Below are 194,164 nucleotides of genomic sequence, written 5' to 3'. Positions count from 1 at the left end.
ACGCTGCGCTAACACCAGTCGCCTACGGCGGGAAACCCGCCTACAGCGCTGGATTCACCGCAACGCACTGGCTCCCCAATGCCCAATACCTAATACCCAATGCCTAATACCCAATACCCAATACCCAATACCCAAAAGTTGCAAGATTTAATGCAACAGGTGGGTATTTCTAGTTTTAAAGCGCTGAGTCGGGCTGCTGGTGTCTCAGAGCGTCAACTTTTGCGGTTACGCCAAGGAAAGCTAGAGCAGATGCGGGTAGAAGTGCTGCTCAAGCTGTCGCCAGTGCTACAGATGCCATTGAGTGAATTAGTCACAACTTTTTCAACTGTAGAGTTATTACAAGAGAAAACAGCGCCTACTCAGGAATTGTTACAACAGATTGCAGATTTAAGAACAGAGTACGATCGCTCACAGCAACAAATAGAACAACAGCAAGAGATATTACTACAAGAACTCCAGCAGTCGAGTTTGCAACTGCTGGAGTCTTTATTATTGCAATGGCCAACGGCAGCACAGAAAGCGCAAGAAAATCCCCAGCTAGCAGCAGTCAAAATAGTACCGTTGGTGCAGAAACCCCTGGAAAGGCTTTTACAGGCATGGGGAGTGGAAGCGATCGCACCCGTGGGAGCAGAATTACCTTATGACCCCCAACTGCACCAATTGATGGAGGGCATTGCACAACCTGGTGAAAAAGTCAAGGTGCGCTACACTGGCTACCTTCAAGGTGAAAAGCTACTTTACAGAGCTAAAGTCAGTGCTGTTTGAGGGAGTTAGGAATTAGTCAGTAAGGGGTTAAAAATTCATAACTCTTTACTTTTTGTGTTATCTGTTGATAAATAAGAGATATTGGGAATACTAAAATAGCCGAGGCGATGACCTCTGAGAACTTCTGTTAGAGCGTTGGTGTGCGTTTGAGCTTGCTTGGCGCTGTTGAAAGCGAAATTTTTGGCTCTAGAGCGGTAGTCCAGAGGTAAATTATTTCAATTATGTAAGTAATTGGACATAAATAAATGTAGATCCTGGTTACTATCATAAATACTCAGTAGTCAAGAAATGGTTATATGTACTAATGATTCTGATGTGAAACCCCGATAGTTGAGTAATTTTCATAGTATTTTTGCTTATAGTGCTAAATTAGGGGCTAGAGACTGGGAAAATTTGGTGGGTGATGCAGATCCGCCGTCAAATTGGAGAATAATCTATACCTACCACCCAGTATCCAGGCAGAGGAATGCCGCTGCTAGACTCGGTTTAGCTGCACTATCACTGCAACCCCTTGAATCTTGAATTGTTTAATTACGGCTATCATCATGAGGTTTATTCGAGAATCTCAGTTTTACAAAAATATTTGGTAAATAATCTGAAAAGCAGTAACTTCAGGTTGTAGATCAGTACATACATACATTAATCAGATGCAAGCAAGTTGGCGTTAAAAATCAACATCTGTGACAAAACATCTAAAGCAAAAAGCTTATAAATCGGTCATTCCAACATTTTTACAAAACTAAACATATATAATTTTCATCGTGCCGACTCACTTACCTGCTTTATTTCTAATTGGTCTGTTACTAGTAGGAAAGCTATACTTATTTAATAATATGTTTTTTGGAATTCCAAAAAACATATTATTAAAATATTTATAATTAATCTTTATCTATGATGATTAATTATTAATGATTACTCAAGATGTAATCTTAGCTTTTATTTTACAAGCATTTTCAAATGTTATATAATGGCGAAATAAGAGCATCATTTACACAAATCAGCGTGACATAATTATGAGAGAAGAAGTAAAAGTTATTAAGCTCACTGGTAATTTAAACGCCACAACTTCACAAGACTTTCGACAAAATATCAATAATATTCTAGAAACTGGTGCGAAAATTGTGTTAGTTGATTTTAAAGATGTAACATTTATGGATAGTTCAGGTTTGGGAGCTTTAGTCTTAGCTTTCAAAACCCTGCGAGCAGCAGATACTAAGCTTGCTCTTTGCTCAATTAATGAGCAAGTCAGGATATTATTTGAACTGACTAATATGGATAAAGTATTTGAAATATTCCCCAGTCAAGACGCATTTAATCAGGTTTTAGTCTCCAATACGTAATTAATCAAACTTCATTTGCAAAATAGATAAATCATCATCAAAAGCATCTTTGGAGTTCAGAGCAATTAAATAACTCAGTATGCGCTCGAGTTGGCAGTCAACAGGATCTTGCAGACTAACCAGTAGTTGAATAAAAGCATCCAAACTCCAAAGTATGCCATCTGATTTATTTATTTCATAAGCGCCATCACTAAAAATATAAAGGATACTGAATTTTTCAATATTGCAAAACGCATCAACATATTTTGCCTCTGGAAACATGCCAACTGGCATACCAGGGGTTTTCAAAAGTTTAACTTCAGACTTTCTGGGAGATGTGCCGGTTACTAAAACTGCTGGTGGATGACCTGCACTAGCATAAATTAACTGGCGGTTGATTCGGTTGTAAACTCCATACCAAATCGTAAAGTATTTGTCATTTTGATAATTCATCTGAAAAGTATCATTCAAAGCCTTTAATACATCACTAGGTTGATGGTAATTCAGACTTTTGAGCGCACGGGAGCGCAGCAGATTTAGGACTGAAACAGAGGGAAGAGTAGCTTTGAGTCCATGTCCGGCAGTATCGAGTAAGTAAATTGCCAAATAATCAGCATCGAGCCAATAGTAATCGAAGCAGTCACCGCCGAGTTGCCGCGAGGGAATGAATCGGAAATTTATATTGAAGGGTTCGGTCATGGAAAGAGGCAGTAGCGATCGCACATATTCTGCGGCTTCTGACATTTCTGATTCTAAAAGTAACTTTTGAGCCTGCAAATCTCTACTCAACTGATGTAGGCGTAATCCCGCTCTTACCCGTGCTTGTAATTCATTGTGCTCAATAGGTTTGGAGATAAAATCATCAGCACCAGCATCTAGACCTTTGACGCAATCGGCAACGGAATCTAAGGATGTTAATAAAATAAAGAATGTCGTATAAAATTTCGGGTCTGCCTTAATGCGCTGGCAAACTTCGAGTCCAGTCAACCCTGGCATGATCCAATCACAAATAATTAGTGCTGGACGGTAAGACAGTGCCTTTTCTATTCCTTCTTCACCGCTACTGGCAGTAACTACTTCATAACCCTGTTTTTGCAACATCCTTTTCAGGAGTATTTTTATTGAATAGTCGTCATCAATTATTAGTATTTGAAACATAGAAAGTTGTAGGAAACACTTATTAAAAACTTGCTGTTCAAATAGGAAATAAAAATACGGTATCGGCTAATAAGCTAGTAGTATCTATATAAAGATACTACTAACTCATTTATATTTTTCCATCGAATTTATGACTTTTTAACGTCATAAAACATTATGGGGGGGCAAGAGGATTCACCCACAATAGGATGGTACTTTTTAGCTGGTTTAAATCGCGGTATGCTTCTTGCTTGAACCATTGCCCTAAGGCATCAAAGGGGGTGAAAGATGTTCCAGTTTGCCATTTAATGTCTTGACCTAGAGGTGTTGTATGATTTCCTGGTAAGGTTTGTGCTGTCACCATCTCATCAAAACGTTCTTGTAGGATTTTGGTTAAAGCTGCTGATTGATCAATGGTGTCATTGCTAAATTTTATTAGTAAATTGCGCCGGATATTGTAACGCTCTTGGACAAGCTTATTGGTTTCCAACGGTGAGGGGGTAAACTCGATCGCGAAAGTAGAATTGAATTGTTCTACTAAGGGAATAGCTTCTTTAGCAGCGTAGTTATTGAAGGATATTAAAATATTGCCTGCACGTTCTACTTGAAAGAGGCTACCAATCAGTAAGTGAAGTTTGCAGCCCATACTGTGTCCAACGCCGTAAATGGGGAAGTAAAGCTTGCGTAATGCCCCAGAATCATGTAAGCGTTCGAGGGTGCGGTCAAAGTTTAACAGCACGGATTTTGCGATCGCAGTATGATCCAATGTGTTGACAAAAGGCGTAGCAATTACAACATAACCTTTACTTGCAAGTTGTTCGAGTAACCAGCGATAAGTGATGTGCGGTGCAGTGGCGACAAATGCACCTCCTAAAAAATGGATGATCCCTATGGGATTTCGGGGAATGATTACCCAGTTACCTCTGACTTCTTTCCAGTCCATGCCAATGAGCGATCGCTTGCTTGATATTCTTTATGTTAGACCGGGGATCGCAACCGTGGGAAGGATTATCTAAAAAGCCATTGAGGATATCTGGCAAATAGATTGGAAACCAACCCACCCAGCAGCATCTACGCGCTCTCAAACTCACTTCTGTTACGCAGGTTCGCCCTGAGTATTGGTTTTAACGCTGAGTTTGTAATCTTTTCATTTCGTGTTGCACATCTAATGCAATCTGTAATGCTTCATTGAGTAACCTTCCATGCTCAGTAGCCTGTTCATTTACTTGCATGGCTGTTAAAGTTGCTAAATTGTTCACGAATAGCTCTGTATTACTAAGGATAAAGCTCTTATTTTCTCTCAAAATCCTTTCTGTTTTCAAAGCGCGAACTAAATCGGCTTTGGTGAGCTTAAGCGCTGCCAGAACATTCTCTCTTTCTTTTATAAGTACTTCTGGATTACCAGCTTCTTCTATTTGGTCATTGATATCTATTGCTTTAATAACAGTATTATATCTTTGAACATCATTTAACAGGATTTGCAGAGAATTTGTCATGTTAAGTTTGACAACTTTGCTTTTTCTTCTCCATATTAAATATAAGATACTTTGTGTAAGACCGCCAACCCAAAGACCTAAGATAGTTAATACTATCCAGGATGGAATTGTTATCCATGATAAGAAAATTTTGATAATTATATCAAATAAAAGATAGCCAAACACAAATGTAGCAAACCCAATAAAAATTACAGTTGCTCCTTCCGAACTTTTAATTTTTTGAATGTATATTTTTGCTAATTTTTGGAGAGAATTTGTAATGATTAAAAGGTGAGCATTGACAGGTAAATTAGTCAGCTTTTGCAGTTCATCCTGACTAATTTCCAAGCCCTGTAAATCATCCCGCACAGCTTTTTAATCCTTGCCAGAATAGTTATTTGATCTAATATAGCAATCAAATTTCTGGAATGCTGGCATTTTGTCTAAACTTTTTTAAGCAAGTTAATATTTCTAGGCAATGTCAAAATTTTTTGTACAATATGATACTCTTTTGCTAAGACAACTATTTGTACTACAGCAATCCTATTTGAGTTGTGAAAACTATTGTAGACACGCAGCGTCTCCAAGAGTTGCCGCTAACTCTTGGAGAGACTACGTGAACGCGTTATGTTCAAATAAATTCATAGATACCTAAAAAGAGACGCGGGGAGCAGTTTTCATTTCAGGAATGGCTTCTAGCAGTAATTCGGCAGCAGTAAAGTTAAAAGTATTGGTTACCAAATTGGTAGGGAAAGATTCACTCTTGGTGTTGTAAAGTGTCACCGCATCATTAAAAGCCTGACGTGCAAAAGCAATCCGGTTTTCGATGGAAGATAATTCCTCCATTACTTGGCTCATGGCGCGATCGGCTTTGAATTCTGGATAAGATTCCAAAAGTACCATCAAGCGATTTAACACACCCGTCAGCGCCCCTTCAGCATTACCCAACTGCTGCATCGCTCGGGGATCACCGGGATTTTGCATGGCACGACTGCTAGCATTAATTGCAGAATTCCGGGCGGTAATAACTGTTTCTAAGGTTTCTTGCTCATGTTTCATGTACTCTTTGGCAGTTTCCACTAAGTTGGGAATTAAGTCATAGCGGCGCTGTAATTGAATATCGATTTGAGAGTAAGCATTTTTGTAACGGTTGCGATAGTTGACTAAATCGTTGTAGCCATCAATGATAATTACAGCAATCATGGTAACTAAAACAACAGACAATATTAAAAGCCCCATATTTTTAGATTATTCGCATCAGGTACTTACTTTTTTGCAGATTTACCAATCACAGTAATTTTTATATCCAGCAAAATTTATGTGGATATAAAGATGAGTCTACTTTTAGTAAGTTACCTTCGTCGTCTGTAAAATTAGTTACGCAAATTTACTGAGACTGCACGAGATACCCGACAACTTTTACAAAGTTGGGGATCTAAACCTTGCGATTTTCACGGCTCAGATAAAATTGCTATATATTATTAGATAAGTTACCTATAAATCTGGGTGAATAGGGAATAACCGCTGACAGCAAAAATGAAAAGGATGGCAGCCGGAAAAATTACTACATCCCTGACAATAAATAAAATCCAATCTTTTCTTAGTTCTTGTTTAAATTTTAATTCTCGCAGTCTTCGCTCCGGTTCTGAGTCTTCTTGTGACTGCAAGTTTACAGTTGAGATAATTAGTGGGTTGTCGCCTTTGTTGGCAATTATTTTTGATAAATCTATTATATCTATCATGTTATTTAGATACCAATAATTTCAGTTTCAATATTTTGGTTATCATCTACAATCCAAATATGCTTGCCTTTTTGCTTGGCTTCAACGGCTATTTCTAGGAGAGCGATCGCTTTTAGCAGCACCTCAGCATTATCTCCATTAATCTGTTGTGCCAGATTGTTTAGTGTCTCATAAACTTCTGGCGATAAATCTAAATTTATTTTAATTCGTTGATTTTTTCCTTGTGCAATCATTTCTATTTTATTTAATATTTTTAAGGTAAAATCCAGTTTTCCAACTGTAAATTAGAAATGCGGCTGTAGTGACGAGTATTGTTTGTGACTAAAGTGTAATTTTCTGCAACTGCAACACTAGCAATTAGTAAATCAAATTCAGCAATTGTTTGTCCTATTCTACGGAGTTCTGCCTTTAATTCACCAAACGTTCTGAGAGCAGGATCAGTTAAAGGTACAACGGGTAAGTTTTGAATAAATCTTTCTGCATTAGCTAAGTTTTCTGAAACTCGATTAGAATTGTATGCACCATAATACAATTCAGCAGCAGTGATAACGCAAATGCATACTTCATCCCATCCGACTGCTAAGAGTTTTTCTCTGACTGGCTGGCGACCGTTAAGCCAATAAATACACGTATCAGTGTCGAGTAAATAGTTCACAAGCTATAATTGCGTAGACGCAAAGCGGCTTGTCGTTAGACATCGCTTACAGTCCGACTTGAATATATATCATCAATAATCTCTTCTGTGGTGCGTGTATCTTCCCAGGTTCCAAATGTTTCTAAAAAAGCCTGTGGTGAATGCGGTTTTGGCTGCTCCTCAGATGAGAAAATGATTTCATTCACTATCAATTGATTTGCTTCTGGAACTCCTAATTTTTTGGTTTCTTCTTTAGCTATAACCATGATTTGCATCAAGGTTATAGCCTGACGCAGAACATCACTTTTACTTGTGCCTATTTTCTCTGCTAGTTCGTCTAGTATCTGATTTAATTCAGGTGACAAATCTAAATTTAAGCGAACCATCTTTTGAGTGTTAGTCATGGTTCCATCCTTGTGTAAAATCTTAAGTACATTATAGTTGACTGAGGCTGTGAGATTGACAGCTTTCTTATCGAAGATATTTGATAAACATCCCATTTATAGTACAACTTTCCCGATAAACTTTGCGGTTATTTAGGAATATAAGGTTTGCCATGTTTAGCTTGAACGTGAAGATATCCCGTAATTGCATCTTTAATATTTTTAACTGCCTCATCTAATGTTTTGCCTTGACTCACACAGCCGAGAAGTTCAGGAACCTCAGCAACGTAGCCTTTATATTCTGAATCAAAGGTAAAAATTACTTGAAACTTCATAATAAATTAATCTTGTATAGTTGAGGTATAGAATAAATATAACGCTCAAATCCTAAGTTTATTACTTCATATCATTGATAGAAGAGAAATTGCGCGATCGCGGCTGATGAATTTATAATTTATCAAGGCATATAACAAAATAATATTTTAAATTTTAAAATATATTACTTAATACCAGAGGCTAGAGAAAATGAGTATTGAGCAAATTATTCTATACAAGGTAAAAAAATTCCCTCTTGATAAGTAAAAAGAGGCATTATATTTTGTAGAATTTTTACTTGCGAAAAGGCAAAAGCAAGAGTTATCTGCTCAACAAATAAAGTTACGGGTTTCAGCTTTGATTGCTCAAGAATACATATTATAATTACTTCAAAATAGGAGATTTTCAAAAGGATAACTTTGCTTCCAACGATAGGTATTAAAGTCACGCTGATCTACTGAAAAAATGCGTCCATGCCCTAAATATTCTGCTAAAATTACTAGGGAGGCATCAGCCAAATCCATTGGAAGATTAGCATATTTTTTTATTAATTCAATAATTCGAGGAGTATGGTGAGGTTCTAAATTGAAAATCGTAAATAATTCTTGTTGCAGACTATTTAGAAAAATAATTTCAGCGTCAACTCCCTTGCGAGTTAGCAAAAGATAGCAAGTTTCTGTGACAACACACCATGTTGTAATTAAAGGTTCATTATATTGTTTTAAAGTTTGTTTTGCTCTTTCGTGGTGAGTGTCTTTTTTATCAATAAGAGCTAACCAAAATCCTGTATCAACGATGATCATATTTTTTATCTAATGTATTAGATAAAACTTCTTTATATCTGGTTGATAAATTTTCGTCAACAGAACAACAACCAATTAATCCAATTTCATCAAACTTTTCATAAAGATTTTTTTCCTGACTATGATTTTCTGATTCTAATTGTGGATAACGCTTTTTGAGTAACTGAATAAAATCAAGTAGTAAAATTTGAGCTTCTTCTGGTAAAGTATCAATATCTCTATATATTTCTTCAAATTTTATAAGCATAATTAACTTCTAAATTGAGGAAAATTTTCGGTATGGCCCTATTATAGACTAATTTTAAACCTGAATGAGGTAACGTGATCGCGCGTGATAAATTAATCTGAACAGTGCGATGTCACAACGGGCTATTCGGCGTCGCACTTGCTAAATTTATCCTTTTGAATACCAAACAATTGAAGTCGCGGCTATAGGAAGAAAACTTACGAAGGCAGGTTTAAAACTAGAAAATTATTGATTACTATTGTAATCTACTTACCTTTGATATATCCCGCCAAAAATCTAAGGCTGTTTGGGTTCTATCATCTACATGCCTACGCAATGCTCCTGCTATTGCTGTACTATACGGCGAAGAAAGACTCTCTGCTATTTGGCGGGGCTTTCCATCCAAGATTTCTTTACGAGTAAATTGTGGAATTTGCCCAAGAAGTAAACTTAATAGTAATAACCCTGTGTGGTATATATCTATCTGTTTTCCAATTAGTCCATATTTTGCTGGAGCCAGATATTCTGGCGGTAACATCCATTGTGCAAGTATTGTATTAAATACGTCAATATCTTTCTCTAATCTAGTTATTCCTAAATCACCAATTTTGAACATACAAATTGGATTGTTACTTGGATTCATCTTATCCTGTAACAATGACAAAAAAACATTTCCATGATGGATATCTTTGTGAACATAGCCTGCTTTATGTATAAAGTCAATTCCTTGTAATACTTCTCGTGCAACATGTGGTAGCCAAAGTTCTCTTTGTGAAATTGGTAACTTAAGCAAGTCATTGAGTGTAAAATGACAGCGTTCTATAATAAGATAAAAAGTATTACGATGTTCAAAAGCAGCATATACAAAGGTAATCTTTTGATGGCGAAGTAACAAGAGGTTTTTTAGTTCTTTTAGCCACTGTTCTCGAACTTCTTCGTATGTTTGATTTCGAGGGACAAGCACTTTAGCTACAAGTTCATTGCCCCACTCATCTTCACATTTATATACTTTTCCATAGTATCCTTGACCAATAACTTCACCAATCAAGTATCGCATTCCATTATCATAAATAGAATGACCTTCTTCTGGTGGCTGAAAATTTGGTGGATTAATCACTTGTGTATTTAGCCTAATTATCAAAACTCCATAATAGCAAACCCCCATCCAGGAAAACACTGAGGTGGGGGTATGACATTACATTATATTTATCTAGCTTAATACACTAACCCGATCGCAACTTTCGTCAAGCCTCCACAGTCAATCCATTAAACGCCATGTTTTCCATAAAGGTATCGCGCTTTGCCCTGGCTTGTAAATCAACTTTTGAACTCGTAAACTAGCTTTTGTGACTTGAAAAGCAGCTTTTGTAACTTGAAAAGTAGCTTTTGTAATTTGAAAAGCAGCTTTTGTGACTTGAAAAGCAGCTTTTGTGACTTGAAAAGTAGCTTTTGCGACTTGAAAAGTAGCTTTTGCGACTTGAAAACCTGTTAATGTTAAGGAATTTCAGCAAATGTAACCACATTTATTTTATAAACTAATCTCAATGCCTTAGAAGTTCTCATAAAAAAACGCAAATATACGCATTAAACGCAATTTTTCAGCATTCCCATACGTATATTTGCGAGAAAATAAAAGAAAATCGCAGTTTTAATGCACTAATGCGATCGCACGCTTGGTTAACGCCTCAGCAGTCAATCCATTAAACGCCATCAACTCTCCAGCACTGGCTGTAGTTTCCCCACGCTTCCAAGCGAAAGTGTCGCGCTTCACCGTACTCCGTAACAAAATTGGTTCTAGCATCGCCGCAGCGCCACCAGTGATAGCAATTAGCGCATCACCATCAAATAATTCGGCAAATTTGGCATCATCTAAGAAACCGCCTTCAGGTTCAGAACATGTTTCCCAAGCGGTATCATGGCTACGGTACAATTGCCGAGGATTGATGATAGAAACTATCTTTGCACCAATACCTTCAGTTTCCAAGAAAGCAGCAGCTTCAAACACTGGCATTAATGTCATATCGCCAATCACAGCAAATACAACTTGCTTATCACCAGCGACTTCATGTAACAGCACCGCACCATCGCGCAACCCTTGACGAGTTTGTTCAAAAGTGGTGCGAATTTGCAACGGCGATTTACTTGCAGTAATTACAATTCCCTTATTTTTACTTTTCAATGCCCAGTCATAACAGACTTGAATACTATTAGCATCGGGGGGAAATAATGGGAAAACATTGCCATTTCGCATCAGCGAAGCAAAGTAAGCTTCAATTTCTGGACGTTGGTGAGTCCAACCGTTACGCCCTTGCTCTAATGCGCCTGCTGTGAATAAAGTAATAGTCGAGGGAGTTTGACGGCGCAATTCTGCCATTGATTGGGTTACAGTTTGCCAAATTGGTACTCCGTTGATGGCAAAAGATTCGTAAGAACACCACAAAGTTCTCGCACCCATTAACGCCAAACCCGCAGCTAAACCGGCACAAGCATCTTCACTCAATGGTTCATAAACTTGTCCATTTGGTGCTTGGTAATATAAATCGTCGGTTGTGGGGTGGATAATCTTTAATGCTTGGTTGATGTTGGCAATTCCAGATGCTTCGTTACCGTCGGCGTTGGTGACGAGGAAATTCTGATCTTTATTTCCAACTATTCCTACCAATCGTCCCATCGCTGTTGTGGAAACTTTGGGTTCAGCACCAACTGCATATTCTTCTAAAGGTAATTCGCCTAATTCTGGTAATGGAAATTCAAATTCTGTCACCACAGTTTTCGCTGCTGGGCCACCGCCTGCGCGTTCTGCATTTGTCCGCACTAATTGCCAAGCTTCCGCAGACAAAGCACGGGTTTGCAATGCATTGATAATATGGGGAGCATTTAGCGTATCTTTGGGATAGAGGTTGTGAGATTTTGCCCCCCGCGCGTGGACTCCTGCACCTTTGAGTTGTTTAATAATGAAGACGGTAAGTTTACCACCCAATGCCGATCGCGCTGCTTTATCCACACCCGAAAGTACTGCTTGAGTGAATTCTAGGCGCTTTTCAAAGGAAAAAGCAGTACTATCAACGTAATCCCCTGGTTGGTTTTGATCGTCAAAGTCTTTGGCATTAACTAATATGACTTCATCAAAACCGTTACCTTGCCAGTATGCCTGCATCTGTTCATTGGTTTTGAGGGAAACCATACTGTGATGTTCTTGGCTGTAACCGTTCCACACCAACACCGGTAAGAAGTTGGTAACAGCAGGATAAGCAGTATGGAAGTGGGCGATCGCACTTACAATATAAGGTTCACCCAATCCACCATCACCAACTGTGAAGGGGAATAACTTATCTTTGTGCAACAGTGCAGCCGCCATTGCAAAGTGTTGTCCTTGCCCCAAAGGCCCCGCAGGTGCAAGAATACCGGGAATGAAACCAGAAAGGTGTCCTAAGAGTCCGTGCTTTTCTCGGAAGCGATCGCGCAATTGTTGGACTGTAAAAATTCCCATGTCTTCTAGGGAACGATCCAAGAACATGGCACAATAAAATCCAGGCGCGTGGTGTCCGACTTCAGTAAGAATGTTCTTGTATCCCAGCATGACAAGAGATGCGTAAGCTTCTGCTTGGCTGGCGAATCCGCCGGGATGTCCAGAGGCTTTACTAGCGGTAACTTGTAAAGTCAGGTAGCGGAGGGCATCGGCAGCCAGTAAAGTTTGATATACAGCTGCTTTGTCTGTGGGATCTGCGATCGCTACTTTGCCCGACTCTATAGCAGGTGTTGCACCATGAGTTTCAAAATCTGGTAACGCTTCACCAAAATATTGAATACCTTCAAAAAAATCGGGAAGCGCTGAAGATGCCTTTGGGGTGATTGCGGTCATGCTGAGTACCTTATGACGAGGAAATGAAACTGTAGATGCTCGTTGAATTTAACAAAAATTTTACATCTTTGAGGTTGTAACAGTTTATTGGTTTTTTGCAACGTTAGAATAAGTAATTTAAATGGTCACGCAACCAAAATTTCAGTTAGTTTAAGTAGCAGAAAAATATTAAGTAGCAAAAATTATGAAATTACCAAATGGGCCGCAAATCCCACCCGTTGTACAGATGGTGCGCTGGATTAGGAATCCGATGTCATTTATGAACGCTTGTGCCAAAAATTATGGCGATATTTTTACTATCAGGTTAAGGAAAAATTTTCCTCCTATGGTGATGGTCAGCAGCCCCCAAGCGTTACAGCAAATTTTGACAAATGATACCAAGGCATTGGAAGCGCCTGGTGATCTGAATGATCTGTTTGAATCTTTGGTGGGGAAGCATTCTGTAATTACTCTCAGCGGCGCAGAACACCAGCGCCAACGCCAGTTGTTAATGCCTCCCTTTCACGGCGAAAGAATGCGAAACTATAGCCAGGTAATTACCGATGTCACGCAGAAAGTTATCAGCCAATACCAGATAGGCAAACCCTTCAATATTCGGTCTGCTACTCAAGCCATTACCCTGCGGGTGATTATGCAAGCTGTATTTGGTCTACATGAAGGGCCTCGCCTTGAAAAACTACAGAATTTTTTGGGTGATATTTTAGAAAAGGGCAGTTCTCGGTTAAATGTGGCTTTGCTTTATTTTCCAGCTTTGCAAAGAGATTTTGGCCCAATTAACTTCTGGGGAAAACAGATGCGCCGTCAGCAGGAAGCTGACCAACTCATCTACGAGGAAATTCGGGAACGTCGAGAACAACCAGATTCATCACGCACAGATATTCTCAGCTTACTCATGGCTGCTAGGGATGAAGCAGGTCAACCCATGACTGATCAAGAGTTGCGCGATGAATTGATGACTCTGTTATTCGCTGGTCACGAAACCACAGCGACAGCCTTAGCATGGGCATTGTACTGGATTTACAAACTACCATCAGTGCGCCAAAAGTTACTGCAAGAATTAGATAGCTTGGGCGATGACTCAGACCCCAGCATCATTTTCAAGTTCCCCTATCTCAACGCTGTTTGCTCCGAGACATTACGCATTTACCCAGTAGGTATGCTAACCTTTCCTAGAGTAGTAAGAACACCCTTATCGTTGAGTGGTTACGAACTAGAACCGGGTACAGTCCTACTTGGTTCCATTTATTTGACCCACCAGAGGGAAGATATTTACCCAGAACCTAAGCAGTTTAAGCCAGAACGCTTTTTAGAACGGCAATTTTCTGCCTATGAGTATTTGCCCTTTGGCGGTGGTGCAAGACGTTGTATTGGTCTAGCATTTGCCCAGTTGGAAATGAAGTTAGCACTTGCCAAAATCCTTTCCAGCCTTGAATTAGAATTAGTTGACAATGGGGAAGTGCGACCTAAGCGCCGTGGTTTGGTGACAGGGCCAGATCGTCCTATCCAGATGGTTGTCACTGGTCAACGTCAGGTGAAGTTTCCTATCCTACAGACAACCACTGTTTAATACTCCGGCGGTTGATGGTTGCATTCAGCAAATTTTAAACTCCCATCTATATATTTAGATAGATTTTCAATACTTCTATATAATCCCCCATAGTCCTTTTTTAAGGAGGTCTATGGGGGTATTTTAATTTAATATATTGCAACGTTTGTAAGAAAATAAATTATAAAACTGGGATTGTACACCAAAAGGCGTAATTAAGTGGGTATATACCCAAAATATTTTTAGTAAGTTTTTCCATAAATGCTTCTAAAGATTCAGAAAAAATATTATTATTATCCTTGTAAAAATTAATGGTAATGATTTGCCAATAGGGTTTACTTAGTGGTAGTTGACTGCGGAACATCCCCCCAAACTCTTAAAAAGACTTGCTAGAATTCCCTGCTTTTTAAGGTTAGAGAGGATGAAGTCTTAACCCAAGCCCATTGAATTATTTGCAGCTTCCTAAATCCTAAAAGGATCGAATAAACAATGAAAGTACTTGAGAATATACACACACCAGCTTTGCTACAAACTTTGCAATTAATTGCTCAACCTACAAAAAGTTTAGAAAATTATGCTACTAAGTATGGTGATATTTTCACTGTGCGAGTAATGGGTTTAAAGTCACCACCAATAGTCTTTTTTAGCCATCCCCAAGCAATTAGTGATTGTTTTGCCATACCTGCACACAAGTTAGATTTTAAGAAAGCAACCCATGTATTTAAACCCTTGTTTGGAGAGAATTCTCTGGTATTTCAAGAAGGGCGATCGCATCAACAACAACGGCAGTTATTACTACCAGCATTTCATGGCGATAATTTAAAGTCTTATGGACAAGCAATTTGTCAAATAACTGAAGAAGTTACACAAAATTGGACAACAGGTAAAAATATTTATATACACAACTTAATGTCAGATATCACTTTAGAAATTATCTTACAGGTGGTATTTGGTATTAGTCATGGTGCGCGTTACCAACAATTAAAAGAAAAATTGAGTTCTTTGTTAGAAGACGTGACTAAACCTTGGTATTCCAGCTTATTCTTCTTTCCTTTGCTGCAACAAGATTTAGGTGCGTGGAGTCCTTGGAGAATTTTCCTAAAAAGACGAGAGGAAATTGACAAACTCATTTATGCAGAAATTTCTGAAAGACGTTTGCAAAATGATGCTGCGCGTACAGATATTCTCAACCTGCTGATGTCAGCGCGTGACGTAAATGGAGAACAGATGACAGATGAGGAATTACGCGATCAACTAGTTTCATTATTGCTGTTGGGTTACGAAACTACATCTGGCGTATTAGCCTGGGTATTTCATTTAATTCACTCTCACCCAAAGGTTGAACATCAGTTGATGCAAGAACTCAACACTTTGGATGATCTCACAAATCCGGAAGCAATTACACAATTACCTTATCTCACCGCAGTCTGTCAAGAAACACTGCGAATTCATCCAATTGCTTTAATTTGCACACCGCGAATGGTAAAAGATAGAGTGGAAATTATGGGGCATAATTTTACATCAGAAACAGTTTTAGTTCCTTGTATTTATTTAGCCCATCGCCGAACCGAGACTTACCCAGAACCAGAACAGTTTCAACCAGAAAGATTTCTCAACCAAAAATTTTCACCATACGAATATTTACCCTTCGGTGGTGGTTATCGCGGTTGCATTGGTGGCGCATTTTCCATGTATGAATTAAAATTAGTAACGGCGATAATATTATCGAATTTTGAACTAACCCTTACTGATAAACGTCCAGTGCATCCAGTCCGTCGTGGCATTACCATTGTCCCTAGCGGCGGTGTAAAAATGGTTGTTACCAAAAAGGCAAAACTTAAAAAACAAACAAGACTTTTTACTTGATTACTCAATCCTCCGACTTAGATATACCGCAATGTAGATTCGCTCTTTAGTATCTAGCCTTTACAGTAAATAGTAGGAAAATCTTTAGGAGATACTAACTCATGCAAGACGAACATAACTTGGAAGAAAAAGTTCTATCCCAGGGCGCTGAAATGATGGTATCCCAAGGGTTAGATGAAGTAGAAAAAATAGACATAAATGTACAAACTGATTTATTTAAAATACTTCAGGGACAAGCGGATGGAGTTTCGTTTGCAGGTGAAGGATTGGTTATACAAGAAGACATCCGCGTGCAGGAAATCAAACTACAAACAGATAGCATTGACATCAATCCCTTCAGCGCTCTTTTTGGTAAAATAGAATTCAATGAGGCTGTAAATGCCACTGCTCGGATTGTACTCACAGAAGTGGATATGAACCGCACTTTGGCATCAGACTTTGTTAGCAGCAAGATGCAAAACTTTGATTTTGATGTAGATGGCGAGATTGTGAGTTTTAAGCCACAAAAAATTCAAGTATTTTTACCTGGTGAAGGCAAAATTGAATGTAGAGGAAGATTGCTGTTAAAGGAAAAGGGAAATACTCGTCCTTTAGCTTACACTGCGGTGCTTCGCCCACGGACTAATTCACAACCTGCAATGCTGGAGAGTTTTAACTGCACTGAGGGAGAGGGTGTTTCAATAGAATTAGTTACAGCATTAATGCAGAAAGCCAAAGAACTGATGAATCTACCATTTTTGAAATGGGAAGATATGGCGTTCAAGATTAAAGATATGAAAGTAGAAAAGGGTAGTTTGACACTTCTGGTAGAAACTCAAATGAAGCAAATACCCTCATCAATAACTGAACTATCTCTTTAGTAGTATTGACACTAGTTAAGGATAATTTTTGTAACTAGGGAATGATGTAAATTTTTGAAAATTTTTGTAAGCTTTTAAAAGCTATTTAATTTAAAAGTGACAACTATGCAAGAGTATGATGTTGTGCTGATCGGTGCTGGGCACAATGGGCTAGTTTGTGCAGCTTATTTGCTGAAAGCTGGCTATAGCGTTCTGTTACTAGAAAAGCGTTCTGTTATTGGTGGTGCAGCAACAACTGAAGAATGTTTACCCCAAGAAGCTCCAGGATTTAAATTTAACTTATGTGCTATTGACCATGAATTTATTCACTTGGGGCCAGTTGTTGAAGAATTAGAACTAGAAAAATACGGCTTGCATTATTTGGATTGCGATCCGGTTGTTTTCTGTCCTCATCCTGATGGCAAGTATTTCTTAGCACATAAGTCACTAGAAAAAACTTGTGCAGAAATTGCTCGTTACAGTGAACGTGATGCCAAAAAATACGCAGAATTTGTAGATTTTTGGCAGCGAGCGTTAGGTGCAATGATTCCCATGTTTAATGCACCGCCAAAGTCAGTTATAGATATCCTTGGTAACTACGACATCACCAAACTGAAAGATTTATTTTCTGTCATTGGTTCCCCTAACAAAACGCTGGACTTTATTCGCACAATGTTGACCAGCGCTGAAGATTTACTTAACGAGTGGTTTGATGAGGAATTTCTGAAAGCGCCACTAGCCAGACTAGCAGCAGAACTTGGTGCGCCACCATCGCAAAAAACCCTTGCCATTGGTGCAATTATGATGGCAATGCGTCACAATCCCGGAATGGCCAGACCTCGCGGCGGAACTGGCGCACTTGTGCAAGCTTTGGTGAATTTAGTCACAAGTAAAGGTGGGGTTATTCTCGCAGATCAGCAGGTTGAAAAAGTTTTAATTGATGATGGAAAAGCTGTGGGTGTGCGGGTTGCTGGTGGTAAAGAATATCGCGCTAAACACGGGGTTATTTCTAATATTGATGCCAAGCGGTTATTTTTGCAAATGACTGATAAAAGCGAAGTTGATGGAGCCGACCCAAATTTATGGGAAAGATTAGAACGCCGCATCGTTAACAATAACGAAACCATCCTCAAGATAGATTTGGCTTTAGACGAACCACTGCGCTTTCCATATCACGCCCACAAAGACGAATATCTTGTTGGTTCCATCTTGATTGCAGATTCTGTGACTCATGTAGAACAGGCTCATAGCAAATGTACCTTGGGAGAGATTCCTGATGCTGACCCATCAATGTATTTGGTGATGCCTAGCTATTTAGACCCCACATTAGCACCACCAGGTAAGCACACCGCATGGATTGAGTTTTTTGCCCCTTATCAAATTGCGGGTGCAGAAGGCACTGGTTTGAAAGGTACTGGTTGGACAGATGAATTGAAAAACAAAGTTGCAGATAGGGTGATTGATAAATTGGCAGACTATGCACCGAATGTCAAGGATGCAACTATTGCCCGTCGTGTAGAAAGTCCAGCAGAACTAGGAGAAAGATTAGGTGCGTACAAAGGGAATTATTACCATGTTGACATGACTTTAGATCAGATGATATTTTTCCGTCCCTTGCCAGAAATAGCGAACTACAAAACGCCAATTGATAATCTATTTTTGACTGGTGCAGGAACTCATCCAGGCGGTTCGATTTCCGGAATGCCAGGACGCAATTGTGCCCGCGCATTTTTGCAGGCAAAACATCCTATTAGCCAAACTTTGAAGGATGCAAGAGATTCGATTAAGTCAACTGTTGAGTCAGTGTTTGGGATTAGTTAGGCATTGCAAAGTTAAAGCCTATTATATGTTTTGTGCTTTTGTATCTTTGTGCTGAAAATATGATTTTTGGATCACAAAGATCCGAAAGTATTATATCAAGTTCGGTTGAACACTTATCATTAGGGCTGACACGGGGACACGGAGAGTTTTTTGATAAGTAATTAGACGGGCATGATATTAGGGTATAACGCCCAATACTTTTCAAATAAGATCCCTCCATTTACCCCCCTTTTTAGGCGGCAAACTAGCACTACTTTTTAAGGGGGGTAAGGGGATCTTTAACCTTTAATTATACTGAATTGATTTGATCAGTTTTAATAAAATAATACAGCTACAAAAGCTCTCTCATAACATTCAACATTCATTCTTCTGTAATTTGCATTCCAAAATGTAAATCGACCAAGAGCGATAATGCCTAATGGTACGACAACAGAAGCATGAAAGCGTGAATACAAAACTCCTCATTTCTCCTCAATCACTCACGTCTCTGTTAGCAGAAAAGTCATCACAGGCTATCATTATCGATACGCGAATTCCAGAAGATTATGTTATTTCTCATATTCCTCAATCCATAAATATTAGAGATTTTTTCACCTATCTTTTAGAGAATTCTTACCCAGCAGGATTAGAGAAATTACAAGAGTATTTTGCAGAAATTATGAGCAGGGTAGGAATATCTGGTGCAGAACGGTTAATTGTTTATGAAGATACTTTAAATAAAGGTTATGGTCAATCTTGTCGAGCAGCTTTCTTACTGAAGTATTTGGGTTGCGCTCAGGTATCTATCTTACACGGAGGATATAGAGCATGGCTCAGGGCGGGATTACCTACTACCGATGAAGTACCATTACCTGAAAGCAGCATATTTAGATTGCATCCCAACGCTGATATGATGGTGACTACCGCCGAGATGTTGCAAGCAATTGATAATCCAGCAATTATTAAATTAGATGTGCGCGATCGCAACGAATGGCTTGGGCTGAGTTCTTCTCCCTACACTGTTGATTTTTGTCCTCGCAAAGGTAGAATCCCTAATGCTGTATGGATAGAATGGCATCGGATGATGACATCTGAATCGGAATCCATGTTCCGCTCAAAAACGGAAATCTTAGAAATTTGTCAATCTGTAGGTATTACTGAAGACTCTATTGTGTACGTTTACTGTTTTAAAGGTTCTAGGGCGGCGAATACTCTGATTGCTCTGCAAGTAGCAGGAATTTCCGCTAGAAATTATTTTGGATCTTGGAATGAATGGTCTCGCGACTTTTCATTACCCGTTGATAGCAGAGTAATGTGAAGAAGGCAGTTCTTGCTGGAGGTTGCAACGAGCGTGTAAGCTTCAGATAGTTAGCGATCGCAGCCTCGTTAATTGAAAAGGAAATTAGCAAACGTGTGCGATGTCTATGACAGGCACGCCTACGATACCTATGTTGCAACACAAATAATCATTTTTTGAGTGAGATAAGCTCTAAGCAATTGCTTTATGTGTATTTAATATGATAATGTAACATACAGTTTATTTTTAGAAGCTTTTATACACTGCCAAAAAAGTTATTTCTCAAAAAATATATATAAGTAAATTAATGGGTAAAAACTAGTGTATTTTAATAATACTCAAAAAAAACAACTTTTAAGATCATATTTATCAGTTTTGTAGGTACAGCATGGTTTTTCGGCGCTGCTTCGTTGCATCTGGCTTAATAGTTTTCTTTGCATTTGGCTGTAGTGGTGGGGCAAACTCATCAACAGAAAATACTACACAAGTTGTGCAAGAAAGTAATGTAACCCAACTTTTGATAGAAGCGAAGGCTACGCAAAAAGCAGAAGATTTCTTTCATCAAGGCAATCATTTATTAGATGGACAACGTTACGAAGATGCAATAAAAGCATACGATGAAGCGATCGCCATCAAAGTTGACAGTTCAGAAGCTTGGATTAACCGTGGCATAGCTTTAACATCGTTGCAACGCTACAAAGATGCTCTTGCATCTTACGATAGAGCGATCGCCATCAAACCCGACAAATATGAAGCTTGGTATAATCGTGGCATAGCCTTAACATCGTTGCAACGCTACAAAGATGCTCTTGCATCTTACGACAAAGCGATCGCTATCAAACCCGACAAATATGAAGCCTTAATTAACCGCGGCATTGCTCTGACAAAGTTGCACCGCTACCAAGATGCTATTGTATCTTATGATAAAGCGATCGCTATCAAGCCAGATTTGCACCAAGTATATTACAACAAAGCTTGCTCTTATGCTTTACAAAGTAATTTAGAATTAGCAATTGAGAATTTAGATAAAGCAATCGAGCTTGTTCCTGATAAATACAAGAAGTTAGCAAAAACTGACCCAGACTTTAGCAAAGTGCGTGGTCAAAAGCAGTTTCAGGAATTACTTCAATAGTTTGTTGTAATCGTTTTGTAAAGTACAATCAAAGCGGTCTTTTGAACCGAGTTAATTTTTTAAATGAAATATGAATAAATTGCTAATCACCGGAGCTAGTGGCTTTTTGGGATGGCATCTTTGCCAGCTTGCAAAACAAGAATGGGAAGTTTATGGTACTTATTTTTCCCATTATCTAGATATTCCTGATATCAAAATGTTGAAAGTGAACTTAACAGATTTTCAGGAATTGCAGCGCATATTTAGTGATATTAAACCAACAGCAGTTATTCATACTGCTGCACATTCGCAACCAAATTTTTGTCAAACCCATCCCGAAGAATCGCACGCAATTAACGTCATAGCATCCGGCAATATTGCCGGACTTTGTGCGGATAATTCTATACCTTGTGCTTTTACCTCAAGTGACTTAGTTTTTGATGGCTTAAATGCTCCCTATCGAGAAACAGACTCCGTATGTCCTGTTAATCTTTATGGTGAGCAAAAAGCCATAGCTGAAGTAAGTATGCTAGAGCGATATCCCATGACCGCAGTGTGTAGAATGCCGTTGATGTTTGGCACAGCAACACCCACAGCTAAAAGCTTTATTCAGCCATTTATTCAAACTTTACAAGCCGAAGAAGAACTAAGTTTATTTATTGATGAATTTCGCACACCAGTAAGTGGAAAAACTGCCACAAAAGGACTTTTATTAGCATTGGAAAAAGTTAACGGCATCATTCACTTAGGTGGAAAAGAACGAATTTCTCGCTATGATTTTGGGCGGTTATTAGTTGAAGTATTTCAACTTCCTACTACCAAGCTCAAATCCTGCCGACAACAAGATGTGAAAATGGCAGCACCTAGAGCAGCAGATGTTTCTTTGGATAGTTATAAAGCTTTTGCATTGGGGTATCAGCCTTTATCTTTACGAAAAGAATTGGAGGAGTTAATCAATAGTCAATAAGATAGTAATCCTAAATCATTTATAAAAATTACATATCTCTTTCTTCTCTTTGCGTCCTTGGCGTTCTTGGCGGTTCGTTTTCTTATACATATTTTTCACGACTCATTTAGGACTGCTATACAATACGCTTGCGGTTAAACCTTAACTCTTTATCAAAATCAATTTTTTTAACGAACCGCCAAGGACGCAAAGAACGCAAAGGAAGAGAAGGTAGAAATGCTTAACTGAACTGTATTGGTCAATAATAAGCCTGAAAAGATAAGAAGGAAGGAACTATAAAAGAATCCCCCCAACTTTCTAAAAACGAGAGTTGGGGGGAGCAAGTTTTAACTAAACTGTATGGCTTTATGAGGAATAAGCATCCATTGGCAGACAAGAACAAACAAAATTCCTATCGCCAAAGGCTGAATCAATGCGACCGACAGCCGGCCAAAACTTATGTTCACGAGTCCAAGGCGCAGGATAGGCAGCTTGTTCACGAGAATAAGAATGATGCCATTCTCCGGTGATCAGGCTTTCGGCAGTGTGGGGTGCATTCTTCAAAACATTATCTTGGATATCCACCCTACCTAATTCAATCTCAGCGATTTCTTGGCGAATAGAAATCAACGCATCACAGAAACGATCCAACTCTTGTTTAGATTCACTTTCTGTAGGTTCCACCATGATTGTACCCCCTACAGGCCAGGAGACAGTCGGCGCATGGAAACCATAATCCATCAGACGCTTGGCAACATCATCGATTTCGATCGCAGCTGATTTTTTGAGCGATCGCAAATCTAAAATACATTCATGGGCAACTAGACCATTTTTGCCCTGATACAAAACTGGATAGTACGATTCCAGTCTCTTGGCGATGTAGTTAGCGCTGAGAATCGCCACCTTAGTTGCTTCGGTTAAACCAGCTGCACCCATCATGGCGATGTACATCCAAGAAATCACCAAGATACTAGCACTACCCCAAGGCGCAGCAGCAACAGCACCAATATGCTGGGAATTAGGAATTTCTTCTTTCCTAGTCCCCAGTCCCCATTTCCCCTTATCCCCAGTCCCTATTACAGGATGTCCGGGGAGAAAAGGCACGAGATGAGAGGCTACCCCAATTGGCCCCATACCAGGCCCACCGCCACCATGAGGAATACAGAAGGTTTTGTGCAAGTTTAAATGGCAGACATCCGCACCAATATCTCCAGGACGACAAATTCCCACTTGGGCGTTCATATTTGCCCCATCCATGTAAACTTGTCCACCGTGGGTATGGACAATAGCGCAGATTTCCTGAATTGGTTCCTCAAAAACACCATGAGTTGAGGGATATGTCACCATTAAGGCGGCTAATTCATTGCTGTATTTTTCTGCCTTAGCCTTCAGGTCATCAACGTTAATATTACCTTGTAAGTCACAGGCAACTGCCACCACTTTCATCCCGCACATTACTGCACTCGCTGGATTTGTCCCGTGTGCCGAAGTCGGAATCAAACAGACGTTGCGGTGTCCTTCTCCACGGCTTTGGTGATATTGGCGAATCACTAAAAGTCCGGCGTATTCGCCCTGAGAACCAGCATTGGGTTGCAGAGAAATTCCGGCAAAACCAGTAATTTCAGCTAACCATGCCTCAAGTTGCTTAAACAAAATTTGATAACCCTGAGTTTGCGACGCCGGGGCAAACGGATGAATCTTACCAAATTCCTCCCAACTTACCGGAATCATCTCAGCTGTCGCATTCAACTTCATTGTGCAAGAACCCAAAGGAATCATCGATGTTGTTAGCGACAAGTCCTTGCTTTCTAGCTTGTGCAGATAGCGCAATAACTCAGTTTCTGAGTGATAGCGGTTAAAAACTGGGTGGGTGAGATATGTACTTGTACGGGAGAGAAAGAGATGGGGAAGAGAGGGAGAAGTTAATTCTTCTAAGGTAAAAGGTAAATCATCTGTACCAGCGAAAATCTGCCAGAGGTCGATTAAGTCTTCTGGTGTAGTTGTTTCATCTAGCGAGATCCCAACAGCAGTTGCATCAAAAATCCGCAGGTTAATTTGAAGTTGTTCGCTATTTGCCAGAATATCTTTTAAATTGTGTGTTCCCAGTTCTACTCGCAGCGTATCAAAGAAAGATTCTGAAACGACGTTGTAACCCAAACGCTTCAGTCCTTGTGCCAGTAACACTGTCAAGGAGTGGATATTTTCAGCAATTTGCTTCAGTCCAGCAGGCCCATGATAGACCGCGTACATACTCGCCATTACCGCCAGCAGCACCTGTGCTGTACAGATATTACTAGTAGCTTTTTCGCGGCGGATATGCTGTTCGCGGGTTTGCAAGGCCAGACGTAATGCAGGCTTCCCTTGGGCATCTTTTGATACTCCCACAATTCGCCCTGGAACCAGTCGCTTATACTCTTCCTTTGTAGCAAAGTATGCCGCATGAGGCCCCCCAAACCCCAACGGAATACCGAAGCGCTGGGTACTACCGACCGCAATATCAGCGCCAAATTCCCCTGGAGGGGTCAGCAAAGTTAAACTTAAAGGATCTGCTGCTACCGTCACCAATGCACCCTTAGCATGGGCTTTTTCTATAAAAGCGCGGTAGTCATAAATAGTGCCATCAGTTGCAGGATATTGCAAAACAGCCCCAAAAATTGGTTGATCAAAATCAAAGGTTTGATGATCCCCGACAATGATCTTAATCCCTAATGGTTGAGCGCGTGTTTGCAACACATCGATAGTTTGGAGATGGCACTCACTAGAGACAAAGTAGGCATCTGCGTGATTTTTGGAGACACCATAGCTTAGGTTCATCGCTTCAGCTGCTGCTGTAGCTTCATCAAGTAACGAAGCATTGGCAATTTCTAAACCTGTGAGGTCGATAATCAGGGTTTGGAAATTTAGCAGCGCTTCTAATCGCCCTTGGGCAATTTCTGGCTGATAAGGAGTGTAGGCAGTATACCAACCGGGGTTTTCTAAGATATTGCGCCCAATCACAGGTGGGGTAATACTGTCGTAATATCCCATACCGATGTATGAGCGGAAAACCTGATTTTTGGCAGCAACTTTTTTTAACGATGCCAGCGCTGCATACTCACTTTCTGGTTCTGGTAACTTTAGCGATCGCTTCAGCCTGATTCCCTGTGGAACTGTTTGGTTGATTAGCGCATCCAGGCTAGAAAACCCCAAAACCTTGAGCATTTGCTGGATATCATCAGAGTTAGGGCCAATGTGTCTTGGCACAAAACTACTTAACTTTTGACTTTTTTCGTCCAGCACTTGCTGCTGATTAGACTTGAGAATAGGGGCGTTTAATACCACAAATTACTCTCCAGATAGTACTATTTCATATTTTGCAATAAATACTCATAAGAAGTAAGTATAACTTTTCAGTTTATCTAAATTTCATGACTTATCTTCGAGCAGAGTGGGAGATGGGGGAGAGATAGGAGATGGGGGAGAAAACTTTATCTTGTCCCCCTCATCCCCCTCATCCCCCACTCCCTACTCCCTACTCCCTACTCCCCTTCCACCAGAGCGCGATACTCATCTGCTGTCAAGGCATCCTCAATATCACCAGGGTCATTGACGCGCACTTTCAAAAACCACCCTTCCCCGTAGGGGTCTTCTGACACTTCTTCGGGAGAATTAATTAAGGCTTCATTGCGTTCTATAACTGTGCCTGTGACAGGTGAATTTAGTTCTTCAACGGCTTTCACAGATTCAATTGTGCCAAAGTTTTCTCCTCTGGTAAGAGCGTCGCCAATTTCTGGCAGTTCCAAAAAGACGATATCACCCAATTCATGTACGGCAAACTCAGTAATGCCAACGGTGGCAATTTCGCCATCTAGTCGCACGTATTCATGAGAATCCAGGTATCTGAAATCTTGAGGATATTCAAAAGACATATCACTTCCTCTCCCTTATCAAATAAATTATTGCCCCAAGAGTCATCCAAGCCATATCTGGTAATCAACCTGACTGTAAATTGAGTAACTCACAACACATTATTCCTCAAAAACCTCGGCACTTATCAGTTGGTAAGACGATTTTTTGACCGATAAAAGGGACGTTTAACTACAACTGCTGGATAAGCTTTGCCGCGAATTTCGACTTCTAGCTGCTGACTGACAGTTGCTAACTGGGTGGGAACGTAGGCTAATGCAACAGGATAACCAAGTGTAAGTGACAGAGTGCCACTGGTAACTTCTCCGACAACTTTGCCTGCGGATAACACTTGGTAACCGTGACGGGCAATGTTACGTCCTTGGGTTTGCAAACCTACCAATCGGCGATGCACTCCAGTAGCTTTTTGCTGTTCCAAAACTTCCCGACCAATAAATTCGCCTTTGGTATCTAAGTGAACTAGCCACCCCAAACCTGCTTCTAAGGGTGTGGTGGTTTCATCAATATCTTGTCCGTAAAGTGCCATCGCCGCTTCTACCCGCAGGGTGTCTCTCGCACCAAGTCCACAGGGGATAACACCAGCATTATGGAGATTTCGCCACAATTCTACCCCCACATCTGGGTCTACCATCACCTCAAAGCCATCTTCTCCGGTGTAACCTGTGCGGGCTAAGAAGGCAGGTTTCCCTAGTAGGGTTGCTTCTAAATGTCCGAAGGCTTTGACTGGTTGTAAGTCTTCTTGCACTAAGGGTTGAAGATATTTAATCGCTTTTGGCCCTTGCACAGCGATTAAGGCTTTTTCTGGTGAAAGGTCTTGGAACTGTACTTTATCCAAGTCAAGGTGTTGCAATAGCCATGCTTTATCTTTACTGGATGTTGCCGCATTGACGATGATCAATGCCTTCTGTATGCCACTGATGTCTTCACCTTGGTAATAAACAATGATATCGTCAATAATTCCCGCTTGGAGATTTAACAATACGGTGTATTGAGCTTGACCAGCTTGTAAACGACTCAAGTCTGAAGGCACTAGAGGCTGGAGTTGAGAAATCAGGTTTTTACCTTGGAGGGTAAATTTGCCCATGTGGGAAATATCGAACATTCCGGCTGTATTTCTTACAGCATCGTGTTCGCGGCTAATGCCACTAAATTGCACAGGCATTTCCCAGCCACCAAAGCTGGTAAGACGTGCTTTGAGTTCTACACCCAGTTGATATAAAGGGGTTCGCGCCAGAGATTGGGCATTTTCTTCTTGATTAGCCACAGGTAATTATTATGCGATCGCACCTCAACATCTATCATCCTAAGAGATGCTTTCTAGGTTTTACAGTATTGTCTATTGAACTGGAGCATTAGACATGGTTATTTTCCTTATCCCCCTTGTCCCCTTCTGTAAGGTTTAATAGTTAATGGTGAAAGTGTTGAGATTTATTAAGAAGACATTATGAAATATTGGCAACTGTTAGCTAGCTTTGTCTTAGCTATGGTTCTTTTTTTGTTTCCCCTATCGGCGCAAGCTGCAAGTTCTTCCAGTATTACCCGTTCTGTGGCTAATGACGTTAAAGCCAAGGATTACTCTGGTCAAAGTTTAATTGGCACTGAGTTTACTAATCTCAAATTAGAGAATGCTAATTTTAGCAATGCTGACTTACGTGGTGGCGTGTTTAACGGTACCCTATTGGAAGGAGTAAATCTGCGTGGTGCAAATTTTAGTGAAGGCATAGCCTATCTAACAAGGTTTAAGGACGCTGATTTAAGTGATGCTGTGTTGACCGATGCAATGATGCTGCGTTCTACTTTTGATAGCGTGGATATCACAGGTGCTGATTTTACGAATGCGATTTTAGATGGAACGCAAGTGAAAAAGCTTTGTGTTAAGGCAAGTGGTGTTAATTCTAAAACTGGTGTAAATACTCGCAAGTCTTTAGGATGTAAGTAAACTTTCACCGAATTTATGATGTTTAAATTTTGGATAATGGAATTGTTGGCAAAGCCTCTCGTAGAGAATATTCTTGCATTCCATTATTTAATGCATGTAGGACTTACGCAAAAACCTCTCAAACTCTCATTCCTCCGTGTCGCGCCAGTTGCTACAAGTCGGGGAACCGCAAGGGCGCACTGGCTTCTCTGTGTCTCTGTGGTTCGTTCTTCCATGACCCGTGCGTAAGTCCCGGCATGTTTGATTGCGAATTTAAGCGCGAGAATAATTCTATTTTTCCATTATCCAAACATTTTATGCCTTGCAAGTGACTTTCGGGATGAGTCAATCTCAATACGCTTAGGTTAAGCCTTAACCTAAGCGTATTAGCTTTTGAAGGTAGACGTTGAGCTTCTGAACCTCAAGTTTCAAGTTTGAAATTCAAAACGGTTATCCGCTCGCCTCCTTTCGCTACGCGATCGCTAGTGATATGCTTCTTTTAAAAAGCTTGCATAATTTGCCCGAATCGTCATAGTAGTAGAATGACTTACACCTAAAGTTTGTTCACAAATTTTCAAAGCTTGCTCAAATAAGGGTTGGGCTTTCTTGTAGCGTCTTGTATGACGGTAGAGTGCTGCTAGATTGTTCAGGCTAATGGCAACATCGGGATGGTTATCTCCTAGCAGGCGTTTACTCAGTTCTAAAGCTTGCTGATACAAAGGTTCGGCTTTGCTGTAGCGTTCTGTAGATTCGTAAAGTTGCGCTAAATTATTCAGGCTAGTGGTGACATCAAGATGGTTGTCTCCCAGCAGGCGTTTTCTCATTTCTAAAGCTTTCTTGAGCAAGGGTTCAGCTTTACTGTAGCGTCCTGTATAACAGTACAAAGCTGCTAAATTATTCAGGGTAGTGGCGACATGGGGATGTTCTTCTCCAACTAGGTGTTTCCACAGTTTCAAAGCTTGCTGATACAAAGGTTCAGCTTCGCTATAGCGTCCTGTAGATTCGTAAAGTAATGCTAAATAGCTAACGGTAGTGGCGACATGGGGATGTTCTTCTCCCAGCAGGCGTTTCTGGAGTTCTAAAGCTTGTTTATACAGTGGTTCGGCTTCCCTGTAACGTCCTGTAGTATCATAAAGTTGTGCTAAATTATTTAGGCTTTGGGCGACATGGGGATGTTCTTCTCCCAGCAGGCGTTTCTGGAGTTCTAAAGCTTGTTTATACAGAGGTTCGGCTTCCCTGTAACGTCCTGTAGATTCGTAGAGTCCTGCGAGATTGTTTAGGTTAGTCGCGACATCAGTATGTTCTAAACCAAGACGATTTCGAGTCAGGTCTACACACTGCTGTAACCAAAGTTCTGCTTGCTGATAAAGTCCTTGACCTTGATAAAACCAGGCTAATTTGGTAAACAGAGTGATTAGATTTTCATCACTAAGATACTGTGATAGGTGGATTGCAACTTCTATAATGTGCGGTATATGTGGAGTGAAGTTAAGAATATCTTCAGAATTAGGCTGTTGCGGAATTAGCTTTGCTACCTCTAGCATCATCACTGCAAATTTAGTTTTTGCTTCATCCGCCTCACCTGACTTATCCAACTTCATTTGAAAAAGTTGCCGAATCAGTAAATTTGAACGATAAATTCCTTTACTTTCCTGTTCTAGCAAATGCAATTCTAGTAAATCGGCTATGGCTTTTTCATTGAGTCGTTGTTTTTTGTCATCTCCTATCGTCTCAACAGATAAGGGAATATCAGCTAAGGCACACAAACTTAGCAAACAGCCAAAGCTTTGTGCATTCTCATCCAATTGTTCCCAACTTAATTCAAAAACTTCAGCTACACCGTATTCATAATGCATCAATGAGTTAGCATTGACCACTGATTCATGTTCCACTCGTTTCTTCTCTAACCGCTTCAGCACTGTTTCCAGAGACAAATCTAGCATTTTATTCAGATATCGCCCGACTAACTCTAACGCTAAGGGCAAATATCTCAAAAATTTACAAATTCTTCTCGCAATCCAAGCTTCTTGTTGCAGTCGTTCCCTACCAATTAGCGATTTTAATAATTTCATTGCCGCCAATGGTTTAAGGACATCCAATTGGCTATTATATTTTGCTCTCAGGTAAGCTTGTAACTTCTCTAGTTTGTCCTGACTGTTGAAAGTCGCTAACTCAGGATGATTCTGGGCAAACTTGTCATATACCTCACCCATCCACATTCTGAAAGCAGCAATATCAATGTTTAATTCGCTGGCAAGTATAGCTTCACTTTTTCTTAAGTTTTCTATCTTAAAATCTTTTGCAAAAGCTGCCGTTTGTTCTAGAGATAAACCATTAACAGCAGCTTCTTTAGCTAGAAAATTAGCCCATTGCATAAATAGTTTGTTAAATATATTTTTGATTCTACTTTGTCTCCATTTGGAAATGTCCTCTCTTGGGAGTAAAAATCCGATTTGCATGGGAACATTTAAAAGCAGTGGCTTGCAGTTAGGCATCGCCAGTTGAGCCTTTAGGGTTGAGGATTAAGCCTTTGAGGTTGAGGATTAAGCCTTTAGGGCTGAGGATTAAGCCTTTAGGGTTGAGGATTAAGCCTTTGAGGTTGAGGATTAAGCCTTTAAGGTTGAGGATTAAGCCTTTAGGGCTGAGGATTAAGCCTTTAGGGCTGAGGATTAAGCCTTTAGGGCTGAGGATTAAGCCTTTGAACCTCAAATTTCGAGTTTTGTACTCAAAATGGCTAGGCAATGTCTACGACAGGCTACGCTTACGCAGTATTATTGACTTTTACTATTAGCTATGTAGAGGATGATGCCTAACGGCAAGCCACTGCGCGTCTACGCTGCTAAAATTTAAACTAAACCGCGTCCACCTTGAAAACTGTAGTTCTTTCCGGATGAACAGAAAAAACCTTCATCCCCCAGCCCCTTTTCCCAATATTGGGAGAAGGGAAGCCAAAAATAAGTCCCTCTCCCTACTTGGGAGAGGGATTTAGGGTGAGGGCAAAAACTACAGTTCTCAACATACATGAGGTTTACAACTGTTGTGTCGCATTAATTATTGCTTGCAGTTCGGCAAAGATTTCCACAAGTGAAGGGTTATGATATAATTTGGCTAGAAAGGTGCGACGCTAAATAGCCCGTCCTAGACATTGCGTAGGGAAGGGAGGCAATTGTTAGCGATACGTTTCTCTTAAAATGATTGCATAATTTCCCCTAATCGTCATTGTATTGGGATGACTTACACCTAAAGTATGTTCAGAAATTGTCAAAGCTTCTTCAAACAAAGGTTTGGCTTCTCTGTAGCGTCCTGTAAATTTGTAGAGTAATGCGAGATTGTTCAAGCTATTGGCGACATGGTGATGATTGTTTCCCAGTAAGCGTTTTCTCAATTCTAAAGCTTGCTGATATAGGGGTTCGGCTTCACTGTAACGTTCTGTAGAACCGTAGAGTAATGCGAGATTGTTCAGGCTAGTAGCGACATCGGGATGTGCTTCTCCCAGTAAACGTTTTCTCAATTCTAAAGCTTGCTGATATAAGGGTTCGGCTTCGCTGTAGCGTTCTGTAAAACGGTAGAGTTCTGCAAGATTGTTCAGGCTAGCCGCGACATCGGGATGTGCTTCTCCCAGTAAGCGTTTTCTCAATTCTAAAGCTTGCTGATATAAGGGTTCGGCTTCGCTGTAATGTTCTGTAAAACGGTAGAGTTCGGCGAGATTGTTCAGGCTAGCCGCGACATCAGGATGTGCTTCTCCCAGTAAGCGTCTTCTCAGTAACAAAGCTTGCTGATATAGGGGTTCGGCTTTGCTGTACTGTCCTGTAGATTCGTAGAGGATTCCGAGATTGTTCAGGCTAGCCGCGACATCGGGATGGTTGTCTCCCAATAAGCGTTTCTGGAGTGACAAAGCTTGCTGATACAGGGGTTCGGCTTCGCTGTAGCGTCCTATGGAATGATACACTGCTGCGAGATTGTTCAGGCTAGTGACGACATTGGGATGGTTGTCTCCCAGTAAGCGTTTGCTCAGTGCCAAAGCTTCCTCAAACAAAGGTTTGGCTTCACTGTAGCGTCTTGTAGATTTGTAAAGTCCTGCGAGATTGTTCAGGCTAGTGACGACATCGGGATGGTTGTCTCCCAACAAGCGTTTCTGGAGTGACAAAGCTTGCTGATACAGAGGTTCGGCTTCGCTATACCATCCTGTAAAACCGTAGAGTTCTGCGAGATTGTTCAGGCTAGTGGCGACATCAGGATGTTCTAAACCAAGATGATTTTCAGCTACCTGAATACATAGTTTGTACCAAAGTTCTGCTTGCTGATAAAGTCCTTGAGCTTGATAAAACCAACCTAAACTTGTGAAAGGCCGAATTAAATCCTCGTTACTGAGATACTGGGATAGATGGGTTGCAATTTCTGCAATGTGGGGGATAGCAGAAGTGAGGTTGAGAATCTCTTCACGCTTAGGCTGTTGAGGAATTTGCTTTGCTACCTCTACCATCAGCGCCACAAAAGCAGTTTTCACCTCATCTGCTTCACTTGACTCATCCAACTTCATTTGGAAAAATTGCCGAATCAGTGGATGTAGACGATAAATTCCTTTAGCCTGGCATTGGATTAAATGCAGTTTCCGCAACTGGGCTATAGCTTTCTCCCAGAATTCTTGTTCTTCGTCATCTTCTATCGTCTCAACAGATAAGGGAATGTCAGCCAAAGCATACAAACTCAGCCAACAGCCTAAGCTTTGTGCATTCTTATCCAATTGTTTCCAACTCAATGCAAAAGCTTCAGCCATGCCGTATTCATAACGCATCAATGGGTTAGCCTTGGCTACTGCTTCGTGTTCCAGTCGGTTTTTTTCTAGCCGCTTGTGCAGTGTTTCCAGAGACAAATCTGGCATTGTATCCAGATATCGCCCCACTAACCCTAACGTCAAAGGCAAATATCCCAAGAATTTACAAATTCTTCTTGCAACCCAAGGCTCACTTTTAAGTCGTTCTTTGCTAATTAGCGACTTTAATAATTTCATCGCCGCCAATGGTTTGAGGACATTCAGACGTAATTGCAGTAAAGTTCTGTCAAACCCCAGGCGCATTGTCAGCAATACTTTAAACCGAGGTGATTCCAGGGGTAGATAACGCTGAACTTGTTTTTTGTAGTCGGTGACATCATCAAATATCAGCAGCACTTCACCTTGTTGCCAATTCTCCCAGCAGTATTTCAGCCTATCTGCTAATTCCCAGTTGTCCGGTGCAATGAGGTTAAATTTTAATTGGGCAAATCTGAGAATCTGAATTCCGACATCAATTCCCTGTGCTGATAACCAGCAAACCCCACCTTGATAATTCTGTAAATGTTGTTTGGCGTATTGGGTAGCCAGTTCAGTTTTCCCCACACCACTCATACTTATCCCAGCTACAATTGCAACTTGCCCAGATGTTTGTAATGAGGAGTGCAAGTTTTGTAGTTCCACCTCACGTCCCACAAATTTTTCAAATGGGACAGCAGGAGGAATATTTTGATGAATTTCCTTAATTGTCGTGTGGGCAGCGTTCGACTGACTTGTACTGAGCATCTCGACTTCGGCTCCACCGAGCGAAGCCGAGGTGCTCGATGGAGCCGTTGCTGTTGGCGCAGCCTCTTTAAGAGTTGTAGCGCTCACACCGAAGTCTTGCCCGCCATTATATTTTGCTCTCAAGCAAGCGCGTAACTTTTCTAGTTTGCCTCGACTCTTAGAAGTCGCTAACTCAGGACAACTCTGGGCAAACTTGTCATACACCTTAGTCATCAGCTTTTTGAAAACACCAACACCGATATTCAATTCGGTGGCTAGTTTCACCTGACTCTTACCTAAGTTTTCATTCTTCAAACGCTCTACAAAAGCTGCCGTTTGCTCTAGGGATAAGTTATGAGTAGCAGCTTCATTGGCTAGAAAATCAACCCATTGCATAGACAGCTTCTGAGATTTCTTCTCGATTCTACTTAATTTCTACCTATTTCGAGGGAATCTCCTCTTCTAGCAGAAATACCATTTCCATAGAAAGAATTTAGAAGAGGTTCGAGCCGATGGGATTCGCGGCTACACAAACTCTCGTCCGCCTGCACGGACTAACTAAAAATTTAAGGTTTCAAACCTGCCTCCGTGGGTTTTACCTGTACAAATGCGGTTTATAACCGCCTATTAAACTCATGATATCAGAGAACAAGAATACTGCGACGCCGATAGCGTTGGCGCAGCGTCTCGTAAGAGAGCGTCATAGCTCGTCTAGACATCGCCAGTTGAGCCTGTGAACCTCAAATTTCGAGTTTTATACTCAAAATGGCTATGCGATCGCTCTATTCAATGTATTTTGGATATGAGGGGTTAATTGCAGTTGTCAATTAGCATGAGAATCGAACCGCAAAGGACGCAAAGAGCGCAAAGAAAGAGAGAAGAGGGAGCGATCGCTGTTTGAAGTTACAATTTGTAGGCGATCGCTGCTAAAATTTTAACTGCATTAGATTATTTCAGGCTCTAGCCAGAAAAGAGCCGATTTGTAAGTTGTTCTAACACCTTTAATGATTTTAATGAACCTCGAATTAGTCGAGTAGCTGCAAGGGGTTGTCGAAGCATTCCCATCGCTAAAGGAAAAGGGTTTAGGGAACCATCAGAGTTAATTGCTGATGTCAAATCGGGGATATCGTGCTGACAATTGTCGCTGACTACTCGCAGCATTGCCACGTCCACCCCAGCTGCATTGAAAAACTCTAAGGCGGTAAATCCTTCCATATCAACAACATCAGCCGCCAAAGTCTCACCCAAATGGCGTTTTTCGGACGCAGAGCAAATTACGCGATCACTTGTCAGTGACTTGACTAATGATACTTTTTCTGATAGGTAAGAATGCAATTGTGCTGTGAAAGTGCGATCGCATTCTTGCCGCTTCCCAGAGTAAACACAATCTTGATAGAGGACAATATCACCAACTGTGTAGCGATCGCTCAAGCTGCCACATATACCCATAATTACAACTCTGGATGGAGCCAGAAATTCTCCATTTCCTTGGGATTGTTGCAGATATTTGAGTAAAGGCTTCATCCCAAGAGGTATGGCTATTACAGTTGGGAGCGAGCCAGTAACGCCGCTTAATCCGCGACACACAGCTTTATATTCTGCTCCCTGAACCACCAAAATTGTGTCGATAGCCAAAAAATTAGGCACTAGCCCTCTGAATATTTTGAAGTTTGCGTCTGCACATTAACTCAAGGATGTAAAGAGCAACCCTGCCAAGTCTGGGCAGCAGCCCTAGCTGACTTGAAAAATCTTTGCTTTCTTCTCTGCGTCCTCTGCGCCTCTGTGGTTTAAAAATAATTTATTTTACTATAAACACACAGAGTACACAGAGATAAGAGATTTTTTGAGCAAAATTTTTACCCACCTCATGCTCAATAGAACCAAGTTTCATTCTGGATTAAAAATTTTGCCATATCTTGAGTGACAATAAGTAATATTGCCGTTTCCTGGAGATCAAAACTCGCAAACCGAAGGTGATTACTGTAGCATGACTAAATAATTGTGTCACCCACACGATAATTTTCCAAGATGGTAAAGCTTGATCGCTCAAAATCCGCACGAGAACTCTTCAATATTTCCAAATTAGCGATTCAGTTTTCGTGGCTGACGGTGAGTTTTTGGATTGCCGTAACGGTAGCTGGTATTCTGGCTTTCAGTTCTCTCAAGTATGCTTTGTTTCCAGATATTACCTTTCCAGTGGTGGTTGTGAATGCTACAGTTCCCCTGACAACTGCGGTGGATACAGAGGCGAAGCTCACCCAACCCCTAGAAGAACGTCTGCGCTCCCTAAAAGGACTGGAGAATATCCGCTCATCCACTTATCCTAGTCAAACTGCTGTTAGCCTTTCTTTTGCCGTTGGTACGAATTTAGAAACATCGACCAAAAAGGTTGAAACTGCCCTCAAACAGTTGACTTTGCCTCAAGGAGCAACTGCCAAAATTATTCCCTTGAATCTAAATGAGTCAGCCGCGATTAGCTATGCCATTGAGAGTCCCTCAAGGAATCTTACAGATTTGACAAAGTTGGCGAAAGACGAGATTGTAAGTGCGATTGCTAAACTACCAGGAGTCCTGAAAGTCTCACTACTGGGCGCTGCTACTGCAACTCCCCTAGCTCCAGCGAATGCAAGTGCTGCGGCTCCCCCCCAAGCAGGGGCGACATTAGTCAGGTTTAACGGGCAAGATGCACTGGCATTTCAGGTGATTAAACGTGGCAGTGCTAACACCTTGGAAGTAGTGAGTCAGGTTGAGAAAGAAGTCCAAAGGCTGCGATCTAGCCTCGATGATGTCAAACTCACTTTAGCTGCTACCCAAGCAGAATATATCCGCCAAGCCACCCAGTCAACAATCGATGCTTTGCTGGAAGCAGTCTTGTTGTCCATCGTGGTAATTTTTCCTTTTTTGTGGAATTGGCGAGCCACCCTGATTTCTGCCTTGGCAATTCCTACGTCTATTTTGGCGACGTTTATTGTCATGGCAATTTTTGGTTTCAACTTGGAAACGATTACGCTGTTAGCTTTAGCTTTGGTGATCGGTAGTATTGTTGATGATGCGATCGTGGATGTGGAAAACATCATGCGACACGTTGAAGATGGGGAAACTCCTCGCCAAGCAGCACTTTTAGCTACAAATGAGATTGGATTAACAGTCACCGCCGCCACCTTGACAGCAGTAGCGGTTTTTTTACCTATAGGTTTGATGGGTGGTGTAATCGGTCAATTCTTCAAGCCTTTCGGCATCACTGTTTCAGCCGCGATGCTTGCTTCTATGCTAGTTGCTCGGACTTTATCTCCAGTTCTGGCTATCTACTGGCTAAAACCTAAATCCTCGCTTTCCCCGCGTCGGGAAGCAAAAATTTGGGTGGCATTTACTCAATCTTACAGAAACTTGCTGAGTTGGTCTTTGAATCACCGGAAGATAGTTACCGGATTAGCTGTCCTCAGCTTCATTGCAGGTATAGTGCTGATTCCACTAATTCCCAAAGGTTTTATTCCCAAACTCGATCGCGGCGAATTCAATATTGCTTATACGGCTCCTTTGCCGAGTATCCCCGGAGGGGCAGGGGAACAGGGGGAGCAGGGGAGAAATCCCAGTCCGCAGTTCCCAATTCCTAACCCTTTGAACGATTCTCTTGAGGTTGCTAAAAAACTAGAAGATGTAGTCAGAAAATCACCGGCAGTTGAAACGGTATTTACTACTGTTGGTTCTCGTGAAGGTGAGCCGAATAAAGGCATACTATATGTAAAGTTAAAGGACAATCGCACAATCACAACTGCTGAACTACAAGACCAATTCCGCTCCTCCTTACCTGTCCTTTCTGGGGTAACTACCAGTGTTGAAGATATTCAATTTGTCGATTCTGGCGGTCAAAAACCTCTGCAAATAGCATTACGAGGTGATAATCTCCAAGCTCTGAGCAAAGCAGTCAAGGCAATTAAAGAGAGAATTCAGAGAATGCCGGGATTTGCCGATGTCACAGTTACAGGTGAAACGAATCCACAGGGCACGGTTTTTCAGATCGAGCGTCTGAATAATCAGCGTGTGGCATATGTCAGTGCTAATCTTGGCAAGAATCTATCCTTGGGTGATGCTACTGACAAAATGGTAGCTGAAGCTAAGGCGGTGTTACCGTATAATGTTTCCTTGAATTTAGGAGGAGATTCTGCTAGTCAAGGTGAGGTTTTTAGCAGTTTCGGCAGTACTTTAGCTCTATCTGCCCTGTGTATTGTTGTAGTACTAATTTTGCTATTCAAAAGCTGGATAGACCCTCTGGTAATTGGTGTCTCTTTGCCCTTGGCACTGGTGGGGGCGATGTTGGCACTACTGATCACCAAGAGCGACTTTGGGATGATCTCACTAATCGGTTTCGTCTTTTTACTGGGGCTGGCAAATAAAAATGCTATCTTGCTTGTGGATTACATCAACCAGTTACGCAGTGCTGGCTTAGACCGCACCGAGGCGATCCTCAACACGGGGCTAGTGCGCCTCAGACCAATTATGATGACCACTGCCTCCACTATTTTAGGGATGCTACCGATCGCCTTAGGTTTTGGTGCGGGTTCCGAATTGCGATCGCCTATGGCTGTAGCGATCGCAGGTGGACTTGTAACTTCAACTATCCTCAGTTTGATTGTTGTGCCAGTAGTCTACACTATTTTGGATGATTGGTTTCCCCGCAAGAAATTTTAGATTTTAGATTTTAGATTTTTGAACAGGTATGAATGGTCTGATTGAGAGATTTACATTACTAAGTTCCACTTAATTATTACAAAATATGTGTATCCAAAATTACAAAATAGGAAAATTCTAAGTTGATAAATCCAAAATCCAAAAGGGTTTTTGTGACTGGGGGTACGGGCTTTATTGGTGCCCACTTGGTACGGTTGTTGTTACAACAAGGATATGCCGTCAAAGCACTGGTTCGCTCAAGCAGCAATTTGGAGAATCTCCGTGGTTTGGAGGTGGAAATTGTCAAAGGCGATTTGAATGAACCAAATCTCTGGGAACAGATGGGAGGTTGTCAATACCTATTTCATGTGGCAGCCCATTATTCCCTATGGCAATCAGACCGAGAGTTACTCCATCGTCACAATGTCCTGGGTACGCGCAATGTGTTGGCAGCAGCTCGCAAAGCTAACATTGAGCGCACCGTTTACACGAGTTCAGTGGCAGCAATTGGGGTAGGATCATCTAGTCAAGTTGTCGATGAAACACATCAGAGTCCCTTAGATAAGTTGGTGGGTGACTACAAAAAGTCTAAGTTTTTGGCTGAACAAGAAGCTATGCAAGCTGTTGCTACAGGTCAAGAGGTAGTTATTGTCAATCCCAGCAGCCCGATTGGCTCGTTGGATATCAAACCTACCCCGACGGGTGATATAATTTTACGGTTTTTACGACGGCAAATGCCCTTTTACTTGGATACTGGTTTGAATTTTATCGATGTGCGGGATGTGGCATGGGGGCATTTACTGGCTTTGGAGCGAGGCAAATCAGGCGATCGCTATATCTTAGGTCACCAAAACCTCAGCTTAAAGCAACTGCTAGAACAACTCGCCGATATCACAGGTTTAAGCGCACCTCAACAAACAGTACCCGCTTGGTTACCCCTTAGTGTTGCCTGGGTTGATGAAAAGATTCTCGCACCTCTGGGGAAATTGCCTTCAGTGCCATTGGATGGCGTTCGGATGGCGAAACAACCTATGTATTATGATGCCGCAAAGGCTGTACGAGAGTTGGGTCTACCCCAATCTTCGCTGAATGCGGCCCTCAAGGATGCTGTAGATTGGTTTGTTGCTCAGGGATATGTCAACCCCTTTGGGGAATTCAAAATTCAAAATTCAAAATTCAAAATTAAAGACCCCCACAGATAAATCTTGGGGCTGAAAACGTGGTGTTTTGATCAACAGAGGAGTCATAAAATGGCAGTTAATCTACAACAAGCTATAGACATCGGGAAGTATCTGGTTACTCAACGTTTGAAAGGACGTAAACGCTTCCCTTTAGTATTGATGTTGGAACCTCTTTTTCGGTGTAATCTAGCCTGTACTGGTTGTGGTAAAATCCAACATCCAAAGGAAATTTTAAAGCAAAATCTCACCCCAGAACAGTGCTTTACCGCAGTGGAAGAGTGCGGCGCACCGGTTGTTTCAATTCCTGGAGGAGAACCTTTGCTGCATCCCCAGATTGATCAGATTGTCCAAGGATTAATTGAGCGCAAGAAATATATTTACTTGTGTACCAATGGTTTGTTGTTAGAAAAGAGCCTGGATAAGTTTCAACCTTCTCCTTACCTGACTTTTAGTGTGCATTTAGATGGGATGCGGGAGTTGCACGATGAATGCGTCGATCGCAAAGGTGTTTTTGATATTGCTGTCAAAGCTATTCGCGCCGCTAAAGCTAAAGGCTTTCGTGTCACTACCAACACAACTATCTTTGAGGGAACTGAACCTAAAGATATGCAAGAGTTCTTCGACTTTCTGAAAACACTAAATACTGACGGGATGATGATTTCTCCCGGCTACAGTTACGAGTGGGCACCAGATCAAGATCATTTTCTCCACCGTGAACAAACCCGCGCCCTCTTCCGGGAAATTCTAGCTCCATACAAAGCTGGTGAAAAAAACTGGAATTTCAATCACAATCCGCTGTTCTTAGATTTTCTGACTGGTGAGAAGGACTACGAATGTACGCCTTGGGGTAGCCCTAGTTATAGTGTTCTCGGTTGGCAAAAACCTTGCTATCTGCTGAACGAAGGTTATTACTCTACCTTCAACGAATTACTGGCAAAAACTGACTGGAGTCAATACGGCCAGAAGAGTGGTAATCCCAAGTGTGCGGATTGTATGGTTCACTGCGGCTACGAACCCACTGCTGCAATGGATGCAATGCAACCGCAAAATATGGCACGTGCCCTTGGTAGTGTGTTTGGCAGGAACTAGTAAGTAGTAAATGCTACATGTTTATAGGGGGCGATCGCTGCTTGGAAGTATTATGAGGTAGTTCGTAGCGATCAATGAATTGGTGTTAGCAAAGCGGGGCGTCAGCACTTGCTAAAATTACTTTTTAAGCTCCGCGTCCCCCCTCTTTGCCTCCCCGTTTATTCTTAATTAAATGTCTGGAAAGTTTTGAACCTTTTGCTGCCCTCTTCAAACTACTTTTGGCTAATTGATTCTGGAGTAATTGCAGCATATTGTTCAGGTGTCAACACAGCTTACTGAATATTGATTTTTTTAGGAATCACACCATATTTATAGAAGTAATCTGCAACTCGTTGTTGTTTTTTGTAAAGAAAGTTTTAGAGGCATTATTTACCTGGCTTTACTTGGAACACCAGTAAACTCAAACAACTGTTGCTCTTTGGGTGCAGCCAAACTTTCACCAAGGTAACGATGAATACCTACTCCCATATCTCCTGTTGCAGTGAGTTTGAAGTTCACTTCTTCAAATCCATATTCACGGAAAAATTTACGGACAGTCTCAGAGTGGGAAATACCGTTAGAGTGTCCACGAGTCCAAATCACAAAAGCACCTTGTTTGCTGAGAAAACTCAGGTTTGCCAGCAAGCGATTGAGTTCAGATTCATCAGCGAGATTGCCGAATACACCACATACAATCACAATATCTGCTGGTACTGCTCCTACATAGTTAGAGGAGATAGTTGCATCACCATTGATAAACTCAATTTGTTTTGTCAAACCCAACGATTCTATTCTTTCTTGTCCACGTTCAACTAGTTGTGGATTTAGCTCTACTAGTTGGGCATAAACATCTTTTGTCCGTGGGTGATTTGATAACGTTCCTAACAAATCTCGTCCATCACCCGCGCAAACACTAACTATACGGATTAACCCTGGTTGGGACAAATTCAAGCTATGGGAAATGTATTCCTGCACAATTTGCAGGCGTTGTTGCAATTTTGGTTCGTTCTTGTAGAGGTCGTGCCATTCAAACCAGTCTTTTACCATAAGAGGTGATTTCCGTTTCCATTAACTATGAGAAAAGCAAAGTGACAAACAAACTGGGCAAATTTAAACTACGATAAGTTTATCGACAAAACGTATTTTATGATTGAACGCAGATTATCATGGAAATTCATTCAAGATCAAGTCTTTTTTCTTTGTTTGTGAATCCGGCAATTTAACAGTTGAAAGCTTGCGAAACAGCTTTGTATTCCAATCGAGGAAAGCTCACAGAAATACTGGGCTGGAGTCGGTGCGACGAAAATAACACAGATGCACTACATATTTCAGTCCGATTCGGGCAAAGTTCAATTTTGTATTACTCAAAACTTAATTGCTCTGTATTTCTCCAGTCGGATAAAATATACTGCGGCAACTCGATACTTACTTAATAGTATTTGTGTTGTCTAGAACACCAATCCAGTAATCCTGAAGAATTTTTCCCCCTACCTTTCTCTTATGAGAAGAGGGGAGCAACGCAAAAAAGTGAGATCCTCATGAAATGAGCTTTCTTGCGTAAGTCCTGTAAATGTGGGTAAGTTTACCCTAAAGCTATTCTTTGTAACCCGCTAAAGCAGGCTTTATTTATATTGGATTGCAAATCTAGAGCTTCGGCTGCGCTAGTAATAATCCTAAGTCTGCCGATTTCATGGTTCACAGCGGCTATGAACTCATCCCTGCAATGGATGCAATGTAATCGTAAAATATGGCACGTGTCCTTTGCAATGTGTTTGGCAAGAGCTACGAAGTAGCCAATACTACACTAATTAAGTGTGCGATGCCTGCGGCGGGCTACGCCTACGCAATTATCCCATCTTTATGGGGTAGAGGAAAAAGTGTTAAGTTATGTAACTAAAATTCACAAACATAACAATAATTTGTAATAAATAATGATACAGCAGCATTGTATAAAGAGAACTTGAGAGTAAAAAACAACATCTTAATCAGGTTTTCCAGTCGTTCACAGAAGTTTTAAGTTTTTTAACAAAAGTTTTAATCTGAAAGCCTGGAGATCGTAAACTTATTTCTGGGATGTCTGTTTTAAACCTTTCGGAACTCGTCAGGCAGTGCGGGCATCAAAAAAAACTGAACCATTCAGTTTTGAGTCCAACTATTCTTAACGAAGCAAATTAGGAGATTTAAGGCAATGGTTTTAGATGCATTTGCAAAAGTAGTTACCCAAGCTGATACACGTGGGGAATACCTCTCCGATGCACAATTGGATGCATTGAGTGAACTAGTCAAAGATGGTAACAAGCGTACAGATGCCGTTAACCGGATTACCAGCAATGCGTCTGCTCTTGTTGCTGCTGCGGTTCGTGATTTGTGGGCAGAACAACCCCAATTGATCGCTCCCGGTGGTAATGCTTACACCAGCCGTCGCGCAGCTGCTTGCATCAGAGACTTGGACATCATTCTTCGCTATATCACCTATGCAATCTTTGCTGGCGATTCAAGCGTACTAGATGACCGTGCCCTCAATGGATTGCGGGAAACCTACTTGGCATTGGGAACTCCAGGAGCGTCAGTTGCTGTTGGTATTCAGAAGCTGAAACAAGCTTCCCTGGCCATTGTCAACGATACAAATAACATCACCAGAGGAGATTGCAGTGCTCTGTCATCTGAAATAGCTAGCTATTTTGATCGTGCTGCTGCTGCTGTGGCTTAAGCCAAGCATTGCTGATGTTGACTAAATAATTGTCCATAGGACAAAACAAAATTTCAACCATAAAGTTTTGAAAGGGAGATACCAAAATGTCAAAAACACCTCTAACTGAAGCAATTTCATCGGCTGACTCTCAAGGTCGCTATCTCAGCAGCACCGAGATTCAAGTTGCTTTTGGTCGCTTCCGCCAAGCGCCAGCTAGCTTACAAGCAGCAAAAGCATTGAGCGGTAATGCTCAACGCTTGACCGAAGGTGCTGCTCAAGCGGTGTATAACAAGTACCCTTACACCACTCAACAACAAGGTCCCAACTTCGCAGCTGATGCACGCGGTAAAGGCAAGTGTGTACGTGATATCGGCTATTACTTGCGGATTATCACATACGCTTTAGTTGTTGGTGGCACAGGTCCCTTGGATGATTTCTTGATTTCTGGCTTGGCTGAAATCAACCGGACTTTTGATCTATCTCCTAGCTGGTACATTGAAGCCCTCAAGTACATCAAAGCTAACCACGGTCTAAGCGGTGATCCAGGTGTTGAAGCCAATTCCTACATCGACTATGTAATCAATACTCTAAGCTAGAGTATTTCTTTAGCCCGGAGAGGAAATCAGCTCTTATGACAAGGAAGTTCTATGAGTTGTTTACCTCTCCGGGCAGTTTTATTTTCAAAAGACTGTTAAAAGACTAGAAAAAAATTTTCTAAAAAGTTTTCAGTTTTGCAGTTAAAACTGAGGAGGTTTTAAAGATGGCAGCTTTGGGACAAGCAGCAAGATTAGGAATTGGAGCATTTGAAAACTCACCACTGGTAGAACTACGTCCTGATCGAACAGAAGAGGATGTGGCAGTGGTTATCCGGGCGGCTTACCGTCAGGTTTTGGGTAATGCATATATACTGGAAGGAGACCGTCTAGAGAGTGCAGAATCGCTGTTGCAGCAAGGTACAATCTCCGTGCGGGGATTTGTGCTAGCCATTGCTCAATCAGAACTCTATCGGGATAAGTTTTTCCACTCCAACTCACAAACTCGGTTTATCGAGTTGAATTATAAGCATTTATTGGGGCGTGCCCCGGAAGATGAGTCAGAGATTTCTTTCCATGTTGAGCTTTACAACTCAGAAGGTTACGAAGCTGAAATTAACTCTTACATTGACTCATTAGAATATCAAGAGAATTTTGGCGAAAATATTGTGCCCTACTATCGAGGCTTTAAAAGTCAAGTAGGACAGAAAAATGTTGGCTATAGCCGACTGTTCCAACTGTATCGGGGTTATGCCAATAGCGATCGCGCCCAAGGACAAAAACAAGGACGGCTAACCTGGGAAGTAGCTAAGAATTTGGCTTCACCCATTTACCCAGTCTCCGCCGGAGCCTTAACAGGCCTCTCTACAGGTGGTCGCGGCGAAACATACCGGATTAGAGTGCTACAAGCAGCTTCCCCGAACTCAGCTGTAGTGCGGCGAGGGACTGCGGAATTGATCGTTCCCTACGAGCAACTTTCTAGTAAATTGCAGCAGTTGAATCGCAAGGGCAGTAAAGTGATTAGCATTACTGCCGTATAAATAGAGAATCGAAGGGGAGTAGAGAGTGGGGAGGAGCTACTGCGGTCTTGGAGTTTACCCAAGTGGAGCAAGTAGCATTAGGGAGTAGGAATCACTACTCCCCATTCTCCACTCACTACTCCCCTTAGCAATTACTAATTACAAAAGGAGAATTACCAATGGCTATTACAACAGCAGCGTCTCGTCTGGGGACAGAGCCTTTTACTGATCAGTCTCCTGTAGAATTGCGTCCAAATGCAACCAAAGAAGACATAGAGAGAGTAATTGCTGCTGTCTATCGTCAGGTGTTGGGCAACAACTATATATTGGCAGCTGACCGCCTCACAAGTGCTGAATCTATCCTGCGTGATGGAAAAAGTACAGTGCAAGAGTTTGTGCGTCAAGTAGCTAAATCAGAACTGTACAAATCCAAGTTTTTCTACGACAATTTCCAAACTCGCGTCATCGAACTGAACTATAAACATTTGTTGGGTCGTGCCCCCTATGATGAGTCTGATGTGGTTTATCACTTAGACTTGTATCAAACCAAGGGATATGAAGCCGACATTGATTCTTACATTGATTCGCCAGAGTATCAATCTAACTTTGGTGAAAATATTGCGCCTTACTATCGCGGGTTTGAAACCCAAACAGGACAAAAAACTGTCGGATTTACCCGGATATTCCAACTTTATCGCGGCTATGCCAGTAGCGATACCTCCCAACTCAAAGGCAAAGACACCCGCCTAGCCAGCGAACTAGGTCGCAATAGTGCATCCGTCGTTGTTCCTCCCTCCGGTGGTCCCTCAGGCTTTTCATACGTTGCTTCCGAAAAAGGTGTTACCCCCAACAGTACTTTCGGTGGCGCGGGAACTTTTGGTAAAGAAGGCAGACTTTACCGCATTGAAGTGGCAGGCGTTTTTGGTTCTGGGTATCCGAGCACACGCCGTGTCAATCAAGCGGTGGTTATACCATATGAAGAACTATCAAGTTACTTCCAGAGAGTGGTAAAACAAGGTGGTAAAATAGCGAGTGTGAAACCCCTTTAGTGTCAATAGTCATTAGTCATTAGTCATTATTAAAGACAAAAGACTAATGACAATTTAAAATTTGGAATTAATTTTATGCTTGGACAAATTAGTAGTAGAACTAGTAGTCGCTACTTTCGGTATGAAGTAGTCGGTCTGCGCCAAAGCGAAGAAAGCGAAAAAGTAAACTATCCGATTCGTTCTAGTGCCAGTGTGTTTTTCACAGTGCCTGAGAATCGGATGAATCAAGAAATGCAGCGGATTACTCGCTTGGGTGGCAAAATAGTCAGCATTCAGCCATTGAACGCTGAAGCTAAAACAGATAGCGGACAGAGCAATCCTCCTTCTTCTAATGAATCCCAGTCCGCATAAATTTGAAGATTTATCACCGACAGGTGACTTTACCAACGATGAATCTTTAACAGTAGAGCAAGCGATCGCTAATCTTGAAAGTGCAGATTTAGGCTTGCGGTTTTATGCTGCCTGGTGGTTGGGTAGGTTTCGGATAGGTGAAGCAGCTGCGATTACAGGACTGATCAAAGCTTTAGAGGATGAAGCCGACAGGACACCAGAAGGCGGATATCCTCTGCGACGGAACGCAGCTAGAGCCTTAGGAAAACTAGGCGATCGCCAGGCAGTATTACCTTTAATTAGGTGTTTAGACTGCTCAGATTTTTATGTCCGGGAAGCAGCGGCACAATCCTTAGAAATGCTAGGCGATCCGGTTTGTATTCCCGCCCTAATCAAGCTATTACAAGTAGGTTTGCAGGATGGGCAACTCATATTAAAGCAGCCTGATTTATCTCAACCCTACGACGCAATTTTAGAAGCCTTGGGAACTTTGAGGGCAACTGAGTTCATCCCTTTGGTAAAAGCATTTTTAGAGCATTCAATCGAATTAGTGCAATATGCTGCCGCACGAGCCATGTATCAATTGACCCAAGAACCAGTTTATGGAGAACGGTTGGTACAAGCTCTGGCGGGAGAGAAATTGCAATTGCGTCGGGCAGTGTTAGCAGATTTGGGAGCGATTGGATATCTACCCGCAGCAGATGCGATCGCCCAGACTCTTGCTGAAAATAGCCTAAAGCTAATTTCTCTTAAAGGATTATTAGAACATCAAGTTAACCACATAACACCAGGCACTTTCTCAGAAGGTGCGATTAAAGTCATCAATTTGATGGATTCGCTGTTGTAGTGATAAATTCTAGATAATCAGTTGTCATTAATCCGTTTAAACTAATTAAATATTTACCACACATAAACCCCCAACCCAACTGCAAAATCAGGGCTAGGGGTTTATGTATGATATAAACTACGGATAGCTTAAGCTACAATTGGCTGACAACTAATTACCCATGAAAAATTATTATGAATAATAGTGATCTTGCTGAAATATTGATCCGGGCTGTGGAAGAAGCAGATTCCTCGGATCGCTTATTAGATGCAGTTCAAGAGTTAGCAGCAGCTGGTATAGAGGAAGCTGTTCCCACACTAATTGCGGCTTTGGGCTACAACAATCCAGGGGCGGCGGTGGCGGCGGTAGATGGATTAATTGCGATCGGGGAAGTTGCAGTACCGCCACTATTGGAACTAATTGATGACTACAACTACGGCGCTAGAGCCTGGGCAATTCGTGCCTTAGCGGGAATTGGCGATGTCCGGGCGCTGGATACTTTGTTAGAGGCAGCAAAAAACGATTTTTCCTTAAGTGTACGGCGGGCAGCTGCCAGGGGATTAGGCACTTTGCGCTGGCATCAAGTACCGCCTGAGAAACTGGAATCTGTTCAGACTCAGGTATTAGAGGCGCTATTAGTAATTTCTCAAGATCCAGAGTGGGTAGTGCGCTATGCGGCAGTGACGAGTTTAGAAACATTAGCCATTGCAGTGGCAGTCACTTCACCTGATCAAGCGTCGCGGATTACAAATCAACTCCAGCAAATGCTCGATACAGATGCCGATCTCGGAGTTCGCACCCGTGTAAAGTTTGCACAGGAAAAAATTCAGCAGCAACAACATCAACAACAACATCAAGAAGTGTTTGCACCTAAAAGAAAGTTAGAAGAGACTGAAGTCAATGAAGTGCCTTATCGTGGCGCTGGAAGACGTTAAGCAATTCGTTTATTGCCGATTCCAATTGCATAGAATACAGCCTGTCGTGAATGTTTACTGAAAGTTTCACTTTTCCAACTTGAAGTTTCATGTTCCAAGCTTGGGCTTTCTGGCGCTATCGTATTCAGGGCAAAAATGACCTATGGGTTTGATGTGGAGGTAAGCCGCCGCGTCAAATCAAAAGTTTTATCTAGGCTATTGAGAAACTGTGTTACTTCAAGGAGTGAAAGTCACAAAAACTGATCCTTATCAGGGGTGGGAATGCTTTCACTCTTACAGCTTTTTGGCATAGATGATTTAGAACCTGCGAGCGCTTCACGCAAACAGACTCAAAAGCAGTATGAAAGAGAGTTTAGAACTGATTCGTAAAGAAAATCTTAAGGATACCCAATTCATTTTTGTCAAAAACGGGGGTGAAAAACACAATTTTGATGTCATTGCGATCGCACTTACAAGATGACGAACAATTTGCCAGCTGATTATCCAGTCTTTATCAAAAACCACATCCTGAAGCCAAAGACTGGATTTCTCCCTGGATATTGCCACGGGCAGATGGTTCGGCGAACTCTAACATTAAAGGCGTAAAGTAGATAGGCGATCGCTGTAAAAATCGTTCTAAAACCTGCCCACGACCTGTGATATAATCTGCCTCTGCCACCCAGCTATATTCCTGGCGAATCGCATGGGCGTATTCCAGATATTGGACTGGGTTAGTAGCCAAAATCGCTAAATCTGCATCAAGCAGGACTTGGCTATCATAGTCATCCACCGCAGCTTGGTGGACTTTAGTGTTCAGAATCAGACGCGTGACAATAGTTATCGTACTTTCTGGAATACCCAAATTACTCAGCAATTCAAAAGCATAGTCTGCGCTTCGTTGTTCATTATCTTGAGCTTCAGTGTCATACACTACATCGTGAAACCAGGCAGCTAGTTGAACAGCAGCTAAGTTGTTCGTGTAGCCTTGCAAAATCTGAATTATGCTCAGGATGTGATCAATGTGTTTGAGTGTGTGGTAGTAGCGACCAGGGGTAGAGTAAGCTGCAACCAAGCGATTAAAGGCTTTCTCAGCCGCTACCTGGTCAACGCCAAAGGGTTTGAGTGTGTGTTGCCAGTTAGAAAATAAAATATCCATGAAGTTTTCTGTAGGCATAGAGTGAGTATACCCATTCTTAGTATTGGAAAAATAAGTACATGCTATTAAAACAGCAGTAGAAGACTTCAAGTAGAACCTCACCTTCTAACTCCGTTAACAGAAAGAGGGGACATTTCCTCCCTTTACTTGCAGCTACGGTGTACACACTATGACCAGCATAAGTTTCAATTCTAGTAGTTTCGTAGGGTGCGTTATGGACACGCCGAAATAACAAATGAGTTCGCCGAAATAACAAATGAGTTCACCGAAGCAACAAATGCGTTCGCCGAAGCAACAAATGCGTTCGCCGAAGCAACAAATGCGTTCGCCGAAGTAACAAATGCGTTCGCCGAAGTAACAAATGCGTTCGCCGAAGTAACAAATGCGTTCGCCGAAGTAACAAATGCGTTCGCCGAAATAACAAATGAGTTCGCCGAAATAACAAATGAGTTCGCCGAAGTAACAAATGCGTTCGCCGAAGTAACAAATGCGTTCGTATGGCTAATGACAGATTATTGAGAATCAATTGCGCGTTACTCTTTACTCAATCGAGCCTAACGCAGTACTCGGTATCTCGGCAGACACCTTAGTACCTAACCGACCATGATGTGACCTCTATTATATCCCTTCCCCCAATTCCTCTAACAGTACACCAGCCTCTTCATAGGCAACCTTGTAGGTGTAATTAGGGGGGCCATCGCAGGTTGCTAACTGTCGTGCTTGCGTTGCATGAAATAACGCCTTTTCTCTGTCGCCATTTGCTAGTGCTAGCTGTGCCAGAAACAGATGTACATCTGCCCCTTGCAACACATAACCACAGCGTTCTGTTATTGTCAGCGCTTCCTCAGTCAGCCTTTGCGCTTCATCTCGCTTTCCTGTTGCTAACCGCAGTCGGGCTAGTTCCAGCAGAATATTTGCCTCCAATTGTACTAAATTAATCGCACGACAACGGGTTATTGCCTCAGTTAAATGGCGATCGCTCTCCTCTATATTGCCGTTAACTCGGTGGGCTGCACCTAGTAGCCAATATGCCTGCACATAGTCCTCTACATCAGGATATTTTCTGCGTGCGTACTCATTTGCTAATTCTAGTGATCGCTGGGCTGCGACTAGGGCAGTGGCAACGGGATTAGTATCTTGTTCTGTGATTTGGGACTCGCGGTTTAATAATGTACCAATAAAGTTTTGGATTCTTCTTGATATAGATTGTCTAGCTGGTATTCTATTTTTACGCAAGTCCCTTTGCTCTACTAGATGGAGTAAGGTAGTAGCCCGTATTAAAAGCAGTGCTTTTAATGCTCGATATGCCCATATAAGTACTTGCTGTCCTATTTCTCCATTCTCCTCAACTATTGCCAAGGCTGTTGACAATTCTGCTTCTGCCTCAGCCCATATCCCCCGGTAGGCTAAGTGTTTTCCTAATTCCCGATACCCCCACGCCTCGATTGAATTACTTTTAATCTGTTGAGAAAGTACAATATAGCGGCGCAACTTGGTATCGGCTGCTTGCAGGTTGCCCAAATCTAATTGAACTACGGTTAAGTTTCTCAAGCAAATGTCAGAGTTTGTTTTGTCGTTTTGTTCCTCACTTATTTTAATAGCTAGCCCATAGGCAGATATTGCTTTATGGGGCTGACCACTGTTAATGTAGTTATTTCCAAGTAATATCAGTGTCCAAACATGATTGTACTTACTCGTCAGTAGCGGCAGTTGCTCTTCAGGATTAGGGAAGAGGGCTTTGAGGAGTTCAATATTCAACAGGTATGCACCAAATTGTATTCTAGCGGTTTCTCCGATACGATCATAGAATAACTCAAAAGCCTCATCATACTGCCCAGCCTTTACCATATGATGATATAGCTCAATCACAGGATTCAAATCATCCAAACTCTGCACTCGCTCTGGTGGCGGTACTGCGGCAAAGTAGTCTCGCAGTTGACTATGTACGAAACTGCGCTCGTTACTGCCGAGGCGGTCATAAGCGTAGCGGCGAACAATGGGGTGCAGGTCATAGCGGTGATTTGGCTGGTCATGCTGGAGTAAGCCTCGACTCACCAAGTCTTGCAAATCAGCATCAAGACTATTATTCTCCTGTTCGACGGCTATTTCCCTTAAATTCTCGTAAGCCACCGAACCCCGGAAACAGGCAATTTGACTCAATAACTTTTGGCGTTTTGGCGTTAAGCTGTCGTAGGTTTGCTGCAAAACATGGTGCTGGCGTTGCACTAACTGACCAGTGACATCTAAACGTGCTGCTGCTGCAATATCACCAGGTTGTTGAGCATCCTGAACAATTAAGCCAGCTAATAGGCGCAGGCTCAGAGGGTGAAAGCCATAATATTCTCCAGCTTGCTTAATTTCTATATGATTACCCCGCACTCCTTGGGTAAGGAAGAACTGCACTACATCGTCCGGCTGCATCTGCTTTAGTTCCTCTGAGTTGCAGCCTGGTAGCAATTCATCCTCACTCACTTCCACAACACGAGGACGCAGGCGAGTGGTCATCAACACTTTACCTGGAATCCCGGTTAATTTAGCTAGAGAACCCAAGAAATATTCAGCCGTGGGGTTAACGCAGTCTCGTGCATTGTCCCCGTTGTCAACATGTGCATCTTCATCACCCTGATAGGCGGCTGACATATTGCCATAAACCCGCAGCAACCGCTCAAAACCATCCAAAATCAACAGAACTCGTGACTGGCGCAGCCAATTTAGCAGTGTATCCACTTGCTCACGCGCTGGGATAGAACCTTTATCTGAAGTTTCACCGCTCAAATAGTCCAGTGTCTTTTGTAAAAAGCTGTCAAACCCAGCATCAGTTTCATAGAAACTCCACCAGACAACTCGCTGCCAATGTTCTCGCTTGACATCACGCAGCAGCCAATACCAACTTAAAGCGCTCTTGCCAAAGCCACCCAAAGCCTGCAATATAAATAATGAGTGAACCCGATCATGCTCCAACCACTGACTCAGCATTTGCCGCTCAACTTCTCTCCCTGTAAAGTTCGGTGGCATCGGGTAGGGATGAGGGATGAACCATTGTTTTGGTGGTGATTCAATTTCTTGAGATGCGGAAGTAGTTGATTTACCCAAGGCTGCAAGTAATTGCTTCCAGGCAACATCTAAATTATTAGGTTCGGCAAAATCTATATAATTGAGGTAGCTTAAAGGCGGTGGAAATGCAAATTTATCTTTACGTAAAACAATTAAACGACTCGCCCAATTAGATATTTCTAGCTTGTATAGCACAGATTGCTCGAACTGAGTCCAGACATCGTTTAAGTAATCTGGTGAAAGAATCAGCAGTATTTTGCGACTAGTTTGCACTGCTTGTTCTATTTCAGCAGCTAAAAAATCACCTAACTCAATATTGCGAAAATCAACCCAAATTCGTAAGCCTTGTTTCTCTAAATCTGGTGATAGTTCGTTTTGTACCCATTCTCGGTCTTTAGGACTGTAATAAATAAAAACATCATGAGCAAAAAAGCGCTCTAAAGGTTCGACAAAAGGCAGCTTTTCCACTTCTTGCTGCATCTGCAAAATATTATTATAAAACTGCCAATCTTTTCTATCTGTAGCAATTGCCAATAATTTATCTCGCCACTGAATTGCTGCCGCTAAATTTCCAGCAACGGCATGACAAAAAAATGCTTCTGCGGCAACTGTTAAATTGTTATTATGAGATTCATAGACTGATGCCGCTCTTTTTGCCCCATCCTTGAGTAAGTCTGGTTGTCTAACAATGTAACGTTCTAATAATCCTTCACGGGTCAAATCGTGATAAGTCAATCCATAGGTGACAGAGGCAATAAAAGGAAGCGATTTTAACTGTTGATAAACTTCTCTTGCCTGATTTGAATTAGTTTCTGGCAAAAGTGCTTCAACAATTTGTTGGTTAAACCAATGCAAAATGACACAACGCCGTGCGACTAAAGCTGTTGCTGTTGGCAAGCTGTTAAAAACTGACTCAGCCACAATTGCAGCTTTTTCTGCTGAATTCTTTGCTGCTAGTAACTCTTGTAACACTGAATCATCCATTTAATACTCCCTGTGGTACAAATTTCCGGGCGTACCCAGCAAACATTCCAGGATTGTAATCAAAGGCCGAAGCAAAATCTTTAATAGACTGTTCTACCAAATCAGCATTAATTTGTTGGCAATACTTAACATATTCCTGCACGTCTTGCACTGCTTTTAACTCATAGCTATAACAATTGACAGCATAACTACCATATGCTTCTGGAAACGAACGTCCCGCTACAATTACCCTTACATGCTTCAAGGGAGCAAGCTTATTTAAGAGATTATCCATTAACCAAGTTTGCGTGTTGGAGTCAGCATCATTGACTGAATCAAACAAAAATAAACATTTTCTTGAAGCTATCTGATACAAATCAGTCACAAATTCATTAGTCAGGAGTTGAACCATATGCCAATTATCCTGAGCAGGAGCAGCCTTAGCATCAATTTTGATCTCAGAAAAAAATGCCTTAACCCCTTCAACTTTGACTATTGGTTTGTAAATCAACTCTTTGTAGGCGGTAGAGTAGTTAGGAAAATCAACCCCATAAGCTGTAGTTAACCTAGACCGAGCAAGATCAAGAAAGTCCATGATTGTCTGGTTCTTGTTTCGGAGGTCAATCACAGCACAACAAGCTTGGTGGTGTTGACAAAGTTCTGGAAAAACTTTAGTCAATAGGTGACTTTTGCCCATATTCGCATCACCTATGAGGCGTAACACCCGATACTTGCTATCTGGCTTCATGAATTCGTGAAACTGCTTAATAATGCTATGAGCATTGATTGTTGTGTGTGTCATGAAAAATAGTCAGTCGCGTGTATCAATATCAATCTTGGAACCAAGTGTGAAAATGTCGCTGAGACTAACACCACTTCCTTTTGACCTGATTACGGAAGCTATTGCCCTCAGACGAGTCGTAGTTACTTTATCAGGATTGACTGGGGTTGTCTGCTGAGTTCCCGGATTTCCGGTAGTTGGCTGTGGTGGTATGGCTGTTGGCGCTGGCACTTGTATTTTTTCACCCAACCACCAGCCAACTAGTGCGCCTACTAATAAACACCCGACTAACCACCAGGTTGATTGTCTGCTGAACTTATCCGAAAAAACTTGCTGTTGAATCGCCGCCGAGAGCAAGTTGCCGACGAGATTAACGACTAAGCCAACAACAACTCCAGCGATCGCATACACAGATTTGGACACAGTAGTTTTTCTCTTACTAGATGGTAGAGTTTACAGTAGTTTTTATGTATTTAATCTACATCTGTGGTAGGGGTCTTGCGCCCCTACGATAGAATATTTTTTTAATTGCAAGTCCCTAGAACAGCACGGCGTAAGTAAATTGTTTCTCACCTTTGGCGAATATTCCGAATTACGAATTCACCGTGATGGTGACAGCTAAATGAAAGAGTCAAAATAGAAGACACAGGCTTTCGACAAAAAGCCTTGCCTTAATTAACGGAGTTTATTATCAGTGGTATTACAAGTACAAGCAAGCACCTACGAAGCTAAAACCCAAGAAATTGCTAAACAACTTCTAGCAGCAACGCAGGAAAATCGTTCGTTTTTTTCTTCCCTGCGGGATCAAATGCGCTGGGATGATAAATTACTAGCTTGGGCGATGAGTAATCCTGGGTTGCGGGTGCAACTATTTCGCTTTATAGATACGCTACCTGCTTTGCATAGTAAATCAGAAATTGCCTCACATTTACAAGAATATTTAGGAGATGAATCTGTAGAATTACCGGCAGCTTTGAAGGGAATGCTAAACTTTGCTAACCCCGACTCTATGCCCGGACAAGTTGCTGCTACAACCGTTGGTACGGCGGTTGAGACTCTTGCCCATAAATATATTTCTGGGGAAAATATTAAACAAGTCATCAAAACAGTTGAACGACTGCGAAAAGAAAAAATGGCTTTCACCATCGACTTACTTGGTGAGGCGGTGATTACCGAAGCCGAAGCGCAGTCTTATCTAGAACGCTATCTAGAATTAATTCAACAACTGGTGGAAGCATCAAAAAATTGGGCAGTTATCCCGGCTATTGATGAGGCTGATGGCGAACCAATCCCAAAAGTTCAGGTTTCTGTAAAGTTAACGGCATTTTATTCGCAATTTGACCCTTTAGATGCTAAAGGTAGTGAGGAGCGAGTTAGCGATCGCATTCGGATTCTCTTACGTCGTGCTAAAGAGTTAGGCGCAGCTGTGCATTTTGATATGGAACAGTATGCTTATAAGGACATAACTCTCAGCATCCTGAAAAAACTGTTACTAGAAGAATTTAGGCAACGCACAGATGTTGGCATCACAATACAAGCATATCTGCGTGACAGTGAACAAGATACCAAAGACCTAATTTCTTGGTTGAAACAACGTGGTTATCCCCTAACAATCCGCTTAGTGAAAGGCGCATATTGGGATCAGGAAACTATTAAAGCAGCACAAAAGCATTGGCCACAACCAGTTTACAACGACAAAGCGGCAACTGATGCTAACTTTGAAACCATCACTCAGTTATTGCTAGAAAATCATCAATATGTGTATTCTGCCATTGGTAGCCATAATGTGCGATCGCACTCTCGCGCCATTGCCATAGCTGAAAGTTTAAATGTCCCTCGTCGTCGCTTTGAATTGCAAGTCCTCTACGGTATGGGGGATAAAGTTGCAAAGGCGTTGGTTGACAAGGGTTATCGGGTGAGAGTTTACTGTCCCTACGGTGAATTATTGCCTGGAATGGCGTATTTAATTCGTCGATTGTTGGAAAATACAGCTAATAGTTCTTTTTTACGGCAAAATCTGGAAAATCGACCGATTGAGGAGTTATTAGCGCCGCCGATTGTCAAAGATGCAAAAAATGAAAATTCCCCCGTGTTCTCTTCCTTCCTTGGTGCTGCTGATACAGATTATGCGGTGGAAGAGGTGAGAACGAAAGCGACGCAAGCTTTCCAAAGCGTTCGCCAACAGTTGGGTAAAACTTATTTACCGCTAATTAATGGCGAATATGTTAATCCGCCGGAATTTGTTGATTCTCTCAATCCTTCTAATTTCAGCGAGGTAATTGGTAAAGTTGGATTGATGAGTGTTGAACAAGCAGAACAGGCGATGCAAGCTGCCAAAGCAGCCTTTCCTGGGTGGAGGAAAACACCAGCTAAACAACGCGCTGATATTTTGCGGAAAGCGGGTGATTTGATGGAACTCCGCCGCGCTGAACTTTCAGTATGGATAGTTTTGGAAGTTGGGAAACCAGTTAAGGAAGCTGATGGAGAGGTTTCGGAAGCGATAGATTTCTGTCGGTATTACGCTGATGAGATAGAACGGTTAGATGAAGGTGTGAATTACGACATACCCGGTGAAACTAACCATTATATTTACCAACCACGGGGTATTGCTGTAGTAATTTCTCCCTGGAATTTCCCGCTAGCGATCGCTTGTGGAATGACTGTTTCAGCTTTGGTTTCAGGCAATTGTACTCTCTTGAAACCGGCCGAAACATCTTCTATCATTGCTGCCAAACTTACAGAAATCTTGGTAGATGCTGGTTTTCCCAAAGGTGTATTTCAATACGTACCTGGTAAGGGTTCGCAAGTCGGCGCTTACTTGGTAAATCATCCTGATACTCATATAATTGCTTTTACAGGTTCCCAAGAAGTTGGCTGTAGAATTTACGCAGAGGCGGCAACTTTGAAACCCGGACAAAAGCATATGAAACGGGTGATTGCTGAAATGGGCGGCAAGAATGCCATTATTGTAGATGAAAGTGCTGATTTAGACCAAGCGGTTGTAGGGGTAGTGCAATCGGCATTTGGTTACAGTGGCCAAAAATGTTCTGCCGCCTCAAGGGTGATTGTGCTGGAACCGATTTATGATACCTTTGTGCAGCGATTGGTGGAAGCGACAAAATCCTTGAATATTGGGGAAGCAGAGTTAGCGAGTACACAAGTTGGGCCAGTAATTGATGCTAATGCCCGCGATCGCATCCGCGAGTATATTGAGAAGGGTAAGGCAGAAGCAAAAGTGGCGTTGGAATTACCAGCACCCGAACAAGGATATTTTATCGGGCCAGTCATCTTTAGTGAAGTATCGCCAAATGCGGTAATTTCCCAGGAAGAAATTTTTGGCCCTGTGCTGGCGGTAATTCGGGTGAAGGATTTTCAGGAAGCGTTAGCAGTCGCCAATGGAACTAACTACGCTTTGACTGGAGGACTTTATTCTAGAACACCTTCGCACATTCAGCAGGCGCAGACAGAGTTTGAAGTCGGGAATTTATACATCAACCGCAATATTACAGGAGCGATCGTTGGGCGGCAACCTTTTGGCGGATTCAAACTTTCTGGAGTCGGTTCTAAAGCAGGCGGCCCCGATTACCTACTGCAATTCCTGGAACCACGCGCGGTGACAGAAAATATTCAGCGCCAAGGTTTTGCACCAATTGAAGGTGCAGATTAAAGTATAAAAGTAGGGTGGGAATAAACCCACCTTTTTTTATCTATTAACTCTATAGATTTGATGAGTAATTTAGTTATAAAAGTTGCTGATTTACCTGAAGAATTTCCAGCAATTCAAGCAATTAGAATATCAGTTTTTCAGCAAGAACAAGGGGTAGATCCTGCTTTAGAGTTTGATGGAAAAGATGATATATCTGACCATTTGATTGCTTATTTAGATGGAGAAGCTGTAGGTACTACTAGAATTAGATATTTAGATGAAAAAACTGCCAAAATAGAAAGACTTGCCGTTTTGTCTATAGCTAGAGGACAGGGTATTGGTAAGAAAATTATGGTAGAGGCATTACAGGTTATAGCTAGTAAAAATATTCCAGAAGTTGTGATTCACGCCCAAGAATATGTGAAATCTTTATACCAAAAATTGGATTTTGTAGAAGAAGGAGAAATTTTTCAAGAAGCTGGTATTGCCCATGTGATAATGAGAAGAAAATTTTATATTGGACAATTCTTCCTGTAAATGGAGAAATCCCCAGTCTGAGGGCGACATTGTTTATTCACATCTGTAACCAATCAATTTCGCGCTATCTACCCATATCCTTTTTAACAATGAGTGGGATAAGTGACGCTAGTCGTAATACACCAGACACAATGAACACTCCCCCTATACCAAAAGACCCAGCAAATTGAGCGATGAAGCCACCTATAGTTGCTCCTAAAGCACCACTCGCCCCACCAATAGCAGCAGCGATCGCAAAATAGATAGACTGATTTTTTACTGATGCAATCTCTATCTGGAGATTATTGCTGCACAAGTCAACTGCTCCCCAATTAGCTCCAATGAAAATGTGCAATAGCGGAAACCACAGCCAGAGATCGAGGGGACTAGAACCAATCGTTAGCCACAGCCAGGGGATGACGGAAATTAGAATTCCACAAGAAATTAGAATCGAACGATTGCCTATTCTATCTGCTAATTTACCCCACACGAGAAGCAGTAGCATATGTGCCCCTGCTCGCAGACTGGTGTAGAAAGTTACCCAACTCACATCCAGGTTCAGCGTATCTAGCAAGTAGAGGTTAAAAAACGGGGCACTTAGGTTAACACCAAACGCCCACAAGCCGAAATAAAGCAGAAAGACCAAAAAATTAGAGTTTTTCCAGATGCTGCTATCTATCTGATTTTGAGGGGTCGGCATTTGCGGGAGATAAATTGCTTCAGATATCTCACTAGATTCATTTGGTGCTGAGTCTAACTGAATCTCACTTGTTTGAGATAAGCTTGCATAATAGGTGTTTTGTAATTGGGGATTAATATCTACTTGGAAATACTGACACCCCAAGCTCACTATTCCAAAGATAATGCCGAAGAACAAAATCACTCCATAACCTTGGATACTCCCCCCATACCAATGTGATACAGCTAGACCAGCTATTGGCAAGGTGAGTAACTCGGTGAGGTTGGCAAAGCTACTGCGTAGCCCAAAATATCTACCTCGTAATTGCCGTGGGACTAACATTGCTATCCAACTGAACCACGATGCAGTTCCTAGTCCTCCTAAAAGATGACTGCATACGAGAATCAAGAGCGACAATATCACCAATTGGTTTGAATTAAGCCCTCCCCAACTAAAGCTAGCAATGCCAATTATTAAAATCAGCCACAGTAGCCGACCAATTCCATGAGTGCGAAGGGAATTCTGAAGACGGCTAGTGCTGCGTTCAGACAAGTAAGCACCCATCGGCTGAAAGAGATTCGCTAACATGGGGATAGAGGATATCATGCCAAACACCACCGGACTGGCATCCAACTGCACCAAGAAATTACCCAGCAAAACCCCGCCAGTGGCAATATTGAAAACTGCTGCGAAGATACCATCGGCAGTGGAGGCTTTCAAACTGGTGCGAATAGCATCTTTGGAAATTCGCGGGGTGGGTGTTGAGGTAGGAGTGAGTGTTGTTGATGGCGAAGCAATCTGAGCAATTTCTAGAGTTAGAGGCACACCTGTCTCAGGTTGAAAAGAATCCATAAATTTAATATTTAAGAGTATAAGAGGTTGTTTGAAAAGTGGTTGGCTGTGATTTTAGGCACTTATCGATCCCCCTAGCCCATACCAGTCGCTCCACTTGGGGAAACCCCAGACGCTCTCGCGTTCGCAGACTCGTTGGCAGAGCCTCTGGTAGAATTGAGGCTGCGCTATGTGCATTAATACTAATAATTATTAATGATTTACGATTGCTATTTAACCACCATTAGCCAGATATTGGAAATCTTCGTGTATTACACTATGAAGTGGGAAAGGTGGGATAAGTGCTAAACCAGTAAAAGTATTAGATAAAATACTTAGAATACAGAATATAGGTGCTGTATTGGCAAATTGGGACTAAAAATATGAATGCGATCACGTAGTGTTTAAAGTGGTGTTTCGTTCATCCGAAAATCGCTATGGTTTAAATATCGCATTAATATTGACTCTAATTGAACTACTTGAATTGGTTTGAGAAGATAGTCGTTAGCACCAGCTTGCACAATATCAAGCTTCTCTGGAGGTTCACTAAAGCCCATCATCACCACCTGCAAATGCTGCAAAGAAGGTTCTTGTTTGAGAATATTTAGCAAATCCCAGCCCCTAACATCATCTACTAATTGGACATCCAAAAAAATTAAATCTGGCTGTAGGGTTCGCACCTCTTCCAAAAATTTGTTTTTGTTGTCTATCCACTTGACTTGGTAACCAATTGTCTGGAGATAATTTTGCAACACTGTGCCAGTGTTTTCTTCAACTATCAAAATAGTTTTATTTTTGGGAAGAACTAGGGAGGATGAGGAAGATGTTGCTTCAGTATCTTCCTTAGCTTCATCTGCTGCTGCCGGATGCTCCGGGTTTGGTAGAAACAAAGTAAACTGACTCCCTTCTCCCAAAATCGATGTTACAGTCACATCTCCACCATGCAAACGCGCTAATTTGCGTGTTAAAGCTAAACCCAAACCTGTGCCTTCATACTGCCGATTTAACTGACTGTCAAGCTGTTTAAAAGGTTCAAATAGAAATTGAAACTGATTCGAGTCTATACCAATTCCAGTATCTGAAATTGTAAAGGTCATCCCTTGCGGTACTTTTTTGACTACCAGCGATACCTGACCGGCTGGGGTGAATTTAATGGCATTAGTAAGTAGGTTGAGTAGCATTTGCTTGATGCGCCGCTCATCAGCAATCAGAATATCCGCTTCTAGGTCAATTTCATGTGTGAGTTGCAATCCCTTTTCTAAGGCGCGATCGCGCACTGTCCATATGGCATAATTACATAAATCTGACACTGACAAAGGTGAGAGTAAGAGTTCCTCTTTGCCTGCTTCCACCTTAGACAAGTCAAGGATATCGTTAATCAGTTCTAGTAAGTGTTCACCACTACTATATATACAACTTACATATTCATTCTGCTTTTCATTGAGAGAGCCAACTATTTTTTGTTGCAATAACTGTGATAAGCCCATAATTGCATTCAGAGGTGTCCGCAACTCATGGCTCATGGTTGCTAAGAATTCACTTTTTGCCCGACTAGCAGCTTCTGCTGCTTCTTGAGAGGCACGCAGTTTCAACTCTATTTGCTTGCGTTCAGTAATGTCCTCAATCATCGCTAGAAAAAACTCCGGTTTACCATTGCTGTCTGGTATAACAGAAACAGAGATATGAGTCCAAACTAAGCTACCATCTTGATGCAGGCAGCGTCTTTCCATTTCAATACGATGTCTATCGACAAGCTGTTCCTGAAGTTCGGAGTGTTGGAAACCAAACCTTGAAGTTTTCCCTGAGTTTGTGAGAATTCCTGACACCAGTTGTTTATAACGTTTTAAATCCCCCCTTTGTATAGAAATGTAATCTATAAAGTGCTTGCCGGATAACTCTTCTCGGCTGTATCTTAAAATCTCGCACAGTGCCGGATTAGTATCGACTATTTTCGCTTTCATATCTATAAGTCCAATGCCGATAGAAGAACGCTCAAAAATCGCCCGAAATTGCACCTCACTCTGTCGCAGTGCTTCCTGGACGACGTTTCGCTCGCTTGCTTCTATAGCCAGGGTGACGAAATCTGCAATCGAGCCAGCAAAAGTCTCTTCTTCCAAAGTCCATTGGCGACTTTCGCCTATGTGTTCGTGACAGACTACGCCCACCAAACGACCCTCTAGCCAAATTGGTGCATCCAGCAAGGATGTGACGCCTAAAACAGAAAGATAAGACTCGGATAATTCTTTGGTTCTTGTATCGTTTCTGGCATCATTTGCGGCAATGGTACGTTCCTCTTCTAAAGCCTGGAAATAAGCTGGATAATTTTTTTGTGAAAGTGAGTTACCAAAGCTATGCTCCTTAGTACTCACATCATATAAATCGATGCATTCAATTTTTGAACGTTCTTGATTATATAACCACACACCAACTCGCTGCACTAAGAGCGTCCGAGCAGTAGTTTCTGTGATTTCCCTTAAGACTGCGTTGAGATTACCTTGCTCAAATGTCTTGCTCCTTGCTAGTTGCACCAGTGTCTGACTTTGTTTTCGCCGACCATTTTCTTTGATTTGTAAAGCCTCTTGGGCCTGCTTGTGCTCTGTAATATCTCTAGCTAACACCACCTGCATTAGTTGCCCTCAAGAAAAATAATTTTGCCTTGCAGTTCTAAGGGAAAATTAGAACCGTCTTTGTATAACTACAATTACTTCATAAGGTTTTTCATAACCGGAAAGTATATTTTTTCTAATCAAATCTGATGATTCTGGATAACGAATTCCAAACTAGATTTTGCTGATCAGTTCTATTACTTCATGTCAGTGATTTTTGCTAGGGGATAATTAATATTTAAAATTATTTAATTATCAAGTAATTCTACTATTAAGTAGTATAGTATTATTTTGAATTTGGGTCTAGGGAACTGTAGGAAGTATGAAGTAGAAAGTAGTGTAGTTTCATTACTTGAAAAGCGATGTAAGTCAATTTGTTGCTTAGTGCTGATAGCAATTCTTTGTGAAACTGCACAAAACCAAGCTTGGTGAGATGAACTTGGGGATTTTGCCCCAAGTTTCAGGGGCAACCTCACAGATAATCGGTATGACGACCAAAACAACCTTGATTCTCCTAGAGAAAGATACCTAATGACTCAAATTTTGCCAAAATCTAAGATGACGGTAGCTTTTATGGAGGTGAAGCGATGACGGATAGTAATGTGAGAATAGTTTCCCTAATTCCCAGTGGAACAGAGATTTTAGCGACACTAGGGTTGGTTAATGCTATTGTGGGGCGATCGCACGAATGCGACTACCCTCCAGAAATCCACAATCGCCCCATTTGTACCCAAGCCCGCTTAAACTCCAATGCCTCCAGCAGCCAAATTCATGATGACGTGAACAATTTATTGCAATCTGCACTAAGTATCTATGAAATCAAAACAGATGTTTTAGAGCAGTTGCAGCCTACCCACATTCTTACTCAAGACCAGTGTGATGTTTGTGCTGTTAGCTTAGACGAGGTTGAAAAGGCAGTTGCCACACTCATTCATAGTAAACCTCAGATAATTTCTTTACAACCTAATGTTCTCCAAGATGTTTGGGCTGATATTGAGCGAGTCGGCAACACCTTTGAAGTAGATTCGGTTAAAGTTCTAGAAAACTTAGAAGCTCGCGTCAAAATTTGTCAGCAAAGAATCCAAGGACTTTCTTTAAATGAAGTGCCTACTGTCGCCTGCATCGAGTGGACTGATCCTTTGATGATCGCCGCCAATTGGATTCCTGAATTAGTCAACTTAGCAGGAGGACACTCTCTGTTTAGCGTTATAGGTCAAGCTTCTCCTATCTTGCCGTGGGAAACACTATTAGCAAGTAACCCAGATATCATTGTTTTTATGCTTTGTGGCTTTGATTTAAATCGCACTCGTCAAGAAGCCAATTTGTTAACTCAACGTTCAGACTGGGAAAAACTGCACGCTACCCAATCCGGTAGGGTATACATTACTGATGGCAATTCTTACTTTAATCGTCCAGGGCCGCGACTGGTAGATTCTCTAGAAATTTTGGCTGAAATTTTGCATCCTGAAATTTTTCAATACGGCTACAAAGGAACCGGTTGGGAACCTTTGTAATTTAGCTGGATGTCCAACCCAGGTGATTTGGTTAAGGTGAGTTCGATAAACCTCTCCCTGACTTGAACTAAAGTTCAAGTCTGTCCTTCTGGGACTCCCAGAGGGACGGTTATAGGTAGTAAAATCTCTGGTATTTTGATTGAGCTAGTTAGGCGAACACCACATGAGCCGTCGAACTCACATTTGGTTATGGTGTTTGTTCAGAATCCGTCGATGGTTCATTGTTAAATAACAGCAGGCGTGCAGCGAGGATGGCAAATCCCACAGCAGCGATCGCTTTTAACAAGCGTGTAGGTAATAATTCTGCTACTGCTCCCCCTGCTAATGCTCCCAACAAGCTTGTCAACAGCAGTGCGCCTGCTGCGCCAAAAAATACTGCACGCGGAGAATTAGAACGCCCTGAAAGTGCGATCGCCGCTAGCTGACTTTTGTCACCCAATTCTGATAAAAAAACTGTAATAAAGCTCAGTCCTAAAAGATGCCAATCCATATGATTAAGGGGGAGAAATCAATTCAAAATTCAAAATTCAAAATTCAAAATAAAAGGCTGGGAGAGATGTAGGGTTAGCTTCTTACAAGAGGGAGATGAGGGAGAATAACTCTAACTCCTGTACAGACGCGATTAATAAGCCAGCGCGTTGCGGGGGTTCCCCCCGTTGTAGCGACTGGCGTCGCGTCTCCTAACTAACCTTGGAATATATCCCAAAACAGCATTAGGGAAATCACCAACAACATCACGCCTGCTGATTTTTCTATAGTTTTCGGGCTGAGTCGAGTGGCTATCCAACTACCTAAAAGCACACCTAATAAGCTGGTGGTTATCAACGCAGCCGCAGATCCTATAAATACGACCCACGGCGAATGAGATTGTGCACTCATTAACAGCGTGGATAGCTGAGTCTTATCTCCAATTTCTGCTAGAAAAATAGTTACAAAAGTTGTACCAAAAACTACCACCACTGATTGCTGCTTTTGAGGACTATCCGCAACTACAGCCTGAACTGGCTGGGCGATCGCTGGAGTTAAGTTAAAATCAGTGCTGTCTTTCAGTTCTAGCTCAATTTCAGTCTCAGATATCCCAGAAATGTCCAAAGGAGCAGAGTCAAGTTTCACGAGCAGTAGTTTTGTTGGTAGGTTGCTTTCATATTTCTATCATATTCTCAGATTGTTGTAATAAATTGCAACTCCAGAGATGAAGACAAAAAAATTATCGGGTGTGTTTGCGTCCTTGCATCCTCTTCACAACCCAACAGCTTTATTGAAGCGGATTATTTCCAAACTGCGATCGCCATATACTCCCTCTATTTGCTGGCGACAGCAGTCAATGGCAAAATCGTTGACTTCTTCTGGTTCAACCCCATACATATCTTGAAACACTTCTGATTCCACACGGCAGAAACGAGGACGATCTGAGTAAATGCGGCATTCTCGCGTGGTATGGTCAAAATTAACGCACCATCCCCCTTCACCTACCATGCTGAGATAAAGTTCTAGTTCTGGTGGAGAGAGATACTCATCCAAATCTGGACGCTCTGCTGGATCAAGATTACAGCAGGCTCCACATTGCTTTACACATTGCCAAGTTGCCATTTTGGATTAGGGAGTGGGGATTGGGGATTAGGCGAGTAACGTATCATCTAGAATCGGTCACGGTCTTTGACATTGGCTTTAGCAGGATGCTCCATGACAACCTACACGAACTTAGTTTTCAAAGCTTCCCTGCACGCTGCATTGGGAGAAGAAGTGGGATTCATCACAAACGCGGCTCCTACATCTCTAGCACATTGCGAAAATACAAGAGCGCCATGCCTGAAATTGGGAAATTCTATCAATGTGCCATTTGTTAATCCTGCTAGTGCCTGTTTGCCCACATCTGTATCACAGACACTGCTTTATCAGTTCCCGCGATCGAAATGGGCTTGTTACCAAGTGTTTTTAGAAGCGCGATCGTGCGTATTTTGAGATTGGGATACGCTGCATTACAGGCGGTGTCCTTCTGAGAGTCTTCAATCAAATTCTTGGTGATTGGTAAAGAACTTAATCTTGGTATAAATATACTACTAATTTGTATTTTATTTAGGATTGCTATAGGCAATTAAAGTAGGACGATGACCGACATTAATATCAGTTACTCAATCACTTGACCATAGATATGTTCCTGTTTAATCGCTTTCTCCGTTCAATAATTCGGTTTGTGCTAGTCAGTGTGATGACGATCGCAATGGTGCTTGGTTGGAGTGCGATCGCTCACAGTCAACTGCCTTCCTTACCTACCGCAGCCTCCAACGACCCGCACCAGCCACCTAAGGGTGTTACCCGCCTCGGTATGTATGAAATTGCGTCTGTGTATTCACCCTTAGACAGAGACTCCTTGTTTGAGATTGTCTCTCCCACTGTTTTTAATCGTAGCCAACCGCCAGACGGATCTCTTCCAGTAGAGGTACGTGCCGAAGAAATTACACAACGGCTGATGCGAGCGCTCGACCGAACTAACAAAGCTAAACAAACTCCTCTGGTTTCTATTGCCATTCTGAATCAGGATTCAATCCTCCAACTCAGTGACGATCAAACGACCCGTCCTTTAAGGCTGGTGACAGTAACAGAGCCAGATGCTGACTACCACGGGAAAACTCTGGAGGAACTGGCGCAGGAGTGGCAAAAAATATTACAAGCAGAAGTGGAACGTATTAATACACTCTTCTCGCATAAGGTATTGTGGCAACGGATTGGGCAGGCATTGCAAATCAGCATCGGCTTAGTATTGGGGAGTGTTGTGTTGTGGTTACTGCGGCGAACTTTAATTCGCAAACAGACGGCATTGCAAGTTAGCCATCAAGAGCAGAAAGCTGCGGTAAAACAGGGTGTCGTCAAGCGATCTGAGGCAGAAACATCCACAACTATTCACACAATAGAGACCGGCGAAAAGAAAACAGATGCAGACACGATCGCCCATCAGCGATCGCAGTTTCTAGAAACGATCCAGCGACAGTTCAGCCTCAAGCGCCAACTGGGGATCTATTCTCTGCTCACATGGCTACTGTTTTGGGCATTTATTCTGATGTGGTACATCGGGATTGTGGTCATCATGTCTCGCGTCCCCTACCTCATGAGATGGTGGACGGAGGCTTTAGCCAGGCCCCTGGCGCTACTGATTATTTGGTTTTTCATCAGTCTTGTTATTCGGATCAGTAAAACCTTAATTGACCGCCTCACTGATGTCTGGACAACCCATTCCTCTCTCCCTTTGAGTGAAACTCAACGGATTGCGCTACGAGCTGCAACAGTTTCCGGGGCACTCAAAGGATTAATCACCTTTGTTTTCATTACCTTGGGTATCTTGAAGTCTCTAAACGCATTTAATATGCCCACCAGTTCAATTTTGGCAGGGGGCGCTGTCATCGGTATCGCCATTTCTCTTGGTTCCCAAAGTCTGATTAAAGATTTGGTCAATGGCTGCTTGATTTTAATGGAGGATCAATTTGCTGTGGGAGATGTAATTGAGATTGGGGATAAAAGCGGACTGGTGGAAAATCTCAACCTGCGGGTGACTCAACTACGTAATAACGAAGGTAAATTAATTACCATTCCCAATAGCAATATCATGAATGTCAGCAATCTAACCCGTCTCTGGTCACGGGTAGACTTTTCTATTGTAGTGGCGTATGAAAACGACCCCAAGCAGGTTTTAGAGATTCTCAAGCAAGTATGCAAACAATTGTATAGCGAAGTAGAATGGCGCGATCGCCTGCTAGAATCGCCCCAAGTGTTGGGGATTGATGACCTATCACACATGGGTATGTTAGTGCGCGTTTGGATTAAAACGGCACCTATGGAACAATGGAGTGTTGGGCGAGAGTTCCGTCTACGGGTACGGCAAGCCTTTGAAGCTAACAACATTCAAATTGACGCAAATTGAGGATTGTCAACTGACTCTACCATTCAACCTCTTGGTGATAGAGTGATCCAATCAATTTATATCTATTCAAAACAACAATTAACATAACAATGAAAACATTGTGGGCTTTAACGCCGATCGCGCTGGGTTTACTTACACTTACAGTCGCGAATTCCGTGAATGCTCAAGCGATAATTGACACTGTAGACAACGGTAATTTTAGTGTGACGGGGATGACGCGAGGAAGCGGTTGCACTGTCCTTTTTAGCCCTCAAGGAGAGCTACTTCAAAATGGTCGTTCCTGTAGTTCAAGAGAATATTGGTAAAGCTCAAGCTGCGATCGATACCTATCCGTGGTACTTGCGATTCAGGCGACTGGAGCAGTGGCAGAACTCGTTTTTAGTCTGCTGTACTGTTGGGTTTCGTGTTTGTCTTAGCGAAACTCATGTCTTCGCAGGTTGAAAACTCGCTCCATCGATGGCATTAAGACCTTCTCGTTTAGCAGTGAAGACTTCGTGTTGGTGCAGACGTGATCGTAGCGACCATTTCACCTTCGGCTTGCATTGCATCCTCTGAGACAGGTTTGTAGAATCGCCAACGACCATGATTATCCGGCCCTGACTCTGCTCTGAGTTCCCGTGTATAGCCTCCATAACGAGAATCATCGTATCGAGAATCACGACTACAGGAATCAATTATTCACTTCTACCTTAACCTTCTGGCGAGGACAGCGCCAACTCGCACCACCAAGACCAACGTTAGTGCAACCTTCGGCTTGCATTGCATCCTCTGAGACATTGTCAGGCTTGTAGAATCGCCAACGACCTCGATTATCCGGCCCTGACTCTGCTCTGAGTTCCCGTGTAGAGGCTCCATAACGAGAATCATCGTAGCGAGAATCACGACTACGGGAATCATTATCCACGTCTACCTTAATCTTCTGGCGAGGACAGCGCCAACTCGCACCACCAATACCAACGTTAGTGCAACCTTCGGCTTGCATTGCATCTTCTGAGACATTGTCAGGCTTGTAGAATCGCCAACGACCTCGATCATCCGGTCCTGACTCTGCTCTGAGTTCCCGTGTATAGGCTTCATAACGAGAATCATCGTAGCGAGAATCACGACTACGGGAATCATTATCCACGTCTACCCTAATCTTCTGGCGAGGACAGCGCCAACTCGCACCACCAATACCAACGTTAGTGCAACCTTCGGCTTGCATTGCATCCTCTGAGACATTGTCAGGCTTGTAGAATCGCCAACGACCTCGATTATCCGGCCCTGACTCTGCTCTGAGTTCTCGTGTTTGTGATATCAGAAAAGGAGTAGTAGTGGGTTTAATTTCTTGAGCCAAAACTGAAGAATCTTCCGTCTTAATGGAAGCGGTACTCAAGAGAATGCCACAAACAGCAAAAGTCGCTAATCGATGCAATCTACTTATCTTGGCGAAATTCAACATCAACATAAGTCTCTCTGAATTGTTTTAAGTATATTATCAGTAATGCTTCCAAGCAACGCACTTACAGCGATCGCACAGCAGGGGTTAGGAAAATTTTCTCAAGGCGTTTTATGGTGCAAAATCCTTGAAATGGTTCATTCCCCAACCCCTGTAGTCACAACACCTGCCGGGTTAATAAATGGAGCAACAATCACTGAATGCCAACTGACAGCTCAAATGGAACAGTTTGATTTCTGTTTTTGGCATTCCCCATGAGATACACACGAACGGTGTAATCACCATTGCGTGGCAATTGAACGCTTCCGTCGTTGCCTGATGTTGAACTGTTATAGATTGCTCGGTTGCCGCCTGGTGCAAGAATGTTGAAGTATGCGGTTCCTTTGGTGATCAACGAAACCGATATCTTCTGCCCCGCCTTTGCACCCAGAATATAGTCGTGGTATTGCTCGCCCCTGATCGAAGAACGCACATAACCATTATCGTTACCACGGGAAAAATGCACGACCGTATGCGCCTGAGCCAGTGAGGGCGCAGCAATGCCAAATGTGAGCGATGCAGTGATGGCTACTGCGGCAAAAATCTTTTGAGTAGAAGCTAAGGCAAAGTTTTTCATGTGATAGTTTCTCCGTTACAACAACTGAATTAGTTTTTTGCTCTGATGTAATATAGAACAACGTCTCAGCTTGATTAGTCAAGGTGGCATCACTAGCGAACTCACCATCATCAGAATTTGTCGCGTTTCATGGTTTTTAGTTTATTACGCGCTTTTGGTGAATAGGGGGTGTCCCTTAACATACTATTTGACTGCTAGGCAGCATACAGTAAGCACAGCAGCACTCACCGAACGACGCGCAATAGAATCTGAGCGAGGCTAACTGTGGAAGGCAATGAGTAAAGCGATCGCTAACCTCGCAATCGCAGCAGCTCATCTCGCCAAGAGGCGACCAGTGGATCGCTCTCCACAGATTGCCCAATGTGCTTCACCCGCCATTTACGAATTGCCAGTTCGTTTTGCGCCCGCACGATCGCCCTTGAGGTGCGCCCCTTGAGATGGGGAATGCGGCGCGTTCTGAAGATGCGATCGCCCTTCACCTGTTCATATTCTTCTGGCGTAATCACAGGTTCGGTCTCATCTGCCAACCCTTCCCGAATCACCTGCCGCTCCCAAATGCCACTCTGCCACAGCATCACCCCGACAATCAGAAAAAATGGGAAAAAGCCAAGTAATCTCAAGGCACTATGACTGACCCACACGCTGAAGAAGGATTGAGTCATCTCGGAAACATCTCCGGGCGTTGATTCAACATGAAGTGGCTTCCCGGTCGTTATAAAGGTGTATAGGTATACTATTAGAACGAGAGCATCATTGAGAAAATGTGCCGAATACCCCAACAGCCAGCCTCCCACCGGAGCTGCATAGCGCAACCAGCGGCGGGTGGTTTGCCGAGCCAGTCCCAGTCCCATACCAAACAGCCCTGCATAGAGCGGATGTCCATCTAGCCCAAACACAGCAAACCGATCCCCTAGCTGGAAAGCCAAGGGCGCATCCCCAGTTTGGATAAATGTCCGCATCACGAACAAAGGGGCTTCAAACAAGTTGAAGCCAAGCCCTATTAGCGCACCGTAGATAAAGCCATCTCGAACCCCATCAAATTCAGCCCGCAGCAACCAGAACAACAGTAACACCCCCAGCCCTTTGGTGGTATCTTCTACCAGTGGAGCTGCGATGGGAGCACCCAGAATTTTTCCGGCATCAGCCCCAAGAATTGCCTGGACATTGGGATGCACTTTCACATAGCTGTCTACAGCAGCGTGCATATAGCCGCTAATCGGAAGGGCTAACCCGGTGGCAATCAGAGCGCCCCACAGCACTGCGATCAAGTAAAGCCACCTCGATTCTGGTTCGCGGCGATCAAGAAACCACAAAATTGCCAGGGTAAAAAGCGTCAGTAAGATTGTCGCTGCCACAGCAATGAAAAAGACCTGGAAAGCAACCGGGGTAACGCGTGAGAATTGTTTGATTAAGGATGACGCGCTGATGGCAATTAATACAGCCAAAACAATGCTGATTAATACAGCGTTACGGGGGCGACTTAAGGGCGAACCATAGAAAAGTCTGGCTTGATTGGTTAACAACATAGATATCTTATAATGGAAACAAAACTTGACCAAAACTTCGAGTGATATCTACTCGCCGCCATCGCCAAAGCTGATAAAGTCGCTGTGAACCCAGCCAACCGCTTTTGATTGTACAAATTGCACCTTGCACCCGTTCAAATCGCTGCCGATGGCGGCAGGATGCTGCATAACAACCTACTTTGGGGAAGCGGGAGGCAGCACGAACTTGAGTTTCAAAGCTTCCCTGCACGAGCCTCTAAATTGGACAGGGCGAACGCATCTAAATTATACTTGCTCACCACTGAGGTTAAGAATCAACGAAAAAATCAGCATTTCTCGTTTGATTTGTTTTTCAACCCTCAAAGCGATGCCTGCGGTGGTCACTGAGCTTTGTCGAAGTGCGGGCTACGCCAACGCTTAATCCTTTGTCAATAAACAAAACTTAATGAGATTAGTTTTAGGTTTATTGAAAATATAGTAGTCTTATTGACATGATGTGTTGCCCTGCTAAATTGGATTGTTTGTCCAGATAACAACTAATTCTGACAATCCACTGGACCGCCCGTATAAATAATCGATTGGTAGCGTCCTTGGTCTGTTTTAACTGTTACACAGTAGTTGGTTTCGCCTTCTAGCCAGTAGCTGTAGCCTGAATCATCACTCTTGACCCATCGATAGCCCCGTTCTTTGACTGTGTTTTCTGCCTGTCCTGCCCTTGCCCCCACTAAATCACTCAACCGAGAGACGGTAGTACCCGCTTCAGGCTGTCTATTGCCATTGTGATCGTCAGATGTACGTTGTTCTTGCAGGTAGCTATCGATCGCTGTCTGGGCTTTACGGACTTCTGTTGAACGACAGGATTGGCCCTGTTGAATGATCTCTCCCTGAGGGTTAAAAAGGACAGTGCAGCCACTTCCTGATCTCATACCAGTCACACTCAGATTACCGTTGTCTAAAGTGTCAATCACTGCTTGAGCGTTAACAGGATGAGTGACTGTAAGAGTTAATAAACCCAAAATAGTAGGGGCTAATGTTCGCAAGCTTTTCATTGGTTGCATTCAGCTTATATGGTGTTGGTTAAAAGATTGTTTGTCCAGATAACAACTAATTCTGACAATCCACTGGACCGCCCGTATAAATAATCGATTGGTAGCGTCCTTGGTCTGTTTTAATTGTTACACAGTAGTTGGTTTTGCCTTCTAGCCAATAGCCGTAGCCCGAATTATCATTCTTGACCCATCGATAGCCCCGTTCTTTGACTGTGTTTTCTGCCTGTCCCGCCCTTGCCCCCACTAAATCACGCAACCGAGGAACGGTAGTACCCACTTCAGGCTGACGCCTAGCAGCAGTATTACCATTTGTGTTACCTGAGTTTTGTCCGTTGCCAGATGTATTCCAATAGACATAAATCGACTCAGTGGCAAAGCGATAAATCTGTCCCTTGTCGCCCAGTCCAGCTTGTCGATAGGCAGCACGACCATTTTGATCGCGATAATTGCCGGGTTGATTACCCACAGGGCGAAGGTCATAGCTACGACCATTTTTCAGTTGAATGCTAACCGCCCCCTGCCGTTGGGAAAACGAACAGGGAGCAGAGGATGTGGCGCGGTCTTGTCCTTTTGGGTAGACATCGCAACGGGCATTCACGGTATCGGCTTTGACAGATACGGGAAAACTTACTGAAGCGATCGCTAATGCTACCGCTAAAAACGAATTTGAAGATTTGATCGCCATAAAACTCCTAAGTTATGACAACGAAGATGACATTTTATATCATCCCCTAAATGTACGTTTGCTAGTTGACATTTGCAAACCCTTCTTAAATGGACAAGGGGGACAAGGGAGAAATTAATTTCCAATGCCCAACACTTTGACTTCTCTACGAGACGCTACGTGTAGCTTGCTTCCCCGTAGGGGTACGCTCAGTACAAGTGCCCCATCCCCTTATTTTTCGTTTTTATGTCTTTTCTTATAATTTTGTTAAGTAAATTAAATCTAGCAGGCCATGACCAGATATGATCGATTGCGGGTTTTGTAACTAAGTTATTGAATTTTTCAAGACAATTGGGAGGAGAAGAGGAAAAATGTTTGACGCCGTGTCTGACTTGTTTAACGCTTTTACCAGTATCAATTGGGAAGTTATTTTCCAATTGCTGTCCGTGGCGCTAATTGTGATTGCTGGGCCAGCGGTAATCTTTTTGCTGGCATTTCGCAACGGCAACCTATAATAGTGCTGAGTGCTGACTAAGGAGTTGATAGTTAAGAGTTAGGAATGAGAAGTTAATTCATAATTCATAATTCATAACTCATAACTCAGCACTCAGCATTGATAACGCCTGAAGGGCAACTTGAATAATACTGTCATACTGTGGTTGAGAAATATCAACTTCTTTGGCGTTTTGACGATTAGTGCCCAGCAAACCGATTGTATGTCCTGGCTGCATGGCTAAAACTTTGCCTTCAGAATTTTTAATTCTTAATTCTGCTTCAATACCGTTTTTATAGAAACCACAAGCATAATGTCGCTTGTTGTATTCAAAAGTTGTGCTTGATGGGCTAGGTGGCGAAGCAAAAAATTGTTGAACCTGAATTGGCAGTCTAACACCTATTAACTCTAGCTCGATGGTGGTGTTACCGTTAAAGTAATTTTCTCGCAGTTTGTAAGCGACATCGACTCGCGATGGTAAGCGGAAATAGTCGCCCCAACGCCAAGCGATCGCTTTAATTTTGTACTCCTGATTATCAATAGTTTGAGCAATTGTCAGTTTAATGTGACCCTTACCAACGATTTTTTGCTCAACCACTTGAACATTAGGTGTCCAAAAAACTGGATCGGGGTTGTCCATACCGCAGGGGTGTAGAGCATTAAGCTGTTGATAAAGCTGCTGATTGATTTGATTGAGGTTGACTTTGGCATCAATTTTTAAGAGAGGCTTGAGATGCTGGGGTTGAAGACACTGGTTAGCAAACTCAATCAAACGCGATCGCAACACCTGTAAATTCTCTGCTGGTAGAGAGAATCCTCCGGCTGCTTTGTGTCCGCCAAATTTCCCTAGTAAATCGTGACAATATTCCAAAGCTTCAAATACATGAAACTCTGGAATTGAGCGTGCTGAACCGCGTATATGTTCCTCATCCTCATAAGTACCGATAAATACGGGAACACCGTAGCGTTCCACCAAGCGGGAGGCGACGATACCAATAACACCGTGATGCCAATTGGGTTGAACAACAATTAATACACGGTCTTTTTGTAGAGACGCAACAAATTCTGTCTCTACATAAGCGATCGCTTCTTGTTCAATTTGCTCACACATCTCCTGACGAGAGGCGTTGATTTGTTCGCACTGCATTGCTCTTTCTAGCGCCACCCCCATATCATCTGTAGTCAGCAATTCAATCACAGTCTGGGGATTACCAATCCGACCAATAGCATTAATTCGTGGCCCCAGGCGAAACCCGATGTCTTCAGGCTTGAGGGATTTTGGATTTTGGATTTTGGATTTTGGATTTTCTCCCTTGCTCCCCTGCTCCCCTGCTCCCCGCGCCCGCACGCCGCCTACCTGAATCAACGCCTGCACCCCAGCCAAGTTGGATTTGGGTAAATGCTGTAAACCGCGCTTCACCCAACGGCGATTCACGCCAGTTAAGGGAGCTAAATCTGCGATCGTTCCCAGTGTAAATAGTGCTAGCATCGGCTGGATCAAGCCTTTAGTCTCCCCTAGTTGTTGTGCTAGAGACACTGCCAAAATGTAGGCAACACCAACACCAGCAACACCCCGATAAGGTGAGGATTCAGCTATCAGTTTGGGGTTGAGGATAGCGTTAGCTGGCGGTAATTTTTGGGGGATATCATGGTGATCGGTGATAATAACTGCAAGACCAAGTTCTCTAGCTCTAGCAACTGGTTCAAACGCAGATATGCCATTATCTACAGTCAGAATTAATCCTACACCTTCGCTATGAAATTCTTCAACTATGCGTTTATTAATACCGTAACCTTCGTGCATCCGGCTGGGGATAGCATAATCTACTTGTGCGCCTAAAGTGCGGAGACTACGCAAAAGTAGAGCAGTGCTAGTCATTCCATCAGCATCGTAATCACCGCAAATAGCAATTTTTGTTTGAGAGGCGATCGCATTTTGCAACAACTCCAAACTAATCGCCAAATCTGGGAATTCTTCCAACGGCGAAGGTAAGACTAAAGACTCTGGAGCTAAAAATGCTTGTACCTGTTCTGGTGTTTCCATACCCCGATTAATCAACAACTGGCTGATAATGGGGGAAATATTAGTCAAAACCGCCAGCTTTTGGGCAAATTCTGGTTTCTGCGGATAAATTTGCCAGCGCTGATTAGGTAAGCGCCTGCTAGGTTTTGAGAGTTCAGATACAGGTCGGTCTAGCACAATAAAAGTTAGGAGTTTTTAGTTATGAGTGTTGAATTGAAAGTTGTTTCTTAACTCATTACTAATAACATTATTTACTATCTAAAACACGTTTATCCTGCCATCATCCATAATATATAACGAGCGATCGCCCGGAGAGCGCGAAGTCGGACGGAGTTCAAGGCGCAATGTGCCAAAGTTAGGTTTCGAGACAATTGCTTGTAGTGATAAACCCTTTTCACTCCAAAATATCAAAGATGTATTTGGTTCTGTACCTTCTATTTGTTCTAAATTTAATTTCTGCCCTGAACTCAAGGATATTGCATCAGTCCCAGAGGGTTTTTGCATTTTTATCAGGTTAGGTGTGCTATTTACGACTTTAACCCGGATGTGTTGCCCAGGTGTAAACTGAATTGGGTGCGACCCACACTTAGACGCACAAGTTCGAGCTAAGGTAGCACTGGGGTTATTGACTGATGCTACTAAAACGGTAGCTGCAACTAAAGCAAATGATAGAGGATTAAAAATAATACACAGTATAAATATTTAAAACGAATTCTACTTTAATTAAGTACTGTCAAGCTTCAGCATATTTTCCTGAATTAAGCTGATTAGTTCTTCCATGTTTCCTGTTCCCTACCTCTACGAGTGATTTTAGGAATTAAACCGGATTGCTATAAGAAATTGAAAACCTGGTGTGATTTACTCAATTTACTTGCAGCATGATCTGATAATTCTTCGTATAAATAATAGTGGGAGTTATCGTATGCTTAATGACACTGCGAAACCTTAACGCTTTACGCCCGACTTTACCCTCACCTTATAATGTATCCTTCCCTGTTTCTCTGGATGCCTCTGTTTGCGGCTTACAGAGGACATTGCATGATTCGCGTCAAGACACGTCCGTTTGTAATTATGACACTCGTAACTATTTTTCTCAGATTGAGGGGGCTGTTTTTTGAGCTTAGTGGCGATCGCATGTTCTTAATGGAGTTCAAATCCAATGCAACGACGACAATTTACGCACAGCAACTTCCGGAACTCTACTTAAAGTGGAGAACTTCAAAAGCAGACATCTCTAACATTCCCCAGGAAATTTTTAATCCTCGTCAAGCTTTCGACACTGAAGGAAATTTGACACTGAAAAAATCAGAGCTAGAACCCGTCAAAAAACGTCTTCACAGACTCAATAACATCGCTGAATTTCAAGGGCTTTTGCGGATTGCTACCGCCTATGACGTTTGGCGACAAAATACTAAAGCTTTTTCGAGAAGTCGGTGGTTTTATGCTCTCAGCTTTGTTGGCATTGAGTAGTTTAATTCTGACGGTTCTAATTAGTTTTTTTGGTGTTCTCTTGTCGATCACGTGTTTGAGATCAGTAGTACTAATCCCCTGACTCCTTGATTTTCATGTAGCATTTTCTTTATTTCTTTATTTTTCCTGTTCGTCGTTCGTTGGATTGACCATAACGTTGAAGACGAGTGAATATGGAAGGTAAGTTAGTTGGCAGAGAACGGCAAAAAGTCATGCTGATTGTGGGCTTTGGATACATAACTCCCAAAATCTTCAATCGCCAGTCAATCTGCTTGACCATTGATTCAACGGCTCCAGAACCGATTGTAATAAGTCCAACATTTCATTGGAGCATAGCTTTAATTAAGTTTAGTGTTTAGTGCGATCGCTATTTTAGTTGGACTGGTATAGTCTTAAACAGAAATTTTCTGGATGTTTGCAATACAGAATGACTCCAAGACTTATATAGATTCAGCATAGTGCAATCGCTATTTTAGTTGGTCTGGTGTAAGCCTCAAGCTTCATTGATGCTATTCACAGAAAAACCCACAATCAAATATGAAAATGTCTTTCCCTAAACGCCGACTATTGCTTGGTAAAGCCGCCGTTTTTTGCAGCATGAACAAACCTCTATTCATGTACGAACTAGAACATTTGCAAATCTAGGTTATCAATTTAAATGATGACCAAATCGCCAACAAATTGTGCAATTATTAACCTGATATTAAGCGCAATGAAAATTTTTTAGTTTTTTGACAATTATCCAAGTTCCCAAAAACTGCAATTATGCTGACTACTCAAAATACCAAACACTCTAAGTCTTTATTTATTCCTTTCACAGGCATGAGTAAAACATTTTCTAAATTCTCACTTTTCCTGATTGTCCTTGCCAACATAAATCCTGTCTTAGCAGTATCTAAATACCAGAATACAGAGTTATCAAAACAAAAATTAGACTATCAAATAAATCCCCAAGGGATAATAGTTGCAGGATTGTTTGGTGATGTCACAAATTTTATTAATGACGTAGATAAAACAAGAGACACAATAGAAAGGCGTGACACACAGCGAAGAGAGCGGGAACGAAGATTAGAAGAAAAGAGAATAAGACTTGAGATGCAGCAACGAGAGCGGGAACAAAGATTACAAGAACGTCAAGCACGCCAGGAAGAAAGGAAAAGAAGACAAGAAGAACTTCAAGCAGCTCGCAAAGCGGCTACAGAAAGACAAATTCAGGAAGCTGAAAGAAGAAGACAGTATTTTGAGAGTCTGTCTCCAGAACAAAAACAAGCTTATATCAAACAACAGCAGGCAATCAAAAAAAAGCAAGCAGAAGCAAATTTGTTTATGTTAGGCCTGTTTGCAGAATTTTTAAACGGTGGTAGTGGAAGTAGTTCACAAGCGTCACCAGAACGTAACGATCTCGAAGAATTACGAGAGCAACAAAGGATTAACGAGCGCCAGCGACTGCCCGAACAACCTCAGCCCGCTTCTGCTCCCATTGAACCAATTGGTGGTAATAATGGTCTTTACGGAAGCTGTCATAGTTCCGATTGTCGATAAAGCTTCTATACTCCGAGCGGTTAGCTATTAGCTATTAGCCAAAAACTAACAAAATAGAGGCTAATGGCTATTTAATAAGTCTAATTTTTAACCGTTGTTAGTATATATTGAATATTTTGTACGCTTTGGGTAAAGCTGAAATCCAATCTTTAACTTACCATCAGCATATTCATAATTAGCCTGATTATCAGGCTAATTATATTCTCTTCATTTGAATATTTGAATAAGCATATTTTATTCAGAATATTGGGAGCCAAACTTATGAAACAAATGCTAACCGCCTCCGGAGGAGTCTTTTTCGCGATCGCTATTTTAATTGGTTTAATGTAAGCCTCTATAAAAATTTATTCACCACTTGCAGCACAGAATAACTCTGAGACGTATATAAATTGTGAAGGATACGAATAGGATTTTCAATAATGATTAAGTCATACTTGCAAAAAAATAGGTCTACAACTCTAGGAATTATAGGACTTTCTCTAATTGGTAATGCCTTATTGCCACTATTCGTAACACTGCGCGAACATTGAGGTTGGGGTATGTCGTTCTTTGCCACTTTTCAAAAAATTTCATGAAAAAACTTGTTGCAAATCATTGTTCACACTTGATTTAGGCAGTTTTTATCCCATTTCATGAAAATCTTGATATATGTAGATGATTTACAGTAAGGTAGCACAGCTGTGCTACCTTACCAAGGTATTTCTAAGCTGTTCCACATTTAACTTGCATATATTGGGCGCTCGTGTCGCCAACGCCATAAGAAATGTACAATTTCAGATTATGCAAACTAGATATGGTTTAGCTTATCGGGACTTAAAGTGAAACGGTATTACCGCTCTTTTTTTGTTTTTGTGAGAAATGCAAGCTCATCAAAGACACTATGCCCAACCTTGCTTCCTCAAAGGGGTACACGAGTAAATATGCAATTTTTCATACATTAAAGCTCTAAGCTATTATGTCTCTTTAACCGAAGCGTCCACTGATATAATCCTCAGCTTCTTTGGTTTGAGGAGAACTGAACATTTGCGCTGTAGGATTAAACTCAACTAATTTTCCGCGACGTTTGCCATGCTCGTCAATTTCTGTATTGAAGAAAGCCGTGAAATCTGCCACTCTAGAAGCTTGCTGCATATTGTGTGTCACCATAATGATGGTGTATTGCTGCTTGAGTTCTAAGCAGAGTTCTTCGACTTGGCGGCTAGAAATTGGATCGAGAGCAGAACATGGTTCATCCATCAATAATACATCTGGCTTCATGGCGATCGCTCTTGCAATGCAAAGTCGTTGCTGTTGTCCGCCAGATAATGCAGTTCCCTTCTCTTTGAGTTTGTCTTTGACTTCATCCCAGATAGCAGCGCGTCTGAGGGAATCTTCCACCAATTCATCGATGTTACCTTTATAACCGTTAGCACGCGGCCCAAAGGAAATATTTTCGTATATTGATTTGGGGAAAGGATTCGGTCTTTGAAAAACCATTCCGACTTGGCGGCGTAATTTTACAGAATTTATCTTCGGATCGTAAATATTGCGATCGCGATAATTCAGTCTCCCTTCTACCTTAGCTCCAGGGATTAAATCATTCATCCGGTTGAAGCAACGCAGTAAGGTACTTTTACCACATCCTGAAGGCCCAATAAAAGCAATAATTTGCTTTTCAGGAATCTTTATATAAACATCTAAAAGTGCCAAAAATCCCCCATAGTAGACCTTCACACCTTCAACATTGAATACACCCTTGTCTTGGTCGATTGTGGCACTATCTGATTGACTTCTACTATTGCTATAAGTCATTTGGCTGTTCTCCTAATATCCGTGAATGTATCCAATTAGATATTTAATTACCTAATTTATTGAGAAGCGTTGTCGAATATAAATTGCCACACCATTTAAAACTAAAATCAAGATTAACAACGCAATAATTGTTGCTGCTGCTGCACTAGCAAAACCCGGTTCCGGACGAGTGATATAACTATAAATTTGAATGGGTAATGCCATAAATCTCTGAAACAAACCAGGGTTAAAGGTGAGAAAACCCACAGCACCTACAACAATCAGAGAGGCTGCATCACCAATAGCGCGGGATATAGAGATAATTACCCCCGTCAAAATAGCAGGAACAGCATAGGGCAACACGTGACTGCTGATAGTTCGCCATTTTGTGACACCTAATCCGTAAGAAGCATTTCTCAGGGAATCTGGGACAGCGCGAATTGCTTCTCTAGCTGTCACAATAATTACTGGTAAAGACAACAAAGATAAAGTTAATGCACCGGAAATCAAAGCGGGGCCAAACCCAAGCAAATAATTGAAAACTCCTAAACCCAGCAATCCATAGACAATAGAAGGCACACCCGCCAGATTACTGATATTAATCTCAATAATCGCTGTCCACCAAGCTTTAGGTGCATATTCTTCTAGATATAAAGCTGCTCCAACACCAACTGGGACAGTTACTAAAATCACAACAGCTCCTAAAAGCATACTGCTGATAATCGCAGGACGAATACCACCTTGCTCAGGAAAACGAGAAGGAGTTTCTGTGAGAAAGCCGGGTGATAAAAATCTGCCTAATCCATCTTTCAAAATATCAAAAAGTAGCAATGCTAGGATAAATAAACCAATTAGCAATCCTAACAAAAAAAGTACTTCAAATACTTTCCCTAATTTATCCCTACTCTCAACATTATCGGTAAATTCTGCCGCAGATTCTAAAGAATCATCTTGTTGATAACTTGTAGCCATATCTATTTAGTCGTATTTTTCTTTAAAGCGATTAGCAATCCAGTAACTAACAATATTCAAAGCAAGGGTAAGTAGAAACAGAACAGCGCCTACAGCATATAATGTCTTGAAATTGAGACTACCACGCGGACTATCTCCACCAGAAATTTGTGCCATATAAGCTGTCATTGTTTCTATTGATTCCGCAAAATTAATAGTTAGTCTTGGTTGTTGTCCGGCGGCGATGAGGACAGTCATTGTTTCACCTACAGCGCGAGAAATACCCAAAATAATTGAGGCTATGATTCCAGAAAGTGCGGCTGGTAGAACTACTTTAAAAATGGTTTCTAGTTTAGTGATACCTAAAGCATAAGCTCCTTCTCGCAAAGAACGGGGAACTGCTCGGATAGCATCTAAGCTGATAGAACCAACAGTAGGAGTAATCATTACGCCCATCATTAACCCCGCACTCAAAGCGTTGAATATTTCCAGAGGGATAAAATTTCGCAGCAATGGTGTAAGGAACAACAGCGCAAAGTAACCATATACTACCGTTGGTATTCCTGCCAAAAGTTCCACTGCTGGACGTAAAATTGCCGCAACTTTAGGTTCAGCATATTCACTCAAATAAATAGCAGAAGATAAACCTAAAGGAATAGCAACTGCCATAGCAATAGCTGTAGTCAAGAAAGTGCCATTAATCAATGGCCAAACGCCAAAATGTTTATCAGCAAATAGAGGTGTCCATTTAGTATCAAGAAAAAATTGGGCAAAGGAAACTCCTTGGAAAAAACCGAATGTCTCCTGAAAGATAATTACAACAATCCCAAAGGTAGTTAAAATGGGGTACAACATAAGGTAGTTTTGTCCCATTTTTTCCTGCTAAAATTACTTCATTCTCGTAGTTGATTAAGACATCACCCTGATTTTGTTGGAAAAATAAATTACTAGCTTCACGAGCATCTTTCGTCAGAATAGGAGTGTTTTTATAAACTTTAGTGACGTAATCTAACGCTGTCGCTTCGTCACCTCCGGTTAGACTCACGGAACCCCAAAAAGCCAAGAATTCCCAGATAGCAATACCAGAAGTTTTTGGGTTAGCAGCAATCACTTTTACGCCATCTTTTGCTAAGTCTGCCCAAGTATTGATGCCTTTGGGATTGCCTTCGCGGGTGATGATCGCAGCAACCGATTTACTAACAATACCATTTCTCGGAGCTTTGGTTTCCCAACCCGATTTAATCAAACCTGCAAGAGCAATTTTGCTGACATCCAGAGGAAGTGCCAAATGTACTATATCTGCTTCTTGCGAACCAGCAATTACAGCCGCCGCTTGAGCGCCAGAACCCCCATAACTTTGCTCAAATGTGACGTTTTGGTTATGTTCTTGCTTCCACTTTTCTATAAATTTGGGAATTATCTGGTCATGAGCTGCTTTGGTGACAGAGAAAGAAACGAGTTTCAGCTTGACATCATTTTTGCTAGCTGAACTGCTTCCAGAGCAGGAGGCAACTGCTATACTCAAAAAAGTACTGACTAAAAACAGACTCACAAAGCTTTGCACAGTGTGTCCATTCAACCAACTTTTAATTGTCTGTTTATACGATTGTATAGTCTGCAAAGCTTTCATGGCATAAGCCTGCATTCCCTCAGTTAGGAATTTACTTAATTGTGTCAGTTGTTGCGACTTGCTCATCAGAATACACCCCTAAATCTACGGTATTTCTAGACGAATACCGTAATTAAAAGAATTATAGGATATATAGAACATTAGTTCTCATCTGGCTGCAATTTTTTTTATTAAGTCAGGATTTGATCATCAAAGTAGCAAAAGTAGAGTCTAAGCTCTGTGTTCTGCCCAACCCCAAAAAGCTGATTTATTTACAGCCTACATAGGTTATTTGTGTATAGAATTGCCACAACAATTTGTTGGTAAGAATTGGGAAAAAGCGAAAATTTTTCCCCCTTTTGTGCATAAAAGAGCAAGACCACTGCAACTTCACAGACCCAGAATCTCGGATTATGATAAATAGCAGAGATTAGGGATTTAACCAACATTAGTTGAGTTGGTGACTTAGGCAATTCTGAAAAATCGATATAATTCGTAAGACAGCTATAAGTATCTTCACTAGTTATTGCGTTGTCTACTCTACCCGTATTGTCACAACCAGCTTAGGATAGACTAAAAGCACTTTTTGCGAAAAATGGTAGAAAAAATCACAGCTGTATTTAATGGTAAAGTGTTCTATCCGGCTGAACCGATCGCACTGCCAATCAATACCCGCGTGCGAATCAGTATTGAAATTTTACCGCCAGGTGAACATGAAACGGTATCATTTCTGCAAACAGCGCGATCGCTCAACTTAGATGGGCCACCTGACTGGTCTACCAATATAGATAAATCTTTGTACACTAAGTAAACTTTCCATGCATTCTGAAGTCTTTCTTGATACATCATTTGCCATTGCCTTATCTGCACCGAGCGATCGCTTGCATGACCGAGCCTTACATCTGGCTAAAATGTTACAAGCGGCAGAAACCCGTTTGGTGACAACACAGGCGGTGATGTTGGAAATTGGCAATGCCTTATCCCAACGACCTTATCGTCAGGCGGCAATCATATTATTAAATTCTCTAGTAGCAGACTCCAAAGTTGAAATTGTTCCTCTCTCCCAGGAACTCTACGAACGTGCTTTCGAGTTATATCGGGAACGAACAGAGAAAGAATGGAGATTTGGGGATTGCGTATCTTTTATTGTGATGCAATATAGCGGAATCACTGAAGCACTAACTGCTGATGAGCATTTTCAACAAGCAGGCTTTCGAGCATTACTGCGAGAAAATTTACCTTAAAGATTGGGGATTAGGGACTGGGATTAAGTATTGAGAAAATGAATATTTTGGAGGTGGAAAGAAGTCGGGAATCAGAAAAATCTACAACTATCAGTTTGCGATCGCGATTTTATGACTATTAGACATCTACGAATAGGGATTGATTTAGTAGGGATACCTTATCTTCATTCATAAAAATCTCTACTGGTAGTTTGGAAAGTTCTATTGTTATTTCATGGAGCAAGAATTACTATCGCCACAAATTGGTGGAAACCAATAGACATAGGAGTGAAATTAAATATGCGTTATCCAGAACCTTTGTATAAATGTAGCAGTGCTACGTCTCTACATTCTTTCTCACTTTTATGTCTATTGAAAAATTTAACGAAAGGTGTTAATATATACCTCCAATTCCGTACCTAAAGTGAGAAAAGAGGGCTAATTATGATTAAAAAACCACAAAGTTGTTTATGGTTAGTGTCACACCAGCAGATAATTGTGCAAATTTTACCTGAGTAAACCCAGACGCACTGCCATCTTGATCAAAGAACAATGCACCTGTAATATTGTCATAGATAAATCGTTGATTGCTTGTCGTTGCAGATGTTCCAATTCTAAATTGACTTTTCTGAAGCGACCCTATTGATAACTCGCCACCAAAATTAGCAGCCGATACCTGAATCAATTCATTAGTCGCGTTGAAGTCATAAAGTCTATCAACACCTCCACCGTAACCATTGAAAGCAAAGGTATCAGTACCAGCTCCTCCATAGAGGCTATCATTACCAGAACCACCTGTGAGGTAGTCATTGCCATTACCACCTATGAGGGTGTTCTTACCATATGCCTGAGAGGCTGTGAGAGTATCATTACCATCGCCTCCAGAGAGGAGATTATCGCCTGATGAATAATCAACAATCAAGCGATCGTTACCTGCTCCCCCATCTATCGTATCATTGCTATCACCATAGCCCCCGCCGAGTGTATCATTGCCATTGTTGCCAATAATATTGTCATTGTAGGCTGTACTTGAGATATTTAATCGTTCGATATTCTTGTAGCTAACCCGACTTGTGCCTGCGGTAATTGTTCCAATGTTAGTAGTGGCATTGAAAGTGGTTGTAATACCCCCAGTAGCATTGCTGTAATCGACGAATAACACATCGTCACCTTTACCCCCATCGATCGTATCTTTGCCACTAGTGCCCGGGGAGAGCGTATCATTCCCACTATTGCCAACAATATTGTCATTGTAGGCTGTACCTGAGATATTTAATCCTTCGATATTCTTGTAGCTAACCCGACTTGTGCCTGCGGTAATTGCTCCAATGTTAGTAGTGGCATTGAAAGTGGTTGTAATACCCCCAGTAGCATTGCTGTAATCGACGGACAACACATCGTCACCTGTACCGCCATCGATGGTATCTTTGCCACTTGTGCCCGTGGAGAGCGTATCATTACCATTGTTGCCAACAATATTGTCATTGTAGGCTGTACCTGAGATATTTAATCGTTCGATATTCTTGTAACTAACCCCATACTTGCCCGCCTCAATCGATCCAATGGTAGTAGTAGGATTAATTGTGGTTATGATCCCCCCTGTAGCTAACGTGTAATCCACAGACAACAAATCGTCACCTTTACCCCCATCTACCGTTTGAGTCACTAAATAAGAGGGGGCAGTATCTGGAAATGTGGGGCTTAGAGAGAAGGAATCATTGCCATCGCCCCCAGAGAGGAAGTTACTGCCTGTTGAATGTTCAGCCCCCAATGTATCGTCACCAGCACCACCGTTGAGGGTGTTATTGCCTGAGGAGGAGAAATAAAGGCTGCCACCGCTGTACTCGAAAAGATAGGCAGAGATGGAGAGAGAATCATTGCCATCGTCCCCAGAGAGGAAGTTATTGCCTGTTGAATACTCAGCTCTCAAGGTATCGTTACCAGCGCCACCGTTGAGGGTATTATTGCCTGAAGAGCTAAAACTAGGACCCTCTCTATAAGTAGAAATGCCAGAAGTGGAGAGAGAATCATTGCCATCGCCCCCAAAGAGCAGGTTATTGCCGCTTTTTGGAGACTGAGCATTTAAGGTATCGTCACCAGCGCCACCATTGAGAGTGTTATTGCCTGAGGAGCTAATATTATAGGCCTCGGAAGCAGTAGGAAGGTAAGAGGTGGAGAGAGAATCATTGCCATCGCCCCCAAAGAGCAGGTTATCGCCTGTTGAACCGCTAGCGCTCAAGGTATCGTTACCAACACCACTGTTGAGGGTGTTATTGCCTGTTGATAAATCAGCATTCAAGTAATCGTCACCAATACCACCAACAAGGGAGTTCTTGCCCTCACCACTTTCTAGGGTGTCATTCCCCGCACCACCAATGAGAGTATCATTCCCTGCGCCACCTCTTAAAATGTCGTTGCCACTCAAGCCATCAATTTTGTCATTACCGCCCTGACCATTAATGACATCATCTGAGTTGTCTAAACCCACAATATTGTTGGATAGGTCATTGAGGAAAGTCACCGTGTTATTGATGCCAATGCTAGTATCAGTGGAGTTGGCATCGAGGACATTAAAACTGTCCGTGATGCTAGTTTGCCCATCAAACAGGATATTACCGATAGCTGATGTTGCTCCAGAAGCTTTCAGGTTCTCCAAGTTTTCTAATTTGAAGTTTTGCAGGATGACTATGGTGGCATCAGCCTTACCTTCGGCATCAGTCTTACCTTCAAAGCTGATTTCCAGATTGTTGCCATTCTGGGTGAGCAGCAGATTTTGGGCAGTGAAGCCATACCCCCGGAAATTTAGAGTGTCCACTTCGGCAATGACTGCTGCTGTCGGGTTTATTCCTTTACCTACGCCACCAAAATCGGTGATGATATAATTGTTGTAGGAATAGTAGACAAATTCATCCTTGCCGCCTCCACCAGTCAAGGTGTCGTTGCCACCGCTACCATCTATGGTATCATTGCCTGCTTTACCGTTAATCGTGTCCGAGTCACTACCACCCATTAAGGTATCATTACCGTTGGTTCCAATGATATTTGTCATAACTTTTACCTGACTAAATCGATTTTTTCAGTAACTTCAGTTCTCAGCCTTGAGTTGAGTGCTGTTTTCAGGCACAAAAACTCACCGAAATTTGATGTTTTCGGCATACTTTCTACGTCAACTTTGAGGTTCAACAAATTTCTCGAAGATTCACCTTATTCCAAGACTTGTACGTAGCACTGAATCTAACTATCTTAAACATCTAAGTCTTGAGCACTGTACAAATTCATGAAGGTGTGTGTATCAGGATAATTGGTCATTTCAGGCTAAATTAATCATCCTTATCCACTAGAAATCATTAAACAAGGATCGAAAAATTCAGCTTGAATGCCTAAAACCCATCCTTCATGTTTGGTTTTTGCCAGCGCCTAAGTCCTACTAGAAGAGAAAATGGTTAACAGTTAACTGTTGACGGTAAAGAGATTTTTATACTCTCCTTATGGGCTATTCTGTGTGGATGTCTAGCTTGAAAATAGATAATATCTGAATAATCTCGCAATAACTACACAGTAAATATATTACTTAGATATCCATGCGGAAATAGTCATCTTTGCATACTCTTCACATTTGACAAATGACAAACTAAAAAATGAGGATAAATGATGGATGCTTTGGTCAATCAACATCAGGAACTTTGCACTGTACTTGAGTCTCATGCTCTTACAGGACTTACGCACGGGTTATGAAAGAACAAACCACAGAGACACAGAGTACACGGAGGAATGAGAGTTTGAAAGGTTTTTTGCGTAAGTCCTATCTTAAATACTGATTAGACGGCCAGGGATTCCCCAGTCCCCAATTAAAACCCTTATTGTTTCGTTACAATCGGCATGTGCATTAGGCATTCAAGAGTTATCAGCCATGAAATTGATTTCCGATCCACCGATTCCTGTAAAAATTCAAAAGATGAAGGAACGCGTGCGGTGGATGCATCCAAGTTTTGTGCAACGGGGAATTGACCAAACCAGCATGGTTATTGACGATCGCAAACAGGATAATCCAGAATTTTCCTTTATGGTTATCGGTGATTCCGGCACCAAATCCCATTCTCAACACCACCCCCAACGAAAAGTTGCCGAACTGATGCTGACTCACCGCGATGATTGCAGTTTTGTTTTGCACACAGGCGATGTAATCTATGTGGTGGGTTCCCAAGAGTATTATTCAACAAACTTTATTGAGCCTTACCGGGAATTTCTTGTTGGTGGCGACAACCCGAAAGGCATTCCCTATGACCGCATGGTATTTAATCTGCCATTCTTGCCAGTACTCGGTAATCATGATTATTACGATGTGCCGTTGATGTATCGTTTATTTACTGGAACAACATCTTCATTACGTCGCCTGTTGCGCTACAAAGATATCGAGATTGGCTGGCATGGATCATATCAAGGTAATGCCTATGCACGGGCGTTTTTGGACTATACAGGGGCGATCGCTTCCCCACAAGAGTTAGAACGTCATTTAGATCAACACTATACTGCTAAGACTGACACAGGGCGCTGTTTGCGTTACGAACCTGGAAATTTTACCCGTTTACCCAATCGCTATTACACCTTTCGTTACGGCGGGATTGACTTTTTCGCACTGGATTCCAACACCTTTAATACACCATCACCCTTACCTACAACTCAAGAGGGAGAAATTTACCGCCGCCAATTGCAAAAGCGTCGCCAGGAAATAGATCAAGAAGAATTGCAGATTTTGGAAATATGCAATCGCCTCAACCCAGATAAACCCACCGAAGCAGAACAACTCGATGAACTTAGCGCCAAACTAGACCAAATAAACGAGATAAAAATTGATATTGAAAAACAATTGACATCTGATGAAATGCCTGCGATCGACTTTGAACAACTTGAATGGTTGCGAAGCAGACTAATTGAATCTTGGAACACCTCCGAGGTGCGCGGACGTGTAATCTTTTTCCACCATCCGCCCTATGTCACAGAAGCTACCAAGTGGGATCAGGCACAAACCTTGGCGGTTCGCCACCGCTTGCGCTGGGTATTTGAACAAGTGGCACAAACTCTTGGTTCTCTAATTAAAGAACGTCCCATCGTCGATTTAATTTTAAATGGTCACGCTCACTGTTTGGAGCATCTTTGCACAACTGATACCGGATTTGCTGACTCCCACATTAACTGCATTATCTCTGGTGGTAGTGGTCATCGTCCTCGCTATCAACGGCGAAGGGGGACTGAATTGATGGAGACTTTTACCGAAATTGCGGGTAAACCCACTCGGAAAGTTGCTGATTCAATGCTTTTTGTGGGTCGTCACGACTACAATTACCAGAACCGCTTGCCTTACTCATGTGTGCGGATTGATGTTCTGGATGGTAGTCCACCCAAGTTTATCATCAGACCGTTGGTTACTGAACGTATTAGAGATCAGTGGTATAACCGCGAACTTGAACCTTTTGTGATTTAAACAGAATGCGATCGCTGAGTGTCTACTTAGTGTCGTAAGCTGAAAAACAGTATCTACCAGCAATCATATTTTCTCTGTGTCACGCCAGTTGCTTCAAGTCGGGAAACCCGCCCAACGCACTGGCTTCTCTGCGCCTCTGCGGTAGCTTGCGGCAAGCCCTGTTGTGGTACTTGTTGCCACCACCTCTGCCATGATGAACAGAAGTCGTCTACATCATAGAATATCTGGATGATATCGAGGCGAGATACAATAGTGGACACAGCCAAGACCCTCATTTTTATTTTAGATATTCTTAGTCTTGGCATTTTTTTGTGACTTTTTTGCTGATTCTCAATCAATCGTAGCGATCGCCCATATTTAGCTCGTAAAAATACCTTTACCAAACAAAACTTACGCACGAGTTACGGAATAACGAACCGCAGAGGCGCAGAGGCCACGGAGAAATCAGAGTTTGAGGGATATTATGCGTAAGTCCTACCAAATTTTAGAGACACTCTGATCTAGCCTTGCACAATTATCTGAAGTCATGGTTTTTGCAAGCGTTTATATCCTAATCTTGAATAGAGTTTTGATAATTTCAGATTATGGCAGGACACAGTAAATGGGCAAATATTAAGCGCCAAAAAGCTGTAGTAGATGCAAAAAAGGGAAAAACCTTTACTCAGTTATCCAGGGCGATTATCGTTGCTGCTAGAAGCGGCGTACCAGATCCGGCGCTGAATTTTCAACTTCGCACAGCAATTGACAAGGCAAAGGCTGCGAGTATCCCCAATGATAATATTGAACGAGCGATCGCTAAAGGTGCAGGTACTTTTGGCGGGGATAATGCTACCTTTGAAGCGATTCGCTACGAAGGTTATGGCCCTGGTGGTGTAGCGATTTTAATCGAAGCCCTCACAGATAATCGCAATCGTACTGCTGCTGACTTGCGTGTAGCTTTTAGTAAAAATGGTGGCAATCTTGGTGAAACAGGTTGTGTTAGCTGGATGTTTGACCAAAAAGGCGTTTGTATGGTGCAGGGTGTGATTGACGAAGAACAGCTTTTAGAAGCATCTCTTGAAGGCGGTGCTGAGTCTTATGAGATGACTGAAGATGATATGGCGGAAATATTTACTGACATTGCAAATTTAGAAACCCTTAGCCAGACTCTCAAAGATCAACGCTTTCAGGTGACTGATGCCGAATTGCGCTGGATTCCCAGTAATAGTGCAGAAGTTACTGATCCGGATCAGGCGCGATCGCTTTTCAAGTTAATTGATACTTTAGAAGGCTTGGATGACGTGCAAAATGTCACAGCTAACTTTGAAATATCAGAAGAATTAATGGCTCTGAGCATTTCTTAATCAAAATTCACACAGGCATCATAGTCAAATAGCAGTTATTTGGATGAGGTTGAAAATGTTACACAAAGACGGGATATGTTATTTATGAGAAAGGCGATGTCTACGACGGGCTATGCCTACGCAAATCTGAGGTAATTAAAACTAATTGATATATCTTGTTTTATATCAAGTCCGGTTAATCACTTATAATTAGCGCATCTGTGCAAAAATCCCAAAAGCCTCTTTCACCGGACACGATATTAGAACTCGCTTGTGTGAAACTGATTTTCATAATTAGACTCTTCAGTACCAAGTAGCTTGTCCCAGAACGTGAAGTACAATCCGTAATGCACCATGTACTTGCGATGATGTATTGAATGATGCATACATCCAATGAACCATTTTCCTAACCCTGAAGAATATAAACCAAGAGAACCAGAATGAGTGATTAGTCAATTTAAATTTTCCTCTTTTTAGTCGAGATAATCTTTTTAAGAATCCATCTTGCTTTTGCCTTACCCAAAGGGCAGATAAATTATTTGTCATCTTTACAAAAAACTGGGATGTTCCCTGTTACATCTAACTTGGAAATGGCAAATTATTTTATGGCAACGAGTATCATACAGCAAGGTATTTATTTAAAGTCATCTATCTTCAAATAGAGATAATTAAAAAATCACACAAAATATTCACACAAATTACAAACTAATGACATATCGCTAGTAGATAGTTAGGCGATTGGTTATTTGATGAGGAGTTTCAAATGAATAAGTTCGCTAAAGCCTTACTTTTGGCTCTAATGGTTGTTGCCCCTGTAGCCGTTTCTGCATCCACTACTCAAGCCAAAACTACTTCTAGCCCGACTACAACTTACGCAACTGCTAAAGTTGCCAAATCCAAGACTGCAAAACGGAAGCATCATAAACACCACCATCACGGCAAAGCTGTTAGAAGTAAATCCTTAGTTAAACAATCCGCACTTAAAAAACACGTTATTCCAACAAGTACAACTACGCCACCCGTAGCTACACCAACCACCCCAAATAACTAATTCAGGACTTACACATTGAAAACGTAAAACCTCGATCCTCTTTCAAAAGAGGGGATATTAAAAGTATCCTTTAAAAGTGAGTTGGGGAGTCTATTATGTGTAAACTTTCTAAGTATTGATAGAAGGAAATAACTGTCTATCGACTCATTTTTTGCAAAGCTACCAAACGTTTCCTTGATATATCCTTAATAATGAGATGACGTAGGCTATAGACCGTTATTCATGAGTATATTACTACTCAAATATTACTTCTATAGTTGCTGTCAACTTTCATATTTTGTAGTAGTTATATAACAAGTTTATTTTCTACTACTTTCTAACGACATACCATACAATTCATACCTGCTGTGATCCACAGCAGGTTTTTTTAATTAATAAATTTTTTAAAAATAATAGAATAGCCCTTATTAAGTCCAAAAATTAATTCTTGCTAATTGCCTAAAAAGCTTTATCGTTTTTTCTCTGTAGACTAATAATTTTTCAGATGTATATAGATACTAATATCGGCGAAAATCTCCATAAAAACTTCATATAAATAACAAGAAAACGACATGTGTCTTTGTCATATTTAATTCATGGGTTCACTACAGAAATGAAATCAAGGAAATCACATGAACAAGTTTGCTAAAAGTTTAGTTATAGCTTTAGTACTTGCTACTCCCATAGCCATTGCTGCACCAATGTTTCAAGCTACACCAGCTTCAGCGGCTGTTAGGCATCATTATAGACATCATCACAGAAGACATCACATTTACAAACATAAGTAATAATCTCCTGCTGTCAAACACAGCATATTTAATGATTAGTTACCCTTACTAGTAATAGTTGGTAGTAGCTCTGCAACAAAATTTATACTTTATTTATCTGCCAAATAAGTAAAGCTGTGTTACCTCGCTGTTGTCCTCAGTCATCAGCGGGGTTTTTCAATGTTTGCTTGCTGATCAGGACGCGATCGCGTCAAAATAAGAGTTAAGACGCTGTAACCTAACTTAACAATGGCCCTAACGCAGCTTAAGCAAATTTCCCCTCAACCAACACCGCCAAATGAGCGGGGATATGAATATGATTTGGTAATTGTCGGCGGTGGGATTATTGGGTTAACTCTAGCCTCTGCTTTAAAAGATTCTGGCTTGAGTATCTTGCTGATTGAGGCGAAAGTCGCATCAGCGGCGGTAGCTAAGGGACAAGCCTATGCAGTTCATATGCTTTCGGCGCTAATTTATCAAGGAATTGGAATTTGGGACAAAATGTTGCCTCAAATAGCCAAATATTGCCGAGTTCGTCTTTCTGATGCCGATTCTGCCAATGTGGTGGAATTTATTACAGATGATATAGGTATACCAGAGTTGGGTTATGTGGCGGAACACCAAGCGCTGTTGCAGCCTTTGCAGGAGTTTGTCCAAAATTGTCCAAATGTGACTTATCTGTGTCCGGCTGAAGTGGTAAATACACAGTACCAAAAGGATATAGTAGCGATAGATATTAAAGTTGCCGATCAGCTACAGACAGTCAAGAGCAAATTACTGATAGCAGCAGATGGGGCGCGATCGCCGATTCGTCAAGCTGCTGGGATCAAAACTCTAGGCTGGAAATATTGGCAGTCTTGCATAGTTGCATTTGTTAAACCAGAAAAACCGCACAACAACACCGCTTACGAAAGATTTTGGTCTAGCGGTCCCTTTGCGATTTTACCTTTACCGGGGAACCGTTGCCGCATTGTCTGGACAGCCCCCCACGAAGAAGCAAAAGCTTTATGTGCTTTAGATGATGAGCAATTTTTGGTAGAACTCACCCGTCGCTATGGCAATCAGATGGGGAAATTGGAATTACTAGGCGATCGCTTTGTATTTCAGGTACAACTCATGCAAAGCGATCGTTATGTTCTCCCCCGACTAGCATTAATTGGTGATGCGGCGCACAATTGCCATCCTGTCGGCGGACAAGGTTTAAATCTGGGGATTAGGGATGCAGCGGCTTTGGCGCAAGTAATCCAAGCAGCGCACCAAGCGGGTAAAGATATTGGCGATATTCAGATTCTTAAAGGTTATGAACGCTGGCGCCAGCTGGAAAATTTGACGATTTTAGGTTTCACCGATTTGTTAGATCGGATGTTTTCTAATAATTTCTTACCTGTGGTGGTGGTTCGTCGCCTGGGTTTATGGTTTTTGCAGCGAGTACCTGTATTAAGGGTGTTTATGCTGAAGTTAATGATTGGCTTGAAGGGGCGGACTCCAGAATTGGCAAAAGATAAACGCTACACTACAGCAGCTTGAAAAATCTGGTTTGGGGTGAGATTCAATTCGGGAAAAGTTTGGGAAACAATGCGATCGCTATCTCGATACTTACTGATCTGATATTCCCCATCAACTAAGTTACAAACGGTGATTGTCGGTTGTTTGGGGTTACCGATAAAATTACGTCCACCCAAGGCAGCATAATCGACAATCCAGTATTCTGGGATACCCATCTCTTCATACTCAGCATATTTTAAATAGTAATCGTCTCGCCAGTTGGTTGATACAACCTCAATCGCCAAAGGTATCGATGCACCTAAACTAACGGTAGATTCTTTTTTCCATAATTTTTCGTTTGCCAGATTTGCACGGTTTAGCACCAACACATCTGGGATGTAACCAGAATCTTTTTCAGGAGGTCTAACTATAACTTGGTTGGGCATGAAGTAGGGCAATCCTAGACGTTTGATTTCAACAGGAATTTCGATACCTAAAAAACCTTTAACTTCTTCGTGTTCCCCTACTGGTTGCGCCATCTCAACAATTTCTCCTTTATGTAGTTCGTAGCGGACTCGTCGATTTTCGGGTAGCCAATCGACAAATTCCTCAAAGGTTACTAGCTTGGGTATGGCTTGAGTCATGACTTTTGAGAATTACTGATGATAGAAATATTATCTCTAATCTAGGAGACTGCGGATAGCTTTTCCACCACGGTTTAGAGCCAGGGTATAAATCGTCCTAGTTTTCACATATTTGTGTCTGAATAATTCCTGTATTGTGTGGATGTCATAGCCATTTTGCAGTAAATTGGTAGCGAAACTCTGGCGAAATGTATGACAACCCACCTTTTTTTGAATACCAGCTTGATGAAGCGCTTGTTTTAATGCTTTTTGTCTTCTACTTTCATGGCTGCTTTATGTTCCCACCTTAAGGGAAAAGGGCATTCTATGTAAAGATTAGCAACGTTGATATCAAACAGCCACTAAACAGATGATTCAACAAAAATCCCCTATATTCCCTCATGGGCTAAGGCAAATCGGAGGCATCGTTGTTTTAGCGATCGCCTACTATGAAATGGCTGAAATTTCACGTCATCTTGCCTCCACACCGAACAATGTGACTCCAGTTTGGCCCCCAGATGGAATTGCTGCTGGGGCTGTTCTGTTGTTTGGTAACTGGATCGGGTACGGTGTTTTGTTGGGTTCATTTTTCGCTAACTTCTGGGCGTTCCGAGATCCAACAAGTTTATTATCCCTGGTGATTTCAACGCTGCCAGTTCTCTTCATTGCGATCGGAACAACCTTGGGGACTATCTTGGGTGCCTTCCTGCTGCGGAAAACTACCAACCTTCGCTATCCCTTAGAACGTGTCACCGACGTGTTCAAATTTTTGCTCTTAACCGGCATGGTGGGGCCAAGCATCAATGCAACTGTTGGAGTGGCTTGCTTGGCGTTGAGTAGTAAAGTTCCCTGGACAGCGTATGGGACAGTTTGGTTAACCTGGTGGATTTCTAATGTTTCGGGGATTTTTATCGTCACCCCGATTCTGCTTAGTTGGGGGCAATTCACTCAAAAAAAACGACATTCAATCTGGCAATGGTTATTCCTCAGTTCAACCTCAAAGGATTCTGAAAATCTCCTTCATATTCACCACTCAAGAGCAAACTCACGCCCTTTAAAATTCTGGTTAATCCTAGTAGAGCCATTTATCCTGATGGGGTTGGTCATTCTCATCAGCAAAGTTGCTTTTGGTGAGGGATATCACCTGGAGTATATGTTGATTCCGATGTTGATCTGGTCTGCCTTTCGACTGGGGCAACCGAGTACAATGCTGTTAACTTTTATTGTGGCTGCGATCGCTGTGATCGCAACTGTCAATGGCAAAGGTAGTTTTGTGACTAAGGATCTCGACCAATCTTTGATCCAACTGCAATCGTTTATCGGCGTGATTACACTCACCATTCTTGTGCTAACAGCGACGATCGCAGAACGAACACAAGCAGAAACCAAGCTGCGTTTAGCTTTTGCCGAATTAGCCAGAACCAATGAAACTCTGGAAGTTCGAGTTCAGCAGAGAACTGAAGAATTGAATGAAAAGAATACGACTCTGAAGCAAACTCTACAAACGCTTAAACAGACTCAATTACAGATGCTTCACAGTGAAAAAATGTCTGCATTGGGACAGATGGTCGCAGGAGTTGCCCATGAAATCAATAACCCGGTTAATTTCATTAATGGCAACTTAATTTATCTTTCTGAGTATATCCAAAATCTGCTGACAGCATTGCAAGCTTACCAACAGCACTATCCAAATCCACCTCTTGCCCTGCACGCAGAATTAGATAAACTTGAACTGGACTTTTTACAAGAAGATATTACCAAGATTCTTGAGTCCATGAAAATCGGTACCGAGCGGATTTCTACTATTGTATTATCCCTGCGGAACTTCTCGCGCTTGGATGAAGCAGGATTGAAAGCGGTAGACATTCATCAAGGGATTGATAGTACCTTGGTGATTTTGCAACATCAATTGCAATCGACAGCCAATCGTCCCCAGATCCAGGTTATTAAAGAGTATGCTCAGTTACCACTGATTGAATGTGATGCTGGCTCCCTTAATCAAGTGTTTATGAATCTTTTAAGCAATGCTGTAGATGCATTAGAAGAATCTAATCAGGGGCGTTCGTTCCAAGACATTTTAGCTAACCCCAATAACATCTGGATTCAGACTCGTCAAATCGATACAAATCAAGTGATGATTATGATTTCTGACAATGGAATAGGCATTCCAAAAGAGATTTGCTCTAAACTATTTGATCCTTTCTTCACCACTAAGCCCGTTGGCAAAGGCACTGGTTTGGGTTTGTTTATGAGCTATCAAATTGTGACCCAGAAGCATGGTGGTAATCTTTGGTGTGATTCCACACTGGGCCAAGGCACAAAGTTTGGAATTGAGATTCCTCTAAAAGCTAAGAGGATTGCGTAAGCAAAATTTAGATAATTTCGAGAAGCGATGCCTGCGGCGGTAAACTACGCATTTGCTACTTCGGCGACTCCATTTGCTATTTCGGCGACTCCATTTGCTATTTCGGCGACTCCATTTGTTACTTCGGCGACTCCATTTGTTACTTCGGCGACTCCATTTGCTACTTCGGCGACTCCATTTGTTACTTCGGCGACTCCATTTGCTATATCGGCGACTCCATTTGTTACTTCGGCGACTCCATTTGCTATATCGGCGACTCCATTTGCTACTTCGGCGACTCCATTTGCTATATCGGCGACTCCATTTGCTACTTTGGCGACTCCATTTGCTATTCCTGAGACATTAGCAATTTGTGATGTCTACAATAAAAAGCAAACACCAAGCTAGAGAATTAGGCGCTTTCATCAGGAAAACAAATGGTAATAACAGCAATCAATCCTTATCTTGATGGTAACTTTGCACCAATCCATCAAGAAATTACCACTGACACCTTGCAAATAGTAGGTGAACTACCAGCGGATTTATCGGGGATATTTGTCCGCAATGGTGCTAATCCACAGTGGAAGCCAATTGGTCAGTATCACTGGTTTGATGGAGATGGGATGTTGCATGGTCTGCGAATTCACAATCGCAAAGCAATTTATTGCAATCGCTACGTTCAAACCAAAGGATGGAAAATAGAGCAAGCAGAGGGAAAGGCCATCTGGTCTGGTTTGATGGAACCACCGCAAATGGATAATCCTTATGGGCCATATAAAAACGCTGCTAATACAGCTATGGTTTGGCACGCGGGTCAACTATTAGCATTATGGGAAGGAGGAGCGCCTTATGCTATTAAGCTGCCTGAGTTAGAGACAATTGGGGAGTACACCTACAATGGTAAGCTAGCTTCTGCCTTTACTGCCCATCCTAAAGTAGACCCAGTTACGGGCGAGATGATGTTTTTTGGTTACTCTCCATTCACACCGCCTTACTTACAATATGGCGTGGTTTCAGCAGCAGGCAAGTTGTTACGGACTGAGCCAATTGACTTGCCAATAGGAGTGATGATGCATGATTTTGCAATCAGCGAAAACTATACAATTTTTATGGATCTGCCCCTGACTTTTAATCCACAACGGGCACAACGAGGAGAACCTCTGCTATTATTCGAGAGCGATCGCCCCAGTCGCTTTGGCATCTTACCACGTCATGGAAATAATGGTGATGTTCGTTGGTTCGAGAGTTCAGCTTGTTTTGTACCTCATACTCTCAATGCTTACGAAGAAGGAGAAGAGATAGTCTTAAGCGGTTGTCGAATGAAGAACTCAGGACTTCTAGAACCAGTCCAAAGCTTTGATGAACAAGAAGGAGTTGACAGACCTCTATACGAGTGGCGATTCAATCTCAAAACTGGTTTTGTTAAAGAAACAATGTTAGATAATGTACCCATTGAATTTCCCCGTATCAATGAACAGCTACTAGGGAGAAAAACACGATACGGCTACACTGCAAGAGTCGCTAATAATCCAATTCTCTTGTTTGATGCGCTGATCAAGTACGATTTTAATCGTGGTAAATCCGAAACATTAGAATTCGGAGTTGGGCGTTATGGCGGAGATATCGTTTTTGTACCACGTCCTCACGCGACAACAGAGGATGATGGCTGGCTCCTAACTTTAGTTCATGATGAGGGTTCAGAAACTTCTGAGTTAATCGTAGTAAATGCCCAAGATATCACGTCCGGGCCTATAGCGCAGGTAATAATTCCCCAGCGAGTCCCCTATGGATTCCATGCTGCTTGGATTGATGAAGCGCAATTCTAAACTTGAGCAAAAATAACGTTAGTGGTTGATGTGAGTTGGTGAGCCAACGCGCCCTTGGTGGTTCCCCCCACTGTAGCGACTGGCATTAGTGTTAGAGTAATCCAAGTAATAAAAATGCCCAATTGTCATTGCGGGAGCCTTCGCGGTAGCGTCTTGTAGAGAAGCGGAATGTTCGCCTTTGGCGTTCCCGTAGGGTAGCAATCTCTGAGTCTTTGTGATTGCTTTGCTCCACTGCGTTGCGTACCCTACGGGAAGGCATTGTTGTCAACTTACACAGGACTTACGCACAGCTAACGGAAAATCGAACCACAGAGGCGCAGAGGTCACAGAGAAATGAGAGTTTGAGAGATATTTTGCGTAAGTCCTATTACAGTTCAAATGCATGATGCACAGGCGTTTTACCCCCCTTAATCCCCCCTTAGAAAGGGGGGAAACAGGAAATTTAGTTCCCTCCCCTTTCTAAGGGGAGGGTTAGGGTGGGGTGACGCGGATCATGATGGGAAGCCAGAGAACTGAATATTACGTCTTGACAAGGGTTTCACGTTAAGTTGACACCTATGACGGGAAGGCTTTGCCTACGCAATGACAGACTTTGGATCATTTATTGGAAGACTTTTAGCGTAGGAGCGTCACCCGAAGGGTAGTGCTTCTCTCATCAGATAGATGTAATAGTATCTAATATGTGCTATTTACACAATACTGCTAACTGTAGGATTGAAAATTAGGATTTTTCTACATAAAATTAAAAATCTAAAATTAAAAATTGGTAACACTGATGGTTAGGAGTGCTAGAGTTTCAAGAAATTCACCGGAACTTTTCAGCGGGTATTCATGCTGAAGAAACTACAGAAAAAGCAAATTTCGATAATTGCGGGTGCAGCACTGTTTGCCTTTTTAGCTGGGGCAATGGTATCAGCACCTGAGATTGGCAAATCTCTGGGGAAATGGCTCAAACTGAGTCAGAATCAAGCAGGGCAAACATCAGAGGGTAGCATTGCCCAATCAGCCGTCTTTCCACTGATCTCACAATCCCTGCCAGAACGGGCGGCAAAACTAGCAGCGATCGCCGGGCAATCGCGATCGCCAGACCGAAATCGCGCTCGTTATCTTTTAGCGAGTGATTACATTGAAAGAACCCAAGCTAAAAAAGCGCTGGTTTTACTGGAAGGATTAGATAAAGACTATCCCCTTCTCGCGCCCTACATTTTGCTCAAACAAGCTCAGGCACAGGATATCCTGGGCGAAGACGGCAAAGCCTCGGATCTGAGGCGAAGTGTGCTGAAACAGTATCCCAATGAAGCGGCCACGGTGAAAGCGCTATATTTGATTGCCCAACCGAAGCAACAAGAAATTGCGATCGCTCAATTTCCTTCCAATCCTCTGACTTGGGAAATTATCCGCAAACGCTTGCAAGATAATCCCAATCAGCCACAATTACAATTAATTTTGGCTAAATATGCCTATGACCAACCAGGCATAGTAGGCGTTTTAGATCAGCTAGTAAAACAGCCTACCCTCAAACCCGAAGAGTGGGAACTAATTGGTACAAGCTATTGGGAAAATAGTCAATTTCTGAAAGCCGCGAATGCTTATGCCAAAGCACCCAAAACATCGCGCAACCTTTACCGCACTGCACGGGGGTTACAGGTAGGAGGCAAAGATAAAGAAAAAGCGCTCGCCACCTATAAGCAACTAGTGCAGCAATTTCCAAATACTGAGGAAACTGGGACTGCACTACTGCGGTTAGCGGAAACCGCAAAAACTCCTAAAGACGGCTTACCCTATCTTGAGCAGGTAATTAGTAAATTTCCGAAACAAGCTAGTACTGCACTGGCACAAAAAGCCAAAACTCTCCAAACCCTTAAGGATCAAAAGTCAGCTAGCCAGGCTTGGCAATTACTCATAGCCAAATACGGAAATTCTGATGAAGCCGCAGAGTATCGCTGGAAAATCGCCCAAGATAAAGCCAATACCAAAGATTATGTCGGTGCTTGGCAATGGGCAGAACCAATTGTCACCAATAATCCCAATAGTATTTTGGCTCCAAGAGCAGGCTTTTGGGTAGGTAAATGGGCAGCTTTACTAGGGAAACAGCAGGAATCTCAAACTGCTTATCAGTATGTAATTAGCCAGTTTCCCTACTCTTACTATGCATGGCGAGCAGCGACGATGCTGGGGCTAAATGTTGGCAACTTTGACAACGTGCGCGTCATGAACCCGGAAGTAATCGCACAAGAGCGTCCATTACCGCCTGCTGGTTCTGAGACTTTCAAAGAATTATATCTGCTAGGTCAAGACCGTGATGCCTGGTTACAATGGCAAACAGAATTTCAGAATAAAATTCAGCCAACGGTAGCAGAGCAATTTACTGAAGGGTTGATCCGGCAGGCAAAGGGAGAAAATCTGATTGGAATTGATAAAATTTCTAAATTGGAAGACCGAGAAACACCAGCTGAACTTGCCCAATATCAGACTCTGAGTAAACAAATCACCTACTGGCAAGCGCGTTATCCGTTTCCCTATCAACGAGAGATTGAAAAGTGGTCTATTGAGCGTAAACTCAATCCTCTGCTAGTCACCGCTCTCATCCGTCAAGAGTCGCGGTTTGAGCCAAAAATCAAATCCGTCGCTAACGCTACTGGCTTAATGCAGTTGTTGCCGAGTACAGCTAAATGGATCGCCCCACAAATTAAGTTGGATGTCAAAACAACAATAAACCTCGAAAATCCCAACGACAATATCATGCTGGGTACATGGTATTTGGATCATACCCATCAGCAATATAACAATAACTCCTTGCTGGCGATCGCCAGTTACAATGCTGGCCCCGGCAATGTCTCCAAATGGCTACAAACTCTAACTACAAAAGATCCAGATGAGTTTGTTGAAGAAATTCCCTTTGATGAAACCAAAAATTATGTGCGTCAAGTATTTGGCAACTATTGGAATTATTTGAGACTTTACAATCCTGAGATTTCTGGCATTGTCGCAAAGTACTCGACTACACACCCAAAATTGCCGGCGCAGTGATTCTACCCAATCGGGTAGAAATGAGCAAGCAGGGAGTAGAGGAGCAGGGAAAGCACATATACAATTTTACGTGAGTTCCATGAACCTCTCCCTGCCTTGAATTAAAGTTCAAACCTGTCCCTCTCGCCCGTCGGAGAGGGACAGGTTTTGTGTTGTAAAACCTCTTAAAGGTCTTTTTATTCAACTAATTAGTGGATACCAGCTGAATTGTCTAACTCACGGATAGTTAGGTGGGGCAATCGCTGTTTTTTGTGTTCAGAGGGTGAGGCGATCGCCTATTTCACAGCCAACAGGTTGAGTTTAGTGCGCTTGTAGGCATTAATATAACTTAATCTATTAAATTTTACTTTTTTTGCACCCTTCTTAATTTTTGTGCCCCAATGGAGTTAACTTCAAAAGAATTTAAGTCAGAACTGATATTAGAAGTCCAAGCCTGCCTGCAATTGGCAGTTCCTCTGGTAATTACTCAAATATTAGAAGCGGGCATTCCTTTGTTGGATGGGGTGATGATGGGCTTACTTAACAGCCAAGCTTTAGCTGCGGGTGCTTTAGGCGCTGTTACCTTTTCTACTGTAGCTTCCGTTTGTCGTTCTATTCTTTCAGCCGCGGGTGTAAATGTCGCAAATGCTTTTGGTGCAGGAAAAATAGACCAAGTTAGCCGTGCTACCGGTCAAGGAATTTGGTTAGCTGTGACGATGTGCTTACCTGTGATGTTTATCATTTGGCACTTTGACTATATCTTACTGCTGACTGGTCAAGAAGAAGGCAATGTATTATTGGCTCAAACATATTTGCGGTCTATTGTTTGGGGTTTTCCTGCTGCGCTCGGTTTCTGTATTTTAAAAGAAGTTAGCTCTGCTCTGAATCGCCCCCAGTTCCTAACAGTAATTACGGTAGCTGGACTATTATTGAATGCGGCTGCAAATTACGTCCTAATGTTCGGTAAATTTGGTTTACCAGTCCTTGGTTTAGCTGGTATCGGTTGGGCAAGCACACTCATTTTTTGGCTGAATTTTATCGCCGCCGTTGCCTGGGTTTGCTTCGACAACTACTTTAAAGACTACCAGCTTGATAGCGCTCTGCATCAGTTTGATAAAGATATGTTTGTAGATATCTTCCAAACTGGATGGTTCTTGGGGTTGCAGTATGGAGCAGAAATTGGAGTCTTCACTGCCACTGCTTTATTTATGGGGTGGTTTGGGACAGAGACGTTAGCAGCCCATGAAATTACCGTTGAGACAGAAAGTTTTGTCGAAACCGTATCTATAGGTATTTCCTATGCCATCACGATGAGAGTAGGACAGCTGAGGGGAGAAAATGATCTCAAGGGTGCAAGCAGAGCAGGATTTGTCTGCATTGCGCTTGTTAGTCCCATTGTGAGCATCGTGGCACTAATTTTTTTGCTGTTTCCCAACTATATTGTGGCAATGTATTTGGACACCAGTAATTTGGATAATGTCGAGATAGTTAAAACGGCAACTTCTTTTTTAGCTGTGGGGGCATTAGTTCAGATATTTTATTCTATTCAGACTATTGCTGCTGCTGCGTTGATCGGGTTGAAGGATACCAAAGTACCAGTATTAATTACTATGTTTGCTTACTGGGGTATTGGTCTAAGTGGGGGCTATTTGATGGCATTCACTTTAGGTTGGGGTGCTATTGGTTTATGGTTAGGTTTAGCATTAGGGTTATTCATGGGTGCAGTGCTTTTAACTTGGCGTTTTTATCTTTTGACTTCCGATATAAGTCTGGTTGAACAGCCCTAAAAACTTCAACTTTTGTACCTTTACCATGCGGATTTTAGGATTGCTATAAGTAAGTTGGCGCTAATATTTCAAGCTTTAAATGTAGGGTGTGTTAGCCTACCGTGTAATACCAATTCTGTATGAAGATGCGCCAAACTACGTCAAACTTATATAGCAGTCCTAAATCATTCGTGAAAAGTTTGAAACCTCGTTTCCAGCCTCTGGCTGGAAATGCTGTTCATTGTGGCTCTGCCTTCCTTACTCGCGGCAGAGCCTAAGAATAGGCATTCCCAGTCGGAGACTCTTAACGAGACATAGGTAGGACTTACGCAAAAAACCTCTCAAACTCTCATTCCTCCGTGTACTCTGTGTCTCTGTGGTTTGTTCTTTCATAACCCGTGCGTAAGTCCTGATAGGATTGCTATATATGGGTGCAATTAGTTCATAAATTATTGATAATTAACAAATTTAACCATTCATTGAGTTCCTGTATTAACCACTCCAGTTCTGCCTCAGTGAAATGAGTATATCTATTAAGAGAATAAATGGTAGAACCAGCAGTAATCCGCAACAAAGGCTGATTATTTAAAGGATTTGAATTTGATTTGATAATTTTCGATACAGATATATTTTTCCGTAATGCTGGAGGAGCAACAAGCCATTTAATTCCTAGAAAATCATGCATCACTACTAACTGATGAGAGTCAATTTTCACATGAGTGCGTTTGCATAGTCCCCAAAGAAAGGCAAATAAAAGAAAAGCGATCGCACTACCTTGGATGCAAAAGCCAATTATATTTATTGGTGGAGAACTTCTTAGCGGCTCAATCGTCAAAACATTAAAGCCCAATGCCAAAGGTGTGATCAAGGAGATAAGCATAATTAAGCCAATGCTAAATCCTTTAGGTGGCAAGATGATTTCTAGACTTTTAGAGGTTTTGATTAAGTGAATTTTACTCCCAAGCGGTTTTTTTAATGCAAGCGTTGCCTGTTTTCTAAAACGGGGTTTTTCTAATGCTTGCATTGCTACTTCTGTTGTAGAAAATCTCTGGTCTAAACTTGGCTCAGTTATCCATTCCAACCAATCAGCAAATTCTAGACTGAGATTGCAAGATTGTCGGAATTGAATACGTAACTCCTGTTGTGGTAATTCTGTAGGATGCAATCCTGTGACGAGATAAATTAAAGTTGCACCCAAGCTATAGAGGTCGGAGGCGGGAGTTACCCTACCACCAAATTGCTCTGGAGGCATATAGCCATAAGTACCGACTACAGTAATTGTGCCGCCTTCTTGAGCAGCTAAAGTTTGTACAGAGCCAAAATCTACAAGGTAAATCTGACCAACACTATTACCAGAACGATTTGTAAGTAGAATATTGCTGGGTTTAATATCTCGATGAATTACAGACGGTTGCTGGTGGTGTAAATAGGAGAGAATTGTCAGGAGCGATCGCGTTAATTCTTTTACTTCTGCTTCACTAAATGTTCGTCCTGCTTGTAAATGTTCCTCTAAAGATTTCGCCGTTACATAAGTTTGTACTAACCCAAAGCCTTTATCATCGGGCGTATCTAGCTGAAAGTAATCTATATAGCGCGGGATAGCAGGATAATCAAGCGCTTTTAAAGTTTCCGCTTCCCGTTGAAATAACTTTAAGTCTTGCCAATCGAAATCTTGCCCCAAGTACAATATTTTTACCACTACCTGTTGTGAGGAATGCAAATCCAAGGCTAGAAAAGTTCGTCTTCCGGTTTGTCTTCCTAATTCTCTTTGGACTTGATAACGCTGATTAAATATTTCACTGTTCATTTATTTAATAACCTATATTGCTTTTCATACCACTGAGCAATAAATTTGCTAGCTGCTCCCATACTTAGCCCAGTGATAACAGAAGGTGCAATCACGAAAAATAGGCTAGTGACATTTGACCAATTAGAAAAAGAACCATGAAACAGCAGGCTGAATCCAAATAAAGCAGCAGCCATCCCAAATGTAGTGCTGATAATGCCGATTGTGCGTCGATGCAAATGGGCATTTTTTAGCGGGGAGAAGAATAACCGCGTAATAATGCTGACTAAAAATCCATTAACAAACGCAATGGGAAAACCAATTAATGCACCAAATTGTAGTCCTGCAATGCTGCCGAGTCCTGGAATCACAACTGTGGTATAAATAGCAGCACAACCTGCTACAACTAAGCCTCCAGTAAAGGTGCTACGCCAAATGGCATTCCACAATAAATCCGTGCTGTTCACTGGTTTGGGACGATTCACCGCAGCTAGGTCATTGACTGGCAACTGACCTGTTTCCAAGGCTTTTAAGGCAATTGAGGCAGATATTAAACGTTGCTCTAGACTGGGTTCTGTTAGCCATTGCAACCAACCTACCAATCCAGGACTAAGTTTAACTAAGTCTTGAAATGCAATTCGCAAATCTTTCTGAGGCAAATCGGCGGGATGAATACCTGTCGCTAAAGCAATAAGAGTAGCACCAAGACTGTAAAGGTCAGAAGCAGGGGTTGCATAGCCACCAAATTGTTCTGGGGGCATATAGCCGTAAGTCCCGACAACTGTTACTGTCTTACCTGCTTTGGTTGCTAAGGTTTGCACAGAACCAAAATCTACCAAGTAAATCTGTTTAACACTATTGCTACCCTCTGCCAAAATGATATTGCTAGGCTTGATGTCGCGGTGAATAACTGGAGGCTGTCGCCCGTGTAGATAAATCAGGATATTTAACAGTGCTGTAGCAATTTCTTTAACTTCAGTTTCTGTAAAAATCCGCCCAGTTTTCATATATTCTTCCAGAGATTGACCTTCTACAAAGCTCTGGACAAGAGCATAACCTTTACCGTTAGATGGTTTTAACTCAAAGTAGTCGATATAACGAGGAATCGCAGGATGCTCAACTGCTTTGAGGGTTTCGGCTTCTCGTTCAAATAGCTTTAAATCTTCCCAAGCAAAATCATTACTAAAGGTTAGCAGCTTGATGATAACTAATTGCTCAGTTTGAATGTCACGGGCTAAGAGAGTACGTCTTCCTGCTTTCTTGCCTAACTGTTGCTGAATTTCGTAGCGTTCTTGAAGGATTTGTTTGGGAAAGTCATTGAGGCTTTGACCTGCCATTTGCCCACTCCGAGTTTTCATATTTACAACTTGTTACAGTTGAATCTAACAAAAACTACAAAGGGAAAATGATAGATTTCGCATTCTCTCAAATATTGGACTTACAGCAGTTTTCATATATTTGAACCATATCTGTCGTAAGGGCACAGCAATGCTGTGCCCCTACCGCGTGGTCTATTTACCTGAAAATAGCTGTATATAGAGTTGTGAACAATTTAGGGATGAGGGAGATGAGGAGAATGCTTTTGTTATCATCGTTTATTCAAATTAACATTTGTACCTTTGCCATGCAGACTCGACTATTTCAGCAATGATTTCTGTGTATGTCACACCACCCAAACGTCCCATAATTACCAGGTCTGAACGGATATAATGTAGCCCTGGCAGTGGGTTCACCTCCATAAACTGCAACCCACCGCTAGCATCGCAACGCAGATCCACGCGGGCAGCGTCACGGCAACCAAGAGTATGATAAACATCCAGCGCCAGCTGCCTTGCCTGTGCTGCCAGTGGCTCAGGATCTATGAGCAAACGATAAGATACCCGTTCCAGATACTCATCCTTGTTCAGGGTGGTATAGGCGAAAGCTTCCGCTTCTCCTGTAAAAATTACTTCCATCACACCTACTACCCGTGAGTTACTGCCGTTGCCAATAATGCCCACTGTTACTTCTCGACCGGGAAGAAAGGTTTCTACGAGTACGGACTGCTGAAATAATTTGCGTAACAATTGATAAGTATTTACTAGTTCTTCGCGTTTTTTTACAAGAGAACGCCCAGTTACCCCTTTAGAACTGCCCTCCGCCACAGGCTTGAGGAAAACTGGCATTGGCAGCGATACGGCTGTTGCTTCTGCGGTAGTACTCACCACTTCAAAAGGGGCTGTGGGCAAACCGCGATCGCGTACCACTCTCTTAGCAAGCGCCTTGTCTAACGTTAAGGCACAGGTAAGCGGATCGGAAAAGGTGTAGGGTTGAGCGAATAATTCGCAGACTGCGGGGACTTGGGCTTCACGAGAGCGACCCTGCAAACCCTCAGCAATATTGAAAACTAAATCCCAGCGATCGCCTTTTGCCAAACGCAGAGCAAGTTCTCTACCATTACCGACACGTTCAACTTTATCACCTAACTGAAATAATGCATCCTCCAGCCCAATGATAGTTTCTTCATCGTCGAACTCCATCACCTCAGAGGCACTGAAACCAGCCTTAAGGTAGTCTGCCTTCAGGTCATAACACAGACCAATGAATAATCCCATAGCCCGATAATTCCCAGTCAAAAAACTTTCTCTGTTAGCTTTAATGTCCAACTCAGGTGTCTTCATTAAGGAATTCCGATTACTAAATCCTCAATGGAGTCGAAGATAGCTCATCAACAGCATCAAACCATATAGGAGATTTATTGTTAGGAGAACCGTTATAGTTAGCAGTAATTTCTTCTCCTGTTTCTATATCTCGGTAAGCAATTAATTCTAGTTCCCCTTCGGCGAATTTTTTCACATAGTAAGTATTCGGATCGTAAGAATGGTTGAACAGGGACATTAAACCAAGTGCGATCGCTGCACCTTTATCTTCCCAATCGTAGTAATAGTTACTTAAAACTGTTTTATCTAGGAATTCAACCTGTTCTGCGGGTATAACCACGACTGGCGATCTCTCAATCATCTCTCCTTTCAAAAAGCGCTTCTGTGCGAAGATACCTCGACCTTTTAGCTTTGTATTGCCCACAATCAACATTCCAACGACTCTCCTGCAATTACTTAGTTTTTTGGTATAAGCCAAAATAATCATCCCAACTGGCTCTTTTAGATGATGGCAATTAACTTACATATATATAGTGTCATTCCTGCTCCACTGGATCTACATAGGTGTATATCTTACCTGCCCAATTTTGCACTGTAGCTGTGCCCTTCTCATAGGCAAGTAGAGTCTCGGCTTGAATTGGGACTTTGCCACCACCGCCAGGGGCATCAATCACATAAGTTGGTACAGCATAGCCAGTAGTATGACCACGCAATTTAGAAATTAGATTAATCCCAGTTTGAACACTCGTTCGCAGATGTGCAGTGCCAACAACTGGGTCGCATTGATAAAGGTAATAGGGTCGCACACGCAACTTAAGAAGACCGTGAAACAGATTCTTCAGCGCTTTTTCAGAGTCATTCACACCTTTTAATAGCACAGTTTGACTTCCTAGAGGAATACCACCATCAGCTAGGCGATCGCAAGCTTGTGCTACTTCCGGTGTAAGTTCCCGCACATGACAAAAGTGCAAAGACAGCCACACACGATGTTTACGAAGTAAGGCAACCAATTCCGGTGTAATTCGCTGCGGTAAGAAACTCGGCACGCGGGAACCAATTCGGATAAATTCAATATGCCTAATAGCACGCAGCCGCCCAAGCAAATTGTTTAAAGGTTCATCAGACATCAACAGAGGATCACCACCGGAAATTAGCACATCACGGATCTCGGTGTGTTCCTCCAGGTAAGCAACGATCGCATCCAACCGTCGCGTTACTGGGTACATCTCACCTTGGCTCACTAAACGAGAGCGAGTGCAGTAACGACAATAAGCAGCGCAAGTATCTAGAGCAAGCAGCAACACCCGATCAGGGTAGCGGTGTACGAGTCCTGGCACGGGAGTGTCGTTATCTTCACCACATGGATCTACCATGTCTGCGGCACTGACTACTAGTTCTTCTTCCCGTGGGATGACTTGTAACCGTAATGGGCAAAGCGGATCTTCTAGATCAAGGAGTGATGCAAAGTATGGTGTGACAGCTACAGCAAACTTCTCTGGTGCAATTAAAAGTCCCTGTTCTTCGGCAGCACTAAGCCTTAATAACTGCTGAAAGTGTTCCAGCTTAGTCAACCGATGCCGCATTTGCCAGCGCCAATCGTTCCAGCGTTCTTGGTTGTAAGTCTCTCCCAAAATCTGACAAATTTCTTCACACCGAAGATCCGTAACTAGAGGCTCTATAATAGTGTTTTTGATCATGATTAGAACTAAATTAAGCTGAGAATAATAAACCAATCACAGGCTGGTTCCTTTACCTACAAATTTAGGTAAAAGAGCAAACTATTGACAACTGTCACCACTTATGGTTGAAACTCGTCCTCAAACAGGCGATAACCGTTGTAGCGTAGAAATATAAATAGTTTGGCTCGTTTGATGCCAGAGATGATGGCTTGTTCTGCCTCTGATAACTTCGATAGGAGGATTCCAGTCAGGATTTGGCATATCCTCAGTACACTTTAGGTAATGAGGAAAAGCGTTAATAATTACCTCAGATTTAGATGCCTCAGCCTTAGCAGCGTCAATAGCTAGCTTTTTGTGAAGATGAGGTGGAATTCTAACACCGACTTGAATACAGGGCATGAAAACAAAGTTGAACCACTCTACAAATAATACCCAAAGTTGAACAATAAGTATCGTATTACACAGAATATACTTTTGTTCTCATGATTGTTAATCTAATTATTTCTTTCACCACTAAACTTCAGATAAAGCGTAGACGCAAAGCGCCAAGCCGGAGATTCTGAAACTCCGGGCTTGTCGCCAGACATCACACTCAAAAATTTTAGTACAGCGATCGCTTGTTTTGCTATGAAGAGGCAGGAGCGACCGCTTTTTTTTCTAACGTATCTACAAACTTTGACCCATCTGTAGTTAGTTACTGGAGTTTAGACTAAGGTATGACAAAATGACTCAGAGGTACTGAGTTAGTGAACTCCAGTCATTAAAGTACAAAAGTTAAGGTCAATTGCAAAGCGACGTAGATAGAGCTATTTAATGGGTGCGCTATTTACGCCGTGCTGTACTAGTAAGTTGACACTCCCCTTTGTTGTTTCTCTAGTTGGATTTTGTGAGCATTTACGATGCTTTGCAACAAGCCTGGAAACAGTGAATCGATCTCTTTGCACCGTGAAGTATTGTGCATCTCTACCCCTTGCCGAACACTACGAATGAGTCCAGCTTCGCGAAGAATTCTGAAGTGCAAGGAGAGGGTTGATTTAGGGATAGGTTTTTCATGAATTTTGATAAACGTCGAACAAGTTAGAGGGCATTCAGAAGCAGATATATCCATAAAAATGGCAACACGAACTCGGTCAGCCAGTGCATGGAGAATGCTTTCCACTTGAACGGATTCTAAAGGCGGGTGGTAAAGCGTTTTCATATTCAAATTTTATCATGACTTGACAAATAGTTCAATAGATCATAAACTTTGAACTATATTCCAATAAAACCGAACAAATGGACAATCACGTATCAGGAGCTACCAAAGCTATTCTAAGTTCTTTGGGGAAAAGAGGTCTTTTTTGCTGTGCTTTTAACACTTTTCCTATCCCTCAAACCTTGTAAGACGGTCAAAAATCTAAATTTTACATCCACAAACACATACTGTTAGAAAAGAAGGAAAACACAATGAGTAAAGATTTAACTGGTAAAAAAGCTGGAAACGGTAAGGTAAATGTACTGGAAAATCAACTATTTTGATAAAAAGATAGAGTATCGAAGTGAGAATCCGGCTGACTCCTCTGTCACTATCCCAATTTCAAATAGGCTGACGCACAAGACTCTACGATTCGTCGCGTCAGTCGTAACAACTAATAACCCTCAACAATGCTCAGCACGCACTGAGCGACTGGAGATTCTTTATGAAGTACGCCATTATTGGTTCCGGCAACATTGGTATCGCGCTCGCACACACCTTCGCGCGTAAGAATATCGAAGTCGGAATCGCAAACACCCGTGGACCTGAGACGCTTGCGTCTTTGAAGAAAGAACTCGGTCCCAGCGTCCATCCCCAATCCATTCAAGACGCCTTTGAGGCTGAGATCATCTTCCTCGCTGTCCCATTTCCTGCTCACAAGGAGGTGGCGAAGCAACTCAAGCAGTGGAACGGCAAGATCGTTGTCGACGTCACGAATGCCTTTCATGTTGCTCCGGAAGAGCTAGGAGGTCTCCTCTCTACTGAAGTCGTATCCAAAGCGTTTGTCGGAGCGCGCCTCGTGAAGGCCTTCAATCATCTGCCCGCAAAACAGCTTGGAACGAATCCCTTCGTGGAGGGGCAGCGGCAGGCCGTGTTCGTATCGAGCAATGACGCCGATGCCAGCGCGACCGTTGCGGCCGTAGCAGATCAGCTTGGCTTTGCTCCAGTCGAACTCGGAAGCCTCGATCAGGGCGGCGTACCCCTTCATGTTCTGGGCGGGCGTCTTGGCAGCCTTCTATTTCAGAATCTGGTCAAGCTCGGCTGATTGCAGCAGCCACTTGAACGGCAAGCTCGTTCGCAAGTCCAACGGAAGAGAGGATATTAGTCATGAAAGTAGGCTTTATAGGCGCAGGTACCGTCACGGGTACGTTTGGCCGTCATTTGTTAACCGCTGGTCACAGCATAGTCGTATCAAATTCAAGAGGACCGGAGACGCTTGCTGATTTTGTTGCTGATCTCGGTTCAGGCGCGATCGCGGGGACGAAGCAACAGGCTGCCGAATGCGACGTCGTGATTCTTGCCACGAATTGGGTTCGTGTGGCCGATGCTCTAAAGGGAGTTGATTGGCGAGGCCGCATCCTGATCGATGCAACAAACGCACATGTGGACGCTGTGGCGGACATTAGTCTGGCTGGCGTGACCAGATCGCGTGCCGCATTGAAGGGACGCACCTCTAGCGAGATGGTTGCTGAGATGGCAGTTGGCGCGCGGCTCGTTAAATCGATCAGCAACATGCCAATGGCCTGGATACAGGATTTCTCACCGAACAAACCCCGCACAGTCATCTTCACTTCCGGCGACGACCACGAAGCCAAACAGCTGGTGATAGAGTTGATCAACAGTACCGGCTTGGTCGCGGTTGATCTCGGTTCCCTCGCAACGGGTGGTGCAATGCATGAGGTCGGCGCTCCACTATCCGGCCTCGACCTCCACTTCGTCCGCCGACTTCGGTGAGAGCGCCTTTGACACAACGGCAGTTTCAAACATCCATAGGGTTCATAGAAGAAAATCATGGTATCCTCAACTTACAGCTATTTTCAGGTAAATAGACCACGCGGTAGGGGCACAGCATTGCTGTGCCCTTACGACAGATGTGGTTTAAATACTTGAATTCTGCTGTAATCAAAGAAATTTAGAATCAAGTACAATTGTTCCACAGCGCTCACGATTGTCTGATTCACGCGACAGAATTTAGACAAGCAACATCACGCTAATCTTCAAATCGTTGACGCAGTTGTTGGCTATATCGTTTGGCACTCAGTTCATGTTGTTTTGGGTGGGTGCGCTTATATTTGATGTACATCAATTGCCGTAAGGGTTTAGAGTTTCGCACTCCTGACTAATCTAATACCAATTTTTTATGAAGACGCATAAAAAAAACCCCACCGCCTACGGCACCTCCCCTTGCCAAGGGCAGGTTGGGAGGGGTCAATAATAAACTCCAGTTAGTTATCTGAATCATTAATATTGCTCAATGATGTCAACTGCGACTCGACCGCATTGAGATAACTTTGATCATTCAAAACTTGTGCTGGTAATTTGTTAGCCTTGACAGCAGCCTGAACCACATCTTTTGCAGTCACTTTTCCTATTTGGAATTCAGATACCAAAGCGCCCCCACTAGGAATACCCTGCTCTTTGAAATAACCTTGATAAGCTAGAAAGGTAGTATTGAAAGGTTGGAGATAGCTGACATTTGGAGAATTAGTACGTAAATTATTAGAGTTTACATCTGTGTTTAGTTGTCCGGCATTATTGTTATTATTAGCTGTTTGAGCGCCAACAATTCCAGGTATAAAAGCAATATAAGCAGCGATAAATACAGAATTGAGGAAGTTTGGAATTGTCATAGTTTTCTTCTCGATTTAACTAATTTAAGTAATATTTCTTATTAACAAAAGTCTATTATTTAGCAATCTAAAATTAATTTATTTATTTTTTATTAATTTGGGCAAAATAATTTTATAAAAGCTAGGAAAATTAAGATTTCCCTAGATAAACTAGAAGGTAATAATGCAGTAATTCAGAAACATTTGATAAATTTAGACAAAACTATAATTGCTAAAATGATGTAATTTACAACTCGAAAGGACAAAGTTAACTTAGATCATTCAAAATTACTAAGACCCATCATGTGATACGCAAGAAAGCTTGGATCAAAGGGTTTGAGGTAATTTACATTCGTGGAATAGCTAGATAAAGTGTCAGAGTTGACGGCTGTGTTTTTTGATGCGCCACTGTTGTTATTATTGGCTGTATGAAGGCTAGTAATTTTAGGCATAGAATTAATCCAAGCAACAATATGTGCAGAATTTATCAAGTTTGTAAGTTTCATAGAGTTATCCTCAATTAGAACAAAGTACAATCATTCTGTGATATCTAGTAATAGAGTCCACTGTTTGATAAATCTCAACCTCCTCCACTCAGTTCATTTGATAGCTTGATTTGTTAATTATCCAAACGGCTGAGTCAAATTGACCCCAATATCAGAAATTGGGAATTCGTATAAGGTTTAGTAAGTAATAACTCAGAAAAGGCAAAGGTTACCTATACAAAATCTTTTATTCGCAAGCATTTCTAGAAGGTGCGTTAGCGTAGCTCGCCGCAGGCATCGCTCACATATATGTAATTATGATCTTCTCTTCTAGATATTTTTTGCTTTCGGCTAGAAACTGAAATCTAACTGTGTTTTAGCTAATAAAGTTTGCATACCAATATGCTAGAAAATCTTTATAATAAAAACAAATACTTTTACTTCTTAACTTGATAAGTAAAAGTGATGTAAATTAATATTGGCATTGCAAAGTTTTCTATAAACCTTACTGACTATTCATTTGAGTTTGGACGGACTCTCGTGTAAGGTAGCCGTTCAGGAGGATAAAATAAGCTGATCGTGTCAAAATGTTAAATGTATAGTTTATTTGCAAACTCACTTATGCCAAAAGCAATTTGGAATGGAACAGTTTTAGCTGAGAGCGATAATACCGTAGTTGTGGATAACAACCATTATTTCCCTGCTGACACCATTAACAAGCAGTACTTCACAGACAGTAACACCCACAGTACTTGTCCTTGGAAAGGTGTCGCCAGCTACTACAGTATTGACGTTGATGGGCAAGTCAACAAAGATGCTGCTTGGTACTATCCCAGCGCCAAGGAGAAGGCTAAGAATATTGAAGGTTATGTCGCCTTCTGGAAGGGTGTAAAAGTTGAGGCTTAATAAAGGTTCCTGGAAGTATTTTATTTTCAGGGAGAATGATATTATGTCCGGCTAATTGCCTATAAAATAATTAGCCCGCGCAGGCGGGCTTCGTATTTAAACTATTTGCGAATTTATTTTAACTGTTCTTGTCATCACTCCTTTGACAACTATAGACAAGGATTTTGGAGTGTAATCTACTGAAGCGATCGCCATCATCAACTCTAAGTTCAAGTAAAACTTTATTTTGAGACGTAATTACACCTACGCCTTGCAAAATGCTGCTTGCTTTTCACCCGCCAAGCGAGACTACCAGCAAGTATACTACCAGCGATCGCTAGCCGAGAAAGTGTAAGATACGCGGCGCTAATGTCAAACACGGGGAATTGATTATTGCCACTTAAAACTCATCGGATTTATTTGTCAAAATTCCAAAAGTCTGGGATATTAGTCTTACATCTTTTAAGTGAATATTAATCATCTTTATTGACTAACTTTTGTTGGTTTTAGCCATGCAAAAACCTGTGTAACTGTTAAATTCAGTTGCAAAAATTCAGGTACAGGCAATACTTCATCCCCAGTCATCTCTATAGGTTGCTGTCCTGGCAAAAATACCAATACTAAGGGTTCATCTGGATCGATTAACCAGCCTAATTGAGTGCCGTGTTTTAGACCGTGAAGAATATTTATAATTACCTTAGTTGTATTCTGTTCTGGTGAAAGAATTTCAATTGTCCAATCAGGGTAAATTCCAAAGGTATTTTCAATTTCTCCATTAGCATCAAAAGGAATCCGTTCCCAAGCAAATACACTCACGTCTGGGACAATCGAACGTCCGCCAAATGTACAGCGTAATTCTGGAAAAGCCAAAGCAATTTCTTGTTCTTCAGCAACTTGGCTAATTGCGTTACAAAGTTTTAGTTGTAGTCGGGAATGTTTGCCTTGTGGCATTGGTTTCTGGTAGATACGATGATCGTCTATAAATTCACTAGCAGGCTTGGTTTCTGGCAGTTTGAGGAACTCTGCTAAGGAGATTGATTTGTGCAGCGTGGTTGTCATAGCTGTGCAAATGCCATATTTGATTGGAATTTTAGCATTTTCTATCTTTGGATTTTAGGGAGCGAGTCTATTCTCCTTAAGAGGTTGTTTGAAAAGTGGTTAACTGTGATTTTAATTGCGTTGTTACCCCCCTTAGTCCCCCCTTATAAAGGGGGGAAACAAGAAAAATCCGGTTCCCTCCCCTTTATAAGGGGAGGGTTAGGGAGGGATAAAAAATATTTTATACATCATTATGGACTTTTCAAACATCCTCTAATGTTGCTTACCTGAAAATAGCTGTAAGCTGTGGTTAAGACTTGTATTGATAAGTTTTTGCTTAATATTTAGTAATGACCGCATAACTTTTGCTATAGATAAGCATTCTGAATCAAACAAGTTGTGTTATTAACGAACGGACAAGCTTTCGTTACCAACGGATAAGCTGCATCGCGAGTTGAAGAAATTGAAGTTCCTCTAAGCTACAAATGAGTATTCATTTATAATTAATGCTTAATTTATTTGATTAAATTCTAAGCATTTATTATGAATGCGACAGCATTTGTTATAAATGAGTACGCAATTGCTACAAATGAGTACCCATTTATAATAGATGCTTAATTTGTTAGCTTAAATTTTAAGCATTAGTTATGAATGAGTACGCAATAGCTACAAATGAGTACTTATTTATAATAAAAGCTTAATTTGTTAGCTTAAATTTTAAGCATTAGTTATGAATAAGTACACAATAGCTACAAATGAGTACGCAATCGCAGCAAATGAGTATCCATTTATAATAAATGCTTAAGCTGTTGTTGCTAACAGACAAACATTCGTAACGTCCGCGTCTGTCTTTGTAATGAGTGACAAGCTGTTTTTATCACGAGAACTTCATTTGTAACGTCGGTGCTGCGAAAGTACTTAAATTATTCTTGTGAAGAGGATTTTTTTGAAGCTTCGCATCGCACGAGTAGCAACATTATGCTGATGCCAAGCTTGATAGAAATCGGGGTAAGGCATATTCTGGGCGCATTTCCAGATTACATTGTAGCAATTATCATCCAATTCCAAATAACCACTTAAGGCTTTGACTACCTCAAAGCGATGCTCATTATCCTGTAGAATTTTCTCTAAGCTTGATGCTGCCAGCCTACGGGTGGAGTCATCCACAGTAGTTGATTGCAGCAGTTGCACCAAGGCTGCGATCGCAATTTCATTGCCACTACCTATTTGCCCTAAGCTATATGCTGCCAGCCTACGGGTAGAGTCATCCACAGTTGTTGATTGCAGCAGTTGCACCAAGACTCTGATCGCAATTTCATTGCCTGGGTCGATTTTCCCTAAGCTTTCTGCTGCCAGCCTACGGGTGGAGTCATTCATAGTTGTTGATTGCAGCAGTTGCATCAAGGCTGCGATCGCTGTTTGATTGCCTGGGTCGATTGTGCTTAAGCTTAATGCTGCCTGCCAACGGATGGAGTTATCCACAGTAGTTGATTGCAGCAGTTGCACCAAGGCGGCGATCGCAATTTCATTGCCAGTGCCGATTTTTCCTAAGCTTTCTGCTGCCTGCCTACGGGTAGAGTTCTTCAGAGTTGTTGATTGCAGCAGTTGCACTAAGGCTGCGATCGCTTTTTCATTCGCAATGCCGATTTTCCCTAAGCTTGATGCTGCTTGCCAACGGGTGGAGTCATCCACAGTTGTTGATTGCAGCAGTTGCACTAAGGCTGCGATCGCTTTTTCATTCGCAATGCCGATTTCTCCTAAGCTTGATGCTGCCAGCCAACGGGTGGAGTCATCCACAGTTGTTGATTGCATCAGTTGCACCAAAGCTGCGATCGCTTTTTCATTCGCAATACCGATTTTCCCTAAACTTTCTGCTACCTGGCTACGGGCGTCGTCATCCACATTAGTTGATTGCAGCAGTTTCACCAAGGTTGCGATCGCAATTTCATTGCCTGGGTCGATTGTCCCTAAGCTATCTGCTGCCCAGCAACGGGTGTAGTCATGCACATTAGTTGATTGCAACAGTTTCACCAAAGTTGCGATCGCAATTTTATTGCCAGTGCCGATTTTCCCTAAGCTATCTGCTGCCAGCGAACGGGTGGAATAATTGACAGTTGTTGATTGCAGTTGATTGCAGCAGTTTCACCAAGGCTGCGATCGCAATTTCATTGCCTGTGCCGATTTCCCCTAAGCTTGATGCTGCCTGCCTACGGGTGGAGTCATCCAGATTAGTTGATTGCAGCAGTTGCACTAAGGCGGCGATCGCATCTTTATTGCCTGTGCCGATTTTCCTTAAGCTATCTGCTGCCCGCCTACGGGTGGAGTCATCCACAGTAGTTGATTGCAGCAGTTGCACTAAGGCGGCGATCGCTTTTGTACGATCTGTTTGTTGCAGTGCTGACTTAGCTTCCTCTTTGATTGAACTCAAACTGTCAATTGTCCACTTGGCAATTTGTGTTACTATCTCATCTGCTCTGAAATAATCTCTAAACTCTGCAATTCCTGCGGTGGCTAAAAAATAGGCGCGATATTCATAAAATTTTCGACATCCATCTTTAAAATTAACTAAAGCATCGATAAACTGCTGCTGTTGCTCTTTTAGGTTTTCTTCTTCTCGTCCTAACCAAAGTAATATTGTTTGCTTCCACTGCGGTTCAAAAATGCGATATCTCTCACCTTTAATAGGTTGATTTTTGTGCTTACGGGGGAAGAAAAAGCCCCAATCATTAATTGCTATAGCAGCAAAGTACTCTTGAAATGAGGCATGAAAGAAAGCGTAAACAGGTTTTCTATTTGTATCTATCCCTACACAGTTCAGCCAGCCGCGATTTAGTGCCAAATTCAGCAGTGAATTTTTATCATCAGCATCACCCAAAAACTTACTAACAAAATCCTGCTGCAAGCTAAAACGGGTTTCTTCTGTGTCTATAGCTTCTTTAGCTAATTTCCCCAACTCTACATTGAGTTGCTCACGCTGGTCAGAATCTGTAACAAATTCCTCTTTTTTCCACTTATAGAAGTCATCAACAAATTGCTGATAAAGTCCCGCTTGAGTATCCGGTAATTTGCCATCTCCTGATTGCCAATTCAAGCACAGCAGCGTCAACCGCAGAGGATTTTTCACTAAATCTTGAATCCGTTCTTTACCTGATTCTTTCAACTTCACGCATAAATTCTTCCCTCTTTCAGGAATTTCAATTTTATTGAACCATTTGTCAATAAATCTCTCTACTTGTTGTGGATAAGAAAAATCTAAACTGCGATAGGTATCAAAATCATCAAGTGCATTAATGCTGCCATCCCACAGATTAACCCGACAAGTCAACACGATTCGCGCTTGAGAAATTAACCCTGCTTCACGGAATTGTCGGGCAATTTCAGTTAGAGGATTAGATGCGGACATTTCATCTAACCCATCTAGCAGCAACCAGACATTATTTTGATTAAACAGAGCAACAAAATCATTCTTCAGTTGCTCGGTGGCTTCAGCTTTACCTATTTTCTCAGCCACCTGAGTCAACCAAGTCTTAAACAGATAAGATTTTAGTTCCTCACCTCGCAAATCTGCTAAAGATACCCAAATTACAATTGACTGGTCAATCTCACGAGATACCCAATCAGCAATCTGCTGTAATCGTGTTGTCTTTCCTGCTCCTGGTTCGCCAATAATCGCAATTCGCTTACCTTGACTTTTAGGCGTGTTCTTCTGTTTGAGAACTTCATCTAGAAAAGCATCATGCTCAAATGTTTTGGTGATTTCTGTCTCCTTGTACAGTTCTGAACTCTGTTCTGGAGAAATATCACCTTGACGCTTGGATTGTTTTTTGCGCTCAACTAATCCCAGTGGCACGTAAACATCATCAACTTGCAGGGCGACTCCCTCAGTTGATGTCAGAGGATTTGTAGTCAGCTTTCGCCGTTCGGTGAGTATTTCACGGCAGACTTCACGCCAGTCATCAGGAGTTAACTTTGTCCCATCCTCCCCTTGGGACGACTGTAGTCAAAACGTGATGTTATTAGTTTGGTTATTTATCTGTCCTTGATTTACAACCCCAATTTTTTCTGCTAGCTGCGTCAGATTTTGAATGGTTGGCTGTTGAGACTTGAGGGTATTTTCTATTTCTTGAATTTTTTGAGTGAGTTTTGGTTCTGCTTTTGCTGCTGCTTCTACTTCCACAACAGCTTGAGCAATTTCTGGGTCTTGTTCTGCTGCTGCTTTCAGTTCCAGCACTGCTTGACCATAATCTAATCGCTGTGGTTCATTTCCCTCAACAGCACTGGTGAGTAATGGCGATTTCTTCTTTTGGCGGAGTAATCCGATTAACTTGCCACCTAGCGTCCATGTAGCATCACCAATGTTTCCGCCGATTTTCTCCTGTGCTTTAGTCCACAGTGTAGTTGCGATCGCAGTAGCAACAGCCGTCAGTGTTACAGCTACCATATAATTCACCACATATTGAATTTATATAGAAATTATTTCAATTGACACAAATAGTATTACGCAAAAGCTGGGCGATTATTACTCAGGACTTACGCAAAATCATGATAAAACGAACCGCAAAGGACGCATTCGCGCAGCGTCTCCAAGAGTTGGACACATAGACGCAGCAGCGGCTTCCCGCAGGGTAGGAATAAAAGTTTTAGAGAGTTCTTGCGTAAGTCCTGTTACTGATATAATTCAGTTTTTTAACCCGCGCAGGCGGGTTTTATTTGTATAGCCGCGACTTCTAGTCACCAAGGCAATAACACACCCTACGAAAATATCTGAAATCTAATTATGAATTAACGCCGTGTGCAACTTTCTCTCAAACCTAACCCCTAACCTCTTCCCTGCTAGCGTTGGGGAGCAAGCATCAAAGCCTCTCTCCCTATGGGGGAGAGGAATGGAAGCGGGGTTCTAAGAATAAGTTGCACACGGCGTGAATTATCAATTTTTAATTAGACGCTGCCTTTTCTACAACATTACGAATTATTTCCTCCAAGGTTTGGAGTAATTCTTGCTCGTTGTAAGGTTTAGAAAAGTAAGCCCGCGCCCCCAATTGCATAGCTAATTGCCGGTGTTTATTGCTACTACGAGAAGTCAGCATCGCAACTGGAATATTTTTTGTATCAATGTCTGAATTTACCTTACCTAAAAAGCCATAACCATCTAGGCGAGGCATTTCAATATCACAAATTACTGCCTCAACTCTCAATCCACTATGGAGTTTATCTAACGCATCTTGACCGTCTTTAGCTTGTTCTACTTGATACCCTCCTTTTTCAAGGGTCAGGGCTAAAAAGCGGCGAACATTAATTGAGTCATCTACGATTAAAATTGTGCCTTTCTGCTTAACAGACGCTGCTGATATTTTGTCTTCGTCAAATATCAGGAACGGTGTCTTTAACCTTGCTGATGGTAATTGAGTACCTTTAGGAGTCCGCCGATTCGTAGCAATCCAATACAGCAACTCATTGACATTAACTAATGGCACTACTCGACCATCACCGAGAATTGTACAATTGCTGAAGCCTTCAGGTAAAGGTATATTTCCTTCGACTTGGCGAATAGCAACTTCTTGTTCACCCCAGCAACGGTCTATTTGGATTGCTACTGGCTGATTATTCCCTTTGACTACTAACACGCTGTTAGCATTAATCGCTGCCGGAGTCTCTAACTCTGAGGTATCATAGCGCAGGCAATTAAACTCTAAATAAGGAGTCAAGCGAATCAGTGGTAGCATAGTTCCTTGCCAATTTAGAACTTCGCTACCTGCCATTTGGAAAACTCGCTCGTCTTGGAGTAAAGATATTTCTGAAATAACATCTGTGGGAAATGCCAATAGCATTTTGTTGATTTCTACCAGCAGAACTCGCGCTACAGAAAGTGTAAATGGTACTGATAGGGTGAAGGTAGTACCAACTCCTGGTTCCGTATCAACTTTGACATCTCCCCGAATTAGTTTGAGGTTGTTGCGAACTACATCCATACCGACACCGCGGCCAGATAATGCTGTGACTTGCTCGGAGGTGGTAAAACCTGGTTCAAAAATTAGTGATAACAGTTCTTCATCACTAGCATTAGCGAGTAGAGAAGCATCCAATCCCATAGCTAGGGCGCGGATGCGAATTTTCTCCAGAGAAATGCCCCAACCATCATCACGGATAGTAATCAGGGTACGATTACTGCGGTGAGTAGCTGTAATTTCAATCAATCCTTGTTCTGGTTTATCCAGAAGGCGGCGGGTGGCTGAGTCTTCGATACCATGATCGAAGGCGTTCCTTAACAGATGCATTAAAGGTTCATTTAATGCTTCTAAAATGCTGCGTTCAATTAAAGTATTGCCACCTTCAATTTTTAACTGGACATTTTTCCCATATTCTACATTTAAATCGCGCAAGGCTCTGGGAAAACGTTCGATTAAATCGGACAGCGGCCGCATTCGGATGTGATTTAGCTTTGTTTGTAACTGTTTTGATGTTTTGTTTAGTTTCCGAGCAATTTGGTCTGTATCATCTACACTGAGTTGCACATCAGTTGTAACTTCCTGTACCTGAACAATGGTTTCCATAACTTCCTGCGATCGCAGGTTGAAATCGTTATAGCGATCCATTTCTAAGGCATCAAGTTCTCTGTCTGTGCCTTGTATTTGGTGGCCATTTTCAGCTTGCGGTTGCACCCCAAGAGACATGGCAGCTTGAGGAGAAATTTTGTTGTAGGCTGTACGTAACTCCTGGTTTTCTTGGTCGAGAACTTGGACTCGCTGCTTCAGGTTACGAACGAGTTTGCGTAATCTTTCTAGTTGCGAGTTTAACCCATTCCGTTGAACAATCAGTTCGCCAAATAAATCATTAATTTGCTCTAGTTGTTTGCTGGGAACTCGGACGCTATTTTCATGAATATCCCGCTCTTTCCCAACGCCATTCGGCTCTCCTTTGCCTTCGCCAAATCTGGCATCTGGAGAATTATGTTCTTTAGAAAATATTGTATTTTGCTCTGTGACATTGACAGCATTCACATCATCAGCAAATTCTGCATCCAAAAATGTAAAATTGGCAGCAATACCTGCGGCGGGCTGCGCCAACGCTTCATGATTAATCCAATTTTCTCTAGTGTTTTCTGGTTGCCAAACAGATGTTGACACTACTTCTGTATCTGTGGTAGTAACCTGTGGTATTACTTCTGCTTGTAATAGTGGCTGTGATTGCGTATAACTACCCAAGTCAATTTCTGTAGGTAAGTTATCTAATTGATTTGTCAGGATCAAAGCTTGCGATCGCCGCCATGCAAGCAATGCTAACTGGGCAATTTCTGGAATGCGCGAACTGCTAGCAATTTCTAATTGCTGCGTTATTGACTCACAAAGCTTGGTAAAAGCAGCCAACTGGAGCATTTCCCCTAAACCGCCCAATTCAGTTGCCATGATCACAACTTCTTCATGCAAACCAGGCTGTTCACTATCTGCCAATATAGATTCTAGGCGCTGCAAACACTCTTCTACTTCTGTGCCAAATAGCAAGGGGATAACGTCTTGCCCATCTTCTGGGGATAGCATGGTTGAGGCATCCTCAGGGGTGGGGTCACCCAAGCGATCGTGCAACTGATCAAAAATTGGGTAACAAAAGGTTACTAACCACTGATCTTCAACAACGTTTCCTTCTGCAAGCAATTCTACAATCTGACGCAGCCAGTCAACTCCAGATAGCAATAAACTTTGTAACTGAGTATCAATTTCTAGAGAATTTTTTTTAGTTTTTAAAACTTTAAAGGAATCTTCCAGACGGTGAGATAAATCACTTAGTGATCTAAATCCCATCATCCCCGCGCCACCTTTGATAGAATGAGCGGCGCGGAGTGCAGCATTGATTTTATCCAAATCGATCCGGTTAGTAGTATCGATTTCCAGTAATACTCCTTCCAGGATATTTAAATAATCAGTTGCTTCTTCCAGAAACTGCATCTGGATTTCTAGTTCTTTGTCTTGCAGCATGGTTTTTGTTAATAGTCAAACAATTTGGGATTTTAGATTGATCCATACCTAAATTCACAGGCTTGCCATTTAATTTTAGATTTTGGATAATAGAATTATTCTCCTGTTGAAATTCGCTTGCTCCAGACATTTTTATATTTGGAATCTTCTCTACGAGAGGCTCCGCCAACAATTCCAAAATCCAAAATTTAAAATCTAAAATTCGGCCATTTTTCAGTAGTAAGTAGTGAAAAAACAACTGACAGATGACCACTAACTAACTTTGAAAGTCTCCACAGTCTCTTGCAACTGCTGGGAAATATCCACAGTTTGTTGCAGAGATTCGGAAACTTGGCGAGAAGAATCGCTTGTGCGTTGTGATACAGCAGCAATATCTTTCATCAATTGGGTGACACTTTGCGATGTTTCTACCTGAGATGCAGTTGCAGTAGAAATCGACTGCACCAAGGAGTCAATTTGATGCGATACATCCAAAATTTGACTCAGACTTTGTTTAGCTGACTCCACAATTCGAGTCCCTTCTACCACTTGGGTGGTTCCTATTTCCATCGCCTGCACCACTTCACTGGTTTCTCGTTGGATATTTTCAACAATTTCTTCAATTTCTTGGGTTGCAGCGGCACTCCTGACTGCTAATTCGCCGACTTCTTCCGCAACTACGGCAAAACCTTCACCTTCTTCACCCGCACGCGCTGCTTCAATACCCGCGTTGATGGCAAGCAAGTTGGTTTGGATGGCGATTTGGTTAATCAAGGACACCACGCGAGAAATTTGTTGAGAAGATTCTCCTAAACGTTTCACTTTTTTAGCAGTTTCACCCACAGTTTCCCGCAAAGACAGGATATTTTGTACTGTCAAATCCATTGCGTGTCCACTCTCAGTGGCGGTGTGGGCGGCGTGGTTAGCAATGAAAGCAGCTTTTTCGGCGCTTTCAGCTACGGACTGCATAGATTGGGTCATTTCGTCAACAGCATCGAGGGTGCGGTTGATTTCGGCAGCTTGGGTGAGTGCTTCCTCTGCTAAGTGGCGGATGGCCCCTTCGTTAGAGCCAATAGCAGTATTCACGTAGATAGCAGCCTGTTGAACTTGGGTAACAATATCCCGGAGGCTTTCTACAATGGAGTTGAAAAAGTCGGCAACAGTGCCTATTTCTCCAGAGGTCACGTCTGCACGCACTGTCAAGTCACCTCTGGCTGCACTTTCTACGTCGTTGAGCAGTTCTAAAAGTTGCTGTTGCAGTATTTCTTTTTGATGCCGTTCGTCGTCAGAACCGATTATTGCAACATTCCTAGCTTGTTCTATCTCCTCTAACAACTTGGCTTGTTCCAAGGCATAGCCAATTTGAGTTGCTATCTGTTGAAACAAGTCAATTTCCGGCTGTTGCCAAATACGAGGAGTTTCGCAATGATGAGCAATTAATAAGCCGAGAAGTTGTTCTTGGGCTATAATCGGTACAATCAAATGACCTTTGACAGCAAATTTTTCCAACAGTTGAATGTAACCATTGGCATTTTTCAAGCTTTGGTCTTGATGAATGTTAGCAACTGCTTGCACCCGGCTATCATGAGAAGTTTCTAGATAACGTTCCCGAAAATAGGGGTCGTCGATTTGCACTCCGATCATTTCCGGCCAATTACCAGTTACCGATTCAGCAACGACGATGCCATCCCAAGTATCTGGATTCAGACTATAAATGATTACCCGATCTGTTTTTAGCGATCGCTGAACTTCTTTTACTGCTGCATGATAAATATCTTCGGTTTTGAGAGTTATCCGAATTTGTCGGGTAATATCTGCTAATAATTTTACGCCTTCAACATCCAGTTCTTGTTCCTTAACTAAAACCTGCAATTGTTCGGCCATCTGGTTGATATTTGCACTCAATACCCCTAATTCGTCTTCTCTTTCAATTTCCAGACGGGTGTTGAATTTACCTTGACCAAGCTTTGCTAATGCCGCAGTCGCATTGATAATTGGCTGTGTAGTAAGTTTAGCTAATCGAGATGCGATCGCAGCCACAATCAATGCTGTCAGTGCTGTACCAATGGCTATAATCCACAACAATTGTCTTTGCGGCTCAAATAAAATTGCTGTATCTGTGGATAAAAGTACTTGCCAGTTTAAATCTGGCAAGCCGTCTAACTTACTGGCTGGTACGTAGCTGACTAATTCTTGTTTTTTGTGAGTTTTGGGAACTTCTATAAAACTATCTACTTTTTTGGCTGCAAGGAGTTTAGCTAAATTAGAATACTCTCCCTTTGCCTGTTTCCCCAATAATTCTTTTTGTGGACTCAAGAAAACTGTTCCCGAAGCATCGAGCAAATAGTATTGTTCTCCATTGGCTACGTAGTTTTTGATGACTTCCTCTAAAGATTTTACGGGCATACGTGCTTGTACCACGCCAATAGTTTGGCCCGTGCTTGTCTCTTTAACGGGTGCAGCTATATAAATACTCAGTTTACCTGTATTTTTTGCTGCTTCCGGTTTGCTGATTATAGGAGTATCTTTTTGCAGAGTGTCTTGAAAAAAGGTACGGTCTTTTTGGTTTTCCAGGGGTTCGCCTGTGGATTGCACAATCAAGTTACCTTGGCGATCAAAGACGGCAATACTGTCATAAGCTTTGTAGGCTTCGACAACACGATCTAAAACTGCTTGTTTTTCTTGAGTGGTGATACCGGCACTAGTTTGGGAATTTGTCAAAAAAGGCAAACTTGATATTACCTGAATATCACCGTAGCGTCCCAACATAAAACGGTTAAGTTTATCACTTAAACCAGTGGCTTCGGCTTGTTGAGATTGAGTAATTTGCTTAGTAATTGACTTGTTGACAAAGCTAAAAGCGATCGCGCCTATGCCCAATACTGGTATTGTACCGATTGCGATCGCTAAAATAGTCGCTTTCTTAACTAATCCCAGCCTTGTAAAAGAGGCAATAGCCTGATTTAGGGAAGAATTCTTAGCCCTTTCAGGAGTTAGCTTACTTGGTAGCTTTACTACAGTACCAGTGATTTTTTGGGATGAAATCAGCGATGCTCGATTTTGAGCGCCACTACCTTGATTCGTGTTGGTTTTATTAAACATAAAAGTAGTTCTCCTAAGTACGTGAATAAGAACACTAAAAATCTTTTTTTAGTAGTACACCCTAATCACTGCGGAGAATAGAAGACTGCACAATCGCCTGTGCATCTAATACCAGTAATATTTCTTCCTGTTGCACAACACACCCACATAAATAAGGAACTAAACTAGATGCCACTTGTCCTATGGGAGAATGAATAGCATCAACTGCAAACTTAGTTGTACCTTTTATTTCTTGGACAACTAAGCCCAACACCAATGATTCCACGCGAATAATGATCGCATTGTACTGTCGCAGTCGATAATCTAGAGATTCTAAATTGAGCATTCTGGGCAAATCAACTACCCAAATTATCCGACTCCGCCAATTCATTAATCCTAATATGCAGGGTGGCATATTAGGCATTGAGGTGATAGATTCAATAGGCACAATGATTGCTTCTTGCGTATGTTTCATTGATAAAACAGCAGTAGTCTGTTGATTTAGCTGAAACTTTAGATAACCATCTGCTAAATTATTTTGGATTGGTTTTGAAGGAAGTGTAATGTTTGTACTAGTCATTGATTCAAATTACCACTGATTTAATAGTACGCAGGAGATGTTCGCGGGTGTAAGGTTTAGTTATATAGGCATCTGCACCTTGTTTAATTGCCCACAAACGGTCAATTTCTTGATTTTTGGAACTACAAATTACAATCGGCACTTTTGCAGTAATCGGATTTCTTCTTAGAGAACGACACAATTCAAATCCACTCATTTCGGGCATTACTACATCAGTAACGATCGCATCTGGTTTTTCTAACACAGCTTTTTCTAAAGCTTCTTTTGCACCAGAAGTTTTAATTACGTTGTAACCACTCTCTTTAAGATAATGGCTCATTAATTCCAATTCGCTGGGAGAATCTTCTACAATCAGAATTGTGACAAGTAAAGTCAGGCTCACTACGAAATCTCCTAAAAAGTAACTTAAGGCGATTAAATTTGGTATAAGAATTCAGGAGTCAGGAATCACAATTCAGAATGAACATGCCAATTTTAGAAAATTGATATAAGAATAAAGTAAATTGATGTGCCTTCTGCCAAAGTATCAAGTCTTGAAATGTCTTTGCTGGTTGTCTCATTTCTTCTGACTCCGGAATTCTGACTACTAAATTAACCAAGATGCTTAAAAACCATTTTTAGCAATTCTGATTGTGTAAAAGGCTTAGTCAAATATCCTGATGATCTGACTAACTTAGCCTTTGCCCTGTCGATAAATCCTGTTCTACCAGTCACCATAATGATCGGTGTATTTTTAAAAGCCGAATGTTTCCGTAATAAAGAACATAGCTCGTAGCCATCTAAACTTGGCATCTCAACATCTAGCAAAATCAGATCGGGCTTACTCCGGAGAATTTGCATTAAAGCTTTTACCGGATCATTGATCATCACAACTGAAAAGGTGTTTTCATCCAAAAAGTGTTTGATTGAATTTAAAACTGTTTGGCTATCATCGATACAGGCAATTGTATATAGTTTTTTGCCAACAGGTGGCTGAGTAGTTTTATTATTCTCAGGAATATCAAAATTGATTTGTATCGGCAATTTTTGCCCAAGTTTTATTTGCAGTTGTGGCTGAACTTGAGACGGTTGTATTTTAGACAAAACTTGGGAACTTCTACCAGCCGGAATTGATGACTGGATATTTTGCCGATTTCGTAACTGCTTTTGACAGTGTTCAACAAGTAACCGCAAATCCAGGCAACAGAACTTTGGTAGTTCATTTAAAGAGCTTTCAGGACTGAATTCATAGCTACCTTCTTTTAAGCATAGAAATGATTCCAGTACTTCTTTTGCCAATTCGTCTATCAGCCTTGCTGCTTGCACAGAGGTGATATAGTTTTGATTTACTAACCAACAAATAGCTTGGTAATCCGCATTTGATATTGATTGATGTTCATTCTTCGTCTCAAACATCAGCCGCATCTGCACGCGAGTAGCGCTGTTGAGAGCAGGAATTTGCTGGCTCAAGCGTCGCAAGTGACTGTCAAGGCGCTCAAATAGTTTATCTGAATAGGAGGCATAAGTAAGTTTCCCGTCCTCTAGATAGATTGACCAAGAAACTATTTCAGTAAATATATTTAAGCAGCCTGTAGCACGCCGACTGGTTAATTGTGCCAACAGAGATAGCGGATGTAGTTTCTGGAATAACCTGTAGCTACCTATAGGAGTTGTGCTCATTTTACTTTTACTTCAGCTAAATTCGATAGGTGTAAGCTAAATTTGTGCAGAGTTATTCCACAATTGCAATTAAGTAAAAAGGATAAAGCCTTTGTATTTTAAAATACATCAGTTTATATTTAGGGATTGTGGTGAAACTCAACGACAACAGCGTTATTTTCAAATGATCAAATCTCAGTAAATTCGTAAATTATTATTAATTTACTTCCTGTTACCGAGATTTACAGACATCTTTGGAGAACAAGACATAAAAATGTCAAGAGTATATGAAGCCACTTTCCATTGAGTAACCCCTATCTGACCACAGGAATAATACCGATTTTATTGACAGTAATACGTTTGTACTGCTGTATTTACACTTAAGTAAAATCTAGTCTTTAACTAGCTAAGGGCTAGATGAAGCCACTTTGTATCGAGTAACTTCAATTTGACCACAGCAATAATACTGGTTTTTTTAACAAAAACAAAACATAATTCAGAAGGGCTAATGACAGTACCACAAAAAGGCGTGAAATTAACCGGCGTCTCCAGGTGAATTGTTCTAGTTGTCCAAAAAACTTGCGCGATCGCCAAGTCAAGCCCCTGTCAGTTGGCCGTGTAATTGTCGCCACTTGGCATCCCCAAGAAACCATAGTTTTAGAAACTATCCGCCAGATGGGATTAGAATTACAAGTCATATTGAATAAAGGTGCGGTGATGGTGCTACCGTCAGGAATTAATAAAGCCACAGGGTTAGCCGCCGCCTTGGATGAGATGCTGCAATTCCGGGAGAATCATCAGTGAAGAGGAAAACTTGATCGCAACTTGGCTTCTTGTCGAAACCAAGTTGCGATCGCAGAAGCATCTCGCTTGGCAAAGTTTAGTGATGCCTGCGGTTTTTGCTAGCCTACGCAGATTCTCATAGTGATTAATCCCAACAACAATCGCCCAATTCTTAGCCATATTCAACTACCATTTATTTCCGCTTGAATTTAAAAGTCATCGCTCCTTTTCCCCCGGCTTTACCACCACCAATCCCGAACAAACTGATTTGTCCTTCGGCATTGACTTCTACTGAGAGTTCCACCTCATTGAGCTGCATCTTAGAATCTGGTTGATCAGCTTCATCAAGCATTTCCCGCATTGCTTCCAGAAACCCCTTCATTTCTTGCTTGAGTTTAGTTACCTCTACTTTGCGTCTAGTAATTACTATTTCGTCTTTTTTTCGGCTCACAACTATTTCTTCAGTGGTTTCAACTCCAAGTCGTCCTCCTCTATCTCCACTGCTTCTTGCTCCAATATTTCTGAATGTTTCATTGGTGGTACTTGATGTTTCAGCCGTTTCTTCAGTAATAATCCAGATGGCTTTTGGTGTTGAGTTTTCTGCTGACATAAATTTTATTATTGAAATTATTCTTGATTTAACTAGCTTTTACCAAAGCTTCTAGCACCGCCGTTCTCGCTTCGAGTTCGGCAACTCTTTGGTTTAATGGTAAATTTTCAACACATCCTAAATAGTGCGCCAAAGCGCCAACTACTACCTCAGTTTTAGATGTGCCAGTCTGTTGAGCGTAGTTGTTAAGCTTTTCTAGAAGATACGGGGGAATTCTGACGACAATTTGAGGTTTGGTCATGGCAGGCAATTATTTTTTAGTTTTAGACTATTAACTGCATGACAGTGCATTACTATTATTCAGTAGTAACACGTAAACTTGCAATAGCGAAGAACAGATTAGTCAATATCAACGCAGAAATGGCTAAAAATTGGGCGATCGCGATCGGCATTAACCAGTACAACAATCTTCAGCACCTAAACTACGCCAAATTAGATGCCGAAGCTATGCGCGATTGGTTTGAAAAGGAAGTGCGGTTTGACAGAGTGTTTCTGTTTACAGAGGATTCAATTGCAATTCCCACTTCTCCACCCATTCCCACTCAGCCTACTTACGGTAACTTGCGGCGGTTTTTACGGGCAAACTTTGAAAAGCCACTATTGGCATCAGGGGATAATCTCTGGTTTTTCTTTGCGGGTCACGGTTGTCGGTCAGCTGACCGTGATTATCTTATGCTGATGGATAGCGATCCAGGTGATGTAGAACATACGGCAATCCCTGTTGATTTTGTTACCCAAAGATTGCGCCGTAGTGGAGCAGATAATGTCGTGTTGTTTTTAGATGCCTGCCGCGATCAAGGAAGCAGGCGAGGAGAGGGTATTGGTGAAGAACATCAGGGAGTAGTCACCTTTTACTCTTGCAGTCCCAGTCAAAAGTCTTATGAAATTGAGCAGTTGCAACACGGCTCATTTACCCAGGCGTTGTTAGACGGGTTGGAGATAGCAGGTGAAGGAAACTGTGCCACAGTAGAAAGGCTGGAGCGATATTTACAATGGAGAGTTCCCACAATAAATCAAACGCACCGGAAAACTCCACAACATCCCTATGCGATCGCCGAACCAGCCACCAAATTACACTTAATTTTGTTGCCCGATTATGCCACTCTCCATGATATTGCCACGATGAAACTTGACGCTTATCAAGCGGAAGTCAAAGGAGAGTGGGAATTAGCCAGACAGTTATGGATTCGCGTGAATGTGGCTGCTAGGGGTTCCGATATGCAAGCAATTGAGGCATTTTCTAGAATTCCCCAGCGACTTGGAGAGTCTTCTGCACCTCCAAAAAATCCTGAAGTTATTACTTTACCAAGGGGAGATAGATCAGTAGTTTCTGAGCCAGCACCTACAGGACATCAAGCTGGACTACAGGTTTTTCAGTTTGAGGTGGTGAACATAAATGCAAGTGGTCAAGAGGTGAAACGAGACAGAAGTAAAGCCCAATATTTCACCGAAGACTTAGGAAATGGTGTCAGCTTGGAAATGATTGCGATTCCCAGTGGCAAATTCCTGATGGGTTCACCATCAGGGGAAGGAAGTAATCACGAAAAACCTCAGCACGAAGTAACGGTTGAATCATTCTTCATGGGTAAATATCCAGTCACCCAAGCGCAATGGAAAAAAGTAGCAGCACTACCCAAAGTTAAGCGTGATCTGAAAACAGACCCATCTAATTTCAAAGGAGATAAACGACCAGTAGAGCAAGTATCTTGGAACGATGCAGTTGAGTTTTGCGATCGCCTCTCGAAATATACAAACAAGCAATATCGTCTACCTAGTGAAGCTGAATGGGAATATGCCTGTCGTGCAGGAACAAATACACCATTTCACTTCGGCGAGACGATAACGACACAATTAGCTAACTACGATGGAAATTCTACTTACGCTTCTGAGCCAAAAGGAAAAAATCGTGGAGAAACAATAGATGTAGGAAGTTTTCCACCCAACGCCTTTGGATTGTACGATATGCACGGGAATGTCTGGGAGTGGTGTCAAGATAGTTGGCATGACACCTATAAAGGAGCGCCTAGAGATGCAAGTGCATGGATAGATAATAATCAGTCTTGTATTCTGCGGGGCGGTTGCTGGATACTCAGTCCTGCCTACTGCCGTTCCGCGTCCCGCAACTTCCTCTATAGGGCGGAGCGCGACAGCATCTCCGACGTTATTGGTTTTCGTGTTGTCTGCGGGGTTGGGAGGACTCTTTAACCCTTTACACTTTAGCTCTTTTGCCCTTTGCTCTTATTTTCTTTATCCTTTTTGAGTGTAGCGAAGCAGAACGATCTAATTTTTTTTTGAAAATCAAAGGCTCAATTATAGAGAAAATTAATTAGGACTTACGCACGGACTACGATTTTACGTCATTACGAGCGTTGGCGCAGCCTCTTCTAGAGAAGCGAAGTAATCGCAAAGGCTGGTTTTTCTTCACGCTTGCGTAAATCCTATTAATCTTAAATTTATCTAAAATATTTAGGTGTGTTGGCGTGGTGTAACGCAGCAGATTCCCAAAGCAAACCAGCGTTTACCCAATAACTGAGCGATCACAAACTTGCAAGTGCGGATAAAAGGACTTGAACCTTCACTCCTTTCGGAACTAGAACCTAAATCTAGCGCGTCTGCCAATTTCGCCATATCCGCATCAGTTTATTATAATACCATAATAAATTATTTCTGGAAAGGGAAAATGTGGGACAAGGGAAAAATTAATTTCCTATGCCCCATACTTCGACTTCGCTCAGTACAAGTACTCAATTACATGACTGCAACACGAGGCAGACGATGCTTGAACCCGCAGAGAATTTCCCAGGAAATAGTGTTTAATTCTTCTGCCCAATCGTCCGCTGAAATTTGTTCTTTTCCCTGTTCGCCTAGTAAGGTGACTACTTCTCCTTCTTGGATATTGGGTATAGCACTCACATCCAGCATCAACTGATCCATTGTAATTGTCCCAATTTGCGATACTCGTTGACCGCGAATTAACGCCTGCATTTTGTTGGAAAGACCGCGAGGAACACCGTCAGCATAGCCAATTCCCACAACAGCGAGGCGGAGTTCACGCGGGGCAATAAATTGATGCCCGTAGCTGACAGCAGTTCCTGCGGCAATTGTTTTAACTTGGGTGACTCGTGCTTTAAGTTCCAAAACGGGCTTGAGGTCGATCGCATTTTGTAAATGGGTTGCTGGGTAGAGTCCGTAAACCGCTAAACCTACTCGCACAATGTCGTAGTGCAATGCCGGATTTGTGAGTGCAGCCGCTGAGTTTGCTAAGTGCAAGCAGGGCGGTTCTATTCCCATTGCTTTGATTTGAGCGATCGCTTGCTCAAATCGTTTATGCTGTTCTTCCATTGCCGTGGTGTCAGGATCATCTGCTGTTGCCAAATGGGAATAAATACTGGCAATAGATAGATGTGGTAAGCGCTGCACTAATTGCACAAATTCGCCAGCTTGCTGCCAGTTAGTTCCTAACCTGGACATTCCCGTGTCTAATTTGATATGTACTGGGATAGGGGAACCATAATTCATGGATTCTAGGGCATCGGAAAATACCAAAGCTTGTTTAGGGCTACAGAGTGTCGGCTGAAGTTTCCAGTGGGCGATCGCATGAATCTGCTCTGGTGTATGAGTTGCCCCTAAAATCAAAATGGGCGCTTGAATTCCGCCTTCTCGCAATTGAATAGCTTCTGGAACTGTAGCAACTCCTAGCCAACTAGCTCCCGATTGGATTGCAGTTTGGGCGACTGTTACCGCTCCATGTCCATAAGCATCAGCTTTTACTACCGCCATCAACTGGGTACGCGGTGATAAAAACTGCACTAATTGCTGTATATTGTACGACAACGCCCCTAAATCAATTTCTACCCAGGCTCGTTGCGAAAACCACGCGTAGGTGTCGCACTGCTGATTAGAAACTACACCAGGGATTTGTTTGCGACTTAACATTTGTACTGACTCCTATTGCACCACGGCTAAACTTCCAAGTTATCTATCTATACACGCTCCTAAAAGCGATATCAGATTAAATAGGAAGTTTACCCTTCATATTGGAATTCATACAAGATGTTGCATTATTAACTCTCAACTCATAACTTAATTTCGGAATTCTCTCGAAAGTATAATTTATTCTCATCTCCCTAGCAGGGTGTATTTGTGTTAATATTTATGTAAAGCTAATACCCTGAGCGCAGATAAATGGGGAAGGTTTTAGTCTTAAACGCATCTTACGAACCTCTCAATATAACGAGTTGGCGTCGTGCTGCGGTTCTGTTAATCAAGGGCAAAGCAGAACGCGTGGAACACAATGGTAAATTCCTTTATTCGGATTTCCCGTTGCCGACCGTGATCCGGTTGCGTCATTATGTACGCGTTCCTTATAAAGAAATTCCTCTGACTCGCCGAAATATATTGCACCGTGACGGTCATGGCTGTCAATACTGTGGTTACACAGGGGATGAGTTGACCTTAGACCATGTAATACCGCGATCGCGCGGCGGGGGCGATACCTGGGAAAACATTGTGACAGCTTGTGTCCGTTGCAATGTCAAAAAAGGCAGTCGCACTCCCCACGAAGCTCATATGCCTTTGCGTCATCCTCCCCGCCAACCTTATAGCAGCCTCTATTTCGAGGTCAGCAAACATCTTAAGAGTGGACTACATACAGAGTGGCAAAAGTATGTTATAGGTCTTTGACATGACGTAACCTAATCCTAAAAGCATAAATAAATAGTCACAGGTTCGCGTTTGTGCTTATTTTTAGAGTCTGGCTAAAATTGTGTTGGACACATTTGCTTTAACAAATTGTCTGTTGGCTCAGGTTTGTCCAGGCATTGTAATGCACATTTTTTGGCAGAACCAACGCAGTAGTCTGCATAAATCTAGGTAATAAAGACAGCAGCCGACGCTAGTAGGTTGCTAGCGCTGTTCATTAAAAATAATTGTTAATTGCTCAATAGTCACAATAATGAGAGGATTGAGCATAAGAATATTTCAAATATCAAAGACTAGCCTGAAAGTATAAAATAGGAAGTATACCCTAAGTCAGATAAAAATTTCGCTTATTAAATTTACGGAAGAGAAAAAAGCTCCTAAAACAGATTATATGCTGCCAGATACAGCCCGATATCCTAAACTTCCTTGTTTCCAGGGCTTATACACTCTCTAGTGGAATTTAGTTGATTCTTGAGCGCTGTTACGGATAAAAAATATACTTAGATGTATAGTGCAATGTCTTGATATTTTTGCGAAGATCATAAGAAAGTGGCTAAATTCAGTGAATTGCTGCTCGTAGTATTTCTGAATTAAAGGAGCCTCACACTTTAAAAAAGTTCCCTATGTACTTGAATTCTCCCGTTACTCATTTAGAGAGTTTGTCATTGACCACAGAGCCAAACCCAGAGGAACCTGAAATCGAGAAAGCGCCAGTGGAAGTTGCATTTAAGAGTCCGTCATTACCGCCATCGGTAGGTGAAGGAGCTATATATCTCAATCACCGTGGTAATTCTCTGGTACAACAAAAGTCAGAAGAACTGCAAAAAACCTTTCTGGCACACCGACACGATCGCCAACTGATAATTCTGCAAGATTTTCCTGACCCTGATGCCCTTTCCTGTGCCTGGGCTTACCAGTTAATTGCCCAGCAATATGATATCAAATGTGAAATCATTTATGCTGGCGCATTGAGCCATCAAGAAAATATTGCCTTGGTGAGGCTGACTAATTTACCTATCCACCGCTGGACACCGCAAACCTTGAAAACCAAAGATTTGTCATCTTATCAAGGTTTTGTATTAATTGATAACCAGGGAACCACTTCACAGCTACTGTCAGCGGTGCAGCAGGCTGGAATTCCCCTAGTAGCCCTGATCGACCATCACAGTATCCAAGGTGATCTCCAGTCAGAGTTTGAGGATATCCGTCCCTATGTAAGAGCCACGGCAACAATTTTTACTCAATACCTGCAAACGGGATTACTGGCATTAGATAGCAGCATAAATCAACACGTCAAATGCGCTACTGCCTTGATGCACGGCTTGCGATCAGATACAAATCGGCTAATGCAAGCGCAAGAAGAAGACTTTATGGCAGCTGCGTATTTAAGCCGATTTTATGACGCCCAATTGCTAAACGCCATTTTACAGGCGAACTGTTCCAAGCGGGTAATGGATGTGATCGAGCGATCGCTCAAAAACCGCATCGTTCAAAATAACTTTTCCATTGCTGGTGTCGGTTACTTACGCTACGATGACCGCGATGCCATCCCCCAAGCGGCTGATTTTCTCGTCACTGAAGAAAACGTCCACACCGCCGTAGTTTTCGGCATTGTTCATGATGAAGACGAAGAACTAGAAATAGTCATCGGCTCCCTAAGAACCACCAAACTTACCCTTGACCCTGATGAATTCATCAAAGAAGCCTTTGGACAAGATAGCGCTGGGCGGTTTTTTGGCGGTGGAAGGACAAGCGCAGGCGGCTTTGAAATTCCAATGGGTTTCTTATCTGGCAGCAACGAAAATTCCGCCTATGCAAAAATGAAATGGGAAGTATTCGATGCTCAAATTAAGCAAAAACTGCTGAGGTTGGTTAATCCTAGAGACAACCCGATTCAGTCAGAATAGAGGAAGAGGATAAGGCGAACTCCTAACTCATGCTGGAGTCAAAGTGTTTGGTTATATGAGCGCGTTATTCTAATCCTAAACAAAGCAGCGTAGATATTATCATGCACCAACTCACTTTGACTATTCCAGAAGAAACTGTATTGGCTCTGAATGTAAAACCAGAACAGCTACAAGGTGAAGTACTTCTCGCTGCTGCTATGAAGTTATACAAACTTAGCAAACTCTCTTCAAAAGCAGCAGCTAACGCAAGCGGGTATTCCCAAAGTTTTATTACTTTCACAACTAGCAAAATATGACATTAGCACCTTCAAACTCACGGAGGCTGAACTGATTGAAGATTTAGTTCATGCCTAATGTTATTTGTGAAGGAAGAATGCGATACTGAGGAAAATTTTTGGTCTAGTTGCCAAGTTGTCTACCTCTGCTGAATTGTACCGTTAGACCGCTAATTTAACATTTTTGATCTAGCGTTAAAATGTTGATCATTTATGCTCTTTGAGAGGTATAACAATGACACAGCAAGAATTATCAAAATTGATGACATTGCTAGAACTACAAAAACAAGTACTGCAATTATCCATTAAAGAACGTTGGCATTTAGTTCAGTCTGTTCTAGCATCAATTCAACAAGAAACCCTATTGTCTATTCCTGGCACTCCAACCTTAGAACCTTTAACCGATCTTGACCCCCGGACTCAGAGTTTAATAGGTGTAATCCAGCTAAGAGAAGAAAATCCAACAGAAAATTATGTGGATTATTTAGAGGATAAATACGGTTGAAACGGGTGTTGTTCGACAGCGATATGTTGCTCGATATTTGGGCACAGCGTCAACCATTTGTTATAGCTTCCGCAAGAGCGTTAAATACAGTAATGCAGAATCAAGTACAAGGTTATGTTTCAGGTCATGCAGTAACCAATATTTTCTATATTCTGCGTCGTAAAGTTGGTAATGAAGTAGCGCGTGAACTATTAGCAAAGTTATTGCAGCACCTTCAAGTTGCCAGCGTGACAGATGAAGTTATTCGGCAAGCTTTGAATAGCCCAATTAAGGATTTTGAGGATGCAGTAACGAGTGCTGCGGCGCTTACGGCAGGTTTAGAAATAATTGTGACGCGAAACACACCCGATTTTGTAGCTTCTTCAGTTCCGGCAATGCTGCCAGATGAGTTTTTGACAACGCTAATTTGAGTGAGTTTATTTTTCTGAGAGGTATAAAAATGCCACAGCAAAAATTGTTAAATGAGTTTTTATCCCTTCCTGCGGAAGCACAGCGTCAAGTAATTGACTTTATTGCCTTTTTGCGACAAAGATATGCAGCAGTTGAATCTGCCTCTCAGTCGGCTGATATTGACTTGATAAATGATAGCTTTATTGGGATGTGGAGCGTAGGCGTAGCCCGTCGTAGACATCGCCAAGATTTAGCTGATAGCACTGCTTGGGTGCGTGGTGTTCGAGAAAATGAGTGGTCAAAGTCAGATGACTAATTCAACCATCGTTGATACTGATATTCTAAATAGATAGCAGATCAACGAATACGTAATAATGATTAAGATTAGGATAGATTAATTCACACCAGACGTAAATCCTAACTAAGTATGGGCTACGCCCCGCTACGCTAACAAAATTCAAAGTATGGAACTATACTTAATTCGTCATGGCATCGCTGAAGACAAGGGATTAGGCATCAAGGATGAGGAGCGCAGCCTTACCAAAGAAGGACGGCAAAAAACTGAGAAAGTTGCCCAGCAACTTGTTAAATTGGGTTTAAGCTTTGATTTGATTCTCACCAGTCCCTTAGTGCGGGCCCGCCAAACGGCTGAAATCCTTATAGCAGAAAAACTAAGCTCCCAGTTAGAGGAATCTAGCCACCTTGCCCACGATGGTCAAATTTCTAGTTGGCTAAAAGACTGGTTAGAGCCAAGGAATTATTCCCAAAATACCCAACTGGCGCTGGTTGGACACGAACCTGATTTGAGCAATTGGGCAGAAATTCTCCTATGGGGGGAAGTCAAAGCAAGCTTAGTCTTGAAAAAAGCAGGTATGATTGGGATAAAACTACCAGAAACAGGTTCTCCTCTGGGTCGGAGTCAGATGTTTTGGTTGACACCACCCAAGTACCTGCTATAACAGTTTTTCAACATTTTCGATTGTTGTTAGAAGGGCTACTGTTATGGCGACAATAATTTCTGGTAAGTTAGCTTGATCAGATATTTCAAAAAGCAAATGGTGTTGCCATGATGGTGTGCGAATACAAGCCTGGTTTAGAAGGCATTCCCGCCGCCCAATCAAGTATCAGCTATGTTGATGGGCAAAAAGGAATACTAGAATATCGTGGCATCCGGATTGAAGAACTAGCAGAAAAAAGTACATTCATAGAAACTGCTTATCTCTTAATCTGGGGTGAACTGCCAAGCAAGGAACAACTGGAAACATTTGAGCATGAAGTTCGTTACCACAGGCGAATAAAATACCGCATTCGGGACATGATGAAATGCTTTCCAGAAAGCGGTCATCCAATGGATGCCTTGCAAGCCTCTGCTGCTGCTTTAGGCTTGTTTTATTCGCTCCGCGATTTACATAATCCTGCCTACATTCGAGATTCCGTGGTGCGCTTGATAGCAACCATTCCCACGATGGTAGCTGCGTTCCAACTGATGCGAAAAGGCAATGACCCGGTGCGTCCCCGTGATGACTTAGACTATTCCGCCAACTTTCTATACATGCTCAATGAGCAAGAACCCGATCCTCTAATGGCGCGGATTTTTGATATCTGCTTGATACTTCAGGTCGAGCATACAATGAATGCTTCCACCTTCAGTGCCAGGGTGACAGCTTCCACCTTAACTGATCCTTACGCTGTGGTTGCTAGTGCTGTGGGAACCTTGGGAGGGCCCCTGCATGGTGGAGCTAATGAAGAAGTGATTCAGATGTTGGAAGAAATTGGCTCTGTGGAAAATGTACGTCCTTATGTGGAGGAGCTTCTGCAACGCAAAGCGAAGATTATGGGCTTTGGACATCGTGTTTACAAAGTGAAAGACCCACGAGCCACAATCTTACAAGGTCTAGCAGAACAGCTGTTTGAAAAGTTTGGGCATGACAAGTTCTATGACATTGCCCAAAAGATGGAAATAGTGGTAGAGGAAAAACTCGGTAGCAAAGGGATTTATCCCAATATTGACTTTTACTCTGGTTTGGTGTATAGAAAGATGGGTATTCCCACAGACTTGTTTACACCAATATTTGCGATCGCCCGCGTTGCCGGTTGGTTAGCCCACTGGAAAGAACAACTCGCAGAAAACCGGATTTTCCGTCCTACCCAGGTTTACAACGGTCACCACGAAGTTTCTTATACCCCCATTGACCAACGTTAATTGGGCATTGGGCAAACAGGGCATTGGCCAAACAGGGCATGGAAAATCGAACCAATGCCCGATATACTATGCGCTGTTTGGGCGGTCTTCACAGATCGCATCACTGCCTAAGTCCTGAAATATATACTCTCCCCTTGTCCCCTTGATAGCCAATCTCAATGCCAACCATAAGTAGAAGTTCTCATCTCGCTTCAGGGTGCTCAAACCATCCAACGATATACTAGGCATGGGAATTGGCAACAAATCTTCAATTAAGCGTCATCACAGCAAAAATTATAAATGGGTGAATTTACAGGTATTAATTCAACTAATAGTTGTAACTCACCATAACTCGATGTCTTAAAGAGCGGAAACATGAATTCAGGAATTGACCTCCAAGGAACTTTTATTGAATCCCTCCGGGATTTAGGTATACCAGCAGGAACAGCCAAAGCGATTTGGATGCCCCTGCCAATGATACTGATGCTGATTGGGGCAACAGTGGGGGTATTAGTTGCTACTTGGCTAGAACGGAAAATTTCTGCCGCAGCACAGCAGCGAATTGGACCAGAATACCAGGGACCTTTTGGGTTGCTGGTACCTGTAGCGGATGGTCTGAAGCTGGTATTTAAAGAAGATATAGTACCAGCCAAGTCTGACCCCTGGCTGTTTACCCTCGGCCCAATTATTGTTGTAATTCCGGTGTTTCTGTCGTTCCTGATCGTTCCCTTTGGGCAGAATATCGTAATTAGCAATGTGGGCATGGGCGTATTCTTGTGGATTGCCTTGTCTAGCATTCAACCGATTGGCTTGCTGATGGCTGGCTACGCATCTAATAACAAATACTCCCTCTTAGGGGGGTTGCGGGCAGCAGCGCAATCTATTAGTTATGAAATTCCTTTGGCATTGGCGGTGTTAGCGATCACTATGATGTCTAACAGCCTCAACACTGTTGATATTGTCAATCAACAGTCTGGCTATGGCATCCTGGGCTGGAACATTTGGCGACAACCCGTCGGTTTCCTGATCTTTTGGATAGCCGCCTTAGCTGAATGCGAACGATTACCCTTTGACTTACCTGAAGCGGAAGAAGAAATCGTAGCAGGCTATCAGACTGAATACTCAGGCATGAAATTCGGTCTGTTCTACCTGGGTTCCTACGTTAACTTGATCCTTTCTTCCCTACTAGTAGCAATTCTTTACCTGGGTGGTTGGGACTTTCCCCTTCCCCTCAACCTCATCGCTAGTTGGCTGGGAGTCAGTGAACTAAATCCTGTGTTCCAGATAGTAACTGCGGCTTTGGGGATCACGATGACGGTGTTCAAAGCTTATTTACTAGTATTTGTCGCTATCCTGTTGCGCTGGACAGTGCCACGGGTACGGATTGACCAACTATTAGATTTAGGATGGAAGTTTTTATTGCCAGTTGGCTTGGCTAATCTCCTATTAACTGCCGCCCTGAAACTAGCCTTTCCCTTCGCCTTTGGCGGGTAAACCAATTTTAGATTTTAGATTTTAGATTTTGGATTAAGTCTGAAATCTAAAATTCAAAATCCAAAATCCAAAATCCAAAAGAGAGAGACACAAAATGCTAAAGTTCCTGAAACAAGTTGGTGATTACGCCAAAGAAACGGTACAAGCTGCGCGTTACATTGGTCAGGGACTTTCTGTTACCTTCGACCACATGCGGCGGCGTCCGATTACCGTACAGTACCCTTACGAGAAACTGATTCTTGGCGAACGGTTTCGCGGTAGAATTCACTTTGAATTTGATAAGTGCATCGCTTGCGAAGTTTGTGTTCGCGTTTGTCCGATTAACCTGCCTGTAGTAGATTGGGAATTCGACAAAGCCAGCAAAAAGAAAAAACTTAACCACTACAGCATTGACTTTGGAGTTTGTATCTTTTGCGGTAATTGCGTGGAATTTTGCCCCACTAACTGTCTATCCATGACAGAAGAGTATGAGCTTTCCACTTACGATCGCCATGAATTGAACTATGACAGCGTGGCGCTGGGTCGTTTGCCTTACAAGGTAACAGATGACCCAATGGTTACACCACTACGCGAACTAGTTTACCTACCCAAGGGCGTCCTCGAACCCCACGGACTGCCTGCGGATGCGCCACGTGCGGGTGCGCGTCCAGAAGACCTTGTGGAACAAACAGAAAAATAAATGTCATTTGTCATTTGTCCTTTTCCTAGTGACCAATGACCAATGACCATGCAAATTTGTGATTAGTGATTTTGGATTAAAACAAAAATCTAAAATCTAAAATCTAAAATCCAAAATTGATTGACTAAGGACAAAAAACAGTGAATCTAGCGGAAGGAGTACAGTTTGTATCGCTTGGCATACTGGGCGTGATGATGATTGGGGCGGCCATTGGCGTGGTGCTGTTCTCCAATATCGTCTATTCTGCCTTTATGCTGGGGGGCGTGTTCATCAGCATAGCGGGAATCTACCTGTTGCTAAATGCTGATTTTGTTGCTGCTGCACAAATACTGATTTACGTTGGGGCGGTTAACGTGTTGATTTTGTTTGCCATTATGTTGGTGAACAAGCGGCAGAATTTTGTAGCATTTCCGAACTCTTGGGTGCGGAAAGTACTAACGGGTATAGTCAGTGTAGGATTGTTTGCTCTTTTAAGTACGATGGTGCTGGCTACTCCTTGGGCCTACTCAACTGCTCCTGTGGTGGGTGGTGAAAGTTCTATAGTTTTGATTGGAGAGCATTTCTTCACTGACTTTTTATTGCCTTTTGAACTGGCTTCCATTTTGCTACTGATAGCGATGGTAGGAGCAATTATTTTGGCACGTCGCGAGTATTTGCCAGATCAAGTGACGCTATCCGAACTGCCGCAAACTGTTTTAACTTTGCAAGAACGCCCCAGAGAACTGGTATCAACAACCAGCGAAACAAAAGAGTAAGATTTGCGACCTCAGTCGCAGAGAAAAAGCCAGTTTTTACAGGTGGGATACCCAGATTCATGCAACTCCAGTACTTTTTATTACTAGCAGCAGCTTTATTCTGCATCGGCATCTACGGTTTAATTACCAGCCGCAACGCTGTGCGGGTGCTGATGTCAATTGAGTTACTGCTCAATGCTGTTAATCTGAATTTAATGGCATTTTCCAACTTTCTCGACTCAACATTAATTAAGGGTCAGGTTTTCACAGTATTTGTGATTACCGTGGCGGCGGCCGAGGCGGCGGTGGGTTTAGCGATCGTGCTTGCCATTTATCGCAACCGCGATACCGTCGATATGGAGCAGTTTAATCTCCTGAAGTGGTAATTTTGCGTGCAACTCAAGCAGGTAATCATTGCTTATAAAGCGCGGGATGCCCAGAGTAAAGAATGGGCAGAAGTCTGTGCTAAACAACTAGAAAGTCGCCAGTGCCATGTGTTGATAGGGCCTAGCGGGCCGAAAGACAACCCCTATCCAGTCTTTTTGGCTTCGGCGGTTCAACCAATCGATCTCGCTTTGGTACTCGGTGGCGATGGTACTGTTTTAACCAGTGCCAGACATTTAGCTCCAGCTGGCATCCCAATTCTGGGAGTGAATGTGGGAGGTCATCTGGGGTTTTTAACTGAGTCAGTGGAGGAGTTTCAGGATACGGAGAAAGTTTGGGATCGACTGTTTGAGGATCGCTATGCTATCCAACGACGGATGATGTTACAAGCTGCTGTCTACGAGGGTCATGGGTCTAATTTGGAGCCAGTAAGTGAGCATTACCTGGCTTTGAATGAATTTTGTGTCAAACCAGCCTCCGCTGACCGGATGATTACTTCAATTCTGGAAATGGAAATCGACGGTGAGGTAGTCGATCAATACGTCGGGGATGGGTTAATCATTGCTACTCCCACAGGTTCTACTGGTTACACCGTTTCTGCCAATGGGCCAATTATGCATGATGGTATGGAGGCGATTACCATCACTCCTATTTGTGCGATGAGCCTTTCTAGTCGCCCCCTGGTTTTACCCCCTGGTTCTGTGGTGAGTATTTGGCCTTTGGGGGATTACGATTTGAGTACCAAGCTGTGGACAGATGGGGTTTTGGGGACTTCAATTTGGCCAGGACACCACGTTGATGTGCGAATGGCAGATTGTCGGGCTAAATTTATTATTTTGCGCGAGAACAATTCCTACTATCAGACGCTGCGAGAGAAGTTGCTTTGGGCAGGTACAAGGGTTCACTACAGCAATAATCACCGTAATTAATTCAGTATTTTAGAGTGCATTTACCGGAGATTGCGATGGCGTACCCGCCCACCATAGGCGATGTCTACGCAATGCCCAAAGCAAAAGCACATCGCAACCAAAATTATCCAAGCCCCTGGATTTATCCGGGGGCTTTCTGCCCTGATTTTGACTTTCTTTGCTGATTTGCATTTATAGCGGATATCAAAAGAAAATTTTGTATCTTATTGCCAGATTTTTGGGGAATTAATGTCCATAATAAAAGCACTCTACCCCTAATCCAAGAGAGTAAAAAAGCTCTCTAGAGATTCTTTTATCGAAAACCGTCTCAATCACGCTTCGACACATTAATGCATAATGTGAGCTATTTGTATAGTGCTTAAATCCTAGTAGGATATTTTCGTAAATCTAAGTAGGAAGATAGATGGAAGTTTCTGGACGCAACATCAATTACTCACTGAATCCTCCTCCCCCTCTTGAAGATTTTCCTGTCCTTCAAACTGAAAAATATACCCTACGGCTAGCGTCAACTGAAGAAGAATTAGAATCAATTTTTCGGTTGCGCTTTGAAGTTTTTAATCTTGAACTAGGGTTGGGATTCTCTACTTCTAACTTTACCCAGATGGATATAGATAAGTTTGATGCAGTTTGCCATCATTTAATCCTGATCTCCAAACAAACGGGTAAAACCATTGGAACTTATCGGATGCAAACCTATACAATGGCTTCTCAAAGATTAGGTTTTGATGCTGCCGATATATTTAATCTTAATGCAATTCCCAATTCTGTGCTTCAGGTATCAGTTGAAGTTGGGCGTGCATGTATAGCTAAAGAATACCGCAACAGTCAGGCACTTTTACTACTATGGAAAGGGCTAGCAAATTATCTGATCTGGAGTAGAAATCAATATTTCTTTGGCTGTGCATCATTACTAACACAATGTCCGTGGCAAGCTACTTACGCTTATGATTATTTTCAGCAGAATGGCTTGATGCATCCAAGTATTTTGGTTTATCCAAATTCACAATCTTGTTTAGAAATGCCTCAAAATTTCCCAGATTCATATAATGTTGAAATTCCCAAAATTTTGCAGGCATACTTGAATATTGGAGCTAAAATATGCAGTATTCCAGCTATTGATCGACACTTTAAGACTATTGATTTTTTAGCTATATCTAATACCAAAGACTTTGCTAGATGGCGTTACTAAATATTGTAAAAATTATCCTTTTCCCTAATGGCGCTCAGTCGCGGCTATAAGAACAAAGTCTGCATATACGGACTGTAAGAATATAGAAGACAAAAAAAGATTTGGGTAAAGACACGTAGTGCTAGATACAAGGTGTCCATATTACAAGCCCCAATATTAGATATGGGGTTGTCCCAAGAGTTCCAATAATCCTCTTTGCTTACTGGATTATTTTAGACAAGTTCTTAGGAAAACTACTTATGCGCCATCTCAAATTTGCTCCGAGTTGGTTGCGATTTTTAATTATTTTCTTATTAGTGATGGGTATATTATTTCGCTTTTTTAACCTTGATAGCAAAGTTTACTGGCATGATGAAACTTATACCTCATTACGAATTTCTGGTTACACAATAACTGAAGTAAAACAGCAAATTTTTAATGATCGTGTCATTGCTGGAGAAAGTTTTGCCCAGTTTCAAGGTGCAAATCAACAAAAAAACTTAAATGACACAATCATGACTTTGGCAAAAGAAGATTCTCACCATCCACCGCTTTATTACATAATAGCCAGATTGTGGATGGAAATCTTTGGTAATTCGGTGACGGCTATTAGAAGTTTATCTGTCTTCATTAGTTTGCTGGTTTTCCCTTGTGTTTATTGGCTATGCCGAGAATTATTTAATGTGCCGTTATCAGTTCCTGGTGTAGCGATCGCACTCATGGCAATTTCTCCAATTCACCTAGTATACGCTCAAGAAGCACAAGAATATATTCTCTGGTTAGTCACCATATTACTATCCAGTGCGTCTCTGCTGCGAGCAATGCGGCTGGAATCACAAGACAAAGATGAGCTAGTAAAAGAACGACAACGACCAGATTTATTCGCTATCTGGAGCATTTATGCAGTAACTTTAGCCATCAGTCTTTATACATTTCTTTGGAGTGCATTTGTAGCAGTTGCTCACGGAATTTATGTAATGAGCATCGCCAAATTTAAGTTAACGGGAACTGTTAGAACTTATCTGTTAGCATCACTGGTAGGTTTTTTAGCTTTCATGCCTTGGATAACAATTGTGATGGGCGACTTTTTTCAATTTTTGATTTCAGCAGATAAGATAACAACGCAATCATCTTTAATGCCTATATTTCCATTTTTGCTGATGCAGTTGAGCCGGATTTTTTTTGATATAGACCTTACTTTAGACAATCCTATAGGCTATTTTATTACATCATTATTTTTAATTTTGGTAGGATATTCAATTTATTTTCTTTGTCAAACAACTAATTATAAAGTCTGGTTGTTTATCATCATATTAATTATGGTGCCAGCACTACCCCTAATACTGTCAGATTTAATTGCTGGGAGTACACGATCATCTAGGGAACCATATTTAATACCATCTTATTTAGGAATCCAACTGGCTGTTGCTTACCTACTAACTACGCAACTATATAATGGGAACGTGTCACGCCGGAGCATTTGGCACATAATCATGGCATTAGTAATTATTTGTGGTCTAATTTCTTATAAGGTGAGTTCCCAGGCAGAAACTTGGTGGAATAAGGGTATGAGCTATGGCAATCCCCAAGTTGCCCAAATCATCAACCAAACGACTCGTCCACTTTTGATTAGTGATGCTTTAGGCGACAACTATGGGAATGTCTTTTCTCTGAGCTATCTTTTGGAACCAAAAGTGCGATTTCTGTTGGTGAACAACCAAAAAGTTCCCAAAATTCCTGATGGGTTTGCTGATGTGTTTTTATTCAATCCTTCAGATACTTGGCGCGAAAAAATCGAAAAAAAGTATAAAGTAAAGACAGATGTTGTTTACAGTGACAACTATTATTCGGTTTGGAAATTGACTAAATTTTCTAAGTTGCGCCGACGTAATATCCCACCTAATAATAAGTTATCTGCCAGTTGATAGATAGCGTGGGAAGCTAAACATTAGATGCTTCATGCGGATCGGCATAAAAATTGTTCATGAAATTTATAATCTTTTAGAAAATATTAAAATACTTGCTTTCTTAAAATAATCTAAGAATAACAAAAATAAATATTAAACAGATTCTCATCTGAAATTAATTTAAGTGACAGAACGATATTTTATATTGTCATTTGATATTAATTTAATGATTCCTTGAAAGGTGTTGTATGCAATTAACAGATTTTCTTGGTCTTTTACATCCAGCGATCGCAATTATATTCGTATTTCCACTCATCGGTACAGTGGTTAATTTTGCTTGGCAAACACGCCAACGCAGATTGCAAATTTTAGCCGGGAGTAAGAGCAAAATTCCTCCAGTGGTGGGTGGAGAACATAAGCAGTTAGGTGAAAGACTAACAAGTGCAGTTGTCGGACTAACTCTAATCGGATTAAGCTATCCTATTGGCAAAAATATTATCAAAAATCAATTGTGGAATAAAACACCTTTTAAAGTTATTTTTATCGTGTTAATGTTTGCTGCTACTATCGCCTCTTTAGTATTTCTTTATCGGGCAAAGCAGCGGTTGTGGCGGGCAGTTTTTGCAACTTTAACTGGTGCAGGTTTAGTAATTATAGGCTGTCAGGATGGAGTATACCGCCTGACGAATGAGTGGTATTGGTCACATTATTATATTGGTATTACCGCAGCATTGCTGATGATTTTTTCATTAGCAATTGTTCAAGATATTTATCAAGATAAGTCCAATCGCTGGCGCATCGTCCATACGGTTTTAAACTGTATTGCTTTGTTGCTATTTATTGGACAAGGCATGACAGGAACGCGAGACTTATTAGAAATTCCTCTGAGTTGGCAAGAACCATATATTTATCAGTGTGATTTTGCTAATAAAACTTGTCCAACGCCAAATTCCCAAGCACCAAAGTGAACTAACCTGGATTTCTCACAAATGAGAAAAACCATGTACAAAACCTAATACAGTTAAGTTAAGCATTTTTTCCTTCTCTCTGTGCCTGGACAGTTGCTACAACGGGGGGAACTCCCGCAACGCACTGGCTTCTCTGCGAGAGGCTGCGTGTTGGCGGAAGCCTCTCGCAGAGATGGTGGTAGCCTGCGGCAAGCCACTACGTTTCTACAATAAATTAAGCTTTTTGGCAATTTTTGCACAAGTCCTAATAATTAGAAAAAACTTGTCAGATTTACAAATTGGTTCTTTGTTTACGCAATATTATCTACAAGCCGATCGCGAATTGTTTTGAGTTGGTCTTGAGTCTTAATTGGCTCTCGCGGTGCTGGCAATTCGGTATTAGGCCAGTTAGGTAAATTATTGCAGGGGCATAACAATGTCGGCATCCCGACGTTTCGCGCTGCTACTGGCATACTGCATCGGCTGCAAGGTAGCATCTCCCATGCTGGTGTCAACAGTTCAGCAATGGTTTCATGTGTACCCTCTAGGTAACAATCACCCGATTCGGGTGAGAGAATTTTTTGCCAGCACTCTTCAAATTCTTCACTATAGCGATCGCCATTTAGCACCGATTGGGGCAAAAAGCTTGCCTTACCGTTGAACGTAATCAATTTCTTACCCAACTGAAACCAGTAGGCGAGGTATCCTCTAACTTCTTGTTTAGTTGCCATATTACAATTTTAGATTTTAGATTTTAGATTTTGGATTAATTTGAATCAAGAGTTAAGAATCTTGACTCCTCACTCCTCCTTCCCCTCTATTTGGCAATGGCGAACCAAGGACGCCCAGATTGAGAACATGACCAGCAGTAACTAAATAAACAGTTTCGCTGAACGCACTTAGCTGGCGCACCAAAGAACCCAGGCGATCGCGGAACGTCCTTCCAATCGGATAAGCTGGCACCACACCCCAGCCAACCTCTTCTGCTACAAACACCATATCAGCAGCAACAAGATCCACCGTTTCTAACAACTCTGTAAGGATATTTTCCCAGGTAGCTTCGTCTTGTTCTAAGAGATTAGCAACCCAAGTTCCTAAAGAATCAACTAAAAGGCAGGTATAGGGTTTGGCATCAGCAAGGGTAGCAGACAGTTCCACAGGTACAGATAAAGTTACCCAGTCTTGGGGACGACGTTGTTGGTGTTCTAAAATCCGTTGATGCCACTCTTGGTCATCTGGGTTATCGGTGGCTGTTGCTACGTAAACAACTGCTTTTCCTGACTGCATGGCCAGAGTTTCCGCCCATTCACTTTTACCAGATCGTGCTGGCCCTGTTACTAAGATGATTTTACCCAAAGTTGTTTCCTGAGTATTTTAACAATAAGTAGCTGTAAATTCAGCTACCATTTCAATTAGCAAGACTTGAGGCTTAAACTTGGGGCAAAATCCCCAAGTTTAAGGTAGGCAAACTTTCACCACAGTGTACTAATTGCAATTTATCACCGCAGTTTTTACTTCGGAGGTGAGATTTTTGGTTTCAAATAACTTTTAAGGGATAAAATTAGCACCAGCATCGTTGATGTTACAACTGGCAAAAGCCTAGAATCCCAACAACCCCATTCTTAATTATTCAACACCATTGGGGACAGCAAACTTTAGGATGTCTTTATGAACGCAGGCTTAAAACGTATTGAAGCAACTCTACACGATTTAGGGAATCGCGGCACTGCCTCTGCCGCCGAAGCAGGTGATTCGACAAAACGACCTTTCTCCTTTAGAATCAGCGTCGGAGCCAACGAACCCACAGAAAGTACACAGACTCCATCCTCCCAGGATGGGGAACTTAATCCACAAGGACAAACAGTTGACCTCGGCGTAGATACTGAGAGTGATTATCCTCCTGAACAAAATTTCTTTCCTCACCATGACTCTGTGCAGACCTTTCAAGCACAAGAGAATGGTAGCAAAACACCCAGCCTACCCAAGTTGAAAACTCCGAGCTTTAGTAGCCATCGCCACGGAGCTAATCCAGCATTGGCGATGAATCTATTGCAAGAAATTCAGGAAAGTGTCGCCGATTGGCAAACAGAACTGCAAAATATCTTAGAGCAAATTCAGGATATTTACTTAGAAGGTCCAATTGTCAATGGCTGGTTAGAATCCAATCCCACCGAACCAGAACCGGGAGGAACTGCAACACTGCGCCATGCAGAAGTTGACCGCCTGATGAACTACGTAGAAAAAATTTGCGCCACTGGTGGAAAAGTATCTTATCAATCATCTATTACTGGCTATCGCCTCTGTGGTGTGGACGATGCTGGTAAAGTCTGGTCGCGCCCATGTCCACCGGATCAGGTTGCCAATGTTAGCATGGCGATCGCGCGTTACCAAAAGTTACGTCAACTGTTGGGGCGCAAGCAATCTTTGGAAACTCGTCTGAGTCAACTAGCCCAAACACTTGTAGTTTTACACAGTCATATTCAACAAACGTAAAGTTTTAAAGATTATTTCCGAAGAAACTCGGTTGGTGGGTTGGTAATTTTTGGTTTAGATTGACTTTCAGTAGGTGTGCGTTGGATTTAAGATTTTTATCTAAAATCCCAAATCTCAAATCCAAAATTAAATCTATGCCAGACACGCAAATCTCTGCCATTATCTGTACTCATAATCGAGATACCTATTTAGGGGCTGCAATTGATAGTCTTTTAGCGCAGGATTTTGCTGCTGACTTTGAAATTGTGGTAGTTGATAATGGGTCTAGCGATCGCACCCGTGAGGTTGTAGAACAAAGGGCCCACAATCCGCGTCTGAAGTATGTATTTGAACCCACCATCGGTTTATCTGTCGCCCGCAACACGGGTGCAAAAGTAGCCAGTGGTGATATTCTTGCTTATCTGGATGACGATGCCGTTGCCAGCCCTGGCTGGCTACAAGTTTTATATTTTGCCTATTACAATAATTCTAAACTAGCGATCGCAGGTGGCAAAGTCACTCTCCTATGGCCCCCAGGAATCCAACAACCACGGTGGCTATCTCCAGGGCTAGCTGCAAATCTGGGTGCATACGATTTGGGTGACAGTAGCATCTACATCGAGCAACCTGGCTTAACACCCAGAGGCTTAAATTACTCCATCCGCCGCAGTTTCCTGGATGAAATTGGCGGTTTTGATCCTCATCTCGGTCGAGTAGGGAAAAATCTATTATCAAATGAAGAACTGCAAATGACCGAATTTGCCCTACAACGTGCTTGGCAAGTCGCTTATCTTCCCGAAGCACTAGTCGCTCACAATGTTGCCCCAGAGCGTCTCCAACGCTCCTGGTTTTTAAACCGAGGCTGGTGGCAGGGTATTAGTGAATGCTATCGAGAACAACTCGCTGGTAAAGCTGGAATCGCTCAATTGCAGCGAGGTAGCGAACGGTTTGTGCGCGGCTTGTATAAGGCATTGCAATATTTTTCTGATCCAGCAGAACGGTTTGACAAACTTGTATATGCTTACGGTCAGATTGGTTACTTAAATGCTGCTATTCAGGGTCTTTTATCTACATCAAATAAGAAATAACTAATAACATAATTTATACTTGTATGCCATCTAAAATACCAGTTTCAGTACTAATTCCGGCAAAAAATGAACAAGTAAACTTGCCTGCCTGTCTCGCAAGTCTCACCAGAGCAGATGAAATATTTGTAGTAGATTCTCAAAGTAGCGACAACAGTGTTGAAATTGCTAAAAGTCATGGTGTAAATGTCGTGCAATTTAGCTTCAATGGACGCTGGCCCAAAAAGAAAAATTGGTCTTTAGATAATCTCCCGTTCCGCAACGAATGGGTGCTAATTGTAGATTGTGATGAGCGGATCACTCCTGAACTTTGGGAAGAAATTGACCAAGCAATTCAAAACAAGGAATATGCAGGTTATTATCTCAACCGCCGCGTATTTTTCTTAGGAAAATGGATTCGTTACGGTGGTAAATATCCCGATTGGAATCTACGTTTATTTCAACATAAAAAAGGTCGCTACGAAAACCTACATACAGAAGATATTCCCAACACTGGTGACAATGAAGTTCACGAACATGTGATTTTGCAGGGCAAAGTTGAGTATCTCAAAAATGATATGCTCCACGAGGACTTCCGCGACCTTTACCACTGGTTAGAACGACACAACCGCTATTCAAACTGGGAAGCTAGTGTTTATCTTAATATTCTCACAGGTAAAGATAATAGCGGTACTATCGATGCCAATCTATTTGGTGATGCAGTCCAACGCAAGCGCTTTTTGAAAAAAGTGTGGGTACGCCTGCCATTTAAACCCATTTTACGGTTTGTTTTATTTTATATTATTCAACGTGGTTTTTTGGATGGCAAAGCAGGATATATCTATGCACGCTTGCTGAGTCAATATGAATATCAAATTGGCGTTAAGCTTTACGAATTACGCAACTGTGGTGGTCACTTAAATACTGCAACTAGCTCAAAGGAAGGAGATGGGGAAAAGGGGAGCAGGGGATCAGAAGGAAAGCTATTGACCATTGATTCCTGATAAATAACTAATGACTAATGACTAATGACGCTTTCGTAGATTTACGCAAATATGACCAATCTTGGTTTGATCGGGGACGTCCAAGTTGGTATATTTTCTTATGGTGGTTTGTACAAGCGATCGCCTTTCCCCTGACTCCTCAACCGTTAAATATTCTGCGTTGTGCTTTGCTACGACTATTTGGCGCTCGGATCGGTAAAGGCGTATTAATTCGACCTACCGCCCGTTTTACCTACCCCTGGAAAGTTACCATTGGCAACTACAGTTGGATTGGAGATAACGTAGTTTTATACAGCCTCGATCAGATCCACATCGGTGAACACTGCGTAATTTCCCAAAAAAGTTACTTGTGTACTGGTAGTCATGATATCCAAGACCCTGCCTTTGGGTTGAAAACAGCGAGTATTACTATTAACAATGGTGCATGGGTGGCAGCAGATTGTTTTGTTGGGCCGGGAGTGCAAATCGGGGCTAATGCTGTGATTGGCGCTCGTAGCAGTGTTTTTACTAATATGCCTTCTGGGCAAGTTTGTTGGGGAAGCCCCTGTTGTCCCAAGACGGTTCGGATAAAACTTGATGCCCCCACAAAACCCGTGATTTTATAAATAAACATAGTTAGGGCGCACAGCTAGCTGTGCGCCCTTAAATTTTCTACATATTTATAGTGGTTCTCAATTGCATGGAATACAGACCACTTGTAGGGGCACATCATTGCTCATATGTGTCAACTTAAGCAAAAACTCGTTTAAAATCTGGTTAAGAGCCTCTGGCTGGAAATGCTCTTTCATTGCGGTGCCGCTAGTTTTGAGGCGGAGCCTCTAATTAGGCATTCCCAGTCTGAGACTGGGAACGAGACAAACCGCATTGGCTGCCCATAAGCAAGTGGCGTGGATTTAGGGGGAACTATAAGCGTTCGGTGTATACAAAAAACTTTTCAGACATCCTCTGAGGGAGATGAACCAGTCTTTGAGGTGGATGAACCAGTCTTTGAGGTGGATGAACGAGTCTTTGAGCTTGATGCACGAGGTTCCAAGCCTCCCTTATATCCCTCAGCTTTCTGAATCCCCAAGCAAGACAGGAAGTAGCAGTGGTAATATGTTTTCATGGCTGCTCTAATCCTTGCTATTGATGAACAAACTATTGGATGAAACGCTGTCAATCAAAATTGCTGAACTTATAAACAGCAGAGCTAGCACTCCGTTTGATAATGCTTACAAAGCAGTATTATCGACTGAGGGAGCAACATATATTCAGGGGTTTTTAGCTTTTGTCGGGAAGCCATACAGACCAATTGAACACAGTTGGATTGAGCTAGGCGACGCCTCCGATGTCCGCATTATCGATCCCACATTACCGCACTTGAACAAAAATCCCCAAGAACTCTGGTATTTTGCTGCACAAAGGCTGACCGTTAAAAAACTGAAGGCCATCATTGAAGAATCGAAAGAAGATTATCCAGAAGATGATCCATTGCCAATCTATGGTCATCCACCTTATGAATATTACGGTGATGTGATGTTGGGTGGTCAAGACTATTTAGCAGCATATCAAGCCGCAGAGGCTAAATGTAAAGAAATCAACGAACTCAACCCTGAGAGGAACTAGGGGAGTGAATGAAATAATTCTTAATTACGAATTACGTTAGCGAAGCTCTCTTCTCTACGAGAGGCTGCGCCCTAAGCGAAGCTATGCCGCAGGCTTTACGAGTCCGCGTACCCCTACGGGGAAGCAAGCTACGCGCAGCATCTCATAGAGAGCCTCATTACGAATTATTTAATAGGATTTCCCATCGCTGCCAAAGTATTCTCGATAGGCGCAAATTTTGTCTCCACGCACATCCCAAGAAACTGCTAAACGATTTTTGTAAGGTTGTTCTAACAAACGTCCCTCATCCCGAAACTCAAAAACAACCGTTGTATCATTACTAGTACAACGGTCTAGGGTCAGGGTGAGTCCGCCTTGGAATGATTCAGAAACGTACTCAAAAAACTCTCTAGCTCGTTCTTTTCCCACATTTAACCCGTGAAATTTACCCACGGGAAACCAAAGGGTAAAGTCCTCTGTGAGCATATCTAGAAATGCTTGCCACTCTCCTGTGGCCAGACCATGTGTAAAATGCTCAAATGCTTGTTGAGCGACTTTTAAAGTATTTTCTGAATCTTGTGTCATTCTCACTCCCGGCTGGATATAAACTAATACCGTGTTACTTAAAACCTCACAACCACTTTGCCACAATTTTGACCACTGAGAAGATATTCTACAGCGTCGGGAATTGATTCTATGCCTTGAAACTGTGTTGAGTCTACGGCTACTTTGAGTTTGTCTGTGTAGAACAGGTTTAATAGGCGATCGCGTGCCTCTGCTATATGTTCTTTATAATGAGGCATGAGAAAGCCTTTCACAGAAGCTGCTTTCCAAAATAGCTGGTGATAAATACGTGATTGTGTAATTTGTTCTACATTATTTGCATATTCTGATATAAAACCAACCACTACTAACCGTCCCCGCACTGCCAAGTTTTCAACACAGGTATCAAATACGGCTTTACCTACACACTCAAAAATTAGATTAATCCCATTGGGGTATTCTTGCTTGAGAACTTGATTGAGGTTTTCTGTGCGATAGTTGATAATGCGATCGCACCCTAATTCTCTCAATAACTTTGCTTTCGCCTCAGAACTACAAGTACCAATGACATGATTACCAGCTAACTTTGCCAATTGCACCGCAATATGACCCGTTCCTCCTGCTGCTGCTGTCACTAAAACCACTTCATTACTTTTCATCTCCCCTACTTGTTCCAATGCCACCAAGGCTGATACACCTGTAGGAATCAGGGTTAGAACTTCTGGTGTAGCTTCACGCACTTTGACTGCTAAGTTTGCATCGATAACCTGATATTCTCGATAACCGCCGCCACGCGCTGTAGTTATGACAGCATCACCTATTTGAAAATCTTTAACATTTTCACCCATAGCGACAACTTTACCCACAGCTTCCACACCTAAATCAAAGGGAGGAATTAAGTTAACATAGGGAACATCACCACGACAAAGTAAAGTATCAAAGCCACCGTTAACGCCAGCAAATTTATTTTGAATTAAAAGTTGACTTTCAGTCGGTTTGGGAATAGGAATTTCTACAACTTCAACAGCAAATTTAAAATCTTGATTTAGTTGCTTTGCTATTAACTTTCTGTAGTTTATTGCGTTCATCTCTAAATCTTAATTTTACCTTACTATTCAATTATTAGTTTTAACGTAGATAGCAATTCTAAATAATTTGTGAAAATCTCTATTAATTCTCTCTGCGGTTCGTTAGAAAAAATTATCACGAAGTCAGCGAAGGCGGACTATTGATTTTAAACCCGCATAATGCGCGGAGCGCAGTGCAAGCGCGATAGGCGGGTTTTGATTGTATAGCTGCGGACTTCTAGTCGCCCTTCTCAGATATCCTCTCGGCTTATAAAGCTTTATCCCACTCTAATTGATGAGCTAAACCATACTTGATAAAATCTTCTTCTTTAGCTTTATCGCTTTTACCAAAAACACCTAAGCTGTAAGGATTATCTTGCATACGTTGTGTGACTTGCTCTTTTTCAAATTGGATAATTTCCTCTCTAGGTTTATCCGGTTTAAAAAAGTCTACAACCAAGACAGTTCTGTCATAATTGGTGTAATTATGCGGACAGTGTGGATAGCTGTGATCTAAAACCAGAAATTTTCCTTCATACCAATAAAGCTGCTCATGACATATTTTCATAGCCACATCCCCCTCTGGCACAATCAATCCTAGATAGCCACGATTCATATGAGGGTTATAGTTCACATGTAGCTTGATATCCAAGCCTGGATGGAATGTACCAAAATACACATTTCTGAGTACACCATCATCGCTAAAGTTCACTTTTTCTATCACCTTAGCCAAATTTGGGAAAAATTTCTCTCTTAATGCAAGTGCTTTTTGTGATGCATCATCTAACCCATAATCAGGGTATTCTATTTGATGTGCTTGAATATATTCTTCAATAAATATACCCTGAAATAAAATCCCAAAAGCAGTGTATTTTGCATTACTTTTTGTTTTAATTGTTTTACTTTTAGGTCCCAAAATCTCGTAAGTGATTTTTAACTCTTCATTAGATGCATTATTAATAAAGCTTGTAAACTCATCTCTAATAACTTGCCAGCTATCTTGAAAATTTTTGAGAAAAGCAAATTCCCTTGGGTCTATATGATACTCATTAAAACTTTCCATTGTCTTTTCTCCTGAAGATGTTTTCATAAAAAACCGTTATATAATGATCAGATTTGGTCTTCGTCACGATTCGATGTTGGAATTCCTGACTAAACTCATTTTAGTGTGAGGTCTACTGTGTCTGAAACCCCCCTATTAGATCAAATTATCAAAAATGTGCGCGTAGTTCGTCCCCATCAGGATGCGATGTCTACGACGGGCGTAGCTGCGGCATTACTTGATTTAGGAATTAAGGATGGAAAATTTGCTCAGATTGCCCCTAATATTAGCCCAGACACAGCTAAAGAGGTATTTGATGGCAAAAACCTGCTAGGCTTTCCTGGGGTCGTGGATGCCCATATGCACATCGGTATCTATCAACCCCTCGACAAAGATGCTGTGACTGAAACCAAAGCAGCCGCTATGGGAGGCGTGACTACCAGCTTAAATTACATCCGTACAGGGCAGTATTATCTTAACAAAGGCGGCTCCTACCGCGATTTTTTTCCAGAGGTGTTGGCGTTATCCGCAGGTAATTTTTTTGTAGATTACAGCTATCACGTTGCACCTATAGCTAGCCAGCATATCGATGAAATACCTCTATTGTTTGAGGAACACGGTGTATCTTCGTTTAAAATCTTCATGTTTTATGGCGGTTATGGATTGCATGGTTTGTCAGACCAGCAAAACCTCTTTTTGATGATTAACAAAGAGGAACGGTACGACTTCGCCCATTTTGAATTTATTATGCGCGGTCTAACTCGCTTGATAGAAAAACATCCAGAAGCGCGAGATACTATCAGCTTGAGTTTGCACTGCGAAGTTGCAGAAATTCTCAACGCTTATACCAAAATAGTTGAAAATGATTCTAGTCTTAGTGGACTACATGCCTATAGTGCAGCACGTCCTTCTCATTCTGAAGGTTTAGCAATTTGCATTGCTTCTTATTTGGCACATGAAACTAACTGTGCAAATATCAATTTGTTGCACCTGAGTTCACGTAAAGCAATGGAAGCAGCTTTGACTATGCAAACTGCTTTTCCCCATATCAATTTTCGGCGAGAAGTTACTGTCGGACATTTGTTATTAGATGTCGATACTCCCAATACAATTTGGGCAAAAGTTAACCCTCCTATTCGTCCCCGTGCCGATGTGGAATACTTATGGCAAGCAGTACTCAACAATCAAGTAGATTGGATAGTTAGTGACCACGCTTGCTGTTCTGCTGAACAAAAAAGAAGTGCTAAAGACTCGAATAATATTTGGTTAGCAAAGTCTGGTTTTGGCGGTACAGAATATTTACTTTCTGGTGTATTTAGTGAAGGTAGCAAGCGGGGAATGTCTTACAACCACATGGCTAAGTTGCTATCTTGGAACCCATCCCGGCGCTTTGGTTTGTTAGAAAAAGGTGATATCGCCATTGGCTATGATGCTGACTTGGTGCTGGTAGACCCCAATGAAAGTTTTGTGGTACGTGCGGCTGAGTCAGAGTCACAACAGGGTTACACGCCCTTTGAAGGAGTGGAGTTAACTGGGAGGGTGAAAAGTACGTTTTTACGTGGAAATCTTATTTATAACAACGGACAGGTTCTAGGTTCACCCACTGGACGTTATTTAAAAAGACCTTCTAGTAATTCTCACAAAAACTTTGCTGCTTAAAAAGCGTATGCATCTTTAGGCGCATATGATAAGACTGTTCCAACTTGTGATAAATCCCTATCAACTCTGACGAAGAACAAAGCGCCATCGTCCGTTGTGTGTCTAGGAAGAGTGCTAAAGCTAGGAGAATAACCAAAGTGGTCTTTTGCAAAACTGTAATTTCCTATATCACAGTATCCAACTAAACCATATGCTTCTTCATTATAAGATTGAATCATTTGATACCTGCCATCGTAATGTGGTAAGATAGCAAGCAACCATACTCCACCCCCATTACTATTTTTTCTTAAGTACTTTTTTTTAGCTACCTCAAATTGAACTGTATCTGTCTTGCTCCACGGTAGCAATTTGCTATCCAATGCAGGGATGAAGTCATGCAGTTTAGCATCTGGATGATCGTTGATTGCATTCTTATATATCAATGGAATAGGACCATTCTCCATCCAGAGTATTTCAACTTCTTCATTGCCTTGCACTTTCCAAGGACCTACTCTCACTCCTGCGGGGATAAAGGAGTAGCAATGCTTGTTTAATTGCCACTCACCTAATTGAATTGCACCCCTGAGTACAAAAATCTCTAAATCGGCAGTAAAGATGCCAGAAGGTGCTTCAAACTGAGGCGATAAAACTACTTTTGAAGTGGATGCACCACAGTCATGCCATGTTAGCGATCGCCTACTTCCAAATGGTACATTATCTGGCATTCCACTCACTCGCCAACCGTGTTCTTCTGGTATGGCATTTGTATCAAAAAATTGGTACTGGCGAGTTACATACTCTTTGGAGATTGCTGTACACCTTCCTGATAGGTTCATGCGCCCTCTTCCGTCTCCACCCCAATTCTCTTTTACAGATGCTACATGCAAAAAATCATCAGTTTGGTTTTCTTCTGCGGAATTAAAATTTATATTCTCTTCGCCCATGACTTCACACTCTCCTAGTTATATGCTTCTCCTTAGGTATTTAAGTTTATATTGGATTGACTCGATTTTCCTTTAAAAATTCAATTGCTAATTCAGCAAATTACCTTTTTTGTGCTATTGTTTGTAACCATTCAATCAAGGGTCTTAAAGTTCCTGGCAATGCTGACTCACTGACAGTCACAGTATGCTGCTTACCGTTATCTTCTACTGTTAACTTATACTGAAAGCGATCGCTCTGGGGATTTGGCGAAGTAATTTGTTCAGGTAGTCTAAATAAATCAGCAGCTTCTACTAAGCAAGAAAGTGTGGCGGCTTCATTTGGCGGGAGAGTGTCTGTATCAACGGTTGTTTTCTTGGTAATCCCAGCAAAGCCGCCCGTGCGTTCAAAGGATATCCGCATTTTTTTGCTCTCCGTTGTGCTACTTAGTTGGGAGAAATACAAAGACTGGGAAATGATAGTTTTCACCTCCCAGTTTAGCAACAACAAACAACACATCTAAAAGTAAAGTTAGGAGTTAAGAATTAGGAGTTAGAAGTTAAGAAAAAACTCCTGCACAGACGCGATTAATCACGTCTCTACTCCTAACTCTTAATAACTCCCACCTTTTGCCAAGCGCTCTGCACAGCTTTCTGCTCATTACTCCCATCACCGTAGAGTTCGCCAGCAACTTGAATGGTGACGTTGGCAGCTTTTTTAAAATCTGCTTTGGCACTCAGGCGATCGCGTAAAGTTATGTACCATATTTTACCAACCGTTTCCCAGGCATAGCCTCCAATTTCCACAGCCGCTAGATAAAAAGCATAGTTAGGAATTCCTGAGTTGATATGCACCCCGCCGTTATCATCAGAACCAGTATATTTATCTTTCACATGGGCTGGTTGTGGATCTTTACCCAGTACTGGATCATCATATGCTGTTCCCGGTGCTTTCATTGAGCGCAGGGCAATACCTTTAACAGTGGGTGCCAAAAGACCTTCGCCAATCAGCCAATCAGCCTCTTGTGCAGTCTGATTTTTGGTCTTTTGTTTCACGAGGGAACCAAAGATATCAGAAAAGGATTCATTCAGTGCCCCTGGTTCGCCATAATACTGTAAACCCGCTTCATACTGGGTTACACCATGAGTTAGCTCATGCCCAATCACATCAATTGACTTCGTGAAGCCTTGAAACAGTTCTCCGTCCCCATCACCATAAACCATTTGGTCACCGTTCCAAAAGGCGTTGTCATATTTGACGCCATAATGCACAGTGGAGTCTAAACGCAGTCCCTTGTCATCAATCGAATTGCGATCGAATATCTCATGAAACAAGTCATAAGTAGCACCAGCAGCATCATAGGCTTCATTCACTGCTGGATCACTGCTAGGAGGATCGCCCTCAGCACGCACCAATGTGCCGGGGAGTTGCTGCCCATTTTTAACATCGTAAATAGTGCGGCGCTTCTCACCCGGAGAAGGTGCAAATGAGACATTACCTATGACATTTCTCCGTCCCAGAAATTGTGCCGAAACATTTAATGTATGAAAAGCCCAACTCCGCTGCTGGGGGTTGCCATTCACCGCCACATTTTCCAGCATGTGGGGCGGAACAATACAACAAATCGGGCACCTAGAGGCAAGTGGATGCTCATACTTAAACCTAGCTGATTTCTTTTTATTTCGAGCCATCCAAGATATTCTCCTTTTGAAACTAAGTGATGGCAAACAGTGGCTTTCACTGCACTAGAGAAAAGAGCAGAAAAAAGAATGCAAATCGCGTTTCCCTGGTTTCTTTTCTGAAGAAAATTCTCTCCTTTGTATTTTCAGATAGGTCTGTGGAGGATTGATAGTACCCTTACGGGTACTTCTGATGTGTAAATATTGCATAAAAATACAAGGACAGCTTCGATACCGCAAGTTTCAGCCAAAATCCTTGCATGAGTTAGCAAGACCTCCTTCACAGACCTAACGCGTTTATATATTAGTTCTGATCAAGGGAAATAATCTTATTTATTGCTGTTTTGTTACCATAAGGCTTATCTAACTTCCCTGGATTATTTGCCCAATCGCCAAAGTCTGCTTGTCTACCAGCCCACCGTTGTTGATATCCTGCTGCTGTGATTTTATCTTGGGCAAATTGCAGCATTCGAGGTGAGTAATATAGGGCAATTACTTGGGCATCTGGACAGCGGTTGAGTATCTTGAGACTAAGTTCCCCTGTACCACAACCTAATTCTAAAATACGCCGACTTGGGGAAAGTAGACAACGGGTCATCACCTCCAACATCTCATCGTATCTAGGTAACAGTTGGCGAATACCAGTGTCAAAATCAGCAGTGTTGGCGAATACCTCTCCGGGAAATAGCTGTTGCATGGGGATTAGAACAAATAGACACACTAATCAATCATTATTACTGAGATCCGCGTTACATCGTAGGAACAACTTTTAGTATTAAAAAATATTCATTCAATATACTTTTGGCAGAATACATATATCACATTCTATGTTATAAACCAGCAAGTTATCTCTCAATTTAAGCTGAAATCCCATGATTTTGAACTAAAAAGCCAATTTAACTCTTTTTTAAGATTTGTAAAGATAAAATGGCTCATGTATTGAGTTAAACTGATATGTGTAATAAGTAACTCTGATAAATTAAAAATTTTTGTTTTCAAAAGCTACTGACTTTGGTATATTAAATACTGAACAGAAAGTTAACTGAATCAAACTAGAAGTCCACTGCTATTCTGGGTAAAACAGAGTGTAGCAAGTTTAGCGATAAAAGGTTCGAGACTAATGCTAAAAAACAGCGAACTGAAGGTTAATCAGGGCTGTAATCTCAAATGGAAGCCCGGAGATAAACTATTTATCCAGTTTTCTCTATTAGAAATTTTGCGAATTAAAACAGTTATAGAACCTCTATATCTATAGATGGATATAACATAGTTCATCGTGAAGTTAATCTGCATTCAGGTGAATTTACTATAAGTCAATACTGGAGTTAATCTAAATTAAGGTTAACTTGCTGAATTTAGGTCAACAATCCCAAAAGAGCGCAAGCATCATGCCTATATTTTTGAATGGGACTAGTTGATTAGTCTTGAAATAACCTTGAATAAGAGGTTAACATAAATTTAGCTAAATAACGGTGTTAGTTAGTAACATCGTTTGCTAATAGTAATAAGCTTTTCTTAAGAAAGCTTGCTTTAGGGTGGCGGAAATTTTAGGTGTCCATAAGCCTCATTCGTTATTGCCACACATCAGGGTGAATCTAAAATTTTGCCTTAATTTTCACAAATTTTTCAATTAGATCAAGGTTAACAGCAATGAATAATGTTCAAGCATCGTTTCAAGCAACGGAAGCTGAATTTCGTGTGGAAGGTTACGAAAAAATTGAGTTTAGTCTTATCTATGTAAACGGTGCATTTGATATCAATAACAGAGAAATTGCAGACAGCTATAAAAAATTTGGTCGCTGTCTGACTGTGATTGATGCGAATGTCAATCGACTATATGGGAAGCAAATCAAGTCATATTTTAGACACTATGACATTGATGTAACTGTAGTTCCGATTGTGATTACTGAGCCAGCTAAAACCCTTGCAACCTTTGAAAAAATTGTTGATGCTTTTTCTGACTTTGGCTTAATCCGCAAGGAACCAGTGTTAGTAGTGGGTGGTGGTTTAATCACTGATGTAGCTGGGTTTGCGTGTGCTGCTTACCGTCGCAAGAGTAACTACATTCGCGTTCCTACAACATTGATTGGTTTGATTGATGCAGGTGTGGCGATTAAGGTTGCAGTCAACCATCACAAGTTTAAAAATCGCTTGGGTGCATATCATGCTCCTTTGAAAGTTATCCTTGATTTCTCCTTTTTGCAAACATTACCAACGGCTCAAGTTCGTAATGGGATGGCAGAGTTAGTCAAAATTGCTGTTGTTGCTAACTCTGAAGTCTTTGAATTGCTGGATGAGTATGGCGAAGAACTGCTTTCCACTCACTTTGGATATGTGAATGGCACAAGTGAACTCAAAGCGATCGCTCACAAACTCAATTACGAAGCAATTAAAACTATGCTGGAGTTAGAAACTCCTAACTTGCATGAATTAGACCTTGATCGCGTCATTGCCTACGGTCATACTTGGAGTCCGACCTTAGAATTAGCTCCGATGATACCTCTGTATCACGGTCATGCAGTCAATATAGACATGGCTTTATCTGCAACCATTGCAGCAAGACGTGGCTACATTACACCTGGGGAACGCGATCGCATTCTAAGCTTGATGAATCGTATCGGTTTATCAATCGATCATCCTCTACTAGATGGGGATTTGCTCTGGTATGCTACCCAGTGTATTAGCTTGACACGAGATGGCAAACAACGCGCAGCTATGCCGAAACCCATTGGTGAGTGCTTCTTTGTCAACGATTTTACCCGTGAAGAATTAGATGCAGCCTTAGCTGAACACAAAAATCTGTGTGCTACATACCCTCGTGGTGGAGATGGGATTGACGCTTACATAGATACTCAAGAAGAATCCAAACTATTGGGAGTGTGAAAACATGACCAGTATTTTAGGACGAGATACCGCTAGACCGATAACGCCACACAGCATTATGGTGGCGCAGCTACAGAAAACCCTCAGAATAGCAGAGGAAAGTAATATCCCTTTAGAGATATTGACATCTCTGCGCCAAGGGTTACAATTGGCGGCGGGTTTAGATCCTTACCTGGATGATTGCACTACCCCCGAATCAACAGCATTGACAGCACTAGCGCAGAAAACCAGCAAAGAAGACTGGAGTAAACGCTTTAGTGATGGTGAAACAGTGCGTCAACTAGAGCAGGAAATGCTCTCAGGACATCTTGAAGGACAGACACTGAAGATGTTTGTGCATATGACCAAGGCCAAAACCATCTTAGAAGTGGGAATGTTCACAGGATATTCAGCTTTGGCGATGGCGGAAGCATTACCAGATGATGGACGACTGATTGCTTGTGAGGTAGATTCTTATGTTGCCGAATTTGCTCAAACTTGCTTTCAGGAGTCTCCCCACGGCGACAAGATTGTTGTAGAAGTGGCACCCGCTCTACAAACACTCCACAAGCTGGCGGCAGCACAAGAATCATTTGATCTGATCTTCATTGATGCCGATAAAAAGGAGTATGTAGAGTACTTCAAAGTTATTTTGGATACTCACTTACTGGCTACAGACGGGTTAATCTGCGTAGATAATACTTTGTTGCAGGGACAAGTTTACCTACCATCTGAACAGCGGACTGCCAATGGCGAGGCGATCGCTCAATTCAACCGCATTGTCACCACAGATCCTCGTGTAGAGCAAGTTCTGTTACCCATACGAGATGGTCTGACTTTGATTAGACGCTTAGTGTAAGAGGTACAGAAAATTCGGGTAGTTCTCAATTCAAGACATCACAAAAAGGCTATTTTATAGCGGTTCTCAATTTGGATGCAATATCCAATAGGGGCGTACAGTGTCAACCTAGAACTAGGGCGAATGGAATTCGCGGCTACACAAACTCTCGTCCACCTCGGTGGACTAAGGAAAAATTGAGGGTTTGAAACCTACGCAGGTGGGTAAAATTTGTGTAGACGCGGTTTCTAACCGCCGTAACGTTGAGTTGACACTAATGTACAGCTGTACGCCCCTATAAAAGACCGCATTCCACGCAAAGGAATAAAATTATGGCCCAATCAGTTTCTTTATCTGTTCCTGAATCCATAACGCCATCAAAGGGTGTAAGGATAAAAATAGTAGCTCTATTCAAGACTCTTGGTACTTTAGCACTATTGCTAATAGCCTTGCCTATCAACGGTTTTGTAGTTTTACTATCCCTGCTGTGGGGCATTGTGCGTCGCCCGTTTACAAAAAAACCTGGCTTTGCTGCTCATCCTCAGAATATCTTGGTGAGTGGGGGCAAAATGACCAAAGCATTGCAACTTGCCCGTTCCTTCCATGCAGCAGGACACAGAGTTATTCTGATTGAAGGTCACAAATACTGGTTATCTGGGCATAGATTCTCAAATGCTGTGAGTCGTTTTTATACGGTTCCTACACCACAAGACGACCCAGAAGCCTACACCCAGGCGCTATTGGAAATTGTCAAACAAGAGAAGATTGACGTTTATGTACCCGTATGCAGCCCTGTAGCTAGTTATTACGACTCTTTGGCAAAGTCTGCACTGTCAGAATACTGTGAGGTTTTCCACTTCGATGCTGATATAACCAAGATGCTGGATGATAAATTTGCCTTTAGCGATCAGGCGCGATCGCTTGGTTTATCTGTTCCCAAGTCTTTTAAAATCACCGATCCTGAGCAAGTTATCAATTTCGATTTTAGTAAAGAAACGCGCAAATATATTCTAAAAAGTATTTCTTACGACTCAGTTCGCCGCTTAAATTTAACCAAACTTCCCTGTGATACCCCTGAAGAAACAGCAGCCTTTGTCAAGAGTTTACCCATCAGCCCAGAAAAACCTTGGATTATGCAAGAATTTATTCCTGGGAAAGAATTATGCACCCATAGTACGGTGCGGGATGGAGAATTAAGGTTGCATTGCTGCTCAAATTCTTCTGCATTTCAGATTAACTATGAAAATGTCGAAAATCCCCAAATTCGGGAATGGGTGCAACACTTCGTCAAAAGTTTGGGGCTGACTGGACAAGTGTCTCTTGACCTTATCGAAGCTGAAGATGGTACAGTATACGCCATTGAATGTAATCCTCGCACCCATTCGGCAATTACAATGTTCTACAATCACCCAGGTGTTGCAGAAGCCTATCTTGGTAAAACTCCTCTAGCTGCACCGCTACAACCATTAACTAATAGCAAGCCTACTTACTGGATATATCACGAAATCTGGCGATTGACTGGGATTCGTTCTGGGAAACAATTGCAAACTTGGTTGAAGAACTTAGTCCGAGGCACAGATGCCGTCTATCGCATGGATGATCCTCTACCATTTTTAACTTTGCACCACTGGCAGATTACCTTACTTCTGCTAAAAAATCTGCAACAACTCAAAGGCTGGGTAAAGATTGATTTTAATATCGGCAAACTGGTGGAATTAGGGGGCGACTGAGGGTAGGGAGTTAGGAGTTAGTAATTCTTCTCCTAAGTTAGCCCTAAGCTTTTTGGCTATTTTTGCGTAAGTCCTAAGCTTATCTTTATCAATTCAAAAACAAAGTACAATATTGCTGAAAAGTTGGTGAAGTCGTCAGGCTAAATATAATTCTGTGGAATTGGGGTTTCAAACTCAAATTCCACAACGCCAAATCACTAATCTGTTACACCTGTAATTGAGAACTGCTATAGTCACTAAAGAATTTCCTTTTCTCTGAGCCAAGAAATTAAGTTTTTGACTTTTCCTCTTAAAGTGTATTGAGAAGTTTCAATTATATTAGTTTCTGGGATATCAGAAATTAACTTTGCAACTACACCAAACGTAGAAGTTTTGTCGTATATTAGATAATTACATTTGCTTAATAAATAGATATCTACTAAAGCTTGAACACCATTTTCAAACCTATCTGGACATTCAGGATTCTGATGTAAAGAAGATCCTGACATTGGATACCACTTATCTGTTACTAAAATATTAGTATATTTAGTTCTAAAAAAATCTTCTACTTCTTTATTATCAGTTGCTAAAAATATCAAAATTTTAGGATCTTTTTCATAAATCTTATCAATAAAATTTAAGTATGTATTAATTGAAGATTTTCTATCAGTATATCTAACATGAACCCCGATTACGTTATCTTCAAAAGAATTATTTATAGTTTTTTTTATAGTTGCTTGAATATTAGGTTGTAAACTCAGATTTTCTTTAATTATCTTTTTTAAGATAGTTTCATTGCTCAGACTTTGTAGATAAGCAAAATCACCTAAAAAATGTTGTCTTAACTTATAAGTCTCTGTTACAAACGACCATCTAATCAAAACATCTTCACTATAATCGATGCGCGACATATTAGTAGTATATTTTGCCCATATTCTAGGGTTATTGTATCTCAAATCAGCTTCAGATTCATATAATCCCAATACTTCATTCACAGATTTCTCTAAGTTATTCTTCCATAAACTTGGATTGACAGATTGAGTAGAAGGTATTTCTGAAGCTTGAGTAAGATGATGAAGATTAAAATATTTAGGAAAAACATTGCTGCGACTATCGGAGTAAGTCTCATCGCTCCAATCAACAATTATCTTTCTATTAGTAAGCTGAGTATATAAAATACTGTCCAAGAGAGCGAGAAAACGATTTCCCATCCCTGCTTTCCCTTTCGCTACTAAAAATTTATCTCCAACCATTTCTAATTCCTCCTAACAACTTTAAAATAAAATAAGTGATCGTTCATCGGGTGTAATCAACATAAAACACCTTTGATAGAATCAATAATGAACCAACAAAACTAAGCATAACTAAATAAATCATCCTGATCTTACGCTTGAGGGAGTTTTTTCCAATCTTTTGATGAAACTACGACTTAGACATTGACAGAAAAGACCAAATATAGGTAATTTGAAAAACTACATCTGCCGTCGGGGCACAGCATTGCTGTGCCTGTAGGGTGCGAGTCTATTTACCCCTAAAGAATGATTAATAAAAGCCTAAAACGTCCTATTTTGGGAAATGCATATCATAATTGATTTGTACAGTGCATAAGTCGGATAAATTTACTTTCAGTAAACACAGCTATTTTGCTCAATGTTTTATAGTTTACCAAAATCATCTCATTAATGATAACCCAAATCAATGATTGACAAAATTGCCAAGTAAGGTCTTATCTCTTTAAACCTAATTTCTAGCCACCATATTGAGTTTACCAACAGGCTACTAGGATGTTGGTAAGAGAAGGTTTTTTGTTATGGGGATACTAATACCCTTACTACTCGTCAATTTGACCAACGCGGCGGATATTCAGAATGTCGCTCATTTTCTTAATTTGGACGAACACTTGCTCTAGTTGAGAGCGATCGCGTATATCTATTCCTAAGTCCATCAATGCAGGTTGACCAGTAGCGGTTTTCACCTGGGCATGGCGGACATTGATTCCTTGGTCACTCAACCGTGACAAAATATCCTTTAGCACCCCTACGCGGTCAAGGGCTTCAATTTGAACATCCACTGGGTAAGTGTGCGGGCGACCACTATTTTCGGCGACTGGGTTCCACCTAACTGGTACTAAGCGCTCATACTCCACACTCTCCAGATTATGGCAGCCTTGGCGATGAATCGAAATCCCCCTACCTCGCGTCACCACACCAATAATTGGTTCGCCAGGAATCGGGGTACAACACCCAGCTAAATAATACACCAACCCTTCTACCCCAACAATTGGCGAATCTGTGGAGCGGGAGGTAGTTGCAGGTGCATCTCGCAAAGCTTTTGATGTAGTTGGTTCTTTGGGGAGAAATAGCGGCACAGTGGAAACTGGTTGTTGTCCCTTCGCCACTTCTCGCCAACGATTTAGCACTAGATTCAATGTAACTTCACCGTAACCCAAACCGGCAAGTAAATCTTCCACGCTGTGGTAGTTACACTTTTCAGCGACAATCTCCATTGCATCCGACTTCAGCAGACTATCAAAACCAGTTTTACCAAGTTCCTTTTCTAACAATTCCCGTCCACGGGCGACATTTTCTTCCCGGCGCGATCGCTTGTACCATTGTTTTATCCGATATTTCGCCGCCGAAGTTCTGACAAAATTCAACCAATCCAAACTCGGATGGCCGTTTTTTTGGGTGAGAACCTCTACAATATCGCCATTTTGCAGCCGTGTTGACAGAGATACCATTCGCCCATTCACCCGCGCCCCTGAACAATGGTTCCCCACTTCCGTATGAATCCGATAAGCAAAATCTACAGTAGTAGCACCAGGACTTAAAGGAACAACATCACCTTTCGGGGTGAAGACATAGACATCATCTTCAAATAAATTGTCTTTGACGCTATCAAGATATTCTTGTGCATCCTTGAGATCAGTTTGCCATTCCAGCAGCTGCCGCAGCCAAGTAAACTTGTCATCTGTCGCTGTCAAATGGCTAATACTAGAACCTCCTGTTTCTTTATACTTCCAATGGGCAGCAATCCCATACTCAGCGATATGATGCATTTCGATTGTCCGAATTTGCACCTCCAAAGGACGGCCAGTTAGTCCAATCACTCCAGTATGCAACGACTGGTAACGGTTAGGCTTTGGCAATCCAATATAGTCCTTAAATCTCCCAGGAATTGGACGAAAAACATCATGAACCACCGCCAACGCTCGATAGCAATCCTGATTGGTTTGAACAATAATCCGCAACGCAGCCAAATCGTAAATTTCATGAAATTCCTTTTGCTGACGGTGCATTTTTTGGTAAATGCTATAAAGGTGCTTAGGGCGACCGCTAATCTCTTGAAAGTGGATTTCAGCTTGCTGCAAACGCTCTTCCAACATGTTCGTAGCTTTAACCAATTTCTCTTCTCGCGCCGTCCGTTTTTCGGAAACATGCTCTTGCATTTGGCGGTAAGCTTCCGGTTCCAAATACTTAAAAGCCAAATCTTCCAGTTCCCATTTAATTCGCCAAATCCCCAGGCGATTGGCTAAAGGCGCGAAGATATCTCGCGTTTCCTGGGCACTGCGGCGGCGGCTGGCCTCTGACATGTATTGTAAAGTTCGCATATTATGCAAACGATCTGCCAATTTGACCACAATTACTCGAATATCTTGCGCCATTGCCAAAAACATCCGCCGGAAGTTTTCTGCTTGGCTTTCGGTTTTGCTTGTGAAATTGATTTTAGAAAGCTTGGTGACACCTTCGACCAATTGTCGCACTTCTGAACCAAAGCGTTCTTCTATTTCTTGACTTGTAACTTCTGTATCTTCAACGACATCATGGAGAAATCCAGCTGCTATCATAGCAGCACTACCTCCCAAGTCATGCAGCAAGTCAGCTACAGCGATGGGATGAGCAATGTATGGTTCTCCCGATTTGCGATATTGACCTTGATGCAGTTGGTAGGCAAATTCAAATGCGCGACCAATTAAAACTACATCATTATGCCTTCGGTCACCTTCAGCTTCATTGCTAATTGTCGATGACTCCTTCAAACATTTTTTTAACCATTCTGGAATGGTTAGATCAACAGATGAATTTATAGCTAGGCTGCTCATACAATTGGGTTTAGAGTGGATCGGTAGATAATGTGAATGATAAATAAAACTGGCAGCATCGCCCGAAGAAGATGCTGTCGCCCAGAGACGGGTAGAAAAAACAGTGTAAGGATGATTCTCCAATTGCCGTTGGTAGTCATCCGGTGTAAGTTTCAAGGATCATAAAGAAAATGGATTGATGGGAAACAAAGCCTCAAACCATGATTTGAGACTTTTAGTGCTGATAAGTCTTAAGAAAGTTTATTGTAGAAGAAAAATTACTTGACATTAATATATCTTAATTAGTACTAGATGTCTTTAAACCGTGAAAAATATCTGGCACTCGTAACCTTGTTAGAGCAATTACGCTCCGATGCCACAACTACCCAAATCGTTGCGCCCGAACTGCGAGTGCGTGTAGCCTCGTTGCAGCAATTTTTCGGGCAGCAAATTGTGCCTTTGGCTGATGAAAACTGGCAAGTGCAGTCTTATCAAACGGAGATGAGCAAGCAACTGCGCCTGTTGGAAATAGATGTGATGTTTTTGCAAGGAGCGCGGCAGGCTTCTACTGCACAAACGAGACTTCAGACGATTAGCGATCGCTTGACAACTCTCATTCAATACTGTGATGCCATTTTGCAACCAGAAGCGGAAAAAGAAAAATAACAATTCTTTACCTTTTTCTCTAATTAATCCATCATCTCATTTACGACCGTTCGTGAAAAGTTATTTTGGCAACAAGTTGGACATTGGGAATTAGTTATTCTCTTTGTCCCTCTAAAGTTCTGATCTAAGACTTTCTTAGATCAAATTTGTCTTCCTTGTCCCCATGCGCCATGCCCAATGCCCTATACGCCATTCCCAATACCTTTGAGGAGAAGATTCATTGTGCGGCGCATGTACGCTTTTACTGGCTCAGTTGTGGGTTTGAAGATCAGTGCATAATATAGTGATCCGCTCACGAGATCGATAATTAAGTCTACGTCTGCATCCTTGTGAATTTCGCCTCTAGATTTGGCACGCTCAAGTACTTTAGAAAAGGCTTCACGTCGAAGTTTTGTATATTTTGTCCAGTAAACCTCTGCAAACTGAGGATTGCTAGACGCTGTACTGATGATCAAGGCGAGTGTCTGACGACCAAGGGGACTATCTATTTTTTTGGTGGCATTATTGATTAGGATATCCATGTCTCCCCAAAAGCTACCAGTATCGGGGATTGCTAAATCATCCCTCAGACTTTCTATCGCGTCTGCAACTAGTTCTTCTTTGGAAGTGTAACGCCGATAGATGGTCGTTTTACCAACTCCAGCCCGGGAAGCGATCGCTTCTATACTCATACTTTGATATCCTACCTCTGCAAGCAGATCCAAAGTCGCTTGCAGAATAGCTTGGTCAGCGTGGATGCTGCGTGGGCGTCCAGAAGCGCTGTTAATTTGGTTACTCATAAAAATATCATCCCCAAGCAATATCTTCTTGGCCATTTGCTTCTACTTTTGGGCATTGAACATACCCGATGGGAAACAAATAAGCCCTATAACCCAATTCTTGTACATGAAAACAGCAGGAGTGACTATCCATCTTTAGCATAGGTATTTCTGCCACTTTTCATTGAAAACTCTCTTGACCGTTTCAATATGATACGCTACGGTAGCGTATATATACAATATTTAATTTTAGCTTTGGGTTGGGCTACGCCAAAGCCAGGTATCGGTTTGACATCTTCCAAATATTATTTGTGCTAATAATGGCTACCAACATTAAACATTCAACTTTTGATCAATTTGGTTATGTGCAGGGACCATTGAAGTGGGCGATCGCTTTCACAGCTTCCATTGGTGCAGTCTTAGAAGTGATTGATACCAGTATTGTTAACGTTGCTCTGACTGACATCCAAGCTAGTTTGGGTGCAACTGTTAGTGAAGTTGGTTGGGTGGTGACTGGATATGCGATCGCTAACGTCGTTTTAATTCCCTTATCTGCATGGCTGGGAGATTACTTTGGGCGCAAAACCTACTTCATCTTCTCGTTGATTGGCTTTACCCTTGCCTCCGTTTTATGCGGGTTGGCATTTAATTTACCAATGCTAGTTTTTTCTCGAATTCTTCAAGGTTTATGTGGTGGGGGGTTGCTAGCTAAAGCACAAGCGATTTTGTTCGAGACTTTTCCACCTGCTGAACAAGGTATGGCTCAGGCAGTTTTTGGGGTAGGTGTAATTTCTGGTCCAGCCATTGGCCCAACTTTAGGAGGATTCTTGGTAGATGGTTTGGGCTGGCGGTGGATTTTCTTTGTTAATATTCCCTTCGGGATCGTTGCAGTGGCGATGTCCTTTGTATTTTTGCTCAAAGACAAAGACAAGAGCCAGACACAAAGCCAAGCTGTCGATTGGTTCGGGATTGGGTTTTTGGTTATTGCTATCGGCTCTATACAAACTTTGTTAGAGGAAGGAGAGGAAGACGATTGGTTTTCCTCCGGTTTCATCACCACGTTGGCGATCGCTAGTATTATCGGATTGGGACTGTTTATTTGGCGAGAACTGAAAACAGATCACCCGGCTGTGGATTTGAGAGTTTTGCGTCACCGTTCTTTAGCTGCGGGAAGCGTTCTCTCAGCACTGGTGGGTATGGGGCTTTATGGGACACTCTTTGCTGTGCCGATTTTCGCTCAGAGTGTGCTGCAATTTACGGCAACACAGACAGGACTATTATTAGCACCTGGGGCTTTAGCGTCTGCGATCGTTATGGTTTTATTAGGCAAACTGTCTAGTAAAATTGATGCCAGAATATTAATTGCAATGGGCGCTGTCGGATCATCTGGAGTCATGTTTCAACTAGCAACAATTACCCCACAAACCGGCACAGATGATTTATTTTGGCCATTGGTATGGCGTGGGGCTTTTACTGTGTTGATGTTTCTCCCTTTGAGTTTGGCAGTTTTAGGCCCGCTACCCAAACAAGATGTTTCTGCTGGGTCTGGTTTCTACAACCTCACCCGACAACTAGGTGGTAGCATCGGCATTGCCCTACTCACCACTCTGCTTGACCGACGAGAGGCTTTTCATCGAGCCATCCTGTTAGCAAAACTTAGTCCTTATGATTCTGAAACCAATCAGCGCCTCGATGCACTCAACGGGGCACTCCAAAGCCAAGGTATGGATGCGACTACAGCTCAACAACAAGCACTAGCTTTATTAAGTCAAATAGTAGATACCCAAGCGGCTGTTTTATCTTACGCAGATTGCTTTCGAGTCGTAGGCGTGGCGTTCCTTTGCTCATTACCCCTGTTACTATTCCTGGGTAAAGGCGGTGCAGGGGCGAAAGCGCCAGTCGGTCACTAGGGGTAAAGTAAATAGTGATCGCAGTCTCATTTTAACATGAGTTCGACAAACCTCTCCCTGTCTTGAACTTTAGTTCAAGTCTGTCTCTCTGGGAGTCGGAGAAGGACAGGTTTTGCGTAGTCAAACCTCTTAGAGGTTTTTTGATTCAACTAACTAGACAGATATGATATGACCTGTCGAACTCACGTAATCTTAAATTCTCTAATTGCAAAACTACGTAAAAACACGGGTTAAAAATTATTCTCTACCGGAAGTCACTAAAAAGGCTTAATATATACCCATATATGTGGCTCAGAAAAGTAAAAGCCCTGCTCAGTTTTGAGCCGGACTATGTGAAGTTTTATTGCTAAAATTAGAAATCTTTATCTTAGAAAAAGTTCATTATTGTAATAATGCTTACGCTGGTTAACATCATTAAAGCGCCCATAATAATAGATTCGCCTAAGGGATTACGGGATTTTGAATTGTTCATTTAAGTAAAATCCTTTTTGTTAATAGTTCCTTAACCATATCAACATCAGTATAAATATCCATAAAAGTATTGTAAAACTTAAGAAACCGTAAAGTTTCTTAGTAAATACTGAATTAATTACTTATGTATTAATTTTTACTTTTAATCGTTTATTTTCCTGGTCTCTCCAGTTCCATAATGTAGTGATTCCCGAACAGAATAATTACCTGAACTCCGAGCGGAATACGCGCCTTTGTGAGCTAAAATAAATCTTAATCAAGGTAAAAATATTTGAACAGAAGATTATCATGACAGTCTCCACGGCATCTAGAAACCAAACGAGCGCTTTTGACTTAGACAAATTAAATGAGCAATTTGAAAGTGCCACTCCCAAAGAAATACTGGCATGGTCTATAGACAATATCCCAACGGGACTGGTGCAAACGAGCGCCTTTAACGTGGATGACATGATAATTACCCATATTCTTTACAGTGAACTGAAGCATCCCGTTCCTGTGATATTTCTCGACACCTTGCACCACTTTGACGAAAGCCTAGAATTAGTTGCCAAAGCTAAACAAGTCTACAACCTGGATTTGCAAACTTACAAAACTCCAGATGTAGACACCCGCGAAGCCTTTGAAGCCAAATACGGCGACAAACTTTGGGACAAGGATATTGCCCAATTCCACCACGTTACAAAAATTGAACCACTGCTACGGGGTTTAGACGAACTCAACAGCGTCGCTTGGATCACCGGACGCCGCCGTGACCAAGCAGTAACGCGTGCTAATATGCCCATATTTGAATTAGACGGTAAAGGTCGGCTGAAAGTAAATCCCATAGCCGCCTGGACACGTCAAGACAGCTGGGTTTACGTCGCTGAACACGGAGTCATCTACAACCCTCTACACGATAAAGGTTATCCCAGCATTGGCGACCAACCCATCACCACCAAAGTAGGTGAAGGCGAAGACGAACGGGCCGGACGTTGGCGGGGAAGTGAAAAAACAGAATGCGGAATTCATATTTAAGGGGAAGTAGGGAGTAGGGAGTGGGGAATAGAATAAAAGAAGAATTTCCCCCAACTCTCCCCTTCTTTGGTTACTCTGAGCCTTTGCGGTTAGATAATACTGTTACACAACAAATTTAGGCAAGCAATTACAAACTGCTTAAATCATAAGTGTTTTGGGATTATCAAGCGTGCTATTCGTAACAGATGCAGATAGCTGGCATTGCTCCCTTGACGATCGCAGATGTATGTAATGCTCACTGATGGGCTGCACCAGGCAATTCACCAGCTACGGTACGGTGGGTGTGATCCCAATACAGTTCGGATAAGCACTCTTCATCTAAGAGTGTGGTTTGGGAAAACGGAAAAGGTTTGAATTTAGCCTTTTCTCAGAAATTCTGATAATTATTTGTAATTGCTTACCTACTTCGTATAAGTTAATTCTCAATTACATGATTAAATTATCAGTAAATAGCAGCTACTTGCTGGTTTATTGAGAGTTAATAGCAGATGGAGAGTAAGTGTAGGTGTGACAAATGGTGTTAAGGCAAATATTGAAAATTCTGCTGGTTACAGGCTCTATTTGGTTCGATGTTGCACTTATTGCAAGGGCTACTGAAGTACACTCTCAACAGATACAAAATGAATCTGCGTTCGCAAAAGTACTACGCGATTTCAGAACGATTAGAGAGATTCCACGACTAGGCGAAGTAGAATTTGCTAGCACAAGGCACGATTTCGTGGGAGTTGTTACCCCAACTTTCCTTAGACGAAGGAGTTTTGTTTGATGATTCTCTTCCTTACGATTGCCCTTCAAAGAAAACTTTTGGCTAAATCCCTGTATGCTGTAGTCGGGCGATACCTTTAGCAACCCCTCTAGTCTACCCACTTTCAAGACGCTGTATAGCCTAGATGCGGCGATCGCTCAGTTAAGTGTAGTAGAGAGTGTTGCGATCGCAATCGTCGTGCATTACAACAAGATTCCGCAACTCATATCAGGGTCTTAGTGCAAGAGCCAAGATCGTAATAAAAGCAAACTAAGCGATCGCTGCTTCGACTAAAAACAAAGTTGCCATTCTGCAAGATACTAAAGATACTTGTGGTTGAGCAGTCAAAGGCTATGGAGACAATTTCATCAGTACAATACCATCAACAGCATCTTGAAAACCGCAAGGGTTATGAAGTTGCCTACAATACTGAAGGTTATGATCGCATTGTCAAATATAGTGATCGCTATGTTACAGGCAGTTATCGTGAAGTTCAACTGCGACACGGAGTCCATCTGGTACTGTATGATGGCACATGGCTGAGTGACTTAAGTGTAGAAAACTTGTTTGACAGTCATCAATGGATTGTAGCAAGGTTTTCTCTGGCAGGAAGTAGTAGGATAATGATTTCTGGAAATCAAGATAAATCCTTCAAAGCTGATTATATACACCAAGCGGGTAAAAATTATTTATTTTATTTGTCAGATATAAAACAAATTGACGAAGTGGCAGTAGGTACAGAACTGACAATTCTAATTCTTTTCAACTTCGATTTCTTTAGGTCATTTTCTACAGGTTCAGAAGTTCTACCTGAACCATTACAAGTACTGCTAGAGTCTGATACTCTGCCTCTATTTCATCGTCAAGTTGGTCAAATCACCCACCAAATGCATTTAGCCTTAGAGCAAATCTTGCATTCTCCTCATCAGGGGATGATGAAGCGGATGTATTTAGAAAGCAAAGTCATCGAACTTTTATCGTGGCAATTGACTCAGTTTGTCGAAACTGAACAAGGACAGTACCCAGTTACTAGTCTCAAGCCTGTTGATGTGGAAAAGATTTACCAGGCTAAGGAAATTTTAATTCAAAATCAGATCGAGCCACCTTCACTAATTGATTTAGCACAACTTGTCGGGCTGCATCATATGAAGCTAAAACTTGGCTTTCGTGAGATTTTTGGCACAACTGCATTTGCCTGTTTGCGGGATTATCGTTTGGAAGAAGCAAAGCAGTTTTTACAAGAGGGCAAAATGACTGTGGAAGAAGTGGTAAATGTGGTTGGTTACTCACATCTAGGTCATTTTAGAAACGCTTTTAAGCGCAAGTTTGGTATTACCCCTGGTGCTTGTCGAGCCGGGAAGATTGTTATGGAATGATCATGTAAAAGGGGTTAGGGATTAGGAATAAGAGTGGAAAAATTAACGTCAGTGCGATGAATCTTACTCTCCTATAAGGCTACGGTGTACACACAAGTCTGGAATAATTTACACATCTGAGTTTAAGAATAGGTTTTACCCCACCCTAACCCTCATCGATGTATTGGGGCTAGGGTATACACACAAGTATGACCAGCATAGGTTTGAACTCTTCTAATAGTTTCGTAGGGTGCATTATGGACACGCCGATATAACAAATGAGTCTGCCGATATAACGAATGCGTTGGCTAGCAAGAACCGCAGGCATCGCCATGATTGCAACAATTTAGCTTTGTCACGCCAGCGTAACGCACTGCAAATCTTTGGTAGATGAAGTTTTTCCGACTTGTGTACACCACCGTAGGATGTATTGGGGAGGGAACTAGATTTCCGGTTTCCCGCCTTTATAAGGGGGGATTAAGGTAGGGAAAAATTAATGCTACGCTCTTGCCGCGACCAGTTAAAACTTGTCCTTTATGGTCTAATTTTTGTCCTCTATGGCCTAGATTTGTTGTGCTGTAAATGTGTAATCTCCTTAAAATAGTTGCAAATTATTTTTAATAAAAATTTGGACTAAATTTCTGTGAGGAGCAATATCTTGCAACAACCTTGGCGATTTTTTATTTTTAATCTAGGGATTGGGATTTTCGCCCCCCTATTACTGACTCAAGCAGCCTTAGCTGAATCAAAAGGAAGTCAAGTCATCACTGAAATACCTACAGTCGTTGATTCACAACATCTCTCAACCACTGCAAAAAACTTGTTATCTCAAAATATAGAGAATGATTTAGTGGTGAAAATCACTCAAGTTAAGGTGAACACCACAAATAAAGGAATTGATGTAATTTTAGAAACAACTGCATCGGATAAATTGCAAGTAGATGTCAAAAGTCAAGGTAATAACTTTATTGCAGATATTAAAAATGCTCAATTGTTTCTACCATCAGGTAACAAATTTAGCCAACAGCAACCAGCACAGGGAATCACTACTGTAACTGCGACTAACTTAGATGGCAATACTATCCGCTTGATAGTAACGGGTGAAGCGGGTTTACCAGTTGTGGAGTTGTATGATAGTCCAAGGGAGGGTTTGGTTTTTGGTGTTGCAAGTGCGGCGGCTGGGCAAGGGCAACAACCCCAAACACAACAGCCAAAACCTGAACAGCCACTAAACCAGACACAGCCACAGCAACCATCAGCTTCTGGTGATGAACCAATTGAGTTGGTGGTGACAGGGGAGCAAGATGGGTATCGCGTACCCAATGCTTCCGCCGGCACTAGAACCGATACACCCCTGCGTGACATTCCCCAATCGATTCAGGTAATTCCTCAAGAGGTTCTACGGGATCAACAAGTTACGAGTACTGCTGAGGCGCTCAAAAACATCACTGGTTTGACTCTAAGCGGTGCCGGTGGTGCCAATACTGGTACTGTAGATGTCCAATTTAAGACTCGAGGGTTTGATGGCAATGCGATCAGGAATGGGTTGCCAACTGGATATGCGGCTAATTCGATTGAAGTATCGAATATTGAGCGAATTGAATTGCTCAAAGGTCCAGCTTCAGTTCTGTTTGGTCAGGGCAGTCCAGGTGGGACGCTAAATATCATTACCAAACAGCCTCTGCGCGACCCTTTTTATGCCATTGAAGCAACCCTTGGCAATAATAACCTTTACCGGGGTGCTGTGGATCTGTCTGGACCACTGAATAACTCAAAGACAGTATTATATCGACTGAATACGTCTTACTTGGATAGAGAGGCAACCACTGATTTTTTCAACAACAGAGTGTTTTTCATTGCGCCTGTCCTGCGTTGGGACATTAGTGAAAAAACCAACTTGACTCTAGAGGCAGATTACACTGACCAAAAAACTGAAAATGGCCTGCGGGGTTTACCCGCCGAAGGCACTGTCCTTCCCAACCCCAATGGTAAAATACCGCTTAATCGCTACATTGGTGAACCTGACTATAATCAAGAAGGGAAGACGGGTAGAGTAGGATACAGGTTGGAACATCAGTTTAGCGAGAACTGGTCATTCCGAAACGCCTTCAATGCAACGTTCTTTCGATTCGATTTTGACAAACTTGCCCTTTCTGACTATCTTGAGGACGACAAGCGCACCCTGGCTCGTTATGGTGTTCGCGACTACAAAGAGTATTACAATGCCTATAACTTGACAGCCGATTTGATTGGTAAATTCTCCACTGGCTCGATTCGGCATCAATTACTATTCGGAGTCGATCTAAGTCGAACCGACACCATTGAATCGACCGGGGTTTATACCACTGCGCCATCCATTGACCTGTTCAATCCCGTGTATGGTCAGCCGTTTGGTGACATCACTGATAGATATAAGAGTTCCGGTTCGACTGATACACTGGGCTTTTATGTTCAGGATCAGGTCAACTTGACTAATAATCTGAAGTTGCTGCTAGGTGGACGGTTTGACACCTCCAGCTCCACAAGTAGAGATGAGTTAGCCAACACAGAAAGCAGCGATTCGAGTGATGCCTTCACTCCTCGTTTTGGCATCGTCTATCAGCCCATAGAGCCGATTTCACTGTATGCCAGTTACAGCCGCTCCTTTACCCCACCACAGAGTAAACAAGATTTTTATGGCAATCTGTTTGAACCCGAACGCGGTACTCAGTATGAAGTGGGCATCAAGGCAGATATTAGCAGCAAACTATCGGCAACCCTTGCCTTTTACGACCTGACCAAGTCCAATATTCTCACGCCTGATCCAGATCCAGCTCATGCTAACTTTAACATCCAAATTGGCGGACAGCGCAGCCGGGGGATTGAACTAAACCTGTCCGGTGAAATCTTGCCGGGATGGAAATTCTATGGTGGCTATGCCTACACCGATGCTCAGATTACAAACGATAACACCTATCCGGTCGGGAACCGATTAAATAATACGCCAGAGAATTCCTTTAACCTATGGACAACCTATGAAATTCAAAAAGGTTCTTTGCAAGGGTTGGGGTTTGGCGTGGGCTTTTTCTTTGTCAGCGACAGGCAAGGCGATTTGGAAAATACCTTTAAATTGCCCAGCTATTTCACAACCGATGCTGCTATTTTCTACAAACGGGGACAGTTACGCACACAGCTCAATTTCAAAAATCTGTTTGATGTGGACTACTTTGACACTGCCCTTAGCAACCTGCGTGTTTTTCCGGGTGAGCCATTCACCGTACAGGGCACGATTTCCTGGGAGTTCTGAGCTTCCCTTGCCCCATGAAAAGGCTACTGTGTACACACAAGTCTTTTTACCAGGGTAACAAAAACTAAACCAACGAACATCAGCTATGAACTCTAAAAAACTCTACCACTTGGTATTTGTTCTACACCGCTACATTGGTTTCGCTGTGGGACTAATTGCAATTATTGTCGGCTTGACTGGTAGTCTATTGGTCTTCCACTCCGAAATGGAAAACTTTGCTCAACAGCGCCCAATTTACACAATTATCCCTCAAGGTCAACCACTGCCGATTGAGGTTGTAATAAATACTGTAAAAAAGACATATAGCAATCAACCAGATGCAACTCTCCAGTCGGTTTACCTGCCCACCAAGCCAAGTGAGCCGATGAGTGTTGTGCTGAAAACCAAAAAAAATGATTGGACAGAAAATTACGTTAACCCTTACACAGGAGCAATTCTAGGTAATAATTTAAACTTAAAGTCAAGCTTTGTGCAAAAGTTTTTTGAAATCGTCTACCCGCTTCACTATAGTCTTTTAGCAGGTGACTGGGGCTATAAGTTTTTGGGCATTATTGGTTTACTGATCTCTTTCATGAGCATTACAGGGATTATCCTTTGGCCTGGTTGGCGCAAATTGATATCTGGATTCAAAATCAAGTGGAATGCTCATCTCAAACGGGTTAACTTTGATGTTCACAAAGTTGCTGGGGTGATTACAGTAGTATTCCTCATCTTCACATTTTTCACAGGATTTTGCTGGAGCTTCAGTGAGTTCGTCAACCCGATGATCTATACTCTGACCTTCTCCAACCAGCAAGCGAATCCGGTTTCTGTCCCTATTGGCGGGAAGTCTCCACTCTTACTAAAAGACCAATTAAAAATAGCTCAAGCTGCTTTACCAAATGGCTCGCTCAGGAGTATTTCTTTTCCAAGTAAACCAGAAGAAGTCTTAACGGTTAACTTTAAGCAGACTCAAAAAGATGTAGATTATGATGTTTATCTCGACCAATACAGTGGTAAAGTTTTACAAGTCCATAGTTCTTTGCAGGTTTCATTGGGCGATCGCATCCTCTATTCTTTTGCTCCTCTACACCTCGGTACTTTCTGGGGATTGCCATCTCGAATTTTCTACGTCTTTGTCGGACTTGCACCCTTAATTTTATTTATTACTGGCTTTGTCATGTGGCGGTATCGCTATCAACCAAAAACTACGATAAGCGATCGCTCAATAGAACTGTCACATTTACGCCGCAATTAACTGACAATACGCGATCGCAATCCTGATTTGAGGTTTTTCGTATTAAATACAACATTTAACTGGGTTAAAAATCTGACAAAACTGATTTTGACAACTGAGCGTGCGGAATGTGGGTTTTAAGTAAAGTTTTGGCAAAAGCGCATATTTTTATCCAATCTTTTTAAGACTAAAGTAATAAAAAATACAATATCCCCAAGGGAAAAACGTAGAATATTGACGAGTCATTGGTAAGTTAGAGACATTTAAACAGTTCTCAATAGCTATTTGTTATTAATATGTAGACAAAGAACAAAGGACAAATATGATTAAAATCCTCCACCTCTCCGACATCCACATGGGAAGTGGCTTCTCCCACGGACGAATTAATCCCGCGACTGGATTGAATACACGGTTAGAGGATTTTGTCAACACCCTATCTATATGTATTGACCGAGCGCTGACAGATACTGTAGATATGGTGATATTTGGTGGCGATGCTTTCCCAGATGCTACACCACCGCCTTATGTACAACAAGCTTTTGCCAGCCAATTTCGCCGTCTCATGGATGCCAATATTCCCACAGTACTGTTGGTAGGCAACCACGACCAACACTCCCAAGGACAGGGAGGGGCGAGTTTAAATATTTACCGCACTTTGGGAGTGCCAGGATTTGTTGTCGGTGATACATTAACTACTCACTGCATCGAAACCCGCAATGGCAAAGTGCAAGTAATCACGCTTCCCTGGCTAACTCGTTCGACTTTGATGACTCGCCAAGAAACTGAAGGTTTGTCTTTGGCAGAAGTCAACCAACTATTAACAGAACGCCTGCGAGTTGTTTTAGAAGGGGAAATTCGCCGTCTTGACCCCGATGTGCCAACTGTCCTTCTGGCTCACTTGATGTCTGACAATGCTGCCTTAGGCGCAGAACGTTTTTTGGCGGTGGGTAAAGGGTTTACTCTACCCCTATCTTTGCTGACGCGACCTTGTTTTGATTATGTAGCGTTGGGACATGTCCACCGCCACCAAAATTTGAATAAATCCAACAACCCACCGGTGATTTATCCAGGGAGTATTGAGCGGGTGGATTTTAGTGAAGAAAAAGAAGACAAAGGTTATGTAATGCTGGAACTGGAGCGGGGGAGCGCTGAGTGGGAATTTTGTCCCTTAACAGTTCGGACTTTCCGCACAATTGAAGCGGATGTCTCGAAAGCAGATGATCCCCAGGCAGTATTAATGAAAGCGATCGCCAAATATAATATTCAAGATGCAGTAGTGCGGCTAATTTACAAACTCCGCTCTGAACAGATGGATTTAATTGACAGTTCTTCTCTACATACTGCTTTAAGTGCCGCTCATACCTATACCATTCAAGCAGAATTAGTCAGTCAACTAGCCAGGCCCCGGATTCCTGAATTGAGTGCGAGTAGCAGCATCGACCCAATGGAAGCGTTGAAAACTTATTTGAACAACCGCGAAGACCTCAAAGACATAGCAGCATCAATGCTGGAGGCTGCACAGAAGTTATTAGCAGATGATGTGGAAGTCTGGCTGGAAGCAGCAACTAGTGAATAGGTTAAAATAATTCGTAATTCGTAATTCGTAATTCGTAATTCGTAATTAACAATTATTCTGAATTTATGCCAAGTTGAGACGCTGCGTGATCGCTGGAAATCAGAATTTTAGAGGTATTTGGTGTAAGCCCTGTTTTATAGTTGCCAAAATTTATGACGCAAACAATCCAAGCAAAGGTCATCGACTTACGCTATTTAATTGATAACTTTGGGATTCAGTTAGTTTTCGATGATTTATTTTTCTGCGAATGGCAACAAGATTTACCAGAAATTAATGATTTAGATAAACAACTTTTAGATAAAGTTAAAACGGGTTATTTAAATCTTCTTAATTATCCACCTTTACTAGAAGATGTAGTGAGAATGGCAGTTGTAGACCCATTGCTTTTTATCGGGGATTTTTATCTAGCCCCGTTTTATGTAAAATCAGAAGAGTCTATAGATATTGCTGTGCCAGATGAAGATGTAATCATCAAAGGAAGAATAGATACCTTAGTTTTGAAAGAGCAATTTTGGGTGATGATTATTGAGTCTAAAAGAGCTTCCTTTTCAGTGGAACAAGGACTCGCACAAATTCTTGCTTATATGTTAGGAAATTGGTATAACGATAAATCAATTTTTGGTATGATTGCTACGGGAAGCGAGTTCATTTTCGTCAAATTAGTGAAAGGAAATCCACCGCGTTATGCTTTATCAAAGGGTTTTTTGATGCGAAACCCTGGAAATGAATTGTACGATGTACTCCGCATACTCAAGCATCTGACTCGGTTGGCAAGTGCTTAAATCTTATCGCTTCATTAGTACAGCAGGATTCACTAAAGGCGATTTTGTTTGAAGTGGTTTAGCAGAATTTAAGGATTTAAATTCTTTTTAATAGCTTCTATTTTTTTATCTAAGTTTTCAATTAATTGCTGAGATATAGGGTCATAAGGTGATTGTGGAGGAGGTAATTGCGAATAGTATCTTTTAGCTTTTTCAATTTGTCCATTACCATCTTGAGTAAATTGATTATACAGACTATTCAACCCCCAAATCTCATAAGTTTCTCCTAATCTCAAGAATGAATTAGGATCACTCCCACTTTCTAATAATTCAACTGCTTGAGCAAAGTTATCTTTAGCTTTCTCATAACTCCGTAAAGGTTGATTCTGAAAGTAAAATACTGCCAAAGCTTTTAATGCAATGTGCTGTTGGAAGTTAGAGACTTGACCTGATGGATGGAGGTTGCTTCTGCTTACGTTAACTGCCTTCTTAAAATATTCTTCAGCTAATTGATAATTTGCATCTCTAAATCGCTCAGTCGCCAGAACGATATATTCTGAAACTGTTATTTTTTCATGAATATTAGATGCTAATACTTCGGCAGCATAAGGTTCTGACAGTCCAACCACTCTTGTTAGTTAAACGCTTATGTATGGGTAATTTTGCCAATTTTTGCCAAAATTTTTGTAGGCTCTTATTTTTTGGCAAAGGTATTGATAGATGCCAATTATATTTCAATAGAGCGTGTAAAGACGCGAAATTTCGTGTCTTTACTAAATGGGGTTCTGGGACAAGCTGCTAGAACCCTTTGATGGATTGTCCGATACAGGTTAGGATAATCCATCAATTAGAGGAAAAACTTCAAGCACGCTTAATCGCGCTGTAACATGAAAACCATTCAAATATAAATTTGGGCAGATTTTTGAGGAGTTTGCTACTCTACATATCAATTGTTGTTTTTTTCTAGCCAGAGAAATTAGGGACTCAGTAAATAAAGTTATCCAGCCTTGAATAAGCTACTTTTTACAGGTAAATCTTTTCGTTTTATGGCTTTTGTCCTACCCTTAATCATTTGGTGGGGATATAAAGAAGTACAAAACCAATTTGTACAGCCGCAAGCAGTTATAGTGTTAGGTGGTTCAACGAGACATTTAGAGCGAGAGAAGTTTACAGCAAAATTTGTTCGAGAGCATCCAAATATACCAATTTGGATTACTGGGGGTAGTCCACCTAGATTCACCCAACAAGTGTTTACCAAAGCTGGTGTTGATCGCAAACGTTTACACTTGGACTACGAAGCTGTAGATACAGTTACTAATTTTACTACGTTAGTGGATGATTTGCAAGCTCGCGGCATCAAGAGCGTTTATTTGATTACTTCAGACTTCCATATGCGCCGAGCTTGTGTCATCGGCGAAATTATTTTGGGTAGTCGGGGTATTTATTTAAAACCAGTGCCAGTTCCTTCCGAAAAACCTCCTGAATCTATCGAAAAATCTATTCGCGATGGAGCCAGAGCGATAATTTGGTTAGCCACTGGTTACACTGGTGTGGATGCAGCTAAAAATAAACGATAAATCAAACCAATTTTGAATTTTGGACTTTCCTGCGGAACGCTACGCGTAGCTTGCTTCCCCGTAGGAGTACGGCTTACCTCGACTTACCTCGGTACAAGTCGCTCAGTCGAACGATTTTGGATAATGGAATTGAAAATCTTCATATTCAGAAGGTTTATCGATTTGAAACAATACAAATTATTCCAATTTGGAATCATTTATAGGAATTTGTATGAGCTTGACCTTAGTTAATACAAGGAGATTAAGAGAACTAATGCCAATCATCTTGACATGAACTTAGTAATAACAAACACATCAAAGTTCAATTGTCGAAAAACTAGTGCAGCACTAACCTTCAAACAACACTAACCTTCAAACCAATTAACAACTTTTGCTCATTTGCTTTCTTGGTGCATACTTTGCGTCCACCAAAGTTTTGAGCGGCGGCTTGGGTAACTGGAATTTCTCTGTATAGTTCGGAAAAAAAACGCCCCAATCTATCTCACAATTTGATACCCTAGCTTAAACAGATTTGAGAAAAGTTAAAGCGTGGAAATTCAACTTGGGCGGGGAAAAACAGCTCACAGAGCTTACGGAATAGATGAAATTGCTCTAGCCCCCGGTAACAGAACACTAGACCCCAGTTTGGCAGATACTAAGTGGCGTATTGGCAATATTGAGCGAGAAATCCCGATAATTGCCAGTGCAATGGATAGCGTAGTAGATGTTCGCATGGCTGTACGTTTGTCACAGTTAGGAGCATTAGGTGTCCTCAATTTAGAGGGGATTCAAACTCGCTATGCTGACCCAGAGCCAATATTAGATCGGATTGCCTCTGTGGGGAAAGATGAATTTGTTGCCTTGATGCAAGAACTCTATGCCGAACCAATAAAGCCGGAATTAATTGAACAACGTATTCAGGAAATTAAACAACAAGGTGGTATTGCGGCGGTGAGTGCAACTCCAGCCGGTGCAAGTAAATACGGTGAGGCGGTGGCAAAAGCTGGGGCAGATTTATTTTTTGTACAAGCTACCGTAGTTTCTACTGCACATTTGTCACCAGAGTCTTTAGTACCACTTGATTTAGCAGAATTTTGCCGTTCCATGCCCATCCCCGTAGTATTGGGGAATTGCGTGACTTACGAAGTCACGTTGAATTTGTTGAAAGCTGGGGCGGCTGGGGTACTGGTGGGAATTGGACCTGGTGCTGCTTGTACGTCCCGTGGTGTGTTGGGTGTGGGTGTACCACAGGCAACTGCGATCGCTGATTGTGCTGCGGCACGAGATGATTACTATAAGGAAACTGGCAACTATATCCCCGTCATCGCTGATGGCGGTTTAATCACCGGTGGCGACATTTGTAAATGCATCGCCTGTGGTGCTGATGGTGTGATGATTGGTTCCCCCTTTGCCAGAGCCGCCGAAGCCCCAGGACGAGGTTATCATTGGGGCATGGCGACTCCCAGCCCAGTCTTGCCTCGTGGCACCCGCATTCGCGTTGCCACCACTGGTAGCCTAGAGCAAATACTCATTGGCCCAGCAGGACTAGATGATGGCACTCACAATCTTTTAGGAGCCTTAAAGACGAGCATGGGCACCTTAGGAGCTAAAAATATTAAAGAAATGCAACAAGTGGAAGTTGTGATTGCGCCTTCTTTATTAACTGAGGGTAAAGTTTATCAAAAAGCTCAACAATTAGGTATGGGGAAATAAAGGAGTAGGGAGTAGGGAGATGAGGCAGATGGGGAAGAAATAATTAATGCCCAATGCTCAATGACGCCACTTGCTTCTCCTAAGGGAGACACTGCGCGTAGCAAGATCCCCGGAGGGGTACAAGTCGGAGAACCGCAAGGGCGCAGTGGCTCCCCAATACCTAATTTTGGAATAAATTTTTCCAGGCCCCTAAACAATTGCTGGAAAAATCCGATATGTCGCCTACAATAGAAATAGCGGAGACGAATGTTTCCGTTCACTCCTCACACCACACTCCGCCCGGACTACTGTTCGGGCGGTTCCTTATGTTTTTAAATAAATTCTAGAGCTTCTTTGCAAATGTACATCCTCGCACTTCCAAGCTGAGGTTTTTGCTATGGTAGAATTTTCACCAAGTTCAGATATTATTGGCGAAGGTTTTAGGCATGTCAACAGCCGCACAAGTTACCGATTCTAGTTTCAAGCAAGAAGTACTCGACAGCGATGTACCCGTTTTAGTTGACTTTTGGGCACCCTGGTGTGGACCATGCCGTATGGTAGCTCCTGTTGTCGATGAAATCTCCGAACAGTACAAAGGTCAAATAAAGGTCGTAAAAGTCAATACAGATGAAAATCCTAATGTTGCTAGTCAATACGGCATCCGCAGCATTCCCACATTAATGATTTTTAAGGGTGGACAAAAAGTGGATATGGTGGTCGGCGCTGTGCCTAAAACTACATTAGCTTCCACCCTCGAAAAGTATCTTTGAACTCAATCGGCAATAAAATCCTCTTGAGTTATCCATGTTGTTCTAAGTTTAGGTTAATTTTTATAAACAAGTTTGAGAGGCGCGAATTTCTCGTCTTTCAAACTTATTTACATTTGTATAGCGGTTCCCATTCAGATGCGGTACAACCTTACATCGCAAAGTGTAGGGGCACGGCAATGCCGTGCCCCTACGGCTATATCTCACGTAAACGAGAACCGCTATATACTTTCCGATTGCGAATATTTTTAGGAGTTTTCTAGCTCAAAAACAACTCCCTAATTCCCGTACTACCAATTTCCACTGCTAGCGCCGCCAACAAAAAACCCAAAAGTTGAGTCACAATTATTCCACCTTCTGCACCAATCCACTGGTCAATCAGATTTGCTAAACGCAAAATCAACCAAGTCATAAACATCGCCCCTAAGATACCCACCGCGACAGCAATATGCGGACTCTGTGATTTCGACATTAGCAACATCACCGTTGTCAAAGTCCCCGGCCCCGCTAGCAGTGGTAAAGCTAGTGGAGTAATTGCAACATCGCGTCCTTCCTCAATAATCGGCTGATCTAATTCTCCCCGCAGCATTTGCAAAGCAATTAACAGCAACAATAGTCCTCCTGCTACTCGCAAAGAGCCGATACTAATTTCCAAATAATTTAAAATTACTTGCCCTGCAAAGGCAAATAGCAAAAGAACTGCGATCGCAATGATAATTGCTTTATCTATAACTTTGTTTCTTTGGTCTGGCATCATGCCCTTAGTCAAAACTAAAACAATTGGTATATTGCCCACTGCATCTGCCAGGACAAACACAGCGATAAATGTTTGAATGAGAATAGGAATATCCACAGCAGGTAGTTTTGATCAAGGTTTAATCACAACCTAATCTTAATCTTGCTCAGTTTGCTAGAACCCAGAGGAATATTAAGATCAGCGATAAAACAAGTCCGTTAAAGAAAATCTTCGCTGACACATTTCTAATTAAATTCCACAAATGTTTAACTAGCGATATATTTTGATAATCTATCTTCCATAAATCAACTGTTCGTTGTTGAACCTATGAAATCTTATTTAGCCGCCGCTATTCAATTGACCAGTGTGCCAGATTTACAGAAAAATTTGGCCCAGGCAGAAGAATTAATCGAGCTTGCCGTGCGTCAAGGTGCTGAATTGGTAGGTTTGCCAGAAAACTTTTCCTATATGGGAGAAGAAAAAGACAAACTCGCCCAAGGCGATGTGATCGCTCTTGAAAGTGAAAAATTTCTGAAAAAAATGGCTCAACGCTTTCAAATTACAATCTTGGGCGGCAGCTTTCCACTTCCTGTAGACAATACAGGCAAAGTTTATAACACCACTCTACTTATCGACCCAAACGGTCAAGAACTTGCCCGCTACTACAAAGTACACCTATTTGATGTTAACGTCCCTGACGGCAACACCTATCGTGAATCCAGCACTGTTGTGGCTGGTACGCAACTACCCCCTGTCCATTTCTCAGAAAAACTTGGTAATTTAGGACTTTCTATTTGTTATGATGTCCGCTTCCCGGAACTGTACCGTCATCTGGCAGAGAAGGGAGCCGATGTTATCTTTATTCCCGCCGCCTTTACCGCCTTAACTGGCAAAGACCACTGGCAAGTACTACTACAAGCCAGAGCCATCGAAAATACCGCCTACGTCATTGCTCCTGCCCAAGCAGGCAATAACTACGCCCGCCGTCTAACCCACGGACACGCGGTCATTATCGACCCTTGGGGCGTAATTTTAGCCGATGCTGGAGAAAAGCCGGGAATTGCGATCGCACAAATCAAGCCGACTAGGCTCGAACAAGTCCGCCGTCAAATGCCCTCTTTACAACATCGAGTATTCTAGGTGCTGGGGACAAGGGGCAGAGGGGCAGAGGGGAAATAACCAATACCCATTACCTGGGAATAAAACAAAAAACCGGGTAACCACCCGGTTTATGCCGATATTAAGAATCCTCAGTCTTTTAGGAGCATAGCAGCACTGTGCCCCTATTTAATTGTTGTCAAAATTAAACTTTAGCAGCTGACTTGGTAACAACGTTGAGTTCACCTTTAGCATACTTAGCAGCAAAATCTTCCAAAGAAACTTGCTTGATCTTGCTTGCGTTCCCAGCCGTGCCAAATTCCTGATAGCGTTCAGCACAAACCTTCTGCATATATGTAATAGAAGGCTTGAGGAAGTGACGGGGGTCAAACTCCTCTGGTTTTTTAGCCAAAGCTTCACGTACAGCAGCAGTAATAGCCAAACGGTTGTCAGTGTCGATGTTTACTTTACGTACACCACTCTTAATACCTTTTTGGATTTCTTCTACTGGTACACCGTAGGTTTCAGGAATTGCACCACCATATTGGTTAATCAGTGCAAGCAAATCTTCTGGTACAGAGGATGAACCGTGCATTACCAAGTGGGTGTTAGGCAAACGGCGGTGAATTTCTTCAATGCGGCTGATTGCCAAAATTTCTCCAGTCGGCTTGCGGGTAAACTTGTAAGCCCCGTGGCTTGTGCCAATGGCAACAGCCAAGGCATCTACTTGGGTTGCTTCTACGAAGTCAACAGCTTCATCGGGGTCAGTTAGCAGTTGTGAGTGGTCGAGTGTACCCTCAAACCCGTGACCATCTTCAGCTTCGCCAGCACCAGTTTCTAGAGAACCCAAACAACCTAGTTCACCTTCAACACTGACACCCAGAGCATGAGCTACGTTTACAACTTCGCGGGTAACATTAACGTTGTATTCAAAGCTAGCGGGGGTCTTAGCATCAGCTTCCAAAGAACCATCCATCATCACGCTGGTGAAGTTGTTCTTAATTGCTGAGTAGCAGGTAGCAGGCGCATTCCCATGATCTTGGTGCATGACAATGGGAATATGAGGATAGGTTTCTACCGCTGCCAAAATCAGATGGCGGAGGAAGTTTTCTCCTGCATAATTACGAGCGCCGCGTGAAGCTTGTAAAATTACGGGGCTATCTGTCTCGACAGCAGCCTTCAGGATCGCCTGAATCTGCTCCAAATTGTTAACGTTGAAAGCTGGGATGCCGTAACCGTTTTCAGCTGCGTGATCCAACAGCAGCCGCAGTGGTACAAGCGCCATAGATAGTCCTCCTAATGTGGTTGTCAGCTAGTCGGTGTGAAAGAAGCGCAATAATCACGCTAAATCTTAAGAGTTTTTTCAACTTATAGGAAATTATAACTAGTGTGGTGTGTCTATGTTGAAAAACTTTACGCCATAGTTACTATAAATATGCCCTATACTTACTCTCTACTACTGTACTATGCCTCATACTTGCTGTGTATTGCTGTAAATTTAGCTACCCTGCAACTAGTAGTTTTGGTAGCCCAGTATTCAAAATAGTCATCTCAAAGCGATCGCTTCAACCTAAAGGTAATAACTTTTGACAAATGCTGTAAGGGTGTTTTCCCCTAAATATTGCATTTTGGACTAGATTATGCCTAGCCCACGGAATTAGTAAAATTTTATCATAAAGTGGCGATCGCACTGACTGCAATTAAAAGAGCGATCGTGTAGGGCGATCGCTCTTTTTACAATCAAAAATCAGTATAGTGTTGTTAACTGATCGCACTGACAAAGGCGAAGATCAGCGATCGCTTTACATCTTCAAAGCTGTCTCAATTCAAATGCTTAACAAAGACGTGATGCCGAACAGCACAGCCCGTTGTAGACATCGCACAGACACCTAAGAAGGTGCGTAAGCTTTCTTGCTAACGCCCCTTCCCAGATCAGGCGATTGTACTGTTATTAATCAGTCCTCTAGGAACGGCTAATACGATAGGTAACTGTGTAGTCCCAGGTGGACCAGCCTATACCGCTTTTGGACATTTTCCAAGCTTGCTCTTCATGCGAGGGTCCTGTGGAAGAAATTTCTAATTCGGTACTACCCAGTAAGTCATCTTTATCTAAACTAGCAAGAAAGCCTCCTCCGGTTGTAGCTGCTGAAAGTATCGTTCCCGCAACAGCTCCTTGTGGACCTGTTGATGCTATAGCACCTGAAATAGCACTACTAATCTTTTTAACTGTGTCACCGTAGTTAGCCCAGTCTTTTGCAGCATCTTCGTCGTAAGCCTTTAGTCCGCCTTTGACGCTTTGTCCTTGTGGGACTTCGCCCTCAAATAAAACGGTTTGGTCTGGTTTGAAAGATTTCTTTTGCTTATCATTGATTTTAATAGGAGTTGTCAGAATTGCCTTGGTGGTTTCTCCTCCAACCAAACCACCGACCAGATAAAAATCGTCAGCACCGGTTACATCTTCGGTATCTCGGCAATAAACGTCAACTAATTCGACTTTTAGCTTTGTCATAAGTTTCTTGGCCTCTTGTGTTTGGTGTTGTGTTCAGAAGGGCACTCCGTTAATAAGCATCTGAATGCCTTTTTTTGTTCTTCACATCTATAAGACGTTTCCACTGGTCGATTTTGGAATTTTTCGAGTTAGAGGCGTTTTTTCTCTAAATAAATCCATCTGATAAAACCAACTCAAGAACGAGAACCCTTCCGCACCATCGCTTGCAACCGTTTCAAAGCCTCCTTAACCTCCCCGTGGGCAGGATAAAACAACTGCAAATTCAAAGCACTGCGATAAACCTGCATCGCCCCTAAAGTATCGCCTAACCCCTCTAACGCTCTCCCTTGCCAGTAATCAGCCGTAGCTGAGTTAAACGACTTCAGTTTTTCACTTCGCACACAAGCCTCTTGCCACCACCACCGACTAGCCCCATCATCCCCCAGCATTCGATAACTTTCTCCCAGCCACACCGCAGCAGGCGCAGATTGCAGATCACCTGCTACTGCTAACAAAAACTGCCATCCTTTTTCCAAAGCTGCCACCGCTTCTTGATGTTTAAGCGCCAAAGCCAACACCCGCCCATAACCAAACCAAGCATCAGCTAATTGGGGTTGAAGTTGCATTCCCTTGGCAGAGAAACTACACCCTCGTTCAATCTCTTGAAAGGTTTCCACCAGCACTCGCCCCACCGTCGCCCAAAGACTCCACCGTTCAGGAAAACGCTCAAGCATCTCTTCTAATAGAGGTTGTAATTCTTCTAGTCGCCCAGCAACAGGCAAAATCTCGCACAACGCCCGATAGATTTCACAATCGTTGGGATACAAACCATAAGCTTTCAGCATCATCTCAGCCGCCGCCTGATATTCCCCCGTGTAGAACAAGCACTGCCCATAGTAACCCACCTTCCGCACCCCAAGTGTCACAACCGGAAATTACTTAGAGAAAAAAGGCAAGTAAGAATAAAAACACACATCTAGAGGCAAAAAAAT

At 42.1% G+C, this 194,164-nt stretch carries 170 protein-coding genes, 1 tRNA gene and 5 pseudogenes; 88 read left to right on the top strand and 88 right to left on the bottom strand.

Annotated elements, in window-relative coordinates; genetic code table 11:
* Positions 1-99: 99 nt before the first annotated feature.
* A complete protein-coding gene (grpE, locus tag V7K46_RS15375; RefSeq protein ID WP_335114490.1) occupies positions 100-765 on the top strand; it encodes a nucleotide exchange factor GrpE in 666 nt (221 codons plus the stop codon).
* A 1,013-nt stretch (positions 766-1,778) separates the two neighbouring features.
* On the top strand, positions 1,779-2,105 hold the full coding sequence (locus V7K46_RS15370; protein WP_335114489.1) for an STAS domain-containing protein: 327 nt from the start codon (positions 1,779-1,781) through the stop codon (positions 2,103-2,105).
* Here the strand turns inward: V7K46_RS15370 and V7K46_RS15365 are convergent, their stop codons facing one another.
* The 14 genes from V7K46_RS15365 to V7K46_RS15300 all read right to left on the bottom strand — a co-directional run bounded on the left by V7K46_RS15365 (position 2,106) and on the right by V7K46_RS15300 (position 12,661).
* Positions 2,106-3,242: a PP2C family protein-serine/threonine phosphatase gene (locus V7K46_RS15365; RefSeq protein WP_335114487.1), complete on the bottom strand. Its 1,137-nt coding sequence runs from the start codon at positions 3,240-3,242 to the stop codon at positions 2,106-2,108.
* A gap of 154 nt (positions 3,243-3,396) precedes the next feature.
* Positions 3,397-4,164 carry a DUF1350 family protein gene (locus tag V7K46_RS15360; protein WP_335114485.1) on the bottom strand — a complete coding sequence of 256 codons (768 nt, stop codon included), beginning with the start codon at positions 4,162-4,164 and terminating at the stop codon, positions 3,397-3,399.
* Positions 4,139-4,282: a hypothetical protein gene (locus V7K46_RS15355; RefSeq protein ID WP_335114483.1), complete on the bottom strand. Its 144-nt coding sequence runs from the start codon at positions 4,280-4,282 to the stop codon at positions 4,139-4,141. Before V7K46_RS15355 ends, V7K46_RS15360 begins: the two co-directional genes overlap by 26 nt.
* A gap of 63 nt (positions 4,283-4,345) precedes the next feature.
* The gene (locus tag V7K46_RS15350; RefSeq protein WP_335114481.1) at positions 4,346-5,065 is read right to left on the bottom strand and encodes a hypothetical protein; all 720 of its coding nucleotides are present in this window, start codon (positions 5,063-5,065) and stop codon (positions 4,346-4,348) included.
* Positions 5,066-5,347: 282 nt separating this feature from the next.
* A complete protein-coding gene (locus V7K46_RS15345; RefSeq protein ID WP_335114479.1) occupies positions 5,348-5,920 on the bottom strand; it encodes a LemA family protein in 573 nt (190 codons plus the stop codon).
* Positions 5,921-6,186: 266 nt separating this feature from the next.
* Positions 6,187-6,438 (bottom strand): hypothetical protein, encoded by a 252-nt coding sequence (locus tag V7K46_RS15340; protein ID WP_335114477.1) that lies wholly within the window; start codon positions 6,436-6,438, stop codon positions 6,187-6,189.
* A gap of 5 nt (positions 6,439-6,443) precedes the next feature.
* The gene (locus V7K46_RS15335) at positions 6,444-6,671 is read right to left on the bottom strand and encodes a DNA-binding protein (protein ID WP_335114475.1); all 228 of its coding nucleotides are present in this window, start codon (positions 6,669-6,671) and stop codon (positions 6,444-6,446) included.
* Between the two features lie 20 nt (positions 6,672-6,691).
* Positions 6,692-7,093, bottom strand: a complete 402-nt coding sequence (locus tag V7K46_RS15330) for a type II toxin-antitoxin system VapC family toxin (protein WP_335114473.1) — start codon at positions 7,091-7,093, stop codon at positions 6,692-6,694.
* Positions 7,094-7,128: 35 nt separating this feature from the next.
* On the bottom strand, positions 7,129-7,476 hold the full coding sequence (locus tag V7K46_RS15325; protein ID WP_335114471.1) for a CopG family transcriptional regulator: 348 nt from the start codon (positions 7,474-7,476) through the stop codon (positions 7,129-7,131).
* A 128-nt stretch (positions 7,477-7,604) separates the two neighbouring features.
* Entirely contained in the window at positions 7,605-7,790 is a 186-nt protein-coding gene (locus tag V7K46_RS15320) for a type II toxin-antitoxin system HicB family antitoxin (protein WP_335114469.1), read from the bottom strand.
* A 369-nt stretch (positions 7,791-8,159) separates the two neighbouring features.
* Positions 8,160-8,573 carry a type II toxin-antitoxin system VapC family toxin gene (locus V7K46_RS15315; protein WP_335114467.1) on the bottom strand — a complete coding sequence of 138 codons (414 nt, stop codon included), beginning with the start codon at positions 8,571-8,573 and terminating at the stop codon, positions 8,160-8,162.
* Positions 8,560-8,820, bottom strand: a complete 261-nt coding sequence (locus V7K46_RS15310; protein ID WP_335114465.1) for a DUF2281 domain-containing protein — start codon at positions 8,818-8,820, stop codon at positions 8,560-8,562. Before V7K46_RS15310 ends, V7K46_RS15315 begins: the two co-directional genes overlap by 14 nt.
* Positions 8,821-9,055: 235 nt before the next feature.
* Positions 9,056-9,916, bottom strand: coding sequence for a protein kinase domain-containing protein (locus V7K46_RS15305; protein ID WP_335114463.1), 861 nt, complete (start codon positions 9,914-9,916; stop codon positions 9,056-9,058).
* Positions 9,917-10,447: 531 nt separating this feature from the next.
* Entirely contained in the window at positions 10,448-12,661 is a 2,214-nt protein-coding gene (locus V7K46_RS15300; protein ID WP_335114461.1) for a phosphoketolase, read from the bottom strand.
* Positions 12,662-12,845: 184 nt separating this feature from the next.
* Between V7K46_RS15300 and V7K46_RS15295 the strand changes: the two genes are divergently transcribed.
* The 7 genes from V7K46_RS15295 (at position 12,846) to V7K46_RS15265 (ending at position 22,087) form a co-directional block, all read left to right on the top strand.
* A complete protein-coding gene (locus tag V7K46_RS15295; RefSeq protein ID WP_335114459.1) occupies positions 12,846-14,228 on the top strand; it encodes a cytochrome P450 in 1,383 nt (460 codons plus the stop codon).
* A 468-nt stretch (positions 14,229-14,696) separates the two neighbouring features.
* On the top strand, positions 14,697-16,073 hold the full coding sequence (locus V7K46_RS15290; RefSeq protein ID WP_335114457.1) for a cytochrome P450: 1,377 nt from the start codon (positions 14,697-14,699) through the stop codon (positions 16,071-16,073).
* Between the two features lie 101 nt (positions 16,074-16,174).
* Positions 16,175-16,933, top strand: coding sequence for an LmeA family phospholipid-binding protein (locus tag V7K46_RS15285; RefSeq protein WP_335114455.1), 759 nt, complete (start codon positions 16,175-16,177; stop codon positions 16,931-16,933).
* 105 nt (positions 16,934-17,038) lie between these two features.
* Positions 17,039-18,733, top strand: a complete 1,695-nt coding sequence (gene crtO / locus V7K46_RS15280; protein WP_335114453.1) for a beta-carotene ketolase CrtO — start codon at positions 17,039-17,041, stop codon at positions 18,731-18,733.
* Between the two features lie 445 nt (positions 18,734-19,178).
* Positions 19,179-20,030 (top strand): sulfurtransferase, encoded by an 852-nt coding sequence (locus V7K46_RS15275; RefSeq protein ID WP_335114506.1) that lies wholly within the window; start codon positions 19,179-19,181, stop codon positions 20,028-20,030.
* A 367-nt stretch (positions 20,031-20,397) separates the two neighbouring features.
* Positions 20,398-21,141, top strand: coding sequence for a tetratricopeptide repeat protein (locus tag V7K46_RS15270; protein WP_335114451.1), 744 nt, complete (start codon positions 20,398-20,400; stop codon positions 21,139-21,141).
* A 70-nt stretch (positions 21,142-21,211) separates the two neighbouring features.
* Positions 21,212-22,087 (top strand): SDR family oxidoreductase, encoded by an 876-nt coding sequence (locus V7K46_RS15265; RefSeq protein ID WP_335114449.1) that lies wholly within the window; start codon positions 21,212-21,214, stop codon positions 22,085-22,087.
* A 345-nt stretch (positions 22,088-22,432) separates the two neighbouring features.
* Here the strand turns inward: V7K46_RS15265 and gcvP are convergent, their stop codons facing one another.
* The 3 genes from gcvP to gcvT form a co-directional block, all read right to left on the bottom strand.
* Complete coding sequence (gene gcvP, locus V7K46_RS15260; RefSeq protein ID WP_335114447.1) at positions 22,433-25,387, bottom strand: aminomethyl-transferring glycine dehydrogenase; 2,955 nt, start codon at positions 25,385-25,387, stop codon at positions 22,433-22,435.
* 197 nt (positions 25,388-25,584) lie between these two features.
* Complete coding sequence (gene gcvH / locus V7K46_RS15255; RefSeq protein ID WP_335114445.1) at positions 25,585-25,974, bottom strand: glycine cleavage system protein GcvH; 390 nt, start codon at positions 25,972-25,974, stop codon at positions 25,585-25,587.
* A 125-nt stretch (positions 25,975-26,099) separates the two neighbouring features.
* On the bottom strand, positions 26,100-27,236 hold the full coding sequence (gene gcvT / locus V7K46_RS15250) for a glycine cleavage system aminomethyltransferase GcvT (RefSeq protein ID WP_335114443.1): 1,137 nt from the start codon (positions 27,234-27,236) through the stop codon (positions 26,100-26,102).
* A 180-nt stretch (positions 27,237-27,416) separates the two neighbouring features.
* On the opposite strand from gcvT, the gene V7K46_RS15245 reads away from it, so the two are divergent.
* Positions 27,417-27,911 (top strand): pentapeptide repeat-containing protein, encoded by a 495-nt coding sequence (locus tag V7K46_RS15245; protein ID WP_335114441.1) that lies wholly within the window; start codon positions 27,417-27,419, stop codon positions 27,909-27,911.
* A gap of 461 nt (positions 27,912-28,372) precedes the next feature.
* Here V7K46_RS15245 and V7K46_RS15240 read toward each other — a convergent pair whose 3' ends face one another.
* The 4 genes from V7K46_RS15240 to V7K46_RS15225 all read right to left on the bottom strand — a co-directional run bounded on the left by V7K46_RS15240 (position 28,373) and on the right by V7K46_RS15225 (position 35,073).
* Positions 28,373-30,265: a tetratricopeptide repeat protein gene (locus tag V7K46_RS15240; RefSeq protein ID WP_335114439.1), complete on the bottom strand. Its 1,893-nt coding sequence runs from the start codon at positions 30,263-30,265 to the stop codon at positions 28,373-28,375.
* A gap of 112 nt (positions 30,266-30,377) precedes the next feature.
* Positions 30,378-30,599, bottom strand: coding sequence for a hypothetical protein (locus tag V7K46_RS15235; protein WP_335114437.1), 222 nt, complete (start codon positions 30,597-30,599; stop codon positions 30,378-30,380).
* Positions 30,600-31,059: 460 nt separating this feature from the next.
* The gene (locus tag V7K46_RS15230) at positions 31,060-33,822 is read right to left on the bottom strand and encodes a tetratricopeptide repeat protein (protein WP_335114435.1); all 2,763 of its coding nucleotides are present in this window, start codon (positions 33,820-33,822) and stop codon (positions 31,060-31,062) included.
* A 564-nt stretch (positions 33,823-34,386) separates the two neighbouring features.
* Entirely contained in the window at positions 34,387-35,073 is a 687-nt protein-coding gene (locus tag V7K46_RS15225) for a 5'-methylthioadenosine/S-adenosylhomocysteine nucleosidase family protein (RefSeq protein WP_335114433.1), read from the bottom strand.
* A gap of 381 nt (positions 35,074-35,454) precedes the next feature.
* Between V7K46_RS15225 and V7K46_RS15220 the strand changes: the two genes are divergently transcribed.
* The 3 genes from V7K46_RS15220 (at position 35,455) to hpnH (ending at position 40,364) form a co-directional block, all read left to right on the top strand.
* Positions 35,455-38,115 (top strand): efflux RND transporter permease subunit, encoded by a 2,661-nt coding sequence (locus V7K46_RS15220; protein ID WP_335114431.1) that lies wholly within the window; start codon positions 35,455-35,457, stop codon positions 38,113-38,115.
* A 122-nt stretch (positions 38,116-38,237) separates the two neighbouring features.
* Entirely contained in the window at positions 38,238-39,296 is a 1,059-nt protein-coding gene (gene hpnA / locus V7K46_RS15215; RefSeq protein ID WP_335114429.1) for a hopanoid-associated sugar epimerase, read from the top strand.
* A gap of 48 nt (positions 39,297-39,344) precedes the next feature.
* A complete protein-coding gene (gene hpnH / locus V7K46_RS15210; RefSeq protein WP_334794488.1) occupies positions 39,345-40,364 on the top strand; it encodes an adenosyl-hopene transferase HpnH in 1,020 nt (339 codons plus the stop codon).
* 369 nt (positions 40,365-40,733) lie between these two features.
* Here the strand turns inward: hpnH and V7K46_RS15205 are convergent, their stop codons facing one another.
* The gene (locus V7K46_RS15205; protein ID WP_335114426.1) at positions 40,734-41,390 is read right to left on the bottom strand and encodes a class I SAM-dependent methyltransferase family protein; all 657 of its coding nucleotides are present in this window, start codon (positions 41,388-41,390) and stop codon (positions 40,734-40,736) included.
* A 1,141-nt stretch (positions 41,391-42,531) separates the two neighbouring features.
* Here V7K46_RS15205 and V7K46_RS15200 point away from each other — a divergent pair.
* The 7 genes from V7K46_RS15200 (at position 42,532) to V7K46_RS15170 (ending at position 47,727) form a co-directional block, all read left to right on the top strand.
* Positions 42,532-43,053 carry a phycocyanin subunit beta gene (locus V7K46_RS15200; protein WP_273763451.1) on the top strand — a complete coding sequence of 174 codons (522 nt, stop codon included), beginning with the start codon at positions 42,532-42,534 and terminating at the stop codon, positions 43,051-43,053.
* A gap of 86 nt (positions 43,054-43,139) precedes the next feature.
* Positions 43,140-43,631 carry a phycocyanin subunit alpha gene (gene cpcA / locus V7K46_RS15195; protein WP_335114424.1) on the top strand — a complete coding sequence of 164 codons (492 nt, stop codon included), beginning with the start codon at positions 43,140-43,142 and terminating at the stop codon, positions 43,629-43,631.
* 164 nt (positions 43,632-43,795) lie between these two features.
* Entirely contained in the window at positions 43,796-44,608 is an 813-nt protein-coding gene (locus V7K46_RS15190) for a phycobilisome linker polypeptide (RefSeq protein WP_335114422.1), read from the top strand.
* A 158-nt stretch (positions 44,609-44,766) separates the two neighbouring features.
* Positions 44,767-45,636 (top strand): phycobilisome linker polypeptide, encoded by an 870-nt coding sequence (locus tag V7K46_RS15185; RefSeq protein ID WP_335114420.1) that lies wholly within the window; start codon positions 44,767-44,769, stop codon positions 45,634-45,636.
* A 75-nt stretch (positions 45,637-45,711) separates the two neighbouring features.
* Positions 45,712-45,987: a phycobilisome linker polypeptide gene (locus V7K46_RS15180; RefSeq protein WP_335114418.1), complete on the top strand. Its 276-nt coding sequence runs from the start codon at positions 45,712-45,714 to the stop codon at positions 45,985-45,987.
* Positions 45,968-46,813: a HEAT repeat domain-containing protein gene (locus tag V7K46_RS15175; protein ID WP_335114416.1), complete on the top strand. Its 846-nt coding sequence runs from the start codon at positions 45,968-45,970 to the stop codon at positions 46,811-46,813. Before V7K46_RS15180 ends, V7K46_RS15175 begins: the two co-directional genes overlap by 20 nt.
* A 173-nt stretch (positions 46,814-46,986) precedes the next feature.
* Positions 46,987-47,727 carry a HEAT repeat domain-containing protein gene (locus V7K46_RS15170; RefSeq protein WP_335114414.1) on the top strand — a complete coding sequence of 247 codons (741 nt, stop codon included), beginning with the start codon at positions 46,987-46,989 and terminating at the stop codon, positions 47,725-47,727.
* Between the two features lie 493 nt (positions 47,728-48,220).
* Here the strand turns inward: V7K46_RS15170 and V7K46_RS15165 are convergent, their stop codons facing one another.
* Positions 48,221-48,880, bottom strand: coding sequence for an HD domain-containing protein (locus V7K46_RS15165; protein ID WP_335114412.1), 660 nt, complete (start codon positions 48,878-48,880; stop codon positions 48,221-48,223).
* Positions 48,881-49,069: 189 nt separating this feature from the next.
* Between V7K46_RS15165 and V7K46_RS15160 the strand changes: the two genes are divergently transcribed.
* Positions 49,070-49,381 carry a hypothetical protein gene (locus tag V7K46_RS15160; RefSeq protein WP_335114410.1) on the top strand — a complete coding sequence of 104 codons (312 nt, stop codon included), beginning with the start codon at positions 49,070-49,072 and terminating at the stop codon, positions 49,379-49,381.
* A 99-nt stretch (positions 49,382-49,480) separates the two neighbouring features.
* Here V7K46_RS15160 and V7K46_RS15155 read toward each other — a convergent pair whose 3' ends face one another.
* From V7K46_RS15155 to V7K46_RS15145, 3 genes are read right to left on the bottom strand one after another with little or no spacing between them, the layout of a single operon-like run.
* A complete protein-coding gene (locus V7K46_RS15155) occupies positions 49,481-52,900 on the bottom strand; it encodes a toll/interleukin-1 receptor domain-containing protein (RefSeq protein ID WP_335114408.1) in 3,420 nt (1,139 codons plus the stop codon).
* Positions 52,893-53,681 carry a hypothetical protein gene (locus V7K46_RS15150; protein ID WP_335114406.1) on the bottom strand — a complete coding sequence of 263 codons (789 nt, stop codon included), beginning with the start codon at positions 53,679-53,681 and terminating at the stop codon, positions 52,893-52,895. Before V7K46_RS15150 ends, V7K46_RS15155 begins: the two co-directional genes overlap by 8 nt.
* Before the next feature lie 9 nt (positions 53,682-53,690).
* Positions 53,691-54,083 (bottom strand): hypothetical protein, encoded by a 393-nt coding sequence (locus tag V7K46_RS15145; RefSeq protein ID WP_335114404.1) that lies wholly within the window; start codon positions 54,081-54,083, stop codon positions 53,691-53,693.
* A gap of 271 nt (positions 54,084-54,354) precedes the next feature.
* Between V7K46_RS15145 and pruA the strand changes: the two genes are divergently transcribed.
* Both pruA and V7K46_RS15135 read left to right on the top strand, forming a co-directional pair.
* The gene (pruA, locus tag V7K46_RS15140; protein ID WP_335114402.1) at positions 54,355-57,327 is read left to right on the top strand and encodes an L-glutamate gamma-semialdehyde dehydrogenase; all 2,973 of its coding nucleotides are present in this window, start codon (positions 54,355-54,357) and stop codon (positions 57,325-57,327) included.
* 60 nt (positions 57,328-57,387) lie between these two features.
* Positions 57,388-57,843, top strand: a complete 456-nt coding sequence (locus V7K46_RS15135) for a GNAT family N-acetyltransferase (RefSeq protein ID WP_335114400.1) — start codon at positions 57,388-57,390, stop codon at positions 57,841-57,843.
* Between the two features lie 64 nt (positions 57,844-57,907).
* Here V7K46_RS15135 and V7K46_RS15130 read toward each other — a convergent pair whose 3' ends face one another.
* Together V7K46_RS15130 and V7K46_RS15125 are read right to left on the bottom strand one after the other, a co-directional pair.
* Positions 57,908-59,353 (bottom strand): MFS transporter, encoded by a 1,446-nt coding sequence (locus tag V7K46_RS15130; protein ID WP_335114398.1) that lies wholly within the window; start codon positions 59,351-59,353, stop codon positions 57,908-57,910.
* A 383-nt stretch (positions 59,354-59,736) separates the two neighbouring features.
* Entirely contained in the window at positions 59,737-61,959 is a 2,223-nt protein-coding gene (locus V7K46_RS15125) for a hybrid sensor histidine kinase/response regulator (RefSeq protein WP_335114396.1), read from the bottom strand.
* 382 nt (positions 61,960-62,341) lie between these two features.
* Here V7K46_RS15125 and V7K46_RS15120 point away from each other — a divergent pair, with 382 nt between their 5' ends.
* Positions 62,342-62,470: a hypothetical protein gene (locus V7K46_RS15120; protein WP_335114394.1), complete on the top strand. Its 129-nt coding sequence runs from the start codon at positions 62,342-62,344 to the stop codon at positions 62,468-62,470.
* Between the two features lie 55 nt (positions 62,471-62,525).
* On the top strand, positions 62,526-63,452 hold the full coding sequence (locus V7K46_RS15115; RefSeq protein ID WP_335114392.1) for a cobalamin-binding protein: 927 nt from the start codon (positions 62,526-62,528) through the stop codon (positions 63,450-63,452).
* 187 nt (positions 63,453-63,639) lie between these two features.
* Here V7K46_RS15115 and V7K46_RS15110 read toward each other — a convergent pair whose 3' ends face one another.
* The 3 genes from V7K46_RS15110 to V7K46_RS15100 all read right to left on the bottom strand — a co-directional run bounded on the left by V7K46_RS15110 (position 63,640) and on the right by V7K46_RS15100 (position 65,042).
* On the bottom strand, positions 63,640-63,942 hold the full coding sequence (locus V7K46_RS15110; RefSeq protein WP_335114391.1) for a TMEM165/GDT1 family protein: 303 nt from the start codon (positions 63,940-63,942) through the stop codon (positions 63,640-63,642).
* Positions 63,943-64,136: 194 nt separating this feature from the next.
* On the bottom strand, positions 64,137-64,565 hold the full coding sequence (locus tag V7K46_RS15105; protein ID WP_335114390.1) for a TMEM165/GDT1 family protein: 429 nt from the start codon (positions 64,563-64,565) through the stop codon (positions 64,137-64,139).
* 126 nt (positions 64,566-64,691) lie between these two features.
* The gene (locus V7K46_RS15100) at positions 64,692-65,042 is read right to left on the bottom strand and encodes a YkgJ family cysteine cluster protein (RefSeq protein ID WP_335022658.1); all 351 of its coding nucleotides are present in this window, start codon (positions 65,040-65,042) and stop codon (positions 64,692-64,694) included.
* Positions 65,043-65,135: 93 nt separating this feature from the next.
* Between V7K46_RS15100 and V7K46_RS15095 the strand changes: the two genes are divergently transcribed.
* The 3 genes from V7K46_RS15095 to V7K46_RS15085 all read left to right on the top strand — a co-directional run bounded on the left by V7K46_RS15095 (position 65,136) and on the right by V7K46_RS15085 (position 67,673).
* A complete protein-coding gene (locus V7K46_RS15095; RefSeq protein ID WP_335114389.1) occupies positions 65,136-65,414 on the top strand; it encodes a hypothetical protein in 279 nt (92 codons plus the stop codon).
* A gap of 190 nt (positions 65,415-65,604) precedes the next feature.
* Entirely contained in the window at positions 65,605-67,368 is a 1,764-nt protein-coding gene (locus V7K46_RS15090) for a mechanosensitive ion channel family protein (RefSeq protein ID WP_335114388.1), read from the top strand.
* Positions 67,369-67,457: 89 nt separating this feature from the next.
* Positions 67,458-67,673: a hypothetical protein gene (locus tag V7K46_RS15085; RefSeq protein ID WP_335114386.1), complete on the top strand. Its 216-nt coding sequence runs from the start codon at positions 67,458-67,460 to the stop codon at positions 67,671-67,673.
* A 365-nt stretch (positions 67,674-68,038) separates the two neighbouring features.
* On the opposite strand, the gene V7K46_RS15080 is transcribed toward V7K46_RS15085, so the two are convergent.
* From V7K46_RS15080 to V7K46_RS15055, 6 genes are all read right to left on the bottom strand, one after another.
* Positions 68,039-68,815 carry a hypothetical protein gene (locus V7K46_RS15080; protein ID WP_335114384.1) on the bottom strand — a complete coding sequence of 259 codons (777 nt, stop codon included), beginning with the start codon at positions 68,813-68,815 and terminating at the stop codon, positions 68,039-68,041.
* A 184-nt stretch (positions 68,816-68,999) separates the two neighbouring features.
* The gene (locus V7K46_RS15075; RefSeq protein ID WP_335114382.1) at positions 69,000-69,422 is read right to left on the bottom strand and encodes a hypothetical protein; all 423 of its coding nucleotides are present in this window, start codon (positions 69,420-69,422) and stop codon (positions 69,000-69,002) included.
* Between the two features lie 290 nt (positions 69,423-69,712).
* Positions 69,713-70,948, bottom strand: coding sequence for a PrsW family intramembrane metalloprotease (locus tag V7K46_RS15070; RefSeq protein WP_335114380.1), 1,236 nt, complete (start codon positions 70,946-70,948; stop codon positions 69,713-69,715).
* Positions 70,949-70,955: 7 nt separating this feature from the next.
* Complete coding sequence (locus V7K46_RS15065; RefSeq protein ID WP_335114378.1) at positions 70,956-71,177, bottom strand: hypothetical protein; 222 nt, start codon at positions 71,175-71,177, stop codon at positions 70,956-70,958.
* Positions 71,178-71,463: 286 nt separating this feature from the next.
* Complete coding sequence (locus tag V7K46_RS15060; RefSeq protein ID WP_335114376.1) at positions 71,464-71,976, bottom strand: hypothetical protein; 513 nt, start codon at positions 71,974-71,976, stop codon at positions 71,464-71,466.
* A gap of 55 nt (positions 71,977-72,031) precedes the next feature.
* Positions 72,032-72,661 carry a hypothetical protein gene (locus V7K46_RS15055; protein ID WP_335114374.1) on the bottom strand — a complete coding sequence of 210 codons (630 nt, stop codon included), beginning with the start codon at positions 72,659-72,661 and terminating at the stop codon, positions 72,032-72,034.
* Between the two features lie 350 nt (positions 72,662-73,011).
* Here V7K46_RS15055 and psb30 point away from each other — a divergent pair, with 350 nt between their 5' ends.
* Positions 73,012-73,155: a photosystem II reaction center protein Ycf12/Psb30 gene (gene psb30, locus V7K46_RS15050; RefSeq protein ID WP_190939758.1), complete on the top strand. Its 144-nt coding sequence runs from the start codon at positions 73,012-73,014 to the stop codon at positions 73,153-73,155.
* 78 nt (positions 73,156-73,233) lie between these two features.
* Here the strand turns inward: psb30 and V7K46_RS15045 are convergent, their stop codons facing one another.
* Both V7K46_RS15045 and V7K46_RS15040 read right to left on the bottom strand, forming a co-directional pair.
* Positions 73,234-75,333, bottom strand: coding sequence for a single-stranded-DNA-specific exonuclease RecJ (locus V7K46_RS15045; protein WP_335114372.1), 2,100 nt, complete (start codon positions 75,331-75,333; stop codon positions 73,234-73,236).
* Positions 75,334-75,414: 81 nt separating this feature from the next.
* On the bottom strand, positions 75,415-75,660 hold the full coding sequence (locus V7K46_RS15040; RefSeq protein ID WP_335114370.1) for a hypothetical protein: 246 nt from the start codon (positions 75,658-75,660) through the stop codon (positions 75,415-75,417).
* A 534-nt stretch (positions 75,661-76,194) separates the two neighbouring features.
* Here V7K46_RS15040 and V7K46_RS15035 point away from each other — a divergent pair.
* The 3 genes from V7K46_RS15035 to V7K46_RS15025 all read left to right on the top strand — a co-directional run bounded on the left by V7K46_RS15035 (position 76,195) and on the right by V7K46_RS15025 (position 78,168).
* Positions 76,195-76,626 (top strand): hypothetical protein, encoded by a 432-nt coding sequence (locus tag V7K46_RS15035; protein WP_335114368.1) that lies wholly within the window; start codon positions 76,195-76,197, stop codon positions 76,624-76,626.
* Positions 76,627-76,799: 173 nt separating this feature from the next.
* Positions 76,800-76,985 carry a hypothetical protein gene (locus V7K46_RS15030; RefSeq protein WP_335114366.1) on the top strand — a complete coding sequence of 62 codons (186 nt, stop codon included), beginning with the start codon at positions 76,800-76,802 and terminating at the stop codon, positions 76,983-76,985.
* A gap of 406 nt (positions 76,986-77,391) precedes the next feature.
* Entirely contained in the window at positions 77,392-78,168 is a 777-nt protein-coding gene (locus V7K46_RS15025; RefSeq protein ID WP_335114364.1) for a hypothetical protein, read from the top strand.
* A 963-nt stretch (positions 78,169-79,131) separates the two neighbouring features.
* On the opposite strand, the gene pstB is transcribed toward V7K46_RS15025, so the two are convergent.
* The 4 genes and pseudogenes from pstB to V7K46_RS15005 form a co-directional block, all read right to left on the bottom strand.
* Positions 79,132-79,959, bottom strand: coding sequence for a phosphate ABC transporter ATP-binding protein PstB (pstB, locus tag V7K46_RS15020; protein ID WP_335114362.1), 828 nt, complete (start codon positions 79,957-79,959; stop codon positions 79,132-79,134).
* Between the two features lie 51 nt (positions 79,960-80,010).
* Positions 80,011-80,910 (bottom strand): phosphate ABC transporter permease PstA, encoded by a 900-nt coding sequence (pstA, locus tag V7K46_RS15015; RefSeq protein WP_335114360.1) that lies wholly within the window; start codon positions 80,908-80,910, stop codon positions 80,011-80,013.
* A gap of 6 nt (positions 80,911-80,916) precedes the next feature.
* Positions 80,917-81,744, bottom strand: a complete 828-nt coding sequence (pstC, locus tag V7K46_RS15010; RefSeq protein WP_335114358.1) for a phosphate ABC transporter permease subunit PstC — start codon at positions 81,742-81,744, stop codon at positions 80,917-80,919.
* Positions 81,725-82,585, bottom strand: a pseudogene (locus V7K46_RS15005) (sulfate ABC transporter substrate-binding protein); the annotation flags it as partial. The gene pstC and the pseudogene V7K46_RS15005, both read right to left, overlap by 20 nt.
* A gap of 508 nt (positions 82,586-83,093) precedes the next feature.
* Between V7K46_RS15005 and V7K46_RS15000 the strand changes: the two are divergent.
* Together V7K46_RS15000 and V7K46_RS14995 are read left to right on the top strand one after the other, a co-directional pair.
* Complete coding sequence (locus tag V7K46_RS15000; protein WP_335114356.1) at positions 83,094-83,309, top strand: hypothetical protein; 216 nt, start codon at positions 83,094-83,096, stop codon at positions 83,307-83,309.
* A 7-nt stretch (positions 83,310-83,316) separates the two neighbouring features.
* On the top strand, positions 83,317-83,742 hold the full coding sequence (locus V7K46_RS14995; RefSeq protein WP_298920324.1) for a type II toxin-antitoxin system VapC family toxin: 426 nt from the start codon (positions 83,317-83,319) through the stop codon (positions 83,740-83,742).
* A gap of 427 nt (positions 83,743-84,169) precedes the next feature.
* On the opposite strand, the pseudogene V7K46_RS14990 reads toward V7K46_RS14995, so the two are convergent.
* Positions 84,170-86,770: pseudogene (locus tag V7K46_RS14990) on the bottom strand (beta strand repeat-containing protein); the annotation flags it as partial.
* Positions 86,771-87,631: 861 nt separating this feature from the next.
* Here V7K46_RS14990 and V7K46_RS14985 point away from each other — a divergent pair.
* Positions 87,632-89,203 carry a metallophosphoesterase family protein gene (locus tag V7K46_RS14985; protein WP_335114352.1) on the top strand — a complete coding sequence of 524 codons (1,572 nt, stop codon included), beginning with the start codon at positions 87,632-87,634 and terminating at the stop codon, positions 89,201-89,203.
* Positions 89,204-89,337: 134 nt separating this feature from the next.
* On the opposite strand, the pseudogene V7K46_RS32060 reads toward V7K46_RS14985, so the two are convergent.
* Positions 89,338-89,463: pseudogene (locus V7K46_RS32060) on the bottom strand (IS982 family transposase); the annotation flags it as partial.
* A 324-nt stretch (positions 89,464-89,787) separates the two neighbouring features.
* On the opposite strand from V7K46_RS32060, the gene V7K46_RS14975 reads away from it, so the two are divergent.
* Complete coding sequence (locus V7K46_RS14975; RefSeq protein WP_335114348.1) at positions 89,788-90,546, top strand: YebC/PmpR family DNA-binding transcriptional regulator; 759 nt, start codon at positions 89,788-89,790, stop codon at positions 90,544-90,546.
* 239 nt (positions 90,547-90,785) lie between these two features.
* On the opposite strand, the gene V7K46_RS14970 is transcribed toward V7K46_RS14975, so the two are convergent.
* Positions 90,786-90,974 carry a sterol desaturase family protein gene (locus V7K46_RS14970; protein WP_335114504.1) on the bottom strand — a complete coding sequence of 63 codons (189 nt, stop codon included), beginning with the start codon at positions 90,972-90,974 and terminating at the stop codon, positions 90,786-90,788.
* Between the two features lie 314 nt (positions 90,975-91,288).
* Here V7K46_RS14970 and V7K46_RS14965 point away from each other — a divergent pair, with 314 nt between their 5' ends.
* The 3 genes from V7K46_RS14965 (at position 91,289) to V7K46_RS14955 (ending at position 93,849) form a co-directional block, all read left to right on the top strand.
* Positions 91,289-91,576: a hypothetical protein gene (locus V7K46_RS14965; RefSeq protein WP_335114346.1), complete on the top strand. Its 288-nt coding sequence runs from the start codon at positions 91,289-91,291 to the stop codon at positions 91,574-91,576.
* Positions 91,577-92,187: 611 nt separating this feature from the next.
* Positions 92,188-92,343 (top strand): hypothetical protein, encoded by a 156-nt coding sequence (locus V7K46_RS14960; RefSeq protein WP_335114344.1) that lies wholly within the window; start codon positions 92,188-92,190, stop codon positions 92,341-92,343.
* Positions 92,344-92,571: 228 nt separating this feature from the next.
* The gene (locus V7K46_RS14955; protein ID WP_335114342.1) at positions 92,572-93,849 is read left to right on the top strand and encodes an FAD-dependent hydroxylase; all 1,278 of its coding nucleotides are present in this window, start codon (positions 92,572-92,574) and stop codon (positions 93,847-93,849) included.
* Here the strand turns inward: V7K46_RS14955 and V7K46_RS14950 are convergent.
* Positions 93,831-94,451: a Uma2 family endonuclease gene (locus tag V7K46_RS14950; RefSeq protein ID WP_335114340.1), complete on the bottom strand. Its 621-nt coding sequence runs from the start codon at positions 94,449-94,451 to the stop codon at positions 93,831-93,833. The two genes, V7K46_RS14955 and V7K46_RS14950, sit on opposite strands and share 19 nt — an antisense overlap.
* A gap of 36 nt (positions 94,452-94,487) precedes the next feature.
* Positions 94,488-94,694 (bottom strand): annotated as a pseudogene (locus V7K46_RS14945) (tyrosine-type recombinase/integrase); the annotation flags it as partial.
* Between the two features lie 106 nt (positions 94,695-94,800).
* Between V7K46_RS14945 and V7K46_RS14940 the strand changes: the two are divergent.
* Genes V7K46_RS14940 through V7K46_RS14930 form a run of 3 tightly spaced genes read left to right on the top strand, consistent with a single transcriptional unit; the run spans position 94,801 to position 98,600 of the window.
* On the top strand, positions 94,801-96,795 hold the full coding sequence (locus V7K46_RS14940; RefSeq protein ID WP_335114338.1) for an MASE1 domain-containing protein: 1,995 nt from the start codon (positions 94,801-94,803) through the stop codon (positions 96,793-96,795).
* Positions 96,796-96,822: 27 nt separating this feature from the next.
* The gene (locus V7K46_RS32055; RefSeq protein WP_442939841.1) at positions 96,823-97,182 is read left to right on the top strand and encodes a hypothetical protein; all 360 of its coding nucleotides are present in this window, start codon (positions 96,823-96,825) and stop codon (positions 97,180-97,182) included.
* Between the two features lie 29 nt (positions 97,183-97,211).
* The gene (locus V7K46_RS14930) at positions 97,212-98,600 is read left to right on the top strand and encodes a carotenoid oxygenase family protein (RefSeq protein WP_335114336.1); all 1,389 of its coding nucleotides are present in this window, start codon (positions 97,212-97,214) and stop codon (positions 98,598-98,600) included.
* A 91-nt stretch (positions 98,601-98,691) separates the two neighbouring features.
* On the opposite strand, the gene V7K46_RS14925 is transcribed toward V7K46_RS14930, so the two are convergent.
* Entirely contained in the window at positions 98,692-98,859 is a 168-nt protein-coding gene (locus tag V7K46_RS14925) for a hypothetical protein (protein WP_335114334.1), read from the bottom strand.
* A 572-nt stretch (positions 98,860-99,431) separates the two neighbouring features.
* Here V7K46_RS14925 and V7K46_RS14920 point away from each other — a divergent pair.
* Together V7K46_RS14920 and V7K46_RS14915 are read left to right on the top strand one after the other, a co-directional pair.
* A complete protein-coding gene (locus V7K46_RS14920) occupies positions 99,432-101,630 on the top strand; it encodes a lytic transglycosylase domain-containing protein (RefSeq protein ID WP_335114332.1) in 2,199 nt (732 codons plus the stop codon).
* 380 nt (positions 101,631-102,010) lie between these two features.
* A complete protein-coding gene (locus tag V7K46_RS14915) occupies positions 102,011-103,396 on the top strand; it encodes an MATE family efflux transporter (protein WP_335114329.1) in 1,386 nt (461 codons plus the stop codon).
* A 421-nt stretch (positions 103,397-103,817) separates the two neighbouring features.
* On the opposite strand, the gene V7K46_RS14910 is transcribed toward V7K46_RS14915, so the two are convergent.
* The 7 genes from V7K46_RS14910 to V7K46_RS14880 all read right to left on the bottom strand — a co-directional run bounded on the left by V7K46_RS14910 (position 103,818) and on the right by V7K46_RS14880 (position 110,677).
* Entirely contained in the window at positions 103,818-105,182 is a 1,365-nt protein-coding gene (locus V7K46_RS14910; protein WP_335114327.1) for a serine/threonine protein kinase, read from the bottom strand.
* Positions 105,179-106,498 (bottom strand): serine/threonine protein kinase, encoded by a 1,320-nt coding sequence (locus V7K46_RS14905; RefSeq protein ID WP_335114500.1) that lies wholly within the window; start codon positions 106,496-106,498, stop codon positions 105,179-105,181. The genes V7K46_RS14910 and V7K46_RS14905 overlap by 4 nt, the downstream gene beginning before the upstream one ends.
* Positions 106,499-106,765: 267 nt before the next feature.
* Positions 106,766-107,821, bottom strand: a complete 1,056-nt coding sequence (locus tag V7K46_RS14900; RefSeq protein WP_335114325.1) for a D-alanine--D-alanine ligase family protein — start codon at positions 107,819-107,821, stop codon at positions 106,766-106,768.
* 16 nt (positions 107,822-107,837) lie between these two features.
* Positions 107,838-108,233 (bottom strand): SET domain-containing protein, encoded by a 396-nt coding sequence (locus V7K46_RS14895; RefSeq protein WP_335114323.1) that lies wholly within the window; start codon positions 108,231-108,233, stop codon positions 107,838-107,840.
* 103 nt (positions 108,234-108,336) lie between these two features.
* Entirely contained in the window at positions 108,337-109,497 is a 1,161-nt protein-coding gene (locus tag V7K46_RS14890; protein WP_335114321.1) for a KamA family radical SAM protein, read from the bottom strand.
* A 120-nt stretch (positions 109,498-109,617) separates the two neighbouring features.
* Positions 109,618-109,878: a toxin-antitoxin system HicB family antitoxin gene (locus tag V7K46_RS14885; RefSeq protein ID WP_335114319.1), complete on the bottom strand. Its 261-nt coding sequence runs from the start codon at positions 109,876-109,878 to the stop codon at positions 109,618-109,620.
* Between the two features lie 442 nt (positions 109,879-110,320).
* Complete coding sequence (locus V7K46_RS14880) at positions 110,321-110,677, bottom strand: ArsR/SmtB family transcription factor (protein WP_335114317.1); 357 nt, start codon at positions 110,675-110,677, stop codon at positions 110,321-110,323.
* A gap of 481 nt (positions 110,678-111,158) precedes the next feature.
* On the opposite strand from V7K46_RS14880, the gene V7K46_RS14875 reads away from it, so the two are divergent.
* The gene (locus V7K46_RS14875; protein ID WP_335114315.1) at positions 111,159-111,758 is read left to right on the top strand and encodes an NADPH-dependent F420 reductase; all 600 of its coding nucleotides are present in this window, start codon (positions 111,159-111,161) and stop codon (positions 111,756-111,758) included.
* Between the two features lie 62 nt (positions 111,759-111,820).
* Positions 111,821-112,447 carry an NADPH-dependent F420 reductase gene (locus tag V7K46_RS14870; protein ID WP_335114313.1) on the top strand — a complete coding sequence of 209 codons (627 nt, stop codon included), beginning with the start codon at positions 111,821-111,823 and terminating at the stop codon, positions 112,445-112,447.
* Positions 112,448-112,938: 491 nt separating this feature from the next.
* Here V7K46_RS14870 and V7K46_RS14865 read toward each other — a convergent pair whose 3' ends face one another.
* Positions 112,939-113,343 (bottom strand): hypothetical protein, encoded by a 405-nt coding sequence (locus tag V7K46_RS14865; protein ID WP_335114312.1) that lies wholly within the window; start codon positions 113,341-113,343, stop codon positions 112,939-112,941.
* Positions 113,344-114,428: 1,085 nt separating this feature from the next.
* Between V7K46_RS14865 and V7K46_RS14860 the strand changes: the two genes are divergently transcribed.
* The gene (locus V7K46_RS14860; RefSeq protein ID WP_298912304.1) at positions 114,429-114,713 is read left to right on the top strand and encodes a DUF427 domain-containing protein; all 285 of its coding nucleotides are present in this window, start codon (positions 114,429-114,431) and stop codon (positions 114,711-114,713) included.
* 462 nt (positions 114,714-115,175) lie between these two features.
* Here V7K46_RS14860 and V7K46_RS14855 read toward each other — a convergent pair whose 3' ends face one another.
* From V7K46_RS14855 to V7K46_RS14810, 10 genes are all read right to left on the bottom strand, one after another.
* Entirely contained in the window at positions 115,176-115,751 is a 576-nt protein-coding gene (locus V7K46_RS14855; RefSeq protein ID WP_335114309.1) for a Uma2 family endonuclease, read from the bottom strand.
* Between the two features lie 897 nt (positions 115,752-116,648).
* Positions 116,649-117,779: a HEAT repeat domain-containing protein gene (locus V7K46_RS14850; RefSeq protein WP_442939842.1), complete on the bottom strand. Its 1,131-nt coding sequence runs from the start codon at positions 117,777-117,779 to the stop codon at positions 116,649-116,651.
* Between the two features lie 28 nt (positions 117,780-117,807).
* Entirely contained in the window at positions 117,808-119,580 is a 1,773-nt protein-coding gene (locus V7K46_RS14845; RefSeq protein WP_335114308.1) for an NACHT domain-containing protein, read from the bottom strand.
* 150 nt (positions 119,581-119,730) lie between these two features.
* Positions 119,731-120,171, bottom strand: coding sequence for a hypothetical protein (locus V7K46_RS14840; protein WP_335114305.1), 441 nt, complete (start codon positions 120,169-120,171; stop codon positions 119,731-119,733).
* Between the two features lie 493 nt (positions 120,172-120,664).
* Positions 120,665-123,700: a hybrid sensor histidine kinase/response regulator gene (locus V7K46_RS14835; protein ID WP_335114303.1), complete on the bottom strand. Its 3,036-nt coding sequence runs from the start codon at positions 123,698-123,700 to the stop codon at positions 120,665-120,667.
* The gene (locus V7K46_RS14830) at positions 123,645-123,938 is read right to left on the bottom strand and encodes a hypothetical protein (protein WP_335114301.1); all 294 of its coding nucleotides are present in this window, start codon (positions 123,936-123,938) and stop codon (positions 123,645-123,647) included. The genes V7K46_RS14835 and V7K46_RS14830 overlap by 56 nt, the downstream gene beginning before the upstream one ends.
* A gap of 14 nt (positions 123,939-123,952) precedes the next feature.
* A complete protein-coding gene (locus tag V7K46_RS14825) occupies positions 123,953-126,781 on the bottom strand; it encodes a methyl-accepting chemotaxis protein (protein ID WP_335114299.1) in 2,829 nt (942 codons plus the stop codon).
* A gap of 61 nt (positions 126,782-126,842) precedes the next feature.
* Positions 126,843-127,340 (bottom strand): chemotaxis protein CheW, encoded by a 498-nt coding sequence (locus V7K46_RS14820; protein WP_335114297.1) that lies wholly within the window; start codon positions 127,338-127,340, stop codon positions 126,843-126,845.
* 4 nt (positions 127,341-127,344) lie between these two features.
* Entirely contained in the window at positions 127,345-127,722 is a 378-nt protein-coding gene (locus V7K46_RS14815) for a response regulator (RefSeq protein WP_335114295.1), read from the bottom strand.
* Positions 127,723-127,931: 209 nt separating this feature from the next.
* Positions 127,932-128,999, bottom strand: coding sequence for a response regulator (locus V7K46_RS14810; protein WP_335114293.1), 1,068 nt, complete (start codon positions 128,997-128,999; stop codon positions 127,932-127,934).
* A gap of 531 nt (positions 129,000-129,530) precedes the next feature.
* Between V7K46_RS14810 and V7K46_RS14805 the strand changes: the two genes are divergently transcribed.
* Positions 129,531-129,782, top strand: a complete 252-nt coding sequence (locus tag V7K46_RS14805) for a hypothetical protein (protein WP_335114291.1) — start codon at positions 129,531-129,533, stop codon at positions 129,780-129,782.
* A 172-nt stretch (positions 129,783-129,954) separates the two neighbouring features.
* Here the strand turns inward: V7K46_RS14805 and V7K46_RS14800 are convergent, their stop codons facing one another.
* Positions 129,955-130,371, bottom strand: a complete 417-nt coding sequence (locus V7K46_RS14800) for a Pepco domain-containing protein (RefSeq protein ID WP_335114289.1) — start codon at positions 130,369-130,371, stop codon at positions 129,955-129,957.
* Between the two features lie 28 nt (positions 130,372-130,399).
* Positions 130,400-130,612, bottom strand: a complete 213-nt coding sequence (locus tag V7K46_RS14795; RefSeq protein WP_298910263.1) for a DNA-binding domain-containing protein — start codon at positions 130,610-130,612, stop codon at positions 130,400-130,402.
* A 119-nt stretch (positions 130,613-130,731) separates the two neighbouring features.
* On the opposite strand from V7K46_RS14795, the gene V7K46_RS14790 reads away from it, so the two are divergent.
* Positions 130,732-132,576, top strand: a complete 1,845-nt coding sequence (locus tag V7K46_RS14790; RefSeq protein ID WP_335114287.1) for an SUMF1/EgtB/PvdO family nonheme iron enzyme — start codon at positions 130,732-130,734, stop codon at positions 132,574-132,576.
* 347 nt (positions 132,577-132,923) lie between these two features.
* Here V7K46_RS14790 and V7K46_RS14785 read toward each other — a convergent pair.
* Positions 132,924-133,005 (bottom strand) — tRNA-Leu (locus V7K46_RS14785).
* Between the two features lie 114 nt (positions 133,006-133,119).
* Positions 133,120-134,307 (bottom strand): alanine racemase, encoded by a 1,188-nt coding sequence (alr, locus tag V7K46_RS14780; RefSeq protein ID WP_335114285.1) that lies wholly within the window; start codon positions 134,305-134,307, stop codon positions 133,120-133,122.
* A gap of 249 nt (positions 134,308-134,556) precedes the next feature.
* Between alr and V7K46_RS14775 the strand changes: the two genes are divergently transcribed.
* The 16 genes from V7K46_RS14775 (at position 134,557) to V7K46_RS14700 (ending at position 148,594) form a co-directional block, all read left to right on the top strand.
* Positions 134,557-135,054 carry an HNH endonuclease gene (locus tag V7K46_RS14775; RefSeq protein ID WP_273763553.1) on the top strand — a complete coding sequence of 166 codons (498 nt, stop codon included), beginning with the start codon at positions 134,557-134,559 and terminating at the stop codon, positions 135,052-135,054.
* A gap of 641 nt (positions 135,055-135,695) precedes the next feature.
* A complete protein-coding gene (locus V7K46_RS14770; protein ID WP_335114283.1) occupies positions 135,696-136,979 on the top strand; it encodes a DHH family phosphoesterase in 1,284 nt (427 codons plus the stop codon).
* Between the two features lie 101 nt (positions 136,980-137,080).
* Entirely contained in the window at positions 137,081-137,275 is a 195-nt protein-coding gene (locus tag V7K46_RS14765; protein ID WP_335114281.1) for a UPF0175 family protein, read from the top strand.
* A 214-nt stretch (positions 137,276-137,489) separates the two neighbouring features.
* Complete coding sequence (locus V7K46_RS14760; protein ID WP_335114280.1) at positions 137,490-137,759, top strand: hypothetical protein; 270 nt, start codon at positions 137,490-137,492, stop codon at positions 137,757-137,759.
* 5 nt (positions 137,760-137,764) lie between these two features.
* The gene (locus V7K46_RS14755; protein ID WP_335114496.1) at positions 137,765-138,169 is read left to right on the top strand and encodes a PIN domain-containing protein; all 405 of its coding nucleotides are present in this window, start codon (positions 137,765-137,767) and stop codon (positions 138,167-138,169) included.
* Between the two features lie 29 nt (positions 138,170-138,198).
* A complete protein-coding gene (locus V7K46_RS14750; RefSeq protein ID WP_335114278.1) occupies positions 138,199-138,465 on the top strand; it encodes a hypothetical protein in 267 nt (88 codons plus the stop codon).
* Positions 138,466-138,613: 148 nt separating this feature from the next.
* Positions 138,614-139,108, top strand: coding sequence for a phosphohistidine phosphatase SixA (gene sixA / locus V7K46_RS14745; protein ID WP_335114276.1), 495 nt, complete (start codon positions 138,614-138,616; stop codon positions 139,106-139,108).
* A 107-nt stretch (positions 139,109-139,215) separates the two neighbouring features.
* Entirely contained in the window at positions 139,216-140,352 is a 1,137-nt protein-coding gene (locus V7K46_RS14740) for a citrate synthase (RefSeq protein ID WP_335114274.1), read from the top strand.
* A 354-nt stretch (positions 140,353-140,706) separates the two neighbouring features.
* Positions 140,707-141,825, top strand: a complete 1,119-nt coding sequence (gene nuoH, locus V7K46_RS14735) for an NADH-quinone oxidoreductase subunit NuoH (RefSeq protein WP_335114272.1) — start codon at positions 140,707-140,709, stop codon at positions 141,823-141,825.
* 94 nt (positions 141,826-141,919) lie between these two features.
* Complete coding sequence (gene ndhI / locus V7K46_RS14730) at positions 141,920-142,504, top strand: NAD(P)H-quinone oxidoreductase subunit I (RefSeq protein ID WP_273763572.1); 585 nt, start codon at positions 141,920-141,922, stop codon at positions 142,502-142,504.
* A gap of 140 nt (positions 142,505-142,644) precedes the next feature.
* On the top strand, positions 142,645-143,259 hold the full coding sequence (locus tag V7K46_RS14725) for an NADH-quinone oxidoreductase subunit J (RefSeq protein WP_335114270.1): 615 nt from the start codon (positions 142,645-142,647) through the stop codon (positions 143,257-143,259).
* A 59-nt stretch (positions 143,260-143,318) separates the two neighbouring features.
* Positions 143,319-143,624 carry an NADH-quinone oxidoreductase subunit NuoK gene (nuoK, locus tag V7K46_RS14720; protein WP_006199065.1) on the top strand — a complete coding sequence of 102 codons (306 nt, stop codon included), beginning with the start codon at positions 143,319-143,321 and terminating at the stop codon, positions 143,622-143,624.
* Positions 143,625-143,630: 6 nt separating this feature from the next.
* Positions 143,631-144,551: an NAD(+) kinase gene (locus V7K46_RS14715; RefSeq protein WP_335114268.1), complete on the top strand. Its 921-nt coding sequence runs from the start codon at positions 143,631-143,633 to the stop codon at positions 144,549-144,551.
* A gap of 403 nt (positions 144,552-144,954) precedes the next feature.
* The gene (locus V7K46_RS14710) at positions 144,955-145,740 is read left to right on the top strand and encodes a GNAT family N-acetyltransferase (protein WP_335114266.1); all 786 of its coding nucleotides are present in this window, start codon (positions 144,955-144,957) and stop codon (positions 145,738-145,740) included.
* A 239-nt stretch (positions 145,741-145,979) separates the two neighbouring features.
* On the top strand, positions 145,980-147,644 hold the full coding sequence (locus V7K46_RS14705) for a glycosyltransferase family 39 protein (RefSeq protein WP_335114264.1): 1,665 nt from the start codon (positions 145,980-145,982) through the stop codon (positions 147,642-147,644).
* Between the two features lie 230 nt (positions 147,645-147,874).
* Positions 147,875-148,594: a DUF4079 domain-containing protein gene (locus V7K46_RS14700; RefSeq protein WP_335114262.1), complete on the top strand. Its 720-nt coding sequence runs from the start codon at positions 147,875-147,877 to the stop codon at positions 148,592-148,594.
* Between the two features lie 290 nt (positions 148,595-148,884).
* On the opposite strand, the gene V7K46_RS14695 is transcribed toward V7K46_RS14700, so the two are convergent.
* On the bottom strand, positions 148,885-149,304 hold the full coding sequence (locus V7K46_RS14695; RefSeq protein WP_335114260.1) for a hypothetical protein: 420 nt from the start codon (positions 149,302-149,304) through the stop codon (positions 148,885-148,887).
* Between the two features lie 52 nt (positions 149,305-149,356).
* Positions 149,357-149,929, bottom strand: a complete 573-nt coding sequence (gene cobU / locus V7K46_RS14690) for a bifunctional adenosylcobinamide kinase/adenosylcobinamide-phosphate guanylyltransferase (RefSeq protein ID WP_335114258.1) — start codon at positions 149,927-149,929, stop codon at positions 149,357-149,359.
* 312 nt (positions 149,930-150,241) lie between these two features.
* Between cobU and V7K46_RS14685 the strand changes: the two genes are divergently transcribed.
* The 6 genes from V7K46_RS14685 (at position 150,242) to V7K46_RS14660 (ending at position 154,718) form a co-directional block, all read left to right on the top strand.
* The gene (locus V7K46_RS14685) at positions 150,242-151,066 is read left to right on the top strand and encodes a hypothetical protein (RefSeq protein ID WP_335114256.1); all 825 of its coding nucleotides are present in this window, start codon (positions 150,242-150,244) and stop codon (positions 151,064-151,066) included.
* A 134-nt stretch (positions 151,067-151,200) separates the two neighbouring features.
* Positions 151,201-152,133 carry a glycosyltransferase gene (locus tag V7K46_RS14680; protein WP_335114254.1) on the top strand — a complete coding sequence of 311 codons (933 nt, stop codon included), beginning with the start codon at positions 151,201-151,203 and terminating at the stop codon, positions 152,131-152,133.
* A 23-nt stretch (positions 152,134-152,156) separates the two neighbouring features.
* A complete protein-coding gene (locus tag V7K46_RS14675) occupies positions 152,157-153,113 on the top strand; it encodes a glycosyltransferase family 2 protein (protein ID WP_335114252.1) in 957 nt (318 codons plus the stop codon).
* Positions 153,114-153,130: 17 nt separating this feature from the next.
* Positions 153,131-153,718, top strand: coding sequence for a hormogonium polysaccharide biosynthesis acetyltransferase HpsU (hpsU, locus tag V7K46_RS14670; RefSeq protein WP_334962698.1), 588 nt, complete (start codon positions 153,131-153,133; stop codon positions 153,716-153,718).
* A 282-nt stretch (positions 153,719-154,000) separates the two neighbouring features.
* Complete coding sequence (locus V7K46_RS14665; protein WP_335114250.1) at positions 154,001-154,174, top strand: hypothetical protein; 174 nt, start codon at positions 154,001-154,003, stop codon at positions 154,172-154,174.
* 67 nt (positions 154,175-154,241) lie between these two features.
* Positions 154,242-154,718 carry a hypothetical protein gene (locus tag V7K46_RS14660; protein ID WP_335114248.1) on the top strand — a complete coding sequence of 159 codons (477 nt, stop codon included), beginning with the start codon at positions 154,242-154,244 and terminating at the stop codon, positions 154,716-154,718.
* A 168-nt stretch (positions 154,719-154,886) separates the two neighbouring features.
* Here the strand turns inward: V7K46_RS14660 and V7K46_RS14655 are convergent, their stop codons facing one another.
* The 3 genes from V7K46_RS14655 to V7K46_RS14645 form a co-directional block, all read right to left on the bottom strand.
* Positions 154,887-155,282, bottom strand: coding sequence for a nuclear transport factor 2 family protein (locus V7K46_RS14655; RefSeq protein ID WP_334726376.1), 396 nt, complete (start codon positions 155,280-155,282; stop codon positions 154,887-154,889).
* Between the two features lie 38 nt (positions 155,283-155,320).
* Positions 155,321-156,328 carry a zinc-binding dehydrogenase gene (locus tag V7K46_RS14650; RefSeq protein ID WP_335114246.1) on the bottom strand — a complete coding sequence of 336 codons (1,008 nt, stop codon included), beginning with the start codon at positions 156,326-156,328 and terminating at the stop codon, positions 155,321-155,323.
* Between the two features lie 247 nt (positions 156,329-156,575).
* Positions 156,576-157,370 (bottom strand): aspartyl/asparaginyl beta-hydroxylase domain-containing protein, encoded by a 795-nt coding sequence (locus tag V7K46_RS14645; protein WP_335114494.1) that lies wholly within the window; start codon positions 157,368-157,370, stop codon positions 156,576-156,578.
* A 117-nt stretch (positions 157,371-157,487) separates the two neighbouring features.
* Between V7K46_RS14645 and V7K46_RS14640 the strand changes: the two genes are divergently transcribed.
* Entirely contained in the window at positions 157,488-159,008 is a 1,521-nt protein-coding gene (locus V7K46_RS14640; RefSeq protein WP_335114244.1) for an amidohydrolase family protein, read from the top strand.
* Here the strand turns inward: V7K46_RS14640 and V7K46_RS14635 are convergent.
* The 4 genes and pseudogenes from V7K46_RS14635 to V7K46_RS14620 form a co-directional block, all read right to left on the bottom strand.
* A complete protein-coding gene (locus V7K46_RS14635) occupies positions 159,005-159,931 on the bottom strand; it encodes a DUF4437 domain-containing protein (protein WP_335114242.1) in 927 nt (308 codons plus the stop codon). The two genes, V7K46_RS14640 and V7K46_RS14635, sit on opposite strands and share 4 nt — an antisense overlap.
* A 100-nt stretch (positions 159,932-160,031) precedes the next feature.
* Positions 160,032-160,331, bottom strand: a complete 300-nt coding sequence (locus tag V7K46_RS14630; RefSeq protein WP_273763618.1) for a protealysin inhibitor emfourin — start codon at positions 160,329-160,331, stop codon at positions 160,032-160,034.
* Positions 160,332-160,513: 182 nt separating this feature from the next.
* Entirely contained in the window at positions 160,514-161,599 is a 1,086-nt protein-coding gene (locus V7K46_RS14625) for a M4 family metallopeptidase (protein WP_335114238.1), read from the bottom strand.
* A gap of 349 nt (positions 161,600-161,948) precedes the next feature.
* A pseudogene (locus V7K46_RS14620) lies at positions 161,949-162,284 on the bottom strand (class I SAM-dependent methyltransferase); the annotation flags it as partial.
* Positions 162,285-163,237: 953 nt separating this feature from the next.
* On the opposite strand from V7K46_RS14620, the gene V7K46_RS14615 reads away from it, so the two are divergent.
* The 3 genes from V7K46_RS14615 to V7K46_RS14605 all read left to right on the top strand — a co-directional run bounded on the left by V7K46_RS14615 (position 163,238) and on the right by V7K46_RS14605 (position 167,017).
* Positions 163,238-164,470, top strand: coding sequence for a sedoheptulose 7-phosphate cyclase (locus tag V7K46_RS14615; RefSeq protein WP_335114236.1), 1,233 nt, complete (start codon positions 163,238-163,240; stop codon positions 164,468-164,470).
* Positions 164,471-164,474: 4 nt separating this feature from the next.
* Positions 164,475-165,308 carry an O-methyltransferase gene (locus V7K46_RS14610; RefSeq protein WP_335114234.1) on the top strand — a complete coding sequence of 278 codons (834 nt, stop codon included), beginning with the start codon at positions 164,475-164,477 and terminating at the stop codon, positions 165,306-165,308.
* A 311-nt stretch (positions 165,309-165,619) separates the two neighbouring features.
* Positions 165,620-167,017, top strand: coding sequence for an ATP-grasp domain-containing protein (locus tag V7K46_RS14605; protein WP_335114232.1), 1,398 nt, complete (start codon positions 165,620-165,622; stop codon positions 167,015-167,017).
* Between the two features lie 236 nt (positions 167,018-167,253).
* Here the strand turns inward: V7K46_RS14605 and V7K46_RS14600 are convergent, their stop codons facing one another.
* Both V7K46_RS14600 and V7K46_RS14595 read right to left on the bottom strand, forming a co-directional pair.
* Positions 167,254-168,249: a nodulation protein NodZ gene (locus tag V7K46_RS14600; RefSeq protein ID WP_335114230.1), complete on the bottom strand. Its 996-nt coding sequence runs from the start codon at positions 168,247-168,249 to the stop codon at positions 167,254-167,256.
* A 578-nt stretch (positions 168,250-168,827) separates the two neighbouring features.
* On the bottom strand, positions 168,828-171,098 hold the full coding sequence (locus V7K46_RS14595) for a RelA/SpoT family protein (RefSeq protein ID WP_335114492.1): 2,271 nt from the start codon (positions 171,096-171,098) through the stop codon (positions 168,828-168,830).
* Positions 171,099-171,389: 291 nt separating this feature from the next.
* On the opposite strand from V7K46_RS14595, the gene patD reads away from it, so the two are divergent.
* Positions 171,390-171,743, top strand: coding sequence for a heterocyst frequency control protein PatD (patD, locus tag V7K46_RS14590; protein WP_335114228.1), 354 nt, complete (start codon positions 171,390-171,392; stop codon positions 171,741-171,743).
* Between the two features lie 182 nt (positions 171,744-171,925).
* Here patD and V7K46_RS14585 read toward each other — a convergent pair whose 3' ends face one another.
* Positions 171,926-172,522, bottom strand: a complete 597-nt coding sequence (locus V7K46_RS14585; RefSeq protein WP_335114226.1) for a TetR/AcrR family transcriptional regulator — start codon at positions 172,520-172,522, stop codon at positions 171,926-171,928.
* Between the two features lie 299 nt (positions 172,523-172,821).
* Here V7K46_RS14585 and V7K46_RS14580 point away from each other — a divergent pair, with 299 nt between their 5' ends.
* From V7K46_RS14580 to V7K46_RS14550, 7 genes are all read left to right on the top strand, one after another.
* Positions 172,822-174,411: a DHA2 family efflux MFS transporter permease subunit gene (locus V7K46_RS14580; protein ID WP_335114224.1), complete on the top strand. Its 1,590-nt coding sequence runs from the start codon at positions 172,822-172,824 to the stop codon at positions 174,409-174,411.
* Between the two features lie 759 nt (positions 174,412-175,170).
* The gene (gene cysH / locus V7K46_RS14575) at positions 175,171-175,896 is read left to right on the top strand and encodes a phosphoadenosine phosphosulfate reductase (protein ID WP_335114222.1); all 726 of its coding nucleotides are present in this window, start codon (positions 175,171-175,173) and stop codon (positions 175,894-175,896) included.
* Between the two features lie 1,098 nt (positions 175,897-176,994).
* On the top strand, positions 176,995-178,017 hold the full coding sequence (locus tag V7K46_RS14570; RefSeq protein ID WP_335114220.1) for a helix-turn-helix transcriptional regulator: 1,023 nt from the start codon (positions 176,995-176,997) through the stop codon (positions 178,015-178,017).
* Positions 178,018-178,654: 637 nt separating this feature from the next.
* Entirely contained in the window at positions 178,655-181,282 is a 2,628-nt protein-coding gene (locus tag V7K46_RS14565; protein WP_335114218.1) for a TonB-dependent siderophore receptor, read from the top strand.
* Positions 181,283-181,367: 85 nt separating this feature from the next.
* Complete coding sequence (locus tag V7K46_RS14560) at positions 181,368-182,519, top strand: PepSY-associated TM helix domain-containing protein (protein ID WP_335114216.1); 1,152 nt, start codon at positions 181,368-181,370, stop codon at positions 182,517-182,519.
* A gap of 301 nt (positions 182,520-182,820) precedes the next feature.
* A complete protein-coding gene (locus V7K46_RS14555) occupies positions 182,821-184,074 on the top strand; it encodes an exonuclease SbcCD subunit D (protein WP_335114214.1) in 1,254 nt (417 codons plus the stop codon).
* 152 nt (positions 184,075-184,226) lie between these two features.
* Positions 184,227-184,856 carry a restriction endonuclease subunit R gene (locus V7K46_RS14550; RefSeq protein WP_335114212.1) on the top strand — a complete coding sequence of 210 codons (630 nt, stop codon included), beginning with the start codon at positions 184,227-184,229 and terminating at the stop codon, positions 184,854-184,856.
* A gap of 68 nt (positions 184,857-184,924) precedes the next feature.
* On the opposite strand, the gene V7K46_RS14545 is transcribed toward V7K46_RS14550, so the two are convergent.
* A complete protein-coding gene (locus V7K46_RS14545) occupies positions 184,925-185,464 on the bottom strand; it encodes a hypothetical protein (RefSeq protein ID WP_335114210.1) in 540 nt (179 codons plus the stop codon).
* A gap of 417 nt (positions 185,465-185,881) precedes the next feature.
* On the opposite strand from V7K46_RS14545, the gene V7K46_RS14540 reads away from it, so the two are divergent.
* The 3 genes from V7K46_RS14540 (at position 185,882) to trxA (ending at position 188,853) form a co-directional block, all read left to right on the top strand.
* The gene (locus tag V7K46_RS14540) at positions 185,882-186,412 is read left to right on the top strand and encodes a YdcF family protein (RefSeq protein ID WP_335114208.1); all 531 of its coding nucleotides are present in this window, start codon (positions 185,882-185,884) and stop codon (positions 186,410-186,412) included.
* Positions 186,413-186,940: 528 nt separating this feature from the next.
* Positions 186,941-188,104, top strand: a complete 1,164-nt coding sequence (locus V7K46_RS14535) for a GuaB3 family IMP dehydrogenase-related protein (RefSeq protein ID WP_334726358.1) — start codon at positions 186,941-186,943, stop codon at positions 188,102-188,104.
* Positions 188,105-188,529: 425 nt separating this feature from the next.
* Positions 188,530-188,853, top strand: coding sequence for a thioredoxin (gene trxA, locus V7K46_RS14530; RefSeq protein ID WP_069070846.1), 324 nt, complete (start codon positions 188,530-188,532; stop codon positions 188,851-188,853).
* A gap of 256 nt (positions 188,854-189,109) precedes the next feature.
* On the opposite strand, the gene V7K46_RS14525 is transcribed toward trxA, so the two are convergent.
* Complete coding sequence (locus V7K46_RS14525; protein ID WP_334726357.1) at positions 189,110-189,703, bottom strand: MarC family protein; 594 nt, start codon at positions 189,701-189,703, stop codon at positions 189,110-189,112.
* Positions 189,704-189,913: 210 nt separating this feature from the next.
* On the opposite strand from V7K46_RS14525, the gene V7K46_RS14520 reads away from it, so the two are divergent.
* Positions 189,914-190,726, top strand: coding sequence for a carbon-nitrogen hydrolase family protein (locus V7K46_RS14520; protein WP_335114206.1), 813 nt, complete (start codon positions 189,914-189,916; stop codon positions 190,724-190,726).
* Positions 190,727-190,889: 163 nt separating this feature from the next.
* On the opposite strand, the gene fba is transcribed toward V7K46_RS14520, so the two are convergent.
* Positions 190,890-191,969 carry a class II fructose-bisphosphate aldolase gene (gene fba, locus V7K46_RS14515; RefSeq protein WP_335114204.1) on the bottom strand — a complete coding sequence of 360 codons (1,080 nt, stop codon included), beginning with the start codon at positions 191,967-191,969 and terminating at the stop codon, positions 190,890-190,892.
* Positions 191,970-192,439: 470 nt separating this feature from the next.
* Here fba and V7K46_RS14510 point away from each other — a divergent pair, with 470 nt between their 5' ends.
* The gene (locus V7K46_RS14510) at positions 192,440-192,577 is read left to right on the top strand and encodes a hypothetical protein (protein WP_335114202.1); all 138 of its coding nucleotides are present in this window, start codon (positions 192,440-192,442) and stop codon (positions 192,575-192,577) included.
* Between the two features lie 70 nt (positions 192,578-192,647).
* On the opposite strand, the gene V7K46_RS14505 is transcribed toward V7K46_RS14510, so the two are convergent.
* Together V7K46_RS14505 and V7K46_RS14500 are read right to left on the bottom strand one after the other, a co-directional pair.
* Positions 192,648-193,193 (bottom strand): hypothetical protein, encoded by a 546-nt coding sequence (locus V7K46_RS14505; RefSeq protein ID WP_335114200.1) that lies wholly within the window; start codon positions 193,191-193,193, stop codon positions 192,648-192,650.
* A 173-nt stretch (positions 193,194-193,366) separates the two neighbouring features.
* Entirely contained in the window at positions 193,367-194,098 is a 732-nt protein-coding gene (locus V7K46_RS14500; protein WP_335114198.1) for a tetratricopeptide repeat protein, read from the bottom strand.
* Positions 194,099-194,164: the final 66 nt, after the last annotated feature.

It is taken from the genome of Nostoc sp. (genome assembly GCF_036917395.1).
Taxonomy (GTDB): Bacteria; Cyanobacteriota; Cyanobacteriia; order Cyanobacteriales; family Nostocaceae; genus Nostoc.
This window is presented reverse-complemented; position numbering and strand designations above follow the sequence as displayed.

Bases quoted from the DNA above. Each gene is read 5' to 3' on its own strand.
- grpE (WP_335114490.1), top strand. From the start codon at position 100: ATGCCTAATACCCAATACCCAATACCCAATACCCAAAAGTTGCAAGAT.
- V7K46_RS15370 (WP_335114489.1), top strand. From the start codon at position 1,779: ATGAGAGAAGAAGTAAAAGTTATTAAGCTCACTGGTAATTTAAACGCC.
- V7K46_RS15365 (WP_335114487.1), bottom strand. From the start codon at position 3,242: ATGTTTCAAATACTAATAATTGATGACGACTATTCAATAAAAATACTC.
- V7K46_RS15360 (WP_335114485.1), bottom strand. From the start codon at position 4,164: ATGGACTGGAAAGAAGTCAGAGGTAACTGGGTAATCATTCCCCGAAAT.
- V7K46_RS15340 (WP_335114477.1), bottom strand. From the start codon at position 6,438: ATGATAGATATAATAGATTTATCAAAAATAATTGCCAACAAAGGCGAC.
- V7K46_RS15335 (WP_335114475.1), bottom strand. From the start codon at position 6,671: ATGATTGCACAAGGAAAAAATCAACGAATTAAAATAAATTTAGATTTA.
- V7K46_RS15325 (WP_335114471.1), bottom strand. From the start codon at position 7,476: ATGACTAACACTCAAAAGATGGTTCGCTTAAATTTAGATTTGTCACCT.
- V7K46_RS15320 (WP_335114469.1), bottom strand. From the start codon at position 7,790: ATGAAGTTTCAAGTAATTTTTACCTTTGATTCAGAATATAAAGGCTAC.
- V7K46_RS15315 (WP_335114467.1), bottom strand. From the start codon at position 8,573: ATGATCATCGTTGATACAGGATTTTGGTTAGCTCTTATTGATAAAAAA.
- V7K46_RS15310 (WP_335114465.1), bottom strand. From the start codon at position 8,820: ATGCTTATAAAATTTGAAGAAATATATAGAGATATTGATACTTTACCA.
- V7K46_RS15300 (WP_335114461.1), bottom strand. From the start codon at position 12,661: ATGACCGCAATCACCCCAAAGGCATCTTCAGCGCTTCCCGATTTTTTT.
- V7K46_RS15295 (WP_335114459.1), top strand. From the start codon at position 12,846: ATGAAATTACCAAATGGGCCGCAAATCCCACCCGTTGTACAGATGGTG.
- V7K46_RS15290 (WP_335114457.1), top strand. From the start codon at position 14,697: ATGAAAGTACTTGAGAATATACACACACCAGCTTTGCTACAAACTTTG.
- V7K46_RS15285 (WP_335114455.1), top strand. From the start codon at position 16,175: ATGCAAGACGAACATAACTTGGAAGAAAAAGTTCTATCCCAGGGCGCT.
- crtO (WP_335114453.1), top strand. From the start codon at position 17,039: ATGCAAGAGTATGATGTTGTGCTGATCGGTGCTGGGCACAATGGGCTA.
- V7K46_RS15270 (WP_335114451.1), top strand. From the start codon at position 20,398: ATGGTTTTTCGGCGCTGCTTCGTTGCATCTGGCTTAATAGTTTTCTTT.
- V7K46_RS15265 (WP_335114449.1), top strand. From the start codon at position 21,212: ATGAATAAATTGCTAATCACCGGAGCTAGTGGCTTTTTGGGATGGCAT.
- gcvH (WP_335114445.1), bottom strand. From the start codon at position 25,974: ATGTCTTTTGAATATCCTCAAGATTTCAGATACCTGGATTCTCATGAA.
- V7K46_RS15245 (WP_335114441.1), top strand. From the start codon at position 27,417: ATGAAATATTGGCAACTGTTAGCTAGCTTTGTCTTAGCTATGGTTCTT.
- V7K46_RS15240 (WP_335114439.1), bottom strand. From the start codon at position 30,265: ATGCAATGGGCTAATTTTCTAGCTAAAGAAGCTGCTGTTAATGGTTTA.
- V7K46_RS15230 (WP_335114435.1), bottom strand. From the start codon at position 33,822: ATGCAATGGGTTGATTTTCTAGCCAATGAAGCTGCTACTCATAACTTA.
- V7K46_RS15220 (WP_335114431.1), top strand. From the start codon at position 35,455: ATGGTAAAGCTTGATCGCTCAAAATCCGCACGAGAACTCTTCAATATT.
- hpnH (WP_334794488.1), top strand. From the start codon at position 39,345: ATGGCAGTTAATCTACAACAAGCTATAGACATCGGGAAGTATCTGGTT.
- V7K46_RS15205 (WP_335114426.1), bottom strand. From the start codon at position 41,390: ATGGTAAAAGACTGGTTTGAATGGCACGACCTCTACAAGAACGAACCA.
- V7K46_RS15200 (WP_273763451.1), top strand. From the start codon at position 42,532: ATGGTTTTAGATGCATTTGCAAAAGTAGTTACCCAAGCTGATACACGT.
- cpcA (WP_335114424.1), top strand. From the start codon at position 43,140: ATGTCAAAAACACCTCTAACTGAAGCAATTTCATCGGCTGACTCTCAA.
- V7K46_RS15190 (WP_335114422.1), top strand. From the start codon at position 43,796: ATGGCAGCTTTGGGACAAGCAGCAAGATTAGGAATTGGAGCATTTGAA.
- V7K46_RS15185 (WP_335114420.1), top strand. From the start codon at position 44,767: ATGGCTATTACAACAGCAGCGTCTCGTCTGGGGACAGAGCCTTTTACT.
- V7K46_RS15180 (WP_335114418.1), top strand. From the start codon at position 45,712: ATGCTTGGACAAATTAGTAGTAGAACTAGTAGTCGCTACTTTCGGTAT.
- V7K46_RS15175 (WP_335114416.1), top strand. From the start codon at position 45,968: ATGAATCCCAGTCCGCATAAATTTGAAGATTTATCACCGACAGGTGAC.
- V7K46_RS15170 (WP_335114414.1), top strand. From the start codon at position 46,987: ATGAATAATAGTGATCTTGCTGAAATATTGATCCGGGCTGTGGAAGAA.
- V7K46_RS15165 (WP_335114412.1), bottom strand. From the start codon at position 48,880: ATGCCTACAGAAAACTTCATGGATATTTTATTTTCTAACTGGCAACAC.
- V7K46_RS15155 (WP_335114408.1), bottom strand. From the start codon at position 52,900: ATGGATGATTCAGTGTTACAAGAGTTACTAGCAGCAAAGAATTCAGCA.
- V7K46_RS15150 (WP_335114406.1), bottom strand. From the start codon at position 53,681: ATGACACACACAACAATCAATGCTCATAGCATTATTAAGCAGTTTCAC.
- V7K46_RS15135 (WP_335114400.1), top strand. From the start codon at position 57,388: ATGAGTAATTTAGTTATAAAAGTTGCTGATTTACCTGAAGAATTTCCA.
- V7K46_RS15130 (WP_335114398.1), bottom strand. From the start codon at position 59,353: ATGGATTCTTTTCAACCTGAGACAGGTGTGCCTCTAACTCTAGAAATT.
- V7K46_RS15125 (WP_335114396.1), bottom strand. From the start codon at position 61,959: ATGCAGGTGGTGTTAGCTAGAGATATTACAGAGCACAAGCAGGCCCAA.
- V7K46_RS15115 (WP_335114392.1), top strand. From the start codon at position 62,526: ATGACGGATAGTAATGTGAGAATAGTTTCCCTAATTCCCAGTGGAACA.
- V7K46_RS15110 (WP_335114391.1), bottom strand. From the start codon at position 63,942: ATGGATTGGCATCTTTTAGGACTGAGCTTTATTACAGTTTTTTTATCA.
- V7K46_RS15100 (WP_335022658.1), bottom strand. From the start codon at position 65,042: ATGGCAACTTGGCAATGTGTAAAGCAATGTGGAGCCTGCTGTAATCTT.
- V7K46_RS15095 (WP_335114389.1), top strand. From the start codon at position 65,136: ATGACAACCTACACGAACTTAGTTTTCAAAGCTTCCCTGCACGCTGCA.
- V7K46_RS15090 (WP_335114388.1), top strand. From the start codon at position 65,605: ATGTTCCTGTTTAATCGCTTTCTCCGTTCAATAATTCGGTTTGTGCTA.
- V7K46_RS15085 (WP_335114386.1), top strand. From the start codon at position 67,458: ATGAAAACATTGTGGGCTTTAACGCCGATCGCGCTGGGTTTACTTACA.
- V7K46_RS15080 (WP_335114384.1), bottom strand. From the start codon at position 68,815: ATGTTGATGTTGAATTTCGCCAAGATAAGTAGATTGCATCGATTAGCG.
- V7K46_RS15075 (WP_335114382.1), bottom strand. From the start codon at position 69,422: ATGAAAAACTTTGCCTTAGCTTCTACTCAAAAGATTTTTGCCGCAGTA.
- V7K46_RS15070 (WP_335114380.1), bottom strand. From the start codon at position 70,948: ATGTTGTTAACCAATCAAGCCAGACTTTTCTATGGTTCGCCCTTAAGT.
- V7K46_RS15060 (WP_335114376.1), bottom strand. From the start codon at position 71,976: ATGAAAAGCTTGCGAACATTAGCCCCTACTATTTTGGGTTTATTAACT.
- V7K46_RS15055 (WP_335114374.1), bottom strand. From the start codon at position 72,661: ATGGCGATCAAATCTTCAAATTCGTTTTTAGCGGTAGCATTAGCGATC.
- psb30 (WP_190939758.1), top strand. From the start codon at position 73,012: ATGTTTGACGCCGTGTCTGACTTGTTTAACGCTTTTACCAGTATCAAT.
- V7K46_RS15040 (WP_335114370.1), bottom strand. From the start codon at position 75,660: ATGCAAAAACCCTCTGGGACTGATGCAATATCCTTGAGTTCAGGGCAG.
- V7K46_RS15035 (WP_335114368.1), top strand. From the start codon at position 76,195: ATGATTCGCGTCAAGACACGTCCGTTTGTAATTATGACACTCGTAACT.
- V7K46_RS15030 (WP_335114366.1), top strand. From the start codon at position 76,800: ATGGAAGGTAAGTTAGTTGGCAGAGAACGGCAAAAAGTCATGCTGATT.
- V7K46_RS15025 (WP_335114364.1), top strand. From the start codon at position 77,392: ATGCTGACTACTCAAAATACCAAACACTCTAAGTCTTTATTTATTCCT.
- pstB (WP_335114362.1), bottom strand. From the start codon at position 79,959: ATGACTTATAGCAATAGTAGAAGTCAATCAGATAGTGCCACAATCGAC.
- pstA (WP_335114360.1), bottom strand. From the start codon at position 80,910: ATGGCTACAAGTTATCAACAAGATGATTCTTTAGAATCTGCGGCAGAA.
- pstC (WP_335114358.1), bottom strand. From the start codon at position 81,744: ATGTTGTACCCCATTTTAACTACCTTTGGGATTGTTGTAATTATCTTT.
- V7K46_RS15000 (WP_335114356.1), top strand. From the start codon at position 83,094: ATGGTAGAAAAAATCACAGCTGTATTTAATGGTAAAGTGTTCTATCCG.
- V7K46_RS14995 (WP_298920324.1), top strand. From the start codon at position 83,317: ATGCATTCTGAAGTCTTTCTTGATACATCATTTGCCATTGCCTTATCT.
- V7K46_RS14985 (WP_335114352.1), top strand. From the start codon at position 87,632: ATGAAATTGATTTCCGATCCACCGATTCCTGTAAAAATTCAAAAGATG.
- V7K46_RS14975 (WP_335114348.1), top strand. From the start codon at position 89,788: ATGGCAGGACACAGTAAATGGGCAAATATTAAGCGCCAAAAAGCTGTA.
- V7K46_RS14965 (WP_335114346.1), top strand. From the start codon at position 91,289: ATGAATAAGTTCGCTAAAGCCTTACTTTTGGCTCTAATGGTTGTTGCC.
- V7K46_RS14960 (WP_335114344.1), top strand. From the start codon at position 92,188: ATGAACAAGTTTGCTAAAAGTTTAGTTATAGCTTTAGTACTTGCTACT.
- V7K46_RS14955 (WP_335114342.1), top strand. From the start codon at position 92,572: ATGGCCCTAACGCAGCTTAAGCAAATTTCCCCTCAACCAACACCGCCA.
- V7K46_RS14950 (WP_335114340.1), bottom strand. From the start codon at position 94,451: ATGACTCAAGCCATACCCAAGCTAGTAACCTTTGAGGAATTTGTCGAT.
- V7K46_RS14940 (WP_335114338.1), top strand. From the start codon at position 94,801: ATGATTCAACAAAAATCCCCTATATTCCCTCATGGGCTAAGGCAAATC.
- V7K46_RS32055 (WP_442939841.1), top strand. From the start codon at position 96,823: ATGCCTGCGGCGGTAAACTACGCATTTGCTACTTCGGCGACTCCATTT.
- V7K46_RS14930 (WP_335114336.1), top strand. From the start codon at position 97,212: ATGGTAATAACAGCAATCAATCCTTATCTTGATGGTAACTTTGCACCA.
- V7K46_RS14925 (WP_335114334.1), bottom strand. From the start codon at position 98,859: ATGCCTTCCCGTAGGGTACGCAACGCAGTGGAGCAAAGCAATCACAAA.
- V7K46_RS14920 (WP_335114332.1), top strand. From the start codon at position 99,432: ATGCTGAAGAAACTACAGAAAAAGCAAATTTCGATAATTGCGGGTGCA.
- V7K46_RS14915 (WP_335114329.1), top strand. From the start codon at position 102,011: ATGGAGTTAACTTCAAAAGAATTTAAGTCAGAACTGATATTAGAAGTC.
- V7K46_RS14910 (WP_335114327.1), bottom strand. From the start codon at position 105,182: ATGAACAGTGAAATATTTAATCAGCGTTATCAAGTCCAAAGAGAATTA.
- V7K46_RS14905 (WP_335114500.1), bottom strand. From the start codon at position 106,498: ATGGCAGGTCAAAGCCTCAATGACTTTCCCAAACAAATCCTTCAAGAA.
- V7K46_RS14900 (WP_335114325.1), bottom strand. From the start codon at position 107,821: ATGAAGACACCTGAGTTGGACATTAAAGCTAACAGAGAAAGTTTTTTG.
- V7K46_RS14895 (WP_335114323.1), bottom strand. From the start codon at position 108,233: ATGTTGATTGTGGGCAATACAAAGCTAAAAGGTCGAGGTATCTTCGCA.
- V7K46_RS14890 (WP_335114321.1), bottom strand. From the start codon at position 109,497: ATGATCAAAAACACTATTATAGAGCCTCTAGTTACGGATCTTCGGTGT.
- V7K46_RS14885 (WP_335114319.1), bottom strand. From the start codon at position 109,878: ATGCCCTGTATTCAAGTCGGTGTTAGAATTCCACCTCATCTTCACAAA.
- V7K46_RS14880 (WP_335114317.1), bottom strand. From the start codon at position 110,677: ATGAAAACGCTTTACCACCCGCCTTTAGAATCCGTTCAAGTGGAAAGC.
- V7K46_RS14875 (WP_335114315.1), top strand. From the start codon at position 111,159: ATGAAGTACGCCATTATTGGTTCCGGCAACATTGGTATCGCGCTCGCA.
- V7K46_RS14870 (WP_335114313.1), top strand. From the start codon at position 111,821: ATGAAAGTAGGCTTTATAGGCGCAGGTACCGTCACGGGTACGTTTGGC.
- V7K46_RS14865 (WP_335114312.1), bottom strand. From the start codon at position 113,343: ATGACAATTCCAAACTTCCTCAATTCTGTATTTATCGCTGCTTATATT.
- V7K46_RS14860 (WP_298912304.1), top strand. From the start codon at position 114,429: ATGCCAAAAGCAATTTGGAATGGAACAGTTTTAGCTGAGAGCGATAAT.
- V7K46_RS14855 (WP_335114309.1), bottom strand. From the start codon at position 115,751: ATGACAACCACGCTGCACAAATCAATCTCCTTAGCAGAGTTCCTCAAA.
- V7K46_RS14840 (WP_335114305.1), bottom strand. From the start codon at position 120,171: ATGGTAGCTGTAACACTGACGGCTGTTGCTACTGCGATCGCAACTACA.
- V7K46_RS14835 (WP_335114303.1), bottom strand. From the start codon at position 123,700: ATGCTGCAAGACAAAGAACTAGAAATCCAGATGCAGTTTCTGGAAGAA.
- V7K46_RS14825 (WP_335114299.1), bottom strand. From the start codon at position 126,781: ATGTTTAATAAAACCAACACGAATCAAGGTAGTGGCGCTCAAAATCGA.
- V7K46_RS14820 (WP_335114297.1), bottom strand. From the start codon at position 127,340: ATGACTAGTACAAACATTACACTTCCTTCAAAACCAATCCAAAATAAT.
- V7K46_RS14810 (WP_335114293.1), bottom strand. From the start codon at position 128,999: ATGAGCACAACTCCTATAGGTAGCTACAGGTTATTCCAGAAACTACAT.
- V7K46_RS14800 (WP_335114289.1), bottom strand. From the start codon at position 130,371: ATGTCAGCAGAAAACTCAACACCAAAAGCCATCTGGATTATTACTGAA.
- V7K46_RS14795 (WP_298910263.1), bottom strand. From the start codon at position 130,612: ATGACCAAACCTCAAATTGTCGTCAGAATTCCCCCGTATCTTCTAGAA.
- V7K46_RS14790 (WP_335114287.1), top strand. From the start codon at position 130,732: ATGGCTAAAAATTGGGCGATCGCGATCGGCATTAACCAGTACAACAAT.
- alr (WP_335114285.1), bottom strand. From the start codon at position 134,307: ATGTTAAGTCGCAAACAAATCCCTGGTGTAGTTTCTAATCAGCAGTGC.
- V7K46_RS14775 (WP_273763553.1), top strand. From the start codon at position 134,557: ATGGGGAAGGTTTTAGTCTTAAACGCATCTTACGAACCTCTCAATATA.
- V7K46_RS14770 (WP_335114283.1), top strand. From the start codon at position 135,696: ATGTACTTGAATTCTCCCGTTACTCATTTAGAGAGTTTGTCATTGACC.
- V7K46_RS14765 (WP_335114281.1), top strand. From the start codon at position 137,081: ATGCACCAACTCACTTTGACTATTCCAGAAGAAACTGTATTGGCTCTG.
- V7K46_RS14760 (WP_335114280.1), top strand. From the start codon at position 137,490: ATGACACAGCAAGAATTATCAAAATTGATGACATTGCTAGAACTACAA.
- V7K46_RS14750 (WP_335114278.1), top strand. From the start codon at position 138,199: ATGCCACAGCAAAAATTGTTAAATGAGTTTTTATCCCTTCCTGCGGAA.
- sixA (WP_335114276.1), top strand. From the start codon at position 138,614: ATGGAACTATACTTAATTCGTCATGGCATCGCTGAAGACAAGGGATTA.
- V7K46_RS14740 (WP_335114274.1), top strand. From the start codon at position 139,216: ATGATGGTGTGCGAATACAAGCCTGGTTTAGAAGGCATTCCCGCCGCC.
- nuoH (WP_335114272.1), top strand. From the start codon at position 140,707: ATGAATTCAGGAATTGACCTCCAAGGAACTTTTATTGAATCCCTCCGG.
- ndhI (WP_273763572.1), top strand. From the start codon at position 141,920: ATGCTAAAGTTCCTGAAACAAGTTGGTGATTACGCCAAAGAAACGGTA.
- nuoK (WP_006199065.1), top strand. From the start codon at position 143,319: ATGCAACTCCAGTACTTTTTATTACTAGCAGCAGCTTTATTCTGCATC.
- V7K46_RS14710 (WP_335114266.1), top strand. From the start codon at position 144,955: ATGGAAGTTTCTGGACGCAACATCAATTACTCACTGAATCCTCCTCCC.
- V7K46_RS14705 (WP_335114264.1), top strand. From the start codon at position 145,980: ATGCGCCATCTCAAATTTGCTCCGAGTTGGTTGCGATTTTTAATTATT.
- V7K46_RS14700 (WP_335114262.1), top strand. From the start codon at position 147,875: ATGCAATTAACAGATTTTCTTGGTCTTTTACATCCAGCGATCGCAATT.
- V7K46_RS14695 (WP_335114260.1), bottom strand. From the start codon at position 149,304: ATGGCAACTAAACAAGAAGTTAGAGGATACCTCGCCTACTGGTTTCAG.
- V7K46_RS14685 (WP_335114256.1), top strand. From the start codon at position 150,242: ATGAACGCAGGCTTAAAACGTATTGAAGCAACTCTACACGATTTAGGG.
- V7K46_RS14680 (WP_335114254.1), top strand. From the start codon at position 151,201: ATGCCAGACACGCAAATCTCTGCCATTATCTGTACTCATAATCGAGAT.
- V7K46_RS14675 (WP_335114252.1), top strand. From the start codon at position 152,157: ATGCCATCTAAAATACCAGTTTCAGTACTAATTCCGGCAAAAAATGAA.
- hpsU (WP_334962698.1), top strand. From the start codon at position 153,131: ATGACTAATGACGCTTTCGTAGATTTACGCAAATATGACCAATCTTGG.
- V7K46_RS14660 (WP_335114248.1), top strand. From the start codon at position 154,242: ATGAACAAACTATTGGATGAAACGCTGTCAATCAAAATTGCTGAACTT.
- V7K46_RS14655 (WP_334726376.1), bottom strand. From the start codon at position 155,282: ATGACACAAGATTCAGAAAATACTTTAAAAGTCGCTCAACAAGCATTT.
- V7K46_RS14650 (WP_335114246.1), bottom strand. From the start codon at position 156,328: ATGAACGCAATAAACTACAGAAAGTTAATAGCAAAGCAACTAAATCAA.
- V7K46_RS14645 (WP_335114494.1), bottom strand. From the start codon at position 157,370: ATGGAAAGTTTTAATGAGTATCATATAGACCCAAGGGAATTTGCTTTT.
- V7K46_RS14635 (WP_335114242.1), bottom strand. From the start codon at position 159,931: ATGGGCGAAGAGAATATAAATTTTAATTCCGCAGAAGAAAACCAAACT.
- V7K46_RS14630 (WP_273763618.1), bottom strand. From the start codon at position 160,331: ATGCGGATATCCTTTGAACGCACGGGCGGCTTTGCTGGGATTACCAAG.
- V7K46_RS14625 (WP_335114238.1), bottom strand. From the start codon at position 161,599: ATGGCTCGAAATAAAAAGAAATCAGCTAGGTTTAAGTATGAGCATCCA.
- V7K46_RS14615 (WP_335114236.1), top strand. From the start codon at position 163,238: ATGAATAATGTTCAAGCATCGTTTCAAGCAACGGAAGCTGAATTTCGT.
- V7K46_RS14610 (WP_335114234.1), top strand. From the start codon at position 164,475: ATGACCAGTATTTTAGGACGAGATACCGCTAGACCGATAACGCCACAC.
- V7K46_RS14605 (WP_335114232.1), top strand. From the start codon at position 165,620: ATGGCCCAATCAGTTTCTTTATCTGTTCCTGAATCCATAACGCCATCA.
- V7K46_RS14600 (WP_335114230.1), bottom strand. From the start codon at position 168,249: ATGGTTGGAGATAAATTTTTAGTAGCGAAAGGGAAAGCAGGGATGGGA.
- V7K46_RS14595 (WP_335114492.1), bottom strand. From the start codon at position 171,098: ATGAGCAGCCTAGCTATAAATTCATCTGTTGATCTAACCATTCCAGAA.
- patD (WP_335114228.1), top strand. From the start codon at position 171,390: ATGTCTTTAAACCGTGAAAAATATCTGGCACTCGTAACCTTGTTAGAG.
- V7K46_RS14585 (WP_335114226.1), bottom strand. From the start codon at position 172,522: ATGAGTAACCAAATTAACAGCGCTTCTGGACGCCCACGCAGCATCCAC.
- V7K46_RS14580 (WP_335114224.1), top strand. From the start codon at position 172,822: ATGGCTACCAACATTAAACATTCAACTTTTGATCAATTTGGTTATGTG.
- cysH (WP_335114222.1), top strand. From the start codon at position 175,171: ATGACAGTCTCCACGGCATCTAGAAACCAAACGAGCGCTTTTGACTTA.
- V7K46_RS14570 (WP_335114220.1), top strand. From the start codon at position 176,995: ATGGAGACAATTTCATCAGTACAATACCATCAACAGCATCTTGAAAAC.
- V7K46_RS14560 (WP_335114216.1), top strand. From the start codon at position 181,368: ATGAACTCTAAAAAACTCTACCACTTGGTATTTGTTCTACACCGCTAC.
- V7K46_RS14555 (WP_335114214.1), top strand. From the start codon at position 182,821: ATGATTAAAATCCTCCACCTCTCCGACATCCACATGGGAAGTGGCTTC.
- V7K46_RS14550 (WP_335114212.1), top strand. From the start codon at position 184,227: ATGACGCAAACAATCCAAGCAAAGGTCATCGACTTACGCTATTTAATT.
- V7K46_RS14540 (WP_335114208.1), top strand. From the start codon at position 185,882: ATGGCTTTTGTCCTACCCTTAATCATTTGGTGGGGATATAAAGAAGTA.
- trxA (WP_069070846.1), top strand. From the start codon at position 188,530: ATGTCAACAGCCGCACAAGTTACCGATTCTAGTTTCAAGCAAGAAGTA.
- V7K46_RS14520 (WP_335114206.1), top strand. From the start codon at position 189,914: ATGAAATCTTATTTAGCCGCCGCTATTCAATTGACCAGTGTGCCAGAT.
- fba (WP_335114204.1), bottom strand. From the start codon at position 191,969: ATGGCGCTTGTACCACTGCGGCTGCTGTTGGATCACGCAGCTGAAAAC.
- V7K46_RS14505 (WP_335114200.1), bottom strand. From the start codon at position 193,193: ATGACAAAGCTAAAAGTCGAATTAGTTGACGTTTATTGCCGAGATACC.